This window comes from Verrucosispora sp. NA02020 (assembly GCF_013364215.1).
Lineage (GTDB): Bacteria > Actinomycetota > Actinomycetes > Mycobacteriales > Micromonosporaceae > Micromonospora.
In genome coordinates, this window is sequence record NZ_CP054923.1 from 5,168,298 (window position 1) to 5,386,067 (window position 217,770).

At 69.8% G+C, this 217,770-nt stretch carries 282 protein-coding genes, 1 tRNA gene and 2 pseudogenes (2 of these 285 running past the window's edge); 167 read left to right on the top strand and 118 right to left on the bottom strand.

The annotated features are described in order from the left end of the window. Positions 1-501, top strand: partial view of a G/U mismatch-specific DNA glycosylase gene (mug, locus tag HUT12_RS22520; RefSeq protein WP_176095927.1) — the 3' portion only. 24 nt of this gene lie to the left of the window's left edge; only the last 501 of its 525 coding nucleotides appear in the window; its start codon lies beyond the left edge, outside the window; the stop codon is at positions 499-501. Between the two features lie 6 nt (positions 502-507). On the opposite strand, the gene HUT12_RS22525 is transcribed toward mug, so the two are convergent. The 3 genes from HUT12_RS22525 to HUT12_RS22535 form a co-directional block, all read right to left on the bottom strand. After that, positions 508-2,484 carry an ABC transporter ATP-binding protein gene (locus HUT12_RS22525; RefSeq protein WP_176095928.1) on the bottom strand — a complete coding sequence of 659 codons (1,977 nt, stop codon included), beginning with the start codon at positions 2,482-2,484 and terminating at the stop codon, positions 508-510. A 111-nt stretch (positions 2,485-2,595) separates the two neighbouring features. After that, positions 2,596-3,363 (bottom strand): enoyl-CoA hydratase/isomerase family protein, encoded by a 768-nt coding sequence (locus tag HUT12_RS22530; protein WP_176094622.1) that lies wholly within the window; start codon positions 3,361-3,363, stop codon positions 2,596-2,598. A gap of 46 nt (positions 3,364-3,409) precedes the next feature. Further along, entirely contained in the window at positions 3,410-3,637 is a 228-nt protein-coding gene (locus tag HUT12_RS22535) for a helix-turn-helix domain-containing protein (RefSeq protein ID WP_007072022.1), read from the bottom strand. Positions 3,638-3,982: 345 nt separating this feature from the next. On the opposite strand from HUT12_RS22535, the gene HUT12_RS22540 reads away from it, so the two are divergent. Then, positions 3,983-4,579: a cadmium resistance transporter gene (locus HUT12_RS22540; RefSeq protein WP_176094623.1), complete on the top strand. Its 597-nt coding sequence runs from the start codon at positions 3,983-3,985 to the stop codon at positions 4,577-4,579. 110 nt (positions 4,580-4,689) lie between these two features. On the opposite strand, the gene HUT12_RS22545 is transcribed toward HUT12_RS22540, so the two are convergent. Next, positions 4,690-6,294 (bottom strand): ABC-F family ATP-binding cassette domain-containing protein, encoded by a 1,605-nt coding sequence (locus HUT12_RS22545; protein WP_131052838.1) that lies wholly within the window; start codon positions 6,292-6,294, stop codon positions 4,690-4,692. A 230-nt stretch (positions 6,295-6,524) separates the two neighbouring features. Between HUT12_RS22545 and HUT12_RS22550 the strand changes: the two genes are divergently transcribed. Beyond that, positions 6,525-7,433 carry a neutral zinc metallopeptidase gene (locus tag HUT12_RS22550; RefSeq protein ID WP_131052839.1) on the top strand — a complete coding sequence of 303 codons (909 nt, stop codon included), beginning with the start codon at positions 6,525-6,527 and terminating at the stop codon, positions 7,431-7,433. A 75-nt stretch (positions 7,434-7,508) separates the two neighbouring features. Here HUT12_RS22550 and HUT12_RS22555 read toward each other — a convergent pair whose 3' ends face one another. The 3 genes from HUT12_RS22555 to HUT12_RS22565 form a co-directional block, all read right to left on the bottom strand. Then, positions 7,509-8,156, bottom strand: coding sequence for an acVLRF1 family peptidyl-tRNA hydrolase (locus tag HUT12_RS22555; RefSeq protein WP_303393496.1), 648 nt, complete (start codon positions 8,154-8,156; stop codon positions 7,509-7,511). A 69-nt stretch (positions 8,157-8,225) separates the two neighbouring features. Beyond that, positions 8,226-8,873: a nucleoside/nucleotide kinase family protein gene (locus HUT12_RS22560; protein WP_303393497.1), complete on the bottom strand. Its 648-nt coding sequence runs from the start codon at positions 8,871-8,873 to the stop codon at positions 8,226-8,228. Beyond that, entirely contained in the window at positions 8,854-9,900 is a 1,047-nt protein-coding gene (locus HUT12_RS22565) for a LacI family DNA-binding transcriptional regulator (protein WP_131052841.1), read from the bottom strand. Before HUT12_RS22565 ends, HUT12_RS22560 begins: the two co-directional genes overlap by 20 nt. 272 nt (positions 9,901-10,172) lie before the next feature. Between HUT12_RS22565 and HUT12_RS22570 the strand changes: the two genes are divergently transcribed. From HUT12_RS22570 to HUT12_RS22600, 7 genes are read left to right on the top strand one after another with little or no spacing between them, the layout of a single operon-like run. Continuing rightward, the gene (locus HUT12_RS22570) at positions 10,173-11,156 is read left to right on the top strand and encodes an ABC transporter substrate-binding protein (protein WP_176094624.1); all 984 of its coding nucleotides are present in this window, start codon (positions 10,173-10,175) and stop codon (positions 11,154-11,156) included. Positions 11,157-11,200: 44 nt separating this feature from the next. Continuing rightward, positions 11,201-12,226: an ABC transporter permease gene (locus HUT12_RS22575; RefSeq protein WP_176094625.1), complete on the top strand. Its 1,026-nt coding sequence runs from the start codon at positions 11,201-11,203 to the stop codon at positions 12,224-12,226. Beyond that, positions 12,219-12,989, top strand: coding sequence for an ATP-binding cassette domain-containing protein (locus tag HUT12_RS22580; protein WP_131052844.1), 771 nt, complete (start codon positions 12,219-12,221; stop codon positions 12,987-12,989). The genes HUT12_RS22575 and HUT12_RS22580 overlap by 8 nt, the downstream gene beginning before the upstream one ends. Before the next feature lie 3 nt (positions 12,990-12,992). Further along, positions 12,993-13,640, top strand: coding sequence for an orotidine 5'-phosphate decarboxylase / HUMPS family protein (locus HUT12_RS22585; RefSeq protein WP_176094626.1), 648 nt, complete (start codon positions 12,993-12,995; stop codon positions 13,638-13,640). Then, on the top strand, positions 13,598-14,149 hold the full coding sequence (locus tag HUT12_RS22590) for an SIS domain-containing protein (RefSeq protein WP_131052846.1): 552 nt from the start codon (positions 13,598-13,600) through the stop codon (positions 14,147-14,149). Before HUT12_RS22585 ends, HUT12_RS22590 begins: the two co-directional genes overlap by 43 nt. Then, positions 14,146-15,081, top strand: coding sequence for a PfkB family carbohydrate kinase (locus HUT12_RS22595; RefSeq protein WP_176094627.1), 936 nt, complete (start codon positions 14,146-14,148; stop codon positions 15,079-15,081). The genes HUT12_RS22590 and HUT12_RS22595 overlap by 4 nt, the downstream gene beginning before the upstream one ends. Continuing rightward, on the top strand, positions 15,078-16,562 hold the full coding sequence (locus HUT12_RS22600; protein WP_176094628.1) for a mannitol dehydrogenase family protein: 1,485 nt from the start codon (positions 15,078-15,080) through the stop codon (positions 16,560-16,562). The genes HUT12_RS22595 and HUT12_RS22600 overlap by 4 nt, the downstream gene beginning before the upstream one ends. Positions 16,563-16,736: 174 nt before the next feature. Here HUT12_RS22600 and HUT12_RS22605 read toward each other — a convergent pair whose 3' ends face one another. The 3 genes from HUT12_RS22605 to HUT12_RS22615 all read right to left on the bottom strand — a co-directional run bounded on the left by HUT12_RS22605 (position 16,737) and on the right by HUT12_RS22615 (position 22,361). Continuing rightward, positions 16,737-17,612 carry a sulfurtransferase gene (locus HUT12_RS22605; RefSeq protein WP_176094629.1) on the bottom strand — a complete coding sequence of 292 codons (876 nt, stop codon included), beginning with the start codon at positions 17,610-17,612 and terminating at the stop codon, positions 16,737-16,739. Positions 17,613-17,785: 173 nt separating this feature from the next. After that, entirely contained in the window at positions 17,786-21,391 is a 3,606-nt protein-coding gene (locus tag HUT12_RS22610) for a M12 family metallo-peptidase (protein ID WP_176094630.1), read from the bottom strand. 313 nt (positions 21,392-21,704) lie between these two features. Then, entirely contained in the window at positions 21,705-22,361 is a 657-nt protein-coding gene (locus HUT12_RS22615) for a LysE family transporter (RefSeq protein ID WP_176094631.1), read from the bottom strand. Between the two features lie 570 nt (positions 22,362-22,931). Here HUT12_RS22615 and HUT12_RS22620 point away from each other — a divergent pair. Continuing rightward, positions 22,932-24,800 carry a S8 family peptidase gene (locus tag HUT12_RS22620; protein WP_176094632.1) on the top strand — a complete coding sequence of 623 codons (1,869 nt, stop codon included), beginning with the start codon at positions 22,932-22,934 and terminating at the stop codon, positions 24,798-24,800. A gap of 115 nt (positions 24,801-24,915) precedes the next feature. On the opposite strand, the gene HUT12_RS22625 is transcribed toward HUT12_RS22620, so the two are convergent. From HUT12_RS22625 to HUT12_RS22660, 8 genes are all read right to left on the bottom strand, one after another. Next, the gene (locus tag HUT12_RS22625) at positions 24,916-25,317 is read right to left on the bottom strand and encodes a metal-sulfur cluster assembly factor (RefSeq protein ID WP_131054275.1); all 402 of its coding nucleotides are present in this window, start codon (positions 25,315-25,317) and stop codon (positions 24,916-24,918) included. Continuing rightward, positions 25,314-25,790, bottom strand: a complete 477-nt coding sequence (gene sufU / locus HUT12_RS22630; protein ID WP_131054274.1) for a Fe-S cluster assembly sulfur transfer protein SufU — start codon at positions 25,788-25,790, stop codon at positions 25,314-25,316. The genes HUT12_RS22625 and sufU overlap by 4 nt, the downstream gene beginning before the upstream one ends. A 39-nt stretch (positions 25,791-25,829) precedes the next feature. Further along, positions 25,830-27,134, bottom strand: a complete 1,305-nt coding sequence (locus tag HUT12_RS22635) for a cysteine desulfurase (protein ID WP_176094633.1) — start codon at positions 27,132-27,134, stop codon at positions 25,830-25,832. 25 nt (positions 27,135-27,159) lie between these two features. After that, entirely contained in the window at positions 27,160-27,933 is a 774-nt protein-coding gene (sufC, locus tag HUT12_RS22640) for a Fe-S cluster assembly ATPase SufC (RefSeq protein ID WP_131054272.1), read from the bottom strand. Continuing rightward, complete coding sequence (locus HUT12_RS22645; protein ID WP_131054271.1) at positions 27,933-28,259, bottom strand: non-heme iron oxygenase ferredoxin subunit; 327 nt, start codon at positions 28,257-28,259, stop codon at positions 27,933-27,935. Before HUT12_RS22645 ends, sufC begins: the two co-directional genes overlap by 1 nt. After that, a complete protein-coding gene (gene sufD, locus HUT12_RS22650) occupies positions 28,259-29,404 on the bottom strand; it encodes a Fe-S cluster assembly protein SufD (RefSeq protein WP_131054270.1) in 1,146 nt (381 codons plus the stop codon). The genes HUT12_RS22645 and sufD overlap by 1 nt, the downstream gene beginning before the upstream one ends. A gap of 82 nt (positions 29,405-29,486) precedes the next feature. Further along, positions 29,487-30,917, bottom strand: coding sequence for a Fe-S cluster assembly protein SufB (sufB, locus tag HUT12_RS22655; protein ID WP_117227176.1), 1,431 nt, complete (start codon positions 30,915-30,917; stop codon positions 29,487-29,489). Then, positions 30,914-31,645, bottom strand: coding sequence for a metalloregulator ArsR/SmtB family transcription factor (locus HUT12_RS22660; RefSeq protein WP_131054277.1), 732 nt, complete (start codon positions 31,643-31,645; stop codon positions 30,914-30,916). The genes sufB and HUT12_RS22660 overlap by 4 nt, the downstream gene beginning before the upstream one ends. Before the next feature lie 161 nt (positions 31,646-31,806). On the opposite strand from HUT12_RS22660, the gene HUT12_RS22665 reads away from it, so the two are divergent. Next, on the top strand, positions 31,807-32,778 hold the full coding sequence (locus tag HUT12_RS22665) for a heme A synthase (protein ID WP_176094634.1): 972 nt from the start codon (positions 31,807-31,809) through the stop codon (positions 32,776-32,778). 51 nt (positions 32,779-32,829) lie between these two features. Here the strand turns inward: HUT12_RS22665 and HUT12_RS22670 are convergent, their stop codons facing one another. The 3 genes from HUT12_RS22670 to HUT12_RS22680 all read right to left on the bottom strand — a co-directional run bounded on the left by HUT12_RS22670 (position 32,830) and on the right by HUT12_RS22680 (position 35,373). Then, positions 32,830-33,741, bottom strand: coding sequence for a RimK family alpha-L-glutamate ligase (locus tag HUT12_RS22670; RefSeq protein WP_176094635.1), 912 nt, complete (start codon positions 33,739-33,741; stop codon positions 32,830-32,832). Between the two features lie 38 nt (positions 33,742-33,779). Further along, complete coding sequence (locus HUT12_RS22675; RefSeq protein ID WP_131054970.1) at positions 33,780-34,115, bottom strand: hypothetical protein; 336 nt, start codon at positions 34,113-34,115, stop codon at positions 33,780-33,782. A gap of 301 nt (positions 34,116-34,416) precedes the next feature. Continuing rightward, positions 34,417-35,373, bottom strand: a complete 957-nt coding sequence (locus HUT12_RS22680) for a heme o synthase (RefSeq protein ID WP_131054971.1) — start codon at positions 35,371-35,373, stop codon at positions 34,417-34,419. Between the two features lie 267 nt (positions 35,374-35,640). On the opposite strand from HUT12_RS22680, the gene tkt reads away from it, so the two are divergent. From tkt to pgl, 6 genes are read left to right on the top strand one after another with little or no spacing between them, the layout of a single operon-like run. Further along, entirely contained in the window at positions 35,641-37,779 is a 2,139-nt protein-coding gene (gene tkt / locus HUT12_RS22685) for a transketolase (protein WP_131054972.1), read from the top strand. A gap of 13 nt (positions 37,780-37,792) precedes the next feature. Beyond that, the gene (gene tal, locus HUT12_RS22690) at positions 37,793-38,974 is read left to right on the top strand and encodes a transaldolase (RefSeq protein ID WP_131054973.1); all 1,182 of its coding nucleotides are present in this window, start codon (positions 37,793-37,795) and stop codon (positions 38,972-38,974) included. Positions 38,975-39,022: 48 nt separating this feature from the next. Then, positions 39,023-40,627 (top strand): glucose-6-phosphate isomerase, encoded by a 1,605-nt coding sequence (locus HUT12_RS22695; RefSeq protein WP_176094636.1) that lies wholly within the window; start codon positions 39,023-39,025, stop codon positions 40,625-40,627. 37 nt (positions 40,628-40,664) lie between these two features. Further along, positions 40,665-42,179, top strand: coding sequence for a glucose-6-phosphate dehydrogenase (gene zwf, locus HUT12_RS22700; protein ID WP_131052171.1), 1,515 nt, complete (start codon positions 40,665-40,667; stop codon positions 42,177-42,179). 31 nt (positions 42,180-42,210) lie between these two features. Next, on the top strand, positions 42,211-43,227 hold the full coding sequence (locus HUT12_RS22705) for a glucose-6-phosphate dehydrogenase assembly protein OpcA (protein ID WP_131052172.1): 1,017 nt from the start codon (positions 42,211-42,213) through the stop codon (positions 43,225-43,227). A 60-nt stretch (positions 43,228-43,287) separates the two neighbouring features. Continuing rightward, positions 43,288-44,052 carry a 6-phosphogluconolactonase gene (pgl, locus tag HUT12_RS22710; RefSeq protein WP_131052173.1) on the top strand — a complete coding sequence of 255 codons (765 nt, stop codon included), beginning with the start codon at positions 43,288-43,290 and terminating at the stop codon, positions 44,050-44,052. A 100-nt stretch (positions 44,053-44,152) separates the two neighbouring features. On the opposite strand, the gene HUT12_RS22715 is transcribed toward pgl, so the two are convergent. From HUT12_RS22715 to rapZ, 8 genes are all read right to left on the bottom strand, one after another. Continuing rightward, complete coding sequence (locus HUT12_RS22715; RefSeq protein ID WP_131052174.1) at positions 44,153-44,497, bottom strand: RNA polymerase-binding protein RbpA; 345 nt, start codon at positions 44,495-44,497, stop codon at positions 44,153-44,155. Between the two features lie 136 nt (positions 44,498-44,633). Beyond that, entirely contained in the window at positions 44,634-44,894 is a 261-nt protein-coding gene (secG, locus tag HUT12_RS22720; RefSeq protein WP_131052175.1) for a preprotein translocase subunit SecG, read from the bottom strand. 95 nt (positions 44,895-44,989) lie between these two features. Then, positions 44,990-45,781 (bottom strand): triose-phosphate isomerase, encoded by a 792-nt coding sequence (gene tpiA / locus HUT12_RS22725; protein WP_176094637.1) that lies wholly within the window; start codon positions 45,779-45,781, stop codon positions 44,990-44,992. A 3-nt stretch (positions 45,782-45,784) separates the two neighbouring features. Continuing rightward, the gene (gene pgk, locus HUT12_RS22730) at positions 45,785-46,993 is read right to left on the bottom strand and encodes a phosphoglycerate kinase (RefSeq protein WP_217706037.1); all 1,209 of its coding nucleotides are present in this window, start codon (positions 46,991-46,993) and stop codon (positions 45,785-45,787) included. Next, the gene (gene gap, locus HUT12_RS22735) at positions 46,990-47,994 is read right to left on the bottom strand and encodes a type I glyceraldehyde-3-phosphate dehydrogenase (RefSeq protein WP_131052177.1); all 1,005 of its coding nucleotides are present in this window, start codon (positions 47,992-47,994) and stop codon (positions 46,990-46,992) included. The genes pgk and gap overlap by 4 nt, the downstream gene beginning before the upstream one ends. A 333-nt stretch (positions 47,995-48,327) precedes the next feature. Continuing rightward, on the bottom strand, positions 48,328-49,308 hold the full coding sequence (gene whiA / locus HUT12_RS22740; RefSeq protein WP_131052178.1) for a DNA-binding protein WhiA: 981 nt from the start codon (positions 49,306-49,308) through the stop codon (positions 48,328-48,330). 54 nt (positions 49,309-49,362) lie between these two features. Then, positions 49,363-50,340: a uridine diphosphate-N-acetylglucosamine-binding protein YvcK gene (gene yvcK, locus HUT12_RS22745; protein ID WP_131052179.1), complete on the bottom strand. Its 978-nt coding sequence runs from the start codon at positions 50,338-50,340 to the stop codon at positions 49,363-49,365. Next, positions 50,337-51,209, bottom strand: coding sequence for an RNase adapter RapZ (gene rapZ, locus HUT12_RS22750; RefSeq protein ID WP_131052187.1), 873 nt, complete (start codon positions 51,207-51,209; stop codon positions 50,337-50,339). Before rapZ ends, yvcK begins: the two co-directional genes overlap by 4 nt. Positions 51,210-51,519: 310 nt before the next feature. Between rapZ and HUT12_RS22755 the strand changes: the two genes are divergently transcribed. Then, complete coding sequence (locus HUT12_RS22755; RefSeq protein WP_176094638.1) at positions 51,520-52,173, top strand: hypothetical protein; 654 nt, start codon at positions 51,520-51,522, stop codon at positions 52,171-52,173. A gap of 155 nt (positions 52,174-52,328) precedes the next feature. Beyond that, positions 52,329-54,209, top strand: a complete 1,881-nt coding sequence (gene recQ, locus HUT12_RS22760; protein ID WP_236145636.1) for a DNA helicase RecQ — start codon at positions 52,329-52,331, stop codon at positions 54,207-54,209. A 507-nt stretch (positions 54,210-54,716) separates the two neighbouring features. On the opposite strand, the gene uvrC is transcribed toward recQ, so the two are convergent. Next, a complete protein-coding gene (gene uvrC / locus HUT12_RS22765; RefSeq protein WP_176094639.1) occupies positions 54,717-56,714 on the bottom strand; it encodes an excinuclease ABC subunit UvrC in 1,998 nt (665 codons plus the stop codon). A gap of 195 nt (positions 56,715-56,909) precedes the next feature. On the opposite strand from uvrC, the gene HUT12_RS22770 reads away from it, so the two are divergent. Then, a complete protein-coding gene (locus HUT12_RS22770) occupies positions 56,910-60,164 on the top strand; it encodes a penicillin acylase family protein (protein ID WP_176094640.1) in 3,255 nt (1,084 codons plus the stop codon). A gap of 63 nt (positions 60,165-60,227) precedes the next feature. Here the strand turns inward: HUT12_RS22770 and HUT12_RS22775 are convergent, their stop codons facing one another. The 3 genes from HUT12_RS22775 to rsgA form a co-directional block, all read right to left on the bottom strand. Further along, positions 60,228-60,713 carry a Rieske (2Fe-2S) protein gene (locus HUT12_RS22775; protein WP_131052183.1) on the bottom strand — a complete coding sequence of 162 codons (486 nt, stop codon included), beginning with the start codon at positions 60,711-60,713 and terminating at the stop codon, positions 60,228-60,230. A 158-nt stretch (positions 60,714-60,871) separates the two neighbouring features. Further along, positions 60,872-63,838 carry an excinuclease ABC subunit UvrA gene (gene uvrA / locus HUT12_RS22780; protein ID WP_176094641.1) on the bottom strand — a complete coding sequence of 989 codons (2,967 nt, stop codon included), beginning with the start codon at positions 63,836-63,838 and terminating at the stop codon, positions 60,872-60,874. A gap of 164 nt (positions 63,839-64,002) precedes the next feature. Continuing rightward, positions 64,003-65,028: a ribosome small subunit-dependent GTPase A gene (rsgA, locus tag HUT12_RS22785; protein WP_176094642.1), complete on the bottom strand. Its 1,026-nt coding sequence runs from the start codon at positions 65,026-65,028 to the stop codon at positions 64,003-64,005. A 119-nt stretch (positions 65,029-65,147) separates the two neighbouring features. Here rsgA and HUT12_RS22790 point away from each other — a divergent pair, with 119 nt between their 5' ends. Then, on the top strand, positions 65,148-65,864 hold the full coding sequence (locus tag HUT12_RS22790) for a maleylpyruvate isomerase family mycothiol-dependent enzyme (protein ID WP_176094643.1): 717 nt from the start codon (positions 65,148-65,150) through the stop codon (positions 65,862-65,864). A 7-nt stretch (positions 65,865-65,871) separates the two neighbouring features. After that, positions 65,872-66,522, top strand: coding sequence for an MBL fold metallo-hydrolase (locus HUT12_RS22795; protein ID WP_176094644.1), 651 nt, complete (start codon positions 65,872-65,874; stop codon positions 66,520-66,522). Between the two features lie 12 nt (positions 66,523-66,534). Here the strand turns inward: HUT12_RS22795 and HUT12_RS22800 are convergent, their stop codons facing one another. Next, a complete protein-coding gene (locus HUT12_RS22800; RefSeq protein WP_176094645.1) occupies positions 66,535-66,954 on the bottom strand; it encodes a helix-turn-helix transcriptional regulator in 420 nt (139 codons plus the stop codon). A gap of 206 nt (positions 66,955-67,160) precedes the next feature. Between HUT12_RS22800 and HUT12_RS22805 the strand changes: the two genes are divergently transcribed. The 13 genes from HUT12_RS22805 (at position 67,161) to HUT12_RS22865 (ending at position 71,681) form a co-directional block, all read left to right on the top strand. Next, on the top strand, positions 67,161-67,421 hold the full coding sequence (locus tag HUT12_RS22805) for a hypothetical protein (RefSeq protein ID WP_176094646.1): 261 nt from the start codon (positions 67,161-67,163) through the stop codon (positions 67,419-67,421). Continuing rightward, on the top strand, positions 67,421-67,621 hold the full coding sequence (locus HUT12_RS22810; protein ID WP_176094647.1) for a hypothetical protein: 201 nt from the start codon (positions 67,421-67,423) through the stop codon (positions 67,619-67,621). The genes HUT12_RS22805 and HUT12_RS22810 overlap by 1 nt, the downstream gene beginning before the upstream one ends. After that, positions 67,618-67,809 (top strand): hypothetical protein, encoded by a 192-nt coding sequence (locus HUT12_RS22815; protein WP_176094648.1) that lies wholly within the window; start codon positions 67,618-67,620, stop codon positions 67,807-67,809. Before HUT12_RS22810 ends, HUT12_RS22815 begins: the two co-directional genes overlap by 4 nt. A gap of 75 nt (positions 67,810-67,884) precedes the next feature. Next, positions 67,885-68,178 carry a hypothetical protein gene (locus HUT12_RS22820; RefSeq protein WP_176094649.1) on the top strand — a complete coding sequence of 98 codons (294 nt, stop codon included), beginning with the start codon at positions 67,885-67,887 and terminating at the stop codon, positions 68,176-68,178. Then, positions 68,178-69,425, top strand: coding sequence for a DNA cytosine methyltransferase (locus HUT12_RS22825; RefSeq protein ID WP_176094650.1), 1,248 nt, complete (start codon positions 68,178-68,180; stop codon positions 69,423-69,425). Before HUT12_RS22820 ends, HUT12_RS22825 begins: the two co-directional genes overlap by 1 nt. Continuing rightward, positions 69,422-69,619 (top strand): hypothetical protein, encoded by a 198-nt coding sequence (locus HUT12_RS22830; protein ID WP_176094651.1) that lies wholly within the window; start codon positions 69,422-69,424, stop codon positions 69,617-69,619. Before HUT12_RS22825 ends, HUT12_RS22830 begins: the two co-directional genes overlap by 4 nt. Beyond that, a complete protein-coding gene (locus tag HUT12_RS22835) occupies positions 69,616-69,795 on the top strand; it encodes a hypothetical protein (RefSeq protein ID WP_176094652.1) in 180 nt (59 codons plus the stop codon). The genes HUT12_RS22830 and HUT12_RS22835 overlap by 4 nt, the downstream gene beginning before the upstream one ends. Then, positions 69,792-70,163, top strand: coding sequence for a hypothetical protein (locus HUT12_RS22840; protein WP_176094653.1), 372 nt, complete (start codon positions 69,792-69,794; stop codon positions 70,161-70,163). Before HUT12_RS22835 ends, HUT12_RS22840 begins: the two co-directional genes overlap by 4 nt. 22 nt (positions 70,164-70,185) lie before the next feature. Further along, a complete protein-coding gene (locus tag HUT12_RS22845) occupies positions 70,186-70,473 on the top strand; it encodes a hypothetical protein (RefSeq protein WP_176094654.1) in 288 nt (95 codons plus the stop codon). Further along, the gene (locus HUT12_RS22850) at positions 70,473-70,964 is read left to right on the top strand and encodes a hypothetical protein (RefSeq protein ID WP_176094655.1); all 492 of its coding nucleotides are present in this window, start codon (positions 70,473-70,475) and stop codon (positions 70,962-70,964) included. The genes HUT12_RS22845 and HUT12_RS22850 overlap by 1 nt, the downstream gene beginning before the upstream one ends. After that, complete coding sequence (locus HUT12_RS22855; protein ID WP_176094656.1) at positions 70,961-71,167, top strand: hypothetical protein; 207 nt, start codon at positions 70,961-70,963, stop codon at positions 71,165-71,167. The genes HUT12_RS22850 and HUT12_RS22855 overlap by 4 nt, the downstream gene beginning before the upstream one ends. Continuing rightward, entirely contained in the window at positions 71,167-71,418 is a 252-nt protein-coding gene (locus HUT12_RS22860) for a hypothetical protein (protein WP_176094657.1), read from the top strand. The genes HUT12_RS22855 and HUT12_RS22860 overlap by 1 nt, the downstream gene beginning before the upstream one ends. After that, positions 71,415-71,681, top strand: a complete 267-nt coding sequence (locus tag HUT12_RS22865) for a hypothetical protein (RefSeq protein WP_176094658.1) — start codon at positions 71,415-71,417, stop codon at positions 71,679-71,681. Before HUT12_RS22860 ends, HUT12_RS22865 begins: the two co-directional genes overlap by 4 nt. Positions 71,682-71,685: 4 nt before the next feature. Here HUT12_RS22865 and HUT12_RS22870 read toward each other — a convergent pair whose 3' ends face one another. Then, positions 71,686-71,934 carry a hypothetical protein gene (locus tag HUT12_RS22870; RefSeq protein ID WP_176094659.1) on the bottom strand — a complete coding sequence of 83 codons (249 nt, stop codon included), beginning with the start codon at positions 71,932-71,934 and terminating at the stop codon, positions 71,686-71,688. Between the two features lie 162 nt (positions 71,935-72,096). Here HUT12_RS22870 and HUT12_RS22875 point away from each other — a divergent pair, with 162 nt between their 5' ends. From HUT12_RS22875 to HUT12_RS23000, 26 genes are all read left to right on the top strand, one after another. Beyond that, the gene (locus HUT12_RS22875; protein WP_176094660.1) at positions 72,097-72,438 is read left to right on the top strand and encodes a hypothetical protein; all 342 of its coding nucleotides are present in this window, start codon (positions 72,097-72,099) and stop codon (positions 72,436-72,438) included. After that, entirely contained in the window at positions 72,435-72,698 is a 264-nt protein-coding gene (locus HUT12_RS22880) for a hypothetical protein (protein ID WP_176094661.1), read from the top strand. Before HUT12_RS22875 ends, HUT12_RS22880 begins: the two co-directional genes overlap by 4 nt. Next, complete coding sequence (locus HUT12_RS22885) at positions 72,695-73,366, top strand: hypothetical protein (protein WP_176094662.1); 672 nt, start codon at positions 72,695-72,697, stop codon at positions 73,364-73,366. The genes HUT12_RS22880 and HUT12_RS22885 overlap by 4 nt, the downstream gene beginning before the upstream one ends. A gap of 202 nt (positions 73,367-73,568) precedes the next feature. Beyond that, complete coding sequence (locus tag HUT12_RS22890; protein ID WP_176094663.1) at positions 73,569-73,769, top strand: hypothetical protein; 201 nt, start codon at positions 73,569-73,571, stop codon at positions 73,767-73,769. Then, the gene (locus HUT12_RS22895; protein ID WP_176094664.1) at positions 73,766-74,749 is read left to right on the top strand and encodes a YqaJ viral recombinase family protein; all 984 of its coding nucleotides are present in this window, start codon (positions 73,766-73,768) and stop codon (positions 74,747-74,749) included. The genes HUT12_RS22890 and HUT12_RS22895 overlap by 4 nt, the downstream gene beginning before the upstream one ends. A 5-nt stretch (positions 74,750-74,754) precedes the next feature. Then, a complete protein-coding gene (recT, locus tag HUT12_RS22900; protein ID WP_176094665.1) occupies positions 74,755-75,681 on the top strand; it encodes a recombination protein RecT in 927 nt (308 codons plus the stop codon). Next, the gene (locus HUT12_RS22905) at positions 75,678-75,953 is read left to right on the top strand and encodes a hypothetical protein (protein WP_176094666.1); all 276 of its coding nucleotides are present in this window, start codon (positions 75,678-75,680) and stop codon (positions 75,951-75,953) included. Before recT ends, HUT12_RS22905 begins: the two co-directional genes overlap by 4 nt. A 43-nt stretch (positions 75,954-75,996) precedes the next feature. Continuing rightward, positions 75,997-76,539 carry an HNH endonuclease gene (locus HUT12_RS22910; protein WP_176094667.1) on the top strand — a complete coding sequence of 181 codons (543 nt, stop codon included), beginning with the start codon at positions 75,997-75,999 and terminating at the stop codon, positions 76,537-76,539. Then, positions 76,536-76,955 carry a hypothetical protein gene (locus HUT12_RS22915; RefSeq protein ID WP_176094668.1) on the top strand — a complete coding sequence of 140 codons (420 nt, stop codon included), beginning with the start codon at positions 76,536-76,538 and terminating at the stop codon, positions 76,953-76,955. The genes HUT12_RS22910 and HUT12_RS22915 overlap by 4 nt, the downstream gene beginning before the upstream one ends. Next, on the top strand, positions 76,952-77,323 hold the full coding sequence (locus HUT12_RS22920) for a hypothetical protein (protein WP_176094669.1): 372 nt from the start codon (positions 76,952-76,954) through the stop codon (positions 77,321-77,323). The genes HUT12_RS22915 and HUT12_RS22920 overlap by 4 nt, the downstream gene beginning before the upstream one ends. Then, a complete protein-coding gene (locus HUT12_RS22925) occupies positions 77,323-77,562 on the top strand; it encodes a hypothetical protein (protein ID WP_176094670.1) in 240 nt (79 codons plus the stop codon). Before HUT12_RS22920 ends, HUT12_RS22925 begins: the two co-directional genes overlap by 1 nt. Next, positions 77,562-77,828: a hypothetical protein gene (locus tag HUT12_RS22930; protein WP_176094671.1), complete on the top strand. Its 267-nt coding sequence runs from the start codon at positions 77,562-77,564 to the stop codon at positions 77,826-77,828. The genes HUT12_RS22925 and HUT12_RS22930 overlap by 1 nt, the downstream gene beginning before the upstream one ends. After that, a complete protein-coding gene (locus tag HUT12_RS22935; protein WP_176094672.1) occupies positions 77,828-78,190 on the top strand; it encodes a hypothetical protein in 363 nt (120 codons plus the stop codon). The genes HUT12_RS22930 and HUT12_RS22935 overlap by 1 nt, the downstream gene beginning before the upstream one ends. Then, positions 78,187-78,654 (top strand): hypothetical protein, encoded by a 468-nt coding sequence (locus HUT12_RS22940; RefSeq protein WP_176094673.1) that lies wholly within the window; start codon positions 78,187-78,189, stop codon positions 78,652-78,654. Before HUT12_RS22935 ends, HUT12_RS22940 begins: the two co-directional genes overlap by 4 nt. After that, on the top strand, positions 78,647-78,841 hold the full coding sequence (locus HUT12_RS22945) for a hypothetical protein (RefSeq protein ID WP_176094674.1): 195 nt from the start codon (positions 78,647-78,649) through the stop codon (positions 78,839-78,841). The genes HUT12_RS22940 and HUT12_RS22945 overlap by 8 nt, the downstream gene beginning before the upstream one ends. Further along, positions 78,838-79,038 carry a hypothetical protein gene (locus HUT12_RS22950; protein ID WP_176094675.1) on the top strand — a complete coding sequence of 67 codons (201 nt, stop codon included), beginning with the start codon at positions 78,838-78,840 and terminating at the stop codon, positions 79,036-79,038. The genes HUT12_RS22945 and HUT12_RS22950 overlap by 4 nt, the downstream gene beginning before the upstream one ends. Further along, positions 79,035-79,235 (top strand): hypothetical protein, encoded by a 201-nt coding sequence (locus tag HUT12_RS22955; protein ID WP_176094676.1) that lies wholly within the window; start codon positions 79,035-79,037, stop codon positions 79,233-79,235. The genes HUT12_RS22950 and HUT12_RS22955 overlap by 4 nt, the downstream gene beginning before the upstream one ends. Beyond that, positions 79,232-79,633 (top strand): DUF4326 domain-containing protein, encoded by a 402-nt coding sequence (locus tag HUT12_RS22960; RefSeq protein ID WP_176094677.1) that lies wholly within the window; start codon positions 79,232-79,234, stop codon positions 79,631-79,633. The genes HUT12_RS22955 and HUT12_RS22960 overlap by 4 nt, the downstream gene beginning before the upstream one ends. Then, positions 79,630-79,926, top strand: coding sequence for a WhiB family transcriptional regulator (locus HUT12_RS22965; RefSeq protein WP_176094678.1), 297 nt, complete (start codon positions 79,630-79,632; stop codon positions 79,924-79,926). Before HUT12_RS22960 ends, HUT12_RS22965 begins: the two co-directional genes overlap by 4 nt. Further along, positions 79,923-80,270, top strand: a complete 348-nt coding sequence (locus tag HUT12_RS22970; protein WP_176094679.1) for a hypothetical protein — start codon at positions 79,923-79,925, stop codon at positions 80,268-80,270. The genes HUT12_RS22965 and HUT12_RS22970 overlap by 4 nt, the downstream gene beginning before the upstream one ends. After that, a complete protein-coding gene (locus tag HUT12_RS22975) occupies positions 80,270-80,809 on the top strand; it encodes a helix-turn-helix transcriptional regulator (protein WP_176094680.1) in 540 nt (179 codons plus the stop codon). Before HUT12_RS22970 ends, HUT12_RS22975 begins: the two co-directional genes overlap by 1 nt. Continuing rightward, positions 80,806-81,945, top strand: a complete 1,140-nt coding sequence (gene dnaN / locus HUT12_RS22980) for a DNA polymerase III subunit beta (RefSeq protein WP_176094681.1) — start codon at positions 80,806-80,808, stop codon at positions 81,943-81,945. The genes HUT12_RS22975 and dnaN overlap by 4 nt, the downstream gene beginning before the upstream one ends. Further along, positions 81,942-82,517, top strand: coding sequence for a hypothetical protein (locus HUT12_RS22985; protein WP_176094682.1), 576 nt, complete (start codon positions 81,942-81,944; stop codon positions 82,515-82,517). The genes dnaN and HUT12_RS22985 overlap by 4 nt, the downstream gene beginning before the upstream one ends. A gap of 1 nt (position 82,518) precedes the next feature. After that, positions 82,519-83,202 (top strand): HNH endonuclease, encoded by a 684-nt coding sequence (locus HUT12_RS22990; protein ID WP_176094683.1) that lies wholly within the window; start codon positions 82,519-82,521, stop codon positions 83,200-83,202. 1 nt (position 83,203) lies between these two features. Then, on the top strand, positions 83,204-83,713 hold the full coding sequence (locus HUT12_RS22995) for a single-stranded DNA-binding protein (RefSeq protein WP_176094684.1): 510 nt from the start codon (positions 83,204-83,206) through the stop codon (positions 83,711-83,713). Positions 83,714-83,801: 88 nt separating this feature from the next. Beyond that, the gene (locus HUT12_RS23000; protein ID WP_176094685.1) at positions 83,802-84,995 is read left to right on the top strand and encodes a hypothetical protein; all 1,194 of its coding nucleotides are present in this window, start codon (positions 83,802-83,804) and stop codon (positions 84,993-84,995) included. Positions 84,996-85,054: 59 nt separating this feature from the next. Here HUT12_RS23000 and HUT12_RS23005 read toward each other — a convergent pair whose 3' ends face one another. Continuing rightward, the gene (locus HUT12_RS23005; RefSeq protein ID WP_176094686.1) at positions 85,055-85,306 is read right to left on the bottom strand and encodes a hypothetical protein; all 252 of its coding nucleotides are present in this window, start codon (positions 85,304-85,306) and stop codon (positions 85,055-85,057) included. Positions 85,307-85,505: 199 nt separating this feature from the next. Here HUT12_RS23005 and HUT12_RS23010 point away from each other — a divergent pair, with 199 nt between their 5' ends. The 34 genes from HUT12_RS23010 (at position 85,506) to HUT12_RS23175 (ending at position 110,775) form a co-directional block, all read left to right on the top strand. Next, the gene (locus tag HUT12_RS23010; protein WP_217706039.1) at positions 85,506-86,525 is read left to right on the top strand and encodes an HNH endonuclease; all 1,020 of its coding nucleotides are present in this window, start codon (positions 85,506-85,508) and stop codon (positions 86,523-86,525) included. Continuing rightward, the gene (locus HUT12_RS23015) at positions 86,525-87,616 is read left to right on the top strand and encodes a hypothetical protein (protein WP_176094688.1); all 1,092 of its coding nucleotides are present in this window, start codon (positions 86,525-86,527) and stop codon (positions 87,614-87,616) included. Before HUT12_RS23010 ends, HUT12_RS23015 begins: the two co-directional genes overlap by 1 nt. Further along, positions 87,613-88,071 carry a hypothetical protein gene (locus tag HUT12_RS23020; protein WP_176094689.1) on the top strand — a complete coding sequence of 153 codons (459 nt, stop codon included), beginning with the start codon at positions 87,613-87,615 and terminating at the stop codon, positions 88,069-88,071. Before HUT12_RS23015 ends, HUT12_RS23020 begins: the two co-directional genes overlap by 4 nt. Before the next feature lie 5 nt (positions 88,072-88,076). Beyond that, on the top strand, positions 88,077-89,462 hold the full coding sequence (gene dnaB / locus HUT12_RS23025; protein WP_254877070.1) for a replicative DNA helicase: 1,386 nt from the start codon (positions 88,077-88,079) through the stop codon (positions 89,460-89,462). A 90-nt stretch (positions 89,463-89,552) separates the two neighbouring features. Continuing rightward, the gene (locus HUT12_RS23030; protein ID WP_176094690.1) at positions 89,553-89,717 is read left to right on the top strand and encodes a hypothetical protein; all 165 of its coding nucleotides are present in this window, start codon (positions 89,553-89,555) and stop codon (positions 89,715-89,717) included. Further along, the gene (locus tag HUT12_RS23035; RefSeq protein WP_176094691.1) at positions 89,714-90,040 is read left to right on the top strand and encodes a hypothetical protein; all 327 of its coding nucleotides are present in this window, start codon (positions 89,714-89,716) and stop codon (positions 90,038-90,040) included. Before HUT12_RS23030 ends, HUT12_RS23035 begins: the two co-directional genes overlap by 4 nt. A 152-nt stretch (positions 90,041-90,192) precedes the next feature. Continuing rightward, entirely contained in the window at positions 90,193-90,984 is a 792-nt protein-coding gene (locus HUT12_RS23040; protein ID WP_176094692.1) for a hypothetical protein, read from the top strand. Beyond that, positions 90,981-91,592, top strand: a complete 612-nt coding sequence (locus HUT12_RS23045) for a hypothetical protein (protein WP_176094693.1) — start codon at positions 90,981-90,983, stop codon at positions 91,590-91,592. Before HUT12_RS23040 ends, HUT12_RS23045 begins: the two co-directional genes overlap by 4 nt. Before the next feature lie 10 nt (positions 91,593-91,602). Then, on the top strand, positions 91,603-91,968 hold the full coding sequence (locus tag HUT12_RS23050; RefSeq protein WP_176094694.1) for a hypothetical protein: 366 nt from the start codon (positions 91,603-91,605) through the stop codon (positions 91,966-91,968). After that, entirely contained in the window at positions 91,965-92,402 is a 438-nt protein-coding gene (locus HUT12_RS23055) for a hypothetical protein (RefSeq protein WP_176094695.1), read from the top strand. Before HUT12_RS23050 ends, HUT12_RS23055 begins: the two co-directional genes overlap by 4 nt. Next, entirely contained in the window at positions 92,399-93,427 is a 1,029-nt protein-coding gene (locus HUT12_RS23060) for a hypothetical protein (protein ID WP_176094696.1), read from the top strand. Before HUT12_RS23055 ends, HUT12_RS23060 begins: the two co-directional genes overlap by 4 nt. Before the next feature lie 282 nt (positions 93,428-93,709). After that, positions 93,710-93,964, top strand: coding sequence for a hypothetical protein (locus HUT12_RS23065; protein ID WP_176094697.1), 255 nt, complete (start codon positions 93,710-93,712; stop codon positions 93,962-93,964). Positions 93,965-94,059: 95 nt separating this feature from the next. Continuing rightward, positions 94,060-94,515, top strand: coding sequence for a GIY-YIG nuclease family protein (locus HUT12_RS33375; protein ID WP_368660301.1), 456 nt, complete (start codon positions 94,060-94,062; stop codon positions 94,513-94,515). 135 nt (positions 94,516-94,650) lie between these two features. Next, on the top strand, positions 94,651-95,112 hold the full coding sequence (locus HUT12_RS23075; RefSeq protein ID WP_176094699.1) for a DUF6221 family protein: 462 nt from the start codon (positions 94,651-94,653) through the stop codon (positions 95,110-95,112). Then, positions 95,109-95,477 (top strand): hypothetical protein, encoded by a 369-nt coding sequence (locus tag HUT12_RS23080; protein WP_176094700.1) that lies wholly within the window; start codon positions 95,109-95,111, stop codon positions 95,475-95,477. Before HUT12_RS23075 ends, HUT12_RS23080 begins: the two co-directional genes overlap by 4 nt. After that, positions 95,471-95,764 (top strand): hypothetical protein, encoded by a 294-nt coding sequence (locus HUT12_RS23085; protein WP_176094701.1) that lies wholly within the window; start codon positions 95,471-95,473, stop codon positions 95,762-95,764. Before HUT12_RS23080 ends, HUT12_RS23085 begins: the two co-directional genes overlap by 7 nt. Beyond that, positions 95,761-96,603, top strand: a complete 843-nt coding sequence (locus HUT12_RS23090) for a hypothetical protein (RefSeq protein WP_176094702.1) — start codon at positions 95,761-95,763, stop codon at positions 96,601-96,603. The genes HUT12_RS23085 and HUT12_RS23090 overlap by 4 nt, the downstream gene beginning before the upstream one ends. Then, entirely contained in the window at positions 96,600-96,929 is a 330-nt protein-coding gene (locus tag HUT12_RS23095) for a hypothetical protein (RefSeq protein ID WP_176094703.1), read from the top strand. Before HUT12_RS23090 ends, HUT12_RS23095 begins: the two co-directional genes overlap by 4 nt. A 118-nt stretch (positions 96,930-97,047) precedes the next feature. Beyond that, the gene (locus HUT12_RS23100) at positions 97,048-97,791 is read left to right on the top strand and encodes a hypothetical protein (RefSeq protein WP_176094704.1); all 744 of its coding nucleotides are present in this window, start codon (positions 97,048-97,050) and stop codon (positions 97,789-97,791) included. Then, positions 97,788-98,189 (top strand): hypothetical protein, encoded by a 402-nt coding sequence (locus HUT12_RS23105; protein WP_176094705.1) that lies wholly within the window; start codon positions 97,788-97,790, stop codon positions 98,187-98,189. Before HUT12_RS23100 ends, HUT12_RS23105 begins: the two co-directional genes overlap by 4 nt. 114 nt (positions 98,190-98,303) lie before the next feature. Continuing rightward, on the top strand, positions 98,304-98,477 hold the full coding sequence (locus HUT12_RS23110; protein WP_176094706.1) for a hypothetical protein: 174 nt from the start codon (positions 98,304-98,306) through the stop codon (positions 98,475-98,477). 295 nt (positions 98,478-98,772) lie between these two features. Beyond that, on the top strand, positions 98,773-99,000 hold the full coding sequence (locus tag HUT12_RS23115) for a hypothetical protein (protein ID WP_176094707.1): 228 nt from the start codon (positions 98,773-98,775) through the stop codon (positions 98,998-99,000). Between the two features lie 36 nt (positions 99,001-99,036). Next, on the top strand, positions 99,037-99,675 hold the full coding sequence (locus HUT12_RS23120) for a hypothetical protein (protein WP_176094708.1): 639 nt from the start codon (positions 99,037-99,039) through the stop codon (positions 99,673-99,675). A gap of 12 nt (positions 99,676-99,687) precedes the next feature. Beyond that, positions 99,688-101,148: a hypothetical protein gene (locus HUT12_RS23125; RefSeq protein ID WP_176094709.1), complete on the top strand. Its 1,461-nt coding sequence runs from the start codon at positions 99,688-99,690 to the stop codon at positions 101,146-101,148. Between the two features lie 17 nt (positions 101,149-101,165). Then, the gene (locus tag HUT12_RS23130) at positions 101,166-102,890 is read left to right on the top strand and encodes a hypothetical protein (RefSeq protein WP_176094710.1); all 1,725 of its coding nucleotides are present in this window, start codon (positions 101,166-101,168) and stop codon (positions 102,888-102,890) included. A 78-nt stretch (positions 102,891-102,968) separates the two neighbouring features. After that, the gene (locus HUT12_RS23135; RefSeq protein WP_176094711.1) at positions 102,969-103,292 is read left to right on the top strand and encodes a hypothetical protein; all 324 of its coding nucleotides are present in this window, start codon (positions 102,969-102,971) and stop codon (positions 103,290-103,292) included. A gap of 1,109 nt (positions 103,293-104,401) precedes the next feature. Continuing rightward, complete coding sequence (locus HUT12_RS23140; RefSeq protein WP_176094712.1) at positions 104,402-106,507, top strand: hypothetical protein; 2,106 nt, start codon at positions 104,402-104,404, stop codon at positions 106,505-106,507. Positions 106,508-106,509: 2 nt separating this feature from the next. Next, complete coding sequence (locus tag HUT12_RS23145; protein WP_176094713.1) at positions 106,510-106,866, top strand: DUF2190 family protein; 357 nt, start codon at positions 106,510-106,512, stop codon at positions 106,864-106,866. A 14-nt stretch (positions 106,867-106,880) separates the two neighbouring features. Beyond that, positions 106,881-108,119, top strand: coding sequence for a Mu-like prophage major head subunit gpT family protein (locus HUT12_RS23150; protein ID WP_176094714.1), 1,239 nt, complete (start codon positions 106,881-106,883; stop codon positions 108,117-108,119). 212 nt (positions 108,120-108,331) lie between these two features. Then, positions 108,332-108,583 carry a hypothetical protein gene (locus HUT12_RS23155; RefSeq protein WP_176094715.1) on the top strand — a complete coding sequence of 84 codons (252 nt, stop codon included), beginning with the start codon at positions 108,332-108,334 and terminating at the stop codon, positions 108,581-108,583. Between the two features lie 789 nt (positions 108,584-109,372). After that, complete coding sequence (locus HUT12_RS23160; RefSeq protein ID WP_176094716.1) at positions 109,373-109,552, top strand: hypothetical protein; 180 nt, start codon at positions 109,373-109,375, stop codon at positions 109,550-109,552. Positions 109,553-109,566: 14 nt separating this feature from the next. Further along, a complete protein-coding gene (locus HUT12_RS23165; RefSeq protein ID WP_176094717.1) occupies positions 109,567-109,959 on the top strand; it encodes a hypothetical protein in 393 nt (130 codons plus the stop codon). A gap of 1 nt (position 109,960) precedes the next feature. Further along, a complete protein-coding gene (locus HUT12_RS23170) occupies positions 109,961-110,398 on the top strand; it encodes a DUF6093 family protein (RefSeq protein WP_176094718.1) in 438 nt (145 codons plus the stop codon). Further along, positions 110,398-110,775: an HK97-gp10 family putative phage morphogenesis protein gene (locus HUT12_RS23175; protein ID WP_176094719.1), complete on the top strand. Its 378-nt coding sequence runs from the start codon at positions 110,398-110,400 to the stop codon at positions 110,773-110,775. Before HUT12_RS23170 ends, HUT12_RS23175 begins: the two co-directional genes overlap by 1 nt. On the opposite strand, the gene HUT12_RS23180 is transcribed toward HUT12_RS23175, so the two are convergent. Continuing rightward, complete coding sequence (locus tag HUT12_RS23180) at positions 110,772-111,770, bottom strand: hypothetical protein (protein ID WP_176094720.1); 999 nt, start codon at positions 111,768-111,770, stop codon at positions 110,772-110,774. The two genes, HUT12_RS23175 and HUT12_RS23180, sit on opposite strands and share 4 nt — an antisense overlap. Before the next feature lie 117 nt (positions 111,771-111,887). Here HUT12_RS23180 and HUT12_RS23185 point away from each other — a divergent pair, with 117 nt between their 5' ends. From HUT12_RS23185 to HUT12_RS23250, 14 genes are all read left to right on the top strand, one after another. Continuing rightward, the gene (locus tag HUT12_RS23185; RefSeq protein WP_176094721.1) at positions 111,888-112,337 is read left to right on the top strand and encodes a hypothetical protein; all 450 of its coding nucleotides are present in this window, start codon (positions 111,888-111,890) and stop codon (positions 112,335-112,337) included. 13 nt (positions 112,338-112,350) lie between these two features. Next, entirely contained in the window at positions 112,351-112,668 is a 318-nt protein-coding gene (locus HUT12_RS23190) for a hypothetical protein (protein ID WP_176094722.1), read from the top strand. Continuing rightward, entirely contained in the window at positions 112,665-113,177 is a 513-nt protein-coding gene (locus tag HUT12_RS23195; protein WP_176094723.1) for a hypothetical protein, read from the top strand. The genes HUT12_RS23190 and HUT12_RS23195 overlap by 4 nt, the downstream gene beginning before the upstream one ends. Before the next feature lie 98 nt (positions 113,178-113,275). Further along, the gene (locus HUT12_RS23200; protein WP_176094724.1) at positions 113,276-113,842 is read left to right on the top strand and encodes a hypothetical protein; all 567 of its coding nucleotides are present in this window, start codon (positions 113,276-113,278) and stop codon (positions 113,840-113,842) included. Between the two features lie 440 nt (positions 113,843-114,282). Continuing rightward, the gene (locus HUT12_RS23205) at positions 114,283-118,170 is read left to right on the top strand and encodes a hypothetical protein (protein ID WP_176094725.1); all 3,888 of its coding nucleotides are present in this window, start codon (positions 114,283-114,285) and stop codon (positions 118,168-118,170) included. A gap of 50 nt (positions 118,171-118,220) precedes the next feature. Continuing rightward, a complete protein-coding gene (locus tag HUT12_RS23210) occupies positions 118,221-119,171 on the top strand; it encodes a phage tail domain-containing protein (protein ID WP_176094726.1) in 951 nt (316 codons plus the stop codon). Between the two features lies 1 nt (position 119,172). Beyond that, on the top strand, positions 119,173-120,360 hold the full coding sequence (locus tag HUT12_RS23215) for a siphovirus ReqiPepy6 Gp37-like family protein (RefSeq protein WP_176094727.1): 1,188 nt from the start codon (positions 119,173-119,175) through the stop codon (positions 120,358-120,360). A gap of 165 nt (positions 120,361-120,525) precedes the next feature. Further along, positions 120,526-121,335 carry a hypothetical protein gene (locus HUT12_RS23220; protein ID WP_176094728.1) on the top strand — a complete coding sequence of 270 codons (810 nt, stop codon included), beginning with the start codon at positions 120,526-120,528 and terminating at the stop codon, positions 121,333-121,335. 34 nt (positions 121,336-121,369) lie between these two features. Next, positions 121,370-122,053, top strand: a complete 684-nt coding sequence (locus HUT12_RS23225) for a hypothetical protein (RefSeq protein ID WP_254876932.1) — start codon at positions 121,370-121,372, stop codon at positions 122,051-122,053. Between the two features lie 27 nt (positions 122,054-122,080). Continuing rightward, positions 122,081-124,021 (top strand): alkaline phosphatase D family protein, encoded by a 1,941-nt coding sequence (locus HUT12_RS23230; RefSeq protein WP_176094729.1) that lies wholly within the window; start codon positions 122,081-122,083, stop codon positions 124,019-124,021. A 57-nt stretch (positions 124,022-124,078) separates the two neighbouring features. Then, positions 124,079-124,351: a hypothetical protein gene (locus HUT12_RS23235; protein WP_176094730.1), complete on the top strand. Its 273-nt coding sequence runs from the start codon at positions 124,079-124,081 to the stop codon at positions 124,349-124,351. After that, positions 124,348-124,593, top strand: coding sequence for a hypothetical protein (locus tag HUT12_RS23240; RefSeq protein ID WP_176094731.1), 246 nt, complete (start codon positions 124,348-124,350; stop codon positions 124,591-124,593). Before HUT12_RS23235 ends, HUT12_RS23240 begins: the two co-directional genes overlap by 4 nt. After that, the gene (locus HUT12_RS23245; RefSeq protein WP_176094732.1) at positions 124,580-125,584 is read left to right on the top strand and encodes a hypothetical protein; all 1,005 of its coding nucleotides are present in this window, start codon (positions 124,580-124,582) and stop codon (positions 125,582-125,584) included. Before HUT12_RS23240 ends, HUT12_RS23245 begins: the two co-directional genes overlap by 14 nt. 330 nt (positions 125,585-125,914) lie before the next feature. Further along, complete coding sequence (locus tag HUT12_RS23250) at positions 125,915-126,256, top strand: hypothetical protein (protein ID WP_176094733.1); 342 nt, start codon at positions 125,915-125,917, stop codon at positions 126,254-126,256. Here the strand turns inward: HUT12_RS23250 and HUT12_RS23255 are convergent. Further along, positions 126,253-126,534: a hypothetical protein gene (locus HUT12_RS23255; protein ID WP_176094734.1), complete on the bottom strand. Its 282-nt coding sequence runs from the start codon at positions 126,532-126,534 to the stop codon at positions 126,253-126,255. The genes HUT12_RS23250 and HUT12_RS23255 overlap by 4 nt on opposite strands. A 26-nt stretch (positions 126,535-126,560) precedes the next feature. Between HUT12_RS23255 and HUT12_RS23260 the strand changes: the two genes are divergently transcribed. From HUT12_RS23260 to HUT12_RS33240, 3 genes are all read left to right on the top strand, one after another. After that, entirely contained in the window at positions 126,561-126,947 is a 387-nt protein-coding gene (locus HUT12_RS23260) for a hypothetical protein (RefSeq protein WP_176094735.1), read from the top strand. 90 nt (positions 126,948-127,037) lie between these two features. After that, positions 127,038-127,421 (top strand): hypothetical protein, encoded by a 384-nt coding sequence (locus HUT12_RS23265; protein ID WP_176094736.1) that lies wholly within the window; start codon positions 127,038-127,040, stop codon positions 127,419-127,421. Positions 127,422-127,432: 11 nt separating this feature from the next. Then, positions 127,433-127,564 carry a hypothetical protein gene (locus HUT12_RS33240; RefSeq protein WP_303393498.1) on the top strand — a complete coding sequence of 44 codons (132 nt, stop codon included), beginning with the start codon at positions 127,433-127,435 and terminating at the stop codon, positions 127,562-127,564. 394 nt (positions 127,565-127,958) lie between these two features. On the opposite strand, the gene HUT12_RS23270 is transcribed toward HUT12_RS33240, so the two are convergent. From HUT12_RS23270 to HUT12_RS23285, 4 genes are all read right to left on the bottom strand, one after another. Then, positions 127,959-128,108 carry a hypothetical protein gene (locus HUT12_RS23270; RefSeq protein ID WP_176094737.1) on the bottom strand — a complete coding sequence of 50 codons (150 nt, stop codon included), beginning with the start codon at positions 128,106-128,108 and terminating at the stop codon, positions 127,959-127,961. A gap of 107 nt (positions 128,109-128,215) precedes the next feature. Next, positions 128,216-128,689, bottom strand: a complete 474-nt coding sequence (locus tag HUT12_RS23275; protein WP_176094738.1) for a hypothetical protein — start codon at positions 128,687-128,689, stop codon at positions 128,216-128,218. A gap of 118 nt (positions 128,690-128,807) precedes the next feature. Further along, the gene (locus tag HUT12_RS23280) at positions 128,808-129,008 is read right to left on the bottom strand and encodes a DUF397 domain-containing protein (protein WP_176094739.1); all 201 of its coding nucleotides are present in this window, start codon (positions 129,006-129,008) and stop codon (positions 128,808-128,810) included. Positions 129,009-129,245: 237 nt separating this feature from the next. Then, positions 129,246-129,503, bottom strand: coding sequence for a hypothetical protein (locus HUT12_RS23285; RefSeq protein ID WP_176094740.1), 258 nt, complete (start codon positions 129,501-129,503; stop codon positions 129,246-129,248). Between the two features lie 334 nt (positions 129,504-129,837). Between HUT12_RS23285 and HUT12_RS33380 the strand changes: the two are divergent. From HUT12_RS33380 to HUT12_RS23295, 3 genes and pseudogenes are all read left to right on the top strand, one after another. Next, positions 129,838-129,999, top strand: a pseudogene (locus tag HUT12_RS33380) (multiprotein-bridging factor 1 family protein); the annotation flags it as partial. A gap of 66 nt (positions 130,000-130,065) precedes the next feature. Continuing rightward, positions 130,066-131,037, top strand: coding sequence for a hypothetical protein (locus HUT12_RS23290; RefSeq protein ID WP_368660302.1), 972 nt, complete (start codon positions 130,066-130,068; stop codon positions 131,035-131,037). 11 nt (positions 131,038-131,048) lie between these two features. Then, complete coding sequence (locus HUT12_RS23295; protein WP_176094742.1) at positions 131,049-131,582, top strand: GNAT family N-acetyltransferase; 534 nt, start codon at positions 131,049-131,051, stop codon at positions 131,580-131,582. Positions 131,583-131,629: 47 nt separating this feature from the next. Here HUT12_RS23295 and HUT12_RS23300 read toward each other — a convergent pair whose 3' ends face one another. Then, complete coding sequence (locus tag HUT12_RS23300; protein WP_176094743.1) at positions 131,630-131,866, bottom strand: hypothetical protein; 237 nt, start codon at positions 131,864-131,866, stop codon at positions 131,630-131,632. 110 nt (positions 131,867-131,976) lie between these two features. On the opposite strand from HUT12_RS23300, the gene HUT12_RS23305 reads away from it, so the two are divergent. Next, on the top strand, positions 131,977-132,255 hold the full coding sequence (locus HUT12_RS23305) for a hypothetical protein (RefSeq protein WP_176094744.1): 279 nt from the start codon (positions 131,977-131,979) through the stop codon (positions 132,253-132,255). Between the two features lie 72 nt (positions 132,256-132,327). On the opposite strand, the gene HUT12_RS23310 is transcribed toward HUT12_RS23305, so the two are convergent. The 11 genes from HUT12_RS23310 to HUT12_RS23355 form a co-directional block, all read right to left on the bottom strand. Beyond that, positions 132,328-132,999 (bottom strand): NUDIX domain-containing protein, encoded by a 672-nt coding sequence (locus tag HUT12_RS23310; protein WP_217706040.1) that lies wholly within the window; start codon positions 132,997-132,999, stop codon positions 132,328-132,330. Further along, a complete protein-coding gene (locus HUT12_RS23315) occupies positions 132,996-133,178 on the bottom strand; it encodes a hypothetical protein (protein ID WP_176094745.1) in 183 nt (60 codons plus the stop codon). The genes HUT12_RS23310 and HUT12_RS23315 overlap by 4 nt, the downstream gene beginning before the upstream one ends. Positions 133,179-133,212: 34 nt before the next feature. Beyond that, positions 133,213-133,860 (bottom strand): hypothetical protein, encoded by a 648-nt coding sequence (locus HUT12_RS23320; RefSeq protein ID WP_176094746.1) that lies wholly within the window; start codon positions 133,858-133,860, stop codon positions 133,213-133,215. Then, the gene (locus tag HUT12_RS23325) at positions 133,857-136,343 is read right to left on the bottom strand and encodes a hypothetical protein (protein ID WP_254876933.1); all 2,487 of its coding nucleotides are present in this window, start codon (positions 136,341-136,343) and stop codon (positions 133,857-133,859) included. Before HUT12_RS23325 ends, HUT12_RS23320 begins: the two co-directional genes overlap by 4 nt. Before the next feature lie 20 nt (positions 136,344-136,363). Further along, positions 136,364-137,392, bottom strand: coding sequence for a hypothetical protein (locus tag HUT12_RS23330; protein ID WP_176094747.1), 1,029 nt, complete (start codon positions 137,390-137,392; stop codon positions 136,364-136,366). Positions 137,393-137,395: 3 nt separating this feature from the next. Continuing rightward, positions 137,396-137,788, bottom strand: a complete 393-nt coding sequence (locus HUT12_RS23335) for a hypothetical protein (protein ID WP_176094748.1) — start codon at positions 137,786-137,788, stop codon at positions 137,396-137,398. A gap of 5 nt (positions 137,789-137,793) precedes the next feature. Further along, positions 137,794-138,243 (bottom strand): hypothetical protein, encoded by a 450-nt coding sequence (locus HUT12_RS23340; RefSeq protein ID WP_254876934.1) that lies wholly within the window; start codon positions 138,241-138,243, stop codon positions 137,794-137,796. A gap of 199 nt (positions 138,244-138,442) precedes the next feature. Further along, on the bottom strand, positions 138,443-138,712 hold the full coding sequence (locus tag HUT12_RS23345; RefSeq protein WP_176094749.1) for a hypothetical protein: 270 nt from the start codon (positions 138,710-138,712) through the stop codon (positions 138,443-138,445). 31 nt (positions 138,713-138,743) lie between these two features. Continuing rightward, entirely contained in the window at positions 138,744-139,085 is a 342-nt protein-coding gene (locus HUT12_RS32930) for a hypothetical protein (RefSeq protein ID WP_254876935.1), read from the bottom strand. A 3-nt stretch (positions 139,086-139,088) separates the two neighbouring features. Continuing rightward, positions 139,089-139,322 (bottom strand): hypothetical protein, encoded by a 234-nt coding sequence (locus HUT12_RS32935; RefSeq protein ID WP_254876936.1) that lies wholly within the window; start codon positions 139,320-139,322, stop codon positions 139,089-139,091. Further along, positions 139,315-140,910: a hypothetical protein gene (locus HUT12_RS23355; RefSeq protein ID WP_176095936.1), complete on the bottom strand. Its 1,596-nt coding sequence runs from the start codon at positions 140,908-140,910 to the stop codon at positions 139,315-139,317. The genes HUT12_RS32935 and HUT12_RS23355 overlap by 8 nt, the downstream gene beginning before the upstream one ends. Positions 140,911-141,024: 114 nt before the next feature. Between HUT12_RS23355 and HUT12_RS23360 the strand changes: the two genes are divergently transcribed. Continuing rightward, positions 141,025-141,789: a GntR family transcriptional regulator gene (locus tag HUT12_RS23360; protein ID WP_176094750.1), complete on the top strand. Its 765-nt coding sequence runs from the start codon at positions 141,025-141,027 to the stop codon at positions 141,787-141,789. Between the two features lie 166 nt (positions 141,790-141,955). On the opposite strand, the gene HUT12_RS23365 is transcribed toward HUT12_RS23360, so the two are convergent. Further along, a complete protein-coding gene (locus HUT12_RS23365; RefSeq protein WP_176094751.1) occupies positions 141,956-142,426 on the bottom strand; it encodes a hypothetical protein in 471 nt (156 codons plus the stop codon). Between the two features lie 258 nt (positions 142,427-142,684). Between HUT12_RS23365 and HUT12_RS23370 the strand changes: the two genes are divergently transcribed. Then, on the top strand, positions 142,685-143,497 hold the full coding sequence (locus HUT12_RS23370; RefSeq protein ID WP_176094752.1) for a hypothetical protein: 813 nt from the start codon (positions 142,685-142,687) through the stop codon (positions 143,495-143,497). Positions 143,498-143,589: 92 nt separating this feature from the next. Here the strand turns inward: HUT12_RS23370 and HUT12_RS23375 are convergent, their stop codons facing one another. The 22 genes from HUT12_RS23375 to HUT12_RS23480 form a co-directional block, all read right to left on the bottom strand. Further along, the gene (locus HUT12_RS23375; protein ID WP_176094753.1) at positions 143,590-143,835 is read right to left on the bottom strand and encodes a hypothetical protein; all 246 of its coding nucleotides are present in this window, start codon (positions 143,833-143,835) and stop codon (positions 143,590-143,592) included. After that, positions 143,832-144,068 (bottom strand): hypothetical protein, encoded by a 237-nt coding sequence (locus HUT12_RS23380; protein ID WP_176094754.1) that lies wholly within the window; start codon positions 144,066-144,068, stop codon positions 143,832-143,834. Before HUT12_RS23380 ends, HUT12_RS23375 begins: the two co-directional genes overlap by 4 nt. Further along, positions 144,065-144,355 carry a hypothetical protein gene (locus tag HUT12_RS23385; RefSeq protein WP_176094755.1) on the bottom strand — a complete coding sequence of 97 codons (291 nt, stop codon included), beginning with the start codon at positions 144,353-144,355 and terminating at the stop codon, positions 144,065-144,067. Before HUT12_RS23385 ends, HUT12_RS23380 begins: the two co-directional genes overlap by 4 nt. Beyond that, positions 144,352-144,612 carry a hypothetical protein gene (locus HUT12_RS23390; protein ID WP_176094756.1) on the bottom strand — a complete coding sequence of 87 codons (261 nt, stop codon included), beginning with the start codon at positions 144,610-144,612 and terminating at the stop codon, positions 144,352-144,354. Before HUT12_RS23390 ends, HUT12_RS23385 begins: the two co-directional genes overlap by 4 nt. Continuing rightward, positions 144,612-144,989, bottom strand: a complete 378-nt coding sequence (locus HUT12_RS23395; RefSeq protein ID WP_176094757.1) for a hypothetical protein — start codon at positions 144,987-144,989, stop codon at positions 144,612-144,614. The genes HUT12_RS23390 and HUT12_RS23395 overlap by 1 nt, the downstream gene beginning before the upstream one ends. Then, positions 144,986-145,159 (bottom strand): hypothetical protein, encoded by a 174-nt coding sequence (locus HUT12_RS23400; RefSeq protein WP_176094758.1) that lies wholly within the window; start codon positions 145,157-145,159, stop codon positions 144,986-144,988. Before HUT12_RS23400 ends, HUT12_RS23395 begins: the two co-directional genes overlap by 4 nt. Before the next feature lie 127 nt (positions 145,160-145,286). Further along, positions 145,287-145,484, bottom strand: a complete 198-nt coding sequence (locus HUT12_RS23405; protein WP_176094759.1) for a hypothetical protein — start codon at positions 145,482-145,484, stop codon at positions 145,287-145,289. Then, positions 145,484-145,720, bottom strand: coding sequence for a hypothetical protein (locus HUT12_RS23410; RefSeq protein WP_176094760.1), 237 nt, complete (start codon positions 145,718-145,720; stop codon positions 145,484-145,486). The genes HUT12_RS23405 and HUT12_RS23410 overlap by 1 nt, the downstream gene beginning before the upstream one ends. Position 145,721: 1 nt before the next feature. Next, positions 145,722-146,384, bottom strand: coding sequence for a hypothetical protein (locus HUT12_RS23415; RefSeq protein ID WP_176094761.1), 663 nt, complete (start codon positions 146,382-146,384; stop codon positions 145,722-145,724). A 26-nt stretch (positions 146,385-146,410) separates the two neighbouring features. Continuing rightward, the gene (locus HUT12_RS23420) at positions 146,411-146,596 is read right to left on the bottom strand and encodes a hypothetical protein (protein WP_176094762.1); all 186 of its coding nucleotides are present in this window, start codon (positions 146,594-146,596) and stop codon (positions 146,411-146,413) included. 1 nt (position 146,597) lies between these two features. Further along, entirely contained in the window at positions 146,598-146,948 is a 351-nt protein-coding gene (locus HUT12_RS23425) for a hypothetical protein (protein ID WP_176094763.1), read from the bottom strand. Next, positions 146,941-147,327 carry a hypothetical protein gene (locus HUT12_RS23430; RefSeq protein ID WP_176094764.1) on the bottom strand — a complete coding sequence of 129 codons (387 nt, stop codon included), beginning with the start codon at positions 147,325-147,327 and terminating at the stop codon, positions 146,941-146,943. The genes HUT12_RS23425 and HUT12_RS23430 overlap by 8 nt, the downstream gene beginning before the upstream one ends. Before the next feature lie 13 nt (positions 147,328-147,340). Then, positions 147,341-147,616, bottom strand: coding sequence for a hypothetical protein (locus tag HUT12_RS23435; protein ID WP_176094765.1), 276 nt, complete (start codon positions 147,614-147,616; stop codon positions 147,341-147,343). Next, on the bottom strand, positions 147,609-147,977 hold the full coding sequence (locus tag HUT12_RS23440; RefSeq protein ID WP_176094766.1) for a hypothetical protein: 369 nt from the start codon (positions 147,975-147,977) through the stop codon (positions 147,609-147,611). The genes HUT12_RS23435 and HUT12_RS23440 overlap by 8 nt, the downstream gene beginning before the upstream one ends. Positions 147,978-147,983: 6 nt before the next feature. Next, positions 147,984-148,190, bottom strand: coding sequence for a hypothetical protein (locus HUT12_RS23445; protein WP_176094767.1), 207 nt, complete (start codon positions 148,188-148,190; stop codon positions 147,984-147,986). A 1-nt stretch (position 148,191) separates the two neighbouring features. Then, the gene (locus HUT12_RS23450) at positions 148,192-148,581 is read right to left on the bottom strand and encodes a hypothetical protein (RefSeq protein WP_176094768.1); all 390 of its coding nucleotides are present in this window, start codon (positions 148,579-148,581) and stop codon (positions 148,192-148,194) included. A 95-nt stretch (positions 148,582-148,676) separates the two neighbouring features. Further along, positions 148,677-148,961 (bottom strand): hypothetical protein, encoded by a 285-nt coding sequence (locus tag HUT12_RS23455; RefSeq protein ID WP_176094769.1) that lies wholly within the window; start codon positions 148,959-148,961, stop codon positions 148,677-148,679. A 20-nt stretch (positions 148,962-148,981) separates the two neighbouring features. Beyond that, a complete protein-coding gene (locus HUT12_RS23460) occupies positions 148,982-149,389 on the bottom strand; it encodes a hypothetical protein (protein WP_176094770.1) in 408 nt (135 codons plus the stop codon). A gap of 21 nt (positions 149,390-149,410) precedes the next feature. Continuing rightward, the gene (locus tag HUT12_RS23465) at positions 149,411-149,644 is read right to left on the bottom strand and encodes a hypothetical protein (RefSeq protein WP_176094771.1); all 234 of its coding nucleotides are present in this window, start codon (positions 149,642-149,644) and stop codon (positions 149,411-149,413) included. A gap of 11 nt (positions 149,645-149,655) precedes the next feature. After that, positions 149,656-149,982: a hypothetical protein gene (locus HUT12_RS23470; RefSeq protein ID WP_176094772.1), complete on the bottom strand. Its 327-nt coding sequence runs from the start codon at positions 149,980-149,982 to the stop codon at positions 149,656-149,658. Then, positions 149,979-150,440 (bottom strand): hypothetical protein, encoded by a 462-nt coding sequence (locus tag HUT12_RS23475; protein ID WP_176094773.1) that lies wholly within the window; start codon positions 150,438-150,440, stop codon positions 149,979-149,981. Before HUT12_RS23475 ends, HUT12_RS23470 begins: the two co-directional genes overlap by 4 nt. A gap of 112 nt (positions 150,441-150,552) precedes the next feature. Continuing rightward, on the bottom strand, positions 150,553-150,798 hold the full coding sequence (locus HUT12_RS23480; RefSeq protein WP_176094774.1) for a hypothetical protein: 246 nt from the start codon (positions 150,796-150,798) through the stop codon (positions 150,553-150,555). Between the two features lie 101 nt (positions 150,799-150,899). Here HUT12_RS23480 and HUT12_RS23485 point away from each other — a divergent pair, with 101 nt between their 5' ends. Beyond that, positions 150,900-151,154: a hypothetical protein gene (locus tag HUT12_RS23485; RefSeq protein WP_176094775.1), complete on the top strand. Its 255-nt coding sequence runs from the start codon at positions 150,900-150,902 to the stop codon at positions 151,152-151,154. Between the two features lie 77 nt (positions 151,155-151,231). Here the strand turns inward: HUT12_RS23485 and HUT12_RS23490 are convergent, their stop codons facing one another. From HUT12_RS23490 to HUT12_RS23550, 14 genes are all read right to left on the bottom strand, one after another. Further along, positions 151,232-151,396: a hypothetical protein gene (locus HUT12_RS23490; RefSeq protein WP_176094776.1), complete on the bottom strand. Its 165-nt coding sequence runs from the start codon at positions 151,394-151,396 to the stop codon at positions 151,232-151,234. Beyond that, entirely contained in the window at positions 151,393-151,563 is a 171-nt protein-coding gene (locus HUT12_RS23495; protein ID WP_176094777.1) for a hypothetical protein, read from the bottom strand. Before HUT12_RS23495 ends, HUT12_RS23490 begins: the two co-directional genes overlap by 4 nt. Positions 151,564-151,846: 283 nt before the next feature. Continuing rightward, on the bottom strand, positions 151,847-152,098 hold the full coding sequence (locus HUT12_RS23500; RefSeq protein WP_176094778.1) for a hypothetical protein: 252 nt from the start codon (positions 152,096-152,098) through the stop codon (positions 151,847-151,849). Next, positions 152,095-152,379, bottom strand: coding sequence for a hypothetical protein (locus HUT12_RS23505; protein ID WP_176094779.1), 285 nt, complete (start codon positions 152,377-152,379; stop codon positions 152,095-152,097). The genes HUT12_RS23500 and HUT12_RS23505 overlap by 4 nt, the downstream gene beginning before the upstream one ends. A gap of 87 nt (positions 152,380-152,466) precedes the next feature. Further along, on the bottom strand, positions 152,467-152,601 hold the full coding sequence (locus HUT12_RS33245) for a hypothetical protein (protein WP_303393499.1): 135 nt from the start codon (positions 152,599-152,601) through the stop codon (positions 152,467-152,469). 20 nt (positions 152,602-152,621) lie between these two features. Beyond that, on the bottom strand, positions 152,622-152,837 hold the full coding sequence (locus HUT12_RS23510; protein WP_176094780.1) for a hypothetical protein: 216 nt from the start codon (positions 152,835-152,837) through the stop codon (positions 152,622-152,624). Continuing rightward, positions 152,834-152,998: a hypothetical protein gene (locus HUT12_RS23515; RefSeq protein WP_176094781.1), complete on the bottom strand. Its 165-nt coding sequence runs from the start codon at positions 152,996-152,998 to the stop codon at positions 152,834-152,836. The genes HUT12_RS23510 and HUT12_RS23515 overlap by 4 nt, the downstream gene beginning before the upstream one ends. A 204-nt stretch (positions 152,999-153,202) precedes the next feature. Continuing rightward, positions 153,203-153,358: a hypothetical protein gene (locus HUT12_RS23520; protein WP_176094782.1), complete on the bottom strand. Its 156-nt coding sequence runs from the start codon at positions 153,356-153,358 to the stop codon at positions 153,203-153,205. Beyond that, positions 153,355-153,495 carry a hypothetical protein gene (locus HUT12_RS23525; protein WP_176094783.1) on the bottom strand — a complete coding sequence of 47 codons (141 nt, stop codon included), beginning with the start codon at positions 153,493-153,495 and terminating at the stop codon, positions 153,355-153,357. The genes HUT12_RS23520 and HUT12_RS23525 overlap by 4 nt, the downstream gene beginning before the upstream one ends. Further along, positions 153,492-153,803 carry a hypothetical protein gene (locus HUT12_RS23530; RefSeq protein ID WP_176094784.1) on the bottom strand — a complete coding sequence of 104 codons (312 nt, stop codon included), beginning with the start codon at positions 153,801-153,803 and terminating at the stop codon, positions 153,492-153,494. The genes HUT12_RS23525 and HUT12_RS23530 overlap by 4 nt, the downstream gene beginning before the upstream one ends. Then, positions 153,803-154,024: a hypothetical protein gene (locus tag HUT12_RS23535; protein ID WP_176094785.1), complete on the bottom strand. Its 222-nt coding sequence runs from the start codon at positions 154,022-154,024 to the stop codon at positions 153,803-153,805. The genes HUT12_RS23530 and HUT12_RS23535 overlap by 1 nt, the downstream gene beginning before the upstream one ends. Beyond that, complete coding sequence (locus HUT12_RS23540; protein WP_176094786.1) at positions 154,024-154,347, bottom strand: hypothetical protein; 324 nt, start codon at positions 154,345-154,347, stop codon at positions 154,024-154,026. The genes HUT12_RS23535 and HUT12_RS23540 overlap by 1 nt, the downstream gene beginning before the upstream one ends. A 1-nt stretch (position 154,348) precedes the next feature. Next, a complete protein-coding gene (locus HUT12_RS23545; RefSeq protein WP_176094787.1) occupies positions 154,349-154,633 on the bottom strand; it encodes a hypothetical protein in 285 nt (94 codons plus the stop codon). Further along, positions 154,630-155,139, bottom strand: coding sequence for a hypothetical protein (locus HUT12_RS23550; protein WP_176094788.1), 510 nt, complete (start codon positions 155,137-155,139; stop codon positions 154,630-154,632). Before HUT12_RS23550 ends, HUT12_RS23545 begins: the two co-directional genes overlap by 4 nt. A gap of 191 nt (positions 155,140-155,330) precedes the next feature. Here HUT12_RS23550 and HUT12_RS23555 point away from each other — a divergent pair, with 191 nt between their 5' ends. From HUT12_RS23555 to HUT12_RS23650, 20 genes are all read left to right on the top strand, one after another. After that, positions 155,331-155,654: a helix-turn-helix domain-containing protein gene (locus HUT12_RS23555; RefSeq protein ID WP_303393500.1), complete on the top strand. Its 324-nt coding sequence runs from the start codon at positions 155,331-155,333 to the stop codon at positions 155,652-155,654. After that, complete coding sequence (locus HUT12_RS23560; RefSeq protein ID WP_176094789.1) at positions 155,641-156,093, top strand: GIY-YIG nuclease family protein; 453 nt, start codon at positions 155,641-155,643, stop codon at positions 156,091-156,093. The genes HUT12_RS23555 and HUT12_RS23560 overlap by 14 nt, the downstream gene beginning before the upstream one ends. A 117-nt stretch (positions 156,094-156,210) precedes the next feature. Continuing rightward, positions 156,211-157,116, top strand: a complete 906-nt coding sequence (locus HUT12_RS23565; protein WP_176094349.1) for an IS5 family transposase — start codon at positions 156,211-156,213, stop codon at positions 157,114-157,116. Positions 157,117-157,262: 146 nt separating this feature from the next. Then, the gene (locus HUT12_RS23570; protein ID WP_176094349.1) at positions 157,263-158,168 is read left to right on the top strand and encodes an IS5 family transposase; all 906 of its coding nucleotides are present in this window, start codon (positions 157,263-157,265) and stop codon (positions 158,166-158,168) included. Between the two features lie 307 nt (positions 158,169-158,475). Next, positions 158,476-159,618 (top strand): hypothetical protein, encoded by a 1,143-nt coding sequence (locus HUT12_RS23575; protein ID WP_176094790.1) that lies wholly within the window; start codon positions 158,476-158,478, stop codon positions 159,616-159,618. A 94-nt stretch (positions 159,619-159,712) separates the two neighbouring features. Continuing rightward, on the top strand, positions 159,713-160,540 hold the full coding sequence (locus HUT12_RS23580) for a helix-turn-helix domain-containing protein (RefSeq protein ID WP_176094791.1): 828 nt from the start codon (positions 159,713-159,715) through the stop codon (positions 160,538-160,540). Further along, positions 160,537-160,905 carry a hypothetical protein gene (locus HUT12_RS23585; protein ID WP_176094792.1) on the top strand — a complete coding sequence of 123 codons (369 nt, stop codon included), beginning with the start codon at positions 160,537-160,539 and terminating at the stop codon, positions 160,903-160,905. Before HUT12_RS23580 ends, HUT12_RS23585 begins: the two co-directional genes overlap by 4 nt. 157 nt (positions 160,906-161,062) lie before the next feature. Further along, positions 161,063-161,296: a hypothetical protein gene (locus HUT12_RS23590; protein WP_176094793.1), complete on the top strand. Its 234-nt coding sequence runs from the start codon at positions 161,063-161,065 to the stop codon at positions 161,294-161,296. Between the two features lie 199 nt (positions 161,297-161,495). Then, positions 161,496-161,972, top strand: coding sequence for a DUF6011 domain-containing protein (locus tag HUT12_RS23595; RefSeq protein WP_176094794.1), 477 nt, complete (start codon positions 161,496-161,498; stop codon positions 161,970-161,972). Further along, positions 161,972-162,619, top strand: coding sequence for an HNH endonuclease signature motif containing protein (locus HUT12_RS33385; RefSeq protein ID WP_176094795.1), 648 nt, complete (start codon positions 161,972-161,974; stop codon positions 162,617-162,619). Before HUT12_RS23595 ends, HUT12_RS33385 begins: the two co-directional genes overlap by 1 nt. Before the next feature lie 126 nt (positions 162,620-162,745). Further along, positions 162,746-162,964: a hypothetical protein gene (locus HUT12_RS23605; protein WP_176094796.1), complete on the top strand. Its 219-nt coding sequence runs from the start codon at positions 162,746-162,748 to the stop codon at positions 162,962-162,964. A gap of 15 nt (positions 162,965-162,979) precedes the next feature. Beyond that, a complete protein-coding gene (locus tag HUT12_RS23610) occupies positions 162,980-163,183 on the top strand; it encodes a hypothetical protein (protein WP_176094797.1) in 204 nt (67 codons plus the stop codon). Further along, entirely contained in the window at positions 163,180-163,476 is a 297-nt protein-coding gene (locus tag HUT12_RS23615; RefSeq protein WP_176094798.1) for an FHA domain-containing protein, read from the top strand. The genes HUT12_RS23610 and HUT12_RS23615 overlap by 4 nt, the downstream gene beginning before the upstream one ends. After that, a complete protein-coding gene (locus HUT12_RS23620) occupies positions 163,463-163,678 on the top strand; it encodes a hypothetical protein (protein ID WP_176094799.1) in 216 nt (71 codons plus the stop codon). The genes HUT12_RS23615 and HUT12_RS23620 overlap by 14 nt, the downstream gene beginning before the upstream one ends. Continuing rightward, positions 163,675-164,118 (top strand): hypothetical protein, encoded by a 444-nt coding sequence (locus HUT12_RS23625; RefSeq protein ID WP_176094800.1) that lies wholly within the window; start codon positions 163,675-163,677, stop codon positions 164,116-164,118. Before HUT12_RS23620 ends, HUT12_RS23625 begins: the two co-directional genes overlap by 4 nt. Further along, complete coding sequence (locus HUT12_RS23630) at positions 164,115-164,297, top strand: hypothetical protein (RefSeq protein ID WP_176094801.1); 183 nt, start codon at positions 164,115-164,117, stop codon at positions 164,295-164,297. The genes HUT12_RS23625 and HUT12_RS23630 overlap by 4 nt, the downstream gene beginning before the upstream one ends. Then, the gene (locus HUT12_RS23635) at positions 164,297-164,731 is read left to right on the top strand and encodes a hypothetical protein (protein WP_176094802.1); all 435 of its coding nucleotides are present in this window, start codon (positions 164,297-164,299) and stop codon (positions 164,729-164,731) included. The genes HUT12_RS23630 and HUT12_RS23635 overlap by 1 nt, the downstream gene beginning before the upstream one ends. A 23-nt stretch (positions 164,732-164,754) precedes the next feature. After that, positions 164,755-165,207 (top strand): hypothetical protein, encoded by a 453-nt coding sequence (locus HUT12_RS23640; protein WP_176094803.1) that lies wholly within the window; start codon positions 164,755-164,757, stop codon positions 165,205-165,207. Between the two features lie 276 nt (positions 165,208-165,483). Next, complete coding sequence (locus HUT12_RS23645) at positions 165,484-165,843, top strand: hypothetical protein (protein WP_176094804.1); 360 nt, start codon at positions 165,484-165,486, stop codon at positions 165,841-165,843. Then, on the top strand, positions 165,840-166,394 hold the full coding sequence (locus HUT12_RS23650) for a hypothetical protein (RefSeq protein ID WP_254876937.1): 555 nt from the start codon (positions 165,840-165,842) through the stop codon (positions 166,392-166,394). Before HUT12_RS23645 ends, HUT12_RS23650 begins: the two co-directional genes overlap by 4 nt. A gap of 278 nt (positions 166,395-166,672) precedes the next feature. Here HUT12_RS23650 and HUT12_RS23655 read toward each other — a convergent pair whose 3' ends face one another. The 3 genes from HUT12_RS23655 to HUT12_RS23665 form a co-directional block, all read right to left on the bottom strand. Further along, complete coding sequence (locus tag HUT12_RS23655) at positions 166,673-167,173, bottom strand: hypothetical protein (protein ID WP_176094805.1); 501 nt, start codon at positions 167,171-167,173, stop codon at positions 166,673-166,675. 100 nt (positions 167,174-167,273) lie between these two features. Further along, on the bottom strand, positions 167,274-167,879 hold the full coding sequence (locus tag HUT12_RS23660) for a hypothetical protein (protein WP_176094806.1): 606 nt from the start codon (positions 167,877-167,879) through the stop codon (positions 167,274-167,276). Positions 167,880-167,907: 28 nt separating this feature from the next. Beyond that, complete coding sequence (locus HUT12_RS23665) at positions 167,908-168,180, bottom strand: helix-turn-helix domain-containing protein (protein ID WP_176094807.1); 273 nt, start codon at positions 168,178-168,180, stop codon at positions 167,908-167,910. Between the two features lie 86 nt (positions 168,181-168,266). Between HUT12_RS23665 and HUT12_RS23670 the strand changes: the two genes are divergently transcribed. The 12 genes from HUT12_RS23670 to HUT12_RS23725 all read left to right on the top strand — a co-directional run bounded on the left by HUT12_RS23670 (position 168,267) and on the right by HUT12_RS23725 (position 174,025). Beyond that, positions 168,267-168,470, top strand: a complete 204-nt coding sequence (locus tag HUT12_RS23670; RefSeq protein WP_176094808.1) for a hypothetical protein — start codon at positions 168,267-168,269, stop codon at positions 168,468-168,470. After that, complete coding sequence (locus HUT12_RS23675) at positions 168,470-168,742, top strand: hypothetical protein (RefSeq protein ID WP_176094809.1); 273 nt, start codon at positions 168,470-168,472, stop codon at positions 168,740-168,742. Before HUT12_RS23670 ends, HUT12_RS23675 begins: the two co-directional genes overlap by 1 nt. Positions 168,743-168,909: 167 nt before the next feature. Next, the gene (locus tag HUT12_RS23680) at positions 168,910-169,155 is read left to right on the top strand and encodes a hypothetical protein (protein WP_176094810.1); all 246 of its coding nucleotides are present in this window, start codon (positions 168,910-168,912) and stop codon (positions 169,153-169,155) included. A 2-nt stretch (positions 169,156-169,157) separates the two neighbouring features. Next, positions 169,158-169,394 (top strand): hypothetical protein, encoded by a 237-nt coding sequence (locus HUT12_RS23685; protein ID WP_176094811.1) that lies wholly within the window; start codon positions 169,158-169,160, stop codon positions 169,392-169,394. A 2-nt stretch (positions 169,395-169,396) separates the two neighbouring features. Continuing rightward, positions 169,397-169,915, top strand: coding sequence for a hypothetical protein (locus HUT12_RS23690; protein ID WP_176094812.1), 519 nt, complete (start codon positions 169,397-169,399; stop codon positions 169,913-169,915). Between the two features lie 2 nt (positions 169,916-169,917). Next, on the top strand, positions 169,918-170,187 hold the full coding sequence (locus HUT12_RS23695) for a hypothetical protein (protein WP_176094813.1): 270 nt from the start codon (positions 169,918-169,920) through the stop codon (positions 170,185-170,187). Next, the gene (locus HUT12_RS23700; RefSeq protein ID WP_176094814.1) at positions 170,184-170,594 is read left to right on the top strand and encodes a hypothetical protein; all 411 of its coding nucleotides are present in this window, start codon (positions 170,184-170,186) and stop codon (positions 170,592-170,594) included. Before HUT12_RS23695 ends, HUT12_RS23700 begins: the two co-directional genes overlap by 4 nt. Positions 170,595-170,770: 176 nt before the next feature. Beyond that, the gene (locus HUT12_RS23705) at positions 170,771-171,166 is read left to right on the top strand and encodes a hypothetical protein (RefSeq protein WP_176094815.1); all 396 of its coding nucleotides are present in this window, start codon (positions 170,771-170,773) and stop codon (positions 171,164-171,166) included. 25 nt (positions 171,167-171,191) lie between these two features. Further along, positions 171,192-171,332, top strand: a complete 141-nt coding sequence (locus HUT12_RS23710; RefSeq protein WP_176094816.1) for a hypothetical protein — start codon at positions 171,192-171,194, stop codon at positions 171,330-171,332. A gap of 523 nt (positions 171,333-171,855) precedes the next feature. Continuing rightward, positions 171,856-172,284 carry a winged helix-turn-helix domain-containing protein gene (locus tag HUT12_RS23715; protein WP_176094817.1) on the top strand — a complete coding sequence of 143 codons (429 nt, stop codon included), beginning with the start codon at positions 171,856-171,858 and terminating at the stop codon, positions 172,282-172,284. A gap of 335 nt (positions 172,285-172,619) precedes the next feature. Next, on the top strand, positions 172,620-173,429 hold the full coding sequence (locus HUT12_RS23720) for a hypothetical protein (protein WP_176094818.1): 810 nt from the start codon (positions 172,620-172,622) through the stop codon (positions 173,427-173,429). A 56-nt stretch (positions 173,430-173,485) separates the two neighbouring features. Then, positions 173,486-174,025, top strand: a complete 540-nt coding sequence (locus HUT12_RS23725) for a hypothetical protein (RefSeq protein WP_176094819.1) — start codon at positions 173,486-173,488, stop codon at positions 174,023-174,025. Here the strand turns inward: HUT12_RS23725 and HUT12_RS23730 are convergent. Further along, a complete protein-coding gene (locus HUT12_RS23730) occupies positions 174,022-175,530 on the bottom strand; it encodes a recombinase family protein (protein ID WP_176094820.1) in 1,509 nt (502 codons plus the stop codon). The two genes, HUT12_RS23725 and HUT12_RS23730, sit on opposite strands and share 4 nt — an antisense overlap. Positions 175,531-175,563: 33 nt before the next feature. On the opposite strand from HUT12_RS23730, the pseudogene HUT12_RS23735 reads away from it, so the two are divergent. Further along, a pseudogene (locus tag HUT12_RS23735) lies at positions 175,564-175,752 on the top strand (MBL fold metallo-hydrolase); the annotation flags it as partial. A gap of 127 nt (positions 175,753-175,879) precedes the next feature. Here the strand turns inward: HUT12_RS23735 and HUT12_RS23740 are convergent. Beyond that, positions 175,880-176,488 carry a DedA family protein gene (locus HUT12_RS23740; RefSeq protein ID WP_131057880.1) on the bottom strand — a complete coding sequence of 203 codons (609 nt, stop codon included), beginning with the start codon at positions 176,486-176,488 and terminating at the stop codon, positions 175,880-175,882. 236 nt (positions 176,489-176,724) lie between these two features. Here HUT12_RS23740 and HUT12_RS23745 point away from each other — a divergent pair, with 236 nt between their 5' ends. Further along, positions 176,725-176,928, top strand: a complete 204-nt coding sequence (locus tag HUT12_RS23745) for a cold-shock protein (RefSeq protein ID WP_111219891.1) — start codon at positions 176,725-176,727, stop codon at positions 176,926-176,928. Positions 176,929-176,992: 64 nt separating this feature from the next. Here the strand turns inward: HUT12_RS23745 and HUT12_RS23750 are convergent, their stop codons facing one another. From HUT12_RS23750 to HUT12_RS23760, 3 genes are all read right to left on the bottom strand, one after another. After that, the gene (locus tag HUT12_RS23750) at positions 176,993-177,889 is read right to left on the bottom strand and encodes a hypothetical protein (protein ID WP_176094821.1); all 897 of its coding nucleotides are present in this window, start codon (positions 177,887-177,889) and stop codon (positions 176,993-176,995) included. Positions 177,890-178,052: 163 nt separating this feature from the next. Next, complete coding sequence (locus HUT12_RS23755; protein ID WP_176094822.1) at positions 178,053-179,741, bottom strand: CocE/NonD family hydrolase; 1,689 nt, start codon at positions 179,739-179,741, stop codon at positions 178,053-178,055. A 4-nt stretch (positions 179,742-179,745) separates the two neighbouring features. Then, positions 179,746-180,261 (bottom strand): MarR family winged helix-turn-helix transcriptional regulator, encoded by a 516-nt coding sequence (locus HUT12_RS23760; RefSeq protein WP_131054684.1) that lies wholly within the window; start codon positions 180,259-180,261, stop codon positions 179,746-179,748. Positions 180,262-180,449: 188 nt separating this feature from the next. Between HUT12_RS23760 and HUT12_RS23765 the strand changes: the two genes are divergently transcribed. Beyond that, complete coding sequence (locus HUT12_RS23765) at positions 180,450-182,579, top strand: efflux RND transporter permease subunit (protein ID WP_176094823.1); 2,130 nt, start codon at positions 180,450-180,452, stop codon at positions 182,577-182,579. On the opposite strand, the gene HUT12_RS23770 is transcribed toward HUT12_RS23765, so the two are convergent. Together HUT12_RS23770 and HUT12_RS23775 are read right to left on the bottom strand one after the other, a co-directional pair. Further along, on the bottom strand, positions 182,525-183,415 hold the full coding sequence (locus tag HUT12_RS23770) for a lytic transglycosylase domain-containing protein (RefSeq protein WP_176094824.1): 891 nt from the start codon (positions 183,413-183,415) through the stop codon (positions 182,525-182,527). The genes HUT12_RS23765 and HUT12_RS23770 overlap by 55 nt on opposite strands. A gap of 102 nt (positions 183,416-183,517) precedes the next feature. Next, entirely contained in the window at positions 183,518-184,888 is a 1,371-nt protein-coding gene (locus tag HUT12_RS23775; protein WP_176094825.1) for a DedA family protein, read from the bottom strand. Between the two features lie 126 nt (positions 184,889-185,014). Between HUT12_RS23775 and typA the strand changes: the two genes are divergently transcribed. Together typA and HUT12_RS23785 are read left to right on the top strand one after the other, a co-directional pair. Next, entirely contained in the window at positions 185,015-186,883 is a 1,869-nt protein-coding gene (typA, locus tag HUT12_RS23780; protein ID WP_131055881.1) for a translational GTPase TypA, read from the top strand. Positions 186,884-186,891: 8 nt separating this feature from the next. Next, positions 186,892-187,785, top strand: a complete 894-nt coding sequence (locus HUT12_RS23785) for a serine hydrolase (protein WP_176094826.1) — start codon at positions 186,892-186,894, stop codon at positions 187,783-187,785. Here HUT12_RS23785 and HUT12_RS23790 read toward each other — a convergent pair. From HUT12_RS23790 to pnuC, 3 genes are all read right to left on the bottom strand, one after another. Continuing rightward, the gene (locus tag HUT12_RS23790; RefSeq protein WP_176095939.1) at positions 187,739-188,533 is read right to left on the bottom strand and encodes a tyrosine-protein phosphatase; all 795 of its coding nucleotides are present in this window, start codon (positions 188,531-188,533) and stop codon (positions 187,739-187,741) included. The two genes, HUT12_RS23785 and HUT12_RS23790, sit on opposite strands and share 47 nt — an antisense overlap. Positions 188,534-188,763: 230 nt before the next feature. Then, on the bottom strand, positions 188,764-189,876 hold the full coding sequence (locus HUT12_RS33250; protein ID WP_303393501.1) for an AAA family ATPase: 1,113 nt from the start codon (positions 189,874-189,876) through the stop codon (positions 188,764-188,766). Beyond that, on the bottom strand, positions 189,873-190,526 hold the full coding sequence (gene pnuC, locus HUT12_RS23800) for a nicotinamide riboside transporter PnuC (RefSeq protein ID WP_176094827.1): 654 nt from the start codon (positions 190,524-190,526) through the stop codon (positions 189,873-189,875). The genes HUT12_RS33250 and pnuC overlap by 4 nt, the downstream gene beginning before the upstream one ends. A 102-nt stretch (positions 190,527-190,628) precedes the next feature. Between pnuC and HUT12_RS23805 the strand changes: the two genes are divergently transcribed. Next, positions 190,629-190,922: an antibiotic biosynthesis monooxygenase gene (locus tag HUT12_RS23805; protein ID WP_176094828.1), complete on the top strand. Its 294-nt coding sequence runs from the start codon at positions 190,629-190,631 to the stop codon at positions 190,920-190,922. Between the two features lie 174 nt (positions 190,923-191,096). Here HUT12_RS23805 and HUT12_RS23810 read toward each other — a convergent pair whose 3' ends face one another. Further along, positions 191,097-192,056, bottom strand: coding sequence for a helix-turn-helix transcriptional regulator (locus tag HUT12_RS23810; RefSeq protein WP_131057038.1), 960 nt, complete (start codon positions 192,054-192,056; stop codon positions 191,097-191,099). Between the two features lie 112 nt (positions 192,057-192,168). Continuing rightward, the gene (uvrB, locus tag HUT12_RS23815) at positions 192,169-194,277 is read right to left on the bottom strand and encodes an excinuclease ABC subunit UvrB (RefSeq protein WP_176094829.1); all 2,109 of its coding nucleotides are present in this window, start codon (positions 194,275-194,277) and stop codon (positions 192,169-192,171) included. 328 nt (positions 194,278-194,605) lie between these two features. Here uvrB and HUT12_RS33255 point away from each other — a divergent pair, with 328 nt between their 5' ends. Beyond that, positions 194,606-196,321, top strand: a complete 1,716-nt coding sequence (locus HUT12_RS33255) for a hypothetical protein (RefSeq protein ID WP_176094830.1) — start codon at positions 194,606-194,608, stop codon at positions 196,319-196,321. 10 nt (positions 196,322-196,331) lie between these two features. Here HUT12_RS33255 and coaE read toward each other — a convergent pair whose 3' ends face one another. Both coaE and rpsA read right to left on the bottom strand, forming a co-directional pair. Then, positions 196,332-197,510 carry a dephospho-CoA kinase gene (gene coaE / locus HUT12_RS23825; RefSeq protein ID WP_176094831.1) on the bottom strand — a complete coding sequence of 393 codons (1,179 nt, stop codon included), beginning with the start codon at positions 197,508-197,510 and terminating at the stop codon, positions 196,332-196,334. A gap of 138 nt (positions 197,511-197,648) precedes the next feature. After that, positions 197,649-199,136, bottom strand: coding sequence for a 30S ribosomal protein S1 (rpsA, locus tag HUT12_RS23830; RefSeq protein ID WP_117227135.1), 1,488 nt, complete (start codon positions 199,134-199,136; stop codon positions 197,649-197,651). Positions 199,137-199,464: 328 nt separating this feature from the next. Between rpsA and HUT12_RS23835 the strand changes: the two genes are divergently transcribed. The 4 genes from HUT12_RS23835 (at position 199,465) to HUT12_RS23850 (ending at position 202,122) form a co-directional block, all read left to right on the top strand. Beyond that, on the top strand, positions 199,465-200,268 hold the full coding sequence (locus HUT12_RS23835; RefSeq protein ID WP_176094832.1) for a class I SAM-dependent methyltransferase: 804 nt from the start codon (positions 199,465-199,467) through the stop codon (positions 200,266-200,268). 138 nt (positions 200,269-200,406) lie between these two features. Next, positions 200,407-200,835: a DUF3140 domain-containing protein gene (locus tag HUT12_RS23840; RefSeq protein ID WP_176094833.1), complete on the top strand. Its 429-nt coding sequence runs from the start codon at positions 200,407-200,409 to the stop codon at positions 200,833-200,835. A gap of 110 nt (positions 200,836-200,945) precedes the next feature. Next, positions 200,946-201,698, top strand: coding sequence for an SDR family NAD(P)-dependent oxidoreductase (locus tag HUT12_RS23845; RefSeq protein ID WP_176094834.1), 753 nt, complete (start codon positions 200,946-200,948; stop codon positions 201,696-201,698). A gap of 7 nt (positions 201,699-201,705) precedes the next feature. Beyond that, a complete protein-coding gene (locus tag HUT12_RS23850) occupies positions 201,706-202,122 on the top strand; it encodes a MerR family transcriptional regulator (protein WP_176094835.1) in 417 nt (138 codons plus the stop codon). A gap of 20 nt (positions 202,123-202,142) precedes the next feature. On the opposite strand, the gene polA is transcribed toward HUT12_RS23850, so the two are convergent. The 8 genes from polA to HUT12_RS23890 all read right to left on the bottom strand — a co-directional run bounded on the left by polA (position 202,143) and on the right by HUT12_RS23890 (position 212,238). Continuing rightward, a complete protein-coding gene (polA, locus tag HUT12_RS23855) occupies positions 202,143-204,842 on the bottom strand; it encodes a DNA polymerase I (protein WP_176094836.1) in 2,700 nt (899 codons plus the stop codon). Between the two features lie 123 nt (positions 204,843-204,965). Beyond that, positions 204,966-205,676 carry an ABC transporter ATP-binding protein gene (locus HUT12_RS23860; protein WP_131053259.1) on the bottom strand — a complete coding sequence of 237 codons (711 nt, stop codon included), beginning with the start codon at positions 205,674-205,676 and terminating at the stop codon, positions 204,966-204,968. After that, entirely contained in the window at positions 205,666-206,625 is a 960-nt protein-coding gene (locus tag HUT12_RS23865; RefSeq protein ID WP_176094837.1) for an ABC transporter ATP-binding protein, read from the bottom strand. Before HUT12_RS23865 ends, HUT12_RS23860 begins: the two co-directional genes overlap by 11 nt. Further along, positions 206,618-207,775 carry a branched-chain amino acid ABC transporter permease gene (locus HUT12_RS23870; RefSeq protein WP_176094838.1) on the bottom strand — a complete coding sequence of 386 codons (1,158 nt, stop codon included), beginning with the start codon at positions 207,773-207,775 and terminating at the stop codon, positions 206,618-206,620. Before HUT12_RS23870 ends, HUT12_RS23865 begins: the two co-directional genes overlap by 8 nt. Then, on the bottom strand, positions 207,772-208,755 hold the full coding sequence (locus tag HUT12_RS23875) for a branched-chain amino acid ABC transporter permease (RefSeq protein ID WP_131053256.1): 984 nt from the start codon (positions 208,753-208,755) through the stop codon (positions 207,772-207,774). Before HUT12_RS23875 ends, HUT12_RS23870 begins: the two co-directional genes overlap by 4 nt. A gap of 61 nt (positions 208,756-208,816) precedes the next feature. Further along, positions 208,817-209,968 carry a branched-chain amino acid ABC transporter substrate-binding protein gene (locus tag HUT12_RS23880; protein ID WP_131053255.1) on the bottom strand — a complete coding sequence of 384 codons (1,152 nt, stop codon included), beginning with the start codon at positions 209,966-209,968 and terminating at the stop codon, positions 208,817-208,819. 364 nt (positions 209,969-210,332) lie between these two features. After that, positions 210,333-211,505 (bottom strand): hypothetical protein, encoded by a 1,173-nt coding sequence (locus HUT12_RS23885; RefSeq protein WP_176094839.1) that lies wholly within the window; start codon positions 211,503-211,505, stop codon positions 210,333-210,335. Positions 211,506-211,614: 109 nt separating this feature from the next. After that, a complete protein-coding gene (locus tag HUT12_RS23890; RefSeq protein WP_131053253.1) occupies positions 211,615-212,238 on the bottom strand; it encodes an ANTAR domain-containing response regulator in 624 nt (207 codons plus the stop codon). Between the two features lie 106 nt (positions 212,239-212,344). Here HUT12_RS23890 and HUT12_RS23895 point away from each other — a divergent pair. After that, positions 212,345-212,421, top strand: a tRNA-Leu gene (locus HUT12_RS23895). A 32-nt stretch (positions 212,422-212,453) separates the two neighbouring features. Then, the gene (locus tag HUT12_RS23900; protein WP_176094840.1) at positions 212,454-213,200 is read left to right on the top strand and encodes a helix-turn-helix domain-containing protein; all 747 of its coding nucleotides are present in this window, start codon (positions 212,454-212,456) and stop codon (positions 213,198-213,200) included. Positions 213,201-213,215: 15 nt separating this feature from the next. On the opposite strand, the gene HUT12_RS23905 is transcribed toward HUT12_RS23900, so the two are convergent. Then, positions 213,216-214,373 carry a PLP-dependent aspartate aminotransferase family protein gene (locus HUT12_RS23905; protein WP_176094841.1) on the bottom strand — a complete coding sequence of 386 codons (1,158 nt, stop codon included), beginning with the start codon at positions 214,371-214,373 and terminating at the stop codon, positions 213,216-213,218. A 102-nt stretch (positions 214,374-214,475) separates the two neighbouring features. On the opposite strand from HUT12_RS23905, the gene HUT12_RS23910 reads away from it, so the two are divergent. Beyond that, on the top strand, positions 214,476-214,955 hold the full coding sequence (locus HUT12_RS23910; protein ID WP_131053250.1) for an Lrp/AsnC family transcriptional regulator: 480 nt from the start codon (positions 214,476-214,478) through the stop codon (positions 214,953-214,955). 44 nt (positions 214,956-214,999) lie between these two features. Continuing rightward, the gene (locus HUT12_RS23915) at positions 215,000-216,016 is read left to right on the top strand and encodes an LLM class flavin-dependent oxidoreductase (protein ID WP_217706042.1); all 1,017 of its coding nucleotides are present in this window, start codon (positions 215,000-215,002) and stop codon (positions 216,014-216,016) included. 234 nt (positions 216,017-216,250) lie between these two features. Here HUT12_RS23915 and HUT12_RS23920 read toward each other — a convergent pair whose 3' ends face one another. Beyond that, on the bottom strand, positions 216,251-217,770 hold the 3' portion of the coding sequence (locus tag HUT12_RS23920; RefSeq protein ID WP_176094842.1) for a cellulose binding domain-containing protein. 730 nt of this gene lie beyond the right edge of the window; 1,520 of the gene's 2,250 nt are visible here — the last part of the coding sequence; its start codon lies beyond the right edge, outside the window — the gene reads right to left on this strand; its stop codon occupies positions 216,251-216,253.

Below are 217,770 nucleotides of genomic sequence, written 5' to 3' on the forward strand. Positions count from 1 at the left end.
CTGCCGGACGTCGTCGCCCCCGGATTGGACGTCCTGTTCGTCGGGATCAACCCCGGGCTCTGGTCGGCCGCGACCGGATGGCACTTCGCCCGCCCCGGCAACCGATTCTGGCCGGCACTGCACCGGGGCGGGTTCACCCCACGCCTGATGCACCCCAGCGAGCAGGACGAACTGCCCGGACTGGGACTGGGCATCACCAACGTGGTGGCCCGGGCCAGCGCCCGCGCCGACGAACTGTCCGCCGCCGAACTGGTCGACGGGGCACGGGAGCTGGCCGGCAAGGTCGCCGCGTACCGGCCGCGCTGGGTGGCGGTCGTCGGGGTGACCGCGTACCGGATCGGGTTCGCGCGGCCGAAGGCCACCTTCGGCCGGCAGCCCGAGCCGCTGGGCGGCGCCCACCTCTGGGTCCTGCCGAACCCCAGCGGCCTGAACGCGCACTACACCCCGCAGACGCTGGGTGCCGCCTTCGCCGAACTGCGCGAGGCGACGACCCGGGAGTGACCGCCGTCAGTTGGCGGCGGCGGGCGGCATCGCCTCGTCGGCGAGGTACTCCCGCGACGGGATGATCACCGGCTCCACCATGGCCTGGTCGGTGTGCGGGGTCGGCGAGTCGGCCACCGCGAACTGGGTGCGGTACAACTCGGCGTAGAGGCCACCGACGGCGACCAGTTCATCGTGCCGACCGCGCTCGACGATGCGCCCCTCGTCGAGGACGAGGATCTGGTCGGCGTCGCGGACCGTGGAGAGCCGGTGCGCGATCACCAAGGCGGTACGCCCGGTCAACGCCACCGACAGCGCGCGTTGCACCGCCGCCTCGCTCTCCGAGTCGAGGTGCGCGGTCGCCTCGTCGAGGATCACGATCGACGGTGCCTTGAGCAGCAGCCGGGCGATCGCGATGCGCTGCTTCTCACCGCCGGAGAAGCGGTAGCCGCGCTCGCCGACGGTGGTGTCGAGCCCGTCGGGCAGCGACCGGACCAGATCGGCGACCTGGGCACCGGCCAGTGCCGCCCAGAGTTGGTCGTCGGTGGCGTCCGGCTTGGCGTACCGCAGGTTCTCGGCGATCGTCTCGTGGAACAGGTGCGAATCCTGGGTGACCACACCGATCTCGTCCCGCAGCGATTCGAGGGTGGCGTCCCGGACGTCGACACCGCCGACCAGAACCTGACCGTCGGTGACGTCGTAGATGCGGGAGATCAGCATGGACAGCGTGGACTTGCCCGCGCCGGAGGGCCCGACCAGGGCGACCATCTGCCCGGGATCGACCCGGAAGGAGACGCCCTTGAGCACCGGCTCGTTGACCGTACGGTCCAGCGTGGCGACCTCCTCCAGCGACGCGAGGGAGATCTCGGCGGCGCTCGGGTAGCGGAAGCGCACGTCGCGGAACTCGACCCGGCCCGCGTCCCGGGGCACCGGGACCGCGTCGGACCGCTCCTTGATCGCCGGATCGAGGTCGAGCACCTCGAAGACCCGGTCGAACGAGACCAGCGCGCTCATCACGTCGACCCGGACGTTGCTCAGCGCGGTGAGCGGACCGTAGAGCCGGGTGAGCAGCAACGCGAGCGTCACGACCGTGCCGGCGCTGACCTCGCCGGTGACCGCCAGCCAACCGCCGAGCCCGTAGGTGAGCGCCTGGGCCAGCGAGGCGACCAGCAGCATCGCCACGAAGAACGTCCGCGAGTACATCGCGGAGGTGATGCCGATGTCACGGACCCGCTCGGCACGGGCGGCGAACCGGCCGGCCTCGGCATCGGGGCGCCCGAAGAGCTTCACCAGCAGGGCGCCCGCGACCCCGAACCGTTCCGTCATGGTCGCGTTCATCTTGGCGTCGAGGTTGTACGACTCGCGGGTGATCTCGGCCAGCCGCCGGCCGACCCGCCGGGCCGGGATGATGAACACCGGCAGCAGTACCAGCGACAGCGCGGTGATCTGCCAGGAGAGGGTGAGCATCACGGCGGCGGTGAGCAGCAGTTGGATCACGTTGCTGACCACGCCGGAGAGCGTCGAGGTGAAGGCCCGCTGGGCCCCCATCACGTCGTTGTTGAGCCGGCTGACCAGCGCACCGGTCTGGGTGCGGGTGAAGAACTGCAACGGCATCCGCTGCACGTGGTCGTAGACCCGGGTGCGCAGGTCGAGGATGATGCCCTCGCCGATGCGTGCCGAATACCACCGCTGGGCGAGGGAGAGCATCGCGTCGGCGACGGCCAGGCCGGCGATGAAGAACGCCAGCCGGATCACCAGTGCGCCGGCCTCGTCGCCGCCCCGGGTGATCGCGTCGATGACCTGGCCGGCGAGCAACGGGGTGGCCACCCCGATCACCGCCGCGACGACCACGGTCAGCAGGAACACGACGATGTCGCGACGGTACGGCCGGGCGAACGCCACGATCCGCCGGGCGACACCGCGCTGCAACCGGTGACTGGAGATCTCGTCACCGTTGCGCATCGACCGCAGCATGCTCCAACCGCCCATGCCGCCGGCGGCCATCGGGTTCGACACGCTCACCTCCGGGAAAGGGCCTCAGGATGCCGTCGGGTCAATTCTCCCGACAGCTACGACAACCTCGTGAGTAACCCGGATCTTCCCGAACGGTCCTTACTATTCTGCGTACCCGGCGAGATCGCGGATCCGCCGGGTCTGTGCTTCCCGCTCGGCCCGCTGCTGCTCGGCGTGGGTCCGCCCGGAGGCACCCGCGAGCAGTGCCTTGATCTCCACCACCGCGTCGCGCTGGTGGGCGACCAACCCGGCGGTGAGGTCGCGCACCGCGTCCTCCAGCTCCGCGTTCGGCACCACCAGGGTGGCCAGGCCGAGCCGGTCCGCCTCGGCGGCGTCCATCCGCCGGGCGGTGGTGCAGATCTCCAGCGCACGGGCGTAGCCGACCAACTCGACCAGACGCTTCGTGCCGGCCAGGTCGGGCACCAGACCCAGCGTGACCTCGGCCATGGACAGCTTCGCGTCCTGCGCCAACACCCGCAGGTCGCAGGCGAGGGCGAGTTGGAACCCGGCGCCCATGGCATGCCCCTGCACGGCCGCGACGGAGATGATGTCCGGTCGGTGCAGCCAGGTGAAGCCGCCCTGGAGGGCGGCGATCCGGTCGGCGCACTCCGCTTCCGGCAGTGCGGCCAGCTCGGCGAACGAGCCCGGCCCGGTGGCGCTCACGACCGCCAGGTCGAGGCCGGCGGAGAACGCCCGCCCCTCACCCCGGACGACCACGACACGTACGTCACCGGGCAGGTCTCGGGAGAAATCACTCATCGCGCGCCACATCGACGGGGTCTGCGCGTTGAGCACCTCGGGCCGACACAGCGTGACCGTGGCGATCGGCCCGTCACACTCCAGCCGGACCCCGGTCGCCTCGGTGGTCACCGGGCGGCCCGGGTCACGGTGGTGGTGTACGACGCTGACGGGCGGGTCACGCCTTCTTGCGGCGCCGGGCGCCGCCGCGCTGCCGCAGCTGCACCCCGGACTCGGTGAGCACGCGGTGGATGAACCCGTAGGATCGGCCGGTCGAGGCCGCGAGAGCACGGATGCTCTCTCCTCCGGTATACCGCTTGACGAGGTCCTTGGCGAGCGTCTGACGCTCGGCTCCGACGATCCGGCGACCCTTCTCAGTGCTGGTGGCTGTGCCAGTGGCTGCCATGCTGTGTCCTCACGTCCCAGACTGTGCGGTTCGGATACGGTCCCACCTATTAGACCGCCTCGAACGATCATGCGCCAGATATCAACTATTCGCCAACCGACACGCTATGCAATGTCAGCTTCCCGATAGGTGACGACATCCGGGACCCGACTGCGGGACACCGCGTCGGACCGGCCCGGAGCTGGCCCTCGACGAACCGCCGCCACCCACACGCACGGTGCCGCCGACACCACCGTCCGCCACCGATCCTCACCGCCGGTATAGATGGCGGCCACCGCCCGCCACCGGAGTCGCCCTCGGCCTCCGTGATGCTCCGGTCGGCCCGGTGCCCGTACGCTGCCGGCCATGCTCGACCTGCTCGGCCCCGCGACCGTCGCCGCGGTGGTCTTCGCCGCCACCAACATCGACGACATCGTCGTCCTGACGGTGTTCTTCGTCGCCGCCCGCACCACCGGCCGTCCCCGCGTCGGGCAGATCGTCACCGGTCAGTACCTCGGCATCGGCGCCCTGGTGCTGGTGAGTGCCGTGGTCGCGGCCGGGCTCCTGGTGGTGCCCGACGAGTGGACCGGTCTGCTCGGACTGCTGCCGATCGCCCTCGGCCTCCGCGCGCTGCGGCGACGCGACGACGAGCCGCCCCCGGTGGTCGCCGGTGTGGTCGGCGTGGCCGCCGTGACCGTCGCCAACGGCGCCGACAACGTGGCCGTCTACGTGCCGGTGCTGCGCACCCTCGGTGTCGCCGACGCCGCCGTCTTCGGAGTGGTCTTCGCGGCCCTGGTCGCCGTCTGGTGCGTCGCCGGTGCCTGGCTCGGCGGCCACCCGAGGGTGACCCGGCTGGTCGAACGCACCGGCCACTGGCTGGTGCCGGCGATCTTCATCGGCGTCGGCGTGGTCATCCTGGCCAGCTCCGGCGTCGTCGGTCACCTGCTCGACCTCGCCCGCTGACGTCGGCGCGCGTGTTAGGACGCGCGTGTTAGGACGCGCGTGTTAGGAGGGGACCCTTCCTATACGCCTGGCGTTAGTAGGGGGCCCTTCCTTACACCCGGTGCAAATGGTCAGGCCAGCTCGACCAGTTCGAGCAGGTCGTCGCTCCAGGCGTCCTCGTCGCCGTCGGGCAGCAGGATGGCCCGGTCCGGCTTGAGCGCCAGCACCGCGCCCGGGTCGTGGGTGACCAGGACGATCGCGCCCGGGTAGTTGGCGATCGCGTCGAGCACCTGCTCGCGGCTGACCGGGTCGAGGTTGTTGGTCGGCTCGTCCAGCAGCAGCACGTTCGCGCCGGAGCAGACCAGGGTCGACAGCGCCAGCCGGGTCTTCTCGCCACCGGAGAGCACCCCGGCGGGCTTGTCCACGTCCTCGCCGGAGAAGAGGAACGCACCGAGGATCTTGCGCAGCTCGGTGTCGGTCTGCTCGGTCGAGGCGGCCCGCATGTTCTCCAGCACGGTCCGCTCGATGTCCAGCGTCTCGTGCTCCTGCGCGTAGTAGCCCAGCCGCAGCCCGTGGCCGGGCCGCACCTCGCCGGTGTCCGGCTCCAACAGCCCGCCGAGCATCCGCAGCAGCGTGGTCTTGCCGGCACCGTTGAGCCCGAGGATGGCCACCCGGGAACCCCGGTCCACCGCCACGTTCACGTCCGTGAAGATCTCCAACGACCCGTACGACTTGGAGAGGCCGGACGCGGTCAGCGGAGTCTTGCCGCACGGCGCCGGGGCGGGGAAACGTACCTTGGCCACCTTGTCGCCGACGCGGACCTCATCCAGGCCCGACATCAGGCGTTCGGCCCGCCGGGCCATGTTCTGCGCGGCCACCGTCTTGGTGGCCTTCGCCCGCATCTTGTCCGCCTGGGCCATCAGGGCGCCGGCCTTCTTCTCGGCGTTGGCCCGCTCCCGACGCCGCCGCCGCTCGTCGGTCTCCCGCGCCTCCAGGTACGCCTTCCAGCCCAGGTTGTAGACGTCGACCACGGACCGGGTGGCGTCGAGGAACCAGACCTTGTTGACCACCGACTCCAGCAGCGACCCGTCGTGCGAGATCACCACCAGCCCGCCCTTGTGGTTGGCGAGGAAACCGCGCAGCCAGGTGATCGAGTCGGCGTCGAGGTGGTTGGTGGGCTCGTCGAGCAGCAGAATCCCGCCGCCGTTGTCGGCCGCGTCGCGGAACAGGATCCGGGCCAGCTCGATGCGCCGACGTTGACCGCCGGAGAGGGTGCCGATGGTCTGGGCGAGCGCCCGGTCGGGCAGCCCCAGGTTCGCGCAGATCCGGGCCGCCTCGGCCTCGGCCGCGTACCCGCCGAGCGCGGCGAACTGGTCCTCCAGCGCGCCGTACCGACGGACCAGCTTCTCGTCACCGCCGTCGGCGAGCTTCTCCTCCAGGTCCTTCATTCCGGCCATCAGCTTGTCCAGGCCCCGGGCGGAGAGCACCCGGTCGCGGCCGGTGACCTCCAGGTCGCCGGTACGCGGGTCCTGTGGCAGGTAGCCGACGGCGCTGCGCCGGTCGATCTGTCCGGCGTACGGCTGTCCCTCACCGGCGAGCACCTTGAGGGTGGTGGTCTTGCCGGCACCGTTGCGGCCGACCAGGCCGATCCGGTCGCCCGGCTGCACCCGCAGCGTGGTGTCGGACAGCAGGATCCGGGCGCCGGCGCGCAGTTCCAGGCCGCTGGCAGTGATCATGTCGGGGTACTCGCTCTCGGGATCCGCAGGGCTGACTCAGGGCACACGAAAGCGCCGGCGGATCATGGTGACCCGTCGGCGCGGGGCGTTCAGCCTTCGCAGAGCAGCACGGGTCGATTGTACCGGGCCCCGGTGAACGGCGAACGCGGATTACCGACCAAGATCGTCGGGTACCGATTCGCCGTCCGGACCGGTTCCGGCCCGCGAGCCACCGACTGATCGGGGTCATCATGGAGCTGAACGAGAATGCGCGGATCGACACCAGCCAGGTGGAGGACCGGCGAGGTGGTGGTGGAGGGGGAGGCGGGCTGGGCATCCCCATCCCGATCGGCGGTGGTCGCGGCGGCATCGTCGGAATCGTCATCGCCGTGCTGGTGGCGCTGGTGGGCGGCGGCTTCGGGCTGAACGCCATGACCGGCGGCGAGCAGGGCGACAACACCGCGTTGGAGCAGCGCTGCGAGGCCCCGGACGCCCTGGAGCAGCTCGACTGCCGCAACAGCCTCTACGTCAACTCGATCCAGGCGTACTGGCGGACCGCCCTGCCGGAGGCGTTCGGCGAGCAGTACCGGCCGACCCGTACCGTCTTCTTCGACCAGGCCGTCAACACCGCGTGCGGCCAGGCCGACTCGGGCGTCGGCCCGTTCTACTGCCCGGCCGACTCGCTGGTCTACATCGACCTCTCCTTCTACGAGGTGCTCGCCACGCAGCTCGGCGCCACCGGTGAGTTCGCCCAGCCGTACGTGCTGGCCCACGAGTACGGCCACCACGTGCAGAACCTGCTCGGCACCAACGAGCAGGTCCGCCGCCAGCAGCAGCGGGACCCGGGCAACGCCAACGACCTGTCGGTCCGCCTGGAGTTGCAGGCCGACTGCTTCGCCGGCGCCTGGGCCAAGAACGCCACCGGCACCGCCGACGACCGCGGCCAGAAGATCTTCACCAGCATCACCGAGCAGGACATCGCCGAGGCCATCGACACCGCCGAGGCCATCGGCGACGACGCCATCTCCCGGCGCGCCGACCGGCCGGTGAACCCGGAGGAGTTCACGCACGGCTCCTCGGCCGACCGCAAGCGCTGGTTCAACCGTGGCTACGAGTCCGGCACCCCGGCCTCCTGCGACACCTTCAGCGGCGCGATCTGACGCGGTGCGGACGGGCCCCGGTCGACGCCTGGAAGGGCGTCGACCGGGGCCGTCCGTGTCCGACGTGACGACGCCTCAGGCAGGATCGCGGATCAGGATGTGCACGGCGCGGGCGGCGGTGATCGCGGCCAGCAGCACCGCGTACCGGGGCTCGGGTACGTCGAGCAGCCGGTCGGCACGCAGTGCGGCCAGTGGGGCGAGTCGGCGCTCGGCGAGCACGGTGTCCACGGCCCGCCGGTCGCCACCGGCGACCACCGCGTCCAACCGCTCGGCCTGCGGCAGCAGCAGCCGGGCCGCCAGGTCGACGGCGTCGGCGAGGGCGGCCTTGGCCTGGTTGTCGCGCCGCCGGGCGAACCGCTGCTGGGACCAGCCACCGGCGGCGGTGCGCCCCTGCACGTACCGTGTGTCGACCTTGTGCACCGGCAGCTTCTCCCCCTCCGCGACGCCGACCGCCACCGCGCCCTTGCGCGCCAGCAGCAGTCCGATCCGGCGGGACACGACGGCCTCCGCCGCGAAGGTGTCCAGGTCTGCGGTGGCCGGCGAGCCCGGTGGGGTGTGCAGTTCGGCGGTGGCACCGTCCGGGGCGGTGAGCAGGAGTCCGTACTCCTGCGCGGTGGTGGTGGGTGGACCGTGCCGGTCGGCGAAGCCGGCCACCCAGCGTTCGGTCCGGGCCGGGTCGATCTCGACCCACCGGCCTCCCCCGGCGGCGGGTCGGCTGCTCATCACCCGACCTTACGGCAGACGGACGGGGCGGTACCGTCCGGCGGAAGCGGATCGGCGGCGCCGGGTCCCTCAGTCGCTCGGCGCGAGGTGGACCAGCAGGTCGGCGCAGCGGCGCGATTCGGCGATGACCGCCGCGTTGGCCTGGTCGCTGCCCTGTGCCCAGGCGCGGGCCGCGTCGGGTGTCCTGCCGAAGGCGACGTGGCGGGCGACGAGCCGGTCGAGGCGGACCTCCTCGGCCACCTCCAGATACCAGGTGGTGTCGAGCAGGTCGCGGACGAACTTCCACGGATGCGAGTCGAGCAGCAGGTAGTTGCCCTCGGTGACCACGATCGGGGTGCTGCGGGGCACCGGGATGCTGGAACCGATCGGCTCCTCGATGTCGCGGCGGAACGTCGGCGCGTAGACGACCTCGTCGGTCTGGTCGCGTAGCCGGCGGAGCAGGGCGAGGTAGCCGTCCGCGTCGAAGGTGTCCGCAGCGCCCTTGCGGTCGGCGCGGCCGAGTGCGCCGAGGACCTCGTTGCTCAGGTGGAAGCCGTCCATCGGCACCAGGACGGCGTCCGGGCCGAGCTGCCGGACAAGGGCCTCCGCGACGGTGCTCTTGCCCGCGCCGGGCGGCCCGACGATCCCGATGAGCGTACGGGCGGCGCCCGCCGACATCGCCCGGGCGCGGTCGGCGAGTCCGCCGAGCGTCAGGGTGTCAGCCGGCGGCCAGGACACTGTCCACGCTCCCCTGTGTCTGGTGCGGCACGGCGCCGCAGCCGCACGAGTCCCGGTGCCGGAAGGTGGCCGGCACCACCACGGACTGCGGGGCGCGGTCCGGTCGCCGGATCCGGGCGAGCAGGAGTTCGACGGCGGTCGAGGCGAGTCGGGCGGCGTCCTGCGCCATCGCCGAGATCTGCGGGTCGAACAGGTCGGCCCATTCGAAGTCGTCGTAGCAGACCAGGGCGATGTCGTGCGGCACCTTCAACCCGGTACGCCGGATGGCGCGGAGCGCGCCCAGGGTCATCTGGTTGTTCGAGACGACCAGGGCGGTGGCCGGTTCGTCCGAGGCGAGGTGCTCGACGAGGCGCTGCTCCGTGGTGCGTTCGTCGGACTCACCGGCGATGACCAGCCCCGGGTCGTCCGCCAGCCCCAGTTCCGCGACGGCCCGCTGGTATCCGGCGAGCCGGTCCTGGGCCGACATCTCCCGCATGGCGCCCCGGACGTAGCCGATCCGGTGGTGCCCCTGCGCCGCCAGGTGGGCCGTGAGGTGGTGGATCGAATCCAGGCACTCGGAGTAGACCTGGTCGCCCGGCAGGGTCGACCGGCGGTCGAGGAAGATCGTCGGCAACTGCTCGTCGAGCAGCTTCTGCAGGCACTGGGTGAGTTCGCCGTGGCCTTCGAGCGGATTCACGATCAGGCCGCTCACCCGCCGCGCCAGCAGGTGGTTGATCACGTCCAACTCGACCTCGGGGTCGTCGTTGGTGTCGGCCAGGATCAGGGTGTACCCGGCCCGTCGCAGGTGCCGCTCGATGTCCCGGATGAGCGCGGCGAAGTACGGGTTGGTGACCACGGACATCGCCAGCCCGATGGTGTCCGTGGACTGCGTGGCCAGGGCCCGGGCGGCGAGGTTGTGCCGGTAACCGGTCGACTCCAGCGCCTTGCGCACGAGTTCCTCGGTCTCCGGGGCGACCTTGCGCGTCTTGTTGAGCACGTGCGACACGGTCGTCGTCGACACTCCGGCGATCCGTGCTACCTCGGCCATCGTCGCCACTCGTTTTGCACCCTTTCCCCCGGCTCGCCACCTGTCCTACGGCTGCCGGGACCACGGCGAGAAGGAGCTCAATCTAACCAAAAGCAAGCCCTTGCGCAAGCGGTTGCGCGGGGGTAAAGTTCCGCCATCTTCACGGTACGCAAGCGGTTGCGCATCTGATGAAGTGCTGGTGGGGATGCCCGACGACGCAACACGGCCCGGCAGGACGACGGTAGGCGGAACTCCCCTGATGTGGTCTGACTAGTCGACAAGGATCTGGTGGCATGAAGAGGACACTCCGGACAGTAATCGGTGTAGCCATGGCCGGCGCGCTCGCCTTCTCGGTGGCCGCCTGTGGCAACGACTCCGCCGCGGAGGGCGGCGAGGAGCAGTTGACCATCGGGTTCGTCCCGGGCATCGCCTCCGACCCCTTCTTCCGCGCCATGCAGGTCGGCGCCGAGGCGAAGGCCCAGGAGCTGGGCATCAGGCTGCTGTGGCAGGGCGCTCCGGACGAGTACTCGCCCCAGTCGCAGATCCCGTTCGTCGACTCGATGCTCACCCAGCAGGTGGACGGGCTCGTCCTCGTCCCCACCGACCCGGACGCGCTGCAGCCCAGCGTCACCAAGGCGCAGTCGGCGAACATCCCGGTCGTCACCGTCGACACCACGGTCACCGACCAGAGCTACCTCACCTCGGCGATCACCGGTGACAACCGTGAGGGCGGCCGGCAGGCGGCCCAGACCCTGGCCGAGCAGATCGGGGAGTCCGGAGAGGTCTTCCTGATGTCCGGCTCGCCGACGGCGACCACCAACCAGCTCCGCGAGGAGGGCTTCACCGAGGAGCTGAAGAAGTACCCGGGCATCACCCTCGTCGGCAAGGAGTACGCCAACAGCCAGCCGGCCAGGGCGACCTCGGCGGTCAACACGATCCTGCTGAAGCACCCGAACCTCAAGGGCATCTTCGCCGTGGACGGCACCTCCGGCTCCGGCACCGTGGCGGCGCTGCGCAACGCGGGCAAGGCCGAGCAGGTCAAGCTCATCGGCTACGACGCGTACGACAACCAGGTGGCCGACCTCAAGGCCGGCATCTACAGCGCTCTCGTCGCCCAGAAGCCCGGCGACCAGGCCGCGCTCGCCCTGCAGAACCTGGTGGACACGATCCGCGGCCAGAACGTCGACAGCATCGAGAAGGACGTCGTGATGACGAACGTCGTGATGACCAACGACAACCTGGCCGAGACCGAGCAGTACCAGTACCCGACCCAGTAGTCGGCGGCGATCAGGGGAATGCGGATCTCAGGAGGAGGAGCACCATGACGGCCGACACCACACAGGCGGCGACCGAGACGCGCGCCAGCCGCCTGATGGCGACACTGCTACGGCAGGACGTGATCCTGCTCGGCGTCCTCATCGTCATGGTGGTCTTCTTCACGGCGATGAACCCGCTGTTCTTCAGCCGGTTCGCCTTCGCCAACATCCTGCAGGACTGGGCCCCGGTCATGCTGTTGGCGATCGGGCAGACGTACGTCATCATCACCGGCGGCATCGACCTGTCGGTCGGATCCACGCTCGGATTGAGCGGCGTGGCCTGTGCGATGACGATGAGGTCCCTGAACGAGGGTGGAACGGCCACCGCCACGACCATCGCCGTCGGCGTGGTGGTGGCCCTCGCCACCGGTCTCGCGGTCGGCCTGGTCAACGGGCTGCTGATCACCCGGGCCAAGTTGGCGCCCTTCATCGCCACGCTGGCCACCATGGGTGCCGCCGCCGGTCTGACGCTGGTGCTGACCGGCGGCGTCCAGATCGCCGGCGGCCCGGCCGAGGTGATCCGGCTCGGCAACACGCAGTACCTCAACCTGCTGACCGTCCCACTGATCATCGTGCTCGGTGTGCTGGCGGTCGCGTGGCTGACGCTCAGTTTCACCCGGTTCGGCCGCTGGACGTACGCGGTGGGGTCGAACGGATTCGCCGCGCGGGGTGCCGGGATCAACGTCGAACGGCACCTGCTGAAGGTGTACATGCTGGCCGGGTTGATGGCCGGCCTGGCCGGGTTGTTCGTCTACTTCCGGCTCGGCTCGGGCTCGCCCACCTCCGGCCAGGGCCAGGAGCTGGCGGCGATCGCCGCGGCGGTCATCGGCGGCACCAGCCTGGCGGGCGGCGTCGGGCGGATGTCCGGCACCGTGCTCGGCGCACTCATCACGACGGCGGTCCTCAGCGGCCTGATCCTGATCGGCGTCGCACCGAACTGGCAGCAGGTCGTCATCGGCGTCCTGATCGCCGTCGCGGTCGGGGTCCAGCAGATCAACATCCGTACCAGGAGGGGAGCCGGCCGTGGCTGACGCACCCATCTACGAGGCCCGCGAGGTCACCAAGTCCTACGGCAGCGTCCGGGCGCTGACCGACGTCAACCTGTCCCTGCGGGCCGGAGAGATCATCGGTCTGGTCGGCGACAACGGGGCCGGCAAGTCGACGCTGGTGAAGGTGCTCTCCGGCGTGCACCGGCCGGACACCGGCGGCGTGTATCTCGACGGCGTGGCACAGGAGTGGAAGTCGCCGCACGACGCGCTCCAGGCCGGCATCGAGACGCTGTACCAGGACTCCGGGCTCTGCCCCGACCTCACCATCAGCGGCAACGTCTTCCTAGGCCGGGAACGCCGTCGGCCGGGGCTGCTCGGCAAGCTCGGATTCCTCGACAACAAGGCCATGGCCCGCGTCGCGCACGAGGAGTTGGAGCGTGCCGGGATCGGCCTGACGACCGGCGTACGGCGCAACGTCAACCAGCTCTCCGGTGGGCAGCGGCAGGCCGTCGCCATCGGCCGCGCCGTCGCCTGGGCCCGCAAGGTGATCATCCTGGACGAGCCCACCAACCACCTCGGCGCCCGGCAGTCGGGCGAGGTGCTGAAGGTGATCGCGGGAGCCCGGGAACGGGGTCTGGGCGTCATCTTCATCTCGCACACGCTGCCGCACGTGCTCCAGGTGACCGACCGCATCGTCGTGCTGCGCCTCGGCCGGGTCGTGGCCGACGAGCCGACGTCGTCGTTCACCCCGGACTCGCTGCTGAAGGTGATCACCGGTCTGCACACTCCCGAGCCGAGGAGCTAGGCCGTGACGGTCCGTCTGCAACTCGCCATCGACGCGCCGGAGCACTTCGCGCTCATCCCGCGAGTCGGCCGCTACTTCGACATCATCGAGGTCGGCACGCCCGTGCTCAAGCGCTTCGGGCTCGCCGCCATCAGCACCGTCCGGGAACTCGGCGCGGACACACCGGTGCTCGCCGACACCAAGACGGCCGACGGCGGCAGCCTGGAGGCCGAGATGGTCTTCGCCGCCGGGGCCGCCATGATGACCGTGCTCGCGCACGCCTCCCCCGCCACCCGACGCGACACCGACGAGGTGGCCCGACGGTACGGGCGGGAGGTGGTGCTCGACACCATCCTCGACGGCGAACTGGACGTGGAGCCGCTGCTGGACGGCCGCGCACCGCAGGACGTCTGGCTGGCCCTGCACTCCCCGTCCGACGCCCGGCGGGCCGGTCTCGGCAACGAGGACCACATCGACCGGGTGGCCCAGCGCCGGGAACGCGGATTCCGCGTCTCCCTGGCCGGCGGCATCGGGCGCGCCAACCTGGCCCGCGCCCTGGAGGCCGCCCCCGACATCGTCGTGATCGGCTCGGGAGTCACCGAGGCCACCGACCCGGAAGGAGAAGCGGCATGGATCAGGGCACAGGTCGACCTGTCGACTCCTGGCACCTGAGCGGCACCGAACTGAGGTCGGTGCTCGCGGCGCTGCCCGTCGAGGAGTACGACCGGTTCGTCTCCTGCTTCGACGGCGTGGCCGAGGGCCGCCTCTTCTTCTCCGGGCAGGGCCGCTCCGGGCTCGCCGCGCAGATGGCCGCGATGCGTTTCATGCACCTCGGCCTGGCGGCGCACGTCGTCGGCGAGGCCACCGCGCCGTCGGTGCGATCGGGCGACACGTTGGTGATCGTGTCCGGCAGCGGGCAGACCCCCGTCAGTGTCGGCTTCGCACGGATCGCCCGCGCGGAGGGCGCGAAGGTGCTGCTGGTGACCCACCAACGGGAGAGCCCGCTGCGGGATCTCGCGGACGGTTCCATCGTCCTGCCGGCGGACGCCAGCCGACAGTTCGGCGGCACGCTCTTCGAGCAGTCGGCGCTGATCCTGCTCGACTCCGTGGTGCTGGAGCTGATGCGGGCGCTGCCGGACCCGGACGCCACGATGAGCTACCACCACACCAATCTCCAGTGACCGCGTCGACCGGAGCCGGGGTGGCGCCCTCCGGCGTGGTCGTGGTGGGCGACCTCCTCGCCGACATCATCGAGCACGAGGACGGGACCCGTACCCGCCACCCCGGCGGTGCCGGGCTCAACCTCGCCGTCGGCGTACGGCGGCTCGGGACACCGGCGGCACTGGTGTCACCGGTCTCCGCCGACCGCCTCGGCGCGTGGTTGCGGGACGCGGTCACCGCCGAGGACGTCGCCCTGGTGCCACTGACCTGCGCGCTGCCGACCGGAACAGCGACGTCCCGGCGGGTGGCGGGAGAGCCTGCCTACGAGTTCTCCGAGGCGATCCAGAACCGGCGGTACGCGTACCCGGAGGCGGAGGTCGCGGCCATGGGCAGCGGTGCCGTCCTGGTCGTCAACTCGTACCCGATGGACGACCTAGGCCAGGTGCAGGCGCTCGTCGACGTCGTCCGCCGGACCGGACGGACCTTCGTCGTCGACCCCAACGTGCGGCCCACGCTGGTGCGGGACGTCCCGGCGTACCGGTCGGGACTCCGCCGGCTCGCCACCGTCGCCGACGTGGTCAAGCTGAGCCTGCAGGACATCGCCGACCTGCACGTCGAGGACCCCGAGCAGTTCGTGGCCGAGCTGCTGCGATCGGGGGTACGGGTGGTCGTGCTGACCCGGGCCGCCGACGGCGTGTCGGTGCACACGGCTGACGGGGTCGTGGCGACCGTACCCGTACCGGACCGACCCGGACCCGTCGTCGACACGATGGGCGCGGGCGACGCCACCCTCGCCCGCCTGGTGTGCGGCGTCGCCGAGGACGGCGTCGACCTGGACGCGGCGCGGTGGCGCGATCTTGCCCGCGAGGCGATGGACCTCGCGGCCGACATCTGCCGGATCTCCGGCGGCAACCTGGCCGCGCTGCGGCCCACAGGACGGAAAGAGCGATGAGGGAACTGAGCAACGCGAGCCTGACCTCGCTGCCCAGCGAGGTCGAGGCGCCCCGCTACGACCGGGCGGCACTGCGCGGCGGGATCGTGCACTTCGGTGTCGGGCACTTCCACCGCTCGCACCAGGCGATGTATCTCGACGAACTCATGCGCCGGGGGCAGGGCATGGACTGGGCGGTGCACGGCGTGGGCGTCCGCCCCGCCGACGAGGGCACCCGCAACCGGCTCGCCGCGCAGGACCATCTCTACACGCTGACGGTGAAGGAGCCGGACGGCAGCCGACGCAACCGGGTGATCGGCTCGCTGCTGAGCACCGGGTACGCCCCGCAGGACCCGACCGGCGTCGTGGAGCGCATCGCCGACCCGGCCACCCGCGTCGTGTCGCTGACCATCACCGAGGGCGGGTACGGGATCGACCAGGTGACGGGCGAGTTCACCGGCGACTCCGCCCCGATCCGCGCGGACCTGGACGCCGACGTGCCGAACGCGACACCGTTCGGGTTGGTGCTCCAGGCGATGCGACTGCGGCGCGCCCGGGGCCTGGGCGGGCTGACCGTGATGTCCTGCGACAACATCCAGGAGAACGGCGTGGTGTCCCGCGCCGCGTTCCTCGGCTTCGCCGGGATGAAGGACCCCGAGCTGGCCCGGTGGATGGCACAGGAGGTCTCCTTCCCGAACTCGATGGTGGACCGGGTGACCCCGGCGACCGTGGACGCCGACCGGGCGTACCTGGAGCGGACCTTCGGCTACCGGGACCGCTGGCCGGTCACCGCCGAGCCGTTCCACCAGTGGGTGCTGGAGGACACCTTCGTCGCCGGCCGCCCACCGCTGGAGGACGTCGGCGTGGACATCGTCGGGGACGTCGAGCCGTACGAGCTGATGAAGCTGCGGTTGGCGAACGGCACCCACCAGGCGCTCTGCTACTTCGGTTTCCTGCTGGGGCACCGGTACGTGCACGAGGCCATCACCGACCCGGACGTCCAGGCGCTGCTGCTGCGGTACATCGACGAGGAGGCCGTACCGACGCTCAAGCCGATCGCCGGGGTCGACTTCCGGGCGTACGGCCGCACGGTGGTCGCGCGCTTCGGCAACCCGGAGATCCAGGATCCGTTGACCCGGATCTGCGCCGACACCTCGGACCGGATCCCGAAGTTCCTGCTGCCCGTGGTGACCGCACAGCTCGCCGACGGCGGGCCGGTGGGCATCTGCGCCGCCGTCGTGGCGGCCTGGGCGCGGTACGCCGAGGGCACCGACGAGCAGGGCCAGCCGATCGACGTGGTGGATCCGCGTCGGGACAGCCTGATGGCCGCCGCGCGGCGCAACGGGGACGACCCGACCGCCTTCATCGCGGACCGGTCGCTCTTCGGCGCTCTCGCGGACTCCCCCCGGTTCGTCGAGGCCTACGTCGAGGCCCTGCGACTGATCCGGACCGGCGGCGTGCGCGCCGCCCTGCGGCAGATCGTGGCGACACCGTCCCACTGAGCCGGGACCAGTCGGCACCGTCCCGCTGAGCCGGGACCAGTCGGCACCGTCCCGCTGAGCCGGGACCAGTCGGCACCGTCCCGCTGAGCCGGGACGTGTCAGACGCCGTACAGCTTTCCGGCCCGCCGCGCTGTCGCGCTGGCGGGCCGGAAGGCCTACGGGGGTGGGACGCGCTCAGCCGACCTCGACGGGCAGCGACGGGTCGCTGGTCCACTCGCGCAGCGAGCCGTCGTACACGGCCACGTCGGTCTCCCCGATCAGGCGCAGTGCCAGGGCGTCGCCGGTGGCCGCGATGCCTCCGCCGCAGTAGGTGACCTTCCGGCCCGGCTGGGCCTGCACCTCCTGGAAGATCTCCCGCAGCTCCGGCACCGGCCGGAAGGTCCCGTCGGCCGGGTCGAGCAGCGCGGCGACGAAGACGTTGCGGCTGCCGGGGATCCGGCCGGGGCGGGCGTAGTTGATCGTCTCGGTGGCGTGGTGGTCCTCGGGCGACAGCGAGTTGATCAGGCAGGCTCCGCTGACGTTCTCCACCACCTGCTTGACCTCGTCCAGATCGGCGAAGAGTTCCGGCCGGGGCGTGCCGACGAACTGCGCGGGCGGGTAGCTCTCCTCGCCGTCGCGGGTCGGCCGGCCCTCGGCGGTCCACTTGCCGAACCCGCCGTCGAGGACGGCCACGTTGTCGAAGCCGTTCGCGAGCAGCAGCCACCACACCCGGGTGGCCCAGAAGACGTTGGCCGCGTAGACCACGACCGCCGTGTCCGGGCCGATGCCCAGTCGGCCCGCCGCCGCGGCGAAGCGCTCCGGAGAGGGCTTGGTGAACCAGCCGCCGTCCGGCTCGGAGAGGTCGTCGATGATGTCGGCGAACGCCGCCGACGGGATGTGCGCGGTCAGGTACTCGGGGCGACCGGACGTCTGGGACCAGTCCTGACCGGCCTCGCTCGGCGGGGCCAGGTGCACGGTCGCGTCGAGGATCCGCAGGTCCGGGTGGTCGAGGTGCTGGGCGAGCCACTCGGTGGACACGAGCGGGGTGGGCAGGTCGAGGGTGCGTGCCATGAGTCCTCCTGTCGCCGGGATTCCCTATCTTGGCAATCGGGATTACCTTCGCGACAATACGGCCCCGACCTGCGGATATTTCGGCGAGTGGTGGAGCTCACCCGCCGCTTGCGGGGGTAGCCATCGACGGACGGCAGGCCGGGGAGGACGGGCCTCCCCGGCCTGCCCGCCGGTCAGTGCACGGTGAGGTTGCCGCCGGTCAGCGCCACCTCGCCGGTCCCGCCTCCCGTCCAGTCGGACGAGAAGACCAGGGTGCCGCCCTGCCAGAGGGTGATGCCGACGGTGTCGTGACGTCCCGGCGCGCCCCGGTCGGTCACCGTCACCGCCAGCGTCAGCCCGGCGGCCACCAGCTTGCCCCGGCCGTCGTAGAGACCGGCCTGGTAGCGCACCGACGCCGACCTACCGGCCGAGGTGATGCCGAGACCGTCGACGGCGGTGGTCCGGACCTTGTAGTCGGTGCCGTCGGAGCGGTACGTGATCTCCGCGTGGCCCGACGCCGCCTTCTTCGCGGTGGCCGGCTTCGCGTTCAGGTTCACCGAGACCTTCGACGCCCGGTCCGCCGGGTGGGTGCCGGCCGGCCGGGTGGCGGTCAGGTGGCCGCCCCCGGTGAGGAATCCGCCGTCGGACCGCGCGACCGTCACCGTGGCGGTGGTGCCACCGGTGTAGGTGCCGCCGACCGTGGCGGTCACCGTGTGCGCGCCCGCCGGCAGGGTCGCCGTGCAGGCCGCCGTACCAGTGGTGGTGGCCGGGGCGACCAGGTCCACGCGGGCGGTGCAGAGCGTGGCCCCACCCGCGGTGAAGGTCACCGTGGCGGTACGCAGGTCGCCGCCGGTGGTGTCGGCCGACGACGGCAGCACGGAGCTGTCCCGAACCACGGCCCGCAGCAGGGCCCGACCGGCGGCACCGGCGGTCGCGGTGCTGACCAGGGTGTCACCGGCCCAGGTCAGGGCCGCGTTCTCCGGGCTGACGGTGACGGTGAACGTGGTGCTGCCGACCAGCCCGGTGCCGTCGGTCACCGTGACGGTGACCGGATACGTGCCCGGGGCTGCCGACGTGGTGCCGGTGACGGTCCAGCTCCGGGCGCCGGGGCGGGTGTCCGCTCCGGAGGTGCCCGCGACGGTGAGCGCCAGACCGGCCGGCAGACCGGTGGCGGTCGCGGTCAGCGTCGACCCGGCGCCGTCGGCGTCGGTCGCCCGGACGGTCACCGTCGGCGAGAGGGCGTCGCTGTACTGCACGTCGACTCCCGCCGCCGGGGCGTCGGTGGAGACCTCGGGGGCGGCGCGGACGCCGAACTCGGCGTCGTTGACGGCGAAGAAGACGTTGCCGACCGCCTCGATCCTGATCCGTGCCTCGTCGGTCGCCACGTTCGGCAGGGTCACCGTCGCACTACCGGTGTTCGGCGTGCTCTGGGCCAGCACGTACGGGAAGGTCCCGCCACCGTTGACCGAGAGCGTGATCTTCACGTGGCCGACGTTCACCGGCGCCACGTCGGTGCCGGCGACGTCCCAGGTGACGGTCTGGGCCGTACCACCGTCGAGCACGGCGGCCTCGGCCTGCGAGGTGACCAGGAACGGTCCGGCGTCCGGGGCCAGCCGCAGCGCGACGTCGGCACTACCGATCCCGCCCCCGCCCGGCCGACCGTCCCGGGCGGTGAGCTTGAAGTTCAGGGTCCGGTCGTTGTTCACACCGACCCAGTCCCGGGTGGGCAGGAACTCCGAGTAGCAGTCCAGGATCTCCGGCGGGACGTTGGAGGCGCTGCCGCTGGCCGGGGGTGCCGGCGGGGTGGGGCAGGCACCCGTACGGGCGTTGGTGTTGCCGACCAGCACCTGCGCGAGGTCCGGGAAGACCCGGGTGGAGTCGGTGGTGACGGCGTTCTGACCCGGCGAGTGGTACTTCAGGGCGTCCTCGGGCGACACCCACGCCGGTTCGCCGAAGACCCGGAACAGCGGCCCGTTGGTCTTGGTGTTGTTCACCAGCGCGGTGCCGGCGCTGCCACCCCGGTCGTTCTGCTCCCACAGGTAGGTCAGCGTGTCGCCGTCGACGTCGGTGGCGCTGCCGGTGAGCGCGAACGGCGTACGCACCGGGATGGTCAGACCGTCCGGCACGGTGACCACCGGGGCGTGGTTGGTGGTCTGCTCGACCAGGTGGCCGCCGTTGTCGACGGCACCTCCCTTGGCGGTCTCGCCGACGAAGCCGGTGGCCCCGGTGAGATCGCCCAGGGTCAGCGGGGCCACGTCGGTGGCGGCCAGGGTGCCGCCGAAGGTGACCTGGAATCCGGTGTCGTTGAGCGTGCCGCTGCCCCCGAAGGCGGCCACGGTGACCGTCGCGCCGGCCGGCCAGCCCGCGATCGACTCGACGGCGGCCTTGATCCCGGCGGTGGTGTAGTTGGCCCCGCGCACGATCGGCGCCGAGGTCGCGTCGCCGTAGCCGAGGGTGAACGAGTCACCGGCGGTGTCGAAGTCGCGCAACGAGACGGTCTGCACCTCGTTGATCGCCGGCCGGCTCGACGTGACGAAGTTCGTGATCTCGGTGAAGGTCCGGTGCGACCAGTACGGGTCGGTGTGCGGCTGGAGGTTGTCCTGCTGGCAGATGCCCGCGTACGCCATGATCGACGAACCGCTGCCCGGCTCGTACGAGTTGGCCGCGCTGCGGTTGCCGCCCGAGCAGTTCCACTGGTTGCCGTTGAAGGTGTGGTTGCCGGCGAACTGGTGCCCGATCTCGTGTGCCACGTAGTCGACGGCGAAGTAGTCGCCGACCGGGTTGGGCAGGCCGGTGCAGCCGCGCGCCTTGCCGTCACCGCCGACCACGCCGAGGCCGGCGATGCCGCCGCCGCTCAGTCCGAGACCGATGTGGCCGACGTCGTAGTTGCCCGCGCCGACGAGTTGGCCGAGCACGATCCGGTTGCGGTTGAGCAGCCCGCTGCTGCACCCGGTCAGCTGCGCCGGGGTGTAGCAGCCGGCGCTGCCACAGGGGCCGTTCGGCTCGGTGGCCAGCGCCGGGGTGTTCAGGTTCGTCTTCTCGGTGTCGTTGACCAGGACGAGCCGGATCGCGGTCTCGTCCTCGTAGATCTGGTTCACCCGGTTGATCAGCGTGACCTTCGCGGCCGTCACGTTCTCCACGCCGAAGAAGGTGGCGTACGACGGGTCGGTGACGAACGCGAGACGGTAGGTGCGCAGCGTCACCAGTGGGCCGACCACCGGCTCGTCGTGCGCCTCCTCGATCTCGTCGTGCAGGTGGTGCGCCGCCGACTCGACGTCCTCCCGCTCCACGAACTCACCGTTCTGGTTCGTCAGGTCGCGGGCGAAGTAGCTCGCGTACAGGCTCTGGTCGCGGTGGTAGTAGGGGTCGATGTACCACGCGCCGTCAGCGGACCGGACCGAGGCGTGGAAGCCGAGCGGAGTGAGATCGGCGCGGATCGTCGCGGTCGGGTCGTCCAGGCCCGTGCCGGCGTACGTGCTGATCTCCGGGTGGGCGGCGGCCAGTTCCGGCTCCATCACCGGCGACTCCGCCAGCGCGAAACGCTGGAAGGTCCCGTCGGGGGCGGGCAGGGACACCACCTGCTGGGGCTGGCCCGCCGCGCGGCGCTGCTCCGCCGGTGCCCTCTCCAGCAGGCGCTGCATGCCGCCCCGGTCCAGTGTGTAGGCGGACAGGTGCGCCGCCTCGATGGCGGCCGGACGGCCTGCTTTGGTGGCGGCGGGTGTGCCGTCCACCTTGCGCCACGGGCCGTCGGCCGAGGGGGCGGCGGCGGCCGGGGTGGAGGTCAGCAGGATCGGTGACATCGTCGCCACCAATGCCATGGCCAGCACGGCGGCCAGGCGGGGTCGGTGTGACCGGGTGTGTCCGGACCGTCCGCCCGGTCGAGGGGTGCGGAAGCGCCTCAACTCGTCTCCCTGGTGATGAGGGGTGCGACCCATCGCGCCGTCCGGGTCGACGGGCAGCGCGAGTGATCGATGGATGGGCCAGACCCTAACCGGACGGCGGAGGACGAACATCAGCCGAACAGGGGAAGATCCTCTGGAAGGGAACCGCCGCCGCCGGTCGCAACGCGACTGTCACCGGATCGTCACACCGTCGACCGTCCCGTTCGGAGGGTCAGCCGCCGATCAGCAGGGCGACGGCGAGTGCCGCGATGATGGCGCTCGACAGCAGGGCCGTGACCAGGCGTCCCCGCGCACCGGTGAGCGTCCGGCCGAGCAGCGTGCCACCGGCCGCGATCACCAGTTGCCAACTGGCCGAGGCCAGGAACACCCCGAGGGTGAAGAGGGTCGCCGCGCCGGCCCCGGACCCGTACCGGCCGCCGCGACCGAGCACCAGTGCGGTGAAGTAGACGACGGTGGCCGGGTTGAGCAGGGTCAGCGCGAGGATGCCGGCGTACGCCCGCAGTGGGGTGTCCAGCCCTCGCCGCACGGCACCGGGGGCCGGACGGCCGTCGGCGTCCACGGCGGGCCGGGTCGGGCCGGTGGGGCGCAGCGCCCGCCACGCGCCGTGTGCGGCGAGGGCGAGCAGCACCGCGACGGCGACCAGCCGCAGTGGTGTGGCGAGCGGGGCGAGCCAGCCGACCACGACCGCGCCACCGAACGCCGCGAGCGCGGCGTAGAGGCCGTCGGCGCTGGCCACCCCGAGCGCGGCGGAGGCACCGACCCGGAACGAGGTGCGGGCGGTGAGCCCCACGATGAGCACCGCGATGGCGCCGACCGGAATGGCGACGCCGTAGCCGGCGACCACGCCGGCCAGGAACGCGCCGGTCACGACAGCGGATCAGGTGGCGGGGACCCGGGCGCGACCGGCTGTCGGCCCGTGGCGACGGGCACGGCGACCGGGCGGGGCATCATCGGGTACGTTCGCACGCCGCCATCCTGCGTCCCCCGCCCGACGGGTGCCACGCATTTACGGGCGGCTCCCACCGGGTGTCCCGGCGGACGCGTCACGGCCATCTATCCACGCGTCTCGTCAATGGGACCGAATTGCGAACATCCCCCGCGACGAATTGCCGCCCGACAATCGTTCCTGGTCGAATCATGTGGATCAGTAGCGGACACACCCGACTCGCCAACCGGAACAAGTCCTGACCACGGAACGTCGAAGACCATCCACAACGGACAAGCTCTGCCACCCACCAATGACCGACGTTTCCGGCTTGTTTCGGGTAAATGATTCAAGATCGTGGATGCTGAAATCCACCATGCTACGCGATTCGCGGGACGAATTATATCTCTCAACTTCGATGCGTTGAGGTCCTACCATCTGTGTCAGTCCGTTCCACGGTCACCGGTCGGCCCGTCACAAACGGTCCGGCTGCGCATCGAAAGGAGGCGGGAGATGCTCCTCTCCCAGCCGTCCCGGCGTCCCTGGCGCCTCGCCCTCACCGCCGCGGCCACACTCGCCCTGGTGGCGGTCGCCGCACCTGCCCAGGCCGCCCCCGCGGAGGGTGCGATCGTGCACGCCGGCGACGCCGCCGCCGTCGCCGACTCGTACATCGTCGTGCTCAAGGACTCGGCGGTGAGCCGGGCACAGGTCGGGGCCACCGCCAAGACCCTCGCCGGGCGGCACGGCGGCAGCATCGCCCGCACCTACCAGGACGCCCTGCGCGGCTTCGAGGCCCGACTGACCGAACGAGCGGCCAAGCGGCTGGCGGCCCACCCGTCCGTCGAGTACGTCCAGCAGAACCGCACCGTCAGCATCGCCGGCACCCAGTCCCCCACCCCGTCCTGGGGACTGGACCGCATCGACCAGCGCTCGCTGCCGCTGAACAACAGCTACGCCTACCCCAACGACGGCACCGGCGTCACCGCGTACATCATCGACACCGGCATCCGCTTCTCCCACACCGACTTCGGCGGGCGTGCCGTCTCCGGCTTCGACGCCATCGACGGCGGCAGCGCCGACGACGGCAACGGTCACGGCACCCACGTCGCCGGCACGGTCGGCGGCACCGCGTACGGCGTGGCCAAGGGCGTGACCCTGGTCGGCGTACGGGTGCTGGACAACGGCGGCGGCGGCACCTACGCGCAGGTCATCGCCGGCATCGACTGGGTCACCGCGGATCACCAGCCGGGCGAGCCGGCGGTGGCGAACATGAGCCTCGGCGGTGGCCGCGACCAGGCCACCAACGACGCGGTCGCCCGCTCCATCGCCGACGGCGTGGTGTACGCCGTCGCCGCCGGCAACAGCGGCGCCAACGCCTGCAACTACTCGCCGGCCAGCACCCCCGAGGCGATCACCGTCGGCGCGACCACCAGCACCGACGCCCGCGCCAGCTACTCCAACTTCGGCACCTGCCTGGACGTCTTCGCCCCCGGCAGCACGATCACCTCGGCCTGGATCGGCAGCGACACCGCCACCAACACCATCAACGGCACCTCGATGGCCTCCCCGCACGTGGCCGGCGCCGCCGCCCTGGCCGTGGCCGCCAACCCCGGCTACAGCCCGCAGCAGATCCGCGACCTGCTGGTCGCCGACGCCACCGACAACGTGGTCACCAACCCGGGCGTCGGCTCCCCGAACAAGCTGCTCTACACCGGCAACATCGTGCCGCCCACCCAGGACTTCGCCCTCACCCTCACCCCGGCGGCCGGTGCCGTCGACCCGGGCAGCTCCACCACGACCACGGTCGGCACCACCACCACGGTCGGTACTCCGCACAGCATCGCGCTCGGCGTCAGCGGCCTGCCGGCCGGAGTGACCGCGAGCTTCAGCCCGACCACGGTCACCTCCGGCGACACCGCCACGTTGACCCTGAGCGCCGCCGCCGGCACCGTGCCCGGCCTCTACACGGTGACCGTGCTGGGCACCGGGCCGGAGACCACCCAGGGCGCCACCTTCACGCTCACCGTCAACGGCCCGCCCGGCTGCACCCAGGGCAACGCCACCGACTACCCGATCAACGACAACAGCACCGTGGAGAGCACGATCGTCATCCACGGGTGCGGACGCGCCGCCAGCGCGGCCAGCACGGTCGAGGTGCGCATCTTCCACACCTGGATCGGTGACCTGACCGTCTCGCTGATCGCCCCGGACGGCACCGCGTACGTGCTGCACAACCGCACCGGCAGCAGCGCCGACAACATCTTCCAGACCTACACCCGCGACCTGTCCGGCAAGGCCGCCGACGGCGCCTGGAAGCTCCGGGTCCAGGACTCCGCCAGCGCCGACACCGGCTACCTGGACAGTTGGACGCTGAGCCTGTGACCTGACTGTCGCGTCGGGCGGGTCACACCGCCCGACACCACAGAAGGCACGGCGCACACACGACAGCGCCCGGAGTTCCGGCCATCGGCCGGGCTCCGGGCGCCGTGTCGTCAGGTCAGACGTTGAAGCCGAGCGAGCGGAGCTGGTCGCGCCCCTCGTCGGTGATCTTGTCCGGCCCCCACGGGGGCAGCCAGACCCAGTTGATCCGGATGTCGTTGACCAGGCCACCACCCGGACCGGTGGTCAGCGCCTGGCGGGTCTGGTCCTCGATCACGTCCGTGAGCGGGCAGGCCGCCGAGGTCAACGTCATGTCCAGGGTCGCGACGTTGTCGTCGTCGACGTGGACGCCGTACACCAGGCCCAGGTCGACCACGTTGATGCCCAACTCCGGGTCGACGACGTCCTTCATCGCCTCCTCGATGTCGGCGGCGGCGGCCTTGCCGCCGGTCGCCGCGACCGGCGCGGCAGCCTCGGTGGCCACGCCCCCGTTCTCCGGCGTGCTGGTTTCCTCGGTCATGCCTTCACCTCCGTCGGGCTCGCGCCCACACCGGCGCGTGCCGCGGCGTCCTTGAACGCCATCCACGGCAACAGCGCGCACTTGACCCGGGCGGGATAGCGGGCGACACCCTCGAACGCCACCCCGTCGCCGAGCACCTCCTCGTCCGCCGTGACCTGGCCACGGCCGGACACCAACGCCACGAACGCCTCGTGCACCTCGAACGCCGCCGCCGCGTCGCGGCCGGTCAGCAGCTCGTGCAGCACGCTCGCCGACGCCTGGCTGATCGAGCAGCCCATGCCGTCGTACGACACGTCGTGCAGCACGGTACCGTCGGTGGCCACCCGGACGGTCACCTCGTCGCCGCAGGTCGGGTTGACGTGGTGCGCCTCGCCGACCTGCGCCGCCGGGTCGGCGGCGTCCCGCAGGCCACGGCCGTGCGGGTGCTTGTAGTGATCCAGGATGATCTCCTGGTAGAGCGACTCAAGCTGCATCGGGCCGACCTCCCGTCGACTCGCCCGGCGTGGCCCGGCTCACCGGAACACCGTCCGCACCTGTTCCAGACCCGCGACCAGGGCGTCGATCTCCTCGGTGGTGGTGTACAGGTAGAACGAGGCCCGCGTCGTCGCCGGCACCCCGAAGCGCCGGCAGACCGGACGGGCGCAGTGGTGACCGACCCGCACCTGCACGCCGAGCGAGTCGAGCACCTGCCCCACGTCGTGCGGGTGCACGTCGGCCAGGTCGAACGAGATCGTGCCACCCCGACCCACCGGCACCTCCGGACCGAAGATCCGCAGGCCCGGCACGGTGGCCAGAGCGTCCAACGCGTACGCGGTCAGCCGCTTCTCGTGCCACTGGATCGCCCGCATGCCGAGGCCGGTCAGGTAGTCCACGGCCGCACCGAGCGCCACCGCCTCGGCGATCGGCGGCGTACCCGCCTCGAAGCGGGCCGGCGGCGGCGCGTACGTCGAGCCGTCCATCGACACCGTCTCGATCATCGAACCGCCACCGAAGACCGGCGGCATGGCCGCCAGCAGCTCGGCCCGCCCCCACAGCACCCCGATGCCGGTCGGGCCGCACATCTTGTGCCCGGTGAAGACGATGAAGTCGGCGTCCAGGTCGACCACGTCGATCGGCATGTGCGGCACCGACTGCGAGCAGTCCAGCAGCAGCAGCGCACCCACCTCGCGCACCCGCGCGGTGATCCGCGAGGTGGCGTTGACCGTGCCGAGGATGTTGGACATGTGCACCAGCGAGACGATCTTCGTCCGCTCGTTGACCAGGTCCGCCAGCCCCGACTCGTCCAGCCGGCCGTTGTCGGTGACCGGGAACCAGCGCAGCGTCGCACCGGTCCGCTCGCAGAGCAACTGCCACGGCACGATGTTCGAGTGGTGCTCCATCTCGGAGATCACCACCTCGTCACCGGGCCCGAGCCGGAACCGCGGGTCGCCGTCGGCGCGCAGCGAGGCGTTGGAGAAGGCGTACGCCACGATGTTGATCGCCTCGGTGGAGTTCTTGGTGAACACCACCTCGTCCACGCTCGGCGCGTTGACGAACGCGGCGATCCTCGCCCGGGCCCCCTCGTACGCCTCGGTCGCCTCGGTGCCCAGGGTGTGCACCGACCGGGACACGTTGGCGTTGTGCCGGCGGTAGTGCTCGTCCAGCACGGCGAGCACCTGGCGCGGCTTGTGCGAGGTGTTGGCGCTGTCCAGGTAGACCAGCGGATGCCCGTTGACCTCCCGATCGAGGATCGGGAAGTCGGCGCGTACCGCCGCCACGTCGTAGCCGGGCACGTCGTCGTACTGCGGCATCCCGGACGGGATCGCGATGGTGGTCATCGTGGTGACCGGCCCTTCCCTCGGCTCAGGCCCGCGCCGACCCGGCCCCGGCGACGTACCGCTCGTAGCCCTCTTCCTCGAGCTTGTCGGCCAGCTCCGGGCCGCCTTCCTCGACGATCCGGCCGGCCACGAAGACGTGCACGTAGTCGGGCTTGATGTAGCGCAGGATGCGGGTGTAATGGGTGATCAGCAGCAGGCCGGTGTCACCGGTGTCGCGGACCCGGTTGACGCCCTCGCTCACCACGCGCAGCGCGTCCACGTCGAGGCCGGAGTCGGTCTCGTCGAGGATGGCGATCTTCGGCTTGAGCAGTTCGAGCTGCACGATCTCGTGCCGCTTCTTCTCACCGCCGGAGAAGCCCTCGTTGACGTTGCGCTGGGCGAAGGCCGGGTCCATGTGCAGACGCTCCATGGCACCGCGCAGCTCGCCACCCCAGGTACGCAGCTTCGGCGCCTCGCCGTCCAGCGCGGTCTTGGCCGTCCGCAGGAAGTTCGCCACCGACACGCCGGGCACCTCGACCGGGTACTGCATGGCGAGGAACAGACCGGCGCGGGCCCGCTCGTCGACCGAGAGTTCCAGCACGTCGACGCCGTCGAGGGTGACCGACCCGCCGGTGATCTCGTACTTCGGGTGACCGGCGATCGAGTACGCCAGGGTCGACTTGCCGGAGCCGTTCGGGCCCATGATCGCGTGCGTCTCACCGGAGCGCACGGTCAGGTCGACACCGGCCAGGATCGGCTTGAGCTCACCCTCGGGCAGCTTGACCGACACCTGCAGGTCACGGATCTCCAAGGTGCTCATTATCGGGTCACTCCATTACTCGGCGTCAGGCTGACGTAGATGTCGCCGTCGCGGACTTCGACGGGATAGACGGGTACGGGTTCGGTCGCCGGCAGCCCGCTCGGCTCGCCGGTACGCAGGTCGAAGCGGGAGCCGTGCAGCCAGCACTCCAGGGTGCAGCCGGACACCTCCCCCTCGGAGAGGGCCACCGCGGCGTGCGAGCACTCATCGTGCACGGCGTAGAACACGTCGTCCTCGGCGTGCACGAGCGCGATCGCGGTGCCGTCGACGTCGGCGCTGACCGCGGTGCCCTTCGGCACGTCCTCGACGGCGCAGACACGGATCATCAGGCGCCGGCCTTGGTCAGGCGGGCCTCGATCGTCTCCCCGAGCCGCTCGCGCAGCTCCTCGACCGGGATCTTGTTGAGCAGCTCGGCGAAGAAGCCGCGTACCACCAGGCGACGGGCCTCGGCCGCCGGGATGCCCCGGGCCATCAGGTAGAACAGCTGCTCGTCGTCGAAGCGGCCGGTGGCGCTCGCGTGCCCGGCACCGGCGATCTCGCCGGTCTCGATCTCCAGGTTCGGCACGGAGTCGGCCCGGGCACCGTCGCTGAGCAGCAGGTTCCGGTTGATCTCGTACGTGTCGGTGCCGGTCGCCTCGGCGCGGATCAGCACGTCGCCGACCCAGACCGTCCGGGCGCTGTCACCCTGCAACGCGCCCCGGTAGCCGACGTAGCTGCGGCAGTCCGGCACCGTGTGGTCGACCAGTTGGCGGTGCTCCAGGTGCTGGCCGGAGTCGGCGAAGTAGACGCCGTACAGCTCGGCCTCGCCGCCCCGGTCGGTGTACTCGACGGTGGTGAACTGGCGCACCAGGTCGCCGCCGAGCGTGGCCTGGACGTGCACCACACGGGCGTCCCGGCCCAGCTTCACCTTGAGGTGCTGCGCCTGCACCGCGTCGTCGGCCCAGTCGGAGACGGTGACCAGCGTCAGCTTCGCGCCGTCGGCCACGGTCACCTCGACGTTGTCGGCCAGCGTCGCCGAACCGACGTGCTCCAGCACCAGGGTCGCCTCGGCGAAGCGCTCCACCTGCACGACGGTGTGCCCGAAGGCCACCCCCTCGGCGCTCTCGCCGACCACCCGTACGGTCACCGGCCCGGCCGGGACGGCCTCCCGGGCGACCCGCACCAGCAGCGCCTGGCCGGCACCGCCGTACGCCAGCGCGCTGATCCGGTCGAACGGGGTCAGCACGCTGCCGACCCGCTCGTCGTCCCGGTCGACGCGCTCCACCGTCACGCCCTCGGGCAGGTCGGCGTACTCGTGCCGGACCGTGCCGGTCGCGGTGCGGCCGTCACCGACCAGCCCGCGCAACCGCTTGAGCGGGGTGAAACGCCATTCCTCCTCCAGGCCGGTCAGGGCCGGGAAGTCGGCGACGTCGTACGAGCGCAGCGCCTGCGACTTGGTGCTCGGCGGCGGTGCGGAAGCCTGGGTAGTCATCTCGTCCTTGGTCTGTTCTCACGACGACGGTCTGTGGTGCGAGGGTGGCGGGCCGACGCGAGCCGGCCCGCCGGTGGGCGGGTCAGCCGACCGCGCCCTCCATCTGCAGCTCGATCAGGCGGTTGAGCTCCAGGGCGTACTCCATCGGCAGTTCCTTGGCGATCGGCTCGATGAAGCCGCGCACGATCATCGCCATCGCCTCGTCCTCGCTCAGGCCCCGGCTCATCAGGTAGAAGAGCTGGTCCTCGCTGACCTTGGAGACGGTCGCCTCGTGCCCCATCGACACGTCGTCCTCGCGGATGTCGACGTACGGATAGGTGTCGGAGCGGGAGATGGTGTCCACCAGCAGGGCGTCGCACTTGACCGTGCTGGCGCTGCTGTGCGAGCCCTCCAGGACCTGCACCAGACCCCGGTAGGAGGTCCGGCCGCCGCCCCGGGCGATGGACTTCGACACGATCGTGCTGCTGGTGTGCGGCGCGGCGTGCACCATCTTGGCGCCGGCGTCCTGGTGCTGGCCCTCGCCGGCCATGGCCACCGAGAGCACCTCGCCCTTGGCGTGCTCGCCGGTCATGTAGACCGCCGGGTACTTCATGGTCACCTTGGAGCCGATGTTGCCGTCGATCCACTCCATGGTCGCGCCCTCGTGGCAGACCGCGCGCTTGGTGACCAGGTTGTAGACGTTGTTCGACCAGTTCTGGATGGTCGTGTAACGGCACCGGGCGTTCTTCTTGACGATGATCTCCACCACGGCGCTGTGCAGCGAGTCCGAGGAGTAGATCGGCGCGGTGCAACCCTCGACGTAGTGCACGTACGCGCCCTCGTCGACGATGATCAGCGTCCGCTCGAACTGGCCCATGTTCTCGGTGTTGATCCGGAAGTACGCCTGCAGCGGGATCTCCACGTGCACGCCCTTCGGCACGTAGATGAACGAGCCGCCGGACCACACGGAGGTGTTCAGGGCGGCGAACTTGTTGTCGCCGACCGGGATCACCGTGCCGAAGTACTCCTTGAAGACGTCCTCGTGCTCCTTGAGGGCGGTGTCGGTGTCCAGGAAGAGGACACCCTGCTCCTCCAGGTCCTCACGGATCTTGTGGTAGACCACCTCGGACTCGTACTGGGCGGCCACACCGGCGACGAGACGCTGCTTCTCCGCCTCCGGGATGCCCAGCTTGTCGTAGGTGTTCTTGATGTCCTCCGGCAGGTCCTCCCAGCTGGCGGCCTGCTTCTCGGTGGAACGCACGAAGTACTTGATGTTGTCGAAGTCGATCCCGGTGAGGTCGGCGCCCCAGGCCGGCATCGGCTTGCGCCCGAACAGCCGCAGACCCTTCAGCCGCAGGTCGAGCATCCACGCGGGCTCGTTCTTCTTGGCCGAGATGTCCCGCACCACCGCCTCGCTGAGGCCACGCTGGGCGACCGCCCCGGCGACGTCCGGGTCGGCCCAGCCGTACTCGTAGTTGCCCAGGGCGGCGAGCTGCTCCTCCTGGGTCAGGGGCTGGACGATCTGCTCGGTCATCTATCTGTCCTCACAGTGGTGACGGTCTTACCGGACTGGGCAGGCGACGAGCCCGGAATGTGCGTGGTGCACACCCCGTCGCCGTGCGCGATGGTGGCCAGGCGCTGCACGTGGGTGCCGACCAGGCGAGAGATCACCGTGGTCTCGGCCTCGCACAACGCAGGGAACTCGGCGGCCACGTGCGCCACCGGGCAGTGGTGCTGGCAGAGCTGGCCGCCGGAAGCGATCGTGGACGCACTGGCAGCGTATCCCTCGGCGGTCAACGCCGCGGCGAGTGCCTCGGCACGCGCCATCGGATCGTCCCCGGCGTCGCTCAGGGCGGCCTGACAGCGCGCCTCCAGCGCGGCCACCTGCTCGGCGGCGAAGTCCTCCACCGCGCGGGAGCCGCCGGTACGGGCGATCCACCGCAGCGCCGCGGTGGCCATGTTGTCGTAGTGGTGGGTGCCGCAGCGGCTGCGGGCGGCGTCGGTCAGCAGGAACACCTTGGCCGGGCGACCCCGCCCCCGGTGGCCGCGGACGGTCTGCTCACGGGCGACCACGTCGCCGTCGGCGAGCATCGCGTCCAGATGCCGACGGATCGCCGCCGGGCTGAGCCCCAGCGCGTCGCCGAGTTGGGCGGCGGTGGCGGCGCGACGCTCCAGCAGCAACTGGGTGACCCGATCCCGGGTCGACAGGTCGGCGGCGGGCGCCACTTCCGAGCTGGGCGGAAGTTCCGTGGCAGGCGGCACCGGGCCACCGGCGGCCGAACCGGCCGTCGGCGGGTACCCGGGGAACCCTGCCGCCTTTTTCACAACGCCCACGTTACGTAATTCGCCAGACGCCTGCAAACGCGGGGTCCGGTGATCCGAACCACCGAGCGGGCGGAGTCACCCGATCAGCGTCAACTACGGTGCGTAGGATTCGCTCCGTGAAGCGACCCGCCCGGTTCTCGGTCTCCACCACCCTGCTGCGCCGACTCGCGTACGCCAACATCGTCGCGAACACGGTGATCGTCGTCACCGGCGGGGCGGTCCGGCTCACCGCCTCGGGACTCGGCTGCCCCACCTGGCCCCGGTGCACCGACGACTCGTACACCACCACCGCCGAGATGGGCGTGCACGGGGTGATCGAGTTCGGCAACCGGCTGCTCACGTTCGTGCTGGTGCTGATCGCGGGCGCCATGCTGCTGGCCGCGCTGGCGCACCGGCCGCGTCGCCGAGGGGTGGTGCCGCTGGCCCTGGCGGTGGTCCTCGGGATCGTGGCGCAGGCGGTGATCGGCGGGATCACCGTCCGCACCCAGTTGCACCCTTCGGTCGTCGGCATCCACTTCGTGGTCTCGATGGCGCTGCTGCTCGTCGCGTACGCCCTCTGGCGTCGGGTGACCGAGCCGGACGGGCCGAAGGTGCCGGTCGTGCCCTCCGCGCTGCGCACCCTGACCTGGCTGACCGTGGTGGTCAGTGCGGCGGTGATCGTGGTCGGCGTGGCGGTCACCGGCAGCGGCCCGCACGCGGGCGACGCGAACGCCGTCCGCAACGGCCTCGATCCGCAGACCATCTCCCAGGTGCACGCCGACCTGGTCTTCCTGCTGATCGGTCTCACCGTCGGCCTCTGGCTGGCGCTCCGCGCGGTCGGCGCGCCGGCCCGCGCCGTGCGGGCGGCCGGGGTGCTGCTCGCCGTCGAACTGGCGCAGGGCGTGATCGGCATCGTGCAGTATCTGACCAACCTGCCGGTGCTGCTGGTCGGCGCGCACATGCTCGGTTCCTGCCTGGTCTGGCTGTCGACGTTGGCGGTACTCTGGTCGATCCGGGAGCGCCGCCCGGTGGACCCGGCGCCGGACGAGAGCGCCGTCCCGGCCGCGCAGCCGGTCTCCGCGCACGCCTGAGGCGACGACCCACCGGTTCCGGCCGACAGGTCACCGGCCGGAACCCGACGATCAGCCCATCCGGGCGATGATCGCCTCCGCGAGCCGCTCGGCGGCACCCTCGGCGTGCCCGAGGAACAGCGACGGCTCGGTCAACTCCAACTCCACCAGCACCGGTGCGCCGTCCGGGCCCGGGATCAGGTCCACCCGGGCGTAGAGCAGGTGCTCCGGGCCACCGGGCACGGCCGCGAGGGTCCGCTGCGCCACCGCGAGTTCGTCGGGTCCGGCGGTACGCGGGCTGATCTCCTCGGCCCGGTACAGGCCGCCCACCCCGAGGTCGGGCCCGGCGAGCATCGGGCCCTTGCGGATGGCGTGGCTGAACGCCGGCCCGTCCGGACCGGCGAAGTAGAGCAGCGCGGTCTCGCCGGCCGAGTCCACCGCGCGCAGGTACGGCTGGATCATGGCGACCCGGCCGGCCGCGCCCAGTCGGCGCACGTGGGCCACGGCGAGGTCCCGGTGTTCCGGGTCGGCCAGGTCGTAGCGGCCGGTGTCCTGGCTGCCCGCGCTGACCGAGGGCTTGATCACGTACTCCCCCGTGTCGGCGGGCGGTCGCCACTGCTCGCCGGGGAGCACCCAGGCGGTGGGCACCGTCGGCACACCGGCGGCGGACAGCTCGTCGAGGTAGCGCTTGTCGGTGTTCCAGCGCACCACATCGGCCGGGTTGGCCAGCCGGGGCACCCGGGTCGCCCAGGCGACGAACTCGTCGCGGCGGGACATGTAGTCCCAGGGCGAGCGGAGCATCGCCAGGTCGTAGTCGGACCAGTCGACGGCCGGGTCGTCCCAGACGACCGGCTCGGCGGTTACCCCACGGGCGGCGAGCGGGCCGACCACGAGGCGGTCGTCCGGCTCCAGATCCGCCAGTTCGGTGCAGGTGACGAGAGCGACCCGGGGTTTCCCCCGGGTCGACTGGTGGTGGTTAGTCAATCTGTCTCTATCTCTATCTGTCTCTGGTGCGGATTGATCTAGCGGGCCATGGTGCGGCGGGCCATCGAACGCCAGAGGTCGTTGCTGGGCCGCATCTGGTCCATCAGCTCCCGCTCCCAGGCATTCTCCACGTCGACGCCGGCCGCCGCGCAGGCATCCCGGGCGACGCCGGTGTCCTCCGCGAACTGGTCGCCCCACGCACCGTCCGAACCCACCAGGACGATCCGCGCCCCACGCTTGCCGACGTACTCGATGACCGCCTTCGCCCCGCCGTGTCCGGCGGCGAACGACTTGATACCCGCGACCAGCCCGCTCGGGGCCGTGCCGGAGGCGGTCTGATCAGCCGTCAGCGTCGTATCGGAACCATCTGCCATAACGCGAAGCCTAAGCAGAGAGGCAAGCGAAAGTGCGAGAACCGGCGGGCTTTTGTGATACCGATTACCTGCTGGTTTACGACAGCACCCAGGAGTTTTGACCTAATTTATCCGGCCAAAACGCCCTAATCGACGCCGCAGATCGCCATCAATGCCCTCGCTCGCGGGCGGACGAGATTGATACCGAAGTCGCTGTCAATAGTCCGACAAAGCAGACAAATCGCATTCGCTCGCCCTTGCCCGATTGTTAGGAAGGGACCCTTCCTATACGCGAGGCGTTAGGAAGGGTCCCTTCCTTGCATCAGATCAGGGCGTCGAGCGCGGCGGCGGCGAAGACGATCGTCAGGTACGTGGTGGACCAGTGGAACAGCCGCATCGGCTTGACCGGCTCGCCCCGGCTGGCCCGACCGGCCAGCTTGTGCGACTCGACCAGGAAGATCGCGCCCACCACCAGCGTCGGCACGCCGTAGATCGGGCTCAGGCCCAGCGCCCAGACGGCCAGCGAGGTGAGCACCGTGAGCCAGGCGAACAACACGATCTCGGTGTTGACCCGCCGCACCGACGCCACCACCGGCAGCATCGGGATACCCGCCCGGGCGTAGTCGTCCTTGTACTTCATGGCCAGCGGATAGAAGTGCGGCATCTGCCAGAAGAAGACCACCGCGAACAACGCCCAGGCGATCGGCGACAGCGACCCGGTGACCGCCGCCCAACCGATCAGCACCGGAGCCGCCCCGCACGCGCCGCCCCAGAAGGTGTTCGCCGTGGTGGTCCGCTTGAGCCAGAGCGTGTAGACCACGTCGTAGTAGACGATGGCCGCCAGCGTCAGCCCGGCGGCGAGCAGGTTGGTGAAGGCCGCCATCAGCGCGACCGAGACCACCGCCAGCACCAGACCGAAGACCAGCGCGTTACGCGGCGTCACCGTGTGCGCCGGCAGCGGGCGACGCTTGGTGCGCCGCATCACCTGGTCGATGTCCCGGTCGATGTAGCAGTTCAGGACGCTGGCCGCACCCGCGGCGAGCGACCCGCCGACCAGCACCACCGCGACCAGCCACAGCGACGGCATGCCGCCGTGCGCGAGCATCATCGCCGGCACCGTGGTGACCAGCAGCAGCTCCACGATCCGCGGCTTGGTCAGCGTCACGTACGCCGCCACCACCGTCCGCAGGTCACGCGAACGGACCGGCACCTCCTCCGTGACGCGCACCGGCGTCTGCCCGGCAGGGTTGCTGACGGGGCGCTCGGTGATCATGCTCACGGATTGCCACCTTCCGGCTTCGGCAGGGGAGGTCACGACGGCGGGGACCCGTCTCGGGTCCACACACCGACCCACACACTACGCGTTGTCGTTTTGGCTGCCCGGGCGACCCGGTAACGGTGCGGGCCGTCACACCCGCGACTGAACCGCCGGGCGGAACGGAAACGTACAGACCAGCATGCTGAGATCCTCGGGCGCACGTTTAGCCGCGCTCGATAGGGTCACCTGTGAGGGTTCCGCCCATCTCGCCGAGGAGCACAAACCACCGTGGCTGCCAACCGACCTGCGCACCCCGCACTTGACTGGTCCGACCTCGACCGCCGTGCCGTGGACACCGTCCGCGTCCTGGCCATGGACGCCGTGGAGAAATCCGGCAACGGCCACCCGGGCACCGCGATGAGTCTCGCCCCCGCGGCGTACCTGCTGTTCAACCGGGTGATGCGACACAATCCCGCCGACCCGAACTGGCCCGGCCGGGACCGCTTCGTGCTCTCCGCCGGTCACTCCAGCCTGACGCTCTACATCCAGCTCTTCCTCGCCGGCTACCCGCTGAGCCTGGAGGACCTCAAGTCGCTGCGGCAGTGGGGCTCGCTCACTCCGGGTCACCCCGAGCACGGGCACACCCCGGGTGTGGAGACCACCACCGGCCCGCTCGGGCAGGGCCTGGGCAACGCCGTCGGCATGGCGATGGCGGCGCGCCGGGAGCGCGGCCTGTTCGACCCGGAGGCCGAGGCGGGCGAGTCCGCCTTCGACCACCACATCTGGTGCATCGCCTCCGACGGTGACATCGAGGAGGGCATCACCCACGAGGCCAGCGCGCTCGCGGGGCACCAGCAGCTGGGCAACCTCTGCGTGATCTACGACGACAACGAGATCTCGATCGAGGACGACACCCGGATCGCGCTGAGCGAGGACGTCGCGGCCCGCTACGAGGCGTACGGCTGGCACGTGCAGACGGTCGACTGGCGCACCGGCGACGCCGACCAGGGCGACTACCACGAGAACGTCGAGGAGCTGTACCAGGCGCTGCTGGCTGCCAAGGCCGAGACCGGCCGCCCGTCGTTCGTGCGGCTGCGCACCATCATCGGTTGGCCCGCGCCGAACAAGCAGAACACCGGCAAGATCCACGGCTCGGCGTTGGGCGCCGACGAGGTGGCCGCCACCAAGGAGATCCTCGGCTTCGACCCGGCCGGATCGTTCGAGGTCACCGAGGAACTGCTCGCCCACACCCGTAAGACGCTCGCCCGCGGCGACGCCGCCCAGCAGGAATGGACCACCGCCTTCGGCACCTGGTCCGAGGCCAACCCCGAGCGCCGCGCCCTCTACGACCGGCTGGCCGGGCGGATCCTGCCCGACGGCTGGACCGAGGCGCTGCCGGAGTTTCCCGCCGACGCCAAGGGCATCGCCACCCGGGCCGCCTCCGGCAAGGTCCTCGCCGCGCTCGCGCCGGTGCTGCCCGAGCTCTGGGGCGGCTCCGCCGACCTGGCGGAGAGCAACAACACCACGATGAAGGGCGAGCCCTCCTTCGTGCCCAGCCAGTTCGCGACCAAGGAGTTCCCCGGTCACGAGTACGGCCGGACGCTGCACTTCGGCATCCGCGAGCACGCCATGGGCGCCATCCTCAACGGCATCGCCCTGCACGGCGGCACCCGCCCGTACGGCGGCACGTTCCTGGTCTTCAGCGACTACATGCGTCCCGCCGTGCGGCTGGCCGCGCTGATGAAGCTGCCGGTGGTCTACGTCTGGACGCACGACTCGATCGGTCTCGGCGAGGACGGACCGACCCACCAGCCGGTGGAGCACCTGACCGCGCTGCGGGCCATCCCCGGCCTGGACGTGGTCCGGCCGGCCGACGCCAACGAGACGGCGTGGGCCTGGCGGCAGGCCCTGGAGCACACCGACCGGCCCACCGCGCTGGCACTGAGCCGGCAGGCGCTGCCCACGCTGGACCGGACGCAGGTCGCCGGGGCCGAGGGGACCGCCAAGGGCGGCTACGTGCTGGCCGAGGCGTCCAACGGCAAGCCTCAGGTGATCATCGTCGGTACCGGTTCCGAGGTGCAGCTCTGCCTGACCGCGCGGGAGCGGCTGGAGGCCGACGGCACCCCCACCCGGGTCGTCTCGATGCCCTGCCAGGAGTGGTTCTTCGCGCAGGACGAGGCGTACCGGGAGTCGGTGCTGCCGCGCGGGGTAAAGGCCCGGGTGAGCGTGGAGGCGGGCATCGCGATGTCCTGGCGGGCCATCGTCGGTGACTGCGGCGAGAGCGTCAGCCTGGAGCACTACGGCGCGAGCGCCCCGCACTCCGTGCTCTTCGAACAGTTCGGCTTCACCCCCGACCGGATCGTCGCCGCCGCGCACGCGGCGCTGACCCGGGTCGGTGACATCACCGGTTTCACGACCGGCAACTGAGGGAGGCGCGTGAATGACGACCGACAGGCTGGGTGAGCTCTCCGCCGCGCAGGTGGCGGTGTGGCTCGACGACCTTTCCCGGGTACGACTGAGCTCCGGCGGGCTCGACCAGCTCCGCCGGGAGAAGCACGTCGTCGGGGTGACCACCAACCCGACGATCTTCGCGAAGGCGTTGAGCGACGCCGACGAGTACGACTGGCAGCTTCGTGACCTGGCCACCCGGGGCGTCGAGGTGGAAGAGGCCGTCCGCATGCTCACCACGTACGACGTGCGGTGGGCCTGCGACGTGATGCGCCCGTCGTACGACGCCAGCGGTGGCGTCGACGGCCGGGTCTCCATCGAGGTGGACCCGCGCCTGGCCCACGAGAGCGCGAAGACGGTCGCCGAGGCCAAGGCGCTGTGGTGGCTGGTCGACCGGCCCAACCTCTTCATCAAGATCCCGGCGACCGAGGCCGGCCTGCCGGCGATCACCGCCGCGCTCGCCGAGGGGATCAGCGTGAACGTGACGCTGATCTTCGGGTTGGACCGCTACTCGCAGGTGATGGAGGCGTTCCTCGCCGGTCTGGAGCAGGCGAAGGCGAACGGGCACGACCTGTCCACGATCACGTCGGTGGCCTCGTTCTTCGTCTCCCGGGTCGACAGCGAGGTGGACAAGCGGCTGGAGAAGATCGGCTCGGAGCAGGCCAAGGCCCTGCGCGGCAAGGCGGCCGTGGCCAACGCCCGACTGGCCTACGAGCGGTACGCCGAGGTCTTCTCCGGTGACCGGTGGCAGGCGCTGGCCGCCGCCGGGGCGCACCCGCAGCGTCCGCTGTGGGCTTCCACCTCGACGAAGAACCCGGACTACCGGGACGTCATCTACGTCGAGGAACTGATCGCGCCGGGCACGGTCAACACCATGCCGGAGTCGGTCGTCCACGCGTACGCCGAGCACGGGGAGACCCGGCCGGACACGGTCACCGGCGCGTACGACGACGCCCGGCAGGTCTTCGCCGACCTCGGTGAGGTCGGTGTGGACCTGGCCGACGTGATCGACACGCTGGAGCGCGAGGGCGTCGAGAAGTTCGAGACGAGCTGGAACGAACTGCTCGACGGTGTCCGCAAGTCGCTCGACGCCGCCGGGCGGGGCAGCGGCCACCCGAGCGACGCCGCCAGCGACAACGCCGACGCCGCCGTGCGCGCCGGAGGCAATGCGTGACCCTGCGACCAGAAGTCCCCCGCGCCGCCGCCCCGTCCGGGTGGCGGCGTGGGTGACCTGCTGGCCGCACCCGCCGAGTCGGCGGGAGGTCTCACCGTGCACGGCGCACGGGCCGTGGACGGCAGCACCCCGGCCTCGACCCGGCAGGCTCTGGTCGACGCCGACGTCCCGGGCCGGCTGGCCGCCCAGGACCCACCCCTGTGGGATCCCCGGGCGGCGGCCGGCCGGGGCGACGGCGGGGCCGATCTACTCCCCCGCCTCGCCGAACTGGCGGCGGAACTGGCCGACCTCGACCACGTGGTGCTGCTCGGCATGGACGGCACCGCGCTCGCGGCGCAGGCCGTCGCCCGCACCACCGGTCACCCGCTGACCGTGCTCGACACCACCGACCCCGGCCGGATCCGGGCCGCCCTGGACGACCGGCTCGCCCGCACCGTCGTGGTCCTGACCGGCGCCGCCGAGGCGACGCCGGAGGTGGACGATCTCCGACGCGCCTACCGGCAGGCGTTCCTCGACGCGGGGCTGAGCGAGGCCGAGGCGGGTCGACACGTCGTGGTGGTCACCGAGCCGGGTTCACCGCTGGCGGCAGCCGCCGCCGAGTGGGAGGCGATCACCGTGCCCGCCGACCCGCCGGTGAGCGGAGGCTCCTCGGCGCTGAGCGCGTACGGGTTGGTGCCCTGCGCGCTGGCCGGCGTCCCGGTGGCCGACCTGCTCGACCAGGCCGACACGTTCGCGGCCTCGCTGTCGCGCCCACAGGACAACCCCGCCCTGACGCTCGGTGCCGCGCTGGCCGCCGCCGCGACGACGGGGCGGGACACGGTCGCGCTGGTCGCCGACGGCACCGGCGTCGAGGGACTGGGCGACTGGGTGGAGCACCTGCTCGCCGGTGCCACCGGCAAGGACGGCCAGGGCATCCTGCCGGTGGCGGTCGGGTCCCCGGACGAACCCGGCCTGACCGGGCCGGGCGTACTCACCGTCAGCTACGGCGGCGCGCTCGCCGCTCCGGCGGTGCCGACCTCCGACGTGGCGGTCAACGGCCCCCTCGGCGCGCACTTCCTGGCCTGGGAGTACGCCGCTGCCGTCGCCGCCACCGTGCTCGGTGTCGACCCGGCCGACCGGCCCGACGCCGCCGAGTCCGCCCGGCACACCGAGGCGGCCCTGGCCGACCCGACGCCGACGCCGTCGTCCACCACCGACGCGATCCAGGTGTACGCCCCGACCGGCACCCCGGACGACCTGTCCGACGCCCTGCGCCACCTGCTCGCCGGTCTCGGCGACCACGGCTACCTGGCGGTCACCGCCTTCCTCGACCCGCACGCCGAGGCCGCCGCCGCACGGCTGCGCCCGCTGCTGGCCGCACTGACCCGACGACCGGTGACCTTCGGTTGGGGACCCCGTTACCTGCAGTCCACCGGGCAATACCACAAGGGCGGCCCGCAGGCGGGTAGCTTTCTTCAGATAACCGGTACGGTCACAGTTGATCTGCCGGTACCCGGCAAGCCGTACACCTTCGGGGAACGACAGGCGGCGCAGGCCGCCGGCGACCGGCGCGCCCTGGCCGGTCGTGGACGCCCGCTACTGCACCTGCACCTGACCGAGCGGTCGGCGGGCCTGACCCGGTTGATCGACGCGGTCGGGTCGCTGCGGGCATGACGATGGACGACGTGGACGAGCGGAGCGAGGAGGCGGCGTGAACCCGCTGCGCGACCCGCAGGACCGGCGGCTGCCGCGGATCCCGGAGCCCTGCGCTCTGGTGATCTTCGGAGTCACCGGTGACCTGGCCCAGAAGAAGCTGCTGCCCGCGGTCTACGACCTCGCCAACCGGGGGCTGCTGCCGCCCGGTTTCGTGGTCGTCGGCTTCGCCCGGCGGGACTGGCGCGACGGCGACTTCGCCTCGCTGGCCCGCGAGGCGGCCAAGGCACACTCCCGCACCCCGTGGCGGGAGGAGGTCTGGTCCCGGCTGGAGCACAACATCAAGTTCGTCGGCGGCTCGTTCGACGACGACACCGCGTTCGACAACCTCGCCTCCTGCCTGGAGGGGCTGCGCGACAGCCACGGCATCCACGGCAACGCGGCGTTCTACTTCTCCATCCCCCCGGCGGCCTTCCCGGTGGTGCTCAAGCAACTCGCCCGCACCGGCATGGCCGACAACGAGAAGTGCGGCGGCTGGCGGCGGGTCGTGGTGGAGAAGCCGTTCGGGCACGACCTGCCCTCGGCCAAGGCGCTCAACGACCTGGTCGACGACGTGTTCACCCGCAAGGACGTCTTCCGCATCGACCACTACCTGGGCAAGGAGACGGTCCAGAACATCCTCGCGCTGCGGTTCGCGAACAGCCTCTTCGAGCCACTGTGGAACTCGCAGTACGTCGACTCGGTGCAGATCACCATGGCCGAGGACGTCGGCATCGGCTCCCGGGCCGGCTTCTACGACTCCGTCGGCACCGCCCGCGACGTGCTGCAGAACCACCTGCTGCAACTGCTCGCCCTGGTCGCGATGGAGGAGCCGACCAGCTTCGACGCCGACGAGATCCGGGCCGAGAAGCTCAAGGTGCTCAAGGCGATCACCCTGCCGCACGACGTCGCCGACGGCACCGTACGCGGGCAGTACCTGCCCGGCTGGGTCGGCGGCCAGCGGGCCAAGGGATACCTGGAGGAGGACGGCGTCCCGCAGACGTCGACCACCGAGACGTACGTCGCGGTGCGGCTGGGCATCCAGAACCGCCGCTGGGCCGAGGTGCCGTTCTACATCCGGGCCGGCAAGCGGCTGCCCCGACGGGTCACCGAGGTCGCGGTGATGTTCAAGCGGGCCCCGCACCTGCCGTTCACCGCGGCCGACATGGAGATGCTCGGCAACAACCAGCTCGTCATCCGGGTCCAACCGGACGAGGGCGTGGTGCTCAAGTTCGGCTCCAAGGTGCCGGGGACCACCATGGAGGTCCGCGACATCGCGATGGACTTCCAGTACGGCGAGGCGTTCACCGAGTCCAGCCCGGAGGCGTACGAGCGTCTGGTCCTGGACGTGCTGATCGGCGACCGCACGCTCTTCCCGGACGCCGCCGAGGTGGAACAGAGCTGGGCCGTGGTGGACCCGCTGGTGGCCGCCTGGGAGGGCAGCAAGCCCGAGCCGTACCGGTCCGGTGAGTGGGGTCCCCGGGCCTCCGACGAGATGCTGGCCCGCGAAGGCCGCGCCTGGCGGCGGGCGTGACCGGGCACCGCGAGCGAACCTGGAGGCTCCGTTGATCGGATTGTGGGACACCACCGGCAACGAGGTGGTGAAGGCGCTCGCCGCCGAACGACGCAGTGCCGGTGGCGTGGCCAGCGGCATGGCCCTGACCCTGATCGTGGTGGTGGACGAGAAGCGGGTCCGCGAGGCCGAGGCGGCGGCCACCATCGCCGCCGCCGCGCACCCGTGCCGGCTGCTCGTGGTGGTCCGCTCCGACGTCGACCGGGACCGCAACCGCCTCGACGCGGAGATCGTCGTCGGTGGCCGGTTGGGCCCGTGCGAGGCCGTGGTGATGCGGATGTACGGCCGCCTCGCGCTGCACGCCGAGTCCGTCGTGATGCCGCTGCTGGTGCCGGACGTACCGGTGGTCACCTGGTGGCACGGCGAGCCGCCGGACGAGATCGCCACCGACTTCCTCGGTGTGGTCGCCGACCGGCGGATCACCGACTCCGCCCAGGCCGCCGACCCGATCGAGGCGCTGCGGCTGCGGGCGCGCGACTACGCCCCCGGCGACACCGACCTCGCCTGGACCCGGATCACCCCGTGGCGCACCCTGGTCGCCGGTGCCTTCGACACCACCGAGGCGCAGCTCACCGAGGCGGCGGTGGTCGCACCGCCGACCGACCCGACGGCCGCGCTGATGCGGGGCTGGCTCCGCAGCCGACTCGGCATCAAGCCGCGCTGGGAGCGGACCAAGGAGTTCCCCCGAATGCGCGAGGTGCAGCTGCGCTGCGCCAACGGCGACGAGCTGACGCTGACCCGGGACGACAGCATGGCCGTCTTCCGGCGGACCGGCCAGGAGGACCGGGTGCTGCCGCTGGTGCGTCGGCCGCTCGGCGACGAACTGGCCGAGGAGTTGCGCCGGCTCGGCTCCGACCAGGTGTACGCCGAGGCGCTCGGCGCCTTCGCCGGGCTGACCAACCTGGACCGGCGCTCCGGTCAACGCGTGCACGTCTGGAAGGACCCGAGCACCGCACGGCGGGCCGAGGCGGGCGTCACCGCGCACAGCTCCACCAGCACCGATTCCTGACCGTCCGGCCCGGATACCCCACCACGACACCGACCGCCGGTGCGGTCGCGGAAGGACAGCATGACTGAGGCGAGTGTCGCCGTACACGCCGACGCGGATCTGCTGGCGCAGGCCGTCGCGGCACGGTTGGTGGTGAAGCTGCTCGACGCGCAGGCCGAACGGGGCCAGGCGGCGGTGGTGCTCACCGGCGGGCGGATCGCGGCGGCGGTCTACCGGGCGGTCGGCGCCCTGCCGGCCAAGGACGCGGTGGACTGGTCCCGGGTGGACTTCTGGTGGGGCGACGAACGGTTCCTGCCGGCCGGCGACCCGGACCGCAACGAGACGCAGGCCCGCGCGGCCCTCCTCGACGCGCTGCCTCTCGACCCGGACCGGATCCACCCGATGCCGTCGTCGGACGCGGGCGCCGACCCGGAGGAGGCCGCCGCCCGCTACGCGGCCGAGCTGGCCCGGGCTGCCCGGCCCGGCACCGCCGCCCTGCCCCACTTCGACGTGCTGATGCTCGGCGTGGGCGAGGACGGGCACGTCGCCTCGGTCTTCCCCGAGCACCCGGTGCACTACGAGAGCCGTCCGGTCAGCGCGGTGCGGGGCAGCCCCAAGCCGCCGCCGGTGCGGACCACCCTGACCCTGCCGACCATCAACACCGCCGAAGAGGTGTGGCTGGTGGCCGGTGGCTCCGACAAGGCCCAGGCGGTCGGCATGGCGCTGGCCGGTGCCGGGCCGGTGCAGGTGCCGGCGGCCGGTGTCCAGGGCACCAGCCGCACCCTCTGGCTGCTGGACCGCGCCGCCGCCGCCGATCTCCCCGCGCGCTTCCGCAGCCTGCGCTGACGCGTGCAAGGAAGGGTCCCCTGCTAACGCCTCGTGCATAGCAGGGGACCCTTCCTCACACTTTCAGCGCGAGCCCCATGCCTGCGGCAGGCAGCGGGATTCAGCGGGCGCCGCGTCGGCGACGCAGCGCCGCGAGGGCCTCGGCGAGGATCGCCTCCCCCTCCGCCTCGGTACGCCGCTCCTTCACGTACGCCAGGTGGCTCTTGTAGGGCTCGGCGCGTACCCGGCCGGGCGGGTCGTGGGCGTCCGTCCCCGCCGGCAACCCGCAGCGCGGGCAGTCCCAGGTCGGCGGCGCCTGCACCTCGGCCACGAGACGGATGTCGGTGCGGTGCCCGTTACGGCACCAGTAGCTCACCGACCGGCACGGGACCGGCTGATGGCGTTCGGAATGGCGTGGGGGCGCGGACCCGACCCGGGCGCCCCGGATGACATGGCCGTTCGACACGGCGCTCGCTCCTGTCGTCGGAGGGGACCGCCGTCGAGGGGTGGACGGCGGGCGACGCGGTGCAGCGGGTGTAACGGACTGCGCGCGGCCCGTCGAGTGACGGACCGCGCGCAGATTGTACGACTGGAGAGGCGGCTCAGACCCCCGTGCCGACTTCGAGCCGGAGCCAGAGCCCGAGCCCGACGATGCAGGCGAACCAGACGATGCCCACCAGGACGGTGTAGCGATCGAGGTTCTTCTCCGCCACCGACGACCCGGCCAGGCTGGAACTGACCCCACCGCCGAACATGCTGGACATCCCACCGCCCTTGCCCCGGTGCAGCAGAATCAGCAGGACGAGCAGAACGCTCGTGATGACCAGCAACACGATCAACGTGTAGGCGAACCAGATCGGCATGGCGGGGGTCAGTCCTCTCGTTACGATCCTCGCCCGGACAGGTCGGGCACGGCGGCACCGACCGGCGGACGGGCGGAGTCAAGGATAGCGAGCGATCAGCCGGTGATGTGCTCCGGGAACCGGCAGATCTTCGCGAACTCCTCGGCGTCCAGGCTGGCGCCACCCACCAGGGCACCGTCCACGTCCGGCTGCGCCATGATCGCGGCCACGTTCGACGACTTCACCGAGCCGCCGTAGAGGACCCTGACCTGGTCCGCGGTGGCCTGGTCGAAGGTCTCGGCGAGCCGGGACCGCACCGCGCCGCACACCTCCTGGGCATCCTCGGGGGTCGCCGTCTTGCCGGTGCCGATCGCCCAGACCGGCTCGTACGCGACGACGACCTTGGTGACCTGCTCGGCGGTGAGCCCCTTCAGGGCCGCGTCGAGCTGGTCGGCGCAGTGCGCCACGTGCCCGCCCTGCTCGCGGACGTCCAATCCCTCCCCCACGCAGAGGATCGGGGTGAGCCCGTTGGCCAGCGCGGCCTGCACCTTGGCGTTGACCAGCGCGTCGTCCTCGTCGTGGTAGGCACGCCGCTCGGAGTGCCCGATCGCCACGTAGGTGCAGCCCAGCTTCGCCAGCATCGACCCGGCGATCTCACCGGTGTACGCGCCGGAGGCGTGCGCCGAGAGATCCTGCGCGCCGTAGCCGATGAGCAGCTTGTCGCCCTCCACCACGGTCTGCACCGTGCGCAGGTCGGTGAAGGGCGGCAGGACCACCGTCTCCACGTCGGTCAGCTGCTTCTCATTGAGGCTGGCCGCCAGCTTCTGCACCAGCAGGTTCGCCTCAAGGTGGTTGAGGTTCATCTTCCAGTTGCCGGCCATCAGCGGCCGGCGGGGAGCACTTGCCATCAGTCAGTTCTCCAGGGCCGCGATGCCGGGGAGGGTCTTGCCCTCCAGGTACTCCAGGGAGGCGCCGCCGCCGGTGGAGATGTGGCCGAAGGACTTCTCGTCCAGGCCGAGCGACCGCACCGCCGCCGCCGAGTCACCGCCACCGACCACGCTGAACGCCTCGGACTCGGCGATCGCCTCGGCGACCCCCCGGGTGCCGCCCGCGAACGCGGCCATCTCGAACACGCCCATCGGGCCGTTCCAGAAGATCGTCCGGGCACCGGTACGCAGCGCCGCGGCGAAGCCGGCCACGGTCTCCGGACCGATGTCGAGCCCGACCCGGTGGCTGGGGATGCCGTCGGCCGGCACCACGTCGTGCGCGGCGTCCGGGGCGAAGGCGTCCGCGGCCACCACGTCGACCGGGAGCATGATCTTGCCCTCGCCGCGCTCCAGCAGGTTGCGGCAGGTGTCGACCATGTCCTTCTCGAGCAGCGAGGTACCCACCTCGTGACCCTGCGCCTTGAGGAACGTGAAGCACATGCCGCCACCGATGAGCAGCCGGTCCACGGTCGGCAGCAGCGCCTCGATCACGGCGAGCTTGTCGGAGACCTTGGAACCGCCCAGCACCACCACGTACGGCCGCTCCGGCGACCCGGTGAGCGTGGAGAGCACCTCCACCTCGCGCAGCACCAGGCGACCCGCGACGTGCGGCAGCCGCGCCGGTACGTCGTACACGCTGGCGTGCTTGCGGTGCACCGCACCGAAGGCGTCGTCGACGTACGCGTCGCCCAACGCGGCGAGCTGGTCGGCGAAGGCACCGCGCTCGGCGTCGTCCTTGCTGGTCTCACCCTTGTTGAAGCGCAGGTTCTCCAGCAGCGCGACCTCGCCGTCGGCGAGCGCCGCCACGGTGGCCTGGGCCGACTCGCCGACCGTGTCGGCGGCGAAGTGCACCGGCGCGCCGAGCAGCTCACCGAGCCGGCCGGCGACCGGGGTGAGGCTGAACTGCGGGTCCGGTGCGCCCTTCGGCCGACCCAGGTGCGAGCAGACGACCACCTTCGCGCCGGCGGAGACCAGCGCGCCCAGCGTCGGCAGCACCGCCCGGATCCGACCGTCGTCGGTGATCTCACCGGTCTGCTTGTCGAGCGGGACGTTCAGGTCGGCGCGCACCAGCACGCGCCGACCCGACACCCCCTCGGCGAGCAGGTCGTCGAGGTTGCGGATGGTCGCACTCACAGCGACTTGCCGACCAGCTTGACCAGGTCGACCAGACGGTTCGAGTAGCCCCACTCGTTGTCGTACCAGCCGACGACCTTGACCTGGTTGCCGATCACCTTGGTCAGCGGCGCGTCGAAGATGCAGGACGCCGGGTCGGTGACGATGTCGGCCGACACGATCGGGTCCTCGTTGTAGACCAGGATGCCCTTGAGCGGACCCTCGGCAGCGGCCTTCAGCGCGGCGTTGACCTCGTCCACCGTGGTCTCCCGACCGACGGTCACGGTGAGGTCGGTGGCCGAGCCGGTGGGGATCGGCACCCGCAGCGCGTACCCGTCCAGCTTGCCCTTGAGCTCCGGCAGCACCAGGCCGATCGCCTTCGCGGCGCCGGTCGAGGTCGGCACGATGTTCAGCGCGGCGGCCCGGGCCCGACGCAGGTCGGAGTGGGGCGCGTCCTGCAGGTTCTGGTCCTGGGTGTACGCGTGGATCGTGGTCATCAGACCCTGCTCGATGCCGAACGTGTCGTGCAGCACCTTCGCCATCGGCGCGAGGCAGTTCGTGGTGCAGGAGGCGTTCGAGATGATGGTGTGCTTGGCCGGGTCGTACTGGTCCTGGTTGACACCCATCACCACGGTGACGTCTTCGTTCTTGGCCGGCGCCGAGATGATGACCTTCTTGGCCCCACCGTCGACGTGCGCCTTCGCCTTGGTGGCGTCGGTGAAGAAGCCGGTCGACTCGATGACGACGTCGACGTTCAGGTCGCCCCACGGCAGCGCGGCCGGGTCACGCTCGGCGTACGCCTTGATGGTCTTGCCGCCGACGGTGATCTCGTCGGCGGTGGCCTTGACCTCGTGCGGGAGGCGACCCAGAATGCTGTCGTACTTGAGCAGGTGAGCGAGCGTCGCGTTGTCGGTCAGGTCGTTGACGGCCACGACCTCGACGTCAGCGCCGGACGCCAGCACTGCCCGGAAGAAGTTACGGCCGATCCGGCCGAAGCCGTTGATGCCAACCCGGATGGTCACAGGTCCCATCTCCTCGCGTTCTGGTTCGCCGGCGTGGAGACCCTCGGCCGGCGAAGTGATGTGCGCCGACCGTTGGAGCCGGCCGTTGACGGTTCATCTCGGCCACCCCGCCGCGGTCCGAGGGACCTGACCGCCCCGAGGCGGTGGGTTCGGCGGGGAGCGCCGGTGCCGGCCCCCTTGCCGTACGCAGCGACCATATCCGAGCGCGGCGAGCCGTGCCGCGCCGGGTGGTTGCCCTCACCCGCACCGCCGGACGCCGTACCGCCTCGACGACGCGCGGCGACGAGGGCGCGCCTCGCCGGCCCGCCCGCGCCGGGACGACCCACCGTCCTATCAGACCACGAGCATGTCGGGCGTGACGGCCGCTTCGGTATCCGGGATGCCCAGGTCACGGGCCCGCTTGTCGGCCAGCGCCAGCAGCCGGCGGATCCGCCCGGCGATGGCGTCCTTGGTCAACGGCGGGTCGGCCAACGCGCCCAACTCCTCCAGCGACGCCTGCCGGTGCTCCAACCGCAGCCGACCGGCCGACGTCAGGTGCTCGGGCGCATCCTCGGCGAGGATCTCCAGGGCCCGGGTCACCCGGGCCGCCGCCGCCACCGCAGCCCGCGCCGAGCGCCGCAGGTTGGCGTCGTCGAAGTTGGCCAGCCGGTTGGCGGTGGCCCGCACCTCGCGGCGGACCCGACGCTCCTCCCAGGCCAGCACACTGGAGTGGGCACCGACCCGGGTCAGCAGCGCGGCGATCGCGTCACCGTCCTTGACCACCACCCGGTCGACGCCGCGTACCTCCCGCTGTTTGGCGGTGATGCCGATCCGGCGGGCGGCGCCGACCAGCGCCAACGCCGACTCCGGCCCCGGACAGGTGATCTCCAGGGCGCTGGAGCGGCCCGGCTCGGTCAGCGAGCCGTGCGCCATGAAGGCACCCCGCCACGCGGACACCGCGCAGCAGACGTTGGCGGCGACCACGTGCGGCGGCAACCCGCGCACCGGCCGACCCCGCACGTCCAGCAGGCCGGTCTGCCGGGCCAGGGCCTCGCCGTCCTTGACCACCCGGACGATGAAGTGGCTGCCCTTGCGCAGCCCGCCGGAGGCCAGTACGTGGATCTCGCTCGAATAGCCGTAGACCTCGGCGATCTCCCGCCGCAACCGACGGGCCACCGCGCCGGTGTCGAGTTCCGCCTCCACCACCACCCGCCCGGAGACGATGTGCAGCCCACCGGCGAACCGCAACAGCGCGGCCATCTCCGCCCGCCGGCAGCAGGGCTTGGGCACGTCGACCCGACTCAGCTCGTCCTTGACCGCAGCCGTCATCGCCATTGTGCGTCCCCTCACGGACCCGTTCCGGCGTGTCGCCGGAGATTACGTACGTGTCTAACGATCGGCGCCCAGTACGGGCACCAGGGCGGCGCCCAGGGCGGCCGGATCATGCCGGGGAGTGCCGTCATCGACCGCGACGGGAGCGAGGACCAATCGGGCTCCCAGGGATTCTGCCGCACGGTCGACCGGCTCGGGGGCACCGACCGCCTTGGCGTCGGCGAGCACCACGTCGACCGTCAACTCCGGCAGATACCAGCGCAGCGCCGCCAGGTGATCGGCGACGGAGAGACCGAGCGTCTCCTTCTCGGCGGCCAGGTTGAGCGTGACCAGGCGTCGGGCCGGGCTGGCCAGGATCGCCGCGGCCAACTGCGGCACCAGCAGGTGCGGCAGGACGCTGGTGTACCAGCTGCCCGGCCCGAAGATCAACCAGTCGGCGGCACCGATCGCGGCGACCGCCTGCGGGCACGCCGCCGGCGCCTGCGGGGTCAGTCGCACCGACTCGACCCGGCCCGTGGTGATCGCCACCTGGTGCTGGCCGCGTACCGTGCACACCTCGTCCGGGCGGCCGGGGTCCGCGGCGCGTACCCGGGCCTCGATGTCGACCGGCTGGCAGGACATCGGCAGCACCCGCCCGACCGCGCCGAGCATCGCCCCGGCGTGCTCCAGCGCCGCCACCGGGTCGCCGAGCTGCTCCATCAACCCGGCGATCACCAGGTTGCCGACCGCGTGTCCACCCAACCCGTCGCCCTTACCGGGCAGGCCGCGCGTCGCCGGGCCGAACCGGTGCTGGAAGAGCCCGGCGCTGCGTCGGGTGGCCGGATGGTCGCCGGCCAGCGCGACCAGCGCCTGCCGCAGGTCACCGGGGGGCAACCCGCCCCGCTCGGCACGCAGCCGTCCGCTGGAGCCGCCGTCGTCGCCGACGGTCACCACCGCCGTGATGTCGAGGTCGAGCCCGGGGGCGCAGCGACGTAACGCCCGTAACGACACGGACAGGCCGTGCCCGCCCCCGAAGGCCACCACCCGGACCGTCATTCGCGCCCCAGATCCCGATGCTGTGCGTTGGCGGCCAGCCCGGCACGACGCAGCCGGGCCGCCAGTTCCTCGGCGATCGCCACACTCCGGTGCTTGCCGCCGGTGCAGCCGACCGCCACGGTCAGGTACCGCTTGCCCTCCCGCTCGAAACCGGCGGTGGTGGCGCCGACCAGGTCCGCGTACCCGTCGACGAACGCGTCGGCGCCCACCTGGCTCAGCACGTACGCGCTGACCGCCTCCTCCCGCCCGGTGTGCTCACGCAGCTCCGGCACCCAGTACGGGTTGGGCAGGAACCGGGCGTCCATCACGAAGTCGGCGTCCGGCGGCAGGCCGTACTTGAAGCCGAACGAGATCACGGTCAGCCGCAGTCGCCGCGCGTCCTCCCCGCCGAACAGCTCCTCGATGCGGCGGCGGAGCTGGTTGACGTTGAGGTGGCTGGTGTCGATGATCACGTCGGCCTGGTCGCGGGCCTCCTCCAGCAGGCCCCGCTCGACGGCGATGCCGTCGGCGAGCCGCCCGTCACCCTGCAACGGGTGTGAGCGCCGCACGCTCTCGAAGCGCCGGATCAGCACCTCGTCGTCGGCGTCGACGAAGACCACCCGGGGGGCGTAGCCACGCTCCTTCAACTCCCGGATCGCCTCGGCCAGATCGGTGGAGAAGGCACGCGAGCGGACGTCCAGCACCATCGCCGTACGCCGGGCCGCGCCACCGGCCTTCACCGCCAGCTCGGCCATGTCCAGCAGCAGTGCCTGCGGCAGGTTGTCCACCACGTAGAAGCCGACGTTCTCCAGGGCCCGGGCCACGGTGCTGCGCCCACCACCGGAGAGGCCGGTGACCACGACCAGGGTGGTGTCCGTCTCGCCGGCCACCCTCCCGGACTGCTCACCGGGTACGCCGCCGTGGTGACCGGTCGTGTGCGCCTCGCCCACCCATCAACCCCCAAGCCGTGGCGCCGCGGTCGGAGCCGACCGGGCATGGTCAAGCGCCGACTCTAGCTCGCCGGTCCCGACCCGACGGAGCGCACCGCCGCACCCGTCCCACCAGCACCGCCGCCGCCGGCCCGGGAGTGTAAGGAGGGGTCCCCTGCTATACACGAGGCGTTAGAAAGGGTCCCTTCCTTTCACGGCTCGTGTCGGCTGACTGACGGCACGTGACGTCCGGGACCGTTATCCTCCGGAAATGGGGAGGCACGGGGCGCGGCTGCGCTGGGTGGTGGCCCTTGTCTCGGTCACGATCGCGGTGCTGGCCACGGTGGATCGTTTCGTCGAACGGGAACGTGAGTGGGCACACGGCGGTGACCAGGTCGCGGTGACCGTCGAGGCCCGCCTGCCGGAACCGGACCGGGTGGCACGCGCCGCCGCCGCGCTCGGCTGGCCGCATGCGACCGACCGCGTCCACGGCGATCCCGACCGGCAGTCGGTGGTGCTGCGGCTGCGCTGGTCCGGGCCGCCCCGCAAGGGCTCCTACCAGGTCTTGCTGCTGGACGACCGACAGTCACCGCCCCGGGTGCTGCGCCCCGAGGGCGGCTACGACGCCGCCGGCGACGCCGGATTCGGCTGGTCCACCGAGTACGAGGTGCTGGCCGCCCGGTACGACTGGCTGGCCGACACCGCCGCCCGCGAGGAGCCGGACGGTACGCAGGGAAGCGCACCGCACGTCGGCGCCATCGGCACCCGCGCGACCGGCGACGGCAGCCTGATCGGGGTGTTCCGCCTCGCTCCCGACGCGCTGCCGCTGGAGGACCCGACCCGCCTGGTGGTGGCCTTCTGCCACGTCGACGACGACGGCGAGGTCCGCTGGGCCAAACGCGTCCCCGTCCCCCCGAGCTACTGAGCCCATCAGCCGTCAACGTGGCACCGCAGCTAGCCGACACGCCGGGGCGAGACCAGCTGCACTGCCACGATCCGGGTGCTGCCCGGCCAGTCGCGCCACGTCGGCGGGGGAACGGCGGTCCGTACCGCAGGCGGTGTGGCTCGTAGAATCCTCGGATGGTCTCCCCCGCCGACGTGAGCGTCACCGAACTGGCCACCTCCGACGCGCCCATCAGCGAAAAGGTGACAGCGACGCTCGACGTGCTGCGGCGGGTCTTCGGGTACGACGCGTTCCGCGGCTTCCAGCAGGAGGTCATCGAGCACGTGGTGGCCGGCGGGGACGCGCTGGTGCTGATGCCGACCGGCGGCGGCAAATCGCTCTGCTACCAGATTCCGGCGCTGGTCCGGGACGGTGTCGCGGTGGTGATCTCGCCGTTGATCGCGTTGATGCAGGACCAGGTCGACGCGTTGACCGCCGTCGGGGTCCGGGCCGGGTTCCTGAACTCCACGCTGGATCTGGACACCCGCCGACTGGTCGAGGCGGAGTTCGTCGCCGGGGAGATCGACCTGCTCTACCTCGCGCCGGAGGCGCTGGCCAGCCGGGCCACGCTGAGCCTGCTGGAGCGGGGCCGGATCAGCCTCTTCGCCATCGACGAGGCGCACTGCGTGTCGCAGTGGGGGCACGACTTCCGGCCGGACTACCTCAACCTGTCGATGCTGCACGAGCGCTGGCCGGGCGTACCCCGTATCGCGCTGACCGCCACCGCGACCAGTGCCACCCGCACGGAGATCGCCACCCGGCTCAACCTGACCGAGGCGCGGCACTTCGTGGCCAGCTTCGACCGGCCCAACATCCAGTACCGGATCGTGCCCAAGCGGGAGGCACGCAAGCAACTGCTCGCCCTGCTGCGCGACGAGCACCCGGGCGAGGCCGGCATCGTCTACTGCCTGTCGCGGGCCTCGGTGGAGAAGACGGCCGAGTTCCTCACCGCCAACGGCATCGACGCACTGCCATACCACGCCGGTCTGGACGCGGCGACCCGCGCCGCCAACCAGCAGCGGTTCCTGCGCGCCGACGGCGTGGTGATGGTGGCGACGATCGCCTTCGGCATGGGCATCGACAAGCCGGACGTCCGCTTCGTCGCCCACCTCGACCTGCCCAAGTCGGTGGAGGGCTACTACCAGGAGACCGGTCGCGCCGGCCGGGACGGACTGCCGTCGACCGCCTGGCTGGCGTACGGGCTCCAGGACGTCGTCCAGCAACGCAAGATGATCGACACCTCCGAGGGCGACCTGGCCCACCGACGAAACCTCGCCGCGCACCTCGACGCGATGCTGGCGCTCTGCGAGACGGTCCGCTGCCGCCGGGTGCAGTTGCTCGACTACTTCGGGCAGCGCCTGGACGGTGACTGCGGCAACTGTGACACCTGCCTGGCCCCGCCGGAGTCCTGGGACGGGACGGTCGCCGCGCAGAAGCTGCTCTCCACGGTGTTCCGGCTGGACCGGGAGCGCAACCAGCGGTTCGGTGCCGGACACTGCGTCGACATCCTGCTGGGCAAGAGCACCGACAAGATCGTCCAGCACCGGCACGACTCGCTCACCGTCTTCGGCATCGGCGACGATCTGAGCGAGGCGGAGTGGCGGGGCGTGGTACGCCAGTTGCTCGCCGAGGGCCTGCTCGCCGTCGAGGGCGACTACGGCACCCTGGCGCTCACCGACGCCAGCGCCGAGGTGCTCGGCCGTCGACGTACCGTGATGATGCGTCGGGAGCCGGCCCGGCCGGCGAAGACGGCCAAGCCCCGGGGCGCGGCCACCGTGGTCGCGGAACTGCCGGCCGAGGCCGCCGGTACGTTCGAGCGCCTGCGCGCCTGGCGCGCGACCAGTGCCAAGGAGCAGGGCGTACCCGCCTACGTCATCTTCCACGACGCCACGTTGCGGCAGATCGCCGCCGACGCCCCGTCCTCGCTGGACGAGCTGTCCCGGATCAGCGGTGTCGGCGAGAACAAGCTGGCCAAGTACGGCGAGCAGATCCTCTCGGTGCTGGCCGACCCGACCTGATCCGCCGCCCGCCCGCTGCTCGCCGCTCTTGAACGCGCCGCTGTTCACGCGCCTACTGTTCGGCAGTCGGCGGGAGCGGTGAGCCTGCCTCCCTGGCGTGCGGCAGCTTCTCCTGCCTGACCAGGTCGGCGCCTTTCGAGCTGACCCGTTCTTGCTGTCGGACGCGGGGACCGGAGGTGAACCACTCACGCCGCCGGGAGTGGTGACACGTCGGTGCACACCCTCGGAAGTGGTGACCCGTCGGTGCAGTCAGCTCGATAGTCGTGAGACCTCACCTGGCAAGGCCGACGACGACGCGCTACGGCGCCGAATCACGTCGGCAAGGTCGGGTCGTCGACCGACGCGGGCGACCAGCCTGGTGCTCGACAGGTTCGGGCGGAAACTGCCCTCGACCTCGATCACACCGAGCCGACAAGCCGACGAGGCGACGAGGCGACGAGGCGACGAGGCCCCGAGGTTGCCGCGCGGGAGTCGATGGGACGGTCGCGTCGGAGCTGACCGCGAGGATCAGTCAGTGCCGGCCTGACTGTCGGTGGCACCGAGGGCGGTGAGGATCGCCTCGGCGGTGCGGCGGCCGACGCCGGGGACCTCGGTGATCTCGTCCACGGTGGCGGCCGAGAGTCGCTTGAGCGAGCCGAAGTGGCGCAGCAGCGCCTTGCGACGGACTTCGCCGAGGCCGGGGACACTGTCCAGTGCGGAGGTGGTCATCCGCTTGGAGCGGCGCTGCCGGTGGAAGGTGATGGCGAAGCGGTGCGCCTCGTCGCGTACCCGTTGGAGCAGGTACAGCCCCTCGGAGGTGCGCGGCAGGATGACCGGGAAGTCGTCGTCGGGCAGCCAGACCTCCTCCAGCCGCTTGGCCAGGCCGCACAGCGCCACGTCGTCGATGCCCATCTCGGCCAGGGCCTGGGCGGCGGCGGCCACCTGCGGCGCGCCGCCGTCGACCACCACCAACTGCGGCGGGTACGCGAACCTGCGCGGCCGCCCGGTCGTCGGGTCGACCAACACACCCACCCCCGGCTCGTCCTCGCCCAGGTCCGCCCCGTCGCGCGTCGCCTCAGCGGAGGCGGGAAGGTCAACGGCGGACTCCGCACCCGCCTCGCCGGTCTCGGCGCGGGCGTCGAGGTAGCGGGCGAAACGGCGGCGCAGCACCTCGGACATCGCGGAGAGGTCGTCGGTGGCGCCCCGGATGATGAAGCGGCGGTACTCGCTCTTGCGGGGCAGGCCGTCCTCGAAGACGACCATGCTGGCCACCACGTCGGTGCCCTGGATCTGCGAGATGTCGAAGCACTCGATGCGCAACGGCGCGGTCCGCATGGCGAGCGCGTCACTGATCTCGTCGAGCGCTTTGCCCCGCGTGGTGAGGTCGCCGGCCCGCTTGAGCTTGTGCCGGGCCAACGCGTCCTTCGCGTTGCGCTCGACCGTCTCCATCAGGGTGCGCTTGTCGCCGCGCTGCGGCACCCGCAGGGTCACGCGGCTGCCCCGATGGTGCGAGAGCCAGTCGGCGAGGGCCTCGGCGTCGGCGGGCAGCTCCGGCACCAGCAGCTCACGGGGGACGTCGGTCTCGCCCTGCTCACCGCCGTAGACCTGAGTGCAGAAGTGGTGCACCAGGTCTCCGGTGCTGAGGTCCTCGGTCTTCTCCACCACCCAGCCGCGCTGGCCGCGTACCCGGCCGCCGCGTACGTGGAAGACCTGCACGGCGGCTTCCAGCGGGTCGTCGGCGAACGCGACCACGTCGGCGTCGGTGCCGTCGCCGAGCACCACGGTCTGCTTCTCCATCGCCCGGCGCAAGGCGGCGACGTCGTCGCGCAGCCGGGCCGCCCGCTCGAACTCCAGCGCCTCGCTGGCCTCGGTCATCTCGCGTTCCAGCTTGCGGACCATGGAGTCGGTGCGACCGGCCATGAAGTCGCAGAAGTCGTCGACGATCTCGCGGTGCCGTTCGGCGGTGACGCTGCCGACGCAGGGCGCCGAACACTTGCCGATGTACCCGAGCAGGCAGGGACGGCCCACCTGCCCGGCCCGTTTGAACACCCCGGCGGAGCAGGTCCGCGCCGGGAAGACCCGCAGCAGCAGGTCGAGGGTCTCGCGGATCGCCCAGGCGTGCGAGTACGGCCCGAAGTAGCGCACCCCCTTGCGCTTGCTGCCCCGCATCACCTGTAGCCGTGGGTACTCCTCGTCGAGGGTGACCGCCAGGTACGGGTACGACTTGTCGTCGCGGTAGCGGACGTTGAACCTCGGGTCGTACTGCTTGATCCAGAGGTATTCGAGCTGGAGCGCCTCGACCTCGGTGCCGACGGTGACCCAGTCGACCGACTCGGCGGTGGTGACCATCTGCTGGGTGCGCTGGTGCAGCCCCCACAGGTCGCCGAAGTAGGAGTTGAGCCGGCTGCGTAGGCTCCGCGCCTTGCCGACGTAGATCACCCGGCCGGTGCCGTCGTAGAAGCGGTAGACCCCCGGCGCCTCGGGGATGGTGCCCGGCGCGGGACGGTAGGTCGACGGATCAGCCACACTCCGAGACTAGTCGCCACCCCCGACAGCCCTGATCATCCCCACTCGCCCCTTTCTCCGCCCGTCCGGGGTCGGCGTACCGGGGAGTCGTGATTGATGCCTTCCAATCTCGGGCGCCGACCCCTACCATCCAGTAACCGAATGTTCTTCACGTAATGATCCCGCCCGATGGTCCCCCGTCCACAGAGGATCGCCATGCCTGCTCACCCCGCCACCCGCCGGCTGCTCGCCGGTGCGACCGCCGCCCTCGCGGTCGCCACCGCGCTCGTCGGCGTGTCCTCCCCCGCCACCGCCACCCCCGTCCCCGACGCCGGCACCCTCGCCGTGAACGTCGCCAGCGCCTTCGCCGGCAACGACTACTGCCTCGGCGAGTGCTCCGAGATCCTGCCGCCCGGCCAGAACGGCAACGCCACCCTCGTCGAGGTCCTGGGCAACCAGGCGTTCGGCACGCTTCCCCGGCACTCCGCCGACCAGCTCGACACGTACGCCAACCTGGTCTACGGCTACGCCGGGCTGCGCGAGGACCAGGTCAGCACGTTCTTCCGGGACGCCTCCTTCGGCGTCGCCCCCGGCCAGGTCGAACGCGACTACTCCCCGCGTTCCGACGTGCGGATCGTGCGCGACCGGACCAACGGTGTCCCGCACATCACCGGCACCACCCGGGGCGGCACCATGTACGGCGCCGGGTACGCCGGAGCCGAGGACCGACTCTTCACGATGGACCTGCTGCGGCACGTCGGTCGGGGCACGCTGACCCCGTTCGCCGGGGGCGCACCGGGCAACCGGGCGCTGGAGCAGAGCGTGTGGCGCACCTCCCCGTACACGGAGGCGGACCTGCAGGCCCAGGTGAACGCCTTGCGCGGCAAGGGTGGGACACGCGGCGAGCAGCTCTACGCCGACGTGCAGGAGTACGTCGCCGGGGTCAACGCCTACATCCAGACCTGCATGGCCAACCGCAACTGCCCCGGCGAGTACGTGCTGACCGGTCACCTCGACGCGATCACGAACGCCGGTGGACCGAAGCCGTTCGTGATGACCGACCTGATCGCCATCGCCGGGGTCGTCGGCGGCCTCTTCGGCGGCGGTGGCGGCACCGAAATGCAGTCGGCGCTGGTCCGCATCGCGGCCCGGGCCAAGTTCGGTCCGACCGACGGCGACCGGGTGTGGAACGCCTTCCGGGGGCAGAACGACCCGGAGACCGTGCTGACCCTGCACGACGGGCAGAGCTTCCCGTACGGTGACGCCGCGCCGAACGCGCCCAGCGTGGTGCTGCCGGACGCCGGGTCGGCCCGGGTCGAGCCGATCGTCACCGACCAGACCGGCTCCGCCACCACCGCCACGACCTCGAACCGCAGCTCGGAACTGGCCGCCGCGCTCTCCGGGCTGACCATCGACCCGGCGCACCGGGGCATGTCCAACGCGGCCGTGGTCTCCGCCGCCCACTCGGCCACCGGACATCCGATCGCCGTCTTCGGGCCGCAGACCGGCTACTTCTCCCCGCAACTGCTGATGGTGCAGGAGTTGCAGGGCCCGGGCATCAGCGCCCGGGGCGCCGCCTTCGCCGGACTCAACCTCTATGTCCTGCTCGGCCGGGGCCAGGACTACGCGTGGAGCGCCACCTCCTCGATCCACGACATCACCGACACGTACGCGATGCCGCTCTGCGTGCCCGGCGGCGGAACGCCGACGCCGGCCAGCAACCACTACCTCTTCCGGGGCCAGTGCCTGGCGATGGAGGAGCTGTCCCGGGTCAACCGGTGGACCCCGACCGTCGCCGACAGCACCGCGGCCGGGTCGTACAAGCTGGTCGCCTGGCGTACCAAGCTGGGCCTGGTGGGCTGGCGCGGCACGGTGGGCGGGGTGCCGCACGCGTTCACCCAACTGCGCTCCACCTACGGTCGTGAGGCCGACTCGGCCATCGGCTTCCAGATGTTCAACGACCCGACCCAGATGGGTTCCGCCGAGGCGTTCCTCACCTCCGCCAACAACGTCGAGTACGCCTTCAACTGGTTCTACGTCAACTCCACCCAGTCGGCGTACTTCAACTCCGGGCTCAACCCGGTGCGGGCCGCCGGCAGCAACCCGAATCTGCCGATGAAGGCCGAACGGGCCTACGAGTGGCAGGACTTCGACCCGGCGACCGGCACCGCGCGGTACGCGCCGCGCTCGGCCCACCCGCAGTCGATCAACCAGGACTACTACATCAGCTGGAACAACAAGCAGGCCAAGGACTTCGGTGCCGCCGACGGCAACTTCAGCTTCGGTGCCGTACACCGGGGTGACCTGCTGGACAAGCCGATGAAGGCGGCCATCTCGGCGGGCCGCAAGTTCGACCGGGCCTCGCTGACCGAACTGGTGCAGCGGGCCGGGCTGACCGACCTGCGCGGCGCAGAGGTGCTCGGCGAGCTGATCCGGGTGCTGGAGAGCCAGCCGGTCACCGACAGCGCCCTGGCCACCGAGATCACCCGGCTCAAGGCCTGGCGACAGGCGGGCGCGCTGCGGGTGGAGACCGCCAAGGGCTCCAAGGTGTACCAGCACGCCGAGGCGATCCGTACCTTCGACGCCTGGTGGCCGCTGCTGGTGCGGGGCATGTTCCGCGACCAGCTCGGCACGGACCTCTACCAGTCCGTGATCAACGCGATGCAGATCAACGAGTCCCCGTCCGGCCTGCAACAGGGCGACGTGTCGAACCTGCCGTCCTCGGCGAACAGCGCGCAGACCCACAAGGGCTCGGCGTTCCAGTACGGCTGGTGGGGCTACGTCGACAAGGACCTGCGGGCGGTGCTCGGTGACCCGGTCGCCGGCGACCCCGGACGGACCTTCTGCGGCGCCGGCAACCTGGGTACGTGCCGTCAGGTGCTGCTGGACACGCTGCGCACCGCGTCGACGACCCCGGCCGCCCAGACGTACCCGGGCGACGCCACCTGCGCCGCCGGTGACCAGTGGTGCGCGGACGCGATCGTCCAGTCGCCGCTGGGCGGTATCAAGCACGCCACCATCGCCTGGCAGAACCGCCCCACCTACCAGCAGGTGGTGTCGTTCCCGGCCCGACGTGGTGACGCGGTGACCAACCTGGCGACCGGCCGTCCGGTGACCGCCTCTAGCAGCCAGCTCGGCAACGGCGCCGCCCGCGCCGTCGACGGTGACCTGAACACCCGCTGGGCCAGCTCCTGGTCGGACAACCAGTGGCTGCGGGTGGACCTGGGCTCGGTGCGGCAGGTCGGCCGGGTGGCCCTGGCCTGGGAGTCCGCGTACGCCCGGTCGTATCGCATCGAGGTCTCCGACGACGGCGCGACCTGGCGGACGGTCTGGTCGACCACGGCCGGCGACGGCGGCACCGACGTGCTGACCTTCGCCCCGCAACAGGCCCGCTACGTGCGGGTGTACGGGCTCACCCGGGCCACCACGTACGGCTTCTCGCTGTGGGAGCTGTCCGCGTACGCGCAGTGACGCGGACGGGCGCGGCCGGAGGCGAGTTCGCCCCGGTCGCGCCCGTATCCGTGTGCCCCGCTGTCAGGCCAGCGAGATCTGGTCCCCGTCGACCTTGACCTCCTTGGCCGGCAGGCCGGTGGTCGCCGGCCCGGCCTTGACCGAGCCGTCCTCGATGGAGAACTTGCTGCCGTGACAGGTGCAGTTGATCGTCCCGCCGTCGACGTTCGACACCGGGCAGCCCTGGTGCGTGCAGATCGGGTCGAACCCCTTGAACTCCCCGGCGCTGGGCTGGGTGATCACCACGCCCTGCGCGGCGAAGACCGCACCGCCGCCGACCGGGATGTCGGCGGTCCTGGCCAGTGACTGCGCCCCCTCACGGTCCCCGCCGCCGGGGTCACCGGTGTTGGTGACCTGAGGTCCGCCGCTGGTCGGGGCCGCGCCGTCACCGGAGTCGTCACCGCCGCCGCACCCGGCCAGCACTACCGCCGCGCCGACCGCGCCCACGCCGGTCAGCAGGCTCCGTCGGGTACGCGTGTCCGGTCCGGCCAGCACCTGATCGTCACTCATGCCGCCTCGCTTCTCTCTTCGGCTACCACCGTGCATGATCCGTGGCTACGTCTCTCGACACGCACCACTCTGCCCGGTGGTTCACCCGATCGGCCACTCGGGCGTACCCCAACGGGTGGGCCCGACCGCCGCCACGGGCGACGGCCGGGCCTCGCGGATCAGCGGGCGGCGGCCGCCTTGCGACCGCGCGTCTTGGCCCCGGTGGCCTTCGCGGCGGTGGACTTGGCACCGTTGGCCTTGGCGGCCCGGGCGGTGGCCGCCGTCGCGCCCTTGGCCGTGCCGTCGAGCTTGAGCACGGTCCGTAGGAACTGCCCGGTGTGACTCTCGGTGACCTCGGCGACCTCCTCCGGGGTGCCGGTGGCGAGCACCGTGCCGCCCCGGTGACCGCCCTCCGGGCCCATGTCGATCAGCCAGTCGGCACTCTTGATCACGTCGAGGTTGTGCTCGATGGTGATCACCGTGTTGCCCTTGTCGACCAGCCCCTCCAGCACCAGCAGCAGCTTGCGGATGTCCTCGAAGTGCAGGCCGGTGGTGGGCTCGTCGAGCACGTACACCGTCCGCCCGGTGGACCGCTTCTGCAGCTCGGAGGCGAGCTTGACCCGCTGCGCCTCACCGCCGGAGAGGGTCGGCGCCGGCTGGCCCAGCCGGACGTAGCCCAGGCCCACGTCGACGAGCGTCTTGAGGTGCCGGTGGATGGCCGGGATGGCGGAGAAGAACTCCGCCGCCTCCTCGATCGGCATCTCCAGCACGTCGGAGACGGTCTTGCCCTTGTAGTGCACCTCCAGGGTCTCCCGGTTGTACCGGGCGCCCTTGCAGACCTCGCACGGCACGTACACGTCGGGCAGGAAGTTCATCTCGATCTTGATGGTGCCGTCACCGGAGCACGCCTCGCAGCGTCCGCCCTTGACGTTGAACGAGAACCGGCCCGGCCCGTACCCCCGGACCTTGGCCTCGGTGGTCTCGGCGAACAGCTTGCGCACGTGGTCCCAGACGCCGGTGTAGGTCGCCGGGTTCGAGCGCGGCGTCCGACCGATCGGTGACTGGTCGACCCCGACGACCTTGTCCACGTGCTCCAGCCCGCCGACGCGGGTGTGCCGGCCAGGCACCAGCCGGGCGCCGTTGATCTGGTTGGCCAGCACCGCGTAGAGGATGTCGTTGACCAGGGTCGACTTGCCCGACCCGCTGACGCCGGTGACGGCGATCAACTGGCCCAGCGGGAAGTTCACCGTGAGATTGCGCAGGTTGTGCTCGCGGGCACCGTGCACCACCAGTTCCCGACCCGGCGTCTGCGGGCGGCGCCCGGCCGGGAGCGGGATCTCCCGACGTCCGGAGAGGTACGCCCCGGTCATCGACTCCGGGTTCGTCAGCAGCTCCGGCACCGAGCCGCTGTGCACGATCTGCCCACCGTGCTCCCCCGCGCCGGGCCCGATGTCCACGATCCAGTCGGCGGTGCGGATGGTGTCCTCGTCGTGCTCGACCACGATCAGCGTGTTGCCCAGCCCGCGCAGCCGGACCAGGGTCTCGATCAGCCGGTGGTTGTCGCGCTGGTGCAGCCCGATCGACGGCTCGTCCAGCACGTAGAGCACGCCGACCAGGCCGGACCCGATCTGGGTGGCGAGCCGGATGCGCTGCGCCTCGCCACCGGAGAGGGTGCCGGCGGCCCGGTCCAGGGAGAGGTAGTCCAGACCGACGTCGAGCAGGAAGCGCAGCCGAGCGTTGATCTCCTTGAGCACCCGCTCGGCGATCAGCTTCTGCCGGTCGGTCAGCTCGATGCCGGCCAGCAGGTCGGCGCACTCGCCGACGGACAGGTTGCACACCTCGGCGATGCTGCGCCCGGCCAGCGTGACGGCGAGCACCTCGGGCTTGAGCCGGGCACCGCCGCAGGCCGCACAGGGCACGTCACGCATGTACCCCTCGTACTTGTCCCGGGACCACTCCGACTCGGTGTCGGAGTGCCGGCGCTCGATCCACTGCACCACGCCCTCGAAGCCGGTGTAGTACGAGCGCTCCCGGCCGTACTTGTTGCGGTAGCGCACGTGCACCTGGTCGTCGGAACCGTGCAGGATCGTCTTCTGCGCCCGCGACGGCAGCGCCCGCCACGGCGTGTCGACGGTGAAGTGCTCGGCCTCGCCCAGCGCCTCCAACAACCGCAGGAAGTACTCCAGGTTGTGCCCGGTCGCCCAGGGCTGGATCGCGCCCTCGCGCAGGCTGCGCTCCGGGTCCGGGACGACCAGCTCCGGGTCGACCTCCTTCTTGGTGCCCAGGCCGGTGCACTCGGGGCAGGCGCCGTACGGCGCGTTGAAGGAGAAGACCCGGGGCTCCAGGTCCTCGATCGCCAGCGGGTGGTCGTTGGGGCAGGCCAGGTGCTCGGAGTAGCGGCGTTCCCGGTCCGGGTCGTCCTCGGCCAGGTCGACGAAGTCCAGCAGCACCAGACCGCCGGAGAGCCCGAGCGCCGCCTCGACCGAGTCGGTCAGCCGCTGCTTGGCGCCGGCCTTGACGCTGAGCCGGTCGATCACCACCTCGATGGTGTGCTTCTCCTGCTTCTTGAGCTTCGGCGGGTCGGTGAGCTGGTGCACCACCCCGTCGACCCGGGCCCGGGCGTACCCCTTGGACTGGAGCTCGGCGAAGAGGTCGACGTACTCGCCCTTGCGGCCGCGCACCACCGGGGCGAGCACCATGAAACGGGTGCCCTCGGCCATCGCCAGGACCCGGTCGACGATCTGCTGCGGGCTCTGCTTGGAGATCCGCTCGCCGCAGACCGGGCAGTGCGGCACGCCGACCCGGGCGAAGAGCAGTCGCAGGTAGTCGTAGACCTCGGTGATGGTGCCGACGGTCGAGCGCGGGTTGCGCGAGGTCGACTTCTGGTCGATCGAGACCGCCGGGCTCAACCCCTCGATGAAGTCGACGTCCGGCTTGTCCATCTGGCCGAGGAACTGCCGCGCGTACGACGACAGCGACTCCACGTAGCGGCGCTGCCCCTCGGCGAAGATCGTGTCGAAGGCCAGGCTCGACTTGCCCGAGCCGGACAGCCCGGTGAACACGATCAGGGCGTCCCGGGGCAGGTCGAGACTGACGTCACGCAGGTTGTGCTCGCGTGCGCCACGAATGATCAAACGGTCGGCCACGGTCCGTGTACTCCCGGGTGAGGATGACGAAGGAAGATCTGTCCGCTTTCAGGGATGAACCCGACCTTTCGGGCAAACCCGGCTTTCTGGGCGAACCCGATTTCGGGGTACGCCCAAGCGGTTGTGCCGGCGCGGAAAAGCGCCCCGGCAACTGTAGACCCGCCCTACGACAATCTGCCCCGACGGCGGGGCCGGCGGGCGGCGCGCCGCCCGGTCTCGTGAGCGATCTCGCGGTGCAGCCGTCGCCAGTTCTCCCAGCGCCGGGCGGTCAGCTCACCTGTCCGCAGCGCATCCTGGACGGCGCACCCCGGCTCGGCCTCGTGCCCGCAGTCGCCGTAGCGGCACTCGACCGCCAGCGCGGCGATGTCGCCGAAGGCCCGGTCGAGCCCGGTCGCGCCGTCGAGCAGACCGACCGCCCGGACGCCGGGGGTGTCCACCACCGCCCCACCGCCGGGCAGCGGCACCAACGCCCGCCAGGTGGTGGTGTGCCGGCCCTTGCCGTCCACCCGCCGGATCGCCTGGGTGGGCATCACCGTCGCCCCGGCCAGCGCGTTGACCAGGCTCGACTTGCCCGCACCGGAAGGTCCCAGCAGACCGAGGGTGCGGCCGGGGCCGACCTCGGCGCGCAGCGGGTCCAGCCCGGTGCCGCGCTCGGCGCTGACCGGCAGCACCGGCACGCCGGGAGCCAGCGCCGCGAGCTGCCGCGCCACCGCGACCGGGTCGGCCGCCAGGTCGGTCTTGGTCAGCACCACCAGCGGACGGGCGCCGGACTCGTGGGCCAGCGCCAGCAGCCGCTCGACGCGGGCGGCGTCGGGCGCCGGGTGCACCGCCTCCACCACGGCCGCCACGTCCAGGTTGGCGGCGAGCAGGTGACCGGCGGCGTCCTTGCCGGCGGTGCGCCGCACCAACGCGGTACGCCGGGGCAGCACCGCCTCCACGGTGATCCGGGCGTCGGGCCAGCGCCCGAGCAGCACCCAGTCCCCCACGCCGGGCAGCCGGGTGGGGTCACCCGCGGCGGCGACCAGCACCGCCCCGCCCGAGGTGGCACGCACCGGCCCCACCTCGGTCAGCACGGTGCAGACCCCACGGTCGACCCGGGCCACCCGACCCGGACGGTGATCGGTACGGATACGTCGCAGATGCGCCGCCCGCTCGGCGTCCCAGCCCAGGGCGGTCAACGTGATGCTCATGCTCGACGCCACCTCCTCCACTCCGGCGCCGCGACCACCGCAGACGGTAGGCCCGGCGGCGCCCGGCCGGAAGTGAATTCCCCGGCGACGCGGCACGCCCGGAGGGCTAGGGTCGGAACGTGCCGACAGACCCCCTTCTCCTCACCGGTGACGTGACCGACGCCACCGCCCGGCTGGTGCGTACGGCTGCCGGTTTCGACGCCACCGACCTGGCCGCGCCGTCGCTGCTGCCCGGCTGGACACGCGGCCACGTCCTGGCCCACCTGTGTCGCAACGCCGACGGTTTCGCCAACCTGCTCACCTCGGCACGCACCGGCGAGCAGATCCCGATGTACGCCAGCGCGCAGGCCCGCGACGCCGACATCGAGGCCGGCGCGCCCCGCCCGCCCGAGGAGCACCTGGACGACCTGCGTCGCAGCGCGGACCGGTTCGCCGAGGCGGTGGCGGCGATGCCGGTGTCGGCCTGGGCGGCCACCGTCGAGACCCGACGGGGTCCCTGGCCGGCCGCGCTACTGGTCTGGGGACGGCTCCGGGAGCTGGAGATCCACCACGTCGACCTGGCCGCCGCTTACCGGCCGCAGGACTGGTCGCCGAGCTTCGGCCACCGGCTGCTGCACGAGGTGGCCACCGGCTTCGGCGACCGCGACGACGCGCCATCGATGGTGCTGCGCTTCGACGGCGCCGGCCACGAACTGGTGGTGGGCGAGCGCGCGGGGGCGCCCGTCGTCACCGGTCCGGCAGCGGAACTCGCCGCCTGGCTCACCGGCCGCAGCACCGGCACCGCCCTGACCGTCAGCCCCGACGGTGACCTGCCCCGCCCACCGGAATGGATCTAGGAAGACGATGACCTACAGCGGAGATGTCACCCCCGGCGGCCCGCCGGCCGTACGCGAACTCGACGCCCTGACCATCACCAAGGTGTCGGTCGGCCCGATGGACAACAACGCGTACCTGCTGCGCTGTCGGCACACCGGCGAACAGGTGCTGATCGACGCCGCCAACGAAGCGCCCCGACTGCTGGAGCTGGTCGGTGACGGCGGGCTGCGCACCGTGGTCACCACCCACCAGCACATGGACCACTGGGTGGGGCTGGAGGAGGTCGTCGCCAAGACCGGGGCCCGCGCGCTGGTGCACGCCGACGACGCGGAGGGGCTGCCGATCGAGGCGCAGACCCTCGCCGACGGGGACACCGTGCCCGTGGGTGACTGCACGCTGGAGGTCATCCACATCAAGGGGCACACCCCGGGTTCGGTGGCGCTGCTCTACCGCGACCCGGCCGGCACCCCGCACCTCTTCACCGGCGACAGTCTCTTTCCTGGGGGTCCTGGGAGGACAACAGATCCTGAGTCGTTTCGGCAGGTGATGGACGACTTGGAGGGGAAGGTTTTCGGACGCCTTCCGGATGACACGTGGTTCTATCCGGGGCATGGCGCTGACTCGACCCTGGGTGCGGAGCGTCCGCACCTGGGCGAGTGGAGGGCGCGCGGCTGGTAGGCCCGGCGTGATCTAGGAGGCGGCCCGGTTCCCCGTGGTGGGGCCGGGCTGCGTGCTGTGCAGATACCGCAGGTAGCTGAGGGCTGCCTGCTTGGTGGCGTCCGGCATGTCGGGGTCTTCGAGGATGCTGACGGCTTCCTCGACGGTGGGGTCTTGCCGGCGTGGCGGGGGCGGTAGGTGCTCGACGTCGGCGGGCGCGAGGTAGCCGAGGGCCACGCCAGCCGTGACGGTCGAGAGGCCGAGGACGCGGCACACGGCTTGTACCTGTTCCGGTTTCGGGTTGGTGACTTGGCCGCGTTCCCATCGGCTGATTGTTTCGAGTGATACGCCGGATCGGTCGGCCACGTCTTCTTGTCGAAGACCGACCCTGACTCGGTATTCGCGGAGTAGTCGCGAGAACCTGTTTCCGCTGTCGTTTTGTTCTGCCGCCACGGGGTCACGATAGGCGTGGTTGGCGTTTCTCTCACTGATGGTGTCTGCCGTTCGGCATACGTCATTCATGCCGTGCAGCCCCCGTTTCTGTTGCGCGGCCTGGGGTTTCTCCCTGTCATCATGCCGTCACTCATCGATAGATACAACTGGACGGCACGCCCGGCGAACCCTTGTACGGCACACGTCTTATATGCCATGCTCACGTCATGCATGACGTATCCCCGGTTCGGCTACACGGCATCCCCGCCGTCTCACCGACCATCCGATGGCAGCGGGTCAAGACCGCCCTCGGCGTCAGCACCAACGCTGAGGTAGCCGAACGAACCGGCATCCCCCTGCGCACCCTCGACCGGCTGTTCATCAACCCCGACTCAAGTCTGCTGCGCAACGCCCGCCGGCTGTCGGCACTCACCGGCATCGGCATGGACGAGCTGTTTCCCGCCGACGACTTGGCGGAGGCCGCCTGATGGCCCACTACCGACTCGACGACCCGGCACTGCAAGCCGAACTGGACCGTCTTGCCGCCGAAGAGGCCGCCGCGTGGCCGGTCACCGACGAGACGCTGGCCGCGCTGGCGCGGATCCTGCCGACCGCCAACGCGATGGCCGACCGGCGCAATGCCGCCATCGCGCCCGCCATCCCCGCCCAGCGGAGGCGTGCCGCGTGAACACCACCCCGCGTGTGATCACCCGCCCGGCTGGCACGGCCATCGAACTACTCACGATGCCTGGCTTCACCGTCGACCGGGTCGGCGACTGGATGCCCACGATCGCCGCCGATGAGGCGGAAGCGCTGCGGCTGCTCGATGAGCGGGAGCGGGCGCTGCGCCTCAAGCAGTCCACGCACACCACCTGACATGGCTGGACGCCCACCGGATGCGACCCGGCAGGCGTCCTGAAAGCCACCACCGAATCCGACCTAGACGAAGGGGTGTCGAATCCGATGACTTTTCGAGTACACCACATCAGCCGTTCGGCTGACACCGCACCCTCTGTTGCGCTGCCGTCGCCGTCCGACGACGCCGCCTGGACCGCCGAGACGGTTGCGATCATCGCCGGGGTTCCGATGCCGCCGCACACGATGATTCACACCCGGCCGCAGGCTGGCTGCCCGCTGTGCCCGCCGACCGCCTGCCCGTGCGGCCGGTTCGACTGCCCGGACGTGTTCGAGCACCGCCGTAGTTTCGCGGGGTCGGAGACGACGTGGCGCGAGGTGGCCGCCTGATGCCGACCATGGCCGAACTGTGCGCGGGCGGCGGACTCCTCACCCGCGCCCTCGAAGAGACGTTCGGGGTGACGTCGAAGTGGCATGCCGAGTCGGATCCGGCCGCGTCGAAGGTGCTGGAACGGCGCTGGCCGGGTGTGCCGAATTTCGGCGACGTCACCCGCATCGCCTGGTCGACCATCGGCCTCGTCGACCTCCTGGCGGCCGGTTTTCCCTGCCAGCCGTTCAGCTCCTCCGGCAAGCGGGGGGGGTCCACCGATGAGAGGCACCTGTGGCCGACCGGTGTGCTGCCCGGGATCGAGGCACTGATGCCGCCCGTGCTCGTGTTGGAGAACGTGCCGAACCTGCTGCGCATCGAGCGCGGCGAGGTGTTCGGTGTCATCCTCGCCGACTTGGATCGGCTCGGGTACACGGTGGCCTGGACGGTGGTGGGTGCCTGCAAGATGGGCGCCTGCCACCACCGGCACCGCCTGTTCATGCTGGCCGTTCGTTCGCCGGGCGTGTCGGTGCCGTCGCAGGAGCCGACGGCTGAGCGTGCCGGGGATGTGTGGCTGCCGGTGCAGCGGGTGCTGTTCGGTGACGTCCAGGCGGTGCGGTGGCCGGCGTCGGGCGTGTCGCGCGCCGGGGTTATGTGGCCGCTTCCGGTGGAGACGTGCGGCGAGGGCGGCATTCTGCTGCCGACCCCGAGGACGAGCGACACCAATGGGGCCGGAGCGCACGGTGACGGCGGACTGGACCTGCGAACCGTGGTGTCGATGCTGCCGACTCCCCGCGCTTCGGACACGGGCACGCCGGGACGTCGGGCGTCAGAGGGTTTCCGGCCGCCGCTGTCGCAGGTGATTCTGCCGATGTTCCCAACCCCCACGGCCCGCGACGCGGGCCGTGGGGCAGGGCGACCGTTTGCCGAGGGCCGCCCCCTGTCGGAGGTGGTGGCGTTGGTGCCGCCCGGCCAGTTCGGTAAGTACGAGCCTGCTGTACGCCGCCAGGAGGTCGCGTTCGGCCTGACCGTGCCAGCGCCGACGGAGCCGGGCCGTGCCGGTAAGCCGCGCCTGGCCGCCGCGTTCCCCGAGTGGATGATGGCCGCCCCGCGCGGCTTCTTGACCGATGTGGTGTCGCGTAACGAGGCGCTGCGGATCGCCGGGAACGGCGTGTTCGGGCCGGTGGTCGGTCACGCGTTGTCGTCGCTGCCGACGTTCGGGCCTGCGGTGGCGTTGCTGTCGCGCCAGCATTTGGGGGTGGCGGCGTGAGTGCCTTCAACCCGGACGCGGTGCCGACGTTTCCCGAGGCTGAGACGCGGGACAGCCGTGAGGAGTGGGAGCGGTTGGAGCGCCGCCGCTTCCGCCTGTTCTTCGCCGTGGTCGCGTCGGTCGCTGTCGTGGTGGTGGCTGCTGGCGTGTGGGCGATCTCCAACGGCCACGTTCCGTGGGTTGGTGTGCGGTGAGCGGCCGGGTGTTGCGTCTCGCCCCCACCTCGCCGGGTGGGCGTGTGCGGGAGGTGCCGATCGGGCCGGGCCAACTGCGGGACGCGGAACGGCTGCTGGTTCGGTTGTCGCGGTTGGAGTCGGTGCGGTCTGGTGACCGGACTGCCGAGATCGTGTGCATGGGCGGCGAGCGGTGACGCGCCGTCGCGCCGCCACCCTGCTTGCCGCCTCGTTCTCGGTGGGTGTCCTGTTCGGTGTGGCCGGCTGGTGGCTTGGCGCCGCGTTCGCTGGCATGGCGGCGTCGTGGGTTATCGGCCGCGCGACCGGCCACCGTCTGCTGGTTGACGCCGAGGGCCGTGCCGCTCTTTGGCGCGGTGAGGCTGCCCGCGCTGAGGCCGAAGCGGACGGGCTGCGCGATGAGTTGACGTACCGCTGGGTCGACGCCCATGAGGGCCGTTTCGTGGATGACGCCCGTCTGCGCCCGGACTGGTCCTCGCTGGACCGCAATTCCTCTTCCTCGCCTGGCGCCGCCTCACCTGTGCGTCCGGCCACCACCACTGCTTAACCCGTCCTGAGGGGAGTTCCGCATGGCTTCGTACTACTCGCGGATGCGACGCATCTTGCATAACGCAACCGGACACTTCACGCAGAGTGAGAACACGCCGGTTCAGGTGGCCCCCGCGCCGACCGTCACCGGCCGCGCCACCCCCATGCCCGGCAGTCTCGTTCGGGCCTCCGACGTGTACGCGGACCTCACCCAGTGGCTGCCGACGCCTGGTGCCCCGGCCGCCAACACGCGCCCGTACACGGGGCGACGCAACGTGTCCGACGTGAACCGGATGCCGCGAACACTCACACGGCAGCGGGTGTCCTGATGGCCGAGCGCATCTTCCTCTACACCTACATTGCCGTGATCGCGGTCGTCGTCGTCACGATGGTCGGCCTGCTCATCAAGTGGTCGCGGGAAGAGTGGCAGGCGGCCCGCCTCGACAGTGCGCGTGTCGAATCCGAGTTCGGTCCGCTGCTGGCCCGTGTTCGTGCCGCCGCCGACGGGTGGGTTTCCGCCGTACCGGGTGCCGACCGGTACATGGCTCGTGGACGTCACCGCGCCTCCCGGCCCAGCTCGACGCCGGAGGGTGAGCCGGATCGTCTGGTGGCGTCGGCTCCCGTCGTGCTGTCCGACCACAAGCCGGCCGTCGACGAGGTGTTCGCTCAGGTCGGCTACCCGGCCGCCGGGCGGGCCTCGCTGCCGCTGCCGTTCGACCAGCAGGTGCGGGACCGCAACGACGCCCTGCACGCACTGCACGAAGGGCTGCGGTTCGAGAACACCACGGTGCTGCCGGCGATGCGTGAGGCGGCGTCGTGAACCGCCTGTCGCGTCTGCTTGCCGCCTACTTCCCCACCTTGTCTGGCCGGGTGGATGCGGCCCTGCGGATTCGCGCCCTTGAGGCGCAGGTGCGGCGGCTGGCCGCAGCCAATGCGGTGCTGCAAGGCCAGGCCGATCAGCTTGCCCGGATTCGGCGGACTGCCCGGATCCGTTTCAACGACAGAACCCGAGGTGCGTCCTGATGCATGACCTGTACATCGTGTTGTCTCCTGCCGCTGTGATGGCCGGGTTTCTTGGCCTGATCGTCCTGGTGGCGGTGGTGTTCATCGCCGGCGCGTTGGCGATGCGCCCGGACCGGCCGTCCCCGCCGTCGTGTGAGTCGGTGGAGTGCGCGGAGACGGTGGAGCTGCCGTCGAAGGATCGGCGGATCGTGATGGCGATTCCGGCCCCGCGCCGTCCGGTGGACGGGCCGACGAAGGTGCTGCCCCGGTGAACGAGTTTCAGTGGGCCGATCCGGGTTGGGTCGGCTACGGGGTGGGGCTGCTGCTGTTTGCCGCCGGCGCGGTGTGGTTGTGGCTGCGATTCAGCCGCCGTCGCGCCTACCGGGAGTTGGTGGCCGAGGTGGGGCCGGTGCGTGCCGCGTATCGGGTGCCGCAAGGCAAGTGGCATCCGTGTACGGGTGAGCCGATGCCGGAGCCGCAGTACGCGGTGGGACGGGCGTCGGTGGTGCCGAGGCAGCGGCAGGTGGGCCGGTGAGCGGTCACATGTCGGTCGGTTCGCCGAGGGCTTCCCTGGCGCGGCGGTACCAGTCGATCGGGACGATCACGACGCCGACGCGGCTGTGCTTCGACACGGGGCTGTGTTCGTCCAGCTCGCCTGCCGCGCCTGCGTCGATAAGCCGCCCGAGGTCTTTGCGGGCGTCTTCGACGGTGCGTCGTTTGATGGTCGCCACGGCCGGATCGTACAGGTCTTCGTGCGGACTTCCTGAGGTCCGCTGCATGTCGTCCATGACTCCTCCGAAATTCCTTAGGAACTACCTAGAAAGTCCTGAGGAATGAGGGTAGAGTGGTGGCTGTCGGAGGTCAACCAGACCTCACAGGCGCAGCAGCTCGGCACTAGCGCCCACACGCATCACGCAATCCCAGCCTCCTACCTCTGGAGTCGATGACGCATGTCCAAACTCAGCCTTGAGACGAAGAACCAGCAGGACGAAACCGTCCGCATCGGCCCCGTGGCGCTCACGCCTGCCGTTGACGAGGGCCACTGGACGTACCGGGTTCGCCTCACCGGCGCGCAGTCCATCGTCGGCTTCCCGAAGTTCTCCACCATCGGCATCGGATTCGCGGTCGAAGACGACTGGAACACGAACCTGCCGTACACCTGCACTGCCGAGGAGATTTACGAGCACATCGAGCACAACCGGGGTGACGCTTCGATCACCCGCGAGGACTGCATTGCCGCGATCCGGCTGATTCAGGAGGCCGCGAAGGCGGACCGGAGCGCGGGCAAGTGACCGCCCCGGCTTTCGCCCTCGACGCGGCTGCCGCCGACGCTCTCGCCCGCTACGACGACGGCTCCCCCACCCTCCCCGGCGACCTCGCCCTGATCGTCGCCTACGAGCAGCAGTGTCAGCGTGACGCGGACCGTCTGCTGAGGGACGGGGTGGAGCGGGAGCGTGCCGCGTGGCTTGCCGGGCAGTGCCGTTACTGCGGTCCGGAGGGTGCGACTGGCCCGGACTGCGGTGACTGCGACGGGCCGGAGGTGCAGGCGTGAACGCCACCACCGCGATCATCAACCCGTACTGGGACGCCCTCCGCAGCCAGGTCGACACGACCGGCTCGCTGTGGGACACGCCCAGCGTCGGCGGCATCCGCTCATACCGCCAAGCCGGAGGTGACCTCGACGCAGACCGGTGGGCGCGGGAAGCACCCAAGCGGTACGACTTCGTCAACCAGTACGCGTGGACCATCACCGACCCCGACACGGTCTCGTTCATCGCCGAGCACTCCCACGGGCGACTGGTCGATCCGATGGCCGGTACCGGCTACTGGGCTTGGATCCTCACCCAGGCCGGCGTGGACGTCGTCGCCTACGACCTTAACCCGCCCGTTGTCGACTCCGAGCGGAACCACTGGCACCGCAACGTCGCCGCTCACGTGACCATCGGTGAGGCCGACGCCAAGGACTCCGTCTGGTGGCATCCGAGCCGCACGCTGCTGCTGTCGTGGCCGCCGTACGGATTCGATGCCTGCCCGATCCTCGACGCCTACAAGGGCAGCCGGGTCATTTACATCGGCGAGGAGTGGGGCGGCTGCTGCGGGGACGACGGGCTGTTTCAGGCGTTCGAGCGTGACTGGGTGAAGGTCGCCGAGCGGGTGCCGGTGCAGTGGGACGGCATGCACGACGTGGTTCACGTCTACGACCGGCGCGAGGCGGCGTGATGGTTTCCGCCCCGCTGGTTGTTGACCGTCCGCAGCCCCAACCGGGTGTGCCGATCCCACCACCCGGACCTGTCCTGCCCGTCCCCTGCTACATGCCGCCGTGCCCGACGTGCGGTGACCCGCTGCCGGGACTGCTGGCCCTGTGCCGGCGACCGCGCTGCCTGACCGCATTCCTGGACGACGACGCGAGGTACGACGACTGATGGCCTACATCGCCAAGGTCGACATTCGCCGCAGCGTCAGCCCGTCGATGGCCCAATGCGGCGACTGCGAACGCCTTCCTATAACCGCCACCCGTGAGCGAGTTCGCAGCCACGTCAAGGAGACCGGACACACGGCGTGGGTCGTGGTGGAGCACCAAACGCAGTACAGCGCCAAGGAAGAAGGAGGTTCAGGGCAGTGACCACCACCCTCACCCGCCCCGTCCCCGTCATCGGCTGGGACGCCACCGAAGACGAGTGGGTGTACGCCCGCCGCCACGGGCTCGGCGGATCCGACATCCTCGCCGTCCTCGGCTTCTCCACCTACCGCACCCCCTGGGACGTGTGGGCCGAGAAGACCGGTGTCCGCACCTGGCAAGACGACGCCGGGGCTGCTGCCGACCTCGGCAAAGACTTGGAGCCGTGGCTGATCGCCCAAGCCGGTCGCCTGCTCAACGTTTCCGTCACCACCACCCCCCACCGCACCTACGCGCATGCTGACCACGCGTGGCAGCGGTGCTCGCCCGACGGCATCACCGCCGACGGCCGGCTGGTTGAGGCCAAGACTGCCGGGTTGCAGTCCGGGTTCGGCACCCCCGCCGGCTGGGCCGACGGCGGGATTCCGCTCGGTTATGAGTTCCAGGTCCGCTGGTCCCTGTACGTGATGGACGCCCCGGCCGCCGAAATTGTTGCCCTGATCGCCGGCATGGGTGTGCAGCGCCGCACCGTCACCCGCGACGTGGCGATCGAACACGAACTGGTTGCGCAGGTCACCGACTGGTATCGGCAGCACATCGTGGCCGGGGCTGAGCCGCCGATGGGTCGCGTCGACAACGCCGCCATGGCGAAGCTGTACCCCACCTACGAGCCTGCCGCCGAAGTTGACCTGACCGGCGACACCCAAGCCATCGAACTGTGGCACGCCTACCGGGACGCCCGCGACCGCGAAGCAGCGGCGAAGGCGGAGAAGGAAACCGTCGGTGCCGCCATCAAGAAGCTGATCGCCGACCGGGAGGTGGCGAAGGTCGACGGGCAGGTGATCGCCACTTGGTCGAACAAGAAGGGCCAGGTCGATTGGCCGCGTGTGGTGGCCGCCCTGGTCGAGCAGCACGGTGTTCCGGCCCCGAACCCGGACGAGTACCGCAAGCCTTCCACCCGCTCCCTCAATGTGAAAGACGCGTGATCGATATGACGACGAAGCCTCAGCCGGACGCCAAGACCGCCCTTGCCACCCGCCGGGAGAACGGCGGTGTCGCGCAGAACACCATCGCCAACCAGATCCGGTCGATGGAGAAGGAATACCAGCTCGCCATGCCGAAGGGCGGCGAGGCTGCGCAGCTCATCCGGGACGCCCTGACCGCGCTGCGGATGACGAAGAACCTCGACCGCTGCGACGCCCCGTCGGTGCTCGGCTCGCTGATGACCTGCGCCCAGCTCGGCCTGCGGCCCGGAGTCCTCGGACACGCGTGGCTGCTGCCGTTCTGGGCGAGCAAGCACCACCAGGACAGCAACGGCAAGTGGATCGGCGGCTACAAGGCGCAGCTCGTGATCGGATATCAGGGGCTCATCGACCTCGCCCACCGGTCGGGAAAGATCGTGTCGCTGATCGCCCGGACCGTCTACCAGGGCGACGAGTTCGATGTTGACTACGGCGTCGCGGACACGCTGGTGCACAAGCCGAACCTGTTCGGTGAGCGGGGCGACCCGATCGCCTACTACGCCATCGCCAAGTTCGTTGGCGGCGGCTACGCCTTCTACGTCATGTCGCACCACGACATGCTGCGCTACCGGGACGCGAACGCGACGGCGAAGAACCGCGAGGGCAAGGTGTTCGGCCCGTGGGTGGAGCACTTCGAGGGCATGGCTCACAAGACTTGCGTCCGCCAGTTGGCGAAGTACATGCCCAAGTCGACTGAGCTGGCGTACGCGCTTGCGGCCGATGAGGGAGTGCGAGTCGACTTGACGCCGACCGCCGACCCTGCCGAGGCGACGGAGCACCCGGACTACATCGACGGTGAGGCCGAGGAGCGGCCGACCTCGGGCGCCCCGGCGGGTGCCGGTGACTGGCCGGCGACCGTGCAGCCTGCCGATGCGAACGGCAGCAGCCAGCCGTGAGCTACGAGTGGGAGTCGGCGCAGTACGACCAGTGGACCCCGCCGCAAGCCGAAGCGGCCATGCGGTGGGTGCTGCGGGCGATGACGGACGCGCAGCGGGCGTTGAAGGCTGCCCGAGACGCCGAGATCGAAGCCAAGCACGCCTACGAGTCTGCGAAGCGTACTGCGTTCTTCTCCCCGAACTGCCCGAAGCCGGAGCGTGGCGGCTACACGGTCGCTGACCGTGACTTCTTCGGACGTTGGATAAGCAGTCGGTGGTGTTGGCTGCGTTGAACAAGAACGTTCAGCAGGCGTTCAGCGTGGTCGGGGTGCGCTGATGTTGAAGCGCCGTGCTGGGTTGCGTCCGTTCTCGCCGAAGCGTCTCGCCGCTCTGGCCGAGCAGGGCATCCGCCCGTGGTCGACGCTGAACAGCACGGGCGCCGGCCTGTCTCGGGCCGCCGGTAAGGACGCGAAGCCGACGCCGCGCCTGCGTGACACGGGCCCAGACAAGGGCACGGTGGCGACGGTGGTTGCCCGCGATTTCGGCCGCTGCGCCCGGTGCGGTGGGCCGGTGTCGGGGCAGCGTGGCGTCGACTACTCGGTTCACCACAGGCGGGCTCGGGCGATGGGTGGGACGGTCCGCCCGGACACGAACGAGCCGCAGAATCTGCTGCTGCTGTGCGGGTCTGCGACCTCGCCTGACGGCTGCCACCACCGCGTGGAGAGTTCCCGCGCTGAGGCGTACGAGCTGGGTTTTCTGGTGCGTCAAGCCCAGGATCCGGCCGAGGTGCCTGTTTTGCACGCCGTCCACGGGCGAGTTCTGCTCGCCGACGACGGCACCGTTTCTTCCCTCTCCCCCACGACCGAGGAGGTCGCATGACCGAGTACAGCGAGTTCGAGCGTCAGCAGTTGCAGGCGGTCGCCGACTTCAACAACGCCTGCCTGCCCGGCAACTGGGTCAGCTACAAGACCATCGGTGGCGTCCGCTACGGGCAGACCCTCGGTAAGGCGATGGTGGTTGGTTCCGGCAGCGACATGAATGCCGTGGTGGCGATCACCGGCGGTAACCGCAACTTCGCGCTGTCCGAGGTCACGGTGATCCCGCCGCAGCCGGACGAGATCGAGGACGACAGCCGTGACCTGCCTGAGCCGGTGGGTGCGGCCGGGCGGGTGCGGGAGTACATCGCGGCGAACGGTGACGGCATTTACGACGTGCTCGACGGGCATCCGCTGTACGCCCGCGACATGGAGGCGATCTGCCGGGCGGTTCTGGACCGGGCGGGGGTGCCGGCGTGAGCGTCAACCTCGTGAACGGCGACACCTTCACCGCCATCACCATCCACGACACGCGCGGCGCCACCCTCAACATCGAGCGCACCGACGACGGCCGACTGTCGGTGTGGATCGCCCCGCCTGGCGGCAACGACGGACCGTCTGTGCAGCTCGACGAGGCGGACGTGATCGCCGTGGTGGCGTACCTGTCGGCTGGTCGGCCGGGTGCGCTGGTTCCGGCCGCCGAGCTGGCTGCCGAGAAGGCGAACGCGAAGCACTGGCATGACCGGTATGCGGGTGCCACCGCCAGCGTGTTGACGCTTACGCAGGCGTTCACGGATCTGGCCGAGTCGCAGCGCGCCGGGGCCATGCCTGTCAAGGCGGTGAACTGATGGCCTCCTGGGATCGCCGCGAGTACACCGTCCGCACCATCGAATACGCCGTCCGGGACGGTGCAGCGATCGGCGAGTTCATGAAGGCGCACATCGCCGCTCTCGCCGGCTACCGGAAGCTGAACGGGCTGACCGACGACACGGCCGTGTTCGACGACTGGGCGACGGTCCACGTCACCGATGACGGGGTGACGATCCGCTTCGCTGTCCAGGAGCAGGTTCGGGCGGTGAACGGCTGATGACCGTGACGATGCCTGAGCCGCCGGACCGCGCCCTTGTCGGCCTGTTCGACCCCACCGACACCACGACTCCCCCGGCCACCTACCGCCGTGACGATACCCAGATTCAGCACTACGACGGCGACGAGCCCGTCTGGTTCGGAGTCGACGGTGAGTGGTCCTGGTCGGATGTGGTGCGGATCGCTGCCGAGTCTGGCCGTGTGGTGGTGCGCCTGTACCGGGCCGACGATCCGGCCATCACCGTCAACGAGGCGGTGAAGCCCTGATGGCCTCCCTGCTGAACGACCTGCCCGGCACCGCCGGTGACCTCGCCCGCCACATGGGCCGCATCTCCGAAGACGTGTACAGCGCCGGATGGCACAGCAACCTCGAATGGATGCTGTGGGACGCCCTCACCATCTGGCGTCAGACCGGCCGCGACAACTTCCCCGACTCGTACGGCACCGACCTGGCGGTGTGGATGTGGGAGTTGGACTGGTTGCAGAAGCGGGCCGTCGGCTGGGTGTGGTGGCTGGGCGGCGAACAGTTCGTGTCGGAGGGTCGGTGGCTGCGGCTGGTTGAGGCCCGCCCGTACCGGCCTTTCGACTCGTACCCGAACGCGCAGCTCGACACGGCGGTGGTCCGGTGACCACCGCGACCGGCACCCGCGTCTGGACTGTGGCGATTCCCGCCCCCCACCCGATGAAGACCGTCAACCGCAACGAGCACTGGTCGGCCGGATCACGGCGGCGACGCGACTGGCGGGAAACCGCCTACGCCCGCATCGCCCTCGCCAACCTGCCCAAGGGGCTCACCCGCATCCGGGTGGACGTCGAACTGCGGTTCACCACGAACCGCCGCCGCGACGCACCCAACTACTACGGGGACGTGATCAAGCCGTGCATTGACGCCATGTCACCCGAGAAGCGGGTGAAGGCGCGAGGCGGCAACGGCTATCGGGTGGAGCGCGGATGGGGGCTCATCCCCGACGACACCGCCGAATTTCTGGACCTGACCGCGCCGACGATCGGGCCGGTGGTGGCGAAGGGCCTGCATCCGTACGGGCTGGTCGTGCTCACGATCACCGACTTGTCCGGGGGCGACGATGCCTGATCTCGCCCAGTTGGAGGCGGCCCGCACGCCACTGCCGTTCACCACTGCCCGCGCCGGCTACACCGTCACGCGAGTCGGCCGGGCCATCTACCTGAACGCGCGGGAAATCCCCGACACCGACGCCTTGGACCTGTCGATTGCGCTCGCGCGGGCGGTCCACGAGAACGCCACCGAGGAGCCCCGATGACCCCCGACAGCATCTGGTTTGCGGTCCGTGCCCGTCAGGCCGCCGTCTCCAAAACCGCCATCGAGCGCGGCTTCCCCAACCTCTCCACGGTCGAGCCCGGCCCGGACGCCCTCCGCTCCGCCGCCCAGCTTCGCGCCTGGCAGCTCGCCACCCGACCCGACCTCGCCCCCACGCCCACCCAGGAGGTGGCCGCATGACCGCACAGCCGTACGACGCCCGGCACCTACCCGAACTGCCCGACACCGACGACATGAAGGCCGCCTTCCACAACCTCATCGTCGCCGTCAACGGATTCCCCTACAACGGGGCCACCACCGACGCGGTCACGTGGACGCTGCGGTGGCTGCGCGCCAACCCGGACGAGGCTGACGTACTGCTGGGGAGGGCCGCGTGAGCCCGCAGCGGATCCAGCGTCAGCGACGCAAGGGGTGGACCCGGCCCGACAACGCCGTCATCGTCGACCGCACCAGCCGATGGGGCAACCCGTTCACCATCGGCCGCGTCGGCGACATGCGCTCCTGGACCGGCTGGTTCGTCGGCAACCACCACGACAACACCGCCAACTACGGCCAGTTCGACACCGAAGCCGACGCAAGGGCACACGCCGTCAAGCTGCACCGCGAATGGCTCGACGGGGAACCGCAATGGGCGCACGTCCAGCCGCAGCGGCGGGCGTGGATCCTCGCCAACCTGCACACTCTCGCCGGGAAGACACTCGTGTGCGCCTGCGCCCCGGACAGTCTGTGCCACGCCGACACGTACGCGGCCCGGATCCCGGCGGCTGCCCGATGAGCCGCCTCAACTTCACCGTCGACCGGCGCAGCAGCGACCACGGCGACCGGTGGCGCGACAACAGCATCTGCCGCGACATGGACGGCGAACTGTTCTTCCCAGTCGGCACAGGCCCGAGCGCCCGCAACCAGACCGAGCAAGCCAAAGCGGTATGCCGCCGCTGCCCCGTTCAACTTGCCTGCCTGAACTGGGCGCTGGAATCCGGTGAGCAGTTCGGTGTCGCAGGCGGCATGTCGGAGGACGAGCGTCAGGCACTACTGCGTCGCGGTATCCGCTCGGTGGCTACCGCATGACCACCGCCAGCATGGCCCGCCCCACCATCGGGGCGGGCCCCACCCCCAAGGACCAGAACATGGACTACCGCGCCTACGAACGCATCATCGACGCCGTCCGTGCCGGCTGCGTCAGCCGCAACCACGACTACGAGTACGTGAAGACCACACAGCGGCGCACCGTCAACGTTCGCGAGCAGGTCCACGCCGCCGAGAAGCGCGGCTACCTGAAACTCGGCTACGACGGGTCGGTCACCGTCACCCCTGCTGGTGCAGCATGGCGGGACCGGGACCGGCTGCGGGCGCGCGGTGCAGGTTCGACGGCGACGGCCCCCGCGTTCTCCGACAGTCCGGCGGTGGCGTGATGCGCACCATCCCCGACCTGCACCCCGACGACACAAGCGCCCGCGACCACATCGCCGGGTGGCTGCGTCGCATCCGCGAAAACCGGCACATCTCGCAAGCCGAAGCCGCCGACCGGTACGGCTGCAACGAGTTCGCCATCTCGCAGATGGAGTCCCGCCGATCCTGGCATGTCGCCACCGTGCAGGCGTGGGCCCGCATCTACGACTACCGAATCCAGCTCACTGCGCTCGGCCTGACGGTGCCCGATGACGGGGATCCGATGGCCGCCATGTACGAGCACACCAGCCCGTCCACCGCCGCCGCAGAAGACCGCCTGGACTTGCGCATCTACGTCAACAACCTGGCCCGCATCCGCCGCGCCTCCCGCATCAGCCTCGCCACTCTCGGCGCACGTATGGGCTGCACCGAGGGTGCCGTTTCGCGCCGGGAGTCGAACCCGGATCGGGTGCGGGTGTCAACGCTGCAACGCCACACCCGCGCACTCGGTGGGGTGCTTGACCTGTCTGTCGTCCCCACCTGGCAAGGAGCCGCCGCATGAAGCTTCGAGTGGAGCGCGACCAGTTCGCCGACGCCGTCACCAACGCCGCCCGCGCCATCCCCAACCGGCCTTCTGTGCCCGTGCTTGCTGGGGTGATGCTGCGTGCCGACGGCGACGGGGTGACCGTGTCCGCCTACAACTACGACGTGTCCCACGAGGGGCACGCACGCGGCACTGTGCAGGATCCGGGTGCTGCTCTCGTCTCCGGCCGGCTACTCGCCGCACTGGTGAAGGCCCTACCGAACAAGCCGGTCGAGCTGGCGTCGGTGGGTGCCCATCTGGAACTGGTGTGCGGCAGCGCCCGCTTCACCCTGCCCACCATGCCGGTGGAGGACTACCCGACCCTGCCGGCCCTCCCGGACACGATCGGCACCGTCGACACGGCAGCATTCGTGGCCGCCATCAACCGGGCCACCATCGCCGCCTCCCGCGACGACACCATCCCCGTCATGACCGGCGTCCGCGTCGAATTCCGGGCCGGCACGGTGGCGCTACTCGCCACCGACCGGTACCGACTCGCCGTGGTCGAGTGCCCGTTCAACGCCACCGACCCGAACCTGTCCGTGGACCTGCTCATCCCCGCATCGGTGCTCGCCGAGACAGCGAAGACGTGGACCGGCGGCAGCATCGAAGTGTCGGCGGCGGCGGGTGGTGACGGCCTGGTCGGGTTCGCCGACGGCCGGCGCAAGACCACGTCACGGCTGCTGGACGGCACCAACTATCCGCCCGTCCGCTCCCTGTTCCCCGCCGACGACATGGTCAAGGCGACCGCCATCATCCCGGCCGGCGACCTCGCCCAGGTGGTGAAACGGGTCGCGCTGGTGGCGGAGCGGACCACGCCCGTACTGCTCACTTTCACCCCCGGCGACACCACGCTGGTCGTGGAGGCTGGCGGCGCGGAAGAGGCACGCGCGTCGGAGGCCATGCCCATCAGCAGCTACAGCGGCACCGAGGCGCTGACGGTCGGCTTCAACCCGCAGTACCTGATCGACGGACTCGCCAACCTCGACACGGCGCACGCACACATCGGCTTCGTGGACGCCTTCAAACCTGCGGTGATCGCATCCGCCGACAGCGACGGGCAACCCGACCCCACCCACCGGTACCTGATCATGCCGATTCGGGTGTCCAGATGACCACCGCCACCCTGCGCGCCACCTGCGACGACCACACCCGATACGTCGCAGGCTGCCGCCCCTGCCAGCAGCGCACCGCCAACCGGGGTCGCACCCGACGCCGCGCCGCAGCCTACGGGCACATCATCACCGGCCACGCCGACACCACCCCGGCGCGCGAACACATCGCCGCCCTGCACGACCAGCACCGAATGAGCTACCGGCACATCGCCTACGCGGCTGGTGTCCGACGCGACGCCGTACGGCTCATCGCCAACGGCAGCCAGCCGCTCGCGTACCCGGAAACCGTGCGTCGGATCCTCGCCGTCTCCCCCGCCCCGAGCATCGACGAGATTGCAGTACGGCGGGTACTCGCCGGCCACGCCCCCATCACGCGGCTCAGCGACGCGGAGCGGGCCGAACTGTGGCGGCTGTGGCGCCGCCAGCACACCAGCCCCGTTGGTGAGGCGACGTTCGCCCGCCAGTTCGGGGTGACCAAATCCGATGCGGGACGCATCCGCTACGCCGCCGACCGGGCGGCAACCAACCCTAGCCACGCGGCCACGGGCCGCACCAACCGAAAGGCCGCCTGACATGGCGGATGTTCTGCCTGACGCGATCAGTGCCCAGGGGCTCACCGGATGCATCGACGGCGTTTGCGGCCTGCCGATTATTGGTCGCGGTCGGTGCCGCAAGCACTACATGCGCTGGTGGCGTCGAACGTCGAAGGGGCAGCGACAACCCGCCCTCAACTTCAAGACCAAGACTCCGGCGCAACGGTTCTGGGCCAAAGTCGACCAACGCAACAAAAACGAATGCTGGCCGTGGCGGGGCTCAACTACCACGTTTGGGCACGGCGAGTTCTACGTCTCGCCCGAACGTCGCCAAGTGCCGGCGCACGTGTACGCCTTGGAACTAGCGACCGGCGAATCCTGTCCGACAGGCATGGAGGGTTGCCACCACTGCGACAACCCGGCCTGCTGCAACCCGGACCACATCTACTACGGAACTCGGCAACAGAACGTCGATGACATGTGGCGGCGCAATCGCGGGCGACGCGGCAGTAGGCACGCCAGCGCCAGAGTCACCGAGGAAATAGCCCTCCGCATTCGCGAGCGCTTCGCCTCCGGTGACACGCAGCCGGACCTTGCCGGCGAGTTCGGTCTCACCGATTCCGGCATCAGCAGCATCGTCAACGGCAAGACATGGGCCCACGTTGGCGGCCCAATCAAGACGCACGCCCGCCCTGGTCGTCGTCCCAATCGAAAGGCGGCTTGACATGGCAAATGACACCCCAATCACCGTGATCGGACAGCTCACGGACGATCCGGAACTCAGGTTCACCCCCTCGGGGGCGGCCGTCGCCAAGTTTCGCATCGCCTCGACCCCGACCCGCTTCGACAAGGAGCAGCAGAAGTTCGTCGACATGGAGCCGCTGTTCCTCGCGTGCACCGTCTGGCGTCAGGCCGCGGAGCACGTGGCGGAGTCGTTGCAGCGCGGTGCCCGCGTGATCGTGTCGGGCCGGCTACGTCAGCGGTCCTACGAGACCCGCGAGGGCGAGAAGCGCACCGTCATCGAGCTGGAAGTAGACGAGATCGGCCCGAGCCTGCGGTACGCGACGGCGAAGGTGCAGAAGATGTCCCGCTCCGGCGGTAGCGGCGGCGGTGACCGGTCGAACGGCGGCGGTTCGTTCGGTGGCGGCCAGGACGACCCGTGGGCTTCGTCGGCGCCGGCCGCGAGCGGTGCCCGGTCGGGTGGCGGGTTCAACGACGAGGATCCGCCGTTCTGATCCGAACGTGACTTGACCTGCGCGAATGGGGCGCGGACCTGCCTGTGTGGGGGTTCGCGCCCAACCCCGCCCACCACCAGGAGTTCAAATGCCCAACCGCGCCTGGCACGCCATTCTCGGGATCAAGCTCGACACCCTCAAGCCCAACCTCGGACACCCCGACCTAGTCGAATCCGGCGACCCCGTGCTTGCCGACCTGTGGCAGTACATCATCAACGACCGAACACCCGGGACGCTCGAATGCACCGACGGCGAAGCCAACTGTCCTGGCTGGCTTATCCCCGTCGTCGGCCCCTACAGGCACTTCCGCCACTACAACCCCGGCGAATCCGGCGGACCAGCCGCCAAAAGCGACGAGCACAAGGCGTGGCAGGAATACGTCGTCAACCGCACCGAGCAACACGGGCTCACCGCAACCGTCGAAGCCCGCAGCCGCACCGGCCGGCGGATCCAAGACGTCCACGTGGAAGGCGGAACCGTACCCCTATCGGCCGAAATCCAGGTTTCCTACATCCATCCCAGCACCATCGCCCGCCGCGTCGAACTCGACCAAACGGCCGGAGACACGCCGCTGTGGATCGCCAACCATCCGCTGTCCCCTGCCATAAACCGGGCACCCTGGTCACGCGTCGCCAAAGACACCCCTCAGCGCATACTCGCCGGCACCGCCGACCTGCTGCTGGGTGGAGCCATGACCGCCACCTGGGAAGAATGCGGCCGGCGGCATCCCAACTGCCCCGCAACCGGCCGACGCCCCTGCGGCCAGAAGCACGTCTTCCTTGACCCCACGCGTGGGCTGCATCTCGATCAGCTTGTGGTTGGCGCAGCCACCGGACAGTTCAGGCCAACGCGCAGACGTGACGGTAAGTCGATCCGCCACATTTGGTTGACGGCCGACGACTACGAGCGGTACCACGACGACCAGGCCGACCAGCAGGACACCGAAGATAATTCGGATCCGCAACTACTTCCCAACGACAGCACTGTCTGCCGGTACGGCGAAGCCAGTCCGCGCAAACTTCCGGCCAAGCCGCGTGACAGCGGCGGCGGCCTGTACGTGCCTGAGCGGCCCCGCACGGAACGCGACAGCGGGCGCGAGCTGGGCAGTGCCAAGAAGTCAGCGGGTGTGATGCTAAGCGGCGTCCTGCCGGACGGCCCTAGCACCCAGCCTCGCGGAGTTTGCGGCGCGGGGGTGACGCCGTGCGGCGAGCCTGCCCGTCTCTATCCGGCGGGCTGGCGCTGCGATGCACATGTTCCGTCGAGTCCTTGGAAGCGGAGGTGACGGCGGTCAGCACAAAAGCCCGACGCTGCGGGGGCGTCGGGCTCGATGCGGCAGGTTCGCTAGTCCTCGGACTTGGCGCGCGACCGGCGAGGCGGCGGCGGCTCACGCCCCGTCGTGTCCTCGACGCCATGGGCTCGGGCAATTCGGCGCACATGCTCAGGTGTGTAGCGCGCCTTCGCTCCGACGTGGGACAGCTTCTCGCCGCGCCGGACCGCTTCGGCAACCTCGGCTGCCAGCTCGTCACGACGCCGCTTGAACGTCGCCTCAGCCCGGTCAAGGGCGGCGCGTGCTCTCAGTACGGGGTCGTCCACGGTCCAAGTGTCGCAGATGAGTGTGTCGCGATCCTCGCCTCTCACCTTGATGGCACCGCCTGGTCGCAACGCTTGTGTTGGAACATGCATGTGCCATACTGTACCCGAGTCGGCCGCAGCATCAGCGGCCAACCCTCATTTTCCCGACCAGCAAGCCCAGGACCGGGGTTTGAACATCTCAACCGGCACAGGAGTACCAGTGGCCGTTAGCCGCACGCTGCGCTTCCAAATCCTTCGGCGCGACAAGCACACCTGCCAGAGCTGCGGCCGAACCGCGCCCGAGGTTAAGTTGGAGGTAGACCACGTCACCCCCGAAGCGCTCGGCGGGGCGACCGTTCCCGAGAACCTGCGCACCCTTTGCGCTGACTGCAACGGCGGAAAGTCGGCCACGCCTCCCGACGCTGCCGTGGTCGCCCAAGTCAGCGACGATGCCGTCCGCTGGGCCGAAGCGATGAAGGTTGCCGCCAACCGCATGCTCGCCGACCGTGAAAGGCGAGCCCGCGTCCACGAAGAGTTTGACCAGGCGTGGCACCGGTGGACCGGCGCCAGTGACAAGCAGCCGCTCCCCCGCGACGCCGACTGGCAGGACAGCATCGACCGCCTGTTGGCCGCCGGCCTGCCGATGCCGATCCTGAGCGACTGCATCGATCAGGCGATGCGAAACAAGACGATCCCTGCTGACCGCATCTTCCGGTACATGTGCGGCATCGCCTGGAAGCGGGTGAAGGAATTGCATTCCGGTGCCAGTGGACTCACCCAAGTCGACGCACCGAATTCGTCTCCCGGCGGCCCCATAAGGGCACTTTCGGACCTTGTGCTCGGATGGGCTGACGACCAGGGGCGCGGGCAGTACATGGAAGAGGCAAAGCGGGAACTGGCAGAGGAAGGCGCATGTAGCGACCCGGATGCTGTGCATGCGCGGGCAGCCTTTATCGGTGTTGTTGACCTTTGGCACACCAAAGAAGCGTGGGCGCACGCCGCAAGGTCCGTTATGCGCGGAATGCCTAGGCATCTACTCGACCGCCTGTACGGGCAGGCGCGGGATGACGCGTTGCGGGCGCAGGCGCGGGATGCCGAGGACGCGTCCGGCGAGGAGTTCAAGGAGGAGTTCAAATCGGACATGCGGGCCGACGAGGAATTCCAATCGAGTGCGCTGAGGTTGCTCGGCCGTGAGATCGGACAGCTATCCAGCTCGGCAGCGAACGGCAGGGGTGACTGATGTCCCGCAAGTACGGTGTGTTCTCGACGGACATCTGGCAGCCCGAAGACACCTTCGTCGGCTTGTCACGGGACGCGCAGTGGGCGTACTTCATGCTCAGCACCCAGAAGGACATCAGTGCCGCCGGGGTACTGTCCCTCAACGTCAAGCGGTGGGCCAGCCGCGCCCGCGACACGAGCCGCGCCGACATCGTGGCCGCGCTGCGAGAGCTGAGCGCGGGCGGGAAGGTCGTCTACGACACCGAGACTGAGGAGTTGTTGGTCGTCACGTTCGTGGACGACGACAACGGCTACGGCAACCGGAAGCGCCGGCCTGTGATCGAGCGGGCGGCGCGGGCGATCGAGTCGCTGGCGGTGCGTCGGGCGCTTGGCCGGGAGTTCGTGAGGCTGGGTTTGCCGGTGGAGTGGGTGCGGTTGACCGAGGCCGACCTGGTCGACCCCGAAGCCGACCCCGATCGGGTGTTTTCGCAGGTGGATACCCTATGTCAGGTTTCGGAGATAGCCCATGCCGAAAAGCCGGATGGGGCATCCCGTTTCGACGGGGTTGTGGTTACTGAAGTCGGAGTAGTTACTGCCTCAACCCTCAACCCACAATCCGTTCCGCCTCCGGCGGCACCTGCGGACACCGCAGTCGCAGACGATGCGCTGTTCACCTCTCCCACGCAGCCTGCTCCTGCACCTAGCAAGAACGACACACGCAACCGCGCCTTCGGAATCGCACGCTGGTGGATGGATCTTCGAGAGGCTGCCGACACGCCTGTCATCGCCACCGGCGGGGGCAAGGATCCGGGACTCCACAAGCTCCGAAGCCTGATCGAGCCGTTCACTGCCGCCTACACCGACGAAGAGATCAAGCAGGCGTTTGAGGAGATCCGAGTCAGCATCCCCGCCGCCGCTCGTCTCGACTCCACGTTGGCACAGATTCGGACCAATGCCCGCAACCAGCAGCAGGGGCGGCAGCCGAACCTTCCTGCCCGCTATGAGCCGAGAGGTGGCGCGGCCCGCTGGGATCAGCAGGGGCCCCGCGAGAACGCGAACAGCCGCAACGCCGAAGGCTGGCTCAGCCTGCCCGTCTCGGGGGGTGCGGGATGACGCTCGACGAGACGAAGCGGGTCCTCGCCGCCATCGCCATCTACGAGTACCGGTTCGGGAAGCCGGACGAGAACGTGTTGAAGGGCTGGCACAAGGTGCTTGCCGATCTGGATGTGGATGACGCGGTGCAGGCGGTGTTGCGGTACTACGCCGACAACACGGAGCGGATCATGCCCGCCCACATTCGGTCCGGTGTGAAGGCGATCCGGGCGGAGCGGCGCCGTTTGCAGCCGTCGGCGCCGCGTGCCCTGCCGTCGCGGTTTGAGGACGACATCAACCGGGAGGTGTGCATGGAGCGTGGTGCGGCTTCGACGCGGGAGGTGTTGGAGCGGCTGCTGGGTCATATCGGGGCGTCGCGTCCGGAGTTGCCGTCGGCGATGGACGAGTTGCGGGCGTTGACTGCCGGCCCATCTGTGGTGGATGCCGAGATTGTTGACGATGAGGTGCAGTCGTGACGGTTGTGGATGTGCCGCCGCAGCGGCTTGCCCCGGACGACATCATCGGGGCGGGCCAGTTTGATCGGACGCCGCCGCAGGATGTGCAGGCCGAGCAGGCGGTGCTTGGGGGGATGCTGCTGTCGAAGGATGCCTGCGCGCAGGTGATCGAGGTGTTGAAGGGCGAAGACTTTTACCGGCCGGTTCACGGCACGATCTTCAACACGATCGTGGAGTTGTACGGCCTGGGCGCACCTGTGGATGCGGTGTCGGTGGCTACGGCGCTCGCTGAGTCGAAGATGCTCGGCAAGGTTGGTGGCGGCCCGTATCTGCATACGCTGATTTCGATGGTGCCGACGGCGGCGAATGCGGCCTGGTATGCGCGGTCGGTGGCGGATCGGGCGGTGGAGCGGCGCATCATCGAGGCGGGTACGCGTCTGGTGCAGCTCGGCTATTCGGGTTCTGGGGGGACGGGCCGGTCGTCGTCTGATTTGGCGACGTTGGCGCAGCAGGCCGTGTACGAGGTGACGTCCCGGCAGGTGTCCGAGGACTATGCGATGTTGGCGGACTTGTTGCAGCCGACGCTGGATGTGGTGGAGGCGGTCGGCGCGAGTAAGGGCGCGATGACGGGCGTGCCGACTGGTTTCACCGACTTGGATCGGCTGCTGAATGGCTTGAACCCCGGCCAGTTGGTGATCATTGCGGGTAGACCTGGGATGGGCAAGAGCACCATAGCCGCCGATATTTGCCGGAATGCGGCGATTCGGGCTGGCATGACGTCGGCGTTCTTCTCCCTGGAAATGAGCAAAGTCGAACTGGTGATGCGGATTCTGTCGGCCGAGTCTCGGGTGCCGCTGCATGTGCTGCGGTCCGGCAACCTCGACGACTCGGATTGGACGAAGCTGGCCCGCTGCATGGGTGAGATCGCCGACGCGCCACTGGTGGTGGATGACACGCCGAGCATGAACCTGATGCAGATCCGGTCGAAGGCGCAGCGGTTGAAGCAGCGGCACAATCTGCGGCTGGTGGCGGTCGACTACCTGCAACTGATGTCGTCGCCGAAGGGTGCCGGCCGTAGCCGTGAGCAGGAGGTTGCGGAGTTGTCGCGCGGCTTGAAGCTGCTCGGCAAGGAGCTTGAGGTGCCGGTGATCGCGGTGTCGCAGTTGAATCGTGGCCCTGAGCAGCGGCAGGACAAGCGCCCACAGCTCAGTGATCTTCGTGAGTCGGGCTCGCTGGAACAGGACGCGGACATTGTGATCCTGATGCACCGGGACGACTACTACGACCCGGAGTCGTCTCGTGCCGGTGAGGGGGACGCGATTGTCGCCAAGCATCGGAATGGGCCGACGGACACGGTGACGTTGGCGGCTCAGCTTCATCTGTCCCGGTTCGTTGACATGGCGATCGTGTGAGGGGGGTGCGCGATGTGGTGTGACTACTGCGGTTTGGCGACCGGCGCGGTGGCCTGCTGGGAGGTGTCGGCGGGTTTTCCGGGTGACGGCATGACCCGGTACGTGTGCGCCGTCCACAAGCGGGCTGCGGTCGGCCTGGTGGGGATGGCCGGCACGGTGCGGGTGTCTCCGACGAACGTCGAGTACTGGCGGCGGCGGCAGGCCGAGGTTGTTGCGCTGCCGGCCCGAACCGAACCGATCGGGGAGGCGGCGTGACCAGATCTCGCATCACCGTCTGGCACTGCGACGCCCAACTGTGCGGGCTGAGCGCACCAGAGGACACCAAAGGGTGGACCGACGTCATCTACACCCACGGCTGCCCGCACCACGGCGACGTTATCGCCGCGCACAGGGCCACGCTCTCCTACGAGACGCGCGGCCGGGGAAGCCGAGAGGTCACCACCTGGTATCTGCGGTGCGCGTGTGGTTGGACGCCGCGCCCGCAGTGGGCGAAGCACAGCGCCCGGCTGCTGCATGACGCACACCTGGCCCACGTTCACGACCAGCCAGTGCTAGGAGAGACGGAGGTGGGCCAGTGATCGCGGACCTTTCGCCCCGCAGCAGGTGGCACCCCGACAGGTGGAGCCCCACCGCCAGCCCCCTAGCCACCCCCGACCGACCCCAAGTAGGCCAGATCATCGCATGGCGGTACGCGACATGGCGTGTCCTCGAAGTGACCCCACGCGCCGACGTGGACCTGAGCGACGAAGACCGCACCACCATGAACGGCTGGAAGCCCGAGTACCGCGACAGTGCCCGCCCGTACACGCTGGTGATCCGCCACGAACGCGGCCCCATTCTGATCGGCCAGCCGCAGCGCCTCCACGACGGCACCATTACGGCACACCTAGGCATTCCTGCCGGCCGACGCCGGTCGTGGCACATCGTGGACGAGCGGTACGCGGTGTGTGCCTGCTGCAACCATCCGCACCCGTGCCAGGAGTACGCCATGGAACGGGTCGCGGACGCGGAGGCCGACAGGCTGGCGAGACTGCTGGACTCGCATGCCCCCGGTGTGTGCATGGCGTGCCGTGAACCGGTCACCACCCGCCAGAAGGTGATCGTGTTTCCGGAGCCGTCGCCGCTGGTGCCCGGCGCCCCCGGCCCCACCTTTCACGCAAACCGCTGGGCGTGCTGGGCTGACGCCCGCTCGTACGAGCTGGGGAAGCGTCTACCCGCCCACCCGAACGCGGCCCGTCTCGCCTCCTGCCCTGGGCTGCTGTTCAGGCATGAGGGCAGCGGGCGGGAGGAGTGCACCGCCGAACGGTTGTGCACTGGCCTTCACGGGCCGAACGGCAACCGGGGCATGTCCTGCTTCACCCGCACCTACATGTTCGGGGTGAACGGCGGCTACCCTCGGCCGCCGTCGGACTGCGGGTATCGGCAGCACGGTGCCTGCTTGGGCGCGGACGTGAGTTTGGGTGGCCCGGATCCGTTCACGGTGGGCGACGAGATTGACCGCAACAGTTGGAGCCGTCGGTGACCGCCCCGGTGTGGTCGACGGTGACGGTGACAGGTCACCGCCCGCAGGACATCCCCGGGACCGCCCACGGCTGGGTTCGCGCCGAACTGGCCCGGGTTGCCGTCAAGCTGCGTGACGGGCACGGCATGACCACCGGCATCACTGGTATGGCGCTCGGCTCCGACATGTGGTGGGCGGACGCCCTCCACCGGGCCGGCGTGCCGTTCGTAGCGCACATTCCGTTTCCGCAGCAGCCCGACCCGTGGCGGCGCCGCAACCCGGAGGCGGTCACCGAGTGGCATCGCCTGCGTGGGCTGGCCGACCGGGACCGAGAGGTCGTGTACGGGGATCTCGCCGGGCTGGCCGAGCATGCCCGCAAGCGGGTGGTCGGGCGGCTGCTGCACGAACGCAACGACGGGATGCTGCGCGCATCCGACGCGGTGGTGGCCGTGTGGCGTCCGGACAAGCGGGACGGCGGCACCTACTCGGCGCTCGTGAAAGCACACCGTGCCGGTCTGCCGGTCGTGCACATCAACCCGCTCGCCCGGACTGTCACGGTGCCGTCGGCGGCCCGTCTCGCCGCACTCCTGCACCCTGGCAAGCCTCAACCTCTACCCCTACCAGCCTGAGGAGGCATCCATGACCGACACGACCACGCCGACGGATCCACTGCGCGACCACCTGCACCACATGATCGCCGCCGTTGCGCAACGCGAGTACGAAGACTCCATCACGACACCCGGCGCGGTCGCCCACGCCGCACACCTCGGCTCCCGCATCGCCGCCGAAGTGCTGTCCCTGTTCGACACCGACATGGATGAGCAGTGGGAGGTTCGCGGCACCGACCCGGACTTCGCCAGCGACAGGTGGACGTCCTACCCGGCCAACCGAGGTGACGCGGCACGGATTGTCCGGCAGGCACGTACGAAGCCGGGATGCTCCGCCGACGCCTTCCGCGTGTTGGAGCTGCGGACGATCGGCGAGAAGATCGAGGTGACACCGTGAGCGACTACAACGAGCGCGCCCTGTCCGCCCGGTGGACGGCTGTCGTCAACGATGAGATCGGCGGATGGGCTGTCAGCATCGACGGCCGCACCCCCGCCGATGGTGGTGTGATGGCCGCCGACGGCCTGACCCGCGAGGTGGCCGAACACATCGCCAACCTGCACAACCAGTGGCTGGCCATCCGCACGGCGACAGTTCGTCCCGGAACCGCTGTGATGCGCGGCGATCGGTACGAGGTCACGCCGCTCGTCCTGCCGCCGCTCGACGTGGATCAGTTCATTGAGCGTCACAGGCAACTGGTGGCCGCGTTCGATGTGCCTGCGCCGATAACCCGGCAGCAGATGCTCGCCCGTCTCGGTTGGGACGGCGATGTTGCCCGCTGCACTGCCCCCGACTGTGGGCGCACCAACCAGACACGCGAGGAGACGCCGTGACCGACCCCACCGCTGGCCTTGTCGCCAGCCGTAGAGGCGTCCGAGTCGACACCGAAACCGGCTGGTCGTCGGTCGTCGCCACCGACGCCGACGACTGCGACCGGCTCGCCGCAGCCTTCACCGCCATGGCCGCCCGGCTACGTGAACGCCCCGACGTGGTGGCCACATGGGACAAGCTCACCGACCTGGACGTAGGCGACGCCGCCCGCGACGACATCCCCGAGGCGATGGTTCGCGCGGACGAACGGGAACAGCTCGCAGAAGCAGGACGGCTACTGCCCGACGCCGACCGGTTCGAGCCGACCGAACGATCCCGACCGCCGCTGCCGCCATACACGGGCGACCAGCGCCGCCACGCGCTCGCCTTCAACGCCCTCAGTGGAGCCCTCAGTGCGGTTGACCGGTTCGTGTCCCTCAGCGAGCGGCAGTACATCACCACCGTCGTGCTGAACGCTGTAGACGGCGACCAGCAGGCGTCGGCCGTAGGGCGCTGTGGTGACCTCGCGCCCTCGATCAGTCACGCGCCTCGGCAGTCGTGCATCCTGCCGTCCGGACATCCCGGATGGCATCGCGGCGACGGGTATCCGTTCCCCGCCGAATGGGGAGAGGTGGAAGTCGCAGCCGGGCGAGACGGAACCGACGACCGGGCATGCCCATCATGTGCCCGCCCCGGCGTCGTGAACCCCGACCTGACGGTCACCCCACACAACGTGCTGGGACTCACCTCACCATGCGACGCCCAGCCGTCGCTGGTGCCCAACCGCGCACCCCGGTTCCAGGTCACCCCGCTCACGGTCGACGGCACGCACTCCGAGTACATCGAGCGGTTTCGCGGCATGGCGGCAGCTCTGAACCTTCCACCGGCCGGTGGCCTGTGCGGTGCGCCCGGCGAATACTGGCCAACCGGCAACATCCGCATCGACCTCGAACCCTGCGACCGGCCCGCCGGACACGACGGCAAGCACCACTGGCCGACGCCCGCGAAACTGCCGCCCGACCTTCCGCCACCGGTGAATCCGGACTGATGGACACGCCGCTGCTGCCGGGCCCAGACCGCCCGCGCCGGACCTGCCGATCCTGCCGCCGCCCCGTACCGAAGGGGCCGCTGGTGGATGGGCTCGGCAGCAGTTGCGCCCGCGACCACGGCCTCATCCCAGCCGCAGCACCCAAGCCGGTGTGCGCACCGCAGACCGGGCCGACGCTGTTCGACTGGCAGGCCGAAAACGGGGCCGAAATGGGGTACGCGAATGGTCAACAATGAGCCGCCCCGCGTGCTATATGCGGCACACAACAGATACAATAGACGGGTGCCGACCAGCGAAAACGCCACCCTCACCGCACTACGCAAGGTCGCCGATCCGGTAGAACGCGCAGCCGCATGCCAGCAGTTCATCACCAACGGGCGGGCCACCATTCGGGCCGTGCAAGAGTTGCGGGACGTGTCGATCCGTGACGCCCGCAAGACGGCACATCCGGACGCGAGCACCATCGACGGGTTCGCCGCCCGTATCCGAGCCAAGAGGAACGTGATCGTGGACGCGCTACGCCGGTCAGGCCGGTGACACTCTTGGGAATCATTAACGCGAACCGTTGCGTTGGCAGCCGCAAGGGGCAGAGGTGCCGCAACCCCGGCGTTGAGCACCCGTGCGGCATACCCATGTGCTCTCTACACTTCAACGAACTCAACGACTACTTCCTGTCGCGCTACCTGTTGCAGAGACAGGGCGAGAAGCCGTGCAGTGAGTCCCCCAGCACATCTGTCGTCTACTACATTGGCGACCCGCCAACCCAGCACGTAAAGATCGGCACAACGATCGACTTGACTCGCAGGTTCAGCAGACTGCGCATCAATCGACCAGGCATCAAGCTGCTGGCGGTGGAGCCTGGCGACCACCGTTTGGAGGCTCGCCGTCACCGTCAGTTCGAGCACCTGCGTGTGGTCAAGCGAGGCCAAGGCGGCGAGATTGAATGGTTCCGCAAGGCACCCGAGCTTATGGAGTTCATCGGCGGTCGGCGCTTCAAGCATGGTGACCCATGGCAGCACGAGGCAGTGTTGCGGCCTAGGGAGACTGTGTTGCGGAAGGTTCAAGCCGCTGCGGGAGGGTCGAAATGATCCGCATCCTGCTCGCGTTCGCACTACGGAACTGGAAGAAGGGGTGGCGGCCGTGAGCTTCCTCGACTGGCTCAGCGAGAGGTTCGACGACATCGCCCGTGGGCTCCACGGCGGGATCGAAAGGTGGTGGCTCGGATGACCCACGATCTGACGGTGTGGCTGGATGGGGTGCTCGACCGCATCGAGCAGCAGACCCAAGTCGTAGCGACCGGTGGGCGCTGGCACTACAGCGGAAGCGACACCATCGGAGCGTGGACGCTCTACGACGAGCATTGGTCCATCGCCACCATGAATGTCTACGACACCAAGGCGTACAACTACAGCGAACGGATGCCCGCAGCCCGAAACCCGGACTACATCAACCCGGACGCCATCGGCCAGCACGCAGCCCAAAACGATCCGACCCGCGTTCTCCACCGCATCGCCATCGACCGCCGCATCATCGCCGCCCACCCGGTCGGCGAGCACGGTTACTGCACCAACTGTTGGGCGGACAGCCAGGTGCGGTCGGTGGATGCCCCGTGCCCGACGTTGCGGCTGCTCGCTGCGGCCCACGACACCGAGCCCGGCTACCGCACCGAATGGGGGCCGCAATGATCGAACTGGCGGCCATCTGGCACCGACTCACCCACCGGCACATCGCACTGGGCGAGCCTGACGTCGGTACCATCGCGCTCTGCGGACATCGGCTCACCGGCCGCATCTGCTGCGCCACCGTAGACGTGGACGACAAACCCAGTTGGCGTGTACGCAACCCCAACGCCGAACAGGTGACCCGGCTGGCCGCCGCGCCCACAGCAGCCGAACTACGTCGGAGGGTGTGGGCGATCTCGCTGGACATCCCGAAACCGCCCGACGGGCAGATATGGCATCGGCCTGCCCGACGGTTCGGGCTGGCCGCACGCTACGGGCTTGCGCTCGGGTTGGTTCTTGCGGTCGTTCTAGCGTGGTGGCTGTGGTGACCGACCCGACGGCCGTGTGGCTGTTCAACCAGCCCACCTACAGGCTCAGGAAGGCGCTTCTCGACTGGCTGCGCGCCAACGGCCTAGACCCCGGCTACATCCCCCACGACGCCACGATCGCCGTCAACGAACAGGCCAACACCGTCACCGCCGATGTGTGGAACGTCCGTGGTGGCGCACTGATCGTGCACGGCAACGAGGTGGCCCGATACTCGATGACGGTGCCGCTGCTGGTGCAGCCGCCCGCCGAAATCCTCCACCGCCTAACCATCAAGGAGGCCCGGTGAGCTACATCGCCTTCCACACCCGCGAGCAGACCGGCTACATCTCCGGCTCCGAACGAGCCCACGTCGACATCCTCGTACGCAAAACCGCAGCCCAGCACCGCCGTAGCGTATTCGGCCACGACAGTCCTGACCGACCTTCACTGCTGCGGAAGGCCGTCAACTGGCCCGGCGACACCACCCGCAGCAACCGGTTCGACCAGTGGTCAGACACCCACATCGCCGTCTCCCACGACAAAGGTCTTCACGCCATCCTGCCCGATGGGCCAACCGCCGAGACCCTGCTCAACATCGACCTGAACACAGTCATCGCCCACGGCACCCCTGCCGTCCAATTGGTGGCCCGAATCTCCGGGCAGTGCGAAGTGCACGCCTTCGTGGAAGGCACTGACCGGGCATGGTTCGCCGACCATATCGACGCTGCCACCAACGCCGGTGTTCTCCGCCGCGACATGTCCTGCTATCCGCTGCGCGCCGACAACCCCAACGGCTGGACCGAGGTCGCCCAACTGGTCCGGTCCACGGACAGCGGACCCATCGTCATGTCGTACTCGGTATGCGACGGCTTCCCCAACCGTGAGACCGCCGCATGGCCCGACAGCCTGCCCGACCAGGATGAGAACCCTGACGACTTCGACGCCGCCGAACAGGTGTGGATGGCGCTGTCCCCCGCCGAGCGGTGGGATCAGGCAATGGCCGGACTTCGCCGCAAAGCCGAAACGGCGTGGCTGCTGCGCATCAGCCCCGACAACCTCGGCACGGCCGCGTTCGGTACGGAAACCCCGCTCACCTGGCACGACATTGCCGCCGCATGGCAAGGCGAGACGGTGGGTGCACGGTGACGGGCTGGATTGAGCGCGGCTGGACCGACCGCGACGGCAACAACTGGATAACCACCGCCGACGGCGCACGTTGCCTCGGTCCAAGCCGGTTTCGTTACCAAGAGCACGGAGTCACGATGCCAATTCGCCGACGCGTCAACAACTTGCGGCAGCGCCTCGCCAACTGCATCGCCCCAACCCGCACCTACGAGGTCGTCATGAACGAGGGGCAAGCCGGAGGGGTCCCGCTCGCTCGCGTCGTCTCCCGCAATGGCGCAGGCGACGTCTACACCATCCGCGAGGTCTACTCGCCGAAGCGTCCGTTCTGGCTCCGACGTAGGCGTTGACACGAGACGGCGGCCCGTTCCCTCCCCGGACCGGACCGCCGCCCACCATCACCCCTCGCCCACCAAGGTCAGGGTGTCCCCACCAGCGTAACCAGCAACGACCGGGGGGACCACCAGCATGAACGACATCACCGACAGCGGACGGCACTGCGCCTCCGACACCCGCTGCCGCGCATACGACCACACCACCAACCCGCCCACCGCCGCACCCGTCACCAGCGTTCCCCTCTGCGACCCCTGCCTAGCCGGTGGAGAACGCGACACCCGTGCACTCGTCTACGACTACGTGGACCTCGAACAGCTACAAGCCCCGTCACTGTCACAGGCGTTGAACATGCAGCCCATCGGCAAAGCCGCACCACCCATGCCACTCAACGGGGCCGCCGAAGCCCTACAGGCTGAGATCGTGCACGTCGCCACCACGTGGGAAGAAATCATCCGCGACCACACCGGACTCCCCCCACGCCCCGAGAGCGCCCGCCGGCCCGGCCGGCAGCTTGACGACGCCATCCGCATCCTCCTGCCCCGCCTCCGCCAACTCGCCGCACTACCAGCCGCCGACGTGTACCCCACCGGCTGCGAAGACCAGCCCACCCCGCTTGAAGGCTGGGAAGCCATCCACCACCTCCAACACCTTCACCAGCGTGCACGCGGCATGCTCGGCCGCACCCACCGCACCACCCACCTCCCCGGCACCTGCTCGGGCTGCGGACAAGACCAGCTACACCGCGACGAACCACGCCACCCCGAAGACCCCTGCGACGTGTACTGCGCCGCATGCCACACCACCTGGCCCCACGACGACTACCAGCAGTACGTCACCCAACTCGTCTGGCCCAACCGCAGCCGGGCGGCAGCATGAACCCCGACCTCGACAAACAGCCCGGCCGCAACCGCTGGCCCCACCCCGGCGACAACCCCCTCGTTCGGGCACGCAAAATCGCCCACATGTACCGGGCCCGGCTTCGCGCCCTCAACACCGACGCCTGCGACGACGCCGACGCCACCGCACAACAGTTCGGCGAAACATGGGCGGTCCCCAAAGTCGTCACCGCCCACGACGACGACCTACTCGACCCCGCCGACGCCGCCGACTTCCTGTGCACCTCCACCGCCAACATTCGCCGCCTCCGCCTCGCCGGCCGACTCAACGGCGAGCACACCGACAGCGGCTGGCGGTACCGGGTAGCCGACCTGAAAGACCTGCAACAGAATCGGCCGCGCGCAAGCGTTGAGAGAGTTGCAAGAGTCGAGGCGTAAGGGATACTCTGCGCACCAGCACCGAAGGTGTCTCTTCGGAGCTGATTCGGACTTTCGCCAAGGCCCGCCAAACCTCACGGTTCGGCGGGCCTTCGGCCATTCCAGAGGGCCGACATGGCTGCCGATGATCTGCACGTCACCCCCACCGGTGACCTCATCGCCCACGACACCACCGGCGACTGCCCCTGCGGGCCCCAAGTCGAACGTGTCGCACGCGACGACGGCCCCGACGGCTGGCTGCACATCCACCACAGCCTCGACGGACGCGAGCGTAAGGAGCCGCAGTGAACATCTACAGCCGCCACACCACCGTCGGCATGCCCGACACGCAGCATGAGCAGTGCCTCACCTAGCTGCGCGACCTCGGCCTCAACCCCGAAGACTTCGGCGTTCCCTTCGCCATCGGCTACCAGCCCGACGGCTGGTACCTGCACCTCTCCGAGATCCAGTACGACGAAGACGGCAACACGATCATCGACCACGCTAAAGGCCAGGTCGCCACTCGGCCCCGTATCGTGCGGATCCCGCCCGACGTGGAGTGGCCCGCCTGGCTAGACCCGGCGAAGGAAGAGAACGTCCCCGAATGAGCGCTGACCCGCACCGCGTGCCCCTCTCCAAGGTGCTCGACTTCCTCCGCGACCTCGGCCTGGATCCCGTCGACCCGGCGACCCTCCGCAGCGTCACCATCGGCCCAAGCTGCAAAGTCGAAGTCGTTCGGCACCGCCTCGACGATGACGGCCACAGCTACACGGTCCGCCACGGCGAAGTTGCCACCGAAACCGTCACCCTCGCACTCGACCCCGACGCCTGACCGCCCGCCAAACCGTTCCAAAGGTGGTGACTGGTCATGGCAACAGCGGATCAGCCCACCGGGCATGGCAAGCCCAAATGCGGCGGCAAGCGGCGCGGCGAAGGAGCCGGACAGCTCTGCACCCGGCCCGCAGGCTGGGGCACCGAACACCCCGGGACAGGCCGCTGCAAAATGCACGGCGGATCCACGAAGTCCCACAAGGTGGCCGGGCAGAAGGCGCTCGCCGAGCAGGCCGTGAAGACGTTCGGGCTGCCCCGTGAGATCGACCCGCGCGATGCCCTGCTGGAAGAGGTGCATCGCACCGCCGGGGCTGTCGCGTGGCTGCACGAGCAGGTGCAGGCGCTCCGGGCCGAAGACGTGGTGTGGGGCAAAACCGAGGAAGTCGACAAGCAGTCGAGCGAGTTTCCCGGCGTCGACACCACCAGAGCCGCCACAGTCAACGTCTGGGTAGAACTGTGGCGGGCCGAGAGGTCGCACCTGGTCAAGGTGTGCGAGAAGGCCATTGGGGCGGGCCTCGAAGAGCGCCGTGTGCGGCTCGCCGAGCAGCAGGGCGCCATGTTGGCCGGGGTTATCAAGGCCATCCTCGGCGACTTGGATCTGTCGCCTGAGCAGCAGACGAGGGCGGCTCAGGTGGTTCCGATCCGGTTGCGTTCGGTGTCTGCTGCTGCCGTGTAGCGGGAGGTCGCGATGACGGCCTCACTGTTCGCGCCGAGCGCTAACCCGTTCGAGGTTGCGGCCCGCATGTTCGAGCCGCCGCCTGTGTCCCCGTACCTCAACGACCCGGTCGGATGGGTGCGGGACAAGCTCGGTGAAACGCTGTGGAGCAAGCAGCGCGAGGTGTGCGAGTCGGTCGTTCACAACCGCAAAACGGCCGTCCGGAGCTGCCACAATGCGGGGAAAAGTCGCGTTGCCTCCCGAATCGCAGCCTGGTTCATCGACGTGCATCCGCCCGGCGAAGCATTCGTGGTTTCCACCGCGCCGACCTACGCCCAGGTGCACGCGATCCTGTGGGAAGAGATCCGCAACGCGGCGAAGACAGCCGAGGCGCGCGGCAACCCGCTGCCGGGGCGGGTGCTCGGGTCGGATCAGTGGAAGCTCGACGACGGCACCCTGATCGGATGGGGCCGCAAACCCGCCGACACCGACCAGCACGGCTTCCAGGGCATCCACCGCCGCTACATTCTGGTGATCGTCGATGAGGCGTGCGGTGTGCCCCGCCAGTTGTGGACGGCCGTTGAGGCGATCACGACAGGCCAGAACGTCACCATCTTGGCGTTGGGGAACCCGGATGACCCGAACACCGAGTTCGCAGACGTGTGCAAGCCGGGGTCGGGCTGGAACAGCATCCGAATCTCCGCGTTCGACACTCCGAACCTGAGTGGCGAGGACTTCCCGGACGAGTTGCGTCCGCTGATGCTCGACCCCGACTGGGTGGAGGACAAGCGGCGTCGGTGGGGTGCCGAGTCGCCCCGCTACGTGTCGAAGGTTCTCGGCGAGTTTCCTGAGATCGGCAACGATGTGCTGATCCCGCCGGCCTTGATTCTGGCCGCGCAGCAGCGCAGTGCCGAGCCTGGCCCGTGGGCGGTGCTGGGCGTGGATGTGGCCCGGTACGGTTCCGACCGCACCATCTTCTGCCTGCGTCGCGGCCCGGTGGCGCGCATTGTCGGCGACCACGCCATGCAGGCCACCACGGAGACGACCGGCAAGGTTGTGCAGGCGAAACGCGACCACGCGGTGGATGAGATCCGCGTGGATGGCGTCGGCATTGGTGGTGGCGTTGTTGACCAACTGTTGGAACTCGGCCACGACGTGGTTGATATGCAGGCTGGTGCCGCCGCCGTCGACTCCGAGCATTATCTGAACGCACGTGCTGAGTGGTTTTGGGGTCTCCGTAGCAGGTTCGAGTCGGGCGACATCGATCTTGATCCGGATGACGATGAACTCGCCGCGCAGCTCGGGTCGCTCAAGTACAAGTTCACGTCGCGGGGTCAGATCCAAATCGAGTCGAAGGATGAGATGCGGAAGCGTGGCCTGCCGTCGCCGGACAAGGCTGACGCGTTAATGCTGACCTCAACCGCGACGCCGCCCACGTCGGAGGATGTGTACGAGGACGCCGACGACGCCGAGTTCGGGATTTCGCTCGTGTAGCTCGCTGGGGGTGACGGGTGTCTGAGACCGCTGTCGCCGAGGTTGCCCCGTCCGCTGAGGTGGCGTTGCAGGCGAAGATGCAGACGCTGCTCACCCGGTTGGAGCAGGAGTCCAACAACAACGAACTGTTGCAGGAGACGGTTGCCGACCTGCAACGGGCCCTGTACGAGCCGGGCTGGATTCGTCTGACCGCCCAGGGTGAGCACGAGTTTTCGCCTGAGGCGATGAAGCAGATGAGGGCGATCTGCCGCCTGTTTGCGATCAAGTCGCCGCTGATCCGGCACGCCCTCAACCTGCGCAGCTCGTATGTGTGGGGCCAAGGCGTGGAGATCACCGCCCGCGCGAACGGGCGGGAGGATGGGCAGCAGGATGTGCAGGGCGTGGTCCGGGCGTTCCTGGATGATCCGTCGAACCAGCGCACGCTAACCGGGGCCAACGCAAGAGACCAGCTTGAGACGTTCGGGTTGGGCTGCGACGGCGAAGTGTTTTTCGCCCTGTTCACACGTCCCGCTACTGGGCGGGTGCAGACGCGGGTGTTGCCGGCCGACGAAATCGCCGAGATCATTTCCGACCCCGAGGATGCGGACACCCCGTGGTTCTACCTGCGGAAGTGGACGCACATCGGCCGCGACCAGCACGGCAACGAGGTGCGCGAGAGCCGCGAGCGGCTGTATCCGGCGATCGACTACCGACCCAAGTCGAAGCCCGCAACCTACGCCGGCAGGCCGGTCGACTGGTGGTCGCCGGTCCTTCACGTGGCCGTGAACCAGCCGCTCGGTTGGCGGCGCGGTATACCGGACGCGTACCCGGCCATCGACTGGGCGAAGGCGTACAAAGAATTCTTGGAAGACTGGGCCCGCCTGATGCGGTCCCTGTCCCGGTATGCGTGGAAGGCGTCCGCGCCGGGCGGCCGGAACGGTGCCGTGCGGACCCGCCTTGCCGCGCCACCGTCACGGGATCCCGCATCCGGCGAACCCAACCATGCCGGGGCGACGGCGATCCTGCCGCCCGACGTGCAGCTCGAAGCCGTGTCCAAGTCGGGTGCGACACTCGACTCCGACTCGGGTCGCCCCCTAGCCGCGATGGTTGCTGCCGCGCTCGGTATTCCGGTGACGATGCTGCTCGGGGATCCGGGCATCACCGGCAACCGGGCCACCGCCGAAACCCTGGACGACCCCACCGAGCGGGTCATGATCCAACGCCGGGATGTGTGGACGGCCGAGCTGCACCGCATCCTCCGCTACGTGATCGCCGCATCCGTGGAGGCACCCAAGGGGCGTCTCACCGGGTCTGTGGCCGTGGACGACTGGGGTCAGCAGGTCATCCGCCTGGACGGCAACACCGACACGACGATCGACATCGAGTGGCCGCGTCTCGATGACGTGGACATGCGCGACGTCGTGTCGGCGGTTGTGGAGGCGTCGGGTACCGGCACGGTGCCGCCTGAGGTGGTCGTGCGGCTGCTGTTGACGGCGCTTGGTGTGCGCAGGGTGGATCAGATCGTGGAGCGGCTGACCGGCGGCGACGGCGAGTTTCTGTGGCCGCAACCGCCGCCCCTGAACACCCCGTCGGGGGCTGCGCGGGTTGGTGGGGATCCTGCCGCGTCAGGCCCGGGTTCGATGCGCCCCGACGACGGCGATGACGAGCCCGACGAACCGCCGGTGGAAGAGGCGGTCGAGCAGCTTGCGCTGCCGATCCCCGCACCACCAGGCAAGGGCAGGCGTACCCGCAGGCGGGGGTGATGAGTCGTGTGGCGGCATCTACAGCAGCACCTCGGGATTACCCAGGTGTTGACGGCACTGCACAGGCAGGAGATCAGGATGGGCAAGCTCAGCGACGAACTCGAAGACATCAGCCGCCGACAGGAGGGCATCCGCGACGCCATCAACGCGTCGACCGCGAACGTGCGGGCTGCCCTGGAGCGGCTGGAAGCTGAGGTGGAGGGTCTGCGTGAGGGTGAGCTGACCGACGAGCAGCAGGCCCGCGTGGACGCGATCAAGGAGCAGGCGGATGCGATCCGTGCTGCCGCCGAGGCTGCCGATGACGGCTACGAGCCGCCGGTGGTGGAGCCCGCCCCCGTGGAGGGTGTGGAGGGCGAGCCGGAGCCGGGTTCGGTGGCGGACCGGGAGCGCGGCGGCATCTGACCGATGCCGAGTCGTGCCGGGGTGGCCGTGCGGATCGGCCACCCCAACACCCGCGTGAAGGTGGCCGGGGGAGCCAAATCCCCGACCATGCTGCGGCCTCACAGCGGTTCGTCGATCCCGATCAGGCGTAGCCGACTTCGATAGTAGGCGCGCCCGGGGGTGACTGGTGGCTGTCACCGCCCGCACCCTGCAACTCATCCGGGTCATGCGAACCGCTGTCGGCGACCATGCGGACGACGCCGTACGTGAACTCGCCGAGCAGTGGGCGCAAGCGTGGCAGCGCATCGCGCCGTCGTGGCGTGAAGCCGTCGAACTGCTCGTGGCGTGGGCCGCCCAGCATGGACGCTGGCCCACGCCGGTAGAGATCGGCCGCATCGAACAAGTACCGGCCGCCCACGACGCCACCACCGCCGAACTCGATGCACTGACCGCAGCCACCATCGCAACGGTCACCGCAGCCGCCGGCCTGGCTATCACCGTCACCGCCGACAGCGAACCGCGCATCATCGCGTCGCAGGTGCCGCCCACCTACCGGGACGACATGCGGCGGCGGGCAGCGCAGCGGATCCTGCCGACGGCCCTGGACGTGATCCGGCGCCGGGTGGGGCAGGCCATCACCGCGCAGTCCCGGCCGCTCGGCGCGGACGCTGCCGCAGCCATCCGCCGCGAGCTGGTGCGCGGCGTGAAGGTCGGCGCGAACCCGCTCGAAACGGCGCGGCGTGCGGTCGCGGCGGTTTCGGGCGCGTTCGAGGGGGGCGCGTCCCGAGCCGCCAACATCGCCCGCACGGAGACACTCGACGCATATCGGGTGGCTTCCCGGTACGCGCATGAAGCCAACGCCGACGTGCTCGACGGCTGGGTGTGGCTCGCGACAGTGAATGGCAAAGGCGCGGCCCGCACCTGTTCTAGCTGCTGGGCCATGCATGGCACGGTGCACCCGCTCGACACCCCCGGTCCTCTTGATCACCAGCAGGGCAGATGCGGGAGAGCCCCCCACGTCCGGCCGTGGCGCGAACTCGGCATCGACCTCGACGAACCCGCCGACGCCATCCCCGACCGACAAGCCGCGTGGGACGCCCTCACCGACGCCCAACAACGTCAGGTGATGGGTGCCCGCCGCCTCGCCCTATTCCGCTCCGGGGCCGTCGGCTGGGCGGACCTCGCGCAGTTGCGCACCAACACCGCGTGGCGGGATTCGTACACGCCCCGCCCGGTGTCTGACCTCGAACGCATCGCCAACCAACGGCGCTAACGATGGGAGGCGACCCATGCCGAAGCATCCCGCCCCTGTGCGGGTGACAGCCTCGCTGGCCGGCTACTCGGAGGCGGCTTTCGCTGCTGCCGCCGCCACCCGCCGCATGGTTGCCGAGTCTGCGCCAGCCGTCCAAGACGTGCCGGAGGTGGAGACGTCGGCACCGACCGAGCCGACGACGCCACTAGAGCCCGCACCAGAAGCATCCGAAGCCGAACCGACCGGCGACCTGAGCGAAGCCGGCAACGCCGCGCGACTTCGGAAGTATTGGACGACCGGCCCTGGGGCAATCCGTCTGGCCTGGGGCACTCCGGGTGACTGGACCCGCTGCGTCAAAGCCCTCGACGGCAAGATGCGCGACCCCAAGGGCTACTGCGCCGAGCTGCACAAGCAGGTCGTGGGCTACTGGCCCGGGGACAAGCGCAACAACAGCGCAGGCGAAGCCGACGCCAGCGACCATGCCGAACGGATCACGGTCCGCGAAGCCGACCTGTCCGGCGCCACCGTCACCCAGTCCGGTCGCCTGTCGATCCGGCTGATTCGCGCCGGGTGGAGCCTCAACGGAAATCTCTACCCCGCCGAGGTGCTGCGCCGCGACGGCCCGAAAGCGTGGCCCGCCGGCACCCTGTGCTACGTCGACCACGCCACCGACGAGGAAGACGCCGCCCGCCCGTCCGGCAGTGTCCGCAACCTCGCCGCCGTGACCACCTCCGACGCCCGCTGGGACGAGGCCGAGCAGGCGTTGACCGCTGAGGCCCGACTGTTCGCGCCGTGGCGTGAGGCGATCACCGACATGGCCGACACGATCGGCATGTCCATTCGGGCGTGGGTGACCGGCGAACACGGCGAACGTGACGGCCGGACCGGGTTCATCGTCCAGTCGATTCCCGAAGGCCGCTCCGTCGACTTCGTCACCAAACCTGCGGCGGGGGGTGGCATCGTGTCTGTCCTCGAATCCGTCGGCAACCAGGTGCCCACTGCTGAGGCGCGCAACGTCGGCCAATGGCTGGAATCGCGGCTGCATCTGACGCTCACCCAGCTCGGCGACGACATGTACGGCGACGGCCGCCTCACCCGCGACGAACGCATCACCCTGTCGGCAGCCATCGGCGACGCCTTGCAGGCGTGGACGGCCCGCGTCGAGCAGGACGCCCCGGCGCTGTTTCAGCGAGACCTGTGGGATGAGCCGGCCGTACCGGAGACCGCCCAGGCGCAGGAGACGGCGCCCGCCGCCAGTCCAGCCGATCCCCCGCCGCCCGCCGAGAAGCCACCGGCGGACGACACGGCCGCTTCGGCGGACACCCCTGATGACGTGACGGACGGCGCCCCGCCGACCGCACCCAACCCACCCACTAAGGAGGAACCCGCTATGTCGGGTACCACGACCGGCACCGCGCCGGTTGAGGCGGGGACGGCACCGGTCGTCGACACCGCCACCACCGCGATCGCCGCCGAGGCGCCGAGTGTGGACGTGCAGGCGCTCGTGACTGCCGCGCTCACCGAGGCCCTGGGGCCGGTGACGCAGCAGCTCGCCACCGTGCAGCAGGCGCTCACCGCGCAGCAGAACGAGAACACCGCGCTGCGGAACCGCGCCACCGCGTCCGAGGCTGTCGCTGCCGCCCTGCGTGCCCCCGAGCACGCCGACGTGGCCGCCCAGATCGGGCCGCGTGTGACCGCCCGCATCCTCGACGCTGTTCCCACCACCGCCGAGGGTGTCGTGGACGGTGCCGCGCTCACCGAGCGGATCACGGCAACGATCACCGACGAGGCCACCTACGTGCGGGGCGCCCGCGCGGAGGCCCTGGAAGCGGCCGGCGTCGGCCAGCCGTACGGGCTCGGCCAGCGCGCCGACGAGTCGCACACCCAGGACGACGGGTTCACCGCCGAACTGGACGACTTCTTCTCCAACACCCTCGGTCTCGCTTCCGAGGCCGCGAAGGTCGCCGCGAAGGGACGTGCCTGATCATGGCGAAGAACACCGTGTACATGTGGACCGAGTCCCTGCCGCTCGTCTGCTCGTCCCCCGCCACCCCGCAGTCCGGTGACCCGGTCCTGTTCGGGCAGCTTCCCGGCGTGGCCCTCACCAACGAGGACTCCAACGGCGTCACCACCTGCGCCCTCGACGGCACGTTCGACCTGTCGGTGAAGGGCGAAGGCGCGGGCGGTAACGCCGCGATCACCGCCGGAGCGAAGGTCTACTACGAGGCCGGGCAGACCCCGCCCCTCAACGTGGACGCCACCAACGGCGTCTACTTCGGCATCGCCATGGCCGCCGTGTCATCGGGTGCGACCGCCACCATCCCCGTTCGCGTCGGCTACTGAGGAGTCCAGCGCACATGACTACCGCACTGCTCGACGCTGGCACCGCGACGCTGGGCCAGCTCGACACCTACCACGCCGGCACCGAGAGTGCCTCCACGTCCGCCATCTTCGGCGGCGACGGCACCCTGCTGTCCGGCAACCGGCGGCAGCGCCGCCAGGAGTCCCGCGACTACCAGAAGCGGCTGATCGGCCTGACCCGCCTGTACCGGGGCACCATCGAAGGCGACCGGCGGGCCACCGTCGCGTTCCAGGAGGCGATGTCCCGCAGCGACTTCACGGTCCTGTTCGGCGACATCATCGACCGGCAGCTTCTCGCCGCCTACCAGACGCGGCCCGTGCAGTGGCCGACGTACGCGAAGCGCGGCCGGGTCCGGGACTTCCGCACCGTCAAGCGGTTCACCCTCGACGGCGGCGAAGCCACCCTCAACCAGGTGAAGGAGCTGGCCCCGTACAAGGTCCGCTCGGTCACCGACAACGCATACACGTACGCGGTCGCGAAGTACGGTGACCAGATCGCCGTGTCGTGGGAAACCATGGTCAACGACGACCTGGACGCCCTCACCGACCTGCCCACCCGGCTCGGTAACGCGGCCCGGCGCACGGAGGAGAAGTTCGCCGCGCAACTGTTCTCCGGCGCGGGCGGCCCCGACGGCACGTTCTTCTCCAACGCCAACCGGAACCTCATCAACGCGACGGTCACCGGCTCCGGCACCCCCACCAACCCTCCGCTGTCCATCACCGGGTTGCAGTACGCCATGCAGACCCTCGGCCAGCAGAAGGACACCGACGGCGGCCCCATCTACGTCGAAGGTGTGACCCTGGTGGTGCCTCCGGCGCTGGAAGTCGCCGCGAACAACATCATCAACGCGACGGAGATTCTGGCCGCGACCGGCGGCGGCGACGGCACCGGCCGTGACCAGCTTCGCGTCACCAACTGGATGCGTAACCGCGTGTCCGTGGTGGTGAACCCGTGGCTGCCGATCGTCAACACCACCAACGGCAACACCGCCTGGTACGTTTTCGCGAACCCGAACGTGGGTCGCCCCGCCATGGAACTCGGGTTCCTGATCGGGCATGAGACCCCGGAGCTGTGGGTGAAGTCGCCGAACGCGATGCGGGTCGGCGGCGGCCCGGTGGCCCCGGAGGAGGGCGACTTCGAGCACGACGCCATTCAGTACCGGGTGAGGATGGTGCTGGGTGGGACGCTGATGGACCCGAAGTCGGCGGTCGCGAGCCTCGGCACTGGGGCCTGATCGTGGGCCGGGCGCGTCCGAATCTGGGCACTCCGTTCGGGCCGTCCGGCCCGTGGCTGGCTGCTCTGGTCGATGTGGTCGGCGACCTGTATGACCTGCTGGATGCCCGGCTTCCCCACCCCGCGTCTGCGGATGGTGGGGGGCCGGCGTCAGCAGGCGTACGGAAGGTCACCGAACCGGATCCCGAGGTGCGGCCCGGCCGGGTGGCGCCGGTGTCTGAGCCGGAACCCGACAGCAAGCCTGACGCCGACGACGAGTCGGAGCCGGTGCAGGAACCCGCCCCCGATCCGGAGCCCGAGTCGAACCCGGCCCTGCCGCCACCCCCGCCCCGCCGTGGGCGCGGCTCCGGCATCGACTCGTGGCAAGCCTGGGCGAACATCGCCAAGGTGCCGTACGACCCCGACGACGGCCGCAACGACATCATCGACGCCTGCATCCGGGCGGGCGTGCTCGACGCCGAGTAGGGAGTAACGCGGGTGACCCTCAGCCCACCACCCGAAACCCCGTCCACGATGAAAGGGCAGCGGCGTGGTCTCGCCACCCTCGGCCCCGACGGGAAGCTGCGCGCCGAGCAGGTGCCTGATGATTTGGCGGCAGCAGCAGCGCAGGTCACCGCAGAGGTGGTCCGTGCTGTCGTCGGCGAGTGGATGCGCGCCAACCCGCCGACTTCGGGTCCTCAAGGGGAACGTGGACCGGAGGGTGTGGCGGGCGCGTCGGTGACGGTGGAGCAGATCCGGGACGCCGTGGAGGCGCACCTGTCTGCTCATCCGCCGCCGACCGGTCCTGCTGGTCCGCAGGGTCCTGTCGGGGATCGTGGTGAGTCTGGTCCGGCGGGTGAACGTGGCCCATCCGGTCTGGTTGGGGATCGTGGACCTGAGGGTCCGATCGGATCGTCTGGTCCGGCCGGGGATCGGGGTGAGGTGGGGCCTGCTGGTCCGCCCGGCCCGGATGGGGCTACTGGTCCGCAGGGTCAACGCGGGGAACGTGGCGAAACTGGCCTGGCGGGACCGACCGGGCCGAAAGGCGATGTCGGGGCCGCCGGTCAGCGTGGGGAACCCGGCCCGACCGGCCCGGTGGGCGCCACAGGCCCGAAGGGTGATCCGGGCGTGCAAGGCCCGGCCGGCATCCCCGCCGACATGTCTCGGGTCACCGCACTCGAAGCAGTCGCCGGGAAGGTGTCCGCCGGGCAGGCCGCCGTACCCGCCCTACTACTTGGCGCTACTGCCACCGTGCAGGTGACGCTGCGCCCACCTATGCCCGACACCAGCTTCGCGGCGTCGGCGCTGGTGGTGGGCGGCACCAACATCCTGTCAACGCTGGGCGTGCAGTCGTGGTCGATCGTGTCCGGCAGCCGCGTCGATGTGGTCGTCAAGGCCAACGGCGTGTTGTCGGCTGGCGCCGCGCAGGTTTTGGTGATCGCTACCCGCCAGTGATCGGGGGTGACGTGGTGCCGCTGTTCACCGGCGATTCGCCGTTCACCGCCGATCCGTCCACCCCGGTGGGCATGATCCGGCTGCTGATCACGGACCTGTCCGAGCAGTCGCCGCTGTTCACTGATGAGCAGTTGATGGCGCTGCTGGCGGCCGAACGTAGCAGTGTGAAGCGCGCGGCTGCGGCGGCGTTGGAGACGATCGCCCGTTCCGAAACGCTCATCGCCAAACACATCAGCACCAACGACCTGACCACCAACGGCCCGTCGGTGGGCGCCGAGCTGCGCGCGTCCGCAAAGTCGCTGCGTGAACAGGCCAAGCAGGACGAAGACGATCTGATCGACGGCGCGGACGCGTGGGGGCTCTCGGTCGTCGACTTCGATCCGCAGGCCCCGTACAGGCGGTGGTGACATGCCGTTGCCGAACTCGCCACTCATCCATCCCAAGTTCGAGCAGCATCACCGGCCGGTGGTGGAGGGCTCGATGACGGTGCTGGTGAGGCTGTCGCGTCCGCGTGAGGGGGGCGTGCGCGACAAGACGACCGGGGTTACCACGTTCGCCACCGACGAGCCAATCTGGGAGGGTCACGCGTCGCTGCGAGCCAACCTCACTGGCGGGCCGACGGTGCAGGCGGATCGGGTGGTCGCCATCGGCGCCTACCTGCTGCGTGTGCCCGCCGGTGCTCCGGCACTGCGGGTGCGGGATGTGGTGGATGTGCGCGGCGACGTGTCCGATCCGAGCCTGGTCGGGGTGCGACTGCGGGTGGTGGACGTGCCCCGGTCCGGCCTGTCGTGGCAGCGGGTCGCTGGCTGCGACATCGAACAGCCGATCAACCGCCGGGAGTCGTGATGGTCGACATCAGGGTTGAAGGCGGCGGCGAACTGACGGTCATCGCAGCGCAGCTACGAACGAAACGCGCCAGCATCGGTCGCGAAGGGTCGCAGGTGGTGCGCCGGTCGGCACTGGCCGGTGAGGCTGCCGCGAAGGCTTTCGCACCGGTTCTGACTGGCCATCTCAAGTCGAGTATCGGCCACGAGTTCAGCGGCTCTGCCGCCACCGGGGTCATGGATGGCGAGTGGGGTGCTGAGGCCCGGTACGCGAAGTGGGTCGAGGGCGGGACCTCAAGAATGGCCCCTCAGCCTTTCGTTGGCCCGTCCCTCGACGCAGTAACGCCCGGATTTCTCCAAGCAGTCGAGGCTATTTCTGATCCACTTGGCGATGGCTAGCAGGTGATCGGGTCTGGCAGTCCGGCGGCCAACCGCCGTCGCCAAGTGCCTCGCCCGAACGTCCATGCAGGAAGTTCGATTAGCGGCAGCCCGTTCTCCCGATAAAGCCTGGTCTTGCGCTCGCGGCGGGCGTCGTAGGTCGCAGAGCCTTCCACCCCCCAAACCTCGACGTAGATGCCAGCAACCAGGAAGTCGGCGGCGTAACGGCGATCACCTGGCAGGCGCGGCTCGACTTCATGCGCGTACCCATGTTCGGTGAGCCAGTCATCGACTCGCTGTTCGTAAACCGAACGGGCAAGGTGCCCGTCCGCACATTCCCATCGGCGACCGCCCTGCCAGCCGTTGCGCCGCAGCTTGATGCCGTACTCCCGGCATCGCTGTCCAATCGTTCCTGAGCTAACCCCGAACTCTGCGGCGATGCTGCTGGTGGACTCACCTTCGGCGTATCGACGTTCAAGTTCGTCGGGGCCAGGCAGGTGGACATGCTGACCGCGCCGTCGGGTCTGCCATACGGTCGGCTTGGCGATGCCGTGTGCGGCAAGCCAGTGGCCGACTGCGCTGTAGGTGACGCCGTACCGTTCCGCGATCTTCCGGTAGCCGAGATGTTCGACGTAAACGAAGCGATACAGCTCGTCCCGGCTCGGCGCTTCGATCCCACGGTAGGCGAGCCCTTGACCGGGCGCGCGGAGTTCGATGCCGTGGGCCTTAAGCCAGCGTCCTACAGTTATGCGCTGCACTCCGTACTGAGCGGCGATCTGTCGGGTAGTCAGATCCTGGTCAATGTAAAGTCTTCGGAGTTCGGATGCCCCCGGCGCTTCACCCTTGAAGTTCCGGCGAACAGGTCGCCGCTCGATGCCGTACTCCTTGAGCCAGTTGGAAACAGAAGTTCGGCAGACTCCTATTTGCGCCGCGATGCGTGTTGCCGACATTCGCTGGTCGACGTAGAGCGCTCGCAGTTGAGCAGCGTTCGGCCTGTTGGGAGTCAGTGGCGGCATGACCTAATTGTATGTCGACTTTGGCACGAGAAGAATGTGCTAATCGTCTCGGCGTCTTTCCGCTTACTAAAGGAATAAGCAACCGCTCGACTAGCTGACCGGTCCGGGGGTGGTCTGGTGACTGCCCCCTCCGTTGAACCGTCCGTCGACCATGCGGAAGCCATCGAGGCGATGCTGCGCGCCGGCACCGCGCACGAGGTCCACATGGGTGCGCCTGAGGTGCCGGACGACGAACTCACCTACCCGCACTACATCGTGTGGCCACCCCCGGCGACGCCAGGGTTGCAGCGGCTTGCCGGTGACGGCGGGGATGTGTGGACCCGCACCCAGATCACCTGCGTCGCCCTCACACCCCTGGACGTGATCGGCGCCGCCGACCGTGCCCGCCGTGCCCTGCACCGCCGACGGCCCACCATCGCCGGCCGCCTGTGCGGCGACATCGAGCAAGACCCCGAAGCGTCCGTCGCCCCACCGGTACCGGATCCGACACCACGGTCCACCGATGGCCGGCAGGTGTACACGACCGCCCTGCTTTTCCTGCTGCACAGCAGCCCGCTCACTCTCTGAGGAAGGAATCACCGTGCCCGAGAACGATCGTCTCGGCGGGGGTCGGCGGGCAGCCCGCACCACCCCCAACCGGACCCCGTACGTGTGGGTGGAAGACGACTCCACCGGCCACCGGTACGACGTGCTGGAAACCGCGCTGCGGCCCGGCATGACCCCGGTGGAGGGCTACGACAAGAACTACACCGGCCGTCCACGCCACCCCAAGCACCGCACCGACCTGTCGGGTCAGAACAGTCGGGCTGCCGGTGTGACCACCGCCGGTGACACCGACGCCGACACGCCTGCCGCCGACGCCCCCACCAAGACCAGTCCGAAGGGGGCGCAGCGATGACGCAGCCCATGCCGACGGCGGTGACCACCAACGGCACCGTCGCAGTCAAGATCGTGCAGGCGATTGCGGCCCCTGCCGCGCCGGTCGTCACCGAAGTCAACGCGGTCAGCTCGGTCGACCTGTCGTGCTACCTGACCGGCGACGGCTACGCCGCCGAAACGTCGGAGAACACGGTAGAGGATCCGCGCCTGTGCTCGAAGCAGATCTTCGAGGCGCGCGGCGACTTCACCGACACGCTGGAAATCACGTACGTGTTCAACCCGGCCAGCCCGACCGACGACGGCGCCCGCCTCGCCCTACCGCCGGGTACTGCCGCGTTCCTGGTGACCCGCTGGGCGGTCGACTCCGAGGACGCGTTCGCCGCCTCGGATCTGGTGGATGTGATCCCGTTCGAGGCTGGCATCCAGCGCAAGCAGGCCCCAACCCGCAACGGGGTGCACCGCATCACCCAGAAGCTGTTCATCACGGGCCCGGTGCAGCGGGACGTCGCAATCGTGGGCGGCGGCTGATCCGGCCTCTTCTGCCTTCTTCCTTCTGATTGGGGGCGGGCCGGTTCGTGCCGGGTGTCACGGCTGGTCCGCCCCCACCTACTTGCTGGGGAGCAAACATGGATTTCGATCTGCTGTTGGATGAGGCGTCGCCGCGTGAAACGGTGGTGCCGCTCTGCCTGAACGGGAAGCTGCGCGCCGAGTATGAGGCGGTGAAGGCCCGCATCGACGAACGTGCGGCAAACGCCGACGACGGCGGCGGCGGCGGATTGGACGGCGACGACCGGATGGCGAGCCGCACGGCGAAGCCGGAGCCGGACCTGGAACAGCCGGTGCTGGACGATCTGGTCGAGAAGATGCGCGCCCACACCGTCCCGTTCAAGCTGCGCGCGTTGGGCCGTCAGGAGTGGGCCGACCTGTTCTCGAAGTATCCGCCGCGCGAGGACCGCCAGACCGGCAAGCGCGACCCCCGCGACACGATGGGCGTCAACGCCACCGACTTCTTTCCCGCACTGGTGCGGGCGTCGGTGTTCGAGCCGGCGATGACGCCGGAGCGGTGGGTGAAGCTCGACAAGGTTCTGTCCGACGCCCAGTTCGACAAGCTGGCGACGGCTGCGTGGCTGCTAAACCGGGTGGAGGAGGATGTCCCTTTCTCGCTGAGCGGATCGCCCGCCACCCCGACCTGAGGCGGAAGCTGACCGCTGCCCGCGCCTTGGGTGTGTCGTTGCGGAGGTTCGACGGCTGGGAGCCTGCCGAATGGACTGAGGTCGTCGCTTGGGATGAGCAGGGGCGCCCGAGCCGGTGGGTGACGCGTCGGGAGCCCGAGTGGGATGCGCGGGAACGCGCGTGGATGCTCGCCCTGGACTGGCACGAGTCCAGCCTGTGCCGCAAGTGCAGCCAGCCGCTCGCCGAGTGCACCGATCCGGCGAACGACCCCGACAACCCGGCCAGCGAGCGCATGTACATCGCTGAGCCGCCGACTGAGTGTTTCGCCTGCAAGGTGTTGACGCGGGCGGACGAGAAGTGGCACAAGGATTCGCCTGACTCGTCCCCGTATGTGATCCATACGGCGGCGTTGGTGGATCGGCCGCCGCGACGGAGACCAGCACTGAGGGGGTGACCCCTCGTGGCGGACCGCACTGTGTCTGTGCGTTTGCGGCTGATGGTCCGCGACTACACGTCGAGCGCGACCGAGGCGGAGCGGGCAACCCGCCGCCTGCGGGACTCGCAGGAAGCCCTCGGCAACACGTCGAAGCGGACCGCCGCCGACATGACGAAGGCCGCGAACGCTGCCTCCGACTACGGGCGGAAGGCGTCCACTGGTCTGCTGCTGGTGGCTGGCGGCGCTGCGGCGGCCGGCGGCTCGTTGAAGTTGCTGCCTCCACTGCTGGCGGCGACGGCGACGGGCGCGAGTGTCCTGCCGGGCATGCTGACCGGGGTTGCCGCGTCGCTGGGCACCCTCAAGGTGGCGACGCTGGGTGTCGGCGACGCACTGGACGAGATCTTCGACAACGACGACCCGTTCGGCAGGTTGGCGCCGTCGGCTCGCGCTCTCGTCAACGAGATGGGCCGGTTGAAGCCGGAACTTCTGGCGTTTCAGCAGTCGATCCAGGATGCGGCCCTCGGCAGCGCGGCGGGCAACTTCAACCGCCTCGCGACCACTACGCTGCCGCGCCTCACCACCGAGGCTGTCATTCTCGGCAGGGCGTGGGACCGCACGTGGACTGCCCTCACCGACGCCGCCACGGACACCACGTTCCTTGACGGCGTGTCGGTGGCGTCTCAGTCGACGGCCCGGTTCATGGACCAGTTGGCGGTGCGGACGCAGGCCCTGGCCCGGTCGTGGGCGATCCTGATGATGTCGGCGGATCCGCTGGTGCGGATGGTCGGCGACCGGCTTGCCGGCTCCATCGACCGGATGAACGCCGCCGCGCAGAAGGCGCGGCAGACCGGCAGCCTGGACGAGTTCTTCCGCACCGGGGTCGAGTCCGGTGGGGCGCTGCTGTCGATCGTCGGCGACATTTTGGCCATCACCGGCCAGGTCGTTGGTGCTGTCAACCGGCAGTCGGCGTCGATCACCGATGCGGCATCGACGCTTGACGCCTACATCAAGTCGGGCCGATCGGCCGCTGACGTTGCCGGCATCGTGGACACGCTGACCGCCGCCTACGAGGGCATGGCCGACGTGCTGGGCCCGCTCGGCACGATCGCCCGTGACGCGCTCGCCGACCCGGCCACCCGTGACGGCTTGGCGACGATGTTCGACATTCTCGCCGCCGGTTCGCAGGCACTGAGGGTCGTGTTCGACCTGTTCCAGGCGCTGCCGGACGGTGTGCAGTCGACGGTGATCGCCGCCGTCGCGCTCGGTGCGGTGGTGCAGAAGACGACGACTGCCGTTGCAGCGCTCGGTGTGGCAGCGACCGGCACTGCTGCCAAGCTGACGGCCCTCGGCGGGGCGGGTGCGACCGCCGGCCGTGGCCTGACCGGGCTCGCTGCCGTCGCCGGACGCGCCATGACGGTGCTTCTGGCGCTACAGCTCGCCGGTATCGTGTTCGAGCAGTTCGAGCCCGCCGCCGCCAACGTGGACCGGCTCACCGACTCGGTGAAGCGGTTTGTGGAAACCGGCCAGGTGGGTGGCGAACTTACCCGCGTGTTCGGCGAGAACCTGGACGGCCTGAGCAAGGCTGCTGGTGCTGCCGGTGACGGTTTCATCGCCAAGACTGGTCGCGCGATTGAGTCGCTGATTCCGCCGGTCAAGAGCCTGAACGAGATTTTCCAGGGTGGTTCGTTCCTGGGGTCGGTGGAGCGGTTCCGGGCGCTGGACGCGTCGATGTCCGGCTACGCGCGCACCACCAACGACACGGCTGGTGTGACGGCTGCGTGGCAGAAGGTGTTAGCGGAGTCAGGTCGGTCGACGGCCGAGCTGGCGGAGCTGCTGCCGTCCACGTGGTCGGAGTTGCAGCGGTTGCAGAACGCGGCCCACAACGGGGCCGGATCGGTAGCTGAGCTGGACCGGCGCACGAAGCTGCTGTCGGGCGGGCTGCGCGAGGCGGTCCGCAACGGACGTGACCTTATCGGCATTTTCAACGAACTCAACGGTGCCGCGATTGACGCCGCCGAGTCGGAGATTCGGGCCGAAGATGCCGTCGACCGGCTCACCGAGGCGTTGAAGCGCAACGGGAAGGCACTCAACAAGCGCGGCACCGACTTTGACGTGACGAACGCGAAGGGTCGGGAGAACAAGCAGCTCACGATCGACCTGTTGCGGATCGGCGCGGAGCACGCTGCCAACGTTCACGAGCAGACCGGCTCAGTGGAGGCGGGCAGTAAGGCTTGGGAAAAGTACTCGGGTCAACTTCGGAAGGTGCTCGGCGATCAGAAGCTGACCACCGCGCAGATTGACTCCCTCATCGCCAAGTACGGGGAGATGCCCGACTTCAAGGCAACGGAGATCGCCACACCTGGGCTCCCTGCCGCCACCAGCGGTGTTCAGCAGTTCCATGAGGCGTTCAAAGCCATCCCGCCCAGCAAGACGGTGCCGTTCTTTGCGACGACCAGCGAGGCTGAGGCCGCTGTGCGTGTGTTGAAGTCCCGCATCGACGCTCTCAAGAGCAAACACATCTATGTGACGGGTACGGTCAAGTGGACGACCAGCGGGGATCTGCGGGTTCCGGGTGGGCGCGTGCTGCGCGGCAACAACCGGCATGGCGGGGTGTGGACGCCGACTGCGATGGCGGACGGCGGTGTCATGAAGGCCGGCATCTACCCGGCCAGCAACCCGCCGCTGATGCAGTTCGCAGAGCCGGAGACCGGTGGCGAGGCGTACATCCCCCGTCGCGGTGACCGTCGCCGTAACCTGTCGATCCTGAGCGAAGCGGCGGCGTGGAACAACGCGGCTGTGGTGCCGATGGCGGCCGGTGGGGTCATGTCGGCGACGAAGGCGGCGTCTGGCGGTCTGGTGTCGATTGGCCCGCCGGCCACGGCACCGCGCGAGCGTGGCAGCCGGTTGGACACGATCGACACGTACATCCGCGCCCGGGATGCCGTGGTCGACCTGAACAAGAGCCTCAAGGAGAATGGGCGCAGCTTCTCGCTGTCGACGGCGAAGGGTCGGGAGAACCGGTCGGCACTGTCGTCGGCGATCAAAGCGGCGCAGGCTGCGGCCGAGGCCAAGTACGCGGAGACGGGCAGCATCACGAAGGCGAACGCCGCCTACGACAACCACATCAAACGGCTGCGGGCGACGCTGCGTCAGCAGGGCGTGAACGCGGCGACGATCAAGAAGCTGATGGCGTCCATGTCGCAGCGGCCCAGCTACGACGTGCCGGGCAAGAGCCTCCCGTCGTCGGAGAAGAACATCGCCGCGATGGAAGGCCGGATCGCCGCCGAAGAGTCCTTGGCGAAGCTGGCCGACCATTTCAGCCTGGTGAAGCCGACGTTGGACATCAAGGACGAGGTGGGGCGAGAGAACCTGACCGAACTGTTCGGGTTCTTGAAGTCGGCCGAGCGGGCGGCGCAGGCGGTGCTGGAACAGACCGGCAACAAGAAGACCGCCACCGCCGTCTACGAGCAGTACGTCGCGCAACTGCGGCAGGTGCTCGCGCAGTCGGGGATGCCGAAGGCTCAAATCGACGGCCTGCTCAAGCAGTACGGCAAGATCGTCCTCACGCCCAACCTGCTCGGTGGGGTGTACGGGCCGGGCGGAATACCGACCAAGCTGACGCAGGGCGGCATCTATGCCGGGGCGCGCACCATGTACGCGTTCGCCGAGCCCAGCACCGGCGGGGAACTGTTCCTGCCCCGGCTCGGCCCCCAGCGTCGGGCCGAGGATCTGCTGCGTATCGGGGCCGGCTGGTACGGCGGCCGGTATGTGCCGTCGGCGAGAGGTGATGTGAGCACCACCCACACCAGCACCCTCAACGTGTACGGCGGGGACCGGCGGATGACCCTGTCGGACTACCAGACGCTGCAACGTCAGGCTGACGCTCGGGCACGCACCGGCCGCAAGGGCTAACTACAGCCCGACCGTCTGCCCGCTCCGATTGGTGAGGGTGGTGGTGGCGGATGCCGTTGTACACCGGCGCAACCACCACCACCCCACCTGTCATCACCCCACCAACCCCACCACCGGTCGTTATCCCACCCGAGGTGATCGATCCGGGCGAGTATCTGCCGATCTGGATAGATCCCGACGGGGTGGAGTGGGAACTGAACGCTCCCGGCCGTGACTTCTTCACCATGAACGCCGTCAGCGGCTACGGCATCACGCCCGTCAACCTGATCACCCGGCCGGATCCTCGCGGCGGCGTCACCGTCATCGGTGTCCGCTCGCAGCAGCGAACCCTGGTCTGGCCGGTGCGGGTGCGGGGCCGCACCCACATGGAGTTCCAGACCAGGTGGAGGCAGGTCGCGGCGGCGTTCGCGCTCACCAGACGGAAAGGGCCGGGACTGTTTCGGCTGCGCCGGCCGGACGGCACCTCCCGCGAAGTCCTCGCCTACTACCAGTCAGGGTGGGACGGCGAACCGGGCCAAGGGCACACCTACGACACACCGACGTTGACGCTGCTGTGCCCGGACGGATTTTGGCGCGACAGCCAGCCGATCACCCTGGAACGCACCACCGGCGAGGTCGGCGACTTCTTCGACCCATACCCGAACATCTCGTCCGGTGACGTCATCGGCGCCACCCAGATGTTCAACCCGGGCGAAGTGGAGGCATGGCCCACGTGGCGCCTCGACGGGCCGGCAACCCAACTGGTGGCGGTCAACCACACGACCACCCGCACCTTCACCGTCAACACATCCCTGTCAACGGGTGAGTATCTGACGATCACCACCCGTCCGGGGCGCGTCACAAACCATCTGGGGGCGACGGTCAACGGGGCTTTGGTGCGGCCCGGGTCGACGTTGTGGCGGTTGGAGCCGGGGGTGAACGACGTGGAGTTCACGGTCTCGGGTTCCACCACCAACACGAAGATCAGCATGTCGTTCTATCCGCGCTACGAGACGGCCTGACGTGGGCGTCCACGGTCCCGCCCCGGTAGAAGCCCAGTACACCATCTGGATCAGTGACCACAATCTGGCGCCGATCTCACAGCAGGTGGACGACTGGTCGTCGATCTCGTTGACGCTGCGATTCAACGAGGTGTCCAGTGGCGAGTTCACAGCCCCCGCCCATCCCGAGCTGGTGGCGGCGGCCCGAACACCCATGGCGCGGGTCGTGGTGGAACGCAACGGCGAAATCCTGCTGGCAGGGCCGATCGAGTACACGCCCCTCAAATACGACGCCGAAACGCACGGCTACGACGGGCACGGAGACATCACAGTCCGGTGGGCCGACGACCTGGCGTTGATTGCCGGCCGGATCAGCTACCCCAACCCGACGCTGGCGGCCACCGCCCAGGACGTCGCGAAGTGGACGCAGACGGGCACCCCTGAGGTGCTGATGCGTGCCCTGGTCGACAGCAACGGCGGGCCGGGCGCACTGTCCGATCGACGTATCCCCTGTCTGGTGCTGGGCGCCAGCGCGGGCATCACCGGCAGCGTCACATGGTCGACCCGGTTCCAGCCGGTCACCGACGACCTACGCGGCATTGCCGCCATCGCCCCCACCCGGGTCGGGTTCCGCACCCAGCAGGTCGACGGCGACATCGAGTTTCAGGTGTTCACCCCCACCGACCGCACCGGGTCGATCTGGTTCTCCCGCAGCATGGGCAACCTTGTGTCGCTCGACCACGAACCTGAGGCGCCGAAAACAACGGTCGGCATCGGCGGCGGCAAGGACGCCGGAGTGAACCGGCTCATCATCGAACGCGGCACACCGGGTGACTGGTGGCGGCTTGAAACGTTCGTGGATGGGGCGGGCGCCGACAACCTGACCGAGTTGCAGGCGATGACCGATGAGGAAATCGCCAACAACGCGGAGGTGCAGCGGCTCGCAGTTGTTGCCGCCGACGTGGACGGTCAGCGCTTCGGCGACTACCAACTGGGTGACGTGGTGGCGGTGGAGGCCGCGCCAGGTCAGCCGGATGTGCCGGACATTGTGTCGGCTGTCGAAATTGAGGTTGATCCCGGTGACGGGGAAACGATCCGGCCGATCATCGGCGTCAACTCCGCCCAGATGCTGAACCCTGCCGCTGCGGTGCAGCGCGACATTCTGCGCGCCCTGTCGCGGCGTGGCGCTTTCGTCGAAATCCCCTTGTAGAGGAGGTGACGTGTGGCCGGGTACGCCTACCCCACCACCGCCCACAACAGCCGGGTCGTCACCCCCCGCGAGTTCGAAGACTTGCAGTCGGGGCAGACCGTTGACGGCCTGATCGGGTCGCCGTTCGCCGATCCGCTCGTGTACGCCGACAGCACCCTGCGCGGGGTGAAGATCCGGGCCAGCCGGTCGGCGTACATTCGGGGCCTGCGCTGGGAGTCCGGCGGCGACGTCGTGTCGTTGACGTTGGACGCCAACGACACGGCCGGCACCACCCGCAAAGACCTGATCGTGCTGCGGATGTCCCGTAACCCGTGGACCGTCGAACCGGCGATCGTGAAGGGCACAGCGGTCGCCAACCCGACCACCCCACCCCCCACCTACGGCGAGGTCACCTCGACAGGTGTGTGGGAACTGCCGCTGGCTGAGGTGACAGTCACCTACAACGCGACGGTCGTCAACCCGGCGCAGTGTGTGCCGCTGGCGTGGTTTGTGGGCGCCGACGGCCAATACGTGTGCACGCCGACAACCCGCCCTCCGCACGAGCGGGGTCGGCGCATCTTCGAGTACACGACGGGCCGCGAGTACATGTCGACAGGCTCGCAGTGGGTGCTGATCGCCAGCCCACCTTTGGAGACGGTAGCGAACACCACCCTGTCGGGTTGGTCGACGACCACCGATTCGGTGGTGACGGTGTCAGGTCAGACGGTGGATGTGCGGCTGGGCACGTGGACACGTACCGGCAGCAGCATCGCATCGTCTGCCGATGTTCGTCTGCCGTGCACGATTCCGGTCGCTGCCCGGCATCCGTCCCGCGATCGGCGGGTGACGTTGTCGACGACGGGTGGGGCTGCGGTGCGGGCGGTCGTCTATTCGGCGGGTGCCACGAATGCCGGCCAACTGTGGCTGGTCGAGCACCAGGGCGTCAGTAGCGGCCAGACGGTGCGGGGTGCCGACATGTTCTGGACCGTCCCGTGACCGCCCTGTTTCAGCGAATGCGGGAGGGGGCGTAGTGGCCCGGTACAGGTTTGGTGGCGGCGTCGCCGACTGGGGTTTCGGCACTGTCACTGTCGACGGCACAGACCACATCGCCCAGGTGTCCGCCGGGGTGACGGTGACGTTCTGGTCGGACGAGCAGGGCGGCACCCAATACACGGACCTGCTGGATGCTGACAGTCAGGCCACCAACTCGGTGACGTTGGCGGACGGCTCCGGTGTCCGGGCGCGCGGTCAGATCCCGCCGTTTTGGGGCCCGGACGGTATCACCCGCATGTGGGCGCAGGCTGGCTCGAATCCACGCGCCCTGATGGTGACGACGGATGCGGCGGATATTCGCCCGGATCCGGGGACGGTGCTGCCGCCGCTGTCGCTGTCGGGCACGGTGACGACGGGCGTGGGTGTGCACCGCTTGTACAACGACACGGCGGCGGTGTGGCGGCTCGCGGCCGTGCGGGTGTCCGCCGGCACCGGCCCGGCGTCCGGCTCGGTGATCATCGACGTCAACCGGAACGGGACGACCGTCTATCCGACGCAGGCGAACCGGCCGGCGATCGGCACCGGGCAGACCACCTCCGGGAAGAACACTCTCGCCGAGGTGACGGAGATCGGCATCAACGACTACCTGACGGTAGACGTGGACTCCGCCGGAACCGGTGCCGCGAACCTAGTCGTGCAGATCGTCGTTACCACCTCCTAACCCCGATCACACCAGCGAGAGGGGCGGATGGTGCCGACGATTCTGAACACGTTCGCGACCGGCCAGACGCCAGGCACAGCAGTGTCGGCGGCGTCCTCCGGCAACGGCTCGGCGGGCACCCCATTCGATGCGGTGTCGGTCGGTGCGGGCAACACGCTGACGATCGCCCCCGGTGGTGGGGCCAACGTCACCGTCGGCGTGTCAGCAGGTCAGCCCGCATACGTGGAGTGGACGACCGCACTCGTGCCGTCTGGCACATCCGCGACCCTGTACGCGTCGATCGGTTTGGACTTTGCGTCGGCGCCCGCCACCGGGTTGGCGATCCTGCGCGGCATGTCCGGGTCGGCGCAGCGGTGGCGTGTCGAGCTGACGTCGGGGCGGCTGATTCAGGTCCGCAACAAGGACAACAACACGGTCGGCTCGCCGTCGGCGGCGCTCGCTACCAACACTCACCACCGAATCGAGGTGGCGGCGGCCGGGCACGACTCGGCGGGCGCGATCGAGGTCCGCATCTTCGCGGGCAACGGCACCAGCCCGGTCGAAACGTTGGGGCCGTTCACGGCGCAGGTGCTGGGCGGCCCGGTGGCGTCGATCCGCTACATCGTGGGCGCGTCCGCGTCCCCCGGCACGGCGACGACCATGCACATCCGCTATGTGGGTGCGTCGACTACGGCGTGGCTTGGGCCTGCGGTGCCGACGCCGACGGTGGGGCACGTGTGGGTTGGTGCGGTCACGCACGACAGCACGCTGGTGTCGTACGGCACGAGCCATATCGGGTCGGCGCGGCTGGTGGTGTCAACGTCGGAGGCACTGTCGTCACCCGTGTACTCGTCAGCGGTCAGTCCGGACTCGGATGGGTTCGTGAAGTTGACGCGGGGTTCGCTGGCCGTGGACACCCCGTACTACTTCGGTATCGAGGCCGATGGGGTGTTGTTGGAGGCGGGGCGTGGTTCGTTCCGCACCGATCCGACACCGGGCAGCCCGGCTAGCTTCTCGGTCGCGTTCGGCAGTTGCCAGCAGACCAACAGCAACGCCGAGACTTTCAGCAAGATCGCCAACCGGGTGGGGCCGTACGGCAAAGCCCGCCGCATGCTCCACGAAGGCGACCTGCACTACCGCGATTTCGGGGCCGGCACCACCGCCGCCGACGTGGTGGCCCAGTACAAGACGTCACTCAGCACCGCCAACATGATGCAGTTGCTGTCGACGGTCCCTACCGCGTACGTGTGGGACAACCATGACTGGGGCGGCACCGACAGCAACGCGGCTGCCCCCGCCGGCCCGGTGTTGGCCGCCGCATACCGGCAGGTGGTGCCGCACTATCCGCTGGCGACGGCCGGGGCCGTGGCTATCCACCAGTCGTGGGCGATCGGCCGGGTGCGGTTCATCGCGCTCGACACCCGCTCGCAGCGGTCGGACCGCACTCTCACCGAGTCGTCGTCCAAGACGATGCTCGGCAGCGAGCAGAAGGCGTGGTTTCGGGCGCAGCTTCAACAGCCGGAACCGCTCAAAATTGTGATGTCGGGCATCTACTGGCGGCGTGACGCCGTCAACGGCGACCGGTGGGGTAGCTACCAAACCGAGTGGGCGGAAATCCGCGACTGGGTGGCTGCTCAGGGTGCGGCGATCGGCAAAGTACTGGTCGTGTCCGGTGACCGACACGCCCTTTACGCCGATGACGGCACCGGCGGCACTGGTGGTGGCACCTACTGGCCCAACGTCGGCGGCGCCGCATTCGACCAAGGCTCGTCGCAGCCGTACGAGACGTGGACTCACGGCTACTACTACGGCGTCCACCAAGCCAACCTGCGCGCCTACGGGTGGCTGGACATTGAGGATTCGGGGGCGTCCATCACGGTCGCCTACTCCGGCATCACCTCCGCCGACGACGTGGTCCGCGTGTCCATGACCGTTGAGGTTCCTGCCGCCGCAGCCCTTCCTGCCCGCTGGGGCATCCACCTGCGCTGACCTCTGGGGGTGCGTGTGCCGCTGTTCGCAGGATCCACCACCACGCCGCCGCCGCTGGTGCGGGTCGAGTTCGACCAGGCCGTGTATCGACGCGGCAACACGATCCGGTTTCAGGTCGTCGTGGAGGGGGCGCCGTCCGTGACGACACCGGTCGAGTTCGTGGGGTCGGTGACGTTGCCGGGCGGCGAACTGCGCCCGGTCACCGCATCCGTGAATGTGACCGACGGCCCGATCTTCGGGGCGTTCGCTGCCGCCGGCTACGAGGTGACGCAGGACCCGTACGACCCTTCCCGCTACACCGCAACACCCGAGTCTGGGGGGACAGCATGAATGAGGGCATCTGCCACGGGGGTCCGCTCGACGGGCAGACCGTGGTCAGCCGTGGCGACAGTGGCCTGCTGGTGGCCGACAAGCCGTCTGGTCGGGCGTGGCTGTACGACTGGCGTGACGGCGCATTCCACCTGCGGGAGGAACGTCGCCTGGACGAGGTGCGGGCGGTCGACGCGGCCATGGACGGCGGCTGGGATGTGATCGCCCTGCCGGGTGAGGTGGTGTCCGATGGCGACCGCTAACCCGTCCCCCACGCGCATCAGTGCACCGCTGTGGACGCTGTGGCTGCGGTTCGACGCGGCCGAACCGACGGCCCTACTCGGGGGCATTTTCGCCGCGAAGGCCGGCTACCACTCGTACCGGTCGCGGCTGGCTGGCACCGACTACAGCTCGGGCCGGGATGTGGCCGCCGACAAGCAGGGCTCAGCCGAGTTGGCGGCGGCGATCGACCTGACGATGTCGACGGCGGCGATGATCCGCTACACGGGTCGCCTCGACAAGGCAGCTCGCGCGAGGGATCCGCGTCTGTACACGGCTGCCGGCCCGATCATTCGCGAGTTCATCGGCACCCTGGACGGCAAGACCGTCTACTGCTACGTGCTGGTGGGCGGCAGGCCGCTGGGTGTGGGTGCGGATGCTGGCCCGGATCCGGGCCGCGACAAGTCGCACCTGTGGCACCTGCACGTCAGCATCATCCGCCGGTTCGCTGCTGACGCCGCCGCGTTGGACGGGCTGCTGTCGGTGCTGCTGGGCGAGACGTTGGCGGCGTGGCAGAAACGCACCCAGCCTGCCGTCACCCCCACCCCGACGCCTGTTCCTGCCCCTTCTCAGGAGGTTGCTGTGAAGCCGTCTGACGTGTGGTCTGCGGATGTGATTCCGGCGGCGCGCCCGCCGCACAACAACGCCGATTTCCCGACGAACCCGCACTGGCGTGCCTCGTACGCGTTGCAGGCTGCGGTGGAGGCGGCCCGTTCGGCGAACAGCCGCGCCGGGGAAGCGGTCACCGAACTGTTGGCGGTGCGTGCCGGTCAGGCAGCGATCCTGGCGGCGGTGCAGGGCCTGGACACGGCGGCGGTACTGCGTCGGGTGGATGAGATCGCGGCGGAGGAACGGCAGCGGGACGCCACCCTGTTGGAGGCGTTGGAGCGCATCGAGTCCGGTGACCTGACCGCCGACGAGGTGGTGCGCCTGATTGGCGAGCGCCTGACTGCTCTGCCCGCCAAGGGCAACTAACTGAACATCGACAGACGGGGATCGGGATGGCGAACTGGCTCCGAAACCTTGTGATGCTGGTCTGCCTAGGCGCGTGGCTGGGGGTTGTCATCGCCTATCTAGCTCAAGGCAAGCTGCCTGACGCGGCAGTGCTCGGCGTGCCAGCGTTTCTTGTACTCGCGTTGGCGCCACCGAAGCTGCCCGGCGGCCGTGGTGGTCCCGGCCCGACAGCGTCCGCCCCTGTAGAGGAGTCCACCTCGTGAGCTACGGCCTGCAAGTGCTGCTGTCTTTGGCAATCGCTGCCGGCGCTGGGCTGGCGCTTCGCCCTTTTCTGAATCGGAGTGATGACCGATGACGCGTGTGGTGCGCGCGCTGAATTCGGCTCTGGCTGACCTCGCGGTGAAGGTGATCGCGGTGGCGGCTCTGCTGCTGTCGGTGTATGTGGGTGTTCAGCATGTCCAGTTGACGCGTTGTTTGGCGGAGTACAACGACGCGAACAACAGGGTGCAGGTGGCCCGGTATGCGGCGGCTGAGCAGGATCGGGCGGCGCAGGATGAGCTGTTTCGGGCGATTGCCGAGGAGCCTCGCCGGGGGGTGGAGGCGTTGCGGGAGTACAACGAGCGGCGGGCGGAGTCGGATCGGAAGCGGCGGGCGAATCCGTTGCCGGCGCCGCCGTCGCAGCGGTGTGGCTAGTGGGGCTCGCGTTCGCGGATGTCCCACTGGCCGGTGATGTTGTGCTGGTCGTGGTAGAGGCTGTCGATCCAGTCACGTAGGCGCTGCGCTTTGGCGTAGGCGCTGTCCTGGCCGTCGTGCTCGGACCGTTGGGTGGGGGCGCTGGCGGGCACGTTGTGCAGCACGATCCACCCACCGGTGCCGTCCATGCGTTGTTCGATGCGGACGACGGCGGCGGGGATGTCGTCTCCGGGCAGGTACAGCCACGAGTGCTGTCTGACCTGCGGCTGACCTGGCATGACGCGAGCCTAGCCGGGGAGGTGTCGTGCCGACTGTGCACCGGGGAATCACCCGAACCGTCGTCCTCACCCGCCGCTACGCCGTCAAGGTTCCGAGCCTGCGCGGCCACGCTGAGGGCGGGCTGCGGGGGCGGCTGGCGGGCCTCGCCCATGGCCTTCTCGCCAACCAGTCGGAGCGACAGTGGTCCGGTTACGAGCCGTGGGTTGGGCTGGTTGCGCCGGTGCTGTGGTCGTGGCTTGGCGGTGTGGTGCAGGTGTATCCGCGTTGTGAGCCGCTGCCTGTGACTTGCCGGCACGAGTACGTGGGTGATGAGTCTTTGCCGGTGCTGGATCCGGATCCGGGCGATCACAAGGCCGACAACTACGGCCTGCTGGACGGCCGGATTGTGCGCATCGACTACGACCTGCGCTGATGGCAGTTCAGGTTTGCTTGCATTCTCCCGGCCCGGATTCAAGTTTCGGGCCGTTTCCTTACATTCTCAAGATCACCCCTTGGAGGGGTCATGGACTCTGTCATCCTTCCCGAGCTGCCCACCTACCTGTTCGCCCCCACCTTGGCGGGCGTTCTGTCGCTGGCGCTCACTGTCCTGCTGCCCCTCGTGGCGGCTCTGTTCATGCGCCAGTCGTGGTCGGCCGGGCCGAAGGGTCTCGTGCTGCTGGCGCTCGCCGCCGCGAAGGCGTTCCTGGAAGCGTGGCTGGCCGCCACCAACTCGGGTGCCGTGTTCAACGGGGTGGAGGTCGGCTACGCGGTGTTCGTCAACTTCGGCATCGCCGTGGCCATGTACTTCGGCCTGCTGCGGGACACGGGTGTGCAGCGGGCGGCGATCTCGGGCGGTCCGGTCAAGGACCGCACCATCGACGGCGAGTACACCGAACGGACGGCCTGACCGTGCTCGCCGTGCTGCTGCTGATCGCCGCCGTCGTGTTCGCCCTGCTGCGGGCGTTCGGCGTGCCTGCCCGTGCCGATTTCGGTTGGCTCGCGATCGCGTGTGTGATTGCGGCGGTGTGGCTGGTGCCTGCCGTCTCCTGATCTGGCGTTGCCATCCCCAGCGGCGACGCCACCGGGCCGCCTCGTCTCCTGCTCTGCCGCCACAGCGGGCAGGTCGACGGGGCGGCCCACCCTTTTGTTTCCGGCCGTCGATGATCGGCGGTCGCGGGTGTCCAGACGATTCGACCACGGCCTACACGGGCACTGTCACCTTGCGGGTTGCGGATGGACGCTGGTCGTGACGTTCAGGTGAGGGGGATGCGATGAAGGGTGTGATCTGGCGGGACTTTCTTGGCGCTGTCGTGGAGGCTGTCTGCCGTCCGGCACCAGACCGGGATGCGGCGGTGCGGGCGGATCAGGCTCGCGGGGTCCGCCGGCTGGCTACCGAGGTTGTTGCCCGCAGCCGGAGGACTACTGACGGGCGTCGCCGGGCCGCCTAGCTGGCGGTCGCGGTCGGGTGCGGCCAGATGCGGGTGCCCAGCTCCACGTCGGCGCGCAGCCGGTAATGACACGGGTAGAGGGCGTATCCGCACTCGCGGCAGCGGCGGGGCTCGTCATCGGATCGGCCGTGCCGTGCAGCGAGCACCCGCCAATGCTCACGATCCACACCCAGCATGTACCCGCCACCTGCGCTGACGACACCGCCCCCACCCGGCCATGACGGCTGGTGGGGGCGGCTTCGCTGTGTCTAGATCACGAGCATGTCTTCGTCTGCCACGACCTGAACGCGATCTCCACCCGCTGCAAGGCGCTGGCCGTCTTCGTCGCGTTCTCCCCTTCGATACCGCCCAACCCGAGTTGCAGGTTGACGAACGTCACCTCCACGTTGTACTCGGCGACCGCTGACGCCAACTCCTTGGCGGGCTGGCCGTCGTAGCCGGACACGTCGGCGAGGAACGTCTTGCCCCGGTCGATGGCCATCATGATTTGGCCTTCGTTGGCGTCGGCCCACTGGTCGGCGGTGGTGGGCACGAAGATGTCGGTTTTCCACGCCTTGTAGGCGCGTTCGATGTTGGCGCATTCGATTTCGACGGCGGCGGGGCGCGCCGAGCTGGTGGCGGGCGCGGGCGCGGCCTGCTCGTCTGCGTCTCCGCTGCTGCATGAGGTGGTGGCGAGTAGCAGGGCAAGGGTGAGCGCTGCGGCGCGGTGGGGGCGAGGGCGAGTCATGCCCGCCGACCGTACTGGCCGCCTGCCAACTGGCCAGAGGCACGTCGGAATTCTGACGAAGACAGGACCGGCCCCACCCTGATGGTGAGACCGGCCCCGTCGGGTGGCGGTAGAAAGATCAGACCGTGACCAGCTCACCCCTCCGGGCAGCGTCCACGAACGCCACGAAGTCGAGCGGCGCGAACGACAGCACCGGACCCGCCTTGTCCTTCGAGTCCCGCACCCCCACCACCCCGGCCGTGTCGGCGTTGACTTCCACGCAGTTGTCGCAGTTCGGCCCCGACTTCGAGGACTTGAACCACCCGCGCTGCACTCCCATACGTGCTCCTCATTGCTCAGCCCGACCGTGCGGGCAACCCAACTGGGGTGGTCTATCCAGCCGACGGCGGTCCCGAAACCGGCCGCCCCTGCTGTAGCTGGTCGCGCGCCCACGCGTACTGGCTACAGCCCTCACCGGGGCATTCGATGTGGCAGCGGCGGCCCTGGTCGTGGGCGTCCACGGTCATCTGCGCCGAGAATTTGACACTGCCCGGTTCGATTGGCTCATCGAGGCGGCTCACCGCTTGCCCTCCACGTTCTGCCGGATCGCAGCCAACGCCACCGGCGCTTCAAAGCACCACCCTGCGGCGCAGTCCGGGTCGGGCCATGAGCAGGTGTGGCCGCGCACCCACACGGTGCCGCCGATCTCCTGCCGGTAGACGGCGACAGTCCACACGACTACGTCTTGGTCGGTGGATGCTTGGCGGGGGGTGCCCCATTCGCCTGCCCGCAGGCGCAGCCGGGTGCCGTCGGGCACTGTCAGGTCGACGGTCACCGCCGCCCCCATCTGCTGGCGGGGGTCTGGTTGCGGGGTGTGGTGCAAGGGGGCAGTGTCGCCCACCGCTGATTTCGGCTCATCGCAGCCCCCTCGTGTTTGGGGTGGTGGCCGGGGGCTGGTGCCACCCCCGGCCACCGTGTGGCGGGTCCGTTCCGGCGGCAGCCCGCGACCCCCCGTCTACGAGCCACCGCGACATCCCCGTGTCAGGCAAGTTGCACATGTCCCGACAGGTTGAGCATCGCCGATAGGATTGCGTTTAGGCAGGTGTGGAGCGTGGCGCCACACCGCAGGCCACACGCTGGGGGGGGGCGAGATGGGCAGTTTTGGGTCCATGCTGAGGCGGCACCGTGAAGCCGCCGGGCTTGGACTGCGCGGACTCGCCACAGCCGTCAACGTGGACCACTCCTATTTGGGCCGCGTTGAGCGGGGCGAATGCCGCCCGTCGGAGACGATCGCCCGCCGTTGCGACGTCGCATTGGGCGCTGCCGGGGTGCTGGTGGACGCGTACCGCAGTGAGCAGGCAGGCCCGGACATGCGCAGACGAACCCTGCTGGGCGCGATGGGTGCGCTCGCTGTCGCCCCCGTCGCCCCACTGGTCGGGTTGGAGGCGCTACGCCACAGCCTGGATGCGGCAGGCAGGGTGCAGGTTGACGAGTGGCAGCGCATCGTCGCCGACTACGGGCGAGACTTCTACGTGATGCCGGCCGTCGACCTGGCTGAGCAGCTACGGGCCGACCTGATGGTCCTGTCCCACCAGATCGCGGCCTCACCCGCAGACCGGGAGTTGATGCGGGCCGCCGCACACCTGTCAGCGATCATGGCCATGGGGTTGTCGGCTGCCGGCCAGCATGGGATGGCGCGCCGCTGGTGGCGTACCGCGCGGGCGCATGCGGACGAGTCGCGTGATGCGGACTGCCGGGTGTGGGTGCGGGATTGGGAGACCGTCAACGGCACCTACGAGCGGCGGCCCATCTCGGAGATCCTGTCGCGGGCCGATGAGGCGATCACGATTGCGGGTCGCCGCGTGTCGGTCGGGCATGTGGGGGTGCTGTCGGGTCGGGCGCAGGCACTCGCGGTCGCCGGCAGGGCGGTGGAGGCGCGGGCTGCTCTCGTCGCGACGGCGTCGATGACGGACCGGATGCCGGCCGAGGTGGTGGCCGACGCCGATTCGATGTTCGGGTGGCCGGAGGTCCGCCTGCGGCACACCGAGTCGTTCGTGTACACGCACATCGGCGACGTCGACCAGGCGATGGTGGCGCAGGATCGGGCCCTGGCCCTGTACCCGGCCGAGCTGGGCAGGGAGCGGGCGCAGATGCAGATGCACCGCGCCTCCTGCCTCATCCAGGACGGGCATGTGGGTGACGGGCTCCGCTACGCGGCCGACGTGCTGGATGGGCTGCCGGCGCACGACCACACGGCCCTGCTGTATCAGGTCGCCCAGTCGGTGGTGGCGGTCGTGCCGGAGCGGGAGCGGCGCCGCGTCGAGGTCGCTGACCTGCGTGACCGGCTTGTTGCCCTACCTGCCGGTTAGGCTCCCCGACCATGGCCGAACTCTTGTGGACGCTCGACGACGCCGACACTGCTGCCCCGCACACCGACCAGATCCGTGACCTGTACGCGACCGTGTACGCGGAGCCCCCGTACTGCGAGGGGCCGGAGCACGTCCGCCAGTTCGGGCGCTGGTGGAGGGACCATCTGCGTCAGCCCGGCTTTGCGCTCGCCACCGCCCGCGATGGGGGCCAGATCGTGGGTGCCGTGTACGGGTACACGATGCCGTCTGGTGAGTGGATGGAGCCGGACGCGGACGAGCCGTCGGCCGAGCTGCGTGACGCCGTGAAGGTGTTCATCGTGGAGTGGATGGTGCTGTCCGCCTACCGCAGCCGGGGTGTGGGCCGGAATCTGCTTCGCATGCTGCTGGATCCGCGCCGGGAGCCGTGGGCGGTGCTGGCGGCGAATCCTGCCGCGCCTGCCCGCAGGCTGTATGAGCGGTTGGGGTTCGAGCAGCACGGACAGATCCGGCCGCGCATGATCCCGGACATGGATGTGCTGGTGTTGCGGCTACGCCAGGACAGGTAAGCGCGTTCCCATGTTCGCGGTGGGGCCGAGGCCCCCGCCCCGGTGGCTCAGTAGTAGTCGTCGCCCCACGCCTGCTCGGCGGCCTTGCGGCAGTGCGAGTGGGCGGCTTCGCCGTTCTCGTTGCAGACCATGTGGGCGGTTCCGTCGGTGATGGTGTTGGTGCAGCCGGCGCAGGTGCCGATGTTGGTGCAGTCGGGGCAGGTGGGTTGGTCGCGGTGCGCCTCGGTGGAGCAGTAGCGGGTGCTGGCGGTCCAGGTGTAGTTGGCGGTGGCGGTGGCGGTCATTTGGTTTTCCCCTTTCGTCCTGCCCTGTACCTAAATTCTAGTGGGTCCCCACTATGAATCACAAGGGGTCCCCACTAGAAAAATGAGCGGGGACCCACTAACTTGGGCGTGTGACCGAACCCATCCCCCCAGCCATCGCCAACCTCACCCACGCACTAGCCCAAGCCGGCGACGACGAAGCCGCCCAGTTCAACGCCCTCACCGAAGCCCTCAAAGCCGTCCCCGACCTGCAACGCAACCTCGCAGCACAACGAGCCACCGTCGTTCAGAACGCCAAGCAAGGCCGCACCTGGGAGGCGGTCGGGGAACTCTTCGGCATCCACTACGCCCGCGCCTCCCAGATCGCCCGAGGCGTCTCCGGCGGCACCAAGCAGCGCACCACCGGCTAGGAACGCGCTTACCTGTCCTCGCGTAGCAGAACGCCCCCGGCGACCTCAGTCCACCGGGGGCGTCACCACCACCTACAGCCGAGATGCAGCCGCCCGCAGCAGCGGCACATGCGCGGTGTACAAGCCGTCACCGGCGGCACGCACCGCCACGTCCACGCCATCCACGCTTGGGAACGGCCACCAGCGGGCGTCGAGCGCATCCGAGCCCGCCACCGCCGTCACCTCGGCGGGCAGCCGGTACAGGGCGGCCGTCGAGCAAATCCACGCCTCATCGCTGTTGCGCGGGTCGTACACGTACCCCGACCACACCACCTCCGACGGCAACCCGGACAGGTCGACGCCGGTTTCCTCCCGCAGCTCCCGCACCAGGGCTTGCGGTGCCGTCTCGCCGGGGTCGACCATGCCGCCGGGGATCGCCCACAGCCCACAGTCGCCGCGCCGAATCAGCAACACCACACGGCCGGCGGGGCTGTCGGCGACCACGATGGGGTCGGCTGCCGGATTCTCACCCCACCTGCCGAGGTCGCGGCCGACACGTCCGGTCCGCTGCACCGGGTTGACGGGACGCCCGCCGTACACGTCGAACGGCACGATCGCCTCACCTTGGCGGCGCATCCAGTCGCGGATGGTCGCCGGGTCGCAGGTCACATCGTGCACCCACCCGTCGCGGGCAGTCTGAGCGATGCGGTCGACGCGCAACTCGGGCGGGGTGATGTCGACAGGCTCGTACACGAAACCGGTCACAGGGTCAGCCCTCCCCTGATCTCCTTCTCCTGCCGACCCACACGGGCGCCCTCCGAGCGCACGTTGACGGTGTCGACAGGGCCGGGGGTGGGCTGCTCGGGGCGTGCATTGCGGCGGCCGAGGATCTGACCGGCCTGGACGGTCACGTGGTCGGTGCCGTCGGCAACGTTCTCGGGCATGGTGGTGCTCCTTCCGATAGGGATTGCAGGGGGTTCAGCGGCGCGAGCGGCGACGCTTGGGGCTGGGCAGCAGTAGGCCGACCAGAACGCTGGCGGATCCGGCGCCGTAGGCGGCACCGTCAATCCAGGTGGCGACCGGACCGGATGCGGCTTGGCGTCCGATCACGCACGCGACAACCAGCCACGCCACGACCCACAACGTGGCCTTAATCTGCTCGGGGCTCCCGGCCCACTGCGGCACGTCCTTGGCAGCCTTCGTGGACGTGGCGGCGGTGCGCACCCTCCCGGCGCCGCGTGGGCGAGGTACCCGCACCGACTGGGCTGGCGCCACCCACTGCGGGTCGCGTGCATTACGCTGCCGCTGCGCCACCGGCGGAATGATCCTGTCCGGGTTGCCTCGGTTCCATTCGACGTTGTACAGAGGCTTCTCCGCCTCAACCGTCGCCTTCTCCGCCGCCAACACCGCCGCCTTGCCCGCGTACACGGTGTCGTCGACTTCCCACGCGAGGATCGTGTCCGCCCACGGCTGCTGGTAGATGTGTTCCATCAGCCGCTGGAACGGCAGTCGGGCCGTCTCCCCCACGTAGCCAAGGACCCGCTCACCGGTTTCGGGGTGGCGCACCCAAAACCGGTAGAGGGCGCAGTCCCGCTGGTCGACGCGGGGTGGCTGTACGGCGGTCACTGGGCGGCCTCGGCCGTGTCGAACAGCGACTGCGCACCCTTGCCGGGCACCTCGTACAGGCCGTTCTTGACGCGCCGCAGCTTACCGTCCGCCACCAGGTCGGTGAGTGCCTTGTCGCGGGTGCCGGGCGCCATCTGCTCCCCCATGCTGCCGAGCTGTGCGATCAGCGCATCCTTGGTGACCAGACCGCGTCCGTCGGCGGCGTCGCGGGCAGCGTCGAGCACCACGTCACGCGACACCCGGCCGTTGCCGTTCATCGGCGGGGCGGGCTGCTGCGGTGGGCGCAGATGCGCCGGGGTGGCCTGCGTGACAGCGGCAGCCTCCAACAGTTCGAGTGCCTTCCCGCCAGCCAGCAAATCGGCATCCGACCGTCCAGCAGCCAGCAGCAGCCGAGCACGCTCCTTACGGTCACCCCACAGCGGCCCCGACTCCTGCTGCGCCTCCTTGCCGAACACACCCGGCGTCAACGTCGACTCGCCGTTGGCGTCCACCAGCCACACCGCCATGTCATCGCCGGTGTAGTCGGCCCGCCCATACACGTCACGGCCGTTGATGCCCTGCATGTACATCAGGCCCGCCGTCGTCTCCCCCGCCGCGCAGGTGTGCTTACCCCACACATCCGGCAGTTCGGTGGGGTCAATGGGGCAGTCCCCGTCGACCGCCGACCGGCCGGCAACATCCGTCATCGCCCGGAAGATGATCGTCTGACCGGCCTTCAACTGCTCCTTGATGTACGTGGACCCGCCCAGGTTGTAGGCGGCCGGGATCTGGGTGATGAGCCGCATCTTGATGCCGCACTTACGGCCCATACCGACGAGCTTCTCCACCATCTCCAAGATGGTTGGGTCGTCAATGAACGACTGCACCTCATCGAGGGTGATCACGAGTAGCGGCATGTCCTTGCTGGGCCGCCACGTTTTGATGTCCTTCGCCGACAGTTCGTCGTTGCGCCGGTACATCTCCTTCAACGCGGCCAGCAACATGAGGGTGATCTCGGTCTTGTCGCGGGCGAACCAGTCGACGGCCTTCTTCAACGACCCGTAAGACTGTCCGCCCTGCGGGTCACCCACCCAGTCGAGCACCAGCCCGTTGGAGTGCAGCGACGCGAGCAGCAGTTGCGCGACCACCTCCGACTTGCCGGATCCGGTGCAGCCGGAAATCAGGTCGTGGGCGGCGCCCTGCTTCGTCCACCACTGGTAGATGATGTCGGTGCCGTCGTCGTAGCGGCCGACACGGGACCGGCCGTTCTTCCAATCGTTGGCGACCTTCGCGCCGGGCCACAGTTTCGTCTCCGCCAGCGGATTGTCGGGCTGCACCCGCAGCAGACCAACCGACAGGTCCGACGGATCCGCGCTGAACGACACGTCGGCGTACGTGCACTTGTAGGCGGCGGCGATGCGGCCGAGCAGGTTGGGTCGCTGCTCCCGCATGTTGATGGATCCGTCGACCTTCGCCACAACCTTCGCTTTCCAGTTGGGCAGGCGGGTGCGGATGGTGGCGCCGACGTCGCAGGCGGGTAGCTGCTCGTAGTCGACGAGTTCGGTGCCGGCGAGGGGTCCGCCGTTGCAGCCGATGAGCATGGCCCAGGTGGTGACGGCGCGGGTGCGTACCGGGTCGGGTGCCTCCACGGGCGGGGCCGCTTCGGCTACGGCGGTGGCGTCGACCTTCGGCAGGTCGGAAATCATGCGCCGCTGCTCACATTTGCTCCACCACGGCTTCACACCGACAGCCCAGCGCACCACCCCGGCGGCGGCGACAATCCGGCCCGCCCACGTGTTCAGGTCGGTGGCAGTCAGCGCGGCAGCCCACAGTCCCGTCTCGGCGGCGACAGCGGCGGCACGGCGCGCGTCACGGCGGATCTTGCGGATGCGGCGGCCGGTGCGCTGACCCTTCTCGATGCGGTTGTCTTTGATGGCGTCGCGGGTGAGGTTCCGCTTCGTCAGGTGGTAGGTGAGTCCGGCTGCGGGCAGCGCCGCCAAGCCCAACTCGAATGCGGGTACGCCGGCAAGTCCGGCGAGCGTTTCGGCGCCGAGTGCGGCGGCGGGCAGGGCGAGCGTCTTCGCGGTGTCGCCGTACATGCGGCGCGTCTCCCGCAGCACTGCACCCATCCGGTTGGGCTGCTTCGGCGGCACCAACTGCTCGCCGTGGGCGCGGCAGTGCACCGCCGGGTCGCCGGGCAGCAGCCACTCGTATTCGCCGCAGCGTTCTTTGCCGCCGCCGTTGACGTTGCGCATGCGGGGGCACTGGTGGCGCAGGTGGTCGGTGCGCTGGTTGTCGCCGTCTACGGGCACGTCGTAGGGCATGCGCTTGCGGCGGTCGCCGTCTTGGGGGTCGATGTGCCAGTTCTGCATCTTGGCTGCCCCCACCGGGACCGGCGTGGGGGCGAGCTTGGTTCGGGTGTGCCCGTCGGGGTTCGGCGGGGTGTGCCGGGTGCGGGCGTCGCTGTTGGGCAGCGGCGCCGGCCGGTGCGTCGTCGTTGCCATGGTCTGTCTCCGTCCGTGGGCTAGCTGTTGACTCGGTCGAAGGCGCGGGCCACGTTGCCGAGCAGCGGTGCCACCTCGGCCGTGCAGGCGCGGGCGTTCGCGACCGCCGCCGCCATGGCCTCCGCCGACGCCGCCGTGTTCGCCACCACGTGCGAGTGGCCTGACATCTGCACGACACCCAACGTCTGCTCACCCAGCGACTGGATTCGGCCGCGCAGCCGGTTGAGGGTGGCCACGTACTCGGCGGTGGCCTGCTCGGCGGCGGCGGCGATGGCGCGCGCTTCGGCGGCACCGGACACGACACCGGTGACGGCGGTCTGGGTGGTTGCTACTGCGGTCATGGTTCCTCCTGCGGTGATCGCCGCAATGGGTGCGGCGGGGCTGGTGCTGGTGTTGTCGGGTCGGATGGGGTGGCCGACGGTGGCGTCCACCCGGATTGGGTCGCGGTTCTCCGGCTCAGCGGCCGGTTCGGGCTGGCCGGGGTTGGTGTAGTAGTCGTCGTCGTGGACGGTGGTGGACTCGTACCGCCCACCACCGCCGGGGGCGGGGTCTGCGCCTTCCGGGGTTGGCGGGGAGGTCTCGGTGGGCTCCGGGTCGGCTGGCGCGTCACCGTCGGGCGTCTCCGGCTTCTGCGGCTCGGCAGGGTCAGCGGCTGGCGGATCGGCCGGCGGGGCCACTCTCCAGCCCTGCACCTTGCGGGCCGCCACCTCATCCAGACGCCGATCCAAGCGCTCACGCCACGACGCCGCATCCTGCTCGGCCTCATCGGCGAGCCGGTCAGCCCGTTCCACCCGGTGACGGCGGTCCCGGTCAGTCCAGTAGTCCCGCCACATGTTCGACAGATGCCGCCGCAGCGGGCCGCCCTGCTCGGCCGGGGCCACACCCGCGTCGGTGAGCTTCTGCCGCAGCGCCTTCGCGGCCTCCGACTCCTCGCCCCGACGGGAAGCCTGCCACTCGTGTAGCAGGCCACCAGACCAGTCGGGGTTCCGCTGCAACATCCCGTAGATCGCCAGGATGGTGACAGCGAGAGAGATCGGATCGAAGCCCACCGGTCACATCCCCAGGAAGGCGCGCAGCCCGGTGATGATCCCGTCGAACGGCGTCAGCACCGCGTCGTACAGGCTGCCGAGACCGCCGTTGGTGATCCGCATCAGCGTCGGCGCCAACACGATGAGGATGAACGCCGGCCAGTCGGGACGCCGGTCGGCGATGTCCACGATGATGAACATCAGGGCCGCGAGGGAGGCGATGGCAGCACCACCGGCGGAGATGCCGGCGGCGTTGCCGAACTCCGACGACAGGCCGACACCGCCGAGTAGGGCGGCACCCCACGCGACCCACGCGAACACGCGCGCCACCTTGGCGTTCTTGAGCCGCTTGGAGATCAGGTACTGGGCGGAGAGCGCGATGATGACCAGGCCGAAGCCGATACCCACGTTGAACATGACGGTCACCCCTTTCCGAGGGCGAAGGTGGCGGCGAACGCCGCGAACACGAGGTAGAACAGCCACCGCCGCACCGGACGGGCGGTGAGGTAACGCAGCGGCCCCTGCAAGAAGGTGGGGGCCACCAGCAGCAGGGCGACCATCAGGTACCGGTCGGTGTGGTTGGAGATCAGCCACGCAAGGCGTAGACCCTCCGACCGGGCGGGGATCCGGCGCACATCCACGGCGGTGGTGCGCCACATGGCGGCCAGCGACAGGGGTCGGTCAGTCCACAGCCACCACCGGCGGAAGCCCTTCCGAATGCTCGCGGCGATGAATCCGGGCCGGATCTTGCCAACACTCAGGGTGACCGGTACCCTCGCGCGTGCGCGCGCAGACACAGGCGGGCTGTCCAGCACCGGCACCCTGCCGTTTCGAGGGGATCGAATTTCACTCGGCGTAGCGGTCGCGGTCATCGGCTGGGCTCCTCTCGCATGTTGTGAACCAAGGTCAGAACGGCTTCCGTGGCATCGTCGAGACGCCCCATCCGCCACGCTTCGGCAACCAGCCACCCGCACGCACTCCACAGCCGCTGCCGGGGAGTTGCCGCCTCGTTGACGCGGGTTTCGTGCCAGTGCCGGCGACGCTGCGCCGACTTCTCAGCTCGGGTGGCCATCAGATGTCCTGCTCAGCGGGCATCGCCCACCGCCACAGCACAGGGCCACGGCCTTTGCCGTCGGAGTCGATGTCGCGTACTTCCAGGTGGAATTCGTGGGCGGTGTTGCGGCGGGATCCGGACCTGAGAACGGCTCCGAGAAGGTGCCGGTTGAGGGTGTCGCCGGTTTTGTCGCCGTCTTCCAGGTCGATGGCGGTGAGGAACGGGTTGATGTCCCGCACCGGCCTGCCGTTGTGGAAGACGTTGATCTCGTAGATTTTCGATGCCATCGAATCCTCGAATTTCGTGCGTTTATGCAGGTCAGGGGCTGGTCGGCAGGTCGCCGTGGTGGGGCTCGTCGGTTTCGGCGTACACCCACTTGCGGCCCTCGCGGGCCACCTCGGCGAGCAGGTAGGCGAGGAGTCCGGCGAGCGCACCGGCGGCTGCGGCGAGGGCGTAGGAGATGTGGATGAGGGTGTTGGTGGCGATGCCTCCGGCGCCGGCTGCTGCGGTGAACGCGAGGGCGAGGCCGACGTACTCGGTGGCGATCTGCCGCCAATCGCGGTGCTTGACGATCTTCGAGTGGTCGATGGTCTCGCCGGTGGTGGGGATGGCGACGGCGGCGGGTCGGATGGTGGTGGCGGGCAGAGTGTCAGTGGTCATCGGTCAGTCCTCCTCGGAGTGACGGTCGTGGGCGATGAGGTGACGGATACCGCGCATGACGGCGGCAGCGTCACGGGTGACGGTGCGGGCGGTGTGACGGCGCACCCGGCGCAGCGTCAGCCCGCCAGTGAGGACGGCGTCAGCGTCGACACCGTCAGCCGTCAGGTGGTGGTGGGTGACGGCGGGGTGACGGTCCCAGCGGGCCGGGATGACGGGCCACATGTCGGCGTCAGTCACGGCCGTCACCACCGTCAGCCAGCTCGGCCGTCACCCGGTCGTGGGCGTCACGCAGGATCTGCTCGGCGTCATCCAGCGCCAGTTCGCCATGCCACTGCTTGGCCTTGGCGCGACCCAGCCCTTCCCCCCGGATGCCGACCACACGGGCCATCAGGCTTCCCTTCGGCTCCACGCCGAGGGCAAGGCAGGTCAGGAAGTATTCGCGCATCCCGGACGTCTTGTTGCCGGTGTCTGCGGCCACGGTGCGGGCCCGCTCGGCGGCGTACTCCTCGATCTGCTCGACGGTCCAGGTCTGCACTTGGGCGTCGATGAGGTGGCGGGCGAGGGGCTGCACTTTGCCGTTGGTGACGGTGACGGCGCGGGTGACGGCAGTGCCAGGGGCGGTGACGGTGGGGGTGTCAGCGACGGCGGCGCTGCTGTCGGGTGTCACGGGGATGGTGACGGTGGGGCGGGGTGACGGCTGACGGGTGGGGGTGGCGGCCGGGAGGGGCGTCACCTTCGGGGCGTCAGTGTCGGTGACGGGGTGGCGGGTGGCGGTTGCGCCAGTGTCAGAGGTGACGTCCACGTCGATGATGTGACGGCGGCGGTCGGCGTCACCCGTCGGCATGTGCGTCACCTCCGCCCAGGCGTCACCGGTGACGGCGTCAGGCTTCGTGGCTGACACGATGCCGCGCACCACGGCCAGGCGGCGCAGCAGCATCGCGCGCACCTGCGGGTCCTCAGCCAAGTTGATGTACTTGCAGGCGGCCTGCGTGCGGCGGGTGACTCGGCGGCCGAGGTAGGTGATGTAGGCGCGCTTCATGCGGCCCGGGTTCGTGTCGGCGGTGACGGCGTGGAACTGGTCGAGGAGACGCGACAGGCGGTCGATGCGCCGCTGCGTGGCAACCTCGGTGACGGCGATGGATGCTGGCTCGGCGAGGCCCAGCAGTACGGCCACCTTGCGAACCTTGTCGGTCCACTTCTCCAAGGGCGGCCACCGGTCGGGGTTGCGGAAGCGCAGGATGTCCCGCTCCTCACGCAGTTCCTCGATGAGCATGTGGGCGGCGACGGCGGCGGCGAACAGGCGTAGGAGCCGCTCGTCGAGGGTTTGGACGTGGACGGCAGCGAGGGTGGCGGTTGCGGCGGCCAGCCCGAGAACGGTCCAGGGTCCGTTGCCGAGGTTGCCGTGCCGGTACAGGTAGCGGCGGGTGCGGCGGAACGCGGCGATGATCTGCATTTCGATGAACGAGAACAGGACGACGCGGAACGTCCAGTGGATGCGGATGACTTCGGCGAAGAACACCCACATGCCTTGGGCGACGACGGCGGTGGCGACGAGGGCGGTGACGCGGGTGATGGCCCGGTCGAGTGGGGTGATGTCTTCGGTGCTGTCGGGCGTGTTGTCGGTGTTGCGCTTGCGCCGCCGGACGAGGTTGGCGATGACGAGGATGGCGAGGATTCCGCCGAGGACGGTCATGACGTTGTCGGTGTTGGTGATCCAGTCGCCGGTGTGGTCAAGCCAGCCGCGTGTGTCCGCCGCCGGGGTGTAGGGCACGGACGACACCGGCACTCCCGGCTCGCGGATACGGAATGGGCTCAGATCACTCATCACGTTCGACACCGTACACTCCGCCTAGTCACTCTGTCTAGACAAGGAATGTGAGTCTGTGATGTCCTTACAGGCGATGCAGACAGGACAAGATCGGCCGTTAGGGTGACCTGCATGGAGACCGACGACCGCCCCCGCTACGCCCAGATCGCAGACGAACTCGGGCGGCGCATCGACGCGGGCATAATCGGCGTCGGTCTCCCGTTCCCGTCCGACGCCCAACTACAGGAAGAGTTCAGCGTCGCCCGCAACACAGTCCGGCAAGCCCTGGATGTGCTGCGTGCCCAGGGCCGCATTCACACGGTCAAAGGCCGAGGATCCTACGTTCGCCCCCGAGTTCCTGCCCGGCGTGTCGCCGCGTCCCGGTACAAGGCGGACGTGTCTTCCACCCCGGATCGTCCGCAGACGGCGGTGACCCACGACTACGGCATCCCGTTTTCGCAGCACAACCCTGATGTGGTGATCGCCCGCGAGTCGGCGTCACCGGAGGTCGCCGAACTGTTCCAGGTGGAGGCGGGCACGCCGCTGGTGCGCCGCGATCTGGTGTTCCGGCTAGAAGGCTGGCCTACCCACATGTCGACGTCGTTCTACCTCGCCGAAATGGTGGATGGCACGTGGGTTGCCGGACCAGGGTCGGAGCCGGCGCCGGGCGGCGCGATCGGGCATTTGGCGTCGCTGGGGGTGCGGGTGACTCGGGTGTTGGAGACGGTGGAGTCGCGGATGCCGTCGCCTCGGGAGGCTGAGGTGTTGCGCATGTCGGCGGGCCCCGTTTTGGCGATCACTCGGCGAATGCTGGCCGACGGTCGGGTGGTGGAGGTTGCGCGGGAGATCGTGTATCCGGGTGATGGGGTGCGGTTGGAGTACGAGGTGGATTTGTAGCGGCATAGGTTGGTGTTGCCAGCTCGCCGGGAGGCGGGTTCCCGGTCGCGGTTGCGGCGCGAGGCGTTGCCGGTTGAGACGGGACTCGACCGGCCCAGGATGCGACGAAGCCCCGGCCGGTGATCCGGTCCGGGGCTTCGTCGTTCGCCACCGATGCTCTGGCGCCTCAGCTAGAGAACCCCTGAATCCACGTCCACGGACGGGCAATCAGCAGCCATGAAACCACCAGCGCCTCGTACCCGAGGGTGGTGAGGGCGAACAACAGCAGAGTCAGCCAGCCGTAGCCGGCAGTGATTGGCGGCAGCAACGCGAAGGTCAGCGACAGCGCGAGGGCGACGGCAGCAAGGGCACGCCATCGGTTCACCGGCCAGGTGCGGACTGTGGCGACTGCGACTGTGGCCGCGAGGATCGATATGGCGAGGCCGACCAGTGATCCGCCGAATGCGGCATGGTGGTTGACGTTCACCGAGTAGGTGTCGGTATGCATGAACAACATGGCGATCGTCAGGATGACCACCGCGAAGCTGCTGATGACTAAGAAGTTGTCGTTCCCTCTGGCGACTGCTACCCAGCGCGAAAGCTGTGCCGTTAAGGGCTGGCCGCTACCTGGGGCGCCCGGGTGGAGTTCGTCTGACATGCGGGGAGCATGACAGAGCGGAGTGGTTGAGCAACAGGCCGCTACTCGGCTACGGCGATGAGCTGGGGCGGCGGAGGCATCGGCCCCGGTCAGCATGATCCGGACAGCGGGTAGGATAGGAGCACAAATACAGAACGGCCCCGGCAGGTGCTGGTAACACCTTTGCGCCGGGGCCTGATCGCCTAGCAGGAGGCGACCCATGCTTAGGGTAGAAGTCTACCTTGCCCGCACATCTGTGCGACCGACTGGTGATGCGCGATGAGCGCCACCGCTAAGCCACGAACCTTCACGATGCTCCCCGACGAGCTGTTCGACCTCGTTGCGGACGGCAAGATCTCCAAGAACGCCGCATGGCTGTACGCGGCCCTGCTGCGGCACCATAACCGCAAGCGCCGCGACGACAACGTGTGGCCGTCCCGGACGAGCCTCGCCCGCGCCTGCGGGTTGAAGAAGCCCGAGTCGGTCGACGGCTACATGGACGAGTTGAAGAAACACGGCCTGGTGGAGGTGTCGGAGCGGCGGATCGCCGGGATGAAGGCCAGCAACCGGTACACGCTCACTCTGATCGCCGAAGGCAACCCTGGCCCGGCGCCGAAGCCAGCGGATGTGGACGTTTCCGCAGGTCAGCCCGATACCCCGAAATCGGGGCAGCGTTACCCCCAAATGGGGGGCCACGATACCCCGGCACGGGGGTATGAACTAGACGAAGGTGAACTACACCAAGGGGAACAACACCAACCTTCTCTCTCCGGCCACACGCCGACTGTTGCTGCTTCGTCGGTGAAAAATCCTCAACCCCGTGAGAGAGAGACCGGTTTCTCCGATCAAAAGTTTCCGTCGTCAGAGCACCGGATCCTCGCCAAGTACGGCTGGCAGGGACAGAACGCCGACGCGATCATCAGCAGGCTCCGCGACGAGCACGACATCTACGGGGTCGGCTGGTACGTCACCGCCGACAAGAACGGCACCTTGCCGGATCGCATTCAGGAGTTGGTGGATGAGCGGTTGGCTGAACTGCCGGACTGGACGGGGCCACGGCCGGAGAACGGCAGGTGGCCTACGTCGGTGTAGGGGCACGCCGGTTGGGGTCGCTACCGTCCGCCTGAGCGGGCAAACGCTGAGGGCCGCCCACCAGCACGGTCGGGCGGCCCACTGCGGCGTGGTCAGTTGTCGAGCAGTACTGCCCACGCGGCGGCCTTCAACCCGGCGAAGCGCGGGTCACAGCCGGTCGGGTCGGCGTCTTCGTGTGCTCTGGGGTTGTTGCAGTCGTGGCGGTCGGCGTCTAGCCGCGCCATGCCTGCCGAGTAGTAGGGGCTGCCGATGCGCCGGCAGGTGCGGCAGGCGTACGCCCACACGTCACCGCCGTCTGGGTCGACGACGACGGTGGTGGCGTGCTGGGGGCTGCTCACGGCTTCTCCTCCATCCTCAGCGGCTTGCAGTCTTCGGTGATGGCGGAGCCGTAGATGTTGGCGCCGCAGCGCAGGACGGCTCGGCCGCAGGCGGTGCACGTGTACCGCTCGGTGCCGGTGGTGTCGTCCCGTACGGTGTGGCCGCGCGCTTCGGCGAGCCGGATCGGTTCGCGTGCCCAGGTCGCATCGTCGGCCAGCCAGGCGGGGCGGTCGGTTGTGGTCGGGCTGTTCACAGCGTCTCCTTGGCCTGCTCGGAGGTGATCGTGTACACGGGCGGTCGGCCTACTCCCCCGTCAGCCCACACGACCAGCCGCCACGGCTGCCCGTCGTCGGGTGCGTGTTGGGCGAGTACCTGCCGGGCGAACGCCTCGGGGGTGTAGTCGCTGCGGTCGGCGCCGCGCGGATCCTGCGGCTGGCCGGAGTACGCCTGGTGGGACCAGATGCCGTGGTTCAGGCGCTGGATCTCCCAGTGGTAGTGAGTGGTGGTGTAGCTGGTGGTGTCGCCGGTCGGGTTGGTCATGGCGCCTCCTTCGGTTTGGGGCGGACGGTGCGGGTCTCCACCAGATGCGGCCGGTAGGTGGTGATCGTGTTCGACTTCGCCCGGCCCAGCAGGTCGGCGATCCGCTGCCACGTCGTCGACATCTGCCGCAGTTCCGCGACCAGGGCAACCTCCTTGGCGAACACGTCGTCGCGCTGCCGGTCGAGATCCTGCCGCCGCCGGTAGGTGTCGGCGAGGTCGGCGAGCAGGTCGGCCTCGGTGGGCGGCTTGTCGGTCACTAGGGCCTCTCAGTGAACTGGTCGGCGGGTGCCATCCACGGACCGATGATCTGGGTGCCGTCGACCAGCATCCGCACCTCACGGAACACGGCGGCAGCGCGAAACACGCCGGTCTCCCCCGCCTTGCTGCCGCGCGCTTCGTGGGCGTTGGTGTGGGCGGCGTGCTTGCGTGCGTCTTCCTCGTCCATCTCTTCGAGGTAGCGGGTTTCGCCGTCTCCGTAGGTGACTGCTTCCGCCCATTCGGTGCGGGCGGGTTCGGGGATGAAGGCGTGGTTGTAGGTGAGGATCCGCTGTGCCGCGTCGCGGGTGTTCGGGTCGGCGCTGTTGCGTGCGTGCAGGGCGAGGGTGAGAACGTCGTCGTGGAAGGCCACGGTCACGCCTCCTCGTCTTTGTCGGCGGGGTCCCAGCCTTCGGCGCCGCAGCGGCGGCAGGTCCAGCCGACACCGTCTTCGCCTTCGTAGTGCACGTCTTCGTCGTGCTCGGGGTAGCCGTTGATGCAGATTTCGTCGTCTTCGGTGGTGGGCACGTCGGGGTTGGTGTCGTTCATGGGTGCCTCACTCTCATCTCAGGTATCTACATGATACCACGGTATGCATGTCAGTCCAACCCTGTTCCTGCCCACCCATGACAAAGGCCCGCCACCACCACGGCGACGGGCCCCACCACCACACCAGCTACGGCACAATCCGCTTCCGGAAATCCGTCTTCGGGTCATACCGGCCCTCCAAGTAGTCGATGAACCGGTTCGCGTGGCCGACCCGCGAACCCACCGTCGACTCCGTGTACGGGCCGGTGCGGTGGTCCTGCTCGTACTGTTCGGCGAGCTTCCGCAGCTTCTTGATCAGGTCGGCGGGCAGTTTCGGGGCGGGCATCAGGGGTGCTCCTTCCGGTCGGGAAACAGACGCACAGCCGCACGCCACAACAACACCACCACCCCACCCAGGACGGCGGTAGAGGCGGCCGAGAAGGCGGCGGCAGTCAGCAGACCAGCTTCGCCCGTCGCAGCCCACAACACCAGACCGGCCGCGATCCCCAGCCCGAACAGGCCGCCGATCACGAATATGACGCGCAGGCCGTCGGGGTCGAAGCTGCGCAGGTAGTTGCGCATGTCAGTTCGCCCCTTCGTCGGCGATGGCGGCCAGCAGTTCGTCGGCGCGAACCTGCCACAGCTTCACATCCTCGTCCGGCACCGTCCCGTAGTCCCACGCCTTCTCCCGGTCCTCCCGGTGGGCGGGGCCGAGGGTGTTCGCCCACAACCATCGAGCAGCCCTCTCCCGGCCGTCACGCGGCCCGCCATCGAACACCACCACCCGCTCATCGCACACGCCGTCGTCGTTCCATGCACTGATGATCAGCTTGTCGTCGCGGGCCGGACCGTCACCCGGCAACCCGCCGGTAATGTCGATGCGGGTCATGTGCCTGCGCCGCTTGAGCGGGTCGCCGGAGATGCTTTCGGCGGCGTGATACCGCTTCCACGCTTCTGCCTCGGTGCGGTTGCCGTCGGAGGCGTAGGCGGAGAGGCTAAACCCGGACATGAGGCCGGGCCGCAAGTTCACCCCGAGGTGGTGGCTGTCGTCGCGGATGCTCTCGTGAATGCCGCCGCTGCGGGCTTCGGTGTCCAGGGTGAGGCCGGTGGTCACCTCCGGCGGCTGGTCCACGTACGTGTACCGCTGGGTGACGGTCATGCGCCGTCCGTGGCCGAGCAGGTTGCGTACCCGCGCGACGAGGTGCGGCATGGTGTCGAGGGCGGCCATGCAGGTGACGTCGCGCATGGCGAGGATCCGGGTCGGGCTGGCGGTCACCGGTCCACCTCCGTTCTCTTCTCCCGCAGGTCGCGTAGAGCCTCCCGCGTGTCGTCCACACCGAACGTCTCGACGGCGGCCAGGAGCTGCGCCGCGAGACTGCCGGACTGGGCGTCGTCGTGGCCTGGGTCGGCGCCGTCGGGCCGCCGGCCGGGGCCGTTGTTGTTGGTGAAAGCGCGCATGTCAGTGGTCCTCTCGGTCGGTGATGGCGGCGAGCGCGGCGTCAGCTTTGGCCAGCCAGTCGGCCCTGTTGACGTGCTGGTCGCCGCCGTGGTCCCAGTGCGGTTGGGCGTTGGGGTCGCCGCTGGTAGTGAGGTACAGGTGCCGGGCCAGGCGCTCCCGGGCGCTCGGAGAAGCTGCGGCAGCCAGCAGATCCAGCTCGCGGGCAACCTGGCCGAGCGCGTCAACGTGCGGCTTCTCCTCGTCAATGCACAGGCCGCAGTCGCCCTCGCGGCGGTACCTGCGCCTGTCGCGCTCGTTGCGGACGAGCCTGGCGGCGTCGGCGAGCGCGATAGCGCGAATCTGGTCAGCCATGGTTGGCCTCTTCGGGTGTGAACGTCGGGCCGCCGATGCCCTCCCACGACAGGACACCCACCCGCCGGGCTTCACCGCCCCGCTCGACGACAGCGACCGGACACACGAAGCCGGTGAGGGGCATCACCAGCGCCATCGGCTCGTCCAGGAACCCGGCCGCCCGCAGCAGCTCGACGTCTTTCCCGTCGTGTTGCAGCACGCCGTTCTGCGCGGTGGTCATGGTGGGGAAGCCTCGCTGCCGCAGTGTGCCGATGGCGAAGTTGCGGGCCGTCGCGGAGACGATCCAGAGGCCGTGGGTGTGGGCGGCATCCAGGCCGAGCACGTCGCGGATCTGCTGGCTGATGCGGCCATTCGGGAGGGAGAGCGTGTAGGTGTTCACGATGGCGGTTCCTTCACTGTCCAGGCTGGGTGGTGTTCAACTTCGCCAGCGCTCGGGCGCACGCCTTACATTCCGGAAGATCCGCGATCTGACGTGGCGGCTTGCCGCGCCGGTACCGCTGGTCTTCGCGGGTCACCCACTCCTGGTCGTACACGTCGGTGGGCTGTCCGCCGGGGCGGCAGAGTGCGGTGCCGCGCCGTCCGGCTCCGACGGCCGGGGCGAGGTTGAGGCTGTAGTGGCGGCGGGTTACGTAGTAGTTGGCGGCCGGCTCGGTGGGCTGCTCAGCCACGGTCGTCTCCCAGCCCTCGCAACGCCACCTGCCGCACATCCCCCACGAACGCCTGCACCCTGCCCGAGTCGCGCGGGGTGTCGAACTGGCGCACCATGCCCAGCAGATTCCGTAGCGCGGACTCGGCACGCTCAGCCCGCTGGTAGACGGTTCCGGTCGGGTTCGTGGACAGCGGAATGTAGTTGAGGATGACGATCTCTGACTCCATGAGCTGACTGTTCGCGGCGACCGTCCGGCGGAACTCCTGCACGGTCTCGTACGTGTCTGCCGGCTGGGCGCTGCGGATGTCGATGGATCCGAAGCCGCGAGAGTGCGCGTAGGAGACGAAGTAGCGGTAGGGCATGTCGGCTGCACTGGGCATGGCGGGTTACCACCCCTTCCGTTTGCTGGTGCCGGTGGGTACGCGGGTGAGCATGCCGCCGCGTGCGAGCAGCCCGTCAATCTCGGCGTCGGTCATCGTGTCGCCCTGGTCGTTGGTCCACAGGCCGGTGGTCTGCTTGGTCCACACGGTCCAGAACGTCTCGACCACGGCTCCGGCGGGCAGATCCTTCGCGGTCTTCGGCTGGAAGGCCATGTCACCTGATCCCTTCGGAGTCGAGCACCCGCTGCGCGGTCTTCGGCCCGAACGGGCACGACTCGGGGTCGACGCCCTCACAGTTGCGGCAGGCGTGCCCGGCACGGGCGTGCTCCCACTGCCAGCGAGTCAGCGTCTCGGACGCTCCCGCCTCGCGCAGGCCATGCCGCAACGACATGTGCGACACCGACCCGTGCGACGCTGGCTCGCCGCGTGCCGCCGACCGCATCCGCTCCACCTGATTCTCGGCGGCCTCACGGCGGCTCTTGGGGAAGGTGGCGTAGCCGAGGTGGGCGGCGGTGACGGCGGCTTCGTAGGCGAGGACTGCCCGGAGTCGATGGATTTCGTCGAGGGCAGCGGAGTAGTGGGCCAGGTCGACGTGCTCGGTCATCGCGGGCTCCTTCGGGTCGCGGGTCGGGTGGGTGGTGGTGCCTCCGGCCGCAGTCGATGCGGCGCCCTCACGGCACGATGCGGAGGCTGGACGGGTCAGACGGGCGTGAACTCCAACAGCGGGGCAACCCACTCGGGCGGCATGTCGCTGGCGACCGAGCCGATCCAGTACTCCGCGTTGTGGCGAGCCGCCCCGGCAGTGCCGTCCTTCTTGGCGCTGTAGCCGGCGATCTTGACGTGGCTGGCGGTCCCGTTGTCGAAGGTAATCGTCACCTCGTCGGGGATGATTCGGACGCTTGTGTACCGCTTGTCGATCGGTTCGGCTCCGGTCACGCCGTAGGTTCGGATAACGGTCACATCGGTGGGGGTGAGCGTGGGCATGGCGGGCTCCTGTCTGCTGGTCAGCGGTTGGACAGTGCGGCGATCTGGCGCAGCTTCGCCTCCACCTCATCGGACGCCAAACCCACCACCACCCCACCCCGACCGGCGTCGTCCGGGTCGTCCGACAGCACCTCGAACCGGAACGGCCGGTGCGGGTCGTTGATGACCGATGCGGTGTGTCCGTTGGGGAACTCGTACAGCCACCCGGTGTCGGTCGTCTTGCGGTGACGGTCGAGGCTGCCGCTGTTGTGCTGCTCGATCGCCCAGTCGACGGCGTCCAGGGCTTCCTTGAGTCCACTTCCGGTGGCGGCGCGGACGTCCCGGACGGCGACGATGCGGGGCATGCTGTGGCCGGTGGGGAAAGGCTTCCCGTCCGCTGCGTTGGCGATGACTCGGAGTGCGGCGGCGCGAAGGTCGATGGCGACCATTGGTGTCTCCTCTGCTGCTGGTCAGATGCTGATGTTGGCGGTCACGAGAAGATCGGCGGCAATCGCGTACGTGATCGCATTCCGCTCGAAGCCGTGCCGGTAGCGCAAGAACCGGTACAGGGCAATCCGGTCCGGGTAGTCCAAGCGCGCCAGGTAGGCGGTTTCGAGCCGGTCCCGCATGAGCACCATCGGTCGAATGCCTTCGGCGAGGATTTCGATGCAGTCGCCGTGGTCGATGACAGTCGGCTCACTCATCGGTGCCTCCTCTACTGCTGGGTGAGTGTGGGGCTGGCAGTGACTTCCCGATCCGACGGAACATGTGTGCACGGGTCTTTGCAGACACGCCCGCAGCGGCGGCACTCCGGTAGCACATCAACCCCCGCTACCAGGTCGTAGACAACCTTGCCGCGCATGCCAGTAATCGTGTCGGACAAGAGTTCGGCGGCGGCCCTGCGGGCACTGTTGACCGCATACCAGAGGCCACGCGGACCGCTGAACACCTGCCCGCGTTTCCGGCCGTCGGCTTCCGTCCACCGGGCGGTCCACAAGTCGCGGTTGCCGCCGAGGGAGTCAGGCCAGTCGGTGCCGGTCACGACTGCCCACCCGTGGTGCCGTGACGGTCTTCGGCGGCGTCGGCAAGCGTGGTCAGCGTGTCGTGGTCGACGTGCGTGTCGGCGGCAGCAACCCGCAGCAGGTCGGCACCGGTGAGAGGGCCGGGCTTCGAGGCGATGTGGGAGATGAGCGCGTCGAGGGCTTTCACGTCCGCGACGGTGCGGCCGGTCGCCTTGAGGGTGTCGAGCCACAGGCCGCGCAGGTTGCGGGCGTACACGGCTCGGGTGTGGTCTCGGCCCCGCTCGTGAAGGGTGACGAGGACGGCGTTGCCGGTGGGGTCCGGGTGCCACGACGTGAGGTAGAACGGGCCGCATCGGCGGCGCACGATTCGGTAGGGGCCGGGGTCGACGATGGTGGCGCGGGTGGGGTGCCTGATGCGCCAGTAGGGGCCTTCGGCGTAGTACACGTCGGCGCCGGGCTGGATGTCGACCTTACGCATCGGGGGGCTCCTTTGGGTTGTCTGGTGGTGTGCGGGTTGGTCGCCGGTCCGGGCTGCGACACCCGGTGCGCTGCGGCCTCCACTGGCCGACCGGCGGGCCGAACTGGCGGGTTTAGCGGCGAGGCGCCAGAGCGGCGTACTTCTTGAACGCACGGACGACCAGGCCGCCGTTGTCGTTGTACGAGATTCGGACCAGGCGGCGTCGATCCCACCGCTTGAGCAGGTCGCGGGAGAAGGGTGTGTGGTCGTCGAGGGCGTCGATGCCGCCCTCGTGAAGCACCCGGTATGCCTCCGCTTCGGTGTCGCGGGCGAAGATGGGTTCAGTGGTCGGATTCCCGGCGGCGGCGATGCCCTGCATGTCGACTCCTCAACACGGCGTTGCGCTACGGCGTGGCGTTTCTGTGTCCAGACTACCCGACAGGCTGGCATCACGCAACGCCGTTGCGCTACGCTGTTTGCATGACCGATGACGTGCGCGCCGAACTCGACGCCGTAGCAGCAGCCCGCCGCAGACTGGACAAGCAGGCTGCGCTGCTAGACGAACGCGAGCACGCCGCCATCCAAGCCGCATGGCGCGACAAGGTCACCCCCACCGAAATCGCCATGCGCGTCGGACGATCCACCGCCCACGTCCGCAAGCTGCGACCCGACGACGTACCGCCAGCCCGCATGGGCGGTATGGCGCAGGTGAAGCGGCAGAGCGAGCAGCCCTAGCCGGGCTGCCGACACAGGTTCGAGTTGCACGGCGCGGCGGGGGCGACCATCGGCCACCCCCGCCTTCGGTGCCCCGCTCACTTGGCGTCCGGCTTCTGCCCAGCATCCTGCTGGCTGCCGTGTCCGTGGTGGGTGGTCCAGGTGCGGTCGCCCGCGTTGTAGCTGGACGGCTTGCGGGATGCTCCGGCGGCCATCGCCCCGAACACGGCAGCAGCCTTCCGGTTCGCGTCGGCGGCGCTCACCGGATCGGCCTCGCGTCCGTCTGCTTGCGGGCGGCCTTCACCGCCGGATGTTGGGTGAGTTGACTGCGCAGCCGCTCGGCTTCGGCGGCATCACTGCGGGATCCGGTGACGGCGGCGGTCTGCCTTGCCTGCTGCCATTTGCTGTGGTCGTCTGCGAAACTGGCCATGGCTGGCCTCCTTCGGGTGGTCGGCCACCCCGCCCGGTTGCTGCCGGTGCGCGGGGTGATCTCCGTGACTGGGGATCGGGGCGGGACGTGGCCGGCTTGTCGAGGGCGTGGCCACGTCCCGCCGGCTCACTTGCGGCGGGTGCTGCCGTTCAACGTCTGGTCGACGGCGGTGGTGCGCTTCGCCATGTGCGTCTCCTCGGGGTGGGGTTGGTCGTCGCGGCTGCGGTGACCCCGCGCGGGCCCGGAAGGGTGGTCCGGGCCCGGCAGGCTCACATCGCAGACGTCACCGGGCCGGCTGCGGCGCAGGCTGCGCGGCCAGCTCGGCACGCCACTGCCGAAAGTTGCGCAGATACACCCAGCCGTACGCGGCACAGGAGGCGATGAACCCCCACTGGCGGGTGGAGATTGCGTAGGCGAGCCACAGGGTTTGGGCGCCGATGCCGACAGCCCACCCCCACGGGGATTTACGGCCGGCGAGGTAGAGGCCGAACACGCCGACGGCGGTGAGCAGCCACGACCACAGTTGCGGGTTCACCGGTCGACACCGACTGCGAACACCTCATGCCATGCGTTGCGGCTCGACTGGCTGCGGATCTCGCCTGTGTCGCTGTACCGGTAGGTGTCGACCATGGCGGCGGTGCGGGCGAGGTTGGCGTGCAGGTGGGCTCGCATCAGCCACCGGTCCCGCTGGGCGTCGGTCGGGTTGTAGGTGCCGTTACCGCCGGGCAGCAGGTGGTCCTTCTGGTCGGCGAGGGCGGCGAGGCGTAGGGCTTCGCAGACGTGTTCGGGGCCGGTCATCGGCTTCGGATCGGTCATGGTTCCTCCGGGCTGTTGGTCCGTTGTGGTCCCTCCACCCGCCACGAGCGCGTAACGGTCGTGGCGGGCAGGCACCCAACGGGCGGGTCAGCGGATCGGCTTCCACTCGTCCGGGTCGGGCACGTCAACCTGCGAGATGTGCACACCGGCCGCGTACTCGGATGCCGGGGGCAGGTTCTCGCGGCAGTCGACGCACCACGGCTCGCCCGGTTCGGCGGCCATAACCTTGCAGGCGCCGCACATCAGCGGCCGTCCGGCGGGCACAGCTCGGCGAGACGCGTCTCGCCCGCCACCGTCAGCCGGTAGCCGCACCGAGTGCCGCTGTCGGGCGTGATCAGTCCATCCCGGTACGCCTGCTCGATCGGTCCGGCTGCGTCGGCGGCGTACGGGCCAGCCGGGACGTCGTGTTCTCCGGCGAGAAGTACGGCCAGGTCGGCGATGTCGCGTGCCGGGTTCATCGGCCGTAGCCCAACGAGGCGTTGATGGCGGCCCGGCGGCTGTTGGCGCGGCCCGGACGGACCCGGACGGTCTGCCGCTCCCCGTCAGCGCCACGGATGGCGCGGGTGGGGCGGATCTCGGTCGAGCTGTAGCCGATGGTCACGGAGGCGTTGGTGAACATGAGACTTCTCCCCTGGTGAGGGTGGTGCACGGCTGGTTTGGGTGGTGCTTCGTGGGCGGCCCCGACACGACTCGGGGTGCGGGGCCGCCCGGTGCTGCTACTTGCTGGGCTTGGGCTGCGGCTTCGCCGGCTTGTCCAGGTCGGCGCGGATCTTGTCCCACTCGCGCAGGTTCTTGCGGTCGTTGATGCCGGTGACCTGGCCCATCACGGCACCGTCGGCAGCAGCATCGTGTCGGTGGCCCAGTGGAACGCCTCGCCGGCAGCCCACGGATCCTGCGGCGCCGGGAAGGCGGGCAGTGGCCGGGTGACGCCCGATCGGTGAACGCCGTGGAGGCCGAGGATCCGGCGGATGGCGCTCACCGGACAGTCCAGGCGCGGCGCGGCCGGTACGGGCTGTTGATCGGCGCGTCCGTCCGGGTGGCCTGCCCGAGAATCCGGGCCGGACCCGTGGTGGCGTTGGGGACGCTGTGGACCGGGCGGGGCTGCGGCGTGTTCACTGCGCCACCACCCCGACCTGCCCGTCCCGCACCTCAAACGCGTGCCGCGACCGGTAGACGTCCGGGTTGGCGTGGCGGCGCATGTGCTCACCGATCGACGTCAGGCGCAGCACCCAGCCACCGGCACGACGCCGGTGCGACTCCATCAGCCACGACTGGTGGAGCATCTGCCGCAGGGTGGCGATGTAGTCGGGGTACTCGTTCGGGTTCACGTCGGTGTCGCTGGTGACGGTGAACGCCCCGCCGGGCAGCAGCACCACCTGGCCGTTGTCGACGTCGGCCAGGATGCGGCCGGTCAAGTCCGTCATCACGACACCACCAGCCGGTCGACGTGGCTGTAGCCGGACCCCGACGCGTCCCGACGCAGCACCTCGGCGGCGGTGTGCGTCGAGTCGTGCAGCATGTCCCGCGCGATCTCCACGGCGTCACCGTCGCTGTCGGCGGTCAGGTCGTGGACTTCGGTGCGGGTGCTGCCGGTATACAGGTCGATGGCGTAGGTGTGGGCGGGGGTTCGGCTGAGGCGCCCCATCACGCACCCCGCCGGGACTTGTTGATGCGGTCGGCGACCTGCTGCGCCAGCAGCAACGCTCGCGCCAGATCGGCCGTGGAGGCGTAGGTGCCCTCCACCCCGGTCACGTCGATCACGGCCAAACCTTCGATCAGGTTGCCGTCCGGGCCCTGCTGCACCCGCTGCGTGACCTGCACCTTCCAGGTGGCGGCGTCGTACCAGTCGCCGCCCGCCCAGATCCGGGAGTAGTGATCGACCACACCCGGGTCGGGGGTGACGCAGTTGGTGCACCAGTCGGGGTCGGGCGGAAGGAAGAACGCGGCGGTCGTCGTCGGTGCGGTCATGTCAGCGCACCCCCTCAACCTGGTCGGCGAACAGTTCGGCCGCCGTCAGCAGGGCCCGCAGCGTGTCCAGGTGCCGGGTGAGGGGCTGGCCCTCGTCGGCGGACAGGTGCACGGCCGTCCGCCCGTACAGGTGGCTGGCGTCGTCGCGGGTGGTGTCGGTGCGCTGCACCCACACCTTCACTCCGGCGATAGAGCCGATGAGGTGCCGGTGGATGATGTCGGTGTGGTTGCTGCTGGTGCAGTGGATGGGCTGGCACCAGGCGAGGTGCGCGGTGAGGACGCTCATCGGGTCACCTGCCGGCGGGCGTCCCGGTCGGCGGCCATTCCGGCGGCGTGCGCGTCGCGCAGCTCCCGGAAGTTACGGGGCCGGTTCGGGTGGCGCAGCGAATCCACCAGCTCGGCGACAGCAGCGGTGTCGGCCGGCGACTCCAGCCGGTCAAGCACCCGGTTCAGGTGCTCGATCCGGTTGCGGGACGGCGTGTCGTGACGCTGCTGAACCCGGAACAGATCCAGGCGCAGCGCCTCGTCCAGGGTCCAACGGATGTCCTCGGGGCTGAGGCCCTGCTCACCACCCTCCCGGATGACGCGGTGAACGAGGTTGGCGGTGTCCACGTCGGCGATGACGAAGGACAGTTCGTCGTATCGGTGGGGGCTTCCGGCGGCGCGAACGCCGATGGAGAAGCCTCCGTCTACGGGCAGGTTGAGGATGACCTCGTAGTTGCCGTAGATGCGTCGCTGGGCCTCGCCGGGTTCCGTGACCGGACTGGGGTGCGCAGAAGTAGTCTGCTGCATGGTTCGACTCCTGGTTGCGTCAGGTTTGTCGGGCTAGGTGCTCGGAGCGTTGGCGCGCTCCGTGTCACTGGCGGCCTCCCGGGGCGACGTTGGCGCGTCGCTTCTGGGGGGCCGTTCTCCGTTGTGCTGGGATCAGTCTTGCACAGCTTGGCAAGTTTGACAAGTTAGGGAGGACTGATCATAATGAGAACATGACAGTTGCCGCCCCTGATCGATCGCCACCGGTCACCACCCTGAGAACCCTGAACGCCTCGGTAGCCTTGGACGATTCGAAAACGTTCCAAGGAGAAGCCATGGGCAAGGACGAACTGACCCCCACTGAGGTTGCCCGCGAACTGCGGGTATCCCCCTCTACCGTCCGCCGATGGGAAGAGACCGGCATCCTCAAGCCGAGTCGCCGCCTGCCCGGTAGCGGACATCGCCGATACAGCAGGTCATCCGTTGACGCACTCAAGCGCGATCTTGCCGCCGCCGGCCAGTACGACCCCGAAGAGTCGTCCGGTGACGATAGCTAGCCCGATCCGGGGGCCACGCCGTATCACCGACAGGGGCGCGGTTCGCTACTTCGCCCCCGACGCGTCGACCTACGTCTACCGGTTCTTCCGCGAGGATGGCCGGCTGCTCTACGTGGGCGTTGCCTTCGATCCCGAGGACCGCTGGCGCGCGCATCGCCACAAGAATTGGTGGGCGCAGGTCGCGGACAGCAGGCTCGACCTCTTCCCGTCCCGCCGCTTGGCGCTGCAAGAGGAAGCGCGCGCCATCGCCGAAGAGAACCCGATCCACAACCACCGCCCACCAGCGCGCCAGATGGGGCATCGGGAGTTCGCCCGGCTCACCGTCTCCGCTGGCGGCCGGGTCATCGCGCTTGACCCACGGGGCGTCGAGATCAGTCGCACCACGGCGACCCCTGACGGCTTGGCCCGACTAGATGCCGCACTAGGCCGTGTTTCATAGCTGCGGTTGGCCAGTCAGCCCCGGCCAGGGAGATCTCGGCGTGTCGGTGATCGATACGTAGTGAGGTCTCCGGTAGATGGTTCATCGACCAAGACAGACCATCAGCACGGAGACCTCGTGGCCACCATACCGGTGACGAGGCGGTTCGACCTGACTGACGTGCAGTGGGCGGCGTTGGAACCGCTGCTGCCGAGGGGTAAGAAGCCAGGGCGACCGCTGAAGTGGAGTAAACGGCAGCTCATCGATGGGATCCGGTGGAGGGTCCGGGTGGGCTCGCCCTGGCGGGATGTTCCGGAGTGTTACGGGCCCTGGCAGACGGTCTACGGGCTGTTCCGCCGTTGGCAGCGTGCCGGGGTGTGGCAGCGGTTCGTCACCGGGTTGCAGACCCGCGCCGACGCCGCCGGTCTGATCACCTGGGACGTCAGCGTTGACTCGACGATCGCTCGGGCGCATCAGCACGCCGCCGGCGCCCGCACCCGACCCGAGCTGCAGAAGGAACCACCCGGCGGGGTCGAGGACGAGCCGGCTGATCACGCTCTGGGTCGGTCACGAGGTGGCTGGACCACCAAACTGCACCTGGCCTGCGAGCAGGGCCGCAAGCCGCTGTCGATGTTGCTGACCGGCGGGCAGCGCGGTGACAGTCCGCAGTTCACCCGGGTCCTGGCCCGCATCCGGGTCCCCCGGCCCGACGGCGGCCGACCCCGCACTCGACCCGACCGGGTCCTCGCGGACAAGGCATACAGCTCCCGCGCCAACCGGGAGCACCTACGCCGACGTGGCATCCCGGCCACGATCCCGATCAAGATCGATCAGGCCGCAAGCCGGCGCAGAAAGGGGTCCAAGGGCGGCCGACCGCCGACCTTCGACGCCCACATCTACCAGCAACGTCACGCCGTGGAGTGCGGCATCAACCAGCTCAAACGCCATCGAGCCATGGCCACCAGGTTCGACAAGCTCGCCGTGCGCTACCAGGCCACGGTCCACGTCGCCGCGATCAACGAGTGGCTCCGACCCGAGCTATGAAACACGGCCTACTAGGCCGTGTTTCATAGCTGCGGTTGGCCAGTCAGCCCCGGCCAGGGAGATCTCGGCGTGTCGGTGATCGATACGTAGTGAGGTCTCCGGTAGATGGTTCATCGACCAAGACAGACCATCAGCACGGAGACCTCGTGGCCACCATACCGGTGACGAGGCGGTTCGACCTGACTGACGTGCAGTGGGCGGCGTTGGAACCGCTGCTGCCGAGGGGTAAGAAGCCAGGGCGACCGCTGAAGTGGAGTAAACGGCAGCTCATCGATGGGATCCGGTGGAGGGTCCGGGTGGGCTCGCCCTGGCGGGATGTTCCGGAGTGTTACGGGCCCTGGCAGACGGTCTACGGGCTGTTCCGCCGTTGGCAGCGTGCCGGGGTGTGGCAGCGGTTCGTCACCGGGTTGCAGACCCGCGCCGACGCCGCCGGTCTGATCACCTGGGACGTCAGCGTTGACTCGACGATCGCTCGGGCGCATCAGCACGCCGCCGGCGCCCGCACCCGACCCGAGCTGCAGAAGGAACCACCCGGCGGGGTCGAGGACGAGCCGGCTGATCACGCTCTGGGTCGGTCACGAGGTGGCTGGACCACCAAACTGCACCTGGCCTGCGAGCAGGGCCGCAAGCCGCTGTCGATGTTGCTGACCGGCGGGCAGCGCGGTGACAGTCCGCAGTTCACCCGGGTCCTGGCCCGCATCCGGGTCCCCCGGCCCGACGGCGGCCGACCCCGCACTCGACCCGACCGGGTCCTCGCGGACAAGGCATACAGCTCCCGCGCCAACCGGGAGCACCTACGCCGACGTGGCATCCCGGCCACGATCCCGATCAAGATCGATCAGGCCGCAAGCCGGCGCAGAAAGGGGTCCAAGGGCGGCCGACCGCCGACCTTCGACGCCCACATCTACCAGCAACGTCACGCCGTGGAGTGCGGCATCAACCAGCTCAAACGCCATCGAGCCATGGCCACCAGGTTCGACAAGCTCGCCGTGCGCTACCAGGCCACGGTCCACGTCGCCGCGATCAACGAGTGGCTCCGACCCGAGCTATGAAACACGGCCTAGCCGAGAAGTGCCACAACTGGCAGCCGGGTGCACTTGCCGCCCCCCAGACCGGCGCCGGCCCGCTCTACGCCCGGCATCAGGTCGAAGCGTTCAACCGAGGCTGGGAGCGCCGCACAGGGCGCGCACCCGGCAGCGAATAGCAAGACGGCCCCAACCCGGTGTCCTACCACCGAGCCGGGGCCTGTGACCAGCGCAAACCCATTTGCCCGCGAAGACAGAACAGGACCGACCAGTCGATGCCGAAGATACCTAGGCACGCTACCCGTACGTCTGTACGGGTAGGCGGTGGTGCCCGGTGACCTCTAACACGGAGCCGCAGAGCCCGAGCGACCCCGGCTGGGTCAGTCGTGCCTGCATCGCCTGGGTAATCGACGAGGCGCCCTGCCCCACCGAACTTCTTCCCGTGCTCACCACCATCGCCCGGCGATGCAGCAACGACGGCACTGGCTCGTACCAGTCGAAGGCGACGCTGGCGAAGAAGACAGGCAAGTCTCGCGATCAGGTGGATGCCGACGTGAAGAGGCTGCTGGAACTGGGGCTGATCCGGCTGGGCGACCCGGCGGTACTCGACGGCTCGAAGATCCCCGAGTGGCAGCGCCCGATCGTGTACGACGTCGCCTTGGAGATGCGCGGAGAGAAGCCGACGAAGGCTGGGCGGAACAAGAGCGGCAAGAACACACCAACCCCACCCCCCGGTATGGATACCCCCGGGGGTACGGGTACACCCCCCGGTACCGATACCCCCACCCCGGGGGGTACGGATACCTCCCCACCCGGGGGTACGGGTACCCCCCAAAGAAGCCCTTCTAAGAATCCTTTGAAGAACCCTTCTTCTCTCTCTGCTCGTACGTCGCTGCCGGGTCCGCGTGACCCCGGCGACGACCGAGAGAGAGACGGCTCGACTTCGTCAGAAGACCAGACCTCAACCCCCACCACCGCCGCCCAGCAGATGCTCGCCAAACACGGCGTCCACGGACTCGAAGCCGACCAAGCCGAAAGCTGGATCCGCCGCAACGTCGAACACCCCATCCAAGGCGACGGCTGGTGGTACGCCGCCGACGGCAACGGCAGCCTCAACACCTGGGTTCAACGCTGGCGAGCCAGCCTCACCCCACAGTCAGTCGAGGTCGAAGAGATCCAGTACTGCCCGCTGCACTCCCGCTTCCCGCTCTACAACTGCAACGTCTGCTGGGGCGACTGGATGGGCGGCGACGACCCGTACACCGGCCGCGAGGATGAACGTCCGCCCGGCTGGTGGGAAGCGTACGACCGGCAGAAGCGCAGCGGTGAACGCGGACGGTCAGCGGAGGCGGAGAAGTCCGCCGGATGGATGGCGCTGCCAACGAGCGGCGACGAACGACCGATCATGCACCCACATCACCCCAACCGGCTGATCAACAGCCACGCAAACCCCGACCGCTACGACGTGAAGCTATGACCCGGAAGGAGCCCACGCGCTGGATGCTCGGCGCGGCAGAACTGCAACTCCCAGATGTCTCGCATGGTCGCCTCCGCGCGGCTACCATGCCGTCATGGCCGACAGTCACGAACGAGAAGTGCCTGCCTCGCCAATCGAAAAGTTCGGACAGCTCATCCGGGACCGCCGCCAAGCCCACGGCTGGACCCAAGACGACCTCGCCGAACGCTCAGGTGTCGGCAGGGTGTCGATCATCCGGCTGGAAGCTGGAAAGTTACGCGCCCCCGAACCTGGAATCGTTCGATCTCTCTGCGTTGCCCTTGGTATCGACCCCAGGCGTGGCGCTGTCGCAGTCGGGTACCTCACCGAATCTGATCTATCCCCCGACGACACGCTCGTCAACGAACTCAACCGAGCTGCTCTCGGCGCAGGCGCCACGATCCGGGCCGCCCGCATCAAACTCGGGTGGAGCCCCCAGCATCTCGCCGACCGCGCCGAAGTTGACGTTGAGTATGTCAACGCGATCGAGGCTGGAACCGTGCGGTACGCGGACCCGGAGCACGTTCGCCCCATCTTCGCCGCCCTCAACATCCCTCGCATTCAACTTGCCGCAGTCGGACAAGACGAGGACGCGCCAATACCCGGGCGCCGCAACATCGATCAAGTCCTGGAACTGCTCGAATCGCCGTCGATCCCCGATGCGACCAAGTTGGCGGCGATCGACTACCTGCGATACCTGCGCGCCGTGCTTGAGGCGCGGGGGCCCTCCGCGACTGAGCGCTTCAGTGCCGCGATCGGGAAGCCGCACCCCGCACCCCTCACACCTGACGAGCTTGCCGAGTTCGAACGGGAGATGGACGAACTCGACGCCGCTGTCGCTAGCCGCTACACCGGCAAGCGGCGCGTCGACACGCCTCCCTTCTCGCGTCGACTCACCGCATGACCGTTCGGCCGCCGAGGATTCTCGACGCGACTGCGATCGTCGGCTTCTTCCACGACAACCGTCGGCTCTTTCGGCTTCGGCAGATGGCGGACGAGGGCAAACTGCAACTGGTGTTTCCCACCACCGCCATTGCGGAAGCTCAAGCGGTGATCGATCACAGCTTCCACAGTTGGTACGCGCTGATCGAGGGCGACAATGTCCGGTCAGTTGGTTTAGCGGAACATGCTGCGATCGAGTGCGGCACATGGCCCGGATCTCTTGTGGTGCGGCATGTCGCCTACGAGGCCCGCGCTATGCGAGGCGTGGTCGTGACCTGCGATCGGACGCTGTACAAGGACTACGACCTGGACGTTCACGTCCTGTAGCCGCCGTCAACGTTTGTGCCCGACCAAGAAATTTGGTTGGGCTATGGGTCGTGCGCCTGGTGGCGCATCTGGCCGAGCATGGCCGGATGGATCTGCTCTCCCCCGCCGTTTCGCGCGGATGACTTTGACCAGCACAAACTGTGAACCGGAGGAACCCATGACCATCAGTCAGGATCACGTCCCGCTGCGAGAGTGGGAGCCCGAGTACCGCGAGCGTGTCGTCCGCCGGGACGCCCCCGACACTGCCGGCACCGTCGTCCGCTGCGACCGGTTCGGGCATGTCGCCGACCCGTACTGGCGGGTGTCGGTGCGTTGGGATGACGGCGGGGTGGAGCACAACGTGGAAACGTCGTCGCTGATCCGGCCGGACGGAACGCAGGGCCGACGATGAGGCCGCTGCTGCCGTGGCATTGGTCCCTCGCCGGACCGACCAAGCCGCGCCCCGCCGACCGTCTGCTGCGCATCCTCAACGTGCGCGGCGGACACGTCGCCACCTTCCGGCGGCTACTGCGCATCGGCCCATACGGGGTGATCCTGCTGCGGTACCGGCCAGGCCATGTAGACGAGCCACGCATGGAGGAACCGATCCCATGAAGCCAGCCGCAACCCATCAAAAAGCAGCCAAGGGCGACGGTGCCGACTACTTCGCTGTCCCCGACCCCACCAACCCCCGCCAGATCACCTACTGGCGGCGCACCTCCGGCCGTCTCAAGCCGTGGCCGGCGAAAGCCCGCTACGGTCCGGTCCTGTACCGCACCGACCTGCCCGAGGGGCTGAAAGGCCAAGCCCAGCAGGAATGGATCATCCGCTGGCATCGGCAGCACACCTTCCCCTGGCATGAGGCGATTCGTGCCGCCGTCGACAGCGATCCCACCGGATGCGCCGCTCGGTTCGCCGCGTTCACCACCCGCTGCTGCCAGTGCGGCAAGCAACTACACGACCCCACCTCGAAGACGTACGGGGTTGGCCCGGACTGCCGGGACGGATGGCCTGACGCTGTGTTGGCGTTGATGGTGGAGGCGGTCGGCCGCGCCCACGCTGCTGCCGCCGCATTGGAGGCTGCCTGATGTTCGCTGACCATCCGCACACTGACCCCGGCGACGGTCGTACCGAAAAGATCTGCACGGTGCCTTCATGTGACCGCAAGGCCACAAGGCGAGGGCTGTGCGGCACACACTATGGGCGATTGAAGAGGGTCGGCGATGTCCAGGCCGATGTTCCGATCAAGGTTGCGGTTCCGCATCCCCCTACATGCAAAGTGGCTGGGTGTAGCCGGAAGTATCACTGTCAAGGCGTCTGCGAAATTCACTACAACAGGTATCGGCGGACGGGCCTTTACGAAATTGCCCAGACGAAAAAGTTCGTTCATCGCTTAAGTCGAGTGAGGCCCGAACTGAAGGTTGCCGACTGCCTGGAGTGTGGCGCTGACGTGCCGCTCACCCTGAACGGCGAGACCAGGAAGGGTTACCTGCGCTGGCGTTGCTTCTATACCTCCAACAAGCCTTTCGGTTACAGAGCCACCAAGAAAAGCCATTGCGAAAACCCACTCTGCGCATGGACCGGCCCGTATCCGCCAGAGGTTCTGGATGTAGACCACATAGATGGCAACCACATGAACGACGAGCCGTCGAACCTGATGACTCTCTGCTCAAATTGCCACAGGATTAAGACCAAGCAGGAGCGAAGGAATCCGCATGCCAAACCACGAGTCTGACGACTCGACACCCCAAGATCCTGCGGTGACCCACTCCTGCAAGCGGGTGCCCGTGACGGCCGCAGCGCGGGAACGCATGGGACTGCCGCCCATCCGCCACGTCTCCGACGCCCCGGAGGCCACGCAATGACCGCCGCCCAGCCCACCCCGCAGCCAATGGATCTGCGGCACCTGGCGCTCATCCTCGACGCCGGCAAACACGCCGCCGAGCAGATGGGCGACGCCGCCCTCTGCCACACGCTCGGCTCCATGGCCGAGGTCGCCACCCAACTGCACCTCAACCCCGACGGGACGCTGTTCAACGTGGAGCGGGACTTCGCCGTGCTCGCGGACCGCCTCACCTGACGAACGGAGACGACTATGACCATTGCCCCGCACGTCGAGCAGGAACTGGAAACCCACCTCGCCCGGCTGCGCGCCGCCCAGCCCGGCATCACCGCCGGGGAGGCTGCACCGCTGCTGCCGGAGCATCTGCGGCAGCCGTTCTGGGAGCGCGCCGTCGGACGGTACCTGAAATCCGAACTCGCCAAGGTCGAGCCGGGCGAGACGGGGCCGTCCCGATGACCCTCGTCAGCTCGTTCACGATCGGCACCGCCGCCGACTGCGACGTGTGCATCCACACCGACCCGCACGTCTCCCCCCGCCACGCCCGCGTCACCGTCGACACCGACGGCAATCTGTGGGTAGAAGACCTCGGATCAATGCACGGAACCTGGCTGCAACTGACCGCCTCGGGCGGTGTTGGGAAGGTGCGAGTGAGGTCGCCTCGCCGCATGTTGCTCGGCGACACACTGTGGCTGGGCAGGCGCACCTCGATTCCGTGGGCTGCCAACCCAAGCCAGGATGCAGGCCGGTGAGACTCCCCGCGCGCACCACATGCCCGTCCAGCGGGCCGGCAACGCGATCCGCGCAGAACTAGACCGGTTGCAGGACGAACACGACCTCACCGACATTGAGATGCTGCGGGTACTGCTCGAACACCAGCAGAACATCACCAAGTACATGCTGCGGGCTGAGCGGCACCCCGACGACCTCGACCGGAAGGCAGACGAAGAATGACCACCACAGACAGCCCCACCTTGACGCGCGAGACGACCGACGGCACCTACCGCGTCTCCGGCGACGCCGGCAACGTCACCTACAACATGCGCGCCCGCGCCCTGCGCATCCACCGCAACGACGGCCTCTACGGCGGCTCAGGCGACTACAACCGCACCTCCTCGTGTGGTGCCGCAGCAGCAGCGGGCGACATCGACGCACTCTTCACCACGCTCGAAGACGAATACCTCGACCGCTTCACGCCCACCCCGGAAGCGCACAACGTCACGCCGGAAGACTTCCTCTTCTACGCGGACAACGACGGCGACCAGTTCCTGGAATGCCCACTGTCCGGCTGCCACTGGTACGAGTCGGTTTCCGGCCCGACGCTGCGACTCGGGCTGCGGATGGCTGCCCGCCACATCGAGAAGCAGCACCGGGAAGCGCAGGTGCAGCCGTGACCGCTCCACCTGCCGTCGTCGTGTACGCGGTCTGCCCCGACTGCGAAACCCCGCTACCGATCACCGTGACCGCCGAGCCGGGCGGACGCGCCGACGACGGCATGTTGCAGGTGGCCGTGCTGTCAGACAAGACGGAGGTGGAGGCACACAGCCTCACCTGCAACGGGATGACCGACTGATGACCGACTCCCCTATCCGCCGGCTGATCGAGCAGTCGTCGCTGGGCACCCCCGACGCCCGCGCAGCACGGGACAGCGTGTCGGATGAGACGGCCCAGCGGATCGTGGCCCGCGCAGCACAGCTCGCCGCCGACGACGTCTGGGAAGCGCGGCTTCAAGCCAAGCAGTGCCGCCCCTACTTCTGCCCCACCTCCGGCGACACCGAATGCTGCCCAGACCACTCCGGCTGGGACGTGTGCTGCGCCAAACCCCACCTGCACCGGCCGCTACCCCGCGAAGGCGAACCCGTCCGGCCGCCCAGCCTGTCGGCGAGGATGCTGCGGGTCGCCTGCCGTGTCGGACTGCACTTCACGTCGTGGGATCACCAATGGGACGGCTACCGGTGCGCCTGCGGCCGGAACCGTCTGGGCGCCGAACACATCCGCTGGGATTAGCGCCCTGCTGCCACCATGAGTCGGTGATCGAGGTTGTAGCCGCAGCAGTCGGCGTTATCGGGGCGCTGGCCGGAACCGTCCTCGGCGTGATAATCCAGCGCCGCCACCAGCGGGACGCGCTCATTCACGATGCCCGCCTTGCCGTGTACGCGGACATGTTCATTCACCTAGCCTCGACGGAGCGGTGGGTTGCTCGCCTAGTCGGCGAGTCCAGCGACCACGATCCTGTCCGCAACCTCGCCCCGCAGGATTTGGGGGCAATCAGCGGTCGGGTGCTGCTGCTGTGCACCCCGCCCACCAGGCAGGCGTGGCAGGAGTATTTGGACGCACTGCACGACTTGTCCTGGCTGGTCAGCGATTACACCGAGGATGAGGGACCCGTGGCGTCGGGCATCCCGACGCTGGTGCGCTTGCAGGCTGCGATTGAGGATGCGTACCGACGGGCTCGGGTTGAGGGCGGACTAAAGAACGAATAGACGCGTGACGTTCAGTGACGGCACAATGGGCGTATGGCTACCGTGAGCGAAGCCGACGAATTCTCGCACCTCGTACCCGGCCGGCTGTGGCAGCAGCAGCGCGGCACTGTGCTATGCCGCGCCCGCCAAGCCGCACGACGCAAGCGGAAGAACGCCGCAGGTGAACCGGTAGTGCACGTGGTGCTCGTCTGGCCGCAAGCCCAGGAGTAGGCTCCAACCATGCCCGCCCCGTCGGGGGGTGACGCCAGCAACACCCCTATCGGAGGGAGAACACCCATGGCCCTGTCACGCCTCGCGCAGCAGTTCGCCGACGAAATCCGGCAACACGACTGGTCAGACGCCCCCTACCGGGCCGACCGGGCAGGACACAACCGGGCAGACGACGCCCGAAACTACCCGCAGCTCCCCCAACTCGAACCACACCAAACCGACCTGGTTCGCATGAACGTTATGTGGGTGACCGCCCAGGTGCTCGGCTACAACGACCCCAACCTGGACGTGTACGAGTATGCGGAAGCGTGCGGTGTCGACACCCGCACCCGCGCCGGACGCCCCCGCTCCGGCAGCATCACCGCCGGCCTGCGAACCCTCGTAGACGGCGGCTACGCCCGCCCCGGCACCCGATTCGAGGCGTGACCGTGAAGACGATGCCCAACGCGCAGGTACTCGACGTGGTTGAGGGGCTACTACTGGCCGCCCAGCATCCCGACTATGCCGGTGCCGTCCGGTACGGCAAGGACAGCACGCCTGGCGGGCAGTCGCCGGCCGGGGTGAAAGCGGTCGCCTTGTCTGGGTCGACGTCGCTGCTGTGGTGTGCGGTCCCGGATCGCAACGCTAAGCCAGTGTCACCGGAGTTGGCGGCGGAGGCGATGGTGTGCATGCCGGGTCGTGCCCTCAACCTGCTGCGGCGGCTGCTTGATGTCGCCCGCCCGGAGCAGTTCACGTCGTGGGAGCTGTGTGGTGCGCCGGGGGTTGGTTGGCCTCGGCATGGTGAATCCCCCTCAGCCATCCGTATCACTGGCAGTGACGGTTCGGTAGCGTATGTGCGTGCTACTGCCGCGTCCGGGCCCGGCGGTAGCGCCGCCGAACCGAAGTCGGATCCGTGCCCGGACTATCAAATCCCTGAGGGGGTTCGACAGTGGCGCCACAGTCGAAGTGCAGCCAGTGCGGTGCCCGCACCGGTGTGATGCCGGGCAATCCGTGCCCGCCGCATCAGCCGCAAGGTAGTCGGGCGCGGTGTGAGGGCAGCGGCAGGCCGACCGTCAGTCTGTGAGTCGAGCAGCCCCGGCGTGGTTCCTTGGTGGAACTGGCCGGGGCTGCGTCGTGCAAGGTTCTGCTTTGACGGTTCGCTTATAGTCGATGTGCGGCCCGCGCCGAGCGCTCCACTCGCTCAGCCTGCGGGCCGTCCAACGTGAACGAAGCCTGACACCATCGCGGTGTCAGGCTTCGTCGCGTTGTGGACCCGTCAGGCGGCCCGCCAGCGTTTCCGCGAATCCGTGGCCGTCGTCGTGCACACCATCGGCTTGCCAGTCTTCGTCACCCCACGGGCACCCTGCCGCGAGCAGAACGAACCCGGATGCACACCCTTCGCCACATACTCGGTCGTGGCCTTCGGCTTCGGTTTCGTCGTCTTCGGGGCAGGCGTGGTGCGTTTCGGTGTCGGCGACTTGGTGGGTTTGATGCTGCGCGTCGGCGACGGCGTGGCGGTCGGGCTACCGGCGGTTGCCGTCTCGACCGCCACCTCCGGTTCCACGGCAGACGTGGCTGTGGGGGCGGGCGGTGGGATTTCGGCGGCACGTTGCACGCTCGCTGAGGCGGCCGGCTGCCCTGCGGGCGGTTTGTTGTCGTCGGTGAATGCGGTGACGACGCCACCGCCGCAGCAGAGCAGAGCGAGGGCTATGACGCCGCTGATGAGGGCGTTGCGGTCTTTCTTTGGCTTGGGTTTCGGTGTCGGGTAGAGGCTCACCCGTGGGAGTGTGCAGACCAGCCGGGTTGATCGTTATTGGCCTATTGGTCGGCGCGGCTGTCAGGTAGGCGACTACGCGATGCTGGTCTGCGGCCGGCAGCTAGGCCATCAACTTGCCGCCCACAGCCGTCGGGACCTCCAACAGCTCGACCCACGGCATGGATCCTGCCCGGCTGATCGCGACCCGCAGCCGTAGCGGTGTGCCGTCGTAGGTGCGTCGCCATTCCGGATCGCCGCCGCCGTACCATTCCGGGGCGGTGGTGCGGTCGAGGCTGAACAGCCACCGGTCCGTGACCGCCTTGCCGCCCTGCTCAGCGACCCGCCCATCCTCGCGCGCACCGTCCACACCGTGCCGGAACCGGAACGGCCCCCACACCTGCGCGTTCTGCTTTTCGACAGTCACATTGCTGCCGGTGCGGGGCGGGGGCCGTTCCTTGTCGTCGCGGATCCGCACCTGTATCCGGTCGTACCGTTCCACCTCACGAGGCCCCGTCAGCTTGATCGACAGGATGCCGATTTCGTGCCCGTTGGGATGCTCGATGGTCACGTCCAGGGTGGGCCGCATTTCGCGATGCCGCCGCCGGGTTTCGCTGGCCGACTGGTCGCGGCGGACGGCTTTCGCGGTGCGCCATGCGAGCCAGGCGATGACGGCTGTTGCGGCGGTGACGGGTGCGAGTGCGACGGTGGTCCAGTCTGCGGGGGTCACGGGGTGAAGGTAGGTGGCGGCGGTCGGGTCAGGTAGGCGACTCGCCGTCACGTTTCTTGGGCCGCCGCCCGCGCTTCTTGGGCTCCGTCTGCACCGCACGCATGACCTCGTAGACCGTCGCAGCCGACACGCCCAGGTCGGCGGCTATCTCTTCGACGGTCCGACCTGCGTCGTACTCGGTGACGATGCGTTGGGCGCGTGCGCGCTTCCATGTGCCCATCTGCTCGCGGTGGTACTCGATCTGGGCGCGGGCGTGGCGGTCTGCCTCGGGTAGCGACATGTTCCCAAGATCCTCCGGCACTCGTGTAGGGTACCCCCTAGAATACTTAGGGAGTACGCCCTAGAATAGAGGCGTCACGAGATGCCGAGAAGGCGGGGAGTCCAGCAATGGCGATCTACTGCGGAGCATGCAAGGGCTGGCACATCGACGGCCAGCAGGTCGAGAAGTGCCACGGACTCCCTGCCCGAAGCCCGATTGCCGGTGTCGCCCTCGACGGCCACACCCGCTGGACCACCAAGGAAGCCGCCGAAACTGCCCATGCTGCGCTGGTCGCCCACTGGGACGCTCTCGCTGACGCTGAGGCCGCCTGATGCTCACCGCCGAAGACCTCGATCAGGTGGCCCAGGCTGCCCGGTTCATCAGCGTGGATGCCGCGCGCATGCACCTACGCCGCGTCATCGAACGCATCGATCAGCAGTGCGCTCGGATTACCAAGTCCATGGACGCGGGCAGGTCGATCGATGACTACACGCAGATCGTCCAACAGATCAACAACCTCACCGGCGAGGCGTTGACGGTAGCTGCGCAACTAGACGTGTTTGCGTCCATCGCTCGCACCGTCGATGAGTCCCGCCGGACCTGACTGTCTTGATTGCCTAACTCTCAGGAGACATCAACCGTGAGAATCGAGCGCTGCTACTGGTACCCCGCCGGGAAGCCGAAGCCGATTGGCTGGCGGTGGCGGTGGAGTCGCGAAGGACGCTGGCACTACTGGCTGCTGGACCGGCGACGGAAGTGACTACCCCCGCGATGCCTCGCCAGCCTTTCGCACATCAGGACGCCTGCGGCGCGGCCGGCACCCGCTACGCCGTGTTCGTCAACAGCGTGTTCATCGAGTACGTCGACACCAAGACGGACCCGTACGGCTACGCGGCCATGGACCGCATCTTGGCTGCTCACGCTCCTGCCCGGCCGTCGATCGAAACGCTGATGGTGTGCGTCGAGCATCCGACGACGGCGGCCGTTGACTGCCTCATCTGCGACCCGGAGGACTGACGATGACCAACCCCACCGCCCCCGCCGCAGAGGAACTGACGTGGGAAGACGTGTGCGCTGCGATCGGACGCGAAGTGTGGAAGCTCGCCCCGCAAGACCACCAAGACTCCGGCCACCGCGACATCAAGTTCCTAACCAACTGGCAGGACATCATGCAGGCCGTCCAGAACGGCATCGAAGCGGCTGCGGCCCTCCCGGATGAGGACGAGCAGCAGTCCGACAGCGACCCGGAGGACTGACGATGACTAATCCGCTGCCGCCGATCTTGCTGCTGGATGTGGACGGCGTCATCAACGCATCCCGCCCCGGCTGGGGTGGCGCACCCCGCACCGGCTACGCCTACGCGCAGGGCAGCGAGTGGAAGATGCGGTGGGCTCCCGCCCTCGTCACCCGCATCCGTGACCTCCACAAGGCTGGCACCGTCGAGGTGCGCTGGTGCACCACCTGGTGCGCGTACGCCGACCAGTTGGAGCGGCTGTGGGCGCTGCCGCCGCTCGGGCGGGCGTTCGCCGAAGACATTAACGGCCACGCCGCCGCCGTGGCGAAACTGGCCGCAGCCCGGCAGGTGCTCGCCGAAAGCCGCCGCCTCAACTGGACCGACGACACGGAGGTGCCGCTGTCCGGCGAGGTGCACGACGAACTGGTGGCCGCTGGCGCGCTGCTGATCCGGCCGAAGGGCTCGACGGGGTTGCAGCCCGAACACCTGGACGCCATCGAAGAGTTCGCCGCGCGAACTGACCCATCGAAGACGGAGGACTGACCATGCTCACCGACCAGCAGCTCACCGAAACCGCCCTGCGGCTCATCGACGCCGAACTCCACCACCTCGCCACCTACGACCGCACCGAGCAGATCGACCGGCTTGTGCGCGAGCACCACGACGTTCCGATCGAGTCGGGTGGGGAGGTCCGTGCTGCACACCAGCAGGTCCGGGACGCGGTGGCGTTCCTGCGTGTCGATCTCGTCCAGTATGCAGCGGCACGCAACATCACCATACCTATCCCCCAGCGGACGGACGGAGACACCGCATGACCGACCAGCAAACCTTTACAACGGTCCCCGAGCCCGGCGACCGTTCCCGCGTCGTCGTCGACAACGGCCCGACCGCGTCCACACGGCTGCTCCTGTTCTGGCGGGATGACGACGCCGCCAAGAGTTGGGGCGGCCGGCCCGGTGAGCACTGGTTCGACGACGACAACTCCGACCCAATGGGGTGGGATCAGGTGTGCCGCAACCCGGAGCAGGTGTTCGCCGTTTCCGACCGGCCGCTGTTCATGCCGTGCGACGCCGCACTGGTGCCGCTGAACGACGACCCGATCGTGCCGTGCGTCGCCGGACCTGCCGGGCATGAGGGCCTGCACCGCAGCGAGCGTGGCGTCCAGTGGGCTGACCCAGATGAGGGCGAGTCGCAGTGGGAGCACGCCCGCGCGTCGGCCTGACCTGCGTACCGCCGTCCCGGACCTTGCACCACCGGGGCGAGCGGTAGCCGACCAGACCCCCGCAAAGGAGACGCCATGCCTGGCCTTCCCGACTGGGCGATCACCGCCGCCATCCTCGCTGCCCTGTTCGTGGTTGCGCTGGTGGTGCACTCCGGCAGCCGCCCGAGGCGACGCCGATGACCGCCCACGACCTCTCCTGGTCCATCCACCTGCCCTGCGGACGGTGCGGGAGCACAAGCGAGGTGGGCGAGTGCGTTCCCGCCGCCCCCGAAGAAGCCGCCATGCCTGACACGCCGCACGAGGAGACGCCGATGCCCCTCGGCGCATGCACGATCGTCACCGAATTTCTGGGCATCAACCTCGGCGCTTGCGGCAACGACGCCACCCACACGTCTACGGGCCGCTGCGAGAACGGACACACCCGCACCCGCCACATCTGCACGCTCCACGCCAACGGATTCCGGAGCACCCCGGCGGCAATCGTGTGCGAGTGGTGTGCCGGGGAGGGCCACGACACACAGATGGTGGTGCAGATCGCCGAGCAGCCCGGCCACTCCGCCGACCCGTCCTGACCCGCACCGACCGAAGGAGAGCACCATGCCCGTCGAGATCGCGAAGTGGCGCACCGTCTGCGCCATCTGCCACCACCCCTACGGCGACGAGTACATCGACGAAGAGGCCGCACAGGAGCATGACGAGGAAGCCGACGGCTGCTGCAACGAGTGCGTCCCCGCCTGACCCGCTCTGGCCCGGGGTGTGACCGTGCACCCCGGGCCCCGACCCGAAGGGCTGACTGATGAGCGTTCAAATCACGATCGACTGCGACGAGTGTGGACGCGTGATCGATGGCGGGAAGACGGCCAAGCGGGTCCGTGCTGCGATCCGAGAGTCTGGCGGCCGGGTGAACCTACCCGGCGGCAAGGACATCTGCCCGTGGTGCGTCGCTGACGCCAAAAGCCCGCCATCGCGAAACATGTCAACCCGGTGACCGACCTGCTTGCCGCCGACCGCGCCGCCTAATGCCACCAGAAGTGCCGTGCTCGGCCAGACAAGCCGTGACGCCAGGATCACGGACAGCGATCGACCGGCGTAACATTGACCCCGTGCCCCACCAATCCCCCCAGGTGGGTCACAACCACAGCGGCCCGCACCCACCCCGTCGGTGCGGGCCGCACCACGCACACAGCACATCGACGGTCGCCAACTTGTCGTGACATGGTGGTCGCCAACACCCCCAACACCCTGCCGTTGACTACCGGATGTGGTCCGCCCGCAGCCGCCGATCAGCTCACACGAGCTAGCCGACCTGCTGCGCACCCAAATCCTGAACGGCCAGCTCAAACCCGGCAGCGCCTTCCCCGCAGACCGGTACCTGCAAGAAACCCACTCCGTGTCCCGCACCCTCGTGCGGGCAGCCGTCGCCACCCTCCGCAGCGAGGGCCTCGTTGTCACACGGCAGGGGCAGGCTACCCGGGTGCGGCGCGTCTACGACAAGCAGCCCATCGACCTCACCGATGTGACGCGGGTTGAGAGTCGGATGCCGACCGCCCCGGACCGTGACCGCATGACCGTGCACGTCGACTACGGCATCCCCGTGTGGGTGGTGTGGCGGTCAGGGCGCGAGCAGCCGGATCTTCTGCCGGCTGACCGGTGGTTTCTGCCCGGTCCTGCGGCCGACGCGGCACGTTAACGAACGATCACCTGCGGCGGCTACGGCCTTGCGGGAACTTTTCATGTTCTGCTTGTCGTGACAAGTAGAAGTTGCTCGCTGCGTCGATCGCGTGCACGGTCGGATACTCAACCCGGCAGATTGATCTACTCAAGCCGGTCGATTCGCTGCGCCCAAAACGTGGCATGACCCCCAAACAGGGGTCAACCGAACAGGCCACCTGGGAGCGCTAGCAGGCCAGCAGTCAGGAGACCCACACCGGATACAGCCACCGGCAACAATCCGCCAAGGTAAAGCAATCTCAGAACGTGAACAGCAGGTAACGCATCCGTGTCGATCCATGGGGGGACCGATCAATGCGCCTCACGCGACTGCTCCTGTACGCCGCCGCCGGATTCGCCGGCACCGCCATAGCCCTCAGCGCCAGCCAAGAACCCGCCCGAGCCGACGACACCAACCCGCCGGGCACCATTAGCTCCATCCTCGACACCGTCACTGGCAGCCCGCCCGCCGACAAGCCCACCCCCGTCCGCGACACCGTCAAGGCCATCGCGGACGCCGTGGACAAGACGGTCGGCGACGCAGCCGAGACCGTCAAAGACGTCACCGACACCGTGGACAAGGTGGTCGAGCCACTGCCCGTTGTGGGCGACGTGGCCGACAAGGTCACCGACGGCACCCTGAACACGGTCACCGACCCGACCGCCACCCAGCCGGAACCCGCACCTGACGGGACCGACCCCGACAAGGTGGAGACACCCGCCGCAGACACCAGCACCACCCCGCCGCCCACGAGCACCATGCCGAGCGGTCCCAACACGGCGCCCGAGCTGGCCGAACAACCCCCACGTGCAGCCATCTCGGGCGTCCCCACCCTCACCGTCACCGCCGCCCAGCCGACCCCGCAACCCGGCATGCGCGCCGAACGGCCCACAGCAGTTCGCCTACCGCGCACTGGCGCCATCACCAGCGACCAGCCTGCACCGGCAGACGGGCCCGACCTCGGCGACTGCACCCGCACCCCGGCAGCAACCGGCAGCGTGCAGCTTCTCGACGGGCTGGGCGCCGACACCAGCACCACCAGCCGGGACCACAACCCGACCCCGTGCGGCACCGACCGCAGACAAGGGGGCAGAACGCCGCCACCACAACCCCCGTCAGGCTGACCGGCCCCGAGCACCACGAACGCCGGCCAACCACCAGCCTCACGGGAGAACCCCTAATGGACCTTGCAGCCAAGCAGCAGCTTCACATCGAAAACCTGCTCCACGAACGCGCCATCGCCACACCACCACGCGGCATGGCCGCCGCTGCCACAATCGCCGCGATCCTCACCACCTTCGACATGGCAGCCTTCACCATCCACGCCTTCACCAGCCGACACCGACCAGGCATGGGAGTGGCCCTCGGCGTGCACGCCATGACATTCGGCGTGCTTGTTCTCGTGACCGTGGCCCTCATCGTCGGCTACCTGCGGGTACGCGGCGACCTCGCCCGCACTACAGCACAAGACCAGATCGACGCCTACCGCCACGACCTGATCGTCAAAGCCATCCGGGATGCGGTCGCCGCACAACCCGACATCATCACCCAGGCCGTTAAGCAGATCATGGCCGACCGTGACCGCGCCGACCGGCAACGCTTCTGGGCAGGCCAGGCCGAGACTGAGCGCACCGCGTGGGGTATCCACCCTGACCGGGATGACGGCAACGACGGATCAGTAATCCCGTTACCGCAGCGGCCAGGCAGACGCACCAGCTAGTTCGCACCATCCGGGGACCGGGGAATGATTCGCACCGACTGCGGGTCGAAACCCGGTCCCTTCTTCGCCCGGTCGATGATCACCCGCACCCCGAACGCCTCCATGATTGCCCGCTTCTGGTTGACCGTGTACCCGGCCCACCGCTGCGCCGCCTGCTCACCCACCGACGCCACCACCAGCGTCAGATGCGGAGACGGCTGATGCTGCCGGGCTTCCGTCTCCGCCGCCTCAATTTGCGGGCGCAGCCGGCCGTTGATGATGCGCACCTGCTCGGCGGTCATCTCACCCTCCGCGAACGCCGCCGCCGCCGACGCCATGCGTGCCCGCAACGCCTCCGCCCGCGACAGCAACTCCACCTGCCGCGACTGCGACCCCTCCAACAAGCCGAGGACGTCGGGGCGGGACAGCAACGCCACCATCACCGCATCGACCCGGGCGTCCACGTTCGCCTCATTGCGCCCGACGCAGCCGGACTTCTCACACAGGTACAGAATCTGCTTCCGTCCCCACTTTTGGCTGCCCTTCCATGCCGTCCGCAGGTGCGCCCCGCACACACCGCACTCGCCGACCCCCCACGTCAACAAATGCGACCGCGCCGCCGGTTTGAGCTGCCCACGCGCCGGATCCGACAGCAGCGCCACCACCCGCTCATGATCGTCCGGGTTGACGATCTTCGGCCATCGGGCGGGCAGCATCTCCTCATCCGGGCGGCCCCGGTGGAAGATTCGCAGCCCGATGTTCGCCGGCCGGATCGCCATCTTCTTCACGCTCGTGTTGCTCCACAACTGCCCGTCCGGGGTTTGGCCCTTCGCGCGCCCCTTCCGAACCCATCCGGCGCGCGGTGCTGGCACACCCCGCCTGTTCAGGTCGTCGGTGACCCCTTTGAGGGTGTCGCCGGCCAGCAGCCGGGCCACGATCTCCCGCACCACATCGGCCTGCGCCGGGTCTTCTTCATCGCGGGAACCGATCACCCTGCCCCGGTCGTCGTGCTCGTACACGCGCCGCCACCCGTACAGGGCGTACGCGTTGGCGCGGCCTTCCTCGGCACGTTCGCGGGCCGCCGACTGGATGCGTTCCGCTTTCGTCTCCGACTCGCCCGTGTCCTGGGCGCCCAGCATCTCCGCCAGCATCCGACCCTGCGCGGTCCGCAAGTCCAGCTCGACACCGTTGACGGGTTTGACGATGAGGTTGAGGCGGCGGCCCAACTCGATGCCGTGGGCCCGTTCGACCCGGTTGCGCCACACCCGGGATGTGTGGACGGCCACGATGCGGCGCTGCACCCCGTCCGGGTTGGGGGCGGCGAGCGCCGCCAGCAGCCGCTCGAAGTCGGGCCGTGGGGCGGCTTCGGTGGCGGAGATGTCGTTGTCGGAGTATTCGCCGGCCACCATTCCGCCGGTCTTCTCCGAGTATTCGCGGGCTTCCCGAAGCTGCCGGGTGACCCCTTTTTCGAGCCCTAGTTCGTCTTGGCTGATGCGCGCGTACAGGTAGTCCTCGAATGCCGCCACGCCCGCGAGAGTAGTGCACTCTGAGTGCCCCCGCTATTCCCGGGTGGCATCGGCAACACCGACCAGGATCCCGAGCGCTTCGCGGCGCTCATCGACGACGTGGAGCACAAGCTGTTCGGCCGGCTGCCGGACGAGACCTGGTTCTATCCGGGCCACGGCCGGGACTCGACGCTCGGCGCGGAACGCCCGCACCTGGCCGAGTGGCGCGCCCGGGGCTGGTGAGGCCGGGGCAGGTCGCGCCGCCGGGCGCGGATCACGGCGATGCCCCTCGTGGGTGCGCCGGGCCCGCGCCTGGCGCACCCCGCACGGATCCGACAACGCGTGGCGCTCCGGGCCGGTGTCCGCACGGTCAGGGTGTGACCTCACGCAGCCGGCGCCGCACGCCGAGCAGCACCAGGGCGGCCAGCACCAGGCCGCCGGCCATCGTGATCAGCATCGGGCTGGCGCCACCGGGCAGCAGCCCGGCCAGCGACCGCGACGCGGTGCCCACCGCCAGGTAGAGCCCGGCCCACGCGCCCGCACCGAGCGAGGCGAAGCCGAGGAAGCGCGGGTAGGACATGTTCAGGCCGCCTGCCGCGAGCGGCAGCAGCGCGTTGAACACCGGCAGGAACGGGGCGACCAGCACCAGCCGGCCGCCGTTGCGGCGCAGGATGCCCTCCGCGGTGGCCCAGCGGGTCTCCCCGACCCAACCGCCGACGCGGCTGCGGCGCAGGACCGCGCCCCACCGCCGGCCCACGAGGAAGGTCAGGGACCATCCGGCCAGGCACCCGACGACCACGGCGACGAAGGTCGCCAGCCCGGTACGGGGAGTGCCGACCGCCACAGCGGCCAGGATCGCCACGTCACCGGGGACGAGGACGCCGAACAGCGGGACCGCGTCGAAGACCATGACCACCCCGAGCACCGCCATCAACAGGGCGACGGGAAGTTCTCCGACCTGGGCCAACTGGTTTGCCATGCCTCGTACGCTATTGCCTGACCGCCGGTGTGGACATCGGGATTCTCCCCACACTGCGCGCGGTGTGCTCCGGGTCATCCCTGATCCGTCTCCGCACCGCCCGGATCGTTCCGCCGCCACTCCCTGAGGCGCTTCGCCCGGCAAATCCGCTATTCACCGGTTACTGTCGGGAAGGTATCGGGCGGCCACCGGCGTGGAGCCGGCGGTCGCCCGCCTGGAACAGGGAGAGAGAACGCATGGCAACCGGCACCGTGAAGTGGTTCAACTCGGAAAAGGGCTTCGGCTTCATCGAACAGGATGGTGGGGGCCCGGACGTCTTCGTCCACTACTCGGCCATCGCGAGCAGTGGCTACCGGGAGCTGACCGAGGGCCAGAAGGTCGAGTTCGACGTGACCCAGGGACAGAAGGGGCCGCAGGCGGACAACGTCCGACCGATGTGACCCGTGCCGGGGTGGCGGCGGCCGGCAGGACCGGCCGCCGCCACCCGTCCACCTGTGCCTAGCCTCAGGCGGCGAGCCGCCGGCCGAGTTCCTGCACGACCTGCTCGGCCACGGTCGGCGGGATCGCCGCCGCGATCTCCTCGGGGGTGAGGCCGGCCAGCACACCGGTGATGATCGCCTGCTCGTCGGTGAAGTCGCGGTTGGCCAGCGACTCCACCGCGGACTGCAACGCGGTCAACTGCGCGCCGAGGCTGCGCAGTGTCGGGTGCCCGACCTGGAACTTCGGGTCGGTGTGGTCCTCGCCCGTGGTGGTGCGGGTATAGGTCTGCCCGATCGGGTTGCGACCGTCCAGGACGGTGAGGTTGCGGTGCACGGTCCTGAGCCAGTTGTGCTCCTCGGGGGTCATGTCCATCTCCTCCTGCTCGGGCGTGATGAGTCCGATGGTGGTCAGGTAACGGCGGAACAGCGGCGTCTGGTCACGTCCCGCCTTGATCGAGTCGCGGAAGAAACTGAAGTGGGTGTGCCACAGGTGGGAACGGTCGCCGGTGCTGCGCCGCCCCAGTCGGTCCCACCGCCGCACCACCTTGCCGTCGGGTGAGTAGATGATCTCGCGGATGTCCCGGCTGTCCGCCGTGTTGGCGACGCACTGGGCCACACACCAGGTCGAGAACGTGAACAGGTCGTGGTTACGACCGCCGCTGCCGACCCGGAACATACCCACGTCCAGCGCGGCCGCGTCCAGCGTCAGACCGTTGCGGTCCCGGGGCGACTCGACCACCGAGTAGTCGTTCGCGACGACCCGGTCCGATCCGGTGTGGTATCCCCCGCGGTGGTTGGCATCACCGACGATGCCGACCTCGTTGGGTTCCAGGTCCTCGTCGCGTACCCGGTTCGGGTCGCGGTTGAGGTGCTTGAGCAGCAAACTGCGGACGGCCATCAGGTTCGCCGGTGCCCGCGTCATGGTTCCCCCCTCTGCTGATCCGTCGGGGGCCGGGCACGGCAGTGACACCGCGTGCGCGGTAGGAAGGCTGTACAAGCGCTCCCGGCCAGTGGTTGCACAGCGCCGGGCGTACCCCCACCATAGCCGCACTTCTCGACGAATGCCCAGCTCAGAGCCGGTTTATTCAGCTTGGAGAAGCCTGTGAGGCAGAGTGGACGACCGGAAGGACCACTGCGGACGGATACTCCGGGTCGTGAATGATCTCCCGACGTCCACCACGGAGAGTCACGGCAGCGCCGAGGGGTTCGCCGGTTCCCGGGTTGCGCGAGTAGCGGGGATGGGCCCCGCCGGAGACCTGCACCCGCACCCGGTGCCCGGGGGCGAACCGGTGGGCGGTCGGCCACATCTCCACCGGCACCGCGACGGCACCGGTGGCGTCGGAGCGGAAGCGTCGCGGGTCGACGCGGACCAGGCCGTCGCAGACGTTCCAGGACCGGCCACGCCGGTCCACGTCGCACAGTCGCACGAAGACGTCCAGGTGGGCCAGCTCGCTGCGCAGGTGGATCTCCGCCCGCACCGGGCCGATCACCTCGACCGCGTGCTCCAGCGGGTCGGTGGTCCAGGTCAACACGTCGGGACGGGCCTCGACCGGACGGTTGTCGAACGGCCCGGCGCGCTGGGCCACCAGCAGCGGGCCGCCCAGCGAGGGGGTCGGGTCAACCGGGTCGTACCAGAAGGCGTCCGGCGGCGAGGGCACCGGCGGCGAGGTACGCAGCGCGGAGCCCGGGTGCAGGTGCCACCGGGTGGGTCGGGCCGGTGGCGGCCAGTCGGGCAGGTCACGCCACCCGCCCCCGGTGCCGCCCAGGTGCACCCGCACGGGCGCGCCGGCACCGGTGTCCCGGTCGACCCCGGCCGGCGCCGCGGCGCGGTCGTTCAGGTGTGCGTCGAGCCAGTCGAGTCCCTCGCGCAGCGCGGCGACGAACAGGCCGGGGCTGCCGTGGGTCCACGGCCCCACCACCAGCCTCGGCCGCGCCCCGGTGGCGCGCAGGGCCGCGTAGTCACGCAACTGGGCGGGCAGGAAGATGTCGTGCCACCCGCTGACCATCGCCACCGGCGCCCGCACCCGGTCGAGCCGGTCGTCGAAGATCCGGGTACGCCAGTAGTCGGCCTGCGGCGTGTGGTGCTCCAACCACTCCTGGAAGAACGGCACGGTGACCCCGGTGGCGATCCGGTCCGCCTCGACCAGGGGCAGGTGCGCCAGGGCGGCGGCCAGGCGGGGCTGGCCGCGTTTGAGCTCCCACTGCCGGGCCAGCCACGGCACGGTCTGCGCCTGGAGCAGTTCCACCCAGGTCAGCACCGTGTCCAGGGCGAAGGACTCGCCCGCGTACGTGGAGTCGCGGGTCGACGAGGCGGTGGCCACGGCGACCATCGCGCGCAGCTCGGTGCCCGCGTCGGCGGCCAGCGCCCACTGCACGAAACCCTGGTAGCTCGCGCCGAACATGCCGAACGCCCCACCCCACCAGGGCTGCCGACGCAGCCAGTCGAGGGTGTCCAACCCGTCGTCGCGCTCGTGCACGAACGGGTCGAAGGAGCCGCCGGAGCCGAAGGTGCCCCGGCAGGACTGGATGACCACGTGGAAGCCGCGCTCGGCGGCGAGCCGGCAGAGCAGCCGCATCGGCCCGCCCCGCCCGTACGGGGTGCGGATCAGCACGGTGGGCGCGTCCACCCGGTCCGGGCGGTAGTGGTCGGTGCGCAGGATCACCCCGTCGCGGACCCGGACTGGAATGTCCCGGGTGACAGCGACCCGACGGGTACGGGCCGGCGGCAGTCGCAACGCGGCGCCGGCGAGCGCCGACGTCAGTCGATCCCACATCGGGTCACTCCGTCCGGCGTCGGGGCGGCTCGGGTCGGGCGCCCCGGACGGTGTCCCGGTGTTCCCGCAGCGAGGCACCCATGGCGGAGATGAAGCGGTACACCACCTCCAGCTCGTCGTCGCGGAAGCCGCTCATCACCCGGTCGGTGCGCTCGCCCAGCGGCCGGAAGAAGTCCATCGCGAGCGCCGCACCACGGTCGGCGTAGCGGAGCAGGATCTTGCGCCGGTCGGTGGGATCCCGGTCCCGCCGGATGTGCCCGGCGCGTTCCAGCCGGTCGATCAGGGCGGTGACCGACCCGGAGGAGATGGCGAGGCGCTCGCCGAGCCGTCCCGGGGTGATCGGCGCCTCGGCCAGCTCGGCGTCCATGACCGCGATCAACGCCTGCAGGTCGGTGACGTTCAGACCGTGCTGCCCGGCGAAGGCGTGCCCCACGTGCTGGGCGTCCACGCCGTAGCGGCGCAGCTCGGCGGTGATCTCGGCGATCAGCAGCTCCCGGCGGGTATCCCGCCGCCGGTACATCCCCTGAGCCGCCACGTCGCGCCGCTTCCCCTCCCGAACGCCCGCGTCGGAGCATACCCAGCCGGCCGTCCACCACCGTTGTCGAGATTCTCACGCCGCCAGTAGTTGCCACATCTATCTTGATGGACGAAACTCTCGACTGTCTAGATATCTGTCTGTCGAGAGACCTGTTTCGAGGGGCCCTACGGATGTCCGTATTAACCCGTGTCGCGCGCAGCCGCCGCGCAGCCTGGCTCACCGTCCTGCTGACGGTCGTCTTCGGCGCGATCGTCTTCGCCCTGCCCACTCCCGACAACCCGGCACCGGTCTCCGCCACCGGGCTGTCCGAGAGCTGGGAGTCGACGCAGGTCGAGCTGCTCCAGGACGAACTGCCCCAAAGTGACGTCGCCGCCGCCGTGGTGGTGGTCAGCCGCGACGACGGCGCCGCACTGACCGACGCCGACCAGGCCGCGATCACCACCGGCTCCACCGGGCTCAGCGAGTTCGCCGTCGGCGGCCAGGTCGTCCCGCCCCAGGTGTCCCCCGACGGCACCGTCGCCCTGGTCGTCGTGCCGATGTCCACCGCCGGCGGCCAGGACGCCGTCAGCGCACAGGTGGCCGAACTGCGCGAGTCGCTCACCGCGCTGCCCGGGGACCTGACCGTCGAGGTCACCGGCGGGCCCGCCTTCACCGCCGACCTCACCAAGGTCTTCGAGGGCGCCGACCTCACCCTGCTCGCCTTCACCGCCGCCGTCGTCGCGGTCCTGCTGCTGGTCACCTACCGCAGCCCGCTGCTCTGGCTGATCCCGCTGACCATCGTGGCAGCCACCGAGCAGATCACCCTGCGCGCCCTGGACACCATCATCCCGGCGGTCGGCATCAACTTCGCCGGTGGTGCCGTGACCGGCATCGCCAGCGTCCTCGTCTTCGGTGCCGCCACCAACTACGCCCTGCTGCTCATCGCCCGCTACCGCGAGGAACTACGCCGCGAGCAGGACCGCTTCGTCGCGATGCGCAAGGCCCTGCGCCGCACCGCCGAACCGATCCTGGCCAGCGGCGGCACCGTCATGCTCGGCGTACTCACGCTGCTGCTCAGCGAACGGGAACTCAACCGCGCCCTCGCCGTGGCCTGCGCCACCGGCATCCTGCTCGCGATGGCCTCGGCCCTGCTGGTGCTGCCCGCCGCCCTGGTGCTCGGCGGACGCCGCCTGTTCTGGCCGCTGGTGCCCGAGGTCGGCAGCCAGGGCCGCGAAGGCCGGATCTGGGGCCGCCTCGGCGCCGCCGTGATCCGCCGCCCGGTGCCCGTCGCGGCGCTGGCCACCCTGCTGCTGGCCGCGCTCGCCCTCGGCGGGCTGGGCCTGCGCACCGGCCTCTCCGAGACCGAGCAGTTCCGGATCGAGCCGGAGGCGGTGGCCGGCGCGCAGACCCTCGGCCGCGCCTTCCCCGCCGGCACCACCCAACCCGTCGCGGTGATGACCAACCCCGCCACCGTGCCGGCCGTCACCGAGGCCGCCACCGCCGTCGACGGGGTCGCCTCCGCCCGCCCCGGCCCGGCCGGAGACACCGTCGCCCAGATCGACGTCGTCCTCGACGCCGAACCCGGCACCGCCGCCGCGAACCGCACCCTGGTCGCGCTCCGCGACGCTGTCTCCGCCGTACCCGACTCGGCACCCCCGACCCCGGCCGGCGTCGACGAGATCTCCGGCGCCCTGGTCGGCGGCAGCCTCGCCGGAGACTACGACTCCGCCGCCGCCGACGACCGGGACCTCCGGGTGATCCTGCCGCTGATCCTGCTGCTGGTCGCCGCAGTGCTCGTGCTGCTGCTACGCGGCATCATCGCCCCGGTGCTGCTGGTGGTCACCGTCGTCGCGTCGTACTTCGCCAGCCTCGGCGGTGCCTGGCTGCTCTTCGACCACGTCCTGGGCTTCCCCGCACTGGACACCACAGTGCCGCTGCTGGCCTTCGTCTTCCTCGTCGCGCTCGGCGTGGACTACAACATCTTCCTGGTCACCCGGGCCCGGGAGGACGCCCGCGCCACCGGCACCCGCGAGGGCATGCTCTCCGCGCTCCGCGCCACCGGCGGCGTCATCACCAGCGCCGGCATCCTGCTCGCCGCGGTCTTCGCGCTGCTCGGCGTGCTACCGCTGATCACCCTGACCCAGATCGGCATCATCGTCTGCCTGGGCGTCCTGCTGGACACCCTGCTCGTCCGCACGGTCGTCGTGCCGGCGCTGGCGTTCCTGCTCGGCGAGAGGTTCTGGTGGCCCGGCCGGATCACCCGCGATCAGAACCCCAGGCAGACACACTCCGACATCAGCGCCCGCACGTTGCGCACGTAACCCGGATTGGGGATGGCCAACGGCTGCCCCGGTCGGGCCACCGCCCCGTGACCGAAGTTGTACGCGGCGATCACCGCGTTGAGCAGACAGGAGTCCAGGACACCCGAGGTGCACAGGCCCGCGTCCAGCCGGTAGTCGGCGTCGAAGTACATGTCACCGATGTACTTGGTGAGCCACGCCAGATAGGTGCCGCCGAGATAGGCGTTGTCCCGGTAGTCCCACACGTCGTAGCTCTGCCCGAACCGCTGGTTCATCCAGGTCGCGGTATCCGGCATCACCTGCATCAGGCCGATGCCCTCGTCGCAGGCGACGATGTTGGACTGCCACCCGCTCTCCTGCCAGGCGGTCGCCTTGATCAGGTCCAGCGGAACGCGGATGTCCGGCGCGGAGGTCGGCCAGTAGGTCCGGCCTGCCGCGTCGGTCAGCGCCGCCTTGGCCTGCGCCCGGCTGGCCTGCTCGCCCTTGTAGGTGGGCTGGCAGCCACTGGGCGCGGGCTTCGGCGGCTTCGGCGGCACGTTGGTCTCCGTCGGCGGCTTCGGCACCGCCCTCGGCGCCGGGGCGCTGCGTCGCGGCGTCGGCTTCACGCTCGCCGTCGGCGACGGCGCGGCAGCCGACCGGGGCGCGGCACCCATCGACTGGACCGCCTTCGGCGTGGGACTGGCCTCGTCCGGCCCGACCGACTCGGTGGCCTGCGTCGGCTCCGTCGCCTCCTGCGGCAACGCGACCGGCGCGGGCACCTCCGTCGCCGGAGCGTCCACACTGGCGCAACCACCCCCGGTCGCCAGCAACAGCCCGGCGAGCAGCGCGACGCCCAGTCTGGTGACGCTCCGTCCCATGTCGACCCCCTTCGGCAGTGACGAGCCCGCCGCACACTAACAGCCCCAGGTCGTGTTTCGTGGCCCGCACATCCACGCCGCCCAGGTCAAGCCCCCTGTCGGCTACACCGTCGGCCCGAAACCCGACTCACGCACCGACCCGGCCGTCACCGCCCGGTCCCGCGTGGCCCACGCGACCATGAACACCGCCGGCCACGCCGCACCCAGCAACACCGCGCCCACCGTCCCGCTGGCCGTGCTCATCCCCAGATAGAGCCGCGCCCCGCCGATCGCGACGACCCCGACCGCCGCGACCGTCCAGGCCGCCACCGCCAACGGCCACCGCGCCCCCCGCGACAGCAACCAGGCCAGCGTGCACAGGCTGGCCGTGACCACCACGTTCTGCGTGGAGAACAGCACCGTCCGTCCGCCGGCGGCCAGGTCGGCCACCACCGCCAACACCACCAGCGGCACGAACGCACCGACCGTGCCCACCACACTGAGCAGGTCCGCCCGCCACGGCCGGTGCCGCCACGCCTGCACCAGCGCCACCACCGCGACCACCACGATCAGCGACGACCCGCGCAACACCGACACCGCCGCCTGCGTCGCCTCCACCGCGTCCGGCGTACGCCGCGCCGCGAACCACCCCGCGATCGCCCCGTCCACCAGTGACAGACCGCTGTGCCGGACCACCGTCCGCAACGCCCAGGCGATGACCAGACCGACCGCGAACAGCAGCACCACCCCGGCCGCCAGATTCGCCAGCAACGCCCAGGCCGGACCGAGCCGCAGACTGAGCAGGAAGAACAGCAGCCCGTACCGGGCCGACAGCCACCGCAGCGGCGGCAGTCGCGCGGCCCGCGTCACCAGCGCCCGGACCGGGTCCGGGTTACGCCCCAGCCACCGCCCGACCATCACCACCGCGAGCAGCGCCGCGATCAGCACCAGCACCGCGCCGGTGGCCTGCCCGAGCAGCCGGGACACCGTCGCATACGACTCACCCGCCAGGTGCCCCACCAGCACCGACCCACCCACCCAGGTCGCCACCCCGGCCAGGTTCCACGGCGCGAACCGGCGGTACGGCATGCCCGCCGCGCCCGCCAGCCGGGGCACCAGCGTCCGGGCGAACGCCACCCAGCGGGCGGTCAGCACGCCCCGGCCCCCCATCCGCCCGAGCATCGCGTCGGCCCGGGCCCACCGCTGCGGCCCCACCCGCGCACCCCACCGGCTCGCCCGCAACCGGGGTCCGTAGCGCCGCCCGGCCCGGAACGCCACCGCGTCGCCCGTCGCCGCCGCGACGACCATCACCGCCAGCGCCGGACCGAGCCGCAACGTCCCGGTGTACGTGAGGAAGCCCACCAACAGCAGAGTGGCCTCACCGGGCGCCACCAACCCGACGAGCAGAGCCGTCTCGGCCGCCACCACCAGGGCCGCCACCACGTAGATCAGACCCGGTGGCAGGCTCTGCACCGAGTTCAGCAGATCGTGCACGGCGCCCCCGGATCACCTCGGCAGGACTGCCCTGCAAGTGTGACAGTGCTCTCCGTCACCGCGCGGCCCCACCCTCCGGTGACCCCGACGCCACGCGGCTACCGCCGAGGCGGGAGGATGGAGCTCATGCAGCTGCGCACCGACCTTCGCAACGTCGCCATCATCGCTCACGTCGACCACGGCAAGACCACCCTGGTCGATGCCATGTTGCGGCAGGCCGGCGCCTACGGCGCCCGGGGCGAGGTGACCGAGCGGGTGATGGACTCGATGGACCTCGAACGCGAGAAGGGCATCACCATCCTCGCCAAGAACACCGGCGTGCGCTACCTGCCGGCGGACGGCTCCGACCCGGTCACCATCAACATCATCGACACCCCCGGCCACGCCGACTTCGGCGGTGAGGTCGAGCGCGGCCTGACCATGGTCGACGGCGTGGTGCTCCTGGTCGACGCCAGCGAGGGCCCGCTGCCGCAGACCCGGTTCGTGCTCCGCAAGGCCCTCAAGGCCCGGATGCCGATCATCCTCGTGATCAACAAGGTGGACCGTCCCGACGCCCGGATCAAGGAGGTCGTCGACGACAGCTACGAGCTCTTCCTCGACCTCGACGCCGACGAGGAGCAGATCGACTTCCCGATCGTCTACGCCTGCGCCCGCGACGGCATCGCCTCGCTGACCCAGCCCGCCGACGGCTCCGTACCCCAGGACAGCCAGAGCCTGGAGCCGCTGTTCCGCACCCTGCTGGACACCATCCCGCCGCCCGCGTACGACGAGCAGGCCCCGCTCCAGGCGCACGTGACCAACCTCGACGCCTCCCCGTTCCTCGGCCGCCTCGCGCTGTGCCGGGTCCGGCAGGGCACCATCGCCAAGGGCCAGACCGTGGCCTGGTGCCGCACCGACGGCAGCACCCAGCGGGTCCGCATCTCCGAGCTGCTGATGACCGAGGGCCTGGAGCGCAAGCCCGCCGACTCGGCCGGCCCGGGCGACATCATCGCCGTCGCCGGCATCCCCGAGATCATGATCGGCGAGACGCTCGCCGACGCGGAGAACCCGCAGCCGCTGCCGCTGATCACCGTCGACGAGCCGGCCATCTCGATGACCATCGGCACCAACACCTCGCCGCTGGTCGGCCGGGTCAAGGGCGCCAAGGTCACCGCCCGGATGGTCAAGGACCGGCTGGACAAGGAACTGATCGGCAACGTGTCGCTGCGGGTGCTGCCCACCGAGCGCCCGGACGCCTGGGAGGTGCAGGGCCGAGGCGAGCTGGCGCTGGCGATCCTGGTCGAGCAGATGCGCCGCGAGTCCTTCGAGCTGACCGTCGGCAAGCCGCAGGTGGTCACCCGCGAGATCGACGGCCGCACCTGCGAGCCGGTGGAGCGGCTCACCATCGACTCGCCCGACGACTACCTCGGCGCGATCACCCAGCTGCTGGCCACCCGCAAGGGCCGGATGGAGCAGCTGGTCAACCACGGCACCGGCTGGATCCGGATGGAGTGGCTGGTCCCGGCGCGCGGCCTGATCGGCTTCCGCACCGAGTTCCTCACCGAGACCCGTGGCACCGGCATCCTGCACCACGTCTTCGAGTCGTACGAGCCGTGGTTCGGCGAGCTGCGGACCCGCAACAACGGCTCGCTGGTCGCCGACCGGGCCGGCGCCGTCACCGCCTTCGCGATGACCAACCTCCAGGAACGCGGCCAACTCTTCGTCGAGCCCACCACCGAGGTGTACGAGGGCATGATCGTCGGGGAGAACTCCCGCTCCGACGACATGGACGTCAACATCACCAAGGAGAAGAAGCTCACCAACATGCGCTCCTCCACCGCCGACGAGACCGAGAAGCTGATCCCGCCGCGCAAGCTGTCGCTGGAGCAGGCCCTCGAGTTCTGCCGCGAGGACGAGTGCGTCGAGGTCACCCCCGCCGCCGTACGCATCCGCAAGGTCGTGCTCGACCAGACCCAGCGGGCGCGCACCGCCGCCCGCCGCAAGCACGCCGGCTGACCCCTTTCATGTCCGCCGACGACGCGCGGCTGGACCGGGAACCCGGCACGATCTCGGTGTACGCGGGGCGGCTCGACGCCCCGCCCACCTGGACCCGACACGCCGAGGTCACCCACTACGCGGCGAGCACCATGAAACTCGCGGTGCTCGCCGCGCTGCACCGCACCGCCGAGACCGGACGGCTCGACCTGGACACCCCGGTGCCGGTCCGCAACCGGTTCACCTCCGCCCTCCCGGACGCACCTCCGTACTCCTGCGTCCGCGAGTACGACAACGACCAGGAGGTCTGGGACCGGCTCGGACGGCAGGTGCCGCTGCGCTGGCTCGCCGAACGGATGATCGTGCGGTCCAGCAACCTCGCCACCAACCTGCTCCTCGACCACGTCGGCCGACCCGCCGTGGCCGAGGTCTGGGCCGCGGCCGGCGCCCGGCACAGCGTCACCGCCCGGGGCATCGAGGACCTCGCCGCCCGCGACGCCGGCATCACCAACCTGGTCACCGCCGCCGACCTGGCCGCCCTGCTGCGCGCCGTCGCCGTCGGCGCCACCCGCCCCGGGCCGGTCGCCTCACCCGCCGCCTGCGCCGCCATGCGCGACGTGCTCTGCGCCCAACAGGTCCGCCAGGACATCGCCGAGGGCCTACCCGCCGGCACCCGGCTGGCCCACAAGAACGGCTGGGTACGCGGAGTCCGCCACGGCGCGGCAGTGGTCTTCCCCACCGACGCCCCGCCGTACCTGCTGGTCGTCTGCACCACCACCCCGCTGACCGCGCAACAGCCCAGCGGCCCGGCCGACGCACACGCCCGACGCCTGGTCGCCGACATCTCCGCCCGGCTGTGGCGCGACCGCCACCACCTCACTCCAGCAGGTTGGCCCGCAACGCCGCCACCGTCTCACCGGTGACCCCCAGCCCGTCCCGCAGGTACGCGTCGAACGACCCGTGCACCCGCCGCACCTGCGCGTACCCGGCGTCCAGATACTCCGGACGGACCTCCAGCACCGGACGCACCGCCGCGTCGTCAAGCCCGGGATGCCGCCGCCGCATCGCCTCGATCAGCACCTCGCGCAGGCTCTCGGTCAACTCGTTGTTGGCCAGGTAGTCGGCCCGGATCGCGGCCTCGTCCACGCCCAGGGCGTGCAGCAGCACCACGGTCAGCCAACCGGTGCGGTCCTTGCCCGCCGAGCAGTGGTACATCAACGGCAGGTTCGGTGCCTCGGCCGCCAACCGCACCGCCGCGCCGAAACCCGCCCGGGCCGACTCCCCGGTCACGAACCAGCGGTAGATGTCCGCCATCGCCGCCGGTGTCCCCTGCCGCGCCAGGTCCGCGTACCCGTCCAGGTCGTGCCCGAGCAGCACCGCCGAGACGTAGGTGAAGACCGGATGGGCCGGGTCGTGCACCGGCAGGTGCACCACGGTCGGCGCGCCGACCAGCCGGTCCGGCGGGGCCACCGACATCTCCGAGTCGTCCCGCAGATCCACCACGCACACCGGACCGAGCCCGGCCAGCACCGTCAGGTCCTCGTCGGTCAGCCGGCCCAACGCGGGAGTACGGATCAGCCGCCCCGGCCGGACCCGCCGTCCCCGCGCACCGACCAGACCACCCAGATCCCGCGCGTTGGGCGCACCCACGAGCCGCCAGTCCCGTTCCAGGCCCACGTTCCCACCCTCTCCTTCGCCGTGTCGCACCGCGCCTACCAGGGTGCCCGATCCGACGATCACCACCACACGGGCGGTCCCGTCGTCCCGGGCAGGCAGGCGCGGCGTGCCGCCCGGAGTAAAGATGCGGACTGAGGATTGTCGATCGGCGGAAAGTTTCCTATGAGCAGGAGACCGACGTTCTGGTGTGACCCACCGCCCTCCCGCTATGGCATCCTAGGAGGCTAGGTGTCGTGGGTGGCGGGGAGCAGCGGATCGGCCAGGGACCAGCCGGCGGCCAGCAGTGCGTCGCACGCCGCCACCGCCGTGGCCAGCCGCTCGGCGTGCGACCCGGACAGCGTCACCGTCGGCACCCCGCACCCGACCAGCTCGGTGCGGAACCGCCCGGTCATCCAGGCCCGCAGGTGCTCGCCGTCACGCAGCCCGTCGTCGTCGAAGGGCACGCCCTCGTGGTCGGTCAGCAGATACAGCGCCGGACGTCGGGCCGCCGCCCGGACCACCGAGGAGGTCGAGCCCAGATACCGCTCCTCCCAGACGGCGGTCGCCCGGGCGTCCGTGTCGCAGAACAGCAGCGGGCCGCTGACCCGGGCCGCCGCGTCCTCGGCCGCCTGCTGCCCACGGACCACCTCGACGAAGTCGTCCCGGTCCCAGGCCACGTCGAAGACCGTCGCCGAGGGCTCCCGCCGACGCAGGAGCGCCAGCTTGCGGGCGGTCAGCTCGCGGCCGTACTCGGGGACCCACGCCGTGTCGTAGTGGGCGGCCAGCGCCGCCGCCATCGTGGTGGTGCCGCTGGACTCGGCGCCCACCACCACGACCCGGCGGACGAACCAGGCCCGCACCGGCGGGCTCAGCCACCGCCAGTGTGTCACCGGGTCGGCGCGGACCGCCGTACCGGAGACCGGCACCGCCCGCCGGTCCGGGTCCACGCAGACCGCCACCGCGTCGAAGCGACGGGCCAACTCCGCGCCGTACTCCTCGGAGGAGAACACGGCGTCCACCGGCTCGGGCCCGACCGCCTCCCGGAACACCGCGCAGTGCGCGTCCCACACCGCCGGGTCCGCGTAGTCGACCGGATGGTCGTCATACCGCCCCACCACCCGGACCCGGCCGCTGCCCGCGTGCGCCTCCCGCAACCAGGCGACCCGCTCGGCGAGCGGGATCGACTCCCACCGGGACGGCGCGACCACCACGGTCACCGTCGCGCAGCGCGCCGCCGCCGCCTCGATCAGCGCGTGGTGGCCGGCATGCGGCGGATAGAACTTCCCGACCACCATGCCGTGCCGGAACCGGGGGGCGTCCCCGGGCGGGGTGGCCGCCGGGTCGGTCCCGCCGCTCACGCGACCACCGGCGCCGGGCCGGGCGGCACCGGTGCGGCGACCGCACGTCGCCGCAGGTCCGACCGCCACGCCCGCAGACCCACCACGCAGAGACCGAGGAAGATCACGTACAGCACGGCGGTCAGCCAGAGTCCCTTGTACCCGTAGAGCGGGATGTAGATCAGGTCGGCGGCGATCCACAGCCACCAACTCTCCACCAGCTTGCGGGTCTGCCCGTACGTGGCCAGCAGCGACAGCGCCGTGGTGAGCGCGTCGGGCAGCGGCACGGTCGAGTCGGTGGCCCGGTCCAGCAGCAGCCAGATCCCGCCGGTGAGCAGCACCCCCGCCACACCGAGCGCCCACCACTCCCGCCGCCCGGTCCGGGTCACCGTGAGCCGGCTGCGCCGCTCGCCGCCGTACAACCAGTGCCACCACCCGTAGCAGCCGAGAGCCACGTAGACCAGTTGCAGGCTCGCGTCGGCGTACAGACCCGTCGTCCAGAACAACAGTCCGAGCAGCAGCACGTTGGCGATGCCGATCGCCCAGTTGGCGATGTGCTGCCGGGCGATCAGCCAGACGTTCACCACACCGGTGCCGAAGCCCAGCAGCTCCGCCCAGCTGATGCCCGCCCCGGCGACGCTGAACGCCGTGCTGGTGAGCCAGTCGATCACAGGTCCTCCCGGGTCTGTCGCGCGCTCACCCTAGAGCGCCGACCGCCGGTGGAACAGACCCCTGCGCCCACCCCGACCCGCCCGCCGTGCGAGGCTGCTGACATGGTGCTTGAAGTCGCGCTGATCGACGTGATTCCCGGGCAGGAGGACGAGTTCGCCGCCGCGTACCGCACGGCGCACCCGGTCCTCGCCGACACGCCCGGCTGCCGCTCGGTCCGGATGACCCGGGGTGTCGAGTCCCCCACGCGGTTCGTGCTGCTGGTCGAGTGGGACTCGGTCGAGGCGCACGAGGTCAACTTCCGGCAGACCGACCGCTTCGCGCGGTGGCGCGGGCTGATCGGTCCGCACTTCGCCGGTCCGCCGCTCGTCGAGCATTTCGTCGACGTACCCGCCTGAGGACGCCGTCCCGGCCCGGCGCGGGACCGAAAAGTGTCGTACCCCTCGTCTATCGTGCCCGCGACGCGCGGTCGGCGGTCCCGACGGGCTCGGGGGCGCGCCGGGCCCGCCGGCCGCGCGTCCCCACCCGACTAATCGCGTCCGGCGTCCGCGTCCGACCCGGACCGGCGAACGTCAGCCGGCGAGCCGCTCCGCGTCGCGCTCTGCGGCCGGGACCTCCTCGACGGGAGCCCGCACGGCGTCCTCGACGGGGTCGGCGGGCCGGGGGATCTCCGGTCGCTCGGCCTGCCGGGCCAGCACCGCCGCGGTCTCGGTGGCCGGCAGCGCCACCGCCGACAGCCACTCGACCATCCGTTCGTAGCGGGCGATGTCGGCCTCGGCGACCAGCCGCAGGTCGGTGGTGAGCGTCTCCACCATCACCGTGCGCGGATCCGCCGGATCGGGAAAGACGTACCACGAGAAGCCCGCCAACGGATGCACACCGTCGTGGGACGGGACGTCGCCGGGCACCAGCCGGATGGTGACGTGCGGCAGCTCGGTCAGCGCCACCAGGTGCCACAGCTGCTCCCGCCAGACGTCCACCGGCATGCCGCCGAGGGCGCAGACCCGCTCGTCCAGTAGCGCCGTGTAGTGCGGCGGATCGGCCCGGCGCAGCACCTGCTGCCGCAGCCCGCGAGCCCGCACCTCGGCCTCCAGGTCCAGCTCGGGACCGATCAGCGCCGCAGCCGCCAGCCGCAGCCGGGCGTACGCCGGGGTCTGCACCAACCCGGGCAGCACGGCCGGTTGGTACTCGACGATGCCCGCCGCGCCCGCCTCCAGCTCCGCGTACGCGCGTTGCCGCTCCCCCATCTCACCCAGCGCCCGGGACCAGCCGCGACCGGCCGCCGCGTCCCGGGCGATGACGATCAACGCCTCGCGCTGCGGTGGCGGCACCTGGTAGACGTCGAGCAGATCCAGCACGTCGGCCAGGTCCGGCCGACTCTGACCCAGCTCGATGCGGGACAACTTGGACGTGGACGCCCACCCGAGCTGGCCACAGACCTGCTCCAAGGTGAGTGACTCCCCGCGGCGCAGCTGGCGCAACTCCGCGCCGAGCCGAACCCTGCGGATGACAGGACTTGCTGACAACGGCATCCCGGCCTCCCCACCGTCGGAGAGTACGCAGGACAGTCACGCACGGCAATACCTTGCTCGCGCTATGCAACGAACCGATATCGCCACGCGCCACCACACCCGCCCCGGGCCATCACGACACCCCGGCGGCGTCCATTCCCCGCAACTCCTTCTTGAGGTCGGCGACCTCGTCGCGGATCCGGGCGGCCAACTCGAACTGCAACTCGCGCGCGGCGGCCAGCATCTGGTCGTTGAGCTCCTGGATGAGCTGCGCCAACTCGGCCCGCGCCATGCCCTCGCGGGCCGGGGTGGCCGCACCTCCCCGAGCCCGGCTACGGGTCTCCTTGACCGGCGCCTTGCCCCGCGACAACTGGCGCACCGCACCACCGACCCGGGTCGCCTCGGTGTCCTCCGCCTCGCGGTAGATGTCGTCGAGAATGTCGTGGATCTTCTTGCGCAGCGGCTCGGGACTGATCCCGTGCGCCTCGTTGTGCGCGATCTGCTTGGCCCGGCGCCGATCGGTCTCCTCGATCGCGGCCGCCATCGACGGAGTGATCTTGTCGGCGTACATGTGCACCTGGCCGGAGACGTTACGGGCCGCGCGACCGATGGTCTGGATCAACGACCGACCACTGCGCAGGAAGCCCTCCTTGTCCGCGTCCAGGATCGCCACCAACGACACCTCGGGCAGGTCCAGCCCCTCGCGCAGCAGGTTGATGCCGACCAGCACGTCGTAGTCACCCCGACGCAACTCACGCAGCAACTCGACCCGGCGCAACGTGTCCACCTCGGAGTGCAGATACCGCACCCGGATGCCGTTCTCCAGCAGGTAGTCCGACAGGTCCTCGGCCATCTTCTTGGTCAACGTGGTGACCAGGACCCGCTCGTCACGCTCGGTGCGCAGCTTGATCTCGTGCATCAGGTCGTCGATCTGGCCCTTGGTGGGCTTGACCACGACCTCCGGGTCCACCAGGCCGGTCGGGCGGATCACCTGCTCGACGTACTCGCCCTGGGCGTGCTCCAACTCCCACGGCCCCGGGGTGGCCGACAGGAAGACCATCTGGCCGACCCGCTCCAGGAACTCGTCGAAGCGCAGCGGGCGGTTGTCGGCGGCGCTGGGCAGCCGGAACCCGTGGTCGATCAGCATCCGCTTGCGCGAGGCGTCACCCTCGAACATCCCGCCGATCTGCGGGATCGTCACGTGCGACTCGTCGACGACGGTGAGGAAGTCGTCGGGGAAGTAGTCGAGCAGGCAGTGCGGCGGGCTGCCGGGCAACCGCCCGTCGATGTGCATCGAGTAGTTCTCGATGCCGGAGCAGAAGCCGACCTGCCGCATCATCTCGATGTCGTACGTGGTGCGCATCCGCAGCCGCTGCGCCTCCAGCAGCTTGCCCTGCCGATCCAACTCGGCCAGGCGCTCGCCCAACTCGGCCTCGATGTCGCGGACCGCCCGCTCCATCCGCTCCGGCCCGGCCGCGTAGTGCGTCGCCGGGAAGATCAGCAGATGGTCGACCTCGCGCACCACGTCCCCGGTGAGCGGGTTGAGGTAGTAGAGCTTCTCCACCTCGTCGCCGAAGAGCTCGATGCGGACGGCGAGTTCCTCGTACGCCGGAATGATCTCCAACGTGTCGCCCCGGACCCGGAACGTGCCCCGCTGGAAGGCCATGTCGTTGCGGGTGTACTGGATGTCGACCAGTCGGCGCAGCAACTGGTCCCGGTCGAGCTCCTGGCCGACGGCGACCCGCACCGCACGGTCCAGGTATTCCTCCGGGGTGCCCAGGCCGTAGATCGCCGAGACGGTCGCCACCACCACCACGTCGCGCCGGGTGAGCAGCGACATGGTGGCCGAGTGCCGCAGCCGCTCGACCTCCTCGTTGATCGAGGAGTCCTTCTCGATGTACGTGTCGGTCTGCGGGATGTACGCCTCGGGCTGGTAGTAGTCGTAATACGAGACGAAGTACTCCACCGCGTTGTCCGGCAGCAGCTCGCTGAACTCCTTGGCCAGCTGGGCGCAGAGCGTCTTGTTGGGCGCCAGCACCAGCGTGGGCCGTTGCAGCCGCTCGACCAGCCAGGCGGTCGTGGCGCTCTTGCCGGTGCCGGTCGCGCCGAGCAGCACCGTGTGCCGGTCGCCTCGGCGGACGCGTCGCTCCAGGTCGTCGATCGCCGCCGGCTGGTCACCGGCCGGCTGGAAATCACTGACGACCTGGAAACGGCCGTCGAGCCGGGGAATGTCGAGCGCCATGACGTCAACCGTACGCCCGGGGACCGACACTCCGCCGCGACTACGGGCGGCACCTGATCGGCTTCGATATTCGCATTGTGTGGTTCTTCTCACCCGGCTACGCTTTTTCCGTAGGCCGCTCGCGGCGGCCGACCGGGCCGGTGGCGGGCCCCACAGGCCACGCCGCCCCCGGCACCGAAGGCCGCAGCACCCGGCATGCCCGGCGTGCGCGCCCGACGTGGTCGCGCCGAACGCGCAGACCGGCCGCCGCGAGCGCCACCTACACACCAGGACCCGGCCGGCACCGCCACCTCGTCACCCCGACCCGGTCCGGCCCGTTCATCCTCCCGTGACGGACACCTCACGACCGGCCTCCGACGACACCGGCCCCGAGCGACCCGGCGACCCGGCCGACGCCCACCCCCCGCCCGAACGCAGCGATGGCATCCGCGTCCCGCCCGACCGCTCGACGGACGCCCCCGCCGGACGGGGCAACCGCCGCCGCGCCGGTGCCCGCCGGCACCGCGCCGGCCTCACCCCACCGGAGATCCTCGGTCTGTCCGGGACCGACCCGGCCGCCGCAGCACCCCGACCGCGCCCCGGCGTCCGACGGGCGGCCGTGGCGCACGGCATGCTCGACCCGACGGCCGGCAACCCGGCCGAGGACGACGACCTCGCCGGGACGACCCCGGCGGCCGGGCACTCCCGACAGGTCGCCGCCCGGCGTCGCCGCGTCGTTCTGGCCGCGCTCGCCCTGACCGCCGCCGCCTCCGCCGTCACCCTGGTCGCGACCCTGGTGAACTGGGCGCCCGCCGCACCGCCCGCCCGTGAGCTCACGGCCGCCGAGCGGGACCGGTTGGCCGCCATGCGGGTCGTCAACTACCGGGACGTCCGTGCCGGACTGCACCTCACGGTGAGCGGCACCGCCGGCCGCACCGATCTGCTCGGCTGGGTCGACTGGGCCCGCCGGCTGGTCTACCTCGACGTCAGCGGTCCCGGCGCCGGCCCGCTGCGCGGACTGGTCCAGGCCACCCCCACCGTGGCCGTGGTCCGCCCCGACCCGGAGGCCATGTCGACCCCCGCCATGCCGCCGTTGATGCCCCCGGGCGACGACTGGCGGCTCTGCGCCGACCGGAGCCTCGACCCGCTGCTGGGCCTGGTCTTCGACCTGGCCCTCGACCGGCCGGAACCCGCCGACGGACTCTCCGGCCGCTGGCTGCGACACGAGCAGGTCACCGGCGAGACGGTCGACGTGCTGGAGACGTCCCTGCCGCGCCCCGTCGCCACCGGCGGCGCCACCCCGACCGGATCACCCAGCGCCGCACCCCACACCGGCGTCGCCCGGTACTGGCTGGACACGACCGGACGGCTGCACCGGGTCGAGACCACCCTGCCCGGCGTCGGTCAGGTGAATCTCCAGCTGCACCGCGCCGACCGGCCCACGCTGCGCCCGGTCGACGCGCTGGGTGGCCGCCCCGGCCTGCCCCGTGCCCTCACCACCGCCGAACGGCACCGCTGGCAGCGGCTGCCCGCCCGGCTGCGCGCCGCCGGTGGTGCCACCGTCACCCTGGTCGGCCCGGTCGGCACCGACCTCGACCTGCGGGGCTCCGGCTGGTTGAGCTGGACGGCGGGCACCGCGTACCTGGGCGTCACCGCACTCGACGCGACGGACCGCCGCGTCCTGGTTCGGCACGGCCGGCGCACGGTGGCCCGGATCGAGACCCGACCCGGCGCGGACCCGGCGGCACGGCCACCGCTGCCACCTCCGACCACCGGCTGGCGGACCGGCCCGCACCGCACCTCGGCTCTGGACCCGCTGGTGTCCGCCGCGCTGCGGGCCGCCCGGGGCACCGGCCCGCAGGGCAGCACCCGGCGGATCCGTGGCGACAGTCACCGCGGCGTCCCGGTGGACGTCGTCGAGGTCGAGACCGCCCGGGGACCGACCCGCTACTGGGTCGACCGCACCGGGCTGCTGCGCCGACTGGAGACCCGGACCCCGGCCGGGGCCTGGGCACAGCTCGACCTGACCACCGGGCGGACACCCCGGCTGACCCCGCCGACCTGAGAGCGACCGGTCAGGGACGCCACCCGGTCTGAGCGGCCCACTCCTCGGCCCGCAGGTGCTCCTCGTCGAACCACGGGTCCTTCGCCGTGGCGTACGTGCCGCTCTCCGGCGCGGAGGCGGCCAACTCCCGCTTGAGTCCCAGGTACGCGGCCCGCCGGTCCGGATCGGCCCGCAGGTGGTCGCGCATCAGCAGGGCGTACCGCCAGCCCGGTGAGCCGTCCTGGCGGATGTGCAGGTGCACCGGGCGGCCCGGATCGGCGCTGCCGTGCAACCGCTTCTCCCACCGGCCGCCGCCGGTGCGCGCGGTGTCCCACCACTCACCGGGCAGTCGGGGAAACCCGGCGTCGGCGAGCCGGTCGGCCATCGGTCCGTCCGCCTCGGCCAGCGACGACACGCTGAGCTGCACGTCGATGACGTCCTTGGCGGCCAGACCGGGGACCGCCGTCGACCCGATGTGGTCCACCCGCAGGTCGGCGGGGGCGACCGCGTGCCGGATCCGGGCGGCCAGCCGGGCGTACTGCTGTGGCCAGGTCGGGTCGGGCTCGGCCAGGCGCACCCGGTCCAGCCGGACCGGCCGTCGCTGCCGCAGGTTGACCTCGTAGGGCACCAGCCGGTCCTGCCAGAGCGCGTCGACCGTCGCGTGCAACTCGTCGAGGGTGCCGTCGTTGGTGAGCAGCACGTCCGCCGCCGCCGCGCGGCGGGCGTCGTCGGCCTGCGCGGCGATGCGCCGCTCCGCCTCACCCCGGCTCATCCCCCGGTCGCGGGCCAACCGTCGCAGCCGGGTCTCCACCTCCGTGCGCACCACGACCACCAGGTGGTACGTGGCGGCCAGCCCCACCTCCACCAGCAGCGGCACGTCGTTGACCACGACGGCGTCCGGTGGTGCCGCAGCGACCAGTTCCGCCGTCCGGGCCCGCACCCGACCGTGCACGACGGCCTCCAACCGGCGGCGGGCCGTCTCGTCGGCGAAGACCACCTCGCCGAGTGCGGCCCGGTCCAGCGCGCCGTCGGCGTCGAGCACCCGCTCGGAGAAGGCCGCGACGACCTCGGCCAGCCCGTCGGTGCCGGGGGCGACGACCTCACGCGCGATCCGGTCGGCGTCGACGAGTACCGCCCCGCGCTCGACCAGCCGGCGTGCCACCGCGCTCTTGCCCGAGCCGATCCCGCCGGTGAGTCCGATCTTCAACACGGCACCAGTCAACCTGACCAGGGCCGCCGCGCCAAGCCCGCGCGGCCGGCACGGGCGGGCGGGCCGGTCGACGGCGAGGGCCCCGCCTCGACCCGGATCATCCAGGTCGGGGCGGGGCCCGTCGTCGTCAGCAGCGGGTCACTTACCGCCGGCGAGCTTCTCCCGCAGAGCGGCGAGCGCCTCGTCGGTGGCCAGGGTGCCCGCGGGCTCCTCGGCCTGACGGCTGGGTGCCGCGCTGGTCGAGGTGGTGGTGCCGGTCGGGGCGGGCTGCGGGTTGGCAGCGGCCTCGGCCTCGGCGGCCCGAGAGGTCTGCACCTGCTTCTGGTGCGCCTCCCAGCGCTGCCGCGCCTCGGCGTACTGGTTCTCCCAGGTCTCGCGCTGCTTGTCGTACCCCTCGAGCCACTCGCCCGTCTCCGGGTCGAAGCCCTCCGGGTAGATGTAGTTGCCCTCGTTGTCGTACGTGGCAGCCATGCCGTAGAGGGTGGGGTCGAAGTGCTCCTCGCCCTCGACGAAGCCCTCGTTGGCCTGCTTGAGCGACAGCGAGATCCGGCGACGCTCCAGGTCGATGTCGATGACCTTGACCATGACCTCGGAGCCGACCTGCACGACCTGCTCGGGGATCTCCACGTGGCGCTCGGCCAGCTCGGAGATGTGCACCAGACCCTCGATGCCGTCGTCGACGCGGACGAACGCACCGAACGGCACGAGCTTGGTGACCTTACCCGGCACGATCTGCTGGATCGCGTGGGTGCGGGCGAACTGCCGCCACGGGTCCTCCTGGGTCGCCTTCAGCGACAGCGAGACCCGCTCACGGTCCAGGTCGACGTCCAGGACCTCGACCTCGACCTCCTGGCCCACCTCGACCACCTCGGAGGGGTGGTCGATGTGCTTCCAGGACAGCTCGGAGACGTGCACCAGACCGTCCACGCCGCCGAGGTCGACGAACGCGCCGAAGTTGACGATCGAGGAGACGACGCCCTTGCGGACCTGCCCCTTCTGGAGCTTGTTGAGGAACTCGGTGCGCACCTCGGACTGCGTCTGCTCCAGCCAGGCACGGCGGGACAGCACCACGTTGTTGCGGTTCTTGTCCAGCTCGATGATCTTGGCTTCGAGCTCACGGCCGACGTACGGCTGCAGGTCGCGCACACGCCGCATCTCGACCAGGGAGGCGGGCAGGAAGCCGCGCAGCCCGATGTCGAGGATGAGGCCACCCTTGACCACCTCGATGACCGAACCGCGGACGACACCGTCCTCGTCCTTGATCTTCTCGATCGTGCCCCAGGCCCGCTCGTACTGCGCCCGCTTCTTGGAGAGGATCAGCCGACCCTCCTTGTCCTCCTTCTGGAGGACCAGGGCCTCGATGTGGTCACCGACCGAGACGACCTCTGCCGGGTCCACGTCGTGCTTGATCGACAACTCACGAGAGGGGATGACACCCTCGGTCTTGTAGCCGATGTCGAGCAGGACCTCGTCCCGATCGACCTTGACGACGGTGCCTTCGACAATGTCGCCGTCGTTGAAGTACTTGATGGTCTCGTCGATCGCGGCGAGGAAAGCTTCCTCAGAGCCGAGATCGTCGACGGTGACCTTGGTGGCGCTCGAGGGGGCCTCGATGCTGCTCGTCATGTGGGCGGTTGCTCCGGTCGGATGGTGTGTCACAGCAGGCTGGTGTCGCGGTGACCTGTGCGCGCCAACGGATCCGCCGGCGGACCCACCACCCGGAAATCGCTGAACGAGATCGTGATGTGACTCCGTCGACCGCGCACCTGCTCCCTGCCGAGGCACGCGATCCGCGAGCGCATCGTCTACCCTACCCGCTGCATTACCACAGCGTGCAAGCCCTCCCGTCTCCTCATCACCTCACCACCCGCGAAAGCGGAGATTTCGGCCAGCCGACACCACGACACCCCGGCCCACCGCCGCCCCACCCCCTCCCGACGCCTAGCGTGAGCGGGTGAACGACGACAACCGGGTGACCCGGCGCCGGGTCGGCGACGCCGAGATCCGCCGCGCCAACCGCCACTGGTGGGACACCGACGCCGACGCCTACCAGGCCGAGCACGGGGCCTTCCTGGGTGACGTGGACTTCGTCTGGTGCCCGGAGGGGCTGCGCGAGGCCGACGCCCGGCTGCTCGGCGAGGTGGCCGGACGCCGGGTGCTGGAGGTCGGCTGCGGCGCGGCGTCCTGCGCCCGCTGGCTGGCCACCCAGGGCGCCCACCCGGTCGCGGTGGACCTGTCCGCCGGCATGCTGCGCCACGCCGCGCGCGCCGCCGACCGCAGCGGGGTACGCGTACCACTGGCCCAGGCCGACGCGCTGGCGCTGCCGTTCGCCGACGGCAGCTTCGACGTCGCCTGCACGGCGTTCGGCGCGGTGCCGTTCGTCGACGACTCGGCCGCCCTGATGCGCGAGGTGCACCGGATCCTGCGCCCCGGCGGACGCTGGGTCTTCTCGGTCACCCACCCGATGCGCTGGATCTTCCTCGACGACCCCGGCGAGGGCGGACTGACCGCCGTGCACTCCTACTTCGACCGGCAGCCGTACGTGGAGCAGGACGACACCGGCGTGGCCACCTACGTCGAGCAGCACCGCACCCTCGGCGACCGGATCCGTGAACTGGTCGGTGCCGGGTTCCGCCTGGTGGACCTGGTGGAGCCGGAGTGGCCGGAGGGACACGAGGGGCTCTGGGGGCAGTGGAGCCCGCTGCGCGGCCGGCTCTTCCCCGGCACCGCCGTCTTCGTCACCGAGAGACACGACTGAGATCGCGGAACGCGGGACCCGGTCCACGGGAGTGGACGGCCACCCCCGTCGTTTCCGTGCCGCACCCCCGGGTAACCCGCGCCGTGACCGAGACCGACTCGGGCCAGGACGTCGCCCACCACCCGGAGGTGTTGCGCCGTGAGCGGGACCGACGACCAGCAGACCTACCGTGAGTTCACCGACGCGGTGAACATGAAGCCCGGTGAGCTCCAGCAGTGGCTGGAGACGCCGGAGTCCAAGCACGTCGGTTGGCAGAAGAAGGGCACCGAGGGCGGCGAGTCGGTCGGCCACGAGTCCGGCCGCAAGATCGTCGACCTGCTCCGTCGCAAGCGGGACCAGCTCAGCGCCGCCGACTACAAGCACATGCGCAAGGTCGTCGGCTACGTCCGTCGCCACATGGCGCAGCGACCCAGCGGCGACGTCCGCGACACACGGTGGCGGTACTCGCTGATGAACTGGGGCCACGACCCGGTCAAGGCGCCGCTGCCCCCGCCCGGCGGCCCGTTCCGCAAGGCACTGGAACGGCACGGCAGCCCACCGAAGAACCGGCGCGGCCCGGCACGCTGACGTCGGCGAGTCCCGACACGCTCACCCCGGCCCGCCGCCCTCGGGCGACCTGATCCGGCGGAGGCATGGCTTGACCCTGCCGCTGACGGCAGGGTCGGACGATCGGCGCCATGATCGACCACACGCCACGCCGAGTCGTCGTCGTCACCGGCGCCGGCACCGGAATCGGCCGGGCCACCGCCCGGGCGTTCAGCTCCGCCCGGGCCCATGTCATCGCGGTGGGTCGCCGCACCGCGCCGCTGACCGAGACCGCGACCGACCATCCCCTGATCACGCCGCTGGCCGTCGACGTCACCGCGGCCGACGCGCCCGACCGGGTGGTCCGCGCCGCTCTCGACCGCCACGGTCGGCTGGACGTCCTGGTCAACAACGCCGGTATCGCCGGCGGCGGGGACCTGGCCGACCTCGACGAGACGGCGGCCCGCCGGCAACTGGAGACCAACCTGCTCGCCCCGGTCCGGCTCGCCCACGCCGCCGTCCCGGCGCTGACCGACGCCCAGGGCGTGATCGTCAACGTCACCACGGCGGTCGGGCAGCGGGCCTGGCCGGGCTCCGCGCTCTACGCCGCCGGCAAGACCGCCCTCGACTCGCTGACCCGCAGCTGGGCGGTGGAACTCGCACCGCGCGGCGTCCGCGTAGTGGCGGTCGCGCCCGGCGCGATCGACACCCCGATCGGTACGCACCAGGGCCTCGACCCGCAGCAGCGGGACGCGGTACGCGCCTGGCAGCTCGCACACACCCCGCTGGGCCGGATCGGTGACCCCGAAGAGGTAGCGTGGGCGATCCTGCGGCTCTGCGAACCGGCCGCGGCCTTCGTCACCGGAGTGGTGCTGCCGGTCGACGGCGGAGCGGTCGTCGCGTGAGAGGACGGTGCCCGGATTGCGGATCGGGGAACTGGCCCGGGCCACCGGCAGCACGCCCCGGGCGCTGCGCCACTACGAGGAACACGGCCTGATCGACTCCCACCGGGCCGCCAACGGCTACCGTGAGTACGACGACCGGGCCGTCGTCCGGGTCCGCAACATCCGTCACCTGCTGGCCGGCGGGCTGACCCTGACCGACGTCCGGGCGTTCCTGCCCTGCCTCGACGGGGACGTGGCCACGGCGGCACCCTCCCCCGCCGGGCTGCGGATCGCCCGGGACCGCCTGGCCGTGCTGGACGCCCGCATCGCCGCCCAGGTGGCGCTCCGCGACCGGCTCGCCGCCGCACTGCGCGCCGCCGCACCGCCCATCGGCCACGACACCGCGACGCCGGCCGCCGCTCCGAAGGCCGCGCTCACCACCTGAGCGCCGGGCCGCCGCACGGGTCAGTGGTCGGCGCTGTTCCAGTCCCGGCCCTCGCCGACCGACACCTCCAACGGCACGGAGAGCGGATAGGCCGCACCCATCTCGCGGCGTACCAGCTCCTCCACCGCCGTCCGCTCCCCCGGCGCCACCTCGAAGACCAGCTCGTCGTGCACCTGCAACAGCATCCGGGACCCCAGGCCGGCCTCCCGCAACGCGGTGTCGACGTGCAGCATGGCGACCTTGATGATGTCCGCCGCCGAACCCTGGATCGGCGCGTTGAGGGCCATCCGCTCGGCCATCTCCCGCCGCTGCCGGTTGTCGCTGACCAGGTCCGGCAGGTAGCGACGGCGTCCCAGGATGGTGGAGGTGTAGCCGTCCTGGCGGGCCCGCGCCACCACCTCCTGCAGGTAGTCGCGGACACCGCCGAACCCGGCGAAGTAGTCCTCCATCAGGCCCCGGGCCTCCTCGGCGGTGATGCCGAGCTGCTGGGACAGGCCGAACGCGCTCAACCCGTACGCCAGGCCGTAGTTCATCGCCTTGATCTTGCGCCGCTGGTCAGGCGTGACCTCGGTGACCGGCACCCCGAAGACCGACGAGGCGGTGGCGGCGTGGAAGTCGGCCCCGGAGTTGAACGCCTCGATCAACGCGTCGTCCGTCGACAGGTGCGCCATGATCCGCATCTCGATCTGGCTGTAGTCGGCGGTGAGCAGGCATTCGTACCCCTCGCCCACCACGAACGCGCGACGGATCCGGCGCCCCTCCTCGGTGCGGATCGGGATGTTCTGCAGGTTCGGCTCGGTGGAGGAGAGCCGGCCGGTGGCGGCCACGGTCTGGTTGAAGGTGGTGTGAATCCGCCCGTCGTCGGAGACCGACTTGAGCAGACCGTCCACGGTCGACTTGAGCTTGGCCACGTCCCGGTGCCGCAGCAGGTGGTGCAGCAACGGGTGCTCGGTCTGCGCGTAGAGCCACTGCAGGGCGTCGGCGTCCGTGGTGTACCCGGTCTTGATCTTCTTGGTCTTGGGCAGGTTCAGTTCACCGAAGAGGATCTCCTGAAGCTGCTTGGGCGAACCCAGGTTGAACTCCCGGTCGACCACCGCGTACGCGCCCTGGGCGGCGGCCTTCACCTCGGCGGCGAAGTGCGCCTCCAACTCCGAGAGGTAGCCGGTGTCGGCGGCGATCCCGGTGCGCTCCATGGCGGCCAGCACCCGCATCAGCGGCAGTTCCACCCCGGCCATCAGCCGCGCCGACTGCTCCCCGTCGCGGGACAGCTCGGCGTCGATCGCCTCGGCCAGGTCGAGCGTCGCCCGGGCGTGCACCATCAGGTTCTGCTCGGCCTCGCTGTCACCGCCCAACCCGTCCAGCGTGAGCTGGCCGTCGTCCGGCTCGTCGACCCGCAGCTCCCGGTGCAGGTAGCGCAGTGCCAGATCGGTCAGGTCGTACGACCGCTGGTCCGGACGGGCCAGGTAGGCCGCGATCTGGGTGTCCCGGGCGATGCCGGCCAGGGACCAGCCGTGCGCGCCGAAGGCCAGCACGGCCGGCTTGCTGTCGTGCAGCACCTTGGGCCGGTTCTCGTCGGCCAGCCAACCCGCCAGGGCCGTCTCGTCGTCCTGCCCCAGCGTGCTCGGGTCGAACCAGGCCGCCGCGCCGTCGCCGGTGGCCAGCGCCATGCCGGTGACCACGGCGGTGTGCCGGCGGTTGGGGCCGGTGTCCAGCTTCGCCGCGACGCCGACGGGCGTGCCGGGCGTCGCGTGCGTCTCCAGCCACCCGGCCAGCGCTCCGGGCGCGGCCAGCACCTCGCCGGTCAGGTCGAAGCCCGCCTCGGCCTCCGGCTCCACGGCGTCGAGGTACTGGTAGAGGCGGTCCCGCAGGATGCGGAACTGGAGGGTGTCGAAGACCTGGTGCACCGCCTCGCGGTCCCACCCCGACCAGCGGGCGTCCTCCGGCCGCACCGGCAGGTCGAGGTCGGTGACCAGACAGTTGATCTCGTAGTTGCGGATCACGTCGGCCAGCCGCTCGCGCAGACTGTCACCGGCCTTGCCCTTGATCTCGTCGGCGCGGGCGATCACACCCTCCACCCCGCCGTACGTGTTGATCCACTTCGCGGCGGTCTTCGGGCCGACGCCCGGGACACCGGGCAGGTTGTCGCTGGTCTCGCCGACCAGCGCGGCCAGGTCGCGGTAACGCTGCGGGCCGACACCGTACTTGGCCTCGATCGCGGCCGGGTCCATCCGCGCCAGGTCGGAGACGCCCTTGCGCGGATAGAGCACGGTGACCTGGTCGCCGACGAGCTGGAAGGCGTCCCGGTCACCGGTGCTGATCAGCACCGGCATGCCCTGGTCGCGGGCCTGACAGGCGAGCGTGGCGATGACGTCGTCCGCCTCGTAGCCCTCCTTCTCCACCACCGGCACCCGCAACGCCGCCAGGACCTCCTTGACCAGGCTGACCTGGCCCTTGAAGTCGCTCGGCGTCTCGCTGCGGCCGGCCTTGTACTCCGCGTACCTCTCGGTGCGGAAGGAGCGGCGGGACACGTCGAAGGCGACCACGATGTGCGTCGGCCGCTCGTCGCGCAGCACGTTGATCAGCATGGAGGTGAAGCCGTAGACGGCGTTGGTCGGCTGCCCGGTCGTGGTGGAGAAGTTCTCCACCGGCAGGGCGAAGAACGCCCGGTATGCCAGGGAGTGTCCGTCGACGAGGAGCAGGCGCGGCGTCGTAGCTGTCACGGCAGCGACTCTAGCCCGTGCCCCCGACACCCCCGGCGCGGCGGCACCGGCGGCCACCCGGGAACGTCGACGGCCGCCCGCCCCCGGACGCGGGGACGGGCGGCCGTCGACGGCACGCGGCGACTAGGCCACGCCCAGGTACGCCTCCTTGATCGAGGGGTCGTGCAGAAGCTCCTGCCCGGTCCCCTCCTTGACGATCCGCCCGGTCTCCAGGACGTACGCCCGGTGCGCGCGGGAGAGCGCCTGCTGCGCGTTCTGCTCCACCAGCAGCACCGTGGTGCCCTGCTGGTTGATCTCCACGATGATGTCGAAGATCTGCTGGATGATCATCGGGGCCAGGCCCATCGACGGCTCGTCCAGCAGCAGCAGCTTCGGCCTGCTCATCAGTGCCCGGCCGACGGCGAGCATCTGCTGCTCACCACCGGAGAGCGTGCCACCGGCCTGCTTGCGCCGCTCGCGCAGCCGGGGGAAGAGCTCCAGCACCTTCTCCAGGTCGGCGGCGATGCCGGCGTGGTCCCGCCGGGTGTACGCCCCCATGTCCAGGTTCTCCAGCACCGTCATGCCGGGGAAGATCTGCCGACCCTCGGGCGACTGGCACAGGCCCCGGACCACCCGCAGGTCGGCACGGAGCTTGCTGATGTCCTCGCCGTCGAAGGTGATCCGGCCACCGGAGAGCGAACGGATACCGGAGATCGCCCGCATGGTGGTGGTCTTGCCGGCGCCGTTGGCACCGATCAGGGCCACCACCTCGCCCTCGTTGACGGTGAGGCTGATGCCGTGCAACGCCTCGATCCGACCGTACGAGACGCTGACGTCGTTCAACTCAAGCAGCATCGGCGGGCTCCCCCAGGTACGCCGCGATCACCCGCGGGTCTCGACTGACCTCGGCCGGAAGACCATCGGCGATCTTGGTGCCGAACTCCAGCACCACGATCCGGTCGGTGACACCCATCACCAGCCGCATGTCGTGCTCGATCAGCAGCACCGTCACGCCCTTGTCCCGGATCCGGCGGATCAGCCCGAGCAGATCCTCCTTCTCGGCCGGGTTGAACCCGGCCGCCGGCTCGTCCAGGCAGAGCAGCTTCGGCTCGGTGCCGAGCGCCCGGGCGATCTCCAGTCGTCGCTGGTAGCCGTACGGGAGGTTGCGCGCCGCGTCGTTCGCCCGGTCGGCGATGCCGACGAAGCGCAGCAGCTCCATCGCCTTGTCCTCGGCGGCCCGCTCCTCCAGGATGTGGCGGGACAGACCGAAGGTCTTGGCGAAGGTACGCCGCACCTGCTGCCAGGTCCGCACGATCCCGCCGGAGGCGGTGACCTGCGGCAGCTCCTCCTCCTTGGGCCGCACCCGGTAGAGCCGGAACAGCGCGCCGGGCACGCTCGTCTTGTGCCGGGAGTCCGTCCCGACCATGACGTTCTCCAGCGCGGACATCTCCGGGAACAACCGGATGTTCTGGAACGTCCGGGAGATGCCCAACCGGCTGATCTGGTGCGGCTTACGGCCGGTGACCCGCTCACCGCGGAACCGGACCGCGCCCGACGTCGGCTTGTAGACCCCCGTCATCACGTTGAAGCAGGTGGTCTTGCCGGCGCCGTTCGGCCCGATCAGGCCGAGGATCTCGCCTTCGTTGATCTCGAAGCTGATCCCGTTGAGCGCGACCACGCCGCCGAAGCGCAGCGTGACGTCGTCGATCTCCAGCAGCGTCTTGCGTGGTCCCGGCTGCGCCGGGATCTTCGGCGCCGCCGTGGTCTCGGTCGCGTCGGACGGGGTGTTGGTCTCGTCAGACATGAGCGGGCGCCTCCTCTGCCTCCGCCGCACGGTCCTTCAGCTCGCGGGCCCGTCGCGTGCTGGGGATCAGGCCCTGCGGACGCAGGATCATCACCAGCACCATGGCCAGACCGAAGGCCAGCCACCGGTAGTCGGCGACCTCACGGAACCGCTCCGGAAGGTACGCCAGCAGCACCGCGCCCACCGAGACGCCCACCATGTTGCCGGACCCACCGACCACGACCATCGCCACGAACAGGATGGACAGGTTCACGTTGAACTGGGTCGGGTCGATGAAGGCGTAGCGGCTGGCGAAGAGGAAGCCGGCGAAACCGCCGAGCGCCGCACCGATGGCGAACGCCCAGAGCTTGAACTTGAACGGGTAGACGCCCATCACCGCCGCGGCGTCCTCGTCCTCCCGGATGGCCAGCCAGGACCGGCCGACCCGGCTGTTCTCCAGCCGGCGCACCGCGAAGACCATGAGCAGGACGACGGTGATCGCCAGCCAGTACCACGGCTTGACGTCGACCAGGCCGAAGACCTGGTTGTCCGGCGAGGGCGGACCCTCCGGGCCGGGGATCGCCGAGATGCCCTGCGGGCCCCGGGTGACGCCCTCCAGGTTACGGGCCACGATCCGGATGATCTCGCCGAAGCCGAGCGTCACGATGGCCAGGTAGTCACCGCGCAGCCGCAGCGTCGGCCAGCCCAGGATCACCCCGGAGATCAGCGACATCACCAACGCGATGAACACACAGATCGCCCAGGCCACCGCCCAGGTCGTCGGGAGGTTGAACTCCGCCTGGATCCACTTCACGACCGGCGAGTTCACCGAGCCGAACAGGGCCACCGCGTACGCGCCGATGGCGAAGAAGCCGATGTACCCCAGGTCCAGCAGACCGGCCAGGCCGATCACGACGTTGAGACCGATCGCCACCAGCACGTAGACGGCGCAGGTGAAGAGCACACCGGCCCAGTTGCTACCACCCGAGATCGAGTCGGTCCGCAGCCAGGTCAGGCCGGGAATGCCGAGCAGCGGCAGGTAGTAGAGGAAGATCACGAAGGCCACGAAGGACAGCGCCCGCTGCCACTTCGGCAACGCCCGCCACCGGTCGCCGACCGAGTGCAGGGCGTTGGTGCGCTTACGGTCCAGGTCACGAATCTTGTCGATCATGCTCGGGCCCTCCCCAGCGACTCGCCCAGAATGCCGGTCGGGCGGAACATCAGCACGATGACCAGCACCACGAAGGCGATGACGTCCTCCCAGTTGGACGCGAAGATGGTGGCGCCGTAGACCTCGACGATGCCGAGGAACAGCCCACCCAGTAACGCGCCGCGTAGGTTACCGATGCCGCCGAGAACGGCTGCGGTGAACGCCTTGAGGCCGAGCACGAAACCGATGCTGTTCTGCGTGAAGCCGAAACGCATGCCCCACAACAGCGCCGCCGCGCCCGCCATGATGCCACCGAGCACGAAGATCAGCATGATCACGCGCTCCTGGTTGACGCCCATCAGGGCCGCCGTCTCCGGGTTCTGCGCCACCGCCCGCACACCCCGGCCGTACCGGGTGCGGTTGATGAACCAGTCGAGCACCGCCATCATCGCCACGGCGGACACGATCACGATCAACTGAACATTGTTGATCTCCGTGTTGCCGATCGTGAAGAGCGTCTTCTGCTCGATGATCGTCGGCATGCCGAGGATGATCCGGCCCCGGCCGAACATGGACGGCACCAGGTCGCCCAGCAGCTTCGGCAGCACCAGGCCGAAGACCTCCACCAGTACCAACGACAGACCGATCGCGGTGATCAGGAAGATGAGGGGCGGCGCGTTCTTGCGCCGCAACGGTCGGTACGCGACCCGTTCGATCGCCAGAGCCGTACCGCCGGAGGCTATCGCCGCGACTATCAGGCCGAGTACCAGGAAGAGCACCGCCTGGCCGAGCGGCGGGTTGTTCTCCACCCCGAGTGCGGTCCAGAGGCCGAGCACCGCGAAGGTACCGACCATGAAGACCTCGGAGTGAGCAAAGTTGATCAGGCGCAGGACGCCGTACACCAGGGTGTAGCCGAGAGCGATCAGGGCATAGATCGCCCCCTTGGACAACCCGTCGACGGTGTGCTGACCGATGTGGCTGAAGAGGTCCGCGAAATTCACCAGGTCTCCTTGCATCGAGTGCGGCCGGGGGATCACCCCGGCCGCACCCCGATACTGTTCGTCAGCTGAGCTTGAGCTCCTGCAGCGGAGAGATCTCCGTGCCCTTGATCTGGTAGGCCCAGATGACGACCCTCGACGGGTCCACGTCGCCGTTGGCGTCGAACTTGATGTACTTCGACACGCCCTGCTTGTCGTAGTTCTTCACGAACTCCAGGATCTCGGCACGGGACTTCTTGCCGTCCTTGAAGGCGTCGATGAAGATCTGCGCGGCGTCGAAGCCCTCAGCACCGTACGAACCCGGCAGCTGGCCGTACTCGGCCTGGTAGTCGGCGGTGAAGGTGCCACCGGCCTTGTCCGGCGGGAGGCACGGGCAGGTGATGATGGAGCCGTCGGCGCCACCGGACGCACCGGCCGGGAAGGCCGGGTCGTAGAGACCGTCCGGACCGATGAACTTCGCCTGCACACCGGCGGCACGCATCTGGCGGACCAGCGGCGCGGCCTCACGGGTGTAGCCACCGTAGAAGACGAAGTCGGCGTTCGCCGCCTTGATCTTGGAGATCGTCGCCTCGAACTGCGACTGCCGCTCCTGGATCTTGTCGCTCGCCGCGACCGTGGCGCCCAGGTTCTTGGTCAGCTCGGCGGTGATACCGGCACCGTAGGCGCTGGCGTCGTCGATCAGGAAGACGCGCTGCGCGTTCTCGCCCTTGAGGTAGGTCGCCACGGCGCCCGCCTGGGTGCCGTCGTTGCCGACCACCCGGTAGAAGGACTTGTTGCCCTTCTGGGTCAGGTCGGTCCGGGTCGCCGACGGGGCGACCATCACGAGACCGGCGGCCTCGTAGACCGGCATGGTGGCGTCCGACTCACCGGAGAAGTGACCACCGATGACACCGAGGAACGAGGTGTCACCCGCGACCTGGTTCGCGACCGGAGTGGCCTGCGCCGGGTCACCCTGGGTGTCGAACTCGACCATCTCGACCTTGCAGTCGGCGTTCGCCTCGTTGTGCTGCTTGATCGCAAGCTTCGCGGCGTTCAGCGACGGCAGCACCAGACCCGCGTTGTCACCGGTGAACGCACCGAAGATGGCGATCTTGCCACCGCAGTCACCGGACGCGGTGTTGTCGCCGCTACCACCGGCGTCCTGACACCCGGCGGCGGCGACCAGCACCGCGGCGAGCGCGGCAGTACCCAGCGCCCTTGAATAGCTTCGCCTCACGGCTTCCTGACCTCCTCCAGAAGCAGGTGGGCACCGGGACCCGGCGGGGCGGCGACAAGGTGTGGCCCGTCCACCGCACACCGGGCAGGGACGCCCCCTGCATTACGGCTCGTGCTGGCGGAGCGTACCCACACTCATTCGGCCAAGGAAGAGGTCGGAGCGGGGTCTGCGAAACCGTTACGAAGAGAGGCGTCAACCCTGCCACTCCCGTAACAGGTCAATCCGCTGACCGGTCGTTAGCCGATACCTGTCCGCCAGTTGGAACGCCCCGGAACACCGCCGACACGCCCGGACAGACATGCCGTAGGGCGCCCACGTGAAGATCAGGTTTCCGCTCCGAAAACCACCGGGAGTAACGGCCGCCTCACTCCGAAGGCGGGTCGAGCCGCCCCACCCACACCGAGGTCTGCGCCCCGTCGTCGACCGCCAACCACCACCGCCCACCCTCGGCCGACAGGGCCACCGCCCGCGCCGCCCCGACCGGCGCCGCCACCGGCAACTCCACCGACCGCCACCTGTCGCCCCGGTCACCGGAGAGCCAACCGCCGTACCGCTCGCCGTCGGAGACCACCGCCAGCACCTGCCCGGCGGACACCGCCACCCCACCGACCGACGGCACCCCGCCGTCCACCTGGCCGAACCCGCCCGCCGCCGTCCACCCGGCCGCGTCCTGACGCCACGCGCCGAACGCCCGCCCGCGCAGCCCCACTCCCAGCGGCACCCCGTCCACCAGGACCACCCGCTGCATCTCCTCGTACTCCTGGCCGCCCGGCAGGACCGTCCGTCGCCAGGTACGCCCGTCCGAGGAGGTCCACGCCGCCGGATCCCGGTCGATCCGCCCCGGCGCCAGCAGCCCACCCACCGCCAACCAGCCGGACGGCCCGGCCACCGCGTCGAACGCCCAGGTCACGCCCTGGCCGTCACTGGCCAGCTCCGGTGCGCCCTCGACGATCGCGAACTCCGCCGCGTCCGGCGACACCCACGCCGCCGCCCCGCTGGCCCGGTTCCCGACGATCAACCACCCGTCCGGGCCGCCGGTCAGCCGGGACACGGTGACCGCCTTCGGGCCCCCGTACAGCTCGAACGAGGCCGCCACCTCGACCAGCGTGCCGTCCCCACGCTGCCACCAGGTGCTCACCCGGGGATTGCCGTGCGCACCGCCGACCTTGCCGCCGACCGCGGCGACCGCGCCGTCCCGACAGCCGACCGAGAACAGCACGCTCTGCCGCCCGTAGAACGAATCCGCGATCACCGGCACCGGCGTCCACGTCGCACCGTCCAGACTGGACCAGACCGCCGGACGGGTCGCGCCCGCCGGATCCGCCACCGCCCCGGCCGCATACCAGTGACCGGAACACACCGCCAGGTCCCGCACCAGGACCCGGCCCGACTCCGACGGACTCGGCAACTCCACCCGCTCCCAGCGCAGCCGCGCCGGCTCCGGACCGGCGTCGTCCCGCTGCGGTGCCGGGCACCCCGCCAGCGTCACCGCCAGCAGGCCACACACCACCAGGAACAACCGCCGAACCCGGGACACGCCCACCCGAGGCGACCCGGATCGCCGCGTCAGCGTGGAACGCCGGGAACCCATGCCGCCAGATGCTAACGGCCACCCGGTCCCGCGACTGCCCCGCGACGGCGGGCGGTCAGGGGGCCGGCCGGGTGACCTCGCCGCCACCGGCGGTCTCGGCGAGGATCCGCTCGGAGACCTCCTTCATGGTCATCCGGTGGTCCATCGCCGTGCGCTGGATCCACTTGAACGCCTGCGGCTCGGTCATGTTGTAGGTGGTCATCAACGCGCCCTTGGCCCGCTCGACGGTCTTGCGGACCTCCAGCCGGTCGTTGAGCCCGGCGACCTCGGCCTCCAGCGCGGCGATCTCCGAGTAACGGGAGAGGGCGATCTCCACCGCCGGCACCAGGTCGGACTTCTGGAACGGCTTGACCAGGTACGCCATCGCGCCGGCCGCCCGGGCGCGCTCGACCAGGTCACGCTGGCTGAACGCGGTCAGGATGATCACCGGGGCGATCCGGGCGCCCGCGATCCGCTCGGCGGCGGCCAGTCCGTCCATGATCGGCATCTTGATGTCGAGAATGACCAGATCGGGCTTCAACTCCTCGGCCAGGCGTACGGCGGTCTCGCCGTCACCGGCCTCCCCGACCACCTCGTAGCCTTCCTCGGCCAACATCTCGGCCAGGTCCAGTCGGATCAGCGCCTCGTCCTCGGCGATCAGTACCCGCCTGCGCGCGGCATCCGTCTGCGTCTCGGCCACGAGCCACTCCCACCCAGTCTGTGCCCGACACCCGCGGTACCGGGTGTCGCCGCTCCTAGCGTAGTGGGTAACCTATGGGCCGACGCGACAGGCGTTGAGCGCATACGTCCCCGTATTCCAATTGGCAGAGAAACGGAGCTCAAACCTCCGACAGTGTGGGTTCGAGTCCCACCGGGGACACCAGAAGTGTCGCACGGGCGTTCGAGAATGCCCCGGTGCACCCACCCGATCTGCGCCTACGCGCGTTGCGGCTGCACCGTGACGGCGCGACCGTCGCGGAAGTCGCCCGCGCTGTCGGGGTTCCCTACCCCACCGTCCGCCACTGGTGCCGGGTCCAGCCGGAGCCGAGGCAACCGAGCACCGCGGCGCGCTGTTTCCGGTGTCGCGACGTCCAGAATCCGACAGACCTCGGCCAGTACGCGTACCTGCTCGGTCTCTATCTCGGTGACGGCCACCTGGTCACCGCCGCCCGGGTGCCGGTGCTCCGGATCGCCTGCACCGAGACCTGGCCGGGGCTGGTCGACGCGTGCGAGACCGCCATGAGAGACGTCCTCGCCTCCTCGGTGCAACGCGTCCCGTCCGCCGGCTGCGTCAGCGTGCAGAGCTACGGCACCCACTGGCCGTGCCTGTTGCCGCAGCACGGTCCGGGGCCCAAGCACCGTCGGCCGATCGTGCTGGCGGCCTGGCAACGGACGATCGTGCGAGCCCACGCCGGCAGCTTCCTGCGCGGCCTGTTCCACTCCGACGGCTGCCGGTTCGCCAACCGGGTCACGGTGCGGGGCCGGACGTACGTCTATCCGCGCTACATGTTCGTCAACGAGTCGGCCGACATCATGGGGTTGTGCCAGTGGGCGCTGGACCTGCTCGGGGTGGCCTGGCGGATGAACCGCCGCAACAGTCTCTCCGTCGCGCGCCGGGAGGCGGTCGCCGTGCTGGACCGCCACGTCGGGCCGAAGTCCTGACCGCGCCCCGACGGGTCAGGCGGCGGCGAGCGCCTGGGCCAGGTCGACGCGCAGGTCCTCGGGGTCCTCCAGGCCGACCGAGAGCCGCAGCAGGCCGCCGTCGGGTTTCGCGTCTCCGTCGACCGGGCGGTGGGTCAGCGACGTGGGGTGCTGGATCAGGGTGTCGACGCCGCCGAGCGAGACCGCGTGGGTGATCAGCCGGCAGGCGCCGGCGACCGCCGCCGCGGCGGATGCGCCGCCGCGTACCCGGAAGGCGAGCAGGCTGCCGGGGCCGGCGAGTTGGCGGCCGATGAGCCCGGCGGGGTCGTCGATTCCGGGGTGGTGCACGCGCTCGACGGCGGGGTGGTCGGCGAGCCAGGCGACGATTTTCTCCGCGCCGGCCTGTTGGGCGCGGACCCGCAGCGGCAGTGTCTGCAGGCCCCGGTGCAGCAGGTACGCGCCGAGCGGGTGCAGGACCGCGCCGGTGAGCGCGCGGACCTGGCGCAGCCGGGCGGCCCACCGGGGGTCGCAGGCGACGACTCCGGCGAGGACGTCGCCGTGTCCGCCGATGCTCTTGGTGGCGCTGTGCAGGACGAGCGCGGCGCCGTGGCGGGCGGGTTGTTGGAGGACCGGGGTGGCGACGGTGTTGTCGATCAGCAGCGGCACGTCGCCGGCGGCGTCGGCGAGGGCGCGGATGTCGACGAGGTCGAGGGTGGGGTTGGCGGGGGTCTCGGCGACGACCAGGGCGGTGTCGGGGCGTACGGCGGCGGCGACCTCGTCGGGGCGGGCCCAGGTGACGTCGGTGCCGAGCAGGCCGGTGGCGAGCACGTGGTCGGTGCCGCCGTAGAGCGGGCGGACGGCGACCAGGTGTCGTTTCCCGTCGCGGGTGGCGGCGAGCAGTGCGGCGGTGAGTGCGGCCATGCCGCTGGCGAAGGCGACGGAGTCGGTGGTGCCTTCGAGTTCGGCGAGAGCGGTCTCGAAACGGGCCACGGTGGGGTTCCAGAGCCGCTGGTAGACGGCGCTGGTGCCGGGTGGCGGGGTGCCGCCGGTGGCGAGGAGTTCGTACGCGTCGCCGCCGTCGTGGACCGAGGGCAGCGGGTTGGTGGTGGAGAGGTCGATCGGGGGCACGTGGACGCCCAGCGCGGCGAGGTCGTCGCGGCCGGCGTGCACGGCTCGGGTGTCCACGGTCGTCATGGCGGCAAGGATCGAACATCTCGTGCCGAGAGGGCAACACTTCCGAAGATCATTCGCTGTTGACCCTATCCGCAGTGAGGATGTTCGGTGGAGGATGGCTTCATGCCCCTCGTTCCGAACGATGTGCGGCCGTTCGCGGCCCTGGACGACACCGATCGCGCGATCCTGACCGAGCTTGCCGCCGACGGGCGATTGCCGAACAACGCGCTGGCCGAGCGGGTGGGGGTGGCGCCGTCGACGTGTCTGGCGCGGACCCGGGCGTTGCGGGAGTGCGGGGCGATCCGGGGTTTCCACGCCGAGGTGGACCCGGCGGCGGTGGGGTTGCCGTTGCAGGCGCTGGTGTCGGTGCGGTTGACCGAGCACGCGCGGGCGGCGGTGGACGCGTTCCGGACGCGTTCGGTCCGGTTGCCGGGGGTGGTGTCGGTGTTCCACGTGGCCGGGGCGGAGGACTACGTGTTGCACGTGCGGGCGGCGTCGGCGGAGGCGCTGCGGGACTTCGTCCTCGACTACCTGGCCGTGGATCCGGCCGTGCAGCACAGCCAGACCAGCCTGATCTTCGAGCAGGCGCGCGGGATGGGCTGATTCACGTCGGCCGCCGGTGGGGAACAAATGTGGCATCCGCCGGGTTGGCCAGCCGTGTGATCGACGTACCGTTGTCTGTCCTTGACCTGGCCCCTGTCGCGGCCGGCGGCTCCGCGACCGAGGCGTTGCGGCACACCACCGAGTTGGCCCGGCGCACCGACGAGTGGGGCTACCGCCGATTCTGGGTGGCCGAGCACCACAACATGCCGGCCATCGCGTCGTCGGCGCCGGCGGTGCTGCTCGCGCACCTGGCCGCGCACACCGAGAACATCCGTCTCGGGTCGGGCGGGGTGATGTTGCCGAACCACGCGCCGTTGGTGGTCGCGGAGCAGTTCGGCACGCTGGAGGCGTTGCATCCGGGCCGTATCGACCTGGGTATCGGTCGCGCGCCGGGCACCGACCAGGTGACCGCGTTGGCGTTGCGCCGGACGATGGAGGGGTTGTCGGCGGAGGGTTTCCCCCGGGAGCTGGCCGACCTGATGGAGTACTTCAGCGAGGACGGGTCGGGGCCGATCACGGCCACCCCGGGTCGGGGGCAGCGGCCGGCGGTGTGGTTGCTCGGGTCCAGCGGGTTCAGTGCCCGGTTGGCGGGTGCGCTGGGGTTGCCGTTCTCGTTCGCGCATCACTTCAGCGCGCAGAACACGCTGCCCGCGTTGGCGTTGTACCGGCAGAGTTTCCGCCCGTCGCAGTGGCTGGAGCGGCCGTACGCGATGGTGGCGGTGAACGCGGTCTGCGCGGAGACCGACGAGCGTGCCGAGTGGCTGTCCGGGCCGGCGGGGTTGTCGTTCCTGCGGTTGCGGTCGGGGCGGCCGGAGCCGCTCGCCACGCCGGAGGAGGCGGCGGCGTATCCGTACACGGACCTGGAGCGGGAGTTCGTGGTGCAGCGCCGGGAGGGTCAGGCGACCGGGTCGCCGGAGACGGTGCGGCGGCAGTTGGGTGAGTTGCTGGCGCGTACCGGTGCGGACGAGTTGATGCTGACCGCGATGGTGTACGACGTGGTCGACCGGGTGCGGTCGTTCGAGCTGATCGCGACCGAGGTGGCCGGGGGCTTGCGGCGCTGAGGCAGTAACCCAGGTCACAGCGGTTCGGTGGGCACGAAACACGATCTTCACGACAGCGTCACCCTCGCGACGCGGAGCCCGCCTAACTTTATTACCGGTGGTGGTACGGCACTCCCCGGTCGGGACGGGTCGGGGGTGCCGCGGTGTGGGGCACCGGGCTGCGGTTGTGCGGATTCCGCGATCGCGGCCCGGTGCCTGTCCGTTTCTCTGCCTAGTACTGTCTCACCTTCGACGTCACCGCAGGTAGATGCGGGGTGCCGGCGGGGTGCTCATGCCGTCGCCGAGGAAGAAGCTCGGGTGCGGCGGCTGGTTGTAGGCGGTGTTCTGCCAGGCGACGGCGACCCGGTACTGCAGGTCGTGCATGAGGGTGGGCAGGCGGATGCCGGTCTGCGTGGGTGTGCTGTAGACGCGCAGGGCCCGGTTGTCGCTGGTCCGCCAGACGACCTCCTCCCGCCAGTCGCCGAGGATGTCGGCGGAGAGCGCGGGTGTGGACTTGGTGCCGTTGTTCGAGGCCACGTCGCTGCCGGTGAGCAGGCGGGTGTCGCCGTCGGGGCCGTACTTGTCGATGCGGGTGGCGTCGAGCAGTTCGCGTACCGGGTCGCCGTCCCACCAGATCAGGAAGTTGGTGGAGGACGGTTTGCGGCCGACGTTCTGGCCTCGGGTGTTGGTCAGGCCGCTGACGGCGGACGACCAGGACTCGGCCCCGGGGCTGCCGGCCCAGATGTCGCCGGCGACGCCCCGGCCGTTGTCGCCGGCGGCCGGGGTGGACCAGATGCGTTGTCCGGTGCGGGCGTCGGCGAGGTAGGAGCTGGGCTGGCTGCCGCTCTCGTTGACCTTGAAGACCTCCAGGCCGGGGCGGGCCGGGTCGAGGTCGCCGACGTGCATGGCGTCGCCGTGGCCGGTGCCGGTGGAGTGCAGCAGGCGGCCGTTGTCGTCGATGGTGGCGGCGCCGTAGACGATCTCCTGTCGGCCGTCGCCGTCGACGTCGGCCACGGAGAGGTTGTGGTTGCCCTGGCCGGCGGCGGCGCCGTTGCCGGAGGCGTTGGAGTCGAAGGTCCAGCGTCTGGTCAGGCTGCCGTTGCGGAAGTCCCAGGCGGCGATCACCGCGCGGGTGTAGTAGCCCCGGGCCATGATCAGCGAGGGGCGTTGTCCGTCGAGGTAGGCGGTGGCGGCGAGGAACCGGTCCACCCGGTTGCCGTAGTTGTCGCCCCAGGAGGAGACGGTGCCGCGCGGCGGGTCGTAGGCCACGGTGGAGAGGGCGGCGCCGGTGCGGCCGTCGAACATGGTCAGGTACTCGGAGCCGGCGAGCACGTACCCGCTGGAGTTGCGGTGGTCGGCGCCGGCGTTGCCGATGACCTGGCCGGTGCCGGAGCGGGTGCCGTCGGCGGTCTTCATGGCGACCTCGGCGTCGCCGTCGCCGTCGTAGTCGTACACCTGGAACTGGGTGTAGTGGGCGCCGGCCCGGATGTTGCGGCCCAGGTCGATGCGCCACAGGCGGGTGCCGGTCAGGGTGTACGCGTCGACGTAGACGTTGCCGGTGTAGCCGGACTGGGCGTTGTCCTTGGCGTTGGAGGGGTCCCACTTGACGACGAACTCGTAGCGGCCGTCGCCGTCGAGGTCGCCGACGCTGGCGTCGTTGGCGGCGTAGGTGTAGGCCTCGCCGCTGGGAGTGGTGCCGCCCGGCGGGATCTGCAACGGCACGTCCAGGTAGCCGGCGGGGAACTGGAGCGCGGGCGCCGAGGCGGCCTGTTCGA

Bases quoted from the DNA above. Each gene is read 5' to 3' on its own strand.
- HUT12_RS23120 (WP_176094708.1), top strand. From the start codon at position 99,037: ATGGCAACAGCGGATCAGCCCACCGGGCATGGCAAGCCCAAATGCGGC.
- HUT12_RS23680 (WP_176094810.1), top strand. From the start codon at position 168,910: ATGCCTCGCCAGCCTTTCGCACATCAGGACGCCTGCGGCGCGGCCGGC.
- tpiA (WP_176094637.1), bottom strand. From the start codon at position 45,781: ATGGCAAGTGCTCCCCGCCGGCCGCTGATGGCCGGCAACTGGAAGATG.
- HUT12_RS23300 (WP_176094743.1), bottom strand. From the start codon at position 131,866: ATGACCGCCACCGCCACCGCCAACTACACCTGGACCGCCAGCACCCGC.
- HUT12_RS23445 (WP_176094767.1), bottom strand. From the start codon at position 148,190: ATGGCCTTCCAGCCGAAGACCGCGAAGGATCTGCCCGCCGGAGCCGTG.
- HUT12_RS23450 (WP_176094768.1), bottom strand. From the start codon at position 148,581: ATGACCGAGCACGTCGACCTGGCCCACTACTCCGCTGCCCTCGACGAA.
- HUT12_RS33245 (WP_303393499.1), bottom strand. From the start codon at position 152,601: ATGGCCGCCGAACCGGGCGAGCCGTGGTGCGTCGACTGCCGCGAGAAC.
- HUT12_RS23805 (WP_176094828.1), top strand. From the start codon at position 190,629: ATGGTGCTTGAAGTCGCGCTGATCGACGTGATTCCCGGGCAGGAGGAC.
- HUT12_RS22915 (WP_176094668.1), top strand. From the start codon at position 76,536: ATGACCGAGTACAGCGAGTTCGAGCGTCAGCAGTTGCAGGCGGTCGCC.
- HUT12_RS22870 (WP_176094659.1), bottom strand. From the start codon at position 71,934: ATGGACGACATGCAGCGGACCTCAGGAAGTCCGCACGAAGACCTGTAC.
- HUT12_RS23710 (WP_176094816.1), top strand. From the start codon at position 171,192: ATGCCCGTCGAGATCGCGAAGTGGCGCACCGTCTGCGCCATCTGCCAC.
- HUT12_RS23340 (WP_254876934.1), bottom strand. From the start codon at position 138,243: ATGACCGCGACCGCTACGCCGAGTGAAATTCGATCCCCTCGAAACGGC.
- HUT12_RS23030 (WP_176094690.1), top strand. From the start codon at position 89,553: ATGACCCGGTACGTGTGCGCCGTCCACAAGCGGGCTGCGGTCGGCCTG.
- HUT12_RS22850 (WP_176094655.1), top strand. From the start codon at position 70,473: ATGGCCGAGCGCATCTTCCTCTACACCTACATTGCCGTGATCGCGGTC.
- HUT12_RS23705 (WP_176094815.1), top strand. From the start codon at position 170,771: ATGACCGCCCACGACCTCTCCTGGTCCATCCACCTGCCCTGCGGACGG.
- HUT12_RS23460 (WP_176094770.1), bottom strand. From the start codon at position 149,389: ATGGTCGCCATCGACCTTCGCGCCGCCGCACTCCGAGTCATCGCCAAC.
- HUT12_RS22565 (WP_131052841.1), bottom strand. From the start codon at position 9,900: ATGGCCGAGGTAGCACGGATCGCCGGAGTGTCGACGACGACCGTGTCG.
- sufB (WP_117227176.1), bottom strand. From the start codon at position 30,917: ATGACCGAGCAGATCGTCCAGCCCCTGACCCAGGAGGAGCAGCTCGCC.
- HUT12_RS23580 (WP_176094791.1), top strand. From the start codon at position 159,713: ATGGCCGACAGTCACGAACGAGAAGTGCCTGCCTCGCCAATCGAAAAG.
- HUT12_RS22605 (WP_176094629.1), bottom strand. From the start codon at position 17,612: ATGGCACGCACCCTCGACCTGCCCACCCCGCTCGTGTCCACCGAGTGG.
- HUT12_RS23905 (WP_176094841.1), bottom strand. From the start codon at position 214,373: ATGACGACCGTGGACACCCGAGCCGTGCACGCCGGCCGCGACGACCTC.
- HUT12_RS23595 (WP_176094794.1), top strand. From the start codon at position 161,496: ATGAAGCCAGCCGCAACCCATCAAAAAGCAGCCAAGGGCGACGGTGCC.
- HUT12_RS23700 (WP_176094814.1), top strand. From the start codon at position 170,184: ATGACCGACCAGCAAACCTTTACAACGGTCCCCGAGCCCGGCGACCGT.
- HUT12_RS23505 (WP_176094779.1), bottom strand. From the start codon at position 152,379: ATGACCGATCCGAAGCCGATGACCGGCCCCGAACACGTCTGCGAAGCC.
- HUT12_RS22675 (WP_131054970.1), bottom strand. From the start codon at position 34,115: ATGGCAGATGGTTCCGATACGACGCTGACGGCTGATCAGACCGCCTCC.
- HUT12_RS23670 (WP_176094808.1), top strand. From the start codon at position 168,267: ATGGCGATCTACTGCGGAGCATGCAAGGGCTGGCACATCGACGGCCAG.
- HUT12_RS22555 (WP_303393496.1), bottom strand. From the start codon at position 8,156: ATGAGCAGCCGACCCGCCGCCGGGGGAGGCCGGTGGGTCGAGATCGAC.
- HUT12_RS22935 (WP_176094672.1), top strand. From the start codon at position 77,828: ATGGCCTCCCTGCTGAACGACCTGCCCGGCACCGCCGGTGACCTCGCC.
- HUT12_RS23290 (WP_368660302.1), top strand. From the start codon at position 130,066: ATGGGTGCGCTCGCTGTCGCCCCCGTCGCCCCACTGGTCGGGTTGGAG.
- HUT12_RS22645 (WP_131054271.1), bottom strand. From the start codon at position 28,259: ATGATCCGTGTCTGCGCCGTCGAGGACGTGCCGAAGGGCACCGCGGTC.
- HUT12_RS22945 (WP_176094674.1), top strand. From the start codon at position 78,647: ATGCCTGATCTCGCCCAGTTGGAGGCGGCCCGCACGCCACTGCCGTTC.
- HUT12_RS23750 (WP_176094821.1), bottom strand. From the start codon at position 177,889: ATGACGCGGGCACCGGCGAACCTGATGGCCGTCCGCAGTTTGCTGCTC.
- HUT12_RS23080 (WP_176094700.1), top strand. From the start codon at position 95,109: ATGATCGAACTGGCGGCCATCTGGCACCGACTCACCCACCGGCACATC.
- HUT12_RS23275 (WP_176094738.1), bottom strand. From the start codon at position 128,689: ATGACTCGCCCTCGCCCCCACCGCGCCGCAGCGCTCACCCTTGCCCTG.
- tal (WP_131054973.1), top strand. From the start codon at position 37,793: ATGACGACCGACAGGCTGGGTGAGCTCTCCGCCGCGCAGGTGGCGGTG.
- HUT12_RS22635 (WP_176094633.1), bottom strand. From the start codon at position 27,134: ATGACCACCATCGCGATCCCGTCCGGGATGCCGCAGTACGACGACGTG.
- HUT12_RS22590 (WP_131052846.1), top strand. From the start codon at position 13,598: ATGGATCAGGGCACAGGTCGACCTGTCGACTCCTGGCACCTGAGCGGC.
- HUT12_RS23610 (WP_176094797.1), top strand. From the start codon at position 162,980: ATGACCATTGCCCCGCACGTCGAGCAGGAACTGGAAACCCACCTCGCC.
- HUT12_RS23545 (WP_176094787.1), bottom strand. From the start codon at position 154,633: ATGAGCGTCCTCACCGCGCACCTCGCCTGGTGCCAGCCCATCCACTGC.
- HUT12_RS23480 (WP_176094774.1), bottom strand. From the start codon at position 150,798: ATGCAGGGCATCGCCGCCGCCGGGAATCCGACCACTGAACCCATCTTC.
- HUT12_RS23335 (WP_176094748.1), bottom strand. From the start codon at position 137,788: ATGTTCAACGTGGGTATCGGCTTCGGCCTGGTCATCATCGCGCTCTCC.
- HUT12_RS22620 (WP_176094632.1), top strand. From the start codon at position 22,932: ATGCTCCTCTCCCAGCCGTCCCGGCGTCCCTGGCGCCTCGCCCTCACC.
- pgl (WP_131052173.1), top strand. From the start codon at position 43,288: ATGACTGAGGCGAGTGTCGCCGTACACGCCGACGCGGATCTGCTGGCG.
- HUT12_RS23745 (WP_111219891.1), top strand. From the start codon at position 176,725: ATGGCAACCGGCACCGTGAAGTGGTTCAACTCGGAAAAGGGCTTCGGC.
- HUT12_RS23000 (WP_176094685.1), top strand. From the start codon at position 83,802: ATGCCCAACCGCGCCTGGCACGCCATTCTCGGGATCAAGCTCGACACC.
- HUT12_RS23530 (WP_176094784.1), bottom strand. From the start codon at position 153,803: ATGACGGACTTGACCGGCCGCATCCTGGCCGACGTCGACAACGGCCAG.
- rsgA (WP_176094642.1), bottom strand. From the start codon at position 65,028: ATGAGCATCACGTTGACCGCCCTGGGCTGGGACGCCGAGCGGGCGGCG.
- HUT12_RS22550 (WP_131052839.1), top strand. From the start codon at position 6,525: ATGGAGCTGAACGAGAATGCGCGGATCGACACCAGCCAGGTGGAGGAC.
- HUT12_RS23760 (WP_131054684.1), bottom strand. From the start codon at position 180,261: ATGTACCGGCGGCGGGATACCCGCCGGGAGCTGCTGATCGCCGAGATC.
- HUT12_RS23535 (WP_176094785.1), bottom strand. From the start codon at position 154,024: ATGGGGCGCCTCAGCCGAACCCCCGCCCACACCTACGCCATCGACCTG.
- HUT12_RS23245 (WP_176094732.1), top strand. From the start codon at position 124,580: ATGGCGACCGCTAACCCGTCCCCCACGCGCATCAGTGCACCGCTGTGG.
- sufC (WP_131054272.1), bottom strand. From the start codon at position 27,933: ATGAGCACCTTGGAGATCCGTGACCTGCAGGTGTCGGTCAAGCTGCCC.
- HUT12_RS23195 (WP_176094723.1), top strand. From the start codon at position 112,665: ATGACGCAGCCCATGCCGACGGCGGTGACCACCAACGGCACCGTCGCA.
- HUT12_RS23515 (WP_176094781.1), bottom strand. From the start codon at position 152,998: ATGTTCACCAACGCCTCCGTGACCATCGGCTACAGCTCGACCGAGATC.
- sufU (WP_131054274.1), bottom strand. From the start codon at position 25,790: ATGCAGCTTGAGTCGCTCTACCAGGAGATCATCCTGGATCACTACAAG.
- HUT12_RS23110 (WP_176094706.1), top strand. From the start codon at position 98,304: ATGGCTGCCGATGATCTGCACGTCACCCCCACCGGTGACCTCATCGCC.
- HUT12_RS22970 (WP_176094679.1), top strand. From the start codon at position 79,923: ATGACCACCGCCAGCATGGCCCGCCCCACCATCGGGGCGGGCCCCACC.
- HUT12_RS22770 (WP_176094640.1), top strand. From the start codon at position 56,910: ATGCCTGCTCACCCCGCCACCCGCCGGCTGCTCGCCGGTGCGACCGCC.
- HUT12_RS23020 (WP_176094689.1), top strand. From the start codon at position 87,613: ATGACGCTCGACGAGACGAAGCGGGTCCTCGCCGCCATCGCCATCTAC.
- HUT12_RS23210 (WP_176094726.1), top strand. From the start codon at position 118,221: ATGCCGTTGTACACCGGCGCAACCACCACCACCCCACCTGTCATCACC.
- HUT12_RS23175 (WP_176094719.1), top strand. From the start codon at position 110,398: ATGGTCGACATCAGGGTTGAAGGCGGCGGCGAACTGACGGTCATCGCA.
- HUT12_RS22600 (WP_176094628.1), top strand. From the start codon at position 15,078: ATGAGGGAACTGAGCAACGCGAGCCTGACCTCGCTGCCCAGCGAGGTC.
- HUT12_RS23860 (WP_131053259.1), bottom strand. From the start codon at position 205,676: ATGCTGCTTGAGTTGAACGACGTCAGCGTCTCGTACGGTCGGATCGAG.
- HUT12_RS23295 (WP_176094742.1), top strand. From the start codon at position 131,049: ATGGCCGAACTCTTGTGGACGCTCGACGACGCCGACACTGCTGCCCCG.
- HUT12_RS23405 (WP_176094759.1), bottom strand. From the start codon at position 145,484: ATGCCCGCCCCGAAACTGCCCGCCGACCTGATCAAGAAGCTGCGGAAG.
- HUT12_RS23280 (WP_176094739.1), bottom strand. From the start codon at position 129,008: ATGGGAGTGCAGCGCGGGTGGTTCAAGTCCTCGAAGTCGGGGCCGAAC.
- HUT12_RS23785 (WP_176094826.1), top strand. From the start codon at position 186,892: ATGTCCGCCGACGACGCGCGGCTGGACCGGGAACCCGGCACGATCTCG.
- HUT12_RS22910 (WP_176094667.1), top strand. From the start codon at position 75,997: ATGTTGAAGCGCCGTGCTGGGTTGCGTCCGTTCTCGCCGAAGCGTCTC.
- HUT12_RS22990 (WP_176094683.1), top strand. From the start codon at position 82,519: ATGGCGGATGTTCTGCCTGACGCGATCAGTGCCCAGGGGCTCACCGGA.
- HUT12_RS22810 (WP_176094647.1), top strand. From the start codon at position 67,421: ATGGCCCACTACCGACTCGACGACCCGGCACTGCAAGCCGAACTGGAC.
- HUT12_RS23675 (WP_176094809.1), top strand. From the start codon at position 168,470: ATGCTCACCGCCGAAGACCTCGATCAGGTGGCCCAGGCTGCCCGGTTC.
- HUT12_RS23755 (WP_176094822.1), bottom strand. From the start codon at position 179,741: ATGTGGGATCGACTGACGTCGGCGCTCGCCGGCGCCGCGTTGCGACTG.
- HUT12_RS22985 (WP_176094682.1), top strand. From the start codon at position 81,942: ATGACCACCGCCACCCTGCGCGCCACCTGCGACGACCACACCCGATAC.
- HUT12_RS22525 (WP_176095928.1), bottom strand. From the start codon at position 2,484: ATGGCCGCCGGCGGCATGGGCGGTTGGAGCATGCTGCGGTCGATGCGC.
- HUT12_RS23590 (WP_176094793.1), top strand. From the start codon at position 161,063: ATGACCATCAGTCAGGATCACGTCCCGCTGCGAGAGTGGGAGCCCGAG.
- HUT12_RS23605 (WP_176094796.1), top strand. From the start codon at position 162,746: ATGACCGCCGCCCAGCCCACCCCGCAGCCAATGGATCTGCGGCACCTG.
- HUT12_RS23770 (WP_176094824.1), bottom strand. From the start codon at position 183,415: ATGGGACGGAGCGTCACCAGACTGGGCGTCGCGCTGCTCGCCGGGCTG.
- HUT12_RS23540 (WP_176094786.1), bottom strand. From the start codon at position 154,347: ATGACCGCACCGACGACGACCGCCGCGTTCTTCCTTCCGCCCGACCCC.
- HUT12_RS23615 (WP_176094798.1), top strand. From the start codon at position 163,180: ATGACCCTCGTCAGCTCGTTCACGATCGGCACCGCCGCCGACTGCGAC.
- HUT12_RS23240 (WP_176094731.1), top strand. From the start codon at position 124,348: ATGAATGAGGGCATCTGCCACGGGGGTCCGCTCGACGGGCAGACCGTG.
- HUT12_RS22755 (WP_176094638.1), top strand. From the start codon at position 51,520: ATGGGGAGGCACGGGGCGCGGCTGCGCTGGGTGGTGGCCCTTGTCTCG.
- HUT12_RS22610 (WP_176094630.1), bottom strand. From the start codon at position 21,391: ATGTCACCGATCCTGCTGACCTCCACCCCGGCCGCCGCCGCCCCCTCG.
- recT (WP_176094665.1), top strand. From the start codon at position 74,755: ATGACGACGAAGCCTCAGCCGGACGCCAAGACCGCCCTTGCCACCCGC.
- HUT12_RS23135 (WP_176094711.1), top strand. From the start codon at position 102,969: ATGGGCAAGCTCAGCGACGAACTCGAAGACATCAGCCGCCGACAGGAG.
- HUT12_RS23315 (WP_176094745.1), bottom strand. From the start codon at position 133,178: ATGCCCGAGAACGTTGCCGACGGCACCGACCACGTGACCGTCCAGGCC.
- HUT12_RS23550 (WP_176094788.1), bottom strand. From the start codon at position 155,139: ATGCAGCAGACTACTTCTGCGCACCCCAGTCCGGTCACGGAACCCGGC.
- HUT12_RS23765 (WP_176094823.1), top strand. From the start codon at position 180,450: ATGTCCGTATTAACCCGTGTCGCGCGCAGCCGCCGCGCAGCCTGGCTC.
- HUT12_RS22570 (WP_176094624.1), top strand. From the start codon at position 10,173: ATGAAGAGGACACTCCGGACAGTAATCGGTGTAGCCATGGCCGGCGCG.
- HUT12_RS23685 (WP_176094811.1), top strand. From the start codon at position 169,158: ATGACCAACCCCACCGCCCCCGCCGCAGAGGAACTGACGTGGGAAGAC.
- HUT12_RS22950 (WP_176094675.1), top strand. From the start codon at position 78,838: ATGACCCCCGACAGCATCTGGTTTGCGGTCCGTGCCCGTCAGGCCGCC.
- HUT12_RS23325 (WP_254876933.1), bottom strand. From the start codon at position 136,343: ATGGCAACGACGACGCACCGGCCGGCGCCGCTGCCCAACAGCGACGCC.
- HUT12_RS23910 (WP_131053250.1), top strand. From the start codon at position 214,476: ATGCCCCTCGTTCCGAACGATGTGCGGCCGTTCGCGGCCCTGGACGAC.
- HUT12_RS23440 (WP_176094766.1), bottom strand. From the start codon at position 147,977: ATGCCCAGTGCAGCCGACATGCCCTACCGCTACTTCGTCTCCTACGCG.
- HUT12_RS23845 (WP_176094834.1), top strand. From the start codon at position 200,946: ATGATCGACCACACGCCACGCCGAGTCGTCGTCGTCACCGGCGCCGGC.
- HUT12_RS23415 (WP_176094761.1), bottom strand. From the start codon at position 146,384: ATGCGCGACGTCACCTGCATGGCCGCCCTCGACACCATGCCGCACCTC.
- HUT12_RS23585 (WP_176094792.1), top strand. From the start codon at position 160,537: ATGACCGTTCGGCCGCCGAGGATTCTCGACGCGACTGCGATCGTCGGC.
- rpsA (WP_117227135.1), bottom strand. From the start codon at position 199,136: ATGACGAGCAGCATCGAGGCCCCCTCGAGCGCCACCAAGGTCACCGTC.
- HUT12_RS23355 (WP_176095936.1), bottom strand. From the start codon at position 140,910: ATGAGTGATCTGAGCCCATTCCGTATCCGCGAGCCGGGAGTGCCGGTG.
- HUT12_RS23265 (WP_176094736.1), top strand. From the start codon at position 127,038: ATGGACTCTGTCATCCTTCCCGAGCTGCCCACCTACCTGTTCGCCCCC.
- HUT12_RS23230 (WP_176094729.1), top strand. From the start codon at position 122,081: ATGGTGCCGACGATTCTGAACACGTTCGCGACCGGCCAGACGCCAGGC.
- HUT12_RS23690 (WP_176094812.1), top strand. From the start codon at position 169,397: ATGACTAATCCGCTGCCGCCGATCTTGCTGCTGGATGTGGACGGCGTC.
- HUT12_RS23495 (WP_176094777.1), bottom strand. From the start codon at position 151,563: ATGGCCAGTTTCGCAGACGACCACAGCAAATGGCAGCAGGCAAGGCAG.
- HUT12_RS22805 (WP_176094646.1), top strand. From the start codon at position 67,161: ATGCATGACGTATCCCCGGTTCGGCTACACGGCATCCCCGCCGTCTCA.
- HUT12_RS23420 (WP_176094762.1), bottom strand. From the start codon at position 146,596: ATGCGCGCTTTCACCAACAACAACGGCCCCGGCCGGCGGCCCGACGGC.
- HUT12_RS23200 (WP_176094724.1), top strand. From the start codon at position 113,276: ATGGATTTCGATCTGCTGTTGGATGAGGCGTCGCCGCGTGAAACGGTG.
- HUT12_RS22775 (WP_131052183.1), bottom strand. From the start codon at position 60,713: ATGAGTGACGATCAGGTGCTGGCCGGACCGGACACGCGTACCCGACGG.
- HUT12_RS23695 (WP_176094813.1), top strand. From the start codon at position 169,918: ATGCTCACCGACCAGCAGCTCACCGAAACCGCCCTGCGGCTCATCGAC.
- whiA (WP_131052178.1), bottom strand. From the start codon at position 49,308: ATGGCGATGACGGCTGCGGTCAAGGACGAGCTGAGTCGGGTCGACGTG.
- recQ (WP_236145636.1), top strand. From the start codon at position 52,329: ATGGTCTCCCCCGCCGACGTGAGCGTCACCGAACTGGCCACCTCCGAC.
- HUT12_RS22975 (WP_176094680.1), top strand. From the start codon at position 80,270: ATGCGCACCATCCCCGACCTGCACCCCGACGACACAAGCGCCCGCGAC.
- HUT12_RS23015 (WP_176094688.1), top strand. From the start codon at position 86,525: ATGTCCCGCAAGTACGGTGTGTTCTCGACGGACATCTGGCAGCCCGAA.
- HUT12_RS22825 (WP_176094650.1), top strand. From the start codon at position 68,178: ATGCCGACCATGGCCGAACTGTGCGCGGGCGGCGGACTCCTCACCCGC.
- HUT12_RS23645 (WP_176094804.1), top strand. From the start codon at position 165,484: ATGGCCCTGTCACGCCTCGCGCAGCAGTTCGCCGACGAAATCCGGCAA.
- HUT12_RS23385 (WP_176094755.1), bottom strand. From the start codon at position 144,355: ATGACCAACCCGACCGGCGACACCACCAGCTACACCACCACTCACTAC.
- secG (WP_131052175.1), bottom strand. From the start codon at position 44,894: ATGCCGATCTGGTTCGCCTACACGTTGATCGTGTTGCTGGTCATCACG.
- HUT12_RS22535 (WP_007072022.1), bottom strand. From the start codon at position 3,637: ATGGCAGCCACTGGCACAGCCACCAGCACTGAGAAGGGTCGCCGGATC.
- HUT12_RS23255 (WP_176094734.1), bottom strand. From the start codon at position 126,534: ATGCCAGGTCAGCCGCAGGTCAGACAGCACTCGTGGCTGTACCTGCCC.
- HUT12_RS23455 (WP_176094769.1), bottom strand. From the start codon at position 148,961: ATGCCCACGCTCACCCCCACCGATGTGACCGTTATCCGAACCTACGGC.
- HUT12_RS23625 (WP_176094800.1), top strand. From the start codon at position 163,675: ATGACCACCACAGACAGCCCCACCTTGACGCGCGAGACGACCGACGGC.
- HUT12_RS33385 (WP_176094795.1), top strand. From the start codon at position 161,972: ATGTTCGCTGACCATCCGCACACTGACCCCGGCGACGGTCGTACCGAA.
- HUT12_RS32930 (WP_254876935.1), bottom strand. From the start codon at position 139,085: ATGACCACTGACACTCTGCCCGCCACCACCATCCGACCCGCCGCCGTC.
- HUT12_RS23510 (WP_176094780.1), bottom strand. From the start codon at position 152,837: ATGAACCCGGCACGCGACATCGCCGACCTGGCCGTACTTCTCGCCGGA.
- sufD (WP_131054270.1), bottom strand. From the start codon at position 29,404: ATGACTACCCAGGCTTCCGCACCGCCGCCGAGCACCAAGTCGCAGGCG.
- HUT12_RS23100 (WP_176094704.1), top strand. From the start codon at position 97,048: ATGAACGACATCACCGACAGCGGACGGCACTGCGCCTCCGACACCCGC.
- HUT12_RS23725 (WP_176094819.1), top strand. From the start codon at position 173,486: ATGGACCTTGCAGCCAAGCAGCAGCTTCACATCGAAAACCTGCTCCAC.
- HUT12_RS23810 (WP_131057038.1), bottom strand. From the start codon at position 192,056: ATGCCGTTGTCAGCAAGTCCTGTCATCCGCAGGGTTCGGCTCGGCGCG.
- HUT12_RS22540 (WP_176094623.1), top strand. From the start codon at position 3,983: ATGCTCGACCTGCTCGGCCCCGCGACCGTCGCCGCGGTGGTCTTCGCC.
- HUT12_RS22965 (WP_176094678.1), top strand. From the start codon at position 79,630: ATGAGCCGCCTCAACTTCACCGTCGACCGGCGCAGCAGCGACCACGGC.
- HUT12_RS23555 (WP_303393500.1), top strand. From the start codon at position 155,331: ATGACAGTTGCCGCCCCTGATCGATCGCCACCGGTCACCACCCTGAGA.
- HUT12_RS23345 (WP_176094749.1), bottom strand. From the start codon at position 138,712: ATGGCATCGAAAATCTACGAGATCAACGTCTTCCACAACGGCAGGCCG.
- uvrB (WP_176094829.1), bottom strand. From the start codon at position 194,277: ATGGCGCTCGACATTCCCCGGCTCGACGGCCGTTTCCAGGTCGTCAGT.
- HUT12_RS22925 (WP_176094670.1), top strand. From the start codon at position 77,323: ATGGCCTCCTGGGATCGCCGCGAGTACACCGTCCGCACCATCGAATAC.
- HUT12_RS23720 (WP_176094818.1), top strand. From the start codon at position 172,620: ATGCGCCTCACGCGACTGCTCCTGTACGCCGCCGCCGGATTCGCCGGC.
- HUT12_RS23870 (WP_176094838.1), bottom strand. From the start codon at position 207,775: ATGATCGACAAGATTCGTGACCTGGACCGTAAGCGCACCAACGCCCTG.
- HUT12_RS23410 (WP_176094760.1), bottom strand. From the start codon at position 145,720: ATGCGCAACTACCTGCGCAGCTTCGACCCCGACGGCCTGCGCGTCATA.
- HUT12_RS22575 (WP_176094625.1), top strand. From the start codon at position 11,201: ATGACGGCCGACACCACACAGGCGGCGACCGAGACGCGCGCCAGCCGC.
- HUT12_RS22545 (WP_131052838.1), bottom strand. From the start codon at position 6,294: ATGATCACTGCCAGCGGCCTGGAACTGCGCGCCGGCGCCCGGATCCTG.
- HUT12_RS22625 (WP_131054275.1), bottom strand. From the start codon at position 25,317: ATGACCGAGGAAACCAGCACGCCGGAGAACGGGGGCGTGGCCACCGAG.
- HUT12_RS22845 (WP_176094654.1), top strand. From the start codon at position 70,186: ATGGCTTCGTACTACTCGCGGATGCGACGCATCTTGCATAACGCAACC.
- HUT12_RS23145 (WP_176094713.1), top strand. From the start codon at position 106,510: ATGGCGAAGAACACCGTGTACATGTGGACCGAGTCCCTGCCGCTCGTC.
- HUT12_RS23150 (WP_176094714.1), top strand. From the start codon at position 106,881: ATGACTACCGCACTGCTCGACGCTGGCACCGCGACGCTGGGCCAGCTC.
- dnaN (WP_176094681.1), top strand. From the start codon at position 80,806: ATGAAGCTTCGAGTGGAGCGCGACCAGTTCGCCGACGCCGTCACCAAC.
- HUT12_RS23485 (WP_176094775.1), top strand. From the start codon at position 150,900: ATGACCGATGACGTGCGCGCCGAACTCGACGCCGTAGCAGCAGCCCGC.
- HUT12_RS22890 (WP_176094663.1), top strand. From the start codon at position 73,569: ATGGCCTACATCGCCAAGGTCGACATTCGCCGCAGCGTCAGCCCGTCG.
- HUT12_RS23365 (WP_176094751.1), bottom strand. From the start codon at position 142,426: ATGTCAGACGAACTCCACCCGGGCGCCCCAGGTAGCGGCCAGCCCTTA.
- HUT12_RS22995 (WP_176094684.1), top strand. From the start codon at position 83,204: ATGGCAAATGACACCCCAATCACCGTGATCGGACAGCTCACGGACGAT.
- HUT12_RS23370 (WP_176094752.1), top strand. From the start codon at position 142,685: ATGAGCGCCACCGCTAAGCCACGAACCTTCACGATGCTCCCCGACGAG.
- HUT12_RS22860 (WP_176094657.1), top strand. From the start codon at position 71,167: ATGCATGACCTGTACATCGTGTTGTCTCCTGCCGCTGTGATGGCCGGG.
- HUT12_RS23050 (WP_176094694.1), top strand. From the start codon at position 91,603: ATGACCGACACGACCACGCCGACGGATCCACTGCGCGACCACCTGCAC.
- HUT12_RS23075 (WP_176094699.1), top strand. From the start codon at position 94,651: ATGACCCACGATCTGACGGTGTGGCTGGATGGGGTGCTCGACCGCATC.
- HUT12_RS22875 (WP_176094660.1), top strand. From the start codon at position 72,097: ATGTCCAAACTCAGCCTTGAGACGAAGAACCAGCAGGACGAAACCGTC.
- HUT12_RS23170 (WP_176094718.1), top strand. From the start codon at position 109,961: ATGCCGTTGCCGAACTCGCCACTCATCCATCCCAAGTTCGAGCAGCAT.
- HUT12_RS33375 (WP_368660301.1), top strand. From the start codon at position 94,060: ATGTGCTCTCTACACTTCAACGAACTCAACGACTACTTCCTGTCGCGC.
- HUT12_RS22795 (WP_176094644.1), top strand. From the start codon at position 65,872: ATGACCTACAGCGGAGATGTCACCCCCGGCGGCCCGCCGGCCGTACGC.
- HUT12_RS23250 (WP_176094733.1), top strand. From the start codon at position 125,915: ATGACGCGTGTGGTGCGCGCGCTGAATTCGGCTCTGGCTGACCTCGCG.
- HUT12_RS23160 (WP_176094716.1), top strand. From the start codon at position 109,373: ATGCCCGACACCAGCTTCGCGGCGTCGGCGCTGGTGGTGGGCGGCACC.
- HUT12_RS23105 (WP_176094705.1), top strand. From the start codon at position 97,788: ATGAACCCCGACCTCGACAAACAGCCCGGCCGCAACCGCTGGCCCCAC.
- HUT12_RS23635 (WP_176094802.1), top strand. From the start codon at position 164,297: ATGACCGACTCCCCTATCCGCCGGCTGATCGAGCAGTCGTCGCTGGGC.
- HUT12_RS22930 (WP_176094671.1), top strand. From the start codon at position 77,562: ATGACCGTGACGATGCCTGAGCCGCCGGACCGCGCCCTTGTCGGCCTG.
- HUT12_RS23620 (WP_176094799.1), top strand. From the start codon at position 163,463: ATGCAGGCCGGTGAGACTCCCCGCGCGCACCACATGCCCGTCCAGCGG.
- HUT12_RS23865 (WP_176094837.1), bottom strand. From the start codon at position 206,625: ATGTCTGACGAGACCAACACCCCGTCCGACGCGACCGAGACCACGGCG.
- typA (WP_131055881.1), top strand. From the start codon at position 185,015: ATGCAGCTGCGCACCGACCTTCGCAACGTCGCCATCATCGCTCACGTC.
- HUT12_RS23125 (WP_176094709.1), top strand. From the start codon at position 99,688: ATGACGGCCTCACTGTTCGCGCCGAGCGCTAACCCGTTCGAGGTTGCG.
- HUT12_RS23180 (WP_176094720.1), bottom strand. From the start codon at position 111,770: ATGCCGCCACTGACTCCCAACAGGCCGAACGCTGCTCAACTGCGAGCG.
- HUT12_RS23425 (WP_176094763.1), bottom strand. From the start codon at position 146,948: ATGGCTGACCAGATTCGCGCTATCGCGCTCGCCGACGCCGCCAGGCTC.
- HUT12_RS23465 (WP_176094771.1), bottom strand. From the start codon at position 149,644: ATGAGTGAGCCGACTGTCATCGACCACGGCGACTGCATCGAAATCCTC.
- HUT12_RS23115 (WP_176094707.1), top strand. From the start codon at position 98,773: ATGAGCGCTGACCCGCACCGCGTGCCCCTCTCCAAGGTGCTCGACTTC.
- HUT12_RS22955 (WP_176094676.1), top strand. From the start codon at position 79,035: ATGACCGCACAGCCGTACGACGCCCGGCACCTACCCGAACTGCCCGAC.
- HUT12_RS23400 (WP_176094758.1), bottom strand. From the start codon at position 145,159: ATGAACGACACCAACCCCGACGTGCCCACCACCGAAGACGACGAAATC.
- yvcK (WP_131052179.1), bottom strand. From the start codon at position 50,340: ATGACGGTCCGGGTGGTGGCCTTCGGGGGCGGGCACGGCCTGTCCGTG.
- HUT12_RS23475 (WP_176094773.1), bottom strand. From the start codon at position 150,440: ATGCGTAAGGTCGACATCCAGCCCGGCGCCGACGTGTACTACGCCGAA.
- HUT12_RS23360 (WP_176094750.1), top strand. From the start codon at position 141,025: ATGGAGACCGACGACCGCCCCCGCTACGCCCAGATCGCAGACGAACTC.
- HUT12_RS23740 (WP_131057880.1), bottom strand. From the start codon at position 176,488: ATGGCAAACCAGTTGGCCCAGGTCGGAGAACTTCCCGTCGCCCTGTTG.